Below are 175,005 nucleotides of genomic sequence, written 5' to 3' on the forward strand. Positions count from 1 at the left end.
GAGCCGGACCCGGCCTCGCAGGCGGGGTCGGCGGCGGGGGCGGGGGCGGCGGCGAGCGTGGGGGTGGCGTGCGCCGGGGGCGTGAGGGCCGGTAACGGAAGCAGGGGCAGCAGCGTGGCGGCTGCCGCCGCGGGGACACGGGTGAGCCGGAACAGTCGCATGATCACATGAGTGTGAGGGGGTGGCCGGGGGCGGCGGAGGAGGCGTACCGAGCAGGCCCCTCGAACGGCGGACGGGAGTCATCCGACCGTCGGCACGAGCAACGGCCACCCAGCCGCTGGGGCCCGCGTCCCGCCCCAAGACGACCCGCCCCTACGCGTCCGCCCCTACGCGTCCGGCCCTACGCATCCCGTCGCCCGAACACCGGCCCCAGTACCAGCTGCCCCGCGCCCGACGCGACCCCCCATTCCCCGCCCCCGGCGATCCGCACGGGGACCGCGCCGCCGGGCGTGCCCTCGCGGACCGCCCGTTCCTGGAGGACCGCCGCCACCCCGCGTACGAAGGTCTCCGGGGCCCGCGCGACGACCCGGCCGCCGAGCAGCACCCCGTCGATGTCGAGCAGCCCGACGAGATTGGCCGCGCCGGCGCCGAGCACCCGCGCGGCCTCCGCCGTCTCCCCGCGCCGTACCGCTCCCAGGCACAGCACCTCGATGCAGCCGCGGTCGCCGCACCCGCACACCGGACCGTCCAGCTGGATCACCTGGTGCCCGAACTCCCCCGCCCCGGTCCGCGCCCCCCGGTGCACGGCCCCGCCGACGACCAGTCCGGCGCCCAGTCCCGTGCCCAGGTGGAGGTAGGCGAAGGAGCCGCCCTCCCCGGCGACGGCGAGGCCGAGCGCGGCGGCGTTGGTGTCCTTGTCGACGACGACCGGCAGGCCGAGGCGCCCGGCGAGCGCGTCCCGCAGCGGGAAACCGTCCCACTCGGGAAAACCGGTCACCCGGTGCAGCACGCCCCGCACATGGTCGAGCGGCCCGGGCAGCGCGACGCCCACGCCCAGCACCGATCCGTCCGCAACGGAACCGGTGAGCGGCCGTACCGCCCGCTCCACGCCGTCCAGCACGGCCGCGGCCCCCGCCCCGAGGTCCAGCGGCGCCCGCTCCTGCCCGACGACCGCGCCGGTGAGGTCGACCAGCACCGCCCGCAGCTCGTCGCGGTCCAGGTGCACTCCGATGGCGTACCCGGCGTCCGGCACGAGCCGCAGCACCGTGCGCGGCTTGCCGCCGGTGGACGCCCGGCGCCCCGCCTCGGTGGCCAGCCCCCGCTCCCGCAGCCGTGCGGTGATCTTGCTGACGGCCTGCGGGGTCAGCCCGGTGCGCTCGGCGAGTTCCAGCCGGCTGATGCCCCCGGCGCCGGCCGTGCGCAGCAGCTCCAGCACGAGCGCGGTGTTGTGGCTGCGCAGGCCCAGCAGATTGACGCCCCCGCCGATCGCGCCGCCGTCGCCGTTGATTGCACCGTTCGTACCGCTCACAGCCCCCATTGTCCCTGCCGCTTGCACTTTGGCAACAGCGTTGCGAAAGTGGGTGGCATGACTGGTACGACAGGCACCCCCCTCCGCGTGGGCCTCATCGGCTACGGCCTCGCGGGCTCCGTCTTCCACGCCCCGCTGATCGCCGCCACCGACGGCCTGACCCTCGACACGGTGGTCACCTCCAACACCGAGCGGCAGGAGCAGGCGCGCACCGAGCACCCCGGTGTGACGACCGTGGCCGGCGCCGAAGAGCTGCTGGAGCGGGCCGGCGACCTCGACCTGGTCGTCATCGCCTCCCCGAACAAGACCCACGTCCCGCTCGCCACCGCCGCCCTGCGGGCGGGCCTGCCGGTCGTCGTGGACAAGCCGGTCGCCGGGACCGCCGCCGAGGCGCGCGAGCTGGCGGCGCTCGCCGAGGAGCGCGGGCTGCTGCTGTCGGTCTTCCAGAACCGCCGCTGGGACAACGACTTCCTCACCCTGCGCAAGCTGGTCGACGAGGGCGCGCTGGGCGACGTATGGCGCTTCGAGTCCCGCTTCGAGCGGTGGCGGCCGAAGCCCAAGGGCGGCTGGCGCGAGTCCGGCGACCCGGCGGAGATCGGAGGTCTGCTGTACGACCTCGGCAGCCACGTCGTCGACCAGGCGCTGGTGCTGTGCGGCCCGGTCACCCAGGTGTACGCCGAGTCCGTGGTCCGGCGCGCGGGCGCGGAGGCCGACGACGACACGTTCCTGGCGCTGACGCACGCGAACGGGGTCCGCTCCCACCTGTACGTCTCCTCCACCGCCGCACAGCTCGGCCCGCGCTTCCGGGTGCTCGGCTCGCAGGCCGGCTACGTCAAGTACGGCCTGGACCCGCAGGAGGCGGCGCTGCGCGAGGGCCGCCGTCCGGGTCCCGGCTGGGGCGAGGAGCCGCCGGAGCTGTGGGGATGCGTCGGCGCCGGGGAGTCCCCGCTGACCGGCGGCGGCCGCGCCGAACCCACCCTGCCCGGCGACTACCCGGCCTACTATGCGGCCGTGGCGAAGGCCCTCACCGGCGCCGGCCCCAACCCGGTGACCGCGCTGGAGGCGGCCGACGCCCTCGACGTACTGGAAGCGGCCCGCCGGTCGGCCCGCGACGGAGTGGCGGTGAACCTGTGATGAGCGCAGTGACCCCGAAGTTCACCCCCGAACTCACCCCGAGCATCGAGGAGCTGGAGGCACAGGAACGCCGCCTGGTCTTCCGGCAGTTCACGCACGACGACGCATGGGCGCTCGGCTCGCTGCTCGTCGGCCTGGCCCGCGAACGGCAGGCCCCGGTCGCCGTCGACATCCACCGGGCCGGCCAGCAGCTCTTCCACGCCGCCCTGCCCGGCTCCACGCCCGACAACGACGCCTGGATCGCCCGCAAGCGCCGGGTCGTGGAGCGCTACGGCAGCGCCTCCTACCTGGTCGGGGCCCGCTTCCGCGCCAAGGGCACCACCTTCGAGGAGTCCTCCCGCCTCGACCCGGACGTGTACGCGGCCCACGGCGGCTCCTTCCCGATCACCGTGGAGGGCGTCGGCGTCATCGGCGCGGTCACCGTCTCCGGGCTGCCCCAGCTGCACGACCACCGGTTCGTGGTGGAGGCGCTGGAGGAGTTTCTGAAGATCTGAGGAGTTCCTGAAGATCTGACGTGCGCCGGGAATCAACCCGGGGATCCCTCCGGTTGGGACTGGCCGTAGACGTGATGATCACGGACCCGCCCGGAGGGACCCATGAGCACGGTGCAGGACAGGATCGGCCGGTACGGCATCTGGAGCGTGGGCCTGCGCTCGGAAGACCCGGCCCGGCGGGAGGAACTGGCCGACGCGGCAGCCGAGTTGGAGTCGCTCGGCTACGGCGCCCTGTGGCTCGGCGGCAGCAGCGCCGTCCACCACGCCGAGCCGCTGCTGGCGGCGACCGGGCGTATCACCGTCGGCACCAGCATCCAGAGCATCTGGCAGCACACGGCCGCCGACACCGCGGCCCGCTTCGCCGAGCTGGAGCGGGCCCGCCCCGGCCGTTTCCTGCTGGGCCTCGGCGTCAGCCACGCCAAGCTGGCCTCGCAGTACCGCCGCCCGCTCGCGGCCCTGGCCGCCTACCTCGACGAACTCGACGCGGCCGGCGTCCCCGCCGAGCGCCGCGTCCTCGCCGCGCTCGGCCCGAAGAACCTTCAGCTGTCCCGGGACCGCGCGGCCGGCGCGATCCCGTACCTGGTCACGCCCGAGCACACCGCCGAGGCCCGCGAAACCCTGGGCGGCGCGCCGCTGCTGGCGCCGGAGCTGAAGGTCGTCCTGGAGACCGACCCGTCCCGCGCCCGCGAACTGGCCCGCGGCGCCCTCGCCCCCTACCTGGGCCTGCCGAACTATACGAACACCTTCCTGCGCCTCGGCTTCACCGAGGAAGACCTCGCGGACGGCGGCAGCGACCGCCTGATCGACGCGGTCTTCGCGTGGGGGACGGAGGACCGGATCCGCGAACGCATCGACACGTACGTCAAGGCGGGCGCCGACCACATGGCGCTCCAGGTGGTGGCCGACGGCCCGAGGGAGAACCTCCCGAGGGAGGAGTGGAGGAGGCTGGCTTCCCTGCTGGGGTAACTGTGAGTCCCCAGGGGCGCGGGGAACTGCGCGACCGGCCACAGACCACCCGCACCCGACGGACAAGCGTGGTTTCCCCGGCCCCCAGCGGAGCGCTCAGGCGTCTTTCAGCTCCTGCCGCTGCCGCCCGAGCCCCTCGACCTCCAGCTCCACGACATCCCCGGAACGAAGGTACGGCTTCGGCTCGGGCTGCCCCATGGCCACCCCGGCGGGGGTCCCCGTGTTGATGACGTCCCCGGGGTACAGCGTCATGAACTGGCTGACGTACCGCACGACCTCCCCCACCGGGAAGATCTGGTCGGCTGTCGTCCCGTCCTGTTTCAGCTCGCCGTTGACCCACAGCTTGAGGGAGAGCGCCTGCGGGTCGGGAACCTCGTCCGCGGTCACCAGCCACGGCCCGAGCGGGTTGAACGTCTCGCAGTTCTTGCCCTTGTCCCAGGTCCCGCCCCGCTCGATCTGCCACTCCCGCTCGGACACGTCGTGGGCGACGGCGTACCCGGCGACATGCGCGAGCGCCTCCTCCGCCGAGCCGAGGTAGCGGGCCGTACGGCCGATGACGACCGCCAGCTCGACCTCCCAGTCGGTCTTGACCGAGCGCCTCGGTACGAGCACCGTGTCGTTCGGGCCGACGACCGTGTCGGCCGCCTTGAAGAAGACCACCGGCTCGGCGGGCGGCTCGGCCCCGATCTCGCGGGCGTGGTCGTGGTAGTTCAGCCCGATGCACACGACTTTGCCGATACGGCCCAGCGGCGGGCCGACGCGCAGCCCGGTCGCGTCCAGCGCGGGCAGCTCACCGGCCTCGGCAGCGGCGCGGATACGGCCGAGGGCCGCGTCGTCGGCGAGCAGCGCGCCGTCGATGTCCTCGACGAGGCCCGACAGATCCCGCAGGGTTCCGTCGGCGTCGAGCAGTGCCGGGCGCTCGGCCCCGGCCGTACCGACTCGCAGCAGCTTCATGGTCGTCACCATCTTCCTCGATCGCGGGCGCCCGGCCGATGGCGCCGCCGGGTGCGGCCGTGGCGCGACAGCCATCGGAGGACTGGTCGATCCTCCAAGAGGGGAGTCCACTCCGCAAGACCCGGTTCACGTACTGGACCGTAGGGTGAGCGCGGCGTGAGCTGGGCGTGAGATGGGCGCGAGCTGTGCGGGTCCGGCGCGGGAGCGGCTCAGCGGTAGAGCGCCGCCCGTTCCACGGCGCTCCACGCCGTGCTGGTCACGACGTAGAGGGCGGCGGCCAGCGGTACGACGGCGACGGTGACGAGGGTGAAGAAGGACATGAACGGCATGACCTTCGTGACGGCGCCGATGCCCGGGACCGGCTCCCCCGCCCCGGCCACCGGCACCGGCGCGTTCTCGGCCATCATTCGCCGGGTGCGCCGGAAGTTGAACACGGCGACGACCGCGACCAGGGCGAACAGGGCCAGGTAGACGAGTCCGGCGCCGCCGAGCGGGCCGCCGGCGGCGAGGGCGTCCGCCCAGCGGTCGCCGAGCGGCGCGGCGAACAGCTGGTGGCCGAGCAGTCCGTTGGTCTCGCCGCCGATGCTGGTGTTGGAGAACAGGTGGTACAGCAGGAAGAACGCGGGCGCCTGCAACAGGCTGGGCAGGCACCCGGACAGCGGGGAGACCTTCTCCTCGGCGTGCAGCTCCATGATCGCCTTCTGCAGCTTCTGCGGGTCCCTGGCGTGCTTGCCGCGCAGCTCGGCGATCCGCGGCTGCAGCGCGGCCTTGGCCTTCTGCCCGCGGGCGGCGGCCCGGGACAGGGGGTGGACCAGCAGCCGGACGAGCATCGTGAACAGCACGATCGCCGCGGCGGCCGCGGAGGCGTGGAACAGGGGCTGGAGCAGCTCGGCGAGCCGCTCGACGAGGTGGGCGAAAACGGACATGGGTGAGTGGCCCTCCGGGGTCACGTCGTGCCGGAACGATGGAGATCGTCGCCTTCGATCAGATCGATGAGATGGATGACACGGATGAGACGAGATCGATGTGATCGAGGCGATCGAGGTGATCGGCATGACGACCCACGCGGGGGACCCGTCCGCCCGGGGGACGGTGGTGGTGCCCGTGGGGAGGGGCGGCGGGATGCCCTACGCGGTGGTCGCCGGGAGGGCGTGTCCGGGTGCCCTGGGCCGGCGGCGGCCGGGCGCGTCGGGATCGCGCTGGGGCAGGAAAGCCGTACGACGGGCACGGTCGCGTATCGCGGTGCGCACGCGGGTGGGCGGCACGACGGGCACGCTGAGCGCGGCGGCCAGCGCGCACACCGCGAGCGCGGAGCCGACGGCGGCGGTCGCGGCGAGGGCGACGGTGGCGGAGAGGCTGCCGGTGTCGAGCAGGGCTATCTGCAGGACGAGGAAGAGCAGCGCGGTGACGGGACGCAGCCCGGCCCAGTCGCGGTTCATCGGCGATCCCCCCGCCCTTTTCGTCGTACGCCGTGTGATGACGTCCCCGTCCAGCCTGTCCGGCCCGTCCGGTGACGGTTCCCGTTTATACAGGATCCGGTTCGAGCGGCTGCAGCAGCCGTCGGGGCTGGAGCAGGGCCCGGCTGACCGGATCCGCCGGGTCGGGGTCGAGTCCCGGCCCCGGCTCCATGACAACGTCCGGGACCGGAACGATGGTTCCGCAGTCGGGGCATTCGCCGTAGGGACCGAGTTCGCGTTCGGTGCCGCAGGTGGCGTGCCTCAGGATGCGCAGCGGCTGCTCGCCGTAGTGCACGCGACCCCACACGCCGAGCGAGCGCAGGGTGGGCCACAGGCCGATGCCGCGCTCGGTGAGGACGTACTCGTCGCGCGGCGGCGACTGCTGGTACCGGCGCTTTCGCAGGATTCCCTGCTCGGTGAGGCTCTGCAGGCGGGCGGCGAGGACGGCGCGCGGGATGCAGAGGTGGACGAGGAAGTCGTTGTAGCGCCGGACGCCGAAGAACGCGTCGCGGATGACGAGGAGCGTCCACCGCTCCCCCACGACCTCCAATGCCCGGGCGATCGAGCACTCCTGCGCCGCGTAGTCCTTGCCCAGTGCCATGAGGCCACTGTACCGATTTCCCCGCAGTAGGTTCAATCACCGAACCTGCCCTGCTACGGTGACGGCGTCCTCGTAGGTTCAATGACCGAACCGTCACGTTCGGGGCCGGCTCCTCCAGGGACCGCACGCAGGTCCCCCGGAGACGTCCCGGAAAGGAAACCGTCATGCCCAGCTCCGACCTCCCCGGCAGCGTCGAGGCGGCCTCCGCACCGCCGGGCCCCCCGGCATCCGGCCCGAGGACGGCTGCCGCTCCCACCGCCGCCCGCCCCCGCGCCACGCTCGCCCTGACCAGCGCCGCCACGGCCATCGCCCTGATGACGTACACCGCGCCGATGGTCACGCTCCCCGACACGGCCGCCGACCTGCACACCCCGCTGTCCGCGCAGGCCTGGCTGCTGAACGGCACCCCGCTCGGCCTCGCCGCCGTCCTGCTGGTCGCCGGCAGCCTCGCCGACGACTACGGCCGCCGCCGGATCTTCACCGCCGGCACCCTGGCCCTCGGCCTGACCACGGCCCTCGGCGCGCTGACCACCTCCACCTGGCTGTTCACGCTGGCCCGCATCGCCCAGGGCGCAGCCAGCGCGGCCCTGCTCGCGAGCAGCCTCGGCCTGATCGTGCACGCGTTCCCCACCCCGCGCGGCCGGCTGCACGCGACCGGCGTGTGGGGCGCGTTCGTCTCCGGCGGCATCGCCGTCGGCCCCCTGCTCACCGGGTCCCTGCCGAACTGGCGGGTGGCGTACGGCGTCCTCGGCGCGGCCGCCGTGCTGACGGCGGCCCTGTCCGCGCGCACCCTGACGGAGTCCCGTGCCCCGCGCGGCGGACGCCCCGACGTGCTCGGCGCCCTCACCTTCGGCCCGGCGCTGGTGGCCCTGGTCGCCGCGCTGACCCTGGGCCGGGACGGCTGGCTGCGCCTGCCGGTGGGCCTGTTGCTGCTGGCCGCGCTCGCCCTGCTCGCCCTGTTCGCGGTGGTCGAACGCCGCACGGCCACCCCGATGATCGACCTGACGCTGCTGCGCCGCCCCGGCTTCCTGGCGTCCTCGGCGGGCGGCCTGTTCACGGGCCTGGCGGTGATCGGCCTGTTCAGCTATCTGCCGGCGCTGCTCCAGCGGACGCTGGGGATGTCGGCGATGGCGACGGCGTGGCTGTTCCTGCTCTGGTCCGGCCTGTCCTTCGTCGTGGCGCTGCAGGCGCGGCGCCTGGCGGGCCGCGTCCCGCCGCGCCTTCAGCTGGCGGCGGGCTTCGTCCTGCACGCGGCGGCCGCCCTGACCATGCTCGGCGCGCTGTCGGCCGGCTCCTGGCCGCGCCTGCTGCCGGGCCTGCTGCTCGGCGGGGTCGGCAGCGGGCTGCTGAACGCCGCGCTCCCGCTGGTCTCGGTCGAGTCCGTGCCGCCGGAGCGCGCGGCGATGGGCTCCGGCGCCCAGCAGACGTTCCGCTACATCGGCTCCTGCGCGGGCGTGGCCCTCACCATCGCCCTGGCGACGTCCACGAAGAGCCTGCCGGACGGCGCGGACGTCGCCCTGCTGGTGTCGGCGGCCCTGGCGGCCGTGGGGGCGGTCGGGGTGGGGGTGTTGCGGGAGCGGGGGTGACGGACCCGGGTGGCTCCGGTGTGGGCTGCGGCCCTGGCCAGCGGACACCTCACTTTTGTCATTCATCGGCAGTACGGTGTCCCCCATGCGCTCCGACACGCCTGCCGAGAACGTCGACCACACCGCCGAAGCGGCACGCCTGGAGCGGACCGCCGGCCTGTATCCCGAGGACGCGGAAGCCCTGCTGCTGCGGGCCGCGGCCCACCTGGAACTCGCCGGCGACCGCCCCGCCGCGACGACCCTCTACGACCGCCTGCTCGCGACGGGGGACTCCCTGGAACACCCCCACCTGGTCCGCGCCCGCAAGGCCGCGAACCTCTGGGAGTACGACCACGAGGCCGAGGCCCGCGCGATCATCGAGGGCATCCGCGTGGCCGCCCCCCGCGATCCGCTGCCGTGGGTGATCGTCGCGGAGGCCCTGGAGTCCCACGACGAACTGGAGGCGGCCCAGGACACGTTCACGCAGGCCGCGCACCTGCTGCTCCCCCCGGAGGGTGAGCCCCCGTACTCCGCGCGCCCCCTCCTCTTCGGCCGCCACCGCGTCCGCCGCATGCTGGGCCTGCCGCACGACGGCTGGGACACCCTCGCGGACACCCTGCACACGGCGCCGGTCCCCCTGGACGAACTCCACGACCCGAAACGCGTCTGGTCCCTGGGCTCCTCCAACCCGGCGGAACTCCAGGCGGAGATCTCCCGCCTCCAGGCCGAACTCGGCACCTACCGAGAGGCCCTCTCCCGCCCGTTCCCGGTAGCCGTCCTCCACTGGCCGGCCTCGGAACTGGCCGAGCTGGTCTCCGACTACCCGACCCTCGCCGAGGAGTACCCCTCCTACGAAGCCCACCTGGCGACAATAGAGACATCCCTGCGCGAACTGGCGACGTCGGGCACGCCCAACCTGGGCATCGTCCGAGGCACGGTCCCGTCCTACGAAGCATTCGCCGCATCCGAGGGCGCCTCCCCCTCGGACGCCACCCTGCTCCCCCAGTACGCAACGACGCTGGCAGCCCGCGGCAGGGCGATGGCCTGGCCCCCGGAGCGGGGAGAGGCGTGCTGGTGCGGGTCGGGGGCGGCTTATGGGGAGTGTCACGGCGCCTAGAACCCACTACGCCTGCCCGGGACAGGGCCCCCACCCGCGCCCCGCAAGCCGCCAACCCACCCGGCGTGCATGCGAGGCGCCGTAGCGTCCCCGCGCACCGGCCACCACCCGAGTAACCGAGCCGTACGCAACCGGGCCCCGCTCCCCTCTCGGCCGCCCGCTCGCTTCTCCCCCGTGCTGGAGCGGTCCGAGTCAAGGGTGGCCCGAAGGGCCATCGCCGAAGGCGACGCGCAGCGCCCTTTACTCGGACCGCGGAAGCACGACACTGCCCAAGAAGCGGGCGGCCCAATGGTGCGACGACAGCATGCCCTGCCTACTCTCTACCGGGCGTGCGCAAGCAACCCCTTTCCCTCAAGGACGCTCCCGGTGTCAGTGACACCTGTTAGAACTGATCGACATCAGGGCTAAGGGCCGTGGGGTCGTGCGCAAGAGCGCAGGTCAAAGTCAGCAAGACAGAGGGGGCCAGGGTGGCGCATTCGGGGGGCGTGAGGAAGCCGGTAGCGGGCGTCTATGAAGAGCTCATCACCGAGGGACTGCACGAGCGGATAGGGGGACTGACCGCAGCAGGATGGAAGGCCATCGATGTCGAGGTCAGTGCGGAATCCACCCCTCACGTGCTGGCTCGCTACATCGGTGAGGCGGTGGCACAAGAGCTGAGCCAGGTCCCGCGCGATCAGCAGGTCACCGTTGCGAACCGCGTCTTGCAGGCGTTGACCGAGACCAAGGCTGGTCCGGAAGCCAGTACCGCGGATGCCATTCTCGAGGGACCACGCCAGTTGATCGCCCTGGCCGAGCAGGAAGCTCCTGGTGTCTACGCCGTACGTCCGCTTACTCCCCTGTCGGAAACCGCCCTCATCACCAACTCACCCGAAGACCCCAGCCTGGGCAGTGAGTTGCGTGCGGAGTTGGCCACAGCCGACCATGTCGATCTGATTTGCGCGTTCGTGAAGTGGTACGGACTGCGAGTCCTCGAAGACTCCCTCCGTGCCGCACGGGAGCGAAACATTCCCATCCGCGTCATCACGACCACTTACATCGGCGCAACCGATCGGCACGCACTAGACCGGCTCGTCCGCGACTTTGGTGCGCAGGTCAAGGTCAACTACGAGCTCCGTTCAACGCGACTGCATGCGAAGGCTTGGCTCTTCCGGCGCGAGAGTGGCTTTGACACGGCGTATGTCGGTAGCTCCAACCTCTCGAAGGCCGCCTTGCTGGACGGGCTGGAGTGGAACGTTCGCCTGTCCTCAGTAGCCACACCCGCGGTGCTCAACAAGTTCGAGGCGACCTTCGATGCCTACTGGAACGACAGCGCATTCGAGGCATACAACCCGGACACCGACGGCGAGCGCCTGGACCAGGCCCTCGCTCAGGCTAGCGGGAGCAGCCCATCAACCGACCTGAAGATCAACCTCTCCGGCTTGGAAGTACGCCCCTTCCCCCACCAGCGGGACATGCTCGAGCGTCTCCGCGTCGAGCGTGAGATCCGAGACCGTCACCGCAATCTTCTGGTTGCGGCCACGGGGACCGGCAAGACGGTCATGGCGGCGTTGGACTATCGGAACCTTCAGCAGAAGCTCTCAGACGCTTATCCCCGGTTGCTGTTCGTGGCCCACCGCAAGGAGATCCTCAACCAGTCGATCCGCACATACCGTGAGGTGCTCGACAACGCATCCTTCGGCGAGCTGCTCTACGGCGGCCAGGACCCGAACGACTGGAACCATGTCTTCGCCAGCGTCCAATCGCTGAACGTGCAGCGACTCGAACAACTCGATCCCGAACACTTCGACATCATCGTCATCGACGAGTTCCACCACGCCACGGCAGCCACCTACCGACGGGTCCTCGATCACTTCAAGCCGAAGGAACTCCTGGGCCTCACGGCGACGCCCGAACGCATGGACGGGCTCAACGTGCAGGACGAGTTCTTTGAGGGCCGCATCGCGGCGGAGATGCGCTTGTGGGAAGCGCTCGAGAACGACCTCCTCTGCCCGTTCCACTACTTCGGCATCCCAGACGGGACAGACCTGACCAACCTCACCTGGCAGCAGGGGTCCTACACGGATCGCGACCTCGACGACCTCTACACCGGCAACCATGCTCGCGCTCGCATCGTCGTCAAGCAGATCCGTGACAAGGTCGCGAACCCCGGCGCCATGCGCGCTCTCGGCTTCTGCGTGACGAAGACTCACGCACACTTCATGGCTGACTTCTTTCAGCAGGCCGGGTTCGCGGCCGTCGCCCTCGACAGCGACTCACCGGCTGACGCACGCGCCCAGGCACTGGCTGACCTCCGAGATGGCCGGCTGCAGGTCATCTTCTCCGTCGACCTGTTCAACGAGGGTCTCGACATACCCGACGTCGACACACTGCTGTTGCTGCGGCCAACCAACAGCGCCACCGTCTTCCTTCAGCAGTTGGGCAGGGGGCTTCGTCGCACCCCCACGAAACCGGTCGTGACGGTCCTCGACTTCATCGGCCAGCACCGGTCGGAGTTCCGATTCGAGGAGCAGTTCCGGGCGCTCACCAACCTCACCCGCAACCGCCTCGTCGACCACATCGAGCACGACTTTCCGCAGCTTCCCTCCGGATGCCAGATCATCCTTGAGGGCAAGGCGAAGGACCTCATCCTTGGCAACATCCGTGCCCAGTTGGGCGCCACGATCAAGACGTTGGTGAAGGAGGTCAAGGACTACCGCGAGCCTCGTCTCGGCGACTTTCTGCGGGAGAGCCGCCGCGAGATCAAGGAGCTGTACAAGAGCGATACTTCTTGGACGACTGTCTTGCGTAGGGCGGGACTGGTAAGCGGCTCGGCGCCGGATGGCGAGGCAGCACTGCTCAAGCGTGTTCATGCCTTCTTGCACGTCGATGATGCTGAGCGGGCCGAGGCCTACCTCCGAGTGCTGGCCGATGACGCTCCTGCCTACGCAAGTCTCACGGCAAAGGATCAGACGTACGCCCGCATGCTCTTCTTCAACCTCTGGGACGATGCAGGCGGCTACACGAGCTTCCAGGATGGCCTTGAAGCTCTACGCGGACAGCGAGCCGTCCGTGACGAACTGCGGCAAGTTCTGGCGTACGTCATCGAGCGGTCCGATCATTACCCGATCGACCTGTCTGGGCCCCACCGCGACCTTCCGCTCAAGGTGCACAGCGCGTACAATCGCTCCGAAATCTTGGCGGCACTGGGTGTTGCCCGCTTCGGCGGCCAGATGCCCCGGTCGTTCGCACAGGGTGTGCAGTGGGTGGAGGACCTCAAGACGGACGCTCTTCTGATCACGCTGGAGAAGAACGAAAAGGACTTCTCCCCTACGGTCCGCTATAAGGACTACGCCCTGAGCCCCACCCTCTTCCACTGGGAGTCTCAGAACGCCACCGCGGAGAACTCAGCCACGGGGCTGCGCTACCAGGAACACGTCCAGCAGGGCAGCCACGTGCTCCTCTTCATGCGCCGCTACAAAAACACCGATATCGGCAAGCCCCAACCGTGGATGCTCCTCGGCCCGGCCACGTACGTCGAGCACAAGGGCAGTATGCCGATGGGCATCACCTGGCGTCTTGAGCATGAGTTGCCAGCCGATGTGTGGACGTACGCAGCCATCGCGGCGAATTAGCCAGCCGACGGCGAGCCACCGCCGCCAACCTGAGCCTCGAAGTGCGTCTGCGCCCGGTCGAGGACGTCATCGGCGTCCCGTCCATGCGTCTGAAGCCAGTGGAGGAGGTCCGTGATGATGTCGATGGCGGCCTCCTCCGCACAGGTGAGCCACAGCCGACCGGTGCCCACGTGATCAGCGCTGCTTTGCCTGCGCTCGACACGACCGCCGTACAAATCCAGTAAGCCTTGCGCTCTGCTGACACGTGGGCACTGCTGCTTCGGTGGCAAGATGAACCGCCCAGCAGTTAACTCGCACCACGTCACCTTTCGATCAGGGTGTAGCTCCACGCCCCAGCGGTCGGCGGTGGCCGCTACGAGAGCCATTCCACGTCCACCTTCACTGTCGGCTGTGGCTTCGACCAGAGTGGGCAGCGCTCGCGTGTCCGGGTCGTGGACCTCGATCCGCAGATACCGTCCGTCCGTGGTGACGGCAAGGGTCACCGGAGTCCCTGGGCCGACATGGGCGATGACATTGGACACCAACTCGGTGACGCAGAGTTGGGAAGACTCCACCAGGTCGGACAGCCGCCACTGCTCCAACTGAAGCCGCGTCAACCGCCGCAGAGAGGACAGCTCGTGGGGCTCCGCTAGGAGCGGCAGCTCCCAGAACCTCGTCATCACCTGGGCCTTCTCGCTTCCACGGTCCATCCAAGTCATCCCCTCACACTGAAGTCATGGCGTGATGTAGTCGGCTACACACATAGAGTTGCACTGAGACTCTCAAAATGAAACTCTCACCAGGAATCTGAGGGCAGCAACGGGAGCGCGCCAACTCGTGAGCGCCCCCGGCGCACACCGTCTTGCCGCCCCACCCGGGCAACGGCGACGATCTGTTGGAGCGACACGGAGGGCCTTTACGCATGGCAGTTGGACCCACGACTCGCAGGCGCCAGCTGGGCGCGGACTTGCGGCGTCTTCGAGAGGCCAAGGGCCTGACCCTGGAGGAGGCCGGCGCCCGCGTCGGCATCTCCAAGGCCACGCTGAGCCGCTATGAGACCAAGGAGGGAACGGTTAAGTGGCCTGCCGTGGATGCTTTGTGCCGCGAGTACGGCGCATCAGACGCGGAACGGCTCGCCCTGGTTGAGCTCGCAAAGGGCGCCAAGATTCAGGGGTGGTGGCGATCTCTGGCCGACCCCATCCCCGACTCCATGAACCTCATGCTCACACTCGAGGACGAGGTGGTCCGAGAGGACCACTACGCCTGCATGTACATCCCTGGACTGCTCCAGACCCGGGCTTACGCGGAGGCGGTTCACCGCGCCTCGGACGTTCAATGCCCGGAACGGGAAGTGCAGCACATGGTCGACATCCGTATGAAGCGGCAAGAGCTGCTGGAGCGGGAGGAGCCTCCGCACATCTGGTGTGTCATCGATGAGGCGGCTCTTCGTCGCCAGGTGGGCGGCCCTGACGTCATGCGGGAGCAACTACGTCACCTGCTGGTCAGCTTGGAGCGGCCACGGGTGACCGTCCAGGTCTTGCCCTTCTCAAAGGGCGCCCACGCAGCCGCCGTCGGTAGCTTCGCCGTTCTCCGTGGTCCCTCTCCTGAACTGGACGTTGTGTACGTCGACTTGCTCAGCGGCGGGCTCTTTATGGAGAAGCCCAAGGAACTGGAGCGCTATAGGTTGGCGTTCGAGTACCTCAGCGCACAGGCACTCGACCTCGAGTCCTCGGCGGACATCATCGATCACATAAGCAGGGAGCTCTCATGACGGCGCAGTCCACGCCTCAGTGGTTCACATCCTCCTACAGCGGCGGCAGCGGGACCGAGTGCGTGGAGTGCGCCCATGTGGAGAGCGGCACGCTGGTGCGGGACTCCAAGATGGGTGACGGTGACGTCCTAGCTGTTCCTGCTGAGGCGTGGCGCGCTTTCATACAGTGGTCAACCGCTGTCGGAAGTGCCTGAGGTCTGCGCCTCCCATAGGAACCCCTTGACCGCCGCGTACACATCCCCCGGCGCATCCAGATGCACGTCATGCCCCGCCCCCGCGAGCACCTCCACCCGTGTCTCCGGGCGGCGGGACTGCATCTCGTCCGCCTCCTGCGGGCGCATCGTGCCCTTTTCGCCGCGCAGGAGCAGGGTTGGGCAGGTGATGCGGGACCAGTCCGACCAGTAGTTCTCCGTGGCCAGTTCGGTCACCGCCGCGATCATCGTGGCGCGGTCGACGCGGGCGTAGAGGCCGTCCTCGCGTGGTTCCAGGCCGCGTGCCCACGCCTCGTGGCCGAAGAAGGACGTCGCCGCGGAGAAGGTGGGGAACGGGACCGGCCAGCTGTCCAGCCATCGCGCGATGTCCCCCGGTAGTGACGGGTTGGCGCACGCCGGGCCGGCTTCGATCAGGGTCAAGTGGGCGACGAGGGTGGGGTGGCGGGCGGCCAGGAGCAGGGCTGTCAGGCCGCCCAGGGACTGGCCGATCAGCGAGACCGGGGGCAAGGACAGGTGGTCGATCAGGGTCGCCGCGTCCGAGACCGCCGCCGCGCGGGTCATGTCCGCCGGGGTGCGGGTGCTCGCGCCGTGGCCCCGGGCGTCGTAGCGGATCACCCGGTGGCCGCCGGACAGGAGGCGGGCGGTCAGGTCGTCCCATTCGCCCAGGTGGCCTGCCAGGCCGTGGAGGAGGAGGACCGGCGGGCCGGACCCGCCGGGGTTCTGGTCGTCGTAGGCCAGGCGCGTGCCGTCCGCCGTCGTCAAGGAGCGCACAGGGCAGTGTCCTTCGGGTGGCCCGGCCGACGCCAGTCCCTGTGTGGGGTCGGCGCTCGGCGCGGGCCCCCGTGGCTAGTGGTGCGGCGCCAGGTCCGCTCGGCCGAACAGCAGGGCGTAGCCCGGCGGGAGTTCGGCGAGGATACGGGTCGTCAGGTCTTGCCCTATCAGGGGCGGCAGGACGCTCAGGACCGAGCTGACGTCCCAGCGGGCGGTCGCCGGGGTCGCGCCCTCGATGCGGGCCGCCACCGAGTCCACGAACTCCGCCGCCGTCAGACGGCGGGTGGCCGGGATCTGGGAGGCGACCACGCAGGCCGCCTCGGCGGGGAGGGTCTGGGCGAGGGCCACGCGTTCCTCACCGATCACATGGCCGCCGAGTGCCGACAGGACGACCCGGGTGACCGTCTCCGCCTCCCCTCTCGTCGGATACTGGCCCATCTCCTTCACCGCATCGACCAGCGCCCGCCAGCCGTCGTCCCCTTGCACGGCCGCGCGGGGCAGCGGCGATGCGGGCGTCGGTACCCTCAACGGCGTCGTCTTCGGCTGCAGTGTCGTCGTATTCGGCACCGTCGTCGTCATGTGCGGCGTCCTCCTCCGGATCCCGATGTTCGCGGGCGCTGGTGTGCGTCGAGCCGTAGCGCCCGTAACCGAATCCCCTGCGCAGCGGTTCGTACACGTCTCACATCTCAGATATGGCGTAAAACCCTCGGGTCAGGGTGAGCGAGGGTGGTGGTGCGGGTCGGGGCCGTTTCCCGGGCCCCGACCCGCTGAGTTCCGCGGTCGGCCGTTCAGTTCCGCGGTCAGCCGTTCAGTTGCTTGCGCTGTTCGCCGCCTCCGCTGACCCGGATGCGGCGCGGCTTCGCCTGTTCCGCCACCGGGATGCGCAGGGTCAGCACGCCGGCCTCGTACGACGCGTCGATGCGTTCCGTGTCGAGCGTCTCGCCGAGGAACAGCTGGCGGGTGAAGGTGCCGGTGGGCCGTTCGGCGACGAGCATCTCGGCGTCCTGGGGCGCGGGCGACCTGCGTTCGGCGCGGACGTTGAGGACGTTGCGCTCGACGTCGAGTTCGATCGACTCGGGGTCGATGCCGGGGAGGTCGAAGTGGACCAGGAAGTCGTCCCCGGACCGGTAGGCGTCCATCGCCATCGCCGTGGGGCGGGCCATGGTGCCGAAGACCTGCTGCGTGACCCTGTCGAGCTCACGGAACGGGTCGGTACGCATGAGCATCACTGGTCACTCCCTTCCGTGCCTGCGTGTGTACGTGGTGCCTCATGCGGGGCTTCTCTTTTTATATAACTCCGGGGAGGAAAGTTGACAAGGGGGGACTCAGGAACGGGCGTCGGGGAGGCCGGGGTTAGCCTGCGAGGGCAGACCGGACACAGGAGGCAGGCATGGCGAAGGTTCCCAGCTCGGTGGTCGCGGCGAGCGGACTCGTCGGCGGGTACGGCGTGGCCCGCTGGACCAGGAAGCGGCAGCTCGGGGGTGCCGTGCTGGCCGTCGCCGGGGCGGCCGCCGCCCAGCAGTGGCGCGCCCGGGCCGGTGGCAGGGCCGCGGGGGCGCTGACCGCCGCGTATCTCGCCGCCTTCGCCGGGTCGCACCCGCTGGCCAAGAAGGTGGGCGTTTGGCCGGCGGTCTTCGGTGTCGCGGGCGCGGTCGCCCTCGCCTCCTGGGCCGTCGCCGACCGCGACGCCAACCGCCAGTCGTAGGCGACGGTGAGCAACGACCGACGCCCGCGGTGACCCACGTGATCCACGTGGCCCACGGCGGGCGTCGGCGTCACCGCCCCGTCAGCGCTATGCCGTAGCCGGCTTGGAGCCCGGGGACCCCGTGCGCCCCGACGCCGTACCGGAAGTGCCCGTCGCCTTCTTCGCCACCGCCGTCAGCGGCTGCGCGATGTCCTCCAGCGAGCGGCGTTCCGCGTTCACCGCGAGGAACGCCGCCACCAGTCCGGCCGCGCACATCAGCGCCGCGCCGATGGAGAACGCCAGCACCGTGTCGCCGACCTTGCCCGTGCCCGTGAGGTCGGCGAACAGCATGGGTCCGCTGATACCGCCGGCGGCCGTGCCGAGGGCGTAGAAGAAGGCGATGGACATCGCCCGGGTCTCCATCGGGAAGATCTCGGACACCGTCAGGTACGCGCTGCTCGCGCCCGCCGACGCGAAGAACAGCACCGCGCACCAGCAGGCGGTCAGCGTCGTCGCGTTCAGATGGCCCTGGTCGAACAGCCACGCCGTGCCGAACAGCAGCAGACCGGACAGCAGGTAGGTCGAGGAGATCATCACCCGGCGGCCGACCGTGTCGAAGAGCTTGCCGAGCAGCAGCGGGCCGCAGAAGTTGCCGACCGCGATGACGGCGAAGTAGTAGCCGGTGTGGTCGGCCGGCACGTCGAAGAACGTCGTCAGGATCGCGCCGAAGCCGAAGGTGATCGCGTTGTACAGGAAGGCCTGGCCGATGAAGAGCGAGAAGCCGAGGATCGAGCGGCGGCGGTAGCGGGCGAAGACCGTGCGGGCGATCTCCACGAACGACACGCCGCGACGCTGGTGGATGGTGATCTCACCCTCGGGCTCGGGCAGCCGCGCGCCGCCCGCTTCCGACTCCACCCGCTGTTCGATGGAGGTGACGATCTCCTCCGCCTCCCGGTCGCGGCCGTGGATCAGCAGCCAGCGCGGGCTCTCCGGGACGTGACGGCGTACGAGGAGGATGACCAGGGCGAGGACGGCGCCGAGCGCGAACGTCAGCCGCCAGCCGACGTCCTTGGGCAGGATCGCGGTGTTCAGCGCGAGGATCGACAGCAGGGAGCCGCCGACCGCGCCGAGCCAGAAGCTGCCGTTGATCATCAGGTCGACGCGGCCGCGGTAGTTCGCCGGGATCAGCTCGTCGATCGCGGAGTTGATGGCCGCGTACTCGCCGCCGATGCCGAAGCCGGTGAGGAAGCGGAAGAGGAAGAACCACCAGGCGTCGAAGGAGATCGCGGTCAGCGCGGTCGCCGCCAGATACACCGCCAGGGTGATCATGAAGAGTTTTTTACGGCCCCAGCGGTCGGTCAGCCGGCCCCAGAACAGGGCGCCTACGCAGGCACCGGCCACATACAGGGCCGCGGCGGTGCCGGTGATCTGGCCGGAGCTGATGTCCAGGCCGCTGCCGGACTCCGACAGCCGGCTGGCGATGTTCCCGACGACGGTGACCTCAAGGCCGTCCAGGATCCATACGGTGCCGAGGCCGATGACGATCGTCCAGTGCCAGCGGGACCACGGCAGGCGGTCGAGACGGGCGGGGATGTTCGTGGTGACAGTACGGCCGGTCTCGGCCTCCGCGCTGGTCATGGGCACCCTCCTCCTTGAGCGAACCGCTCGATCGGGTGCCCGCCCCGCGTCTGTTTACGCTCCCAGCGCCTGCGTCACGATGTAGATCAGCAGGCCGGCCAGGGAGCCCACGACGGTGCCGTTGATCCGGATGAACTGCAGGTCGCGGCCGATGTGCGCCTCGATCTTGCGGGTGGTGTGCTCGGCGTCCCAGCCGGCGACGGTGTCCGTGATGAGGGAGGTGATCTCCTTGCGGTAGGTGGTGACGACGTGCACGGCGGCGCCCTCCAGCCAGCGGTCGACCTTGCCCTGCGTGGCCGGGTCGGACGCCATCCGGGCGCCGAGGGCCAGCAGGGAGGAGCGCACCCGCAGCCGCAGCTCGCTGCGTTCGTCCTCCGCCGCGGAGACGATCATGGAGCGGACGGCGGTCCACGCGGAAGCGATCAGGTCCTGGACCTCGCCGCGGCCCAGCACCTCCCCCTTGAGCCGCTCCACCCGGGAGCGGGTGTCGGTGTCGGACTGCAGATCGCCCGCGAAGTCGGTGAGGAAGCGGTCCAGGGCGCCGCGCGCGGGGTGCGAGGGCATGTCGCGCATCTCGGCGCAGAAACGCAGCAGTTCCTTGTAGACGCGCTCGCCGACCTTGCGGTCCACGAACCGCGGGGTCCAGCCGGGCGCACCGCCCTGGACGGCGTCCATCACGGAGTCGCCGTGCAGCACCAGCCAGTCGTGGGCGCGGGTGACGATCAGGTCGACGACGCGTTTGTGGCCGCCGTCGGCGACGACCTTCTCCAGCATCTTGCCGAGGCCGGGAGCGATCTCCCGGGCGCCCGCGCGCCGGGTGATGGCCTCGCCGACCACCGCCTGCACGTCGGAGTCGCGCAGCACGGTCAGCGCGCCGCGCAGGGCCGTGGACAGCTCGGCGGTCACCCGGTCCGCGTTCGCGGGTTCGGCGAGCCAGGCGCCGAGGCGGCTGCCGATGCCGACGGCGCGCAGCCGCTGCCGTACGACGTCCTCGGAGAGGAAGTTCTCGCCGACGAACTCGCCCAGGGAGACGCCCAGCTGGTCCTTCTTGTTCGGGATGATCGCGGTGTGCGGGATGGGCAGGCCCAGGGGGTGGCGGAAGAGGGCGGTGACGGCGAACCAGTCGGCGAGCGCGCCGACCATGCCGGCCTCGGCGGCCGCGGCGACGTAGGCCGCCCAGGCGCCCGCGCCGGAGTCGTCGGCCCACCGGGCGAGGACGTAGACGACGGCGACGAGGAGGAGCAGACCGGTCGCGGTGAGTTTCATACGGCGCACGCCGCGGCGGCGTTCCTCGTCGGCGGGGCCGAAGGCGGTCATCGCGCGCGTGGGCGTCTCGCTGGCCTTTATCTCCGGTTCCATCCGCTCCGTCCGCTCCGTCCGATCATGGTTTCTTCGTCCATTGTCTCTTTCCGGATCCGTCCCGTGTCTCTTTCCGGATCCGTCCCGCCCGCAGGAGCGACTCCGGGCGCCGGTGAAAGGTTCCCGGCCGGCCGCACCCGGCCCCGGCCGTCCCCGCCTTCTCCCCCGTGCCGCATCATGAGGTGATCCTTTCGGAGTACCGGGCACCCGCCCCGGGCTCCCGTGGTCCGAGGAGACACATACCCCCATGACCAGGCGTCACGGTTATGCCCTGCTCTGCGCGATCGCCGGCCTCGTCACGGTCGTGGCCGCCGGCATCTACGCCGCCGTGGACAACGGCTTCCCCGGCCGGGCCGGGACGGCCTCCACTCCGCACGACTCCGCCCACCCGGCCTCCACCGGGCTGTGGGTCGGCGCCTGGTCCGCCTCGCCGTCCGGCCATGAGCCCGGCACCGACGCCAGGGGCGTGGCCGGACGGTCGGTGCGCAACGTGGTGCACACGGGCGCCGGCGGTACGAGTGCCCGGATCACGCTGTCCAACCTCTACGGCAGGACACCGCTGACCCTCACCGACGTCTCCCTCGCCGTCGCCGCCGGAAACGGCACGGCCGCGGCGCGGCCCGGCAGCATGCGGCGGCTGACGTTCGGCGGGGCCCCACGGGTCGTCGTCCCGGCCGGCGGCCAGGTCGTCAGCGACCCCGCGCGGATGGAGATCCCGCCGGACAGCGACGTACTGGTCAGCACCTACTCCCCCACCCCGTCCGGGCCCGTCACCATCCACCGGGTGGCACGGCAGATCTCCTACGCCGCCGACGGCGACCACGCGCGCAGCGAGAGCGCCGGCCCGTACCGCACACGCGTCACGTACTGGCGTTACCTGACCGCGCTGGACGTGCTGAGCGGCGACTCCGACGGCACCGTCGTCCTGTTCGGCGACTCCATCACCGACGGGACGGGGTCGACGCAGGGCGCCGACCGCCGCTGGCCGGACGCGCTGGCGGACCGGCTGCGGACCGCGCTGCGCGAGGGCGAGGACGTGCCGCGCTACGCCGTGGTCAACGCCGGCATCAGCGGCAACCGCGTGCTGGTCGACGGGGACGGCGTGTCCACGGACAACCCCAGCGCCCTGCACCGTTTCGGGCGGGACGTACTCGGCCGCCCCCACGTGAAGGCCGTCGTCATCGACGTCGGCGTCAACGACATCCTGCGCCCGCGCCGGCCCGCCGACGCCGCGCACATCGTCGACGGGCTGCGCGCCCTGGTGCGCCAGGCCCACGCGCACGGGCTGAAGGTGATCGGGGCGACGCTGACGCCGTTCGCCGGGCACGCCTGGGACACGCCCGAGCGGGAGAGCGTACGCCGGCAGGTCAACGCGGAGATCCGCGCGGGCCGGGTGTACGACACGGTCGTCGACTTCGACAAGGCGCTGCGCGATCCGTACGACCCGCGGCGGCTGCGCGCGGAGTACGACTGCGGGGACCATCTGCACCCCAGCGACCGGGGCTACCGGCACATGGCGGACGTCCTCGACCTGCGCCGGCTGACGGAGCGCCCCGCGGCGACGGACCGGGCGGCGGCGTAGGGCACCGCCGCGAGGCCGGGACGGTGCAGGCGACGCGGGCCGCGGCCCTCGTCGCGGGCGGCGCGGGCGGGGGCCCTCGTCGCGTGCGGCGCCGGCGGGGGCCCTCGTCGCGTGCGGCGCCGGCGGGGGCCCTCGTCGCGGGCGGCGCCGGCGGGGGCCCTCGTCGCGGGCGGCGCCGGCGGGGGCCTAGTGCTCCCAGCGCCGCCTGCGGTCCCGGCCCTCGCGGCGGGCCTCCCGGCGTTCCCGGTGCAGTGCGCGGCGGTCGTTCAGCAGGTCGCGGTGGTCCTCGCGCATGCGGCGGTGCGCCTCGCGCACGTCCTCGTGAAAGCCGGACTGGATCTCGCGGAGCGACTGCCCGCGGTCGAGCCTGTCGCGGCGGCGCTCCTCCTTCAGCCGCTGCCGCTCCGCGCGGGGCAGCTTGCGCTCGACACCGACGCCGCCCCAGAAGGCGAAGCCGGTGACGATCACGCGGGGGCCGCCCGGGTCGCCCACGACATCGGCCTCCGTCTGGTCGAAGCCGCCCATGACGCCGATGCCGCGGACGACGACCTCGACGCCGGGCGGCACGACGATGTTCACCCCGCCCATGATCGCGACGCAGTTGATCACGACCTCGCGGTCCGCGAACAGCGCGTCGCGCAGGTCCAGTTCACCGCCGCCCCAGAAGGCCACGCAGTCCATGCGGCGCGGCACCGTCCAGCGGCCCTTGCGCTGGAAGCCGGACATGACGGCCACGGCCCACTGCGAGGAGCCGCCGCCACCGACGATCCGATCCCGCCAAGTCCCGCTGCTCTCGGGCTCCTTGATCAGGGAGACGGCCGGGGAGGCCGCGCCCCCGGCCGGCAGGTCACGGGTGATCGGGGCCAGCTGGCCGTAGGTGCGCGCCTTGTACGTGGCGTCCAGCCGTTCCTCGAACTCGGCCATGTCCAGGCGTCCCTCGGCGAGGGCGTCCCGCAGGATCTCGGCGACCCGCTCGCGATCGGCGTCGGAGGCGCGAAGGTCCGGGACAGCGTCGTCGGTCATGCCGGAAGCCTACGAGACGCACCGGTCGGCGGCTACGACACCGACTCCTCGGCCGGACGCGGCGGCTCCTGGGCCGGACGCGGCGGCTGCCCGGCAGGACGGGACGGCTGCTCCGCGTACATCCGTGCGATCACGGCCTCGATGTCCGGTTCGCGCACCGACAGATCCACCAGCGGATACCGCGTCGCGAGCCGGGCCACCAGCGGCGCCGCCGACTCCGACGCCGGGAAGGCCAGCCACTGGCGCGGGCCCTCCACCCGGACCACCCGCGCGGGAGCGGGCGCGTCGATCGGCGGGAGTTCGCGCTCCAGGTCGATCACGAGGGTGCGCTCGCTCTCGCCCGCCTCGTGCAGACCGGCGAGCGGGCCGTCGTACATCAGACGGCCGTGGTCGATGACCATCACGCGCGAGCACAACTGCTCGATGTCCTGAAGATCGTGCGTCGTCAGCAGGACCGTCGTGCCGCGCTCGGCGTTCAGATCCCGCAGGAAGGCGCGGACCTTCGCCTTCGACACCACGTCCAGGCCGATCGTCGGCTCGTCCAGGTACAGCACCTCCGGATCGTGCAGCAGCGCCGCCGCGATGTCGCCGCGCATCCGCTGGCCCAGCGACAGCTGACGCACCGGCACGTCCAGCAGCTCGCCCAGTTCGAGCAGTTCGACACAGCGCTCGAGGTTCTCCCGGTAACGGGCGTCCGGCACCCGGTACATGCGGTGCACCAGCCGGTAGGAGTCGATCAGCGGCAGGTCCCACCACAGGGTCGTGCGCTGCCCGAAGACCACGCCGATACGGTGCGCGAGCCGGGTGCGCTCGCGGGAGGGGTCGATGCCGGCGACGCGCAGCCGGCCGCCGCTCGGCGTGAGGATGCCGGTCAGCATCTTGATCGTGGTCGACTTACCGGCGCCGTTCGGGCCGATGTAGCCGACCATCTCACCGCGCGCGACCGTGAAGGACAGCGCGTCGACGGCCCGCACCTGCCGCCGCTCCCGCCGCAGGAACCCGCTCCTGCGGCGCACGTCGAAGACCTTCTCCACCCGGTCGACCTCGATGAACGCTTCGCTCACGGCCCCTCAGCTCCCTGTACTCCGGTACGCCCGCAGCCCCGCACGCCAGGCGACCCCGGCCAGGGCACAGCACGCCACCGCCACCAGCGGCGGCGCGAACGCCACCCAGCGGGGCAGGTCCAGCGGCATCGGCAGCCCGAGGACGTAGGCCGCCGGCAGCCAGTTCACGAACGCCAGCGGCAGCACGAACACCACCCCGCGCACCAGCTCCGCGGCGAACACCGTCGGGGGGTACTGCAACAGCGTCGTCCCGCCGTAGGTGAAGGCGTTCTGCACCTCCGAGGCGTCCTGCGCGACGAACTGGAAGGCCGCGCCCGCCACGAACACCGCGCAGAAGATCAGCGAGCCGCTGACCAGCATCACCGGCATCAGCAGCAGCCGCGACGGCGTCCAGTCGATGTCCAGCCGCAGCAGCGCCCAGCCCAGCACCAGCGCGCCCTGGGTGACCCGGCCCAGCCGGCGCAGGCCGAACCGGTCGGCGGCGACCTGCGCCAGCACCGGCGCGGGACGCACCAGCAGCACGTCCAGGGTGCCGTCGCGCACGCGCCGGCCGAGCCGGTCCATCGAGCCGATGGCGAGGTCCGCCCCGCCGAAGGCCACGGAGGAGGCACCGTAGAGGAAGGCGACCTGCGTGAGCGAGTAGCCGCCGAGGGCGTCGACGCGGGAGAACATCAGCAGGATCGTGACGAAGTCCAGGCCGGTCAGCGCGAAGTTGCCGAGCGTGGTCAGCACGAACGAGGTGCGGTAGGCGAGGGTGGAGCGGATCCACATCCCGGCGACCAGCCGGTACGTCCGCGCCGCGTCCCGCACCCGGGCCGGCTCAGCCACCCTGGACCACCACCCTGCGCGTCGCCGCCGTATGCACGGCCCGTCCGGCCGCCAGCAGCGCCACGGCCCAGCCGGCCTGGAAGGCGTACGTCCGCCACGGGCCGGCGTGTCCCAGCAGCACGTCGGCCGGCGCCTGCAGCAGCGACGACCAGGGCAGGGCGCGCACCACGTCGCCGAACGCGCCCGGGAACAGGTTCAGCGGCAGCAGCATCCCGGAGAAGAAGGTCCCGGTGATCATCATCATCTGGGTCACTCCACTGCCGTCCAGCAGCCAGAACGCGGTCAGCGCCACCAGGTAGCGGATGCCGAAGCCGACCACCATCGCCAGCGCCACGGCGAGCAGGAAGGCGGCCCAGGTCGCGACGTCCGTGGGCAGCGCCACCGGGAAGAACAGCGCGCCGAAGGTGAAAGGGATCACGCCGCGCCCGAGCAACTGGAAGCAGGCCCGGCCCACGTCGGCGGCCAGCCACCACAGTTGCAGGTCGGCCGGGCGGTAGAGGTCGATCGCGATGTCGCCGGTGCGGATGCGCTCCATCAGCTCGTCCTCGACACCCCCGCCGCCGATCGCGAGGGTCGACAACAGCGCCTGCCCGAGCCATACGTACGTCGTCGCCTGGGCCTGGTCGTAGCCGCCGAGGTGGGGTTTCTCGCCCCACAGGGCCAAGTAGGTGTATACCAAGATCAACCCGAAGACGGTGTTCGTGAACACCCCGGCGACCGTGGCCGCCCGATACGTCGCGTACCGTCTGAAACCGCCCGCCGCGACGGCCGCGTACAACCGCCCCGCTCCCACGCCGACGACCTCCTGGCTCGTCCCGGCACCGAAGCGCAGGAGCCTAGTGCGTGTCCGCCGCGGTCCGCCACGCGTTTTCCGGCCGGAGGCGCAGCGGTGCGGGACCCCGGGAACGAAACGCCCGCTGCGAGAGTCTTCAATGGGGGCGCCGGCGGCGTAAGTGGGCGCAGACGGCGCATGTGGGCGCCGGTAGGCGTAGTAGGCCGTACGGGAACGTACGACGCGAAAACAGGAGTCCGTGCACGAGATGAGCGACGAGCCGCAGCAGCCGAACCCGGGCTCGGCGAAGCAGGAGCCCGGGCCGGGCGCCGACCCCAAGGCCGCCCGAGCCGCCAGGGCCGCGCGGCGCGCAGCGGCAGCCGCGCGGCCGACGGGGGGCGCGGGGGCAGGAGCCGACGCGCGGCCGACGGGGGGCGCGGGGGCAGGAGCCGACGCGCGGCCGACGGGGGGCGCGGGGGCAGGAGCCGACGCGCGGGCAGAGCGGGCCACGCCGTCGTCGGGAGACACGCCGTCAGGGAGTGGCGAGTCGCCTGCGCGGGACGCGCGGTCGGCGGGCGACGCGCGGGCAGCGCGGGACGCGCGGGCAGCAGGCGATGCGCGGGCGGCGGGCGACGCGCGGGCGCCGCGGGAAACCTGGTCGCAGGGCGACGCGCGGACCGCGCGGGACGCCCGGTCGGCGGGCGACGCGCGGGCAGCACAGGCAGCAGGCGACGCGCGGGCACCGCGGGACACGCGGTCGCAGGGCGACGCGCGGGCGCGGGACGCGCAGGCAGCAGGCGATGCGCGGGCAGCGCGGCCGGCGGGCGACACGCGGGGCGCGCAGGCAGCGGGGGCCGAGGTGCCGGCGCGAGGTTCCGGGAAGACGCGGGCTGCGGCAGCCGGGCGCGCCGCCGTGGGCGCCGGGGCGGGACAGGCCAGCGGTACGCAGGCCGCCGGTACGCAGGCCGCCGAGACCGGTGACGCCGGGCATGCGGCCGAGGCCGCGCGCACCCGGGACACGCGGCAGGGCGCCAAGGGCACCGCCGCCGGGCGGGGCCCGAAGGGCACGGCGCGGGGCATCGCCGCCGGGGACTCCGCGGACGGCGCGCGGTCCGCCGGGGCCGACTCAACGGACCGGGACTCCGACTCCACCCAGGTCCTCCGGGCCGTCGGCGCGAAGCGGACCCCGAAGGGCACGGCTCGGAGCATCGCCGTCGCGAACTGCGCGGACGGCGCGGACGGCGCGGACGGCGCGCGGTCCGCCGGGACCGACTCGACGGACCGGAACTCCGACTCCACCCAGGTCCTCCGGGCCGTCGGCGCGAAGCAGACCCCCAAGGGCACGCGAGCCCCGGGCGAGACGCAGGCCCCCAACGGCACGCGGACCCCGGGCGGGGCACAGACCCCCAACGGCACGCGGACCCCGGACGGGACGCAGGCCCACACCGGCACGCGCGCCCCGGGCGGGGCGCAGGGCGGCAAGGCCGAGGCGACCGGACACGTCGTCCCCGGCGACGCGCAGACCGGCAGGGGCGACCGCGCCGCGCAGGCCTCCGCGCGGGGCGCTGCCGCCGTGCCGGCCGCGAACGCCGTGCGGGCCGCGGCCTCCCCCGGTGCCGCAGGCGCGGCGGCGGCCGCCGGTACCGCCGGCGCGTGGGGCACCACCAGCGCCCGCAGCGGCGCGGCCGCGGGCGCGCAGGGTGACGGCCCCGCCAGGCACACCGCGGCCATGCAGGCCGCCGGAGCCGACGGAACCTCGCAGACCACGGCCATGCAGGCCACCGGCGCCGGTGGAGCAGACGGAACCGGCGGAGCCTACGGCGGCGGTGGCGGAGCGGGCGGCGACGGCGGCGGCGACGGCGGCGGCAAGAAACGCAGGCGTCCCCGCCGTACCGGATGGCGGCGGCTGCTGCCCACCTGGCGGATGGTGCTCGGCACCTTCGTCATCGGCGTGCTGCTGGTCGTCGGGCTGTTCTTCGTCGGCTACTCCATGGTGAAGATCCCCTCGGCGAACGCCGTGGCCACCAAGCAGGCCAACGTGTACCTGTACGCCGACGGCACCGAGATCGCCCGCGACGGCGACATCAACCGCGAGAACGTCTCCCTCGCCCAGGTCTCCAAGGCCGCCCAGCACTCCGTGCTCGCCGCCGAGGACCGCGACTTCTACACCGAGTCGGCCGTCGACCCCAAGGCCATGGTCCGCGCCGCCTGGAACACCGCCACCGGCAAGGGCAAGCAGTCCGGTTCCACCATCACCCAGCAGTACGTGAAGAACTACTACCTGGGCCAGGAACAGACCGTCACCCGCAAGGTGAAGGAGTTCTTCATCTCGATCAAGCTCGACCGCGAGAAGAGCAAGGACGACATCCTCGAGGGCTATCTCAACACCAGCTTCTTCGGCCGCAACGCCTACGGCATCCAGGCCGCCGCCCGCGCCTACTACGGCATCGACGCCATCGACCTGAACGCCGCCCAGGGCGCCTACCTCGCCTCCCTGCTCAACGCGCCCAGCGAGTACGACGTCACCGCCCACCCGGAGAACCGCGGCGCCGCCGAGGCCCGCTGGAACTACGTCCTGGACGGCATGGTCAAGAAGGGCTGGCTGCCCCAGGCCGAGCGGACCGGCATGAAGTTCCCGGCGCCGAAGCAGGCCACCGCCTCCACCAGCATGTCCGGCCAGCGCGGCTACATCGTCGACGCCATCAAGGACTACCTGCGCACCAACAAGATCGTCGACCCCGACGACCTCGAACGCGGCGGCTACCGCATCACCACCACCCTGCAGAAGGACAAGCAGGACGCCTTCGTCGCCGCCGTCAACGACAAGCTGATCAGCAAGCTCGACAAGGAGAACAACAAGGCCGACCGGTACGTCCGGGCCGGCGGCGCCTCCGTCGACCCCAAGACCGGCAAGGTCGTCGCCATGTACGGCGGCATCGACTACGTCAAGCAGTACACCAACGGCGCCACCCGCGGGGACTTCCAGGTCGGCTCCACCTTCAAGCCGTTCGTCTTCACCTCCGCCGTAGAGAACGGCGCCACCACCCAGGACGGCCGCCCCATCACCCCGAACACCATCTACGACGGCACCAACAAGCGGCCCGTCCAGGGCTGGGACGGCGACAGCTACGCCCCCGAGAACGAGGACCAGCGCTCCTACGGCCCCATCACCGTGCGCGAGGCAACCGACAAGTCCGTCAACGCCGTGTACGCGCAGATGGCCGTCGACGCAGGCCCCGCCAAGGTCAAGCAGACCGCGATCGACCTGGGCCTGCCCGCCGCCACCAAGGAGCTGTACGCCTCGCCGTCGATCGCGCTCGGCGTGGCCAACGCCAGCGTGCTGGACATGGCCGAGGCCTACGCCACGCTCGCCAACCACGGCGAGCACGGCACGTACACCCTGATCGACAAGATCACCAAGGACGGCGACAGCATCCCGCTGCCCGCGAACAAGACCCGCCAGGCCGTCAGCCGCGAGGCCGCCGACACCACCACGTCGATGCTGCAGAGCGTCGTCGACAACGGCACCGCGACCGCCGCGCAGGCCGCCGACCGGCCCGCCGCGGGCAAGACCGGCACCGCCGAGCAGGACACCGCCGCCTGGTTCGCCGGGTACACCCCCGACCTCGCCACCGTCGTGTCGGTGATGGGCCAGGACCCGGACACCGCCGCGCACAAGCCGCTGTACGGCGCGCTCGGGCTCGACCGCATCAACGGCGGCGGCGCGCCCACCGAGATCTGGGCGCAGTACACCAGGGAAGCGCTGAAGGACACGCCCGTCAGCGACTTCGACCTGCAGCTGGAGGACGGCGCGGACACCCCGCAGGCCCCGCCCAGCGACCCCGGCCAGGACCCCACCGGCACGGTGGGCGGCACCGACGGCGGCACGACCGGCGGCACCAGCACGACCGGCGGCCAGGGCGGCGCGCAGGGCCAGCTCCAGGGACAGACCCAGGGCCAGACCGGCGGCACCCCCACCACCGGCGGCACCACCACCGGCGCCACGACCGGCGGCACCCCGACGACCGGGGGCGGCACCACCGGAAGCACCACCGGCGGCACCCCGACGACCGGCGGGGGCGGCACGAACGGCGGCGGGACCGGCACCGGCGGCGGAGGCACCACGGGCGACACCACCACCGGCGGAGGGCCCACCACCGGCGGCGGGGGCACCGACGGCGGTGGCGGCACGGACGCCGGCACCGGAACGACCGACGGCGGCGCGGTCCCGTAGCCGCCACCGGGCCGGCCCGTCAGTGGCCGGAGGTCGCCTTCAGCCCCACGACGGCCACCAGCAGCAGACAGATGAAGAAGATCCGGGCGGCGGTGGCCGGCTCACCGAGCACCACCATGCCGAGCACCGCCGCACCGGCCGCGCCGATGCCCACCCACACGCCGTACGCGGTGCCGATGGGCAGGGAACGGGCGGCGTACGAGAGCAGCACCATGCTGGCGACGATGCCGGCGCCGGTGAACACACTGGGCCACAGCCGGGTGAAGCCCTCGCTGAACTTCATCCCGATCGACCAGCCCACCTCGAGCAGACCGGCGACGACAAGCAGAACCCAGGCCATGACGGCACCTCCGGAAGGTCACTTCTGAACGGGGGTGCGTCGTCTTTGCGTCAGCCCGGTACGGCGCGTCTCGTCGGGCGGTCTCCTTCGAAGGTAGCAAAGCACGGCAGAAAGGGGCTGGTGACCATGGTCACCAGCCCCTTCAGGACCGTTCGGTCACAGATACAGACCCGTGGAGTCCTCCGAGCCCTCGAACCGGTCGGCGGCCACGGCGTGCAGATCACGCTCGCGCATCAGCACGTACGCGATGCCGCGCACCTCGACCTCCGCCCGGTCCTCGGGGTCGTACAGGACCCGGTCGCCCGGCTCCACGGTCCGCACGTTCTGCCCCACGGCCACGACCTCCGCCCAGGCCAGCCGGCGGCCGACCGCCGCCGTGGCCGGAATCAGGATGCCGCCGCCGGAACGCCGCTCGCCCTCGCTGGTGTCCTGCCGCACGAGGACGCGGTCGTGCAGCATGCGGATGGGCAGCTTGTCGTCGTGGGTGCTGTCGTTTCTGTTGGCGCTCACGCCACTGAACCTACCTGCCTGAACCGGATGCCCGCGCGGGTGGGTGGGGGTCAGTCCCGGCGGCGCCGGGTGCCCAACGCGAGCAGACCGACGACGCCGACCACGACCACGGCCACCGGCACGACCCGCTCCAGGCGGGGCGCTCCCTCCTCGTCCGTGAACTGCGCCTTCACCTCACTGACCACCCGGTTGACCTGGACGTATGCCCGGCCCACCGTGTGGTCGAGGTTGGCGACGACCTTGGCCTTCGCGTCTCCGACGATCGTCTTCGGGTGCACCCGCACGCCGATCTCGTCCAGCGTCGCAGCCAGCACCTGACGACGGTGCCTGATGTCCGCCTCGATCTGCGCCGGGGTTCTCGTGTCCGACGTGTCCGCCACCGTACGGCCTCCGAAGTAAGAGGATGCTGTTCTGGACAGTCTGTCAGTTCCCGCTGCCGCCGCACTGTCAGGACCCCCGGTTACGCTGGTCCGATGAGCGAGCGACTCCAGCCGGGGGACGTGGCCCCCGCCTTCACCCTGCCCGACGCCGACGGCAACGAGGTGTCTCTGGCGGACCGCAAGGGCCGCAAGACCATTGTCTACTTCTACCCCGCCGCGCTGACGCCAGGCTGCACCAAGCAGGCGTGCGACTTCACGGACAATCTCTCGCTGCTGGCCGGCGCGGGCTACGACGTGATCGGCATCTCCCCCGACAAGCCGGAAAAACTGGCGAAGTTCCGCGAGAAGGAGTCCCTGAAGATCACCCTCCTCGCCGACCCGGACAAGCAGGTCCTTCAGGCCTACGGCGCGTTCGGCGAGAAGAAGCTCTACGGCAAGACGGTCGTCGGCGTCATCCGCTCGACGGTCGTCGTCGACGAGGACGGCAAGGTCGAACGCGCCCTGTACAACGTCAAGGCGACGGGCCACGTAGCCAAGATCATCAAGGACCTCGGCATCTGAGGAACGTTTCCGCAGGCCAGCGGCCCGCACCAGGGAAACCTGGCGCGGGCCGCTTGCCGTTCCCGGCGTGACTGTCGGACTAACGCCTCGTTACTCCGTGTGAGTCACGAACACGTGACCGGAAACGGAGGGGACGTGATGGGGACCAGTGCGTACACCAGGGAGCGGCTGGAGGAGGCGGCTCGGGGGGCGCGGACGTTGTCGGAGGCGTGCGTGAGCTTGGGGGTGGATCCGCAGAGCCCGACGCGGCGGTACGTCCGGGAGCGGATGAGGCGGCTTGGGGTGGACACCTCCCACTTCGAGCGCGAAGTGAAGTGGACGAGGGAGGTGCTCGAGCGGGCGGTGGCGGCCTCCACGAACATGTGCGAGGTGCTACGGCACCTGGGGCTGGAGGTGGTGGGCGGCCACCACACGCACATCAGCCGACGGGTGAAGGCGTACGGGATCGACACGTCGCACTTCCAGATCCCGACGCAGCGGGGGAAACCGTGGCGCCCGAGGACGCCGGAGGCCTTCCTCGTCGAGCAGGCGGACGGCCAGGCTCGCCGCATTCCGAGTGACCGTCTCAAGTGGGCGATGCAGGTCCAGGGCGTAGAGGAACGATGCGCCGGCTGCGGCATGGAGGCGGTATGGCAAGGACATCCGCTGCCGTTGGAGGTCGACCACATCAACGGTAACTGGCGGGACAACCGGATCGAGAACCTCCGTCTGCTCTGCCCCAACTGCCACTCGACGACGGACAATTATCGGGGCCGAGGCAAGAGCAGTATCTCGTGAACAGGTGGCCACGCCCCACACTCGATGAGCTGCGCGCAGCGGTCGCGGAGTCGATCTCGATCGCCGAGACGCTTCGTCGGCTCGCCCGTCCGGACAGCGGCACCCAGCGTGCTCTGCTGCGTCAATGGATCGACGAGGCGGACCTGTCGACCGCACACTTCCTGGGCCAGGCTCACCAGAAAGGCAAGGAACGGCCCACCTTCACCAAGCGGCCCGAGGACATCCTCGTCAAGCATGACGGTGCGCGCCGGACGAGAACGCATCTGCTCCGCCGCGCACTCCACGAGGTGGGCGTACCTGAGCGGTGTGCCAGGTGTGCAGTGGGCACCGAATGGCTCGGCAAGCCGATGACCCTGGAGGTCGACCACATCAACGGGGACTGGCGCGACGACCGGCGGGAGAACCTGCGGCTGCTCTGTCCCAACTGCCATGCCGTCACCAGCACCTGGTGCAGAGGAGGTCAGCGACGCCGCAGTACAGCCCAGTAGAGTAGGCACCGCACTGCGCGCGGCCGTGGCGGAACGGCAGACGCGAGGGCCTTAGGAGCCCTTGGGTGAAAGCCCGTGTGGGTTCGAATCCCACCGGCCGCACCGCCCCGCACCTTCGAATCAAAGGTGCGGGGCGTTTCACTTCAGCTCTCGCTTCAGCTCACCCAAGCAGCTCCCGCACCACCGGCACCAGTGCCCGGAACGCCTTGCCCCGGTGGCTGATCGCGTTCTTTTCTTCGGCCGTCAGTTCCGCGCAGGTGCGCTTCTCGCCGTCCGGCTGGAGGATCGGGTCGTAGCCGAAGCCGCCGGAGCCGGCGGGATCACGGCGCAGGACGCCCCGCAGTTGGCCCTCGACGACCCGTTCCGTGCCGTCGGGCAGCGCCAGCGCCGCCGCGCAGGCGAAGTGGGCGCCGCGGTGTTCGTCGGCGATGTCGGAGAGCTGGGCGAGGAGGAGGGCGAGGTTGGCCTGGTCGTCGCCGTGGCGGCCGGCCCAGCGGGCGGAGAAGATGCCGGGGGCGCCGTTCATGACGTCCACGCAGAGGCCGGAGTCGTCGGCGACCGCCGGGAGGCCGGTGGCCTGGGCGAGGGCGTGGGCCTTGAGCAGGGCGTTCTCGGCGAAGGTGACGCCGGTTTCCTTGACGTCGGGGATGTCGGGGTAGGCGTCGGCGCCGACGAGTTCGTGGGGCAGTCCGGCTTCGGCGAGGATGGCCTTGAGCTCGGTGATCTTTCCGGCGTTGCGGGTGGCGAGGATCAGGCGGGTCATGCCGTTCAGTATCGCGGCACTGTCCGGCCCGGTCTCACGGTGTGCACACCTTGGTCAGTTCGCCGGCCGCGTCGGTGACGGGGGTGAGGTCGGGGGTGTCGTCGCCGTTCTTCACTGCCGTGCGGACGTTGCCGACGGCTGTGCGGAGGTCGTCGACGGCCTTGTCGACGTCGGTGTCGCCGGTGCGGTCGCCGATCCGGTCGAGGTTGCTGTCGATGGCGGCGAGGGCCTGGTCGGTCCGGGTGGGGTCGTTCGCGGCGTTCTCGACGGCCTGCTGGAGGTCGGTGACGCTGTCGGCGATGGAGTCGGCGGTCTGTACGCAGTCGAGGGCTTTGCCGAGGGCGTCGCACCCGGTGGTGAGACCGATGGTGAGGGCGACGGCGGCCACGGCTCCGGCGATGGTCGTGGTGGTGCGGCGGCCTGGTCTCGCGGCCATGTTCGGTGTCCCTCCCCTGGCGGCCTCCCCGGCCCCCGTACGTGCTTGTCTGTCGGTATCCGTTCTGACGCGACGACGGGCGGCCCGGTTGCCCGGGCCGCCCGTCTTTGTTGGCGCGTCTTTTACTTTTCGCCGGTGTCGGCGAGTGCCGCCCGCTGGAGTGCGGTGAGTTCGGCGCAGCCGGCGATGGCGAGGTCGAGGAGGGCGTTGAGTTCGTCGCGGGCGAAGGGTTCGGCTTCGGCGGTGCCCTGGACTTCGACGAAGCGGCCGTCGCCGGTGCAGACGACGTTCATGTCGGTGTCGGCGCGTACGTCTTCCTCGTAGGCGAGGTCGAGCATGGGGACGCCGCCGATGATGCCGACGGAGACGGCGCTGACGGTGCCGGTGAGGGGCTGGCGGCTGGGCTTGACGATCTTCTTGCCCTGGGCCCAGGTGATGGCGTCGGCGAGGGCGACGAAGGCGCCGGTGATGGCGGCGGTGCGGGTGCCGCCGTCGGCCTGGAGGACGTCGCAGTCGAGGACGATGGTGTTCTCGCCGAGGGCCTTGTAGTCGATGACGGAGCGCAGGGAGCGGCCGATGAGGCGGCTGATCTCGTGGGTGCGGCCGCCGATGCGGCCCTTGACGGACTCGCGGTCGCCGCGGGTGTTGGTGGCGCGGGGGAGCATGGCGTATTCGGCGGTGACCCAGCCTTCGCCGCTGCCTTTGCGCCAGCGGGGGACGCCTTCGGTGACGGAGGCGGTGCACAGGACCTTGGTGTCGCCGAAGGAGACGAGGACGGAGCCTTCTGCGTGCTTGCTCCAGGCGCGTTCGATGGTGACGGGGCGGAGCTGTTCGGGGGTGCGGCCGTCGATGCGAGACATGGCGCTGAGCCTATCGGGAGCGGCGTGAGGGGCTCCCCCCCGTGTGCGGAGGAGCCCCTCGACGGGTGACCGGTGGGGGTCACATCATGTCTTCGATCTCCGCGGCGATCGGGTCGGCGTCGGTGCCGATGACGACCTGGATGGCGGTGCCCATCTTGACGACGCCGTGGGCGCCGGCGGCCTTCAGGGCGGCTTCGTCCACCTTCGAGGCGTCGTGCACTTCGGTGCGCAGGCGGGTGATGCAGCCCTCGATCTCGTCGATGTTGTCGATGCCGCCGAGCCCGGCGACGATCTTCTCTGCCTTGCTGGCCATGTTCCGTCTCCCTGAACTACCTGATCCGAACCGCTATGTCGCAGTAACCCACAGTTGGCCCAGCTTCGCGAGCGGTCATGTCGTCCGTACCGAATGATGGCGATCACGACAGCGGAACCGAACCGTACGCGACTGGTCTACACCAGTTGACGGACGGTCGCCAAACCCGCCCCCGCGTCGGGGGCCGGAAGGACACCGCCATGAGTGCCGAGAGCGCCGCCGCCGGACCGCGCCCGGTGAGCCCCGTGCGCGAGCGCTGGAACCGTTTCTTCCAGGGCTTGCAGAAGATGGGCCGCAGTCTTCAGCTGCCCATCGCCGTGCTGCCGGCGGCGGGCATCCTGAACCGGCTCGGGCAGCCGGACGTGTTCGGTGACCAGGGTCTTGGCTGGACGAACGTGTCCAAGGTGATGAAGGGCGCGGGCGGTGCGCTGCTCGACGGTTCGCTGGGGCTGCCGCTGCTGTTCTGCATCGGCGTGGCGATCGGGATGGCGAAGAAGTCGGACGGTTCGACGGCGCTGGCGGCGGTGGTGGGCTTCCTCGTCTACTACCAGGTGCTGCACCAGTTCCCGGAGAGCTGTCCGGGCGGGTCGAAGGAGGTCCCGGACATCGGGTGCCAGGTGAGTGTGGGCGGGGGCGTCGGCTCGGTGACGCCGTTCACGTTCCAGAATCCCGGGGTGTTCGGCGGGATCGTGATGGGGCTGCTGGCGGCGTTCTTCTGGGTGCGTTTCCATCGCACGAAGCTGGTGGACTGGCTGGGCTTCTTCAACGGGCGGCGGCTGGTGCCGATCATCATGGCGTTCGTGGCGATCGCGTTCGCGGCGCTGTGTCTGTGGGTGTGGCCGCCGATCGGTGACGGTCTGGAGAGCTTCAGCAAGTGGCTGCGGGACGCGGGCTCATGGGGTGCGGGTGTGTTCGGTGTGGCGAACCGGGCGTTGCTGGTGATCGGTCTGCATCAGTTCCTGAACGTGCCCATCTGGTTCCAGTTCGGCACGTACACGCCGCCGGGCGGGAAGCCGGTGCACGGTGACATCAACATGTTCCTGGCGGGTGATCCGCATGCGGGGCAGTTCACCTCGGGGTTCTTCCCGATCATGATGTTCGCGCTGCCGGCGGCGGCGCTGGCGATCGCGCACACGGCGAAGCCGCACCGTCGCAAGGAGGTGAGCGGGCTGATGCTGTCGGTGGCGCTGACGTCGTTCGTGACGGGGATCACGGAGCCGATCGAGTACTCGTTCCTGTTCATCGCGCCGCTGCTGTACGCGGTGCACGCGGTGCTGACGGGTGTGTCGATGGCGGTGACGTGGGCGTTGGGCGTGCACGACGGGTTCAGTTTCTCGGCGGGGTTGATCGACTACGTCATCAACTGGAATCTGGCGACGAAGCCGTGGGCGATCATTCCGATCGGTTTGTGCTTTGCGGTCGTGTATTACGCGGTGTTCCGTTTCGCGATCACGAAGTTCGACTTGAAGACGCCGGGGCGGGAGCCGGAGGAGGAGGTGGAGGACGCCACGAAGGCCTGACGGCGTTCGCGCTTCCCCAGGGCCCTTGAACCGTGCCGGTTCGGGGGCCTTTCGTCATGACCTGCGTCCGGTACGCGCCGTAGTGCCACGGTCGCGGAATCGCGGGTTCCTTACGCCGCCTTCATCGTGCTACAACAGGTCTACACCACTGACTGGTGTAGACCATGCGTCGGTGCTTCTGTCGCCGCGCATTCCCGAGACGCCGCCGTCCTCTCCTGTCCCCTGGCGGCGCCTTGCCCAATGGAGGAAGTTGATGACCACGGCGAGCGCGGCACCCGCCGCACAGAAGAAGGGCGCCGGGCCGATGGCGGTCCTGCAGCGCATCGGCCGCAGCCTGATGCTGCCGGTCGCCGTGCTGCCCGCGGCGGCCCTCCTGGTCCGCCTCGGCAACGCGGACATGCTGGGACGGGACTCCTTCCCCACGTTCGTCACCAAGATCGCCGGCTTCATGGCGGCCGGTGGCAACGCGATCCTGGACAACATGGCGCTGCTGTTCGCCGTGGGCATCGCGATCGGCTTCGCCAAGAAGTCGGACGGCTCGACGGCGCTCGCGGCGGTCGCCGGCTACCTGGTCTTCAAGAACGTGCTGGGCACGTTCACCGACAAGAACCTGCCCAAGGTGGCGACGGCGGTCGACGGCAAGGTCGTCATGGTGGACGCGCCGGTGGACGCCAAGGTCCTCGGCGGTGTGGTCATGGGCATCGTCGTGGCGCTGATATACCAGCGCTTCTACCGCACCAAGCTGCCCGACTGGGCGGGCTTCTTCGGCGGCCGCCGCCTGGTGCCGATCCTGTCGGCGTTCGCGGGCCTGCTCCTCGGCATCGTCTTCGGCTACATCTGGCCGGTCCTCGGCACGGGCCTGCACAACTTCGGCGAGTGGCTGGTGGGGTCGGGCGCCGTCGGCGCCGGCATCTTCGGTGTCGCCAACCGGGCGCTGATCCCGATCGGCATGCACCACCTGCTGAACTCCTTCCCCTGGTTCCAGGCCGGCGAGTACCACGGCAAGAGCGGCGACATCGGGCGCTTCCTGGCCGGCGACCCGCACGCGGGCCAGTTCATGACCGGCTTCTTCCCGATCATGATGTTCGCCCTCCCGGCCGCGTGCCTGGCGATCGTGCACTGCGCCCGTCCCGAGCGGCGCAAGGTCGTCGGCGGCATGATGCTGTCCCTCGCGCTGACCTCGTTCGTCACGGGCGTCACCGAGCCGATCGAGTTCACGTTCATGTTCATCGCGCCGGTGCTGTACGCCATCCACGCGGTCCTCACCGGTGTGTCCATGGCGCTGACCTGGGCGCTGGGCATGAAGGACGGCTTCGGCTTCTCGGCGGGCGCGGTCGACTTCGGGCTCAACCTGGGCATCGCCAGCAACCCGTGGGGCCTGGTCCTGGTGGGCCTGTGCTTCGCGGTGGTCTACTACGTCGTCTTCCGCTTCGCGATCACCAGGTTCAACCTGCCGACCCCCGGCCGCGAGTCGGACGAGGAACTGGCGGAGCTGCAGAAGGCCGAGGCCAAGTAGCCTCCCGGCACGCACAAGGCCCCCTGGAGCACTGGGCGCTCCGGGGGGCCTTCCGTGTGCCCGGGATCGTTTCTTCCCCGGCGCCGGGTGCGGGGTCAGATCTTGTACGACTTCCTCGGCGCCGCCAGGTCGACCGGGCCGGTGTAGGCGGCGCGGGCGTCGGTGAGGTTGGTCAGGGGGTCGGTCCACGGGGGGATGTGGGTGAGGACCAGGCGGCGGGCGCCCGCGCGGGCCGCGGTCTCGCCGGCCTCGCGGCCGTTGAGGTGCAGGTCGGGGATGGACTCCTTGCCGTACGTGAACGCGGCCTCGCACAGGAACAGGTCGGCGTCCCGGGCGAGTTCGTCCAGGGCGGGCGTGACGCCGGTGTCCCCGGAGTACGTCAGCACCTTCCCGCCGTGCTCGATGCGGATGCCGTACGCCTCGACGGGGTGGGCGACGCGTTCGGTGTGCACGGTGAACGGGCCGAGCTCGAAGGTGGACGGCTTGACCGTGTGGAAGTCGAAGACCTCGCTCATGGACGAGGCCGACGGGGTGTCGGCGTAGGCCGTGGTCAGGCGGTGTTCGGTGCCTTCGGGGCCGTAGACCGGCAGGGGCTCGCAGCGGCCGCCGTCGTGGCGGTAGTAGCGTGCGACGAAGTACCCGAGCATGTCGATGCAGTGGTCGGCGTGCAGATGGCTCAGGAAGATCGCGTCGAGGTCGTAGAGACCGCAGTGGCGCTGCAGCTCGCCCAGGGCGCCGTTGCCCATGTCGAGGAGCAGCCGGAAGCCGTCGGCCTCGACGAGGTAGCTCGAGCAGGCCGAATCCACGGACGGGAACGACCCCGAGCAGCCGACGACGGTGAGCTTCATGAAGCAGAAACCTCCGCTGGCGGGGAACCGGAAGAAGGGGGCGACGGGGGTCGTGCGGTCCGTCGAGCGTAAGGCGCAAAACTCCCGGTCGCTCCTCCGCCAAGGACTGTTGTGGGCGAACTCACCTGCACGACGCCGCCATCCGGGCTACCTGGCGTTCAGCCGTTCGACAAAGATCCGAGGACATTTCGAGGGCGCATCACGCCGCCTCCGACAGGAACCCCTCGACCGCCTCAGGGTCTCCTCGTCCTCGTCGGGGAACAAGTGGCCGTAGGTCTCCATGGCCACGGTGACCGTGTCGCCGAGACGCGCTGCCACCGTCTTCGGCCCTTTCCCGTGCCTGATCAGGACGGACGCGTACGTGTGCCGGAGATCGTGAATCCGAGTGCCCTTGGGGAGCCCCGCCGCCTTCACCGCAGGCCGCCACACGTTGTCAGCGAAGTGATCGGCGTTGACCGGTCCCGCGAACAGGAAGCCGTCCGGTCCTGCCGGGTGATTCTTCAGGTGGAGAGCGACGGCGTCGATGACGGTCTGGGGAACCGGCACCGTGCGATACGACCTCTTCGTCTTCGGCGGGCAGACGATCACACCGGGGTACGCGCGCTGCACCTGCTGCTCGACCTTCACGGTGCGCCGCAGGAAGTCGACGTGGCGGACCTGGAGACCGAACAGCTCGCCAGGGCGCAGACCGCTTCCCGCCCCGAGGACGACCAGCAGCCGATACCGGTCGGGCAGTGCCTTCACGATGGCGTGGATCTGCTCAGCGGTGAGGGGGACGATCTCCTTGTGCGGGACTTCTGGCCCTTTGAGGCCGACGCATGGCGAGATCGGTATGCGCTGGCTCCGCACGGCAGCGTTGAACACCGCCGCGACCTTCTGCTGCGCCTTCCGGGCGGTACGGGGGGCCAGGCCGTGGGCCTTCACGAGCTTGGTGAGCCAGAACTGCAGCTCGTGACTGCATGGACGGGCAATCACCGCCAGCGGTTTCGTGCGTTTCACGGCTAATAGTCACCGACGCCGATCCCGGCGACCGCGGTGCCAGGTCGACCGGGCGGGCCACCAGGAGCTTACGGACTCACGCATGTCCGCGCCGCGCCAGCCCAAGTGACAGACCCTGGATGCCCCCTTCGGGGCGGCCGTACCTGCACCGAGTTCGGCTTCTTGCCCGACCGATGGCAATCTTTACTCGTGCTTGGTGTCGATTATACCTAACACGTAGCCGCGCTCCCTACGGTCGAGGAGTTGACATGCACGCAGAGTAAAGTTCGGGGGTTCGGGGGACGTGTCGGACCTGAAGAAGGAAGCCGTCTCGCTGCACACGGCGGCGTCCGGGTTGCGGGGAACGGGGCATCACACGGCGAAGCCGTTGCAGGAGTTCGAGGCGGCATCGCACGATCTGAGCGCCCTGGGGGCGCTGGGTTCTCTTCTTGGCGCGAAGGGTGAGATCGAGAAGGGCATGACCACGCTCGCGAAGTTGACGAAGGAGCTTGGCGAGGAGTGGGAGGCGGAGGCCAAGTTCATGGGTGAGGTCTCCGACGCCTTCGACCTGCTGGATGTGCTGCTGGCGGCGGCCGGCGAGTCCGGCAAGAAGGGCTGAGGCGGGCCGTGGTCGACCTCAACCCGCTGCACTACATCAACAAGTTCAACCACATGTTCGGCGACACGATCGCCAGCGGCCTGGAGTTCCTCGGCATCTCGGATCCGGCGGTGGACCCGGACGGCATCCGCGAGATCGCCAAGAAGTGGCGGCACCTGGCGACCGGCCTGGAGGGCGCGGCCGGCGCGGCCGGCACCGCGATGACCGGCGTGCAGTGGGAGGGCAAGACCGCCAAGGCCTTCAACAAACGTGCGAAGGCGGCCCGCAAACAGGCCACGGACATGGCCCACGCCCTGCACGAGGGCGCCAAGGCGCTGGACGCCTTCGCGGACAAGGCGCACGAGCTGCTGTCCGAGATCGGTGTGATCCTGGCGGAGATCGCCGAGTACGAACTCGCCGGTCTGGCCCTGGACGTGCTGTCGTTGGGGGCGTCCTCGGTGGCGGCGAGCCTGATGGCCACCGAGCGCGCGGCGAAGGTCGTGGCGCTGATCGGACGGATCGAGACCGAGGGCACGGCATTGGCCTCGGCGGTCCGCGGGGTGATGGAGGTCATCCGGGCGGTGGAGCGGGCGCTGAAGGCGCTCAAGGAGATCCGCGGCGTGGCGGCGGTGGCGAAGATGGCCAAGGAGGGCGCGAAGTTCTCCGCCTTCGCGACGATGCTGGAGGACCCGGGCGCGTTCAAGGACCCGGAGAAACTGGCCGGCATCCTCGCTGAGGGCGCGGTGATGGGCGTCGGTTTTGGCGTGCTCGGCAAGGCACTCGGCAAGGCATTGAAAGCTCTCAGACCCAGTGAATTGGCCAAGTTGGCCCAAGCGTTGAATCTGGGCGGAAACGTTTTGTCCCGGCTGAAGCTGCGTCCCGGCGAAGCCGAGAAGCTCGAAGCCGGGATCCAGGCGGCGGAGAAGGAGTGCAAGCTCGACCCGATCGACGTCGCCACCGGCACGATGCTGCTGCCGCAGACCGATGTCGAGCTGCCCGGTGCTCTTCCCTTGATTCTCGAACGTACCCACCTGTCGTCATACCGCTGGGGTGGCTGGTTCGGGCCCTCCTGGGCCTCCACTCTGGACCAACGCCTTCAGGCAGACGACGCCGGTGTCACTTACGCGGCGCCCGACGGCTCCAGGCTCGTCTATCCCCGTCTCGATCCCGACGCGGAGCAGCCTGTCTATCCGGAAACCGGCCCTCGAATACCCCTGACCTGGGATACGGAGACCGACGGTGCTTTGAGAATGACCAACGCCGGAACAGGGCTGGCGTATATCTTCCATAGTCCACAGCCCACCGACGACGGCAACGCGGTTGACCTACCCCTGCAGGCGATCGTCAACCGGCACGGTCAGAGGATCACGGTCCACTACGGCGACGACGGCGCCCCCGTCGAGGTCTCTCACTCCGGCGGCTACCGCATCGCCCTCGATCGCCACCCCGACCTGCCCCGCATCGCCGCTCTGCGCGCGCTCGACCCCGAGCGTGCCGATGCCCGGGGAACGGTGCTGGTCTCGTACGGATACGACGACGCGGGTCACCTCTCCGAAGTGCGCAACTCTTCGGGCCGGCCACTGCGCTTCACCTACGACGCAGAAGGCCGGATCACCTCCTGGACTGACCGGAACTCCAACACCTACTCCTACACCTACGACCAGCACGGCCGCGTGGTACGCACCGAGGGCAGCGGCGGCTTCCTCACAGGAACGCTCGCCTACGACGACACCACCCGCACCACCACAGTCACCAACGCCCTGGGGCACAGCACCGTTTACGAGCACAACGCAGCGTTTCGGCTCGTCCGCGAGACCGACCCCCTCGGCAACACGACCCAGCAGGAGTGGGACGAGAACGGCCGCTTGATCGCTGTCACCGACGCTCTCGACCATGCCACCCGCTACCGCTTCGACGAGCACGACCGCCTCACCTCCGTCGTCCACCCGGACGGCAGGGAGGTCTCCGCCGAGTACGACGACCGGGGCCTGCCTGTGACCATCACCGGGCCGGACGGGAGCGCCTGGCGCCAGGAGTACGACGAATACGGCAACCGGACGTCGGTCACAGATCCGGCCGGCGCCACCACCCGCTACGACTACGCCTCGGATGGTCTCCTCAGCTCCATCACCGACGCGCTCGGCCACACCACGCAGTTCCGCTACAACAGGGCCGGTCTGCCGGTCGCAGTGACCAACTCGCTGGGTCCCGTCACCTCGTACGCCTACGACTTCCTGGGTCGTCCGACTTCAGTCACGGACCCCCTGGGCAACACCACGCGGCTGGAGTGGACCCCGGAGGGCCAGCTGGCCCGTTACACAGCCCCGGACGGCAGCGGTGAATCATGGACCTACGACGGCGAGGGCAACTGCACCACGCATGTCGACCCGCTGGGCGGTGTCACGCGTTTCACGTACGGCGACTTCGATATGCTCACCGCCCGCACCGGCCCGGACGGAGCCTGCTACAGCTTCGAACACGACACGGAGCTGCGCCTCGTCCGCGTCATCAATCCTCAGGGACTGACCTGGAGTTACCAGTACGACGCCGCCGGACGCCTGATCTCCGAGACGGACTTCGACGGTCGGACCCTCACCTATACCTATGATGCTGCAGGCCGCTTCCGCTCGCGGACGACCTCGCTTGGCGAGACGATCAGCCACAAGCTCGATGCCGTCGGCCGCATCCTCGCCAAGGACGTTGAGGGACAGCTCACCACTTACCGCTACAACACCGCGGGCCACCTCACTGAGGCCAGGACTCAGTCATCCGCGCTGTTGTTGGAATACGACGCCCTGGGCCGTGTCCTCTCCGAAACCGTCGATGGACGCACCATCCGATACGCCTACGACAACTTCGGCCACCGCGTCAGTCGCAGGACCCCCAGCGGCGTTCTCACGGAGATCTCCCGGAGCCATGCGGGTGCTCCCACCTCTATGGTCCTGGGAGGCCGTACCATCTCCTTCGCCCGGGATCGCTTCGCCCGTGAGATCACCCGTACGCTCGGGGAACCCTCTCGGCCAGTCTCCATTGGCTCCACCTGGGACACATCCGGCCGACAAGCCACTCAGAGCGTCACAGCCGGCTCCCGCACACTGCGCTCTCGGTCCTTCGAATATCGGGCCGACAACAGTCTTACCGCCATCACCGACCAGCTCACCGGCGAGCAGCGCCGCATCTCGCTGGACCAGCTCGGACGTCCGTTGGCGGTCATGGCAGACGGCTGGACCGAGACATACGCCTACGACCTGGCAGGCAACCAGACCACCGCTCACTGGCCCGAGTCCGCTCCGAACGCCGAGGCTCGCGGCGAACGCGTGTACACCGGTACCCGCATACGTACAGCGGGTCGAATCCGTTACGAGTACGACGCCGCCGGGCGCACCACTCTGCGTCAGAAAACCCGTCTGTCGCGCAAACCGGACACTTGGCGCTACGCCTATGACGCCGAGGACCGTCTCGTCTCTTGCACCACACCCGACGGCACCGTGTGGACCTACAGCTACGACCCCTTGGGCCGCCGCACGGCCAAGCACCGCATGGCCGCCGACGGCAGGACCGTCGAAGAGACCGTCCGCTTCAGCTGGGACGGGAGCGATCTCGCCGAACAGACCGACACTGCCACCGGCGTCATCACCAGCTGGGAATATGACGACGACCAGCCCATCGCCCAGCTGGAACGGAGGGTCAATACACCCGCATCATTCGAGGCAGGCACGGCCACTCAAGGAGAAATCGACACCCGCTTCTTCGCTATCGTCACCGACTTGGTCGGTACCCCCACCGAACTCGTCGACGAACACGGCACCATCGCCTGGCACACCCGCGCCACCCTGTGGGGCACGACCAGTTGGAACCGCACTGCCAGCGCCTACACACCGCTGCGCTTCCCCGGCCAGTACGCGGACCCCGAAACCGGCCTCCACTACAACTTCTATCGCCACTACGACCCGGACACCGCTCGCTATACCACTCCTGATCCGTTCGGCCTGGTGCCAGCGCCCAACCCCGTTGCCTACGTCCACAACCCACAGACGTGGAGCGACCCTCTCGGGCTGGTCCCGAAGGCCTGCAAAATGGATCGGTACAAATGGGATGGAAGCGTACGATTCGGCAAGCTCGACACTCTGAACCGTCCGACGGGGGTCTGGGCATCACTGCGCAAGGAGATGCTGCGCACAGGAAGCGAGGCGGGCACGACCTGGACGCCCGGCTGGCGAGGAGACGGAACGGCCTTCAACGAAGCGCGCGGCCATCTGCTTGCCAACATCCTGGGCGGCCCCGGCAAGGGCCCCTTGGCACGTCACAACTTGGTCACACTGACCCAGAACCCGGTAAACACTCCAGTGATGAAGCAGATCGAGGCCAAGGTCTTCGAAGCCGTGAAGAAGGGCGAGAATGTTCAATACTCGGTGGTACCGCATTACGAGGGAACGAATCCGATCCCGACCAAGCTGAACATCACCGCTTACGGAAACCGAGGGTTCTCGCTGAGCGAGGTGCTGGAAAACCCTGCCGCGGGTGTCCGAACGGCGATTCCCAAACTGTGACACATCGGCCACACCATCAAGGACGATCATGACTCGTACCACGCCCCCGCGTCCCGTGGACATCGAGGCGCTGTTCTCGGAACTGTCCGGTTACCGCAAGGTGTGCACGAGACTCCACCCGAGGCCTGGGCTGCCGAAGCCGCAAGAGAACTCCGTCGGAGGTCCCCTTCTGTGGCCTCGCGACGAACCCTGGCCTACGTGCCAGTCACCCCACCCACGGAATCGGGGCAGGCGCCTCGGAGACGTCCACGAGTGGCGCCGAATCCTTGCAGACGCTTGGCATCGAAACCCCGACGAGGGACCGTCGGCGGAGGAACTGGACACACTGTCCGCTCTTGAGCGGGAACATCACGTTCCGGAACTCCACCACACCGCACCTGTCCCGCTTCTGCCCGTGGCCCAGGTCTTCGTGAAGGACGTCCCGGGCCTGATGGCACCTGCAGGATGTGACCTCCTCCAAGTGCTGTGGTGCCCGTTCGATGGCCATGGCGCTCAGTCCGGTCCGGGCGTGCAACTGCGCTGGCGCAGTTCCACCGGACTGGACGAAACGCTGGACGAGCCTCCGCTTCCCGAGGTGATCGGCGACGCCGGATACGTCCCTGAACCCTGCGTACTCGACCCTGAACAGGTGGTGGAGCACGAATACCGGGAACTCTTGCCTGCGGACCTACAGCAACGGATCGAGGCATGGGAGGCCGAAGCCGAAGAAGAGGCCGAAGAGTCCTATGACGATGAGGCCGACTTCGTCACCTACCACCATGACCTGTCCATTGCACCGGGGTGGAAGATCGGCGGCTACGCGTCGTGGAGCGTGACCGGACCGACGCAAATGACGTGTTCCTGCGGACAGCCGATGCAACTTCTGCTGACAGTCGACAGCAGGGAGTGGGACAGCGGAACGCTCAGCTGGGTTCCATTGGAAGACCGCGAACTCATCAACGAGTCCGAAGCGAACGCCCCGACACAGGTGACTGTCGGCAGAGGAGGCTCACTCAACATCTTCGCCTGCTCAGCGAACCCGGCCCACGAGCACAAGGTCAGCATTCAGTAGTGAAGGCGCCGCCCCCGGTGTTTCTCTTCGGTGCTGCCTGCCGATGGGCGAATCACTCTTCCACAACCTGTGGACATGCATCGAGCACGTACGCCGAGCCGTGTGACATTCGCGGCGGAGGCCAGCGAGAGAAGTTGGCCACGTCCGCGGCGGATGATGCGGTGCCACCTGCCGTCGCGGTGCCAGCGGCGGAACCCAGTCCGTCACGGCCTGTATCGCTAGGGCAAAGTCCGGCCACCGTGCGGAACCGGTATCTCCTTGATCAGCTGCCGCATACCCTCTGCCCTGGCCCTGCACTAACCCCTCGGCAACGGAACCGACGCCGCCACCTGGACGTGCACTCCACAGTGTCTGGCCACGAAGGCTCCTTGATCGACGGGCAGGCCGGGGTAGAAAACCCAGTCGGTGAAGACACCCTGCCTTCCAGCACCTGGGCAAGGTGCATTGGAAGTGCCGGCTCGGACACTCCCAGCCGCCAGGGCACGCCGCCGTTGCCTGGAATGCGCACCCTTGTCGGCGAGGCCGTAGCAAACCCACGCATCGGACCGCCACGGGGTCCGCAGATGCCTTGCCCAGGTATGTGAGGGCTGGCTTGATCACCGTGTCGCCAACGACCCGTCACCGGTACCACGCAGTGTGACCGTATGCCTAGAATGATCCATTCGGTGGATTCCACCGAATGGCCGCCTACTACTGGATGGTCACTTTCCCCGTCGATTCGGCGCTGCCGAGCGCGCTCAGCGCTGCGGGACATGATCGGGAACCCGAGCTCCGATTCCATCGACGCAGATGGTCTGCCCCTGACCTGGGCCGGATCGGGTCCGCCGACGATGTCTCGCTGGAGGAGCTGGACACGCTCCTCGTCGCCGCAGCCATGACGTCGGCATGCCGGTTCCGGCTACAGGCCGTGACCATGCCGGCTTCCCGCGGAGCGGTTCGCTACAGCGCTGCCCCGTGGACGCCCGTGCTCGATCTCCACTCCAAGCTGTCCTCCGCCGGCGATGGCTGCCAGCTGCCCTTCCGGAACCTTCCGGGAGCAGACCGCTGCGCTGAGGCCGCGCATCGGCATCGCCTACCGCGACCGCCGGGCGGACGCCCGCCATGTCCCGGAAGCGATCCGGCCGCTCCGGGACATGGACAGCGTCACGGTGTGCCGATCGCTTGTATCTCGTCGGCTCTTCAGCGGTTGACGGCCTGGATCTCCTGAACGACAACATCCTGCTCGGCGCCGAACGTGCCGGGCGGCAGGGCCTGCTCGCGGTTCACGCCCGTACCGGTCCAGTAGATCTTCCAGGTGATAGTGGCCTTGAGCTTGTACGAGCCGTCTCCCGAGGAGCGCAGATACGTGACGCCGCACGGCGGAGTCTCGTCCGCCTTCCTCTTCTCGTACGCCTCACCGATTCGGCCGTTGCTGATCTCGCACACGCCGGACGCCGGAAAGGTCGCGGCGTCGGCCGTGCCCGGCTCGATCCTCAGCGACACCGGTTCCGCGGTGGTCGTCGCCTCGATGCCGAGCAGCGGCACGGACGCGGTGACCGACACCGGCTTGAACTTCGCTGTGTCGAGCCACGCCCACGTCGGCAGGTTCACCTTCGTAGTGTCCGCCGGAGCGAGCTGGACCTTGGTCGACGGGACGCGGATCTCGGCGTACGCGAGCTGCGCGAGCATCTCCGGCGTGACCGCCTGGGGGATGTCCGCCGGCGGAGCCTCACCCTTGTCCACCCAGAAGATGGGCTTGTCGCAGTCGAGTGCGCCCGGGTCCCCCTCACGTCCCTGGGTGACGTACGAGTCCCACCAGTAGCCCTCGCCGGTCTTGGCCTTGTTGAAGTCCTTGTACGTGCCGGGGGTCGTGCCCCCTTTCTCGTACTTGTTGCGCTGCTCCAGGTCCCACTGGGAGCCCGTGGAGTCCTGCTCCCAAATCGGCTCCAGGTATTCCTTCAACTCTGCCGGGGTGTACTTGGGCGCGTAGTAGCAGGCGGGCGGGGTCCAGGTCGTCGACGAAGAGGTCACCGCACCGGTGGAATCCCCGGTGCCGTTCTTCGAGCGGTCGAAGACCACGGCACCGGCGGTCGCGCTCACCGTCTGCCCCGACTGGCCCCCCTTCGCCTGAGTCTCGGATCCCGTACCCTTCCCGCCCGGCGTGAAGTCAGCCCAAGCGGTCGGGCTGCCGACGATCACCACGACGCCGGCGAACAAGCCGGCACAAACGGCGGTCCTCGCTACGGCCGGCACTGAGCCGCCCCCCTCGTGGAGAGGATCTGAGATGTCTGCCAGACCCCCTCATTGTTCTTGTCCAAGCGCGTGTTGTAGAGGACGTAGCTGTTCTTGGTGACCGGCGTCCTGTTGACCTTCCCGGTCTTCTTGTCCTTGCTGTAGCCCTTGCTCTCGTCCGCGCAGAAGACGAGCACGGCCGATGACTTGCTCTTGAGCGTCACGTTCCGGTCGTAATAGCGCGCCACACCGGTAAGAGTGGAGTTGGCGTCCTTGAACTCGTTGACCCACGTCACCGCAGCTTCAAGAGCCTTGCCGGTGTTGTAGTAGGCGAGCGCCTCACTTTTGGGATCCGTCCCGGTGATAGCAGCGTCGACCGCACGCATGCGCTCTGCGTTGTCGGCGAGCACCGCGTCCTTCAGGGAGTCCCCGGTCTTCGCCGACTCGAAGATCAACGTCAGGTCCGACGGCAACTTGATCGTCGGGCGGCCGGCAGACGTAGAGGCGGAGGCAGTCGGAGACGCCGAGGCCGACGAGCGGTCTCCGGTGTCAGCGCCCGCGATCTTGTCGTTGCCCTCGGAACTGTCGTCGCCGCTCGCGCAGGCGGACAGAAATAGTGCCGCGACGGCGGACAGCACGACGCCTGCGAGCACGGTGGGGCGGCGATTCACGTATTTTGCGTCAACTGCGGGTGACTTACGGTACCTATGGGCTGGGAGATCGGCGGCTACGCGTCGTGGAGTGTGACCGGACCGACTCAGTAGGGAAGGCTCCGGGCGGTCGGTGGGGTCGCAAGGGCGCGCTGTGTGGGTTGCGCCGGTAACGTCGTCGGTATGGACACGTCCTGGTGGCTGGCGCTCGCGGCGGTGGTGCTGCTGGTTCTCGTCGCCGTGCTCGTGGACGGCTGGGGGCGGGGGCGGCGCGAGGCGCGCCGTGCGCGGGCGGCGGCTGCGTCGCCGCGGCCGCGGCCGGCGGAGATCTGGTGGGCCCAGGTGCCCTACGAGGACGGGCCGCAGAGCAAGGACCGGCCGTGTCTGGTGCTGTCGGTGCGCCGCCGCCGGGTGCGGGTGGCGAAGATCAGCACGAAGTACCACGACGAGCGGGCCGGGGTGATCCCGTTGCCGCCGGGTTCGGTGGGCGACGCGCAGGGCCGGGCGAGTTTCCTGCAGACGGACGAGCTGCGCGAGGTGCCGGTGGGCGACTTCCGCCGCCGGGTGGGCGTGGTGGACCCGGTCCTGTGGGACCAGGTCCGTCACCTGGCGTAGGGGCTGATCAGGCCCAGAGCTGGCCCTGCAGTGTCTCGATCGCTTCCTCGGTGGTCGCCGCCGTGTACACGCCGGTCGACAGGTACTTCCAGCCGCCGTCGGCGACGACGAAGACGATGTCGGCGGACTCCCCCGCCTTGACGGCCTTGTTGCCGACGCCGATCGCCGCGTGCAGGGCGGCGCCGGTGGAGACGCCCGCGAAGATGCCCTCCTGCTGGAGGAGTTCCCGGGTGCGGGTGACCGCGTCGGCGGAGCCTACGGAGAAGCGGGTGGTGAGGACGGAGGCGTCGTACAGCTCGGGGACGAAGCCCTCGTCGAGGTTGCGCAGGCCGTAGACCAGGTCGTCGTAGCGCGGCTCGGCGGCGACGATGCGGATGTCCGGCTTGTGTTCGCGCAGGTAGCGGCCCACGCCCATGAGCGTGCCGGTGGTGCCGAGGCCCGCCACGAAGTGGGTGACCGAGGGCAGGTCGGCGAGGATCTCCGGGCCTGTGGTCGCGTAGTGCGCGCCGGCGTTGTCGGGGTTGCCGTACTGGTAGAGCATCACCCAGTCGGGGTGCTCGGCGGCCAGCTCCTTGGCGACGCGTACGGCGGTGTTGGAGCCGCCCGCGGCCGGGGAGGAGATGATCTGCGCGCCCCACATGCCGAGCAGGTCCCGGCGTTCCTGGGAGGTGTTCTCGGGCATCACGCAGACCATGCGGTAGCCCTTGAGCTTGGCGGCCATGGCGAGGGAGATGCCGGTGTTGCCGCTGGTGGGTTCGAGGATCGTGCAGCCCGGAGTGAGGCGGCCGTCCTTCTCCGCCTGTTCGATCATGTGCAGGGCCGGGCGGTCCTTGACGGAGCCGGTGGGGTTGCGGTCCTCCAGCTTCGCCCAGATGCGCACGTCCTGGGACGGCGACAGCCGCGGCAGGCGCACCAGGGGGGTGTTGCCGACCGCGGCGAGCGGGGAGTCGTAGCGCATCGCCGGTCAGGCCATGCCGCCGGCCACGGCCGGCAGGATCGTGACGTTGTCGCCGTCGGTCAGCTTGGTGTCGATGCCGTCGAGGAAGCGGACGTCCTCGTCGTTGAGGTAGACGTTGACGAAGCGGCGCAGCTGCTCGCCGTCCACGATGCGGGCCTGGATGCCCGTGTGCCGGGTCTCGAGGTCGGCGAACAGCTCGGCGAGGGTGTCGCCGTTGCCCTGCACCGCCTTCTGGCCGTCGGTGTAGGTGCGGAGGATGGTCGGGATGCGGACCTCGATGGCCATGGCTCAGGGCTCCTGTCGGAAGGTGTCGTCGGTTCGGTCAGGCGCGCGCACCCGGGCTGTCCCCGGGATTTCGGCACTGCGAAAGCGCCGCGGCCACGGTCGGACGGCGGCAGCGGAAGATCAACAGATGGCGCTGTTCAGCCTGCACAGGTCGACGTGCAGCCGCGCCACGAGCAGCGTGCCCGGCGCCTTGTCGCTCACGTCGAGAAGAACCATGGGCTCATCGTATCGATTCCCGCCCCCGGTTCCGGAGTGTGATTCCGTATGCCGGACGGAATTCGTCCGGTGAGCGAGACGCGGGTCGGGCTCAGTAGGACTCCACGACCCTGACCTCCTCCTCCGTGACCTCGCCGTCCACGATCCGGAAGGAGCGGAACTGGAAGTCGCCGAGGCCGTCGGTGTCCGCGGTGGAGACGAGGACGTAGTGGGCGCCGGGTTCGTTGGCGTAGGAGATGTCGGTGCGCGAGGGGTGGGCCTCGGTGGCGGTGTGGGAGTGGTAGATGACCACCGGCTCCTCGTCGCGGTCGTCCATCTCCCGGTAGAGCTTGAGCAGGTCGCCCGAGTCGAACTCGTAGAAGGTGGGCGACATGGCCGCGTTCAGCATCGGGATGAAGCGCTCGGGGCGGTCCGAGCCCGCCGGGCCCGCGACGACGCCGCACGCCTCGTCGGGGTGGTCCTTGCGGGCGTGGGCGACGATCTGGTCGTAGAGGGCCTGGGTGATGGTCAGCATGTGGCTCAGGATAAGCAGAAGGGCCGTTCCGTACCGAGGGTTGGTACGGAACGGCCCGGATGCCGGACGTCCTGAGCGGCGGCCGCAGCGGGGCGCCACGAGAGCTCCTTGCGGCGGGACGTCCCGGGGTGGCTCAGCCGACCCGGTCCAGCTCCGGCTCGCGGCGCTGGGTGACCTCCGGGTTGCGCGCCTTGAGCACGGCCCAGCCGATGCCGAGGGCGATCGCCCAGCCGGCCATCACGTACAGGCAGATGCGCGACTCGCTGTCGTAGGCGATCAGGCCGGTGACGAAGAGGAGGAACACGATGGCGACGTACGAGCACTTCGCGCCGCCCGGGGCCGGGAAGGCGGAGGCGGGCAGCCGGCCGGCGACCACCGCGCGGCGGTACAGCACGTGGCTGACCAGGATCATCAGCCAGGTCCAGATGCCGGCGGCGGTGGCGACTGAGGTGACGTAGCCGAAGGCCTTCTCCGGGACGATGTAGTTCAGCACCACGCCGATGGCCATGAAGGCGACGGAGACGGTGATGCCGAGCGCCGGCGTCTTGGTGGAGGACAGCTTCTGGAAGACGCGGGGCGCCTCGCCGTTGTCGGCCAGGGTGCGCAGCATGCGGCCCGTGGAGTACATGCCGGAGTTGCAGGACGACAGGGCGGCGGTGAGCACGACGAAGTTGACGATGCCCGCACCGGCCGGGATGCCGATCTCCGCGAACGCCTTCACGAAGGGGCTGACCCCGGGGGCGAACTCGGTCCACTTCACCACGCACAGGATGACGCTGAGCGCGCCGACGTAGAACAGGGCGATGCGCCACGGCAGGGTGTTGATCGCCTTGGGGAGGGTCTTCTCCGGGTTCTCCGACTCACCGGCGGTGACGCCGACCAGCTCGACGGCGAGGTAGGCGAACATCACGCCCTGCAGGGTCATCAGGGACGAGCCGATGCCCTTGGGGAAGAAGCCGTCGAACTGCCACAGGTTGGAGACGGAGGCGGTGTCGCCGGCCTGGCTGAAGCCGAGGGTGAGGACGCCGAGACCGATGACGATCATGCCGATGAGGGCGGTGACCTTGACCATCGAGAACCAGAACTCCAGCTCACCGAAGAGCTTCACGGAGATCAGGTTCACGCCGAAGAGGATCACCAGGAAGACCAGCGCCGTGACCCACTGCGGGACGGCCGGGAACCAGTAGTTGACGTAGATCGCCGCGGCCGTCAGCTCGGCCATGCCGGTGACGACCCACATCAGCCAGTACGTCCAGCCGGTGAAGTAGCCGAAGAAGGGGCCGAGGAATTCGCGCGAGTACTCCGCGAAGGAGCCGGAGACCGGACGGTAGAGCAGGAGCTCGCCGAGCGCCCGCATGATGAAGAAGATGATCAGGCCCGCGAGGGCGTACATCAGGATGAGGCTGGGGCCGGCCTTGGCGATGTTCGCCCCGGCTCCCAGGAACAGACCGACGCCGACGGCTCCGCCGATCGCGATCATCTGGACCTGCCGGCTGCCGAGCCCGCGCTCGTACCCCTCCTCGGGGGTGGTCCCCTTGTCGACCTGCTCAGAGGTCATGTGTGGTGCGCCTTTCTCCATGCCGACCCGGGCCTTGAGTCAGGCCGCGGATCGGGTCTCGATCCCCCCGGATGAAATGGAGCTGAGCGGGCTTTGCACGCCTGCTCGTGCCTGGCCGGCGGTCGCCGGCTCGGTGGCGCACCCGGCTGAACATGGGTGGTGTTCGCCGGGCGGTCGTGAAGATTTATCACGGCCGCAACAGAGATCACAGATGTGCCCTGTGAGGCATCACACAAGGAGAACCGGACAAAGGCCACCCGAAAGGGGCGAACGGGGGCGTTGATTTCACAGGATCGTTATCCGGATTTGAGCGTCCTCTGAGCGAACACCCGACGGGGGCGGATCAGGGCATAAGGGTGGTGACGAGGGTCTCCTGGAGGCCGCCCAGCCACAGGTACGCCATCACCATCGGCTTGCGCGGGTCCTCGTCGGGCAGCCGGTAGAGCAGATCGGTGTCGTCCTCGTCGGTGATCTCCAGCCGGGAGCCGATGGCCAGGCGCAGATCGTTCAGCGCGCCCAGCCACTGCCGGGACTGACCGGGGGAGAGTTCGAGGACCGCGCCGCCGTCGCCCGCGGAGGTCAGCGCGTCCAGGGAGCGGATCACCGCGAGGGCGTTCTCCCGCTTGCCGGCGCGCAGGTCGTTCTCGGTGTAGCGGCGGAACTCCGCGGAGTGCGCCGCGCGCTCCTCGGCGTCCCGCGCACCGGCCGGCGTTTCCTCGGGGTCGGTGTACGCGTCCGGGAACAGACGCTTGAGGACCGGGTCGGACGGCGGCTCGCTCGGCCCCTCGGCGAACAGTTCGGCGAGCGGGTCGGCCGGGGCGTCCCCGGCCGGACCCGGGCCGATCAGCTCCAGGAGCTGGACCGCGAGGGAGCGGATGATCGAGATCTCGACGTCGTCGAGGGCGACGGCCGCGCCGCCGCCGGGGAGCGCTTCGAAGGTTCCTGGCATGAAGGAGGTCGCTACTTCCGGTCCTGCTGGAGGGTGGCCCACAGACCGTAGCCGTGCATGGCCTGTACGTCGCGTTCCATCTCCTCGCGGCTCCCGCTGGAGACGACCGCCCTGCCCTTGTGGTGGACGTCGAGCATGAGCTTGGTGGCCTTGTCCTTGGAGTAGCCGAAGTACGACTGGAAGACGTAGGTCACATAGCTCATGAGGTTGACGGGGTCGTTGTGGACGATCGTCACCCAGGGGACGTCGGGCTCGGGTACGGCGGACACCTCTTCCGCCGACTCGGTCTTCTCGATCTCGATGGGTGCGGCTGCCGTCACACTGCCCATGCTGCCACCTGAGGTGGGCACCCGCACAAACGGCCCCCCTGAGCGGGCGATTCGGGACGGGTGGAGATCACTCGCGGGCGGGCGCGGATCACCCGGAGAGGTGGGCGCCAGATCACACTCACCCTAAATCGTCAGAGTGACGAAATGGGGGTAGCATCCTCTTCCATGAACACAGCGGACCTTGGGCTGCCGGTGGACGTTCCCTCGACGGCGCTCTTCACGGACCAGTACGAGCTGACGATGGTGCAGGCCGCCCTGAAGGGCGGTACGGCCGGGCGGCGGAGCGTGTTCGAGGTCTTCACCCGGCGGCTGCCGAACGGACGGCGCTACGGCGTCGTCGCCGGCACCGGACGCGTCCTGGACGCGGTGGAGAACTTCCGCTTCGACCCCGGCGTGCTCGGCTTCCTGCGCGAGCGCTCCATCGTCGACGACGAGACGCTGGACTGGCTCGCCGGCTACCGCTTCACCGGCGACATCTGGGGCTACCCCGAGGGCGAGGTGTACTTCCCGGGGTCGCCGATCCTGCGGGTGGAGGGCACCTTCGCCGAGTGCGTGCTGCTGGAGACGGTGATCCTGTCGATCCTCAACCACGACTCCGCGATCGCCGCGGCCGCGTCCCGGATGTCGGCGGCGGCGGGCGAGCGGCCGCTGATCGAGATGGGCGCCCGGCGCACCCACGAGCTGTCCGCGGTGGCCGCGGCGCGCGCCGCGTACGTCGGCGGGTTCGCGTCCACCTCCGACCTGGCGGCCGGCTTCCGCTACAACATCCCCACCGTCGGCACCTCCGCGCACGCCTTCACGCTGCTGCACGACCGCGAGCGGGACGCCTTCCAGGCCCAGGTGGACTCCATGGGCCGCGACACGACCCTGCTGGTGGACACCTACGACGTCGCCGAGGCCGTACGGACCGCGGTGGAGGTCGCCGGGCCCGAGCTGGGCGCGGTGCGCATCGACTCCGGTGATCTGCTGCTGGTGGCGCACCGGGTGCGGCAGCAGCTGGACGAGCTGGGCGCGCGGAACACGAAGATCATCGTGACGTCGGACCTCGACGAGTACGCCATCGCCTCGCTGGCGGCGGCGCCGGTGGACGCGTACGGGGTGGGCACGCAGCTGGTGACCGGTTCCGGGCACCCGACGTCCGCCATGGTGTACAAGCTGGTCGCCCGGGCCGAGACCACCGATCCGCGCTCTCCGCTGAAGGCGGTGGCGAAGAAGTCCACCGGCGGGAAGACGTCCATCGGCGGCCGCAAGTGGGCCGCGCGGCGGCTGGACGCGTACGGCGTGGCGGAGGCCGAGGTGGTGGGCACCGGGGCGGTGCCGACCGAGCTGGCGGACCGGCAGCTGCTGGTGGAGCTGGTCAAGGGCGGCGAGGTCGTGGGGCGCGAGCCGCTCGATGTCGCCCGGGACCGTCACGCGCGGGTGCGCGCGAACCTGCCGCTGTCCGCGACGCAGCTCTCCCGCGGCGAGCCGGTGCTGCCGACGGAGTACCTGTAGGTCAGGACGCCCGGCCGGCCCCGGCGGCACGACTGCCCGCGCCCGCGCGGGGGTAGACAGCCCCTGTCGTGACAAACCGCAGACCCCATAGCCGAAGGACACCCACACCATGCGTCGCGCCTTGATCGTCGTCGATGTGCAGAACGACTTCTGCGAGGGGGGCAGCCTCGCGGTGGCCGGGGGTGCGGACGTCGCCGCCGCCATCACCGAGCTGATCGGTCAGGCGCCGGCCGGCTACCGGCACGTGGTGGCCACCCGGGACCACCACATCGCGCCCGGCGGGCACTTCGCGGACGAGCCCGACTTCGTCCGCTCCTGGCCGGCGCACTGTGTCGCCGGCACCGAGGGCGTCGGCTTCCACCCGAACTTCGCGCCCGCCGTCGCCTCCGGCGCGATCGACGCCGTCTTCGACAAGGGCGCCTACACGGCCGCCTACAGCGGCTTCGAGGGCGCCGAGGAGAACGGTGTGCCGCTCGCCGAGTGGCTGCGGGCCCGGGAGATCGACGAGGTGGACGTCGTCGGGATCGCCACGGACCACTGCGTGCGGGCCACCGCGCTGGACGCGGTGCGCGAGGGCTTCCGCACCCAGGTCCTCCTCGACCTGACCGCCGGGGTGGCCCAGGAGACCACCGACCGGGCGCTGGAGGAGATGCGCGGGGCGGGCGTGGAACTGAGCGGCAAGCCGGTCGTGGCCCGCGGCTGACCCGGACCCCGGACCCCCGACCCCGGACCCCGGGCCTCAGGTCTGGGGCGTTGGGCGGCGCAGCAGGGAGCGGATCGGGTGCCACAGCTCGGTCGCCAGGCCGGGTGAGCTGACACCGTTGTCCGGTGCGGTGCGCCACACCAGGCCGTCGGGGTGGTGCAGCACGGCCGTGATCTCGTCCGGGGTCGGCGGGGCCGCGTTGCCGCGCAGGTAGACCGACCGCAGCCCCAGGTTGCGCAGCCGGGTCAGGGCGCGGGCCCGGTTCTGCGCGTGGACGAGGACCCGCACTCCGGCGGGGCCGTCGCCGGCGGGGCTGGGCAGGTTGAGCGCCACCACCACCGTGCCGTTCGGCAGCTTGCAGAAACCTCCTGCGGCCATCTGGTCACATCCCCGTTCCGGTCGGCGTGGACACCGGTGTCGACGCCGGTGTCAATAAGACAGTCACAGCACGCACCTAAACACGATCGGCGGCAACCCGCCAGGGGGTTGCCGCCGATACGCGTCTGACCTGCGGAAACAGTGACTACTTCACCGCGGGGCCGACCAGGAGGTTGATCGTGGAGCCGTCCTTGGCCTCCTTGACGATCCGGATCCGGGTGTTGGTGTCAGTGACCTTGACACCGGACGCCGGGTTCGAGGCGTCCCAGTACGTGGCGGCGTGGTCGTTGAAGACCGAGACGCCCGAGGACGGCCAGATCTTCGTCGCGACGTCCGCCTTGTGCAGCGTGATGCCGTCCGTCGGGTACAGGCTGAAGGGCGCGTCGTAGGACTGGACGCGGCCGCGCATCAGCGTGCCGTCCTTCCAGCGCAGCGCCTCCGGGTGGGAGTCGATCGGCAGGATCAGGCCGGCGCCGGGGTGGGTGCTGGTGTTGTTGTCCGCCTGCGAGGTGTCCCACTTCCAGATCAGCAGACCGTTCTGGTACGGGTAGTGCTCCACCCAGTCGGGACGGGTCGTGGAGAAGCCGAAGTTGTAGGGACCGGTCTTCAGCGTCTTGTCGTACGACACGTACTGCCGGTTCTCGGCGATGTAGTACTGCGCGTAGTCCTTGGTGAAGGACGCGCCGATGCGGGAGAAGCCGGCCGCCGTCCACGCGGGGTCCGCGCTCTCGGCGTTGTCGGAGAACAGCGTGGCGCCGTCGGCGGTCACCGCGATCTCGTCGGCCGCGAAGCCCTTGAGGGCGACGCCGCCGTCCGTCTGGTAGCGGAAGCGCAGGTCGATCTTCTTGCCCGCGTAGGCGTCGAGCGGATACGCCAGCTTCTTGTAGCCGTCGACCGAACCGGTCAGGGCCGGCTTGTCGCTGCCGTCGCGCGGGATCGGCTGACCGTTCACCGTGCCGTCGAGGGCGGTCCAGTTGGCGCCGCCGTCGGTGGAGACCTCGGCGTAGAGGTAGTCGTAGCCCGCCTCGATGTCGTACCAGCCGTCCAGGGTGAGGGCGGCGGACGTCTTGCCGGTGAGGTCGACGCTGCGGGTCAGCGTGTTCTTCAGGTCGTCGCCGCTGCCGCTCCACCACTGGGCGCTGCCCTGGGCGGGCTGGACGACGGTGGTGGTGACCGCCTTGTCGGGCAGGTTCACGACGAGCGCCTGCTTGTTCCAGGTGTTGTACTCGGCGACGCCCAGCTTGTGGCTGGACTGCTGGCCGGCCTTGGCGGTGTCGTAGTTGAGCCAGCCGAGCTGCAGCTTGTCCCAGGCGTTCATGTCGCCCGGCAGGTCGCCGATGGCGTTCTCGCCGCGGCCCAGCCAGGAACCGGAGGACATCAGCGTCCAGAAGCCGGTGGAGTTCTCGCCGCCCGCGGTGTCGTACTCGTCGGGCAGGCCGAGGTCGTGGCCGTACTCGTGGGCGTAGACGCCGAGGCCGCCGTTCTCCGGCTGGATGGTGTAGTCGCCGACCCAGAGGCCGGTGTCACCGATCTGCGCGCCGCCCAGCTTGTTGTTCGCGGGGCCGGTGGCGCCGGCGTCGGTGCCGAAGGCGTACCAGCGGTGCGCCCAGATCGCGTCGGTGCCCTGGGCGCCGCCGCCGGCGGACTCGTCCTCACCGGCGTGCACGATCTGGAAGTGGTCGATGTAGCCGTCGGGCTCGTTGAAGTTGCCGTCGCCGTCGTAGTCGTAGCGGTCCCACTGGTCGAACTGGGCGACGTCCGCCTTGATCTGGGCGTCGGTGCGGCCGGCCGCCTTCTGCTGCGCGACCCAGGCGTTCAGGCCGTCGCGGACGACGTTCCACACGCTGGTGCAGTTGGTGGAGCCACAGGCGTTGTTGCCGTAGCGGGCCTCGTTGTAGGGCACCTTGACCCAGTCGGAGACCTCGCCGTCGACCGAGTAGCGGCCCGAGGACTGCTTCTCGTAGTACTTCTTGACCGACTCGGTGTTCTTACCGGTGCCGAAGTACAGGTCCTGGAAGTGCCGGCGGTTGTAGTCCGCCTGCCAGGCGGTGGAGTTGTCCTTGGTGCGGTCGGGAGCCGCGATCGTGTTGTGCAGCGGACCGGGCGTGCCACCGGCCTTGGGGTCCGTCTGGTCGCCGAACTCCACCAGGATGGTGAAGATCTTGTCGGTCTTCTCGCGGCCCATCTCGACGTACTTGCTGTCGCCCTTGCGGCCCTTGAGCTGAACGACCTTGGAGCCGTTCTTGTCCTTCACCTGGGCCTTGCCGGATATGACCTGGTCGAGCGCCTCCTGGCGCTGCGCTTCCTGGGTCTTGCTCAGCGGGCCGTCCAGGTCGTGCTTGTGCTGCTTCGCCGGCGCCGGGTCGTGCCGGTCCACGCTGGTGGCGCCGGCGGGCGTGGCCGCCTCGGCCACCGCGAAGGTGGTGAAACCGGCGGAGGCCGCCGCGAGGGCGACACCGATCGCCGCCGTTCGGTACATCCAGGATCTACTGGTCACTTGAGTTCCTCCCCCGCGTGAGCGCACGCGGAAGGGGGCCCTGGTCATGGCGGGGGACCGCGCGCGGTGATCAACGCGTGTAATCAAGTGACGACATTTGACTAGAGGTTTGAGAGAAAAGACAGATCTTGACTTGAACAAGTCAAGTGCACTATGCGGAAGAGGGGTTCGCTTTACGAACACCGGTCACTCACCCGGTCGTCGCTCCGCCACGCTTCGGCGGTGACTCGGTGCGCCCCTTGTGCACCGGCACTGTTGGTCAGGTCACGCTTACCGTTCGTTCCGGTCGGGCATGCACGCGAATAGAGTCGAGCACATCCCCGCTTCCGAGGACACGATTGCCATGCCTCGTCCGACCGTCGCACAGCTCGTCTACGGTTCGACCACCGTGATCTTCTCGACCCTCGCCATGCTGCTGCTGTCGCAGACGAGTTCGGGACCGGCGATCGCGCTCATAGCCGTCGCGGCCCTCGCGCTCGGGCTGCTCGTCGCGGTGACCGTGCCCACCACGACGCCCTCCCGGGCGGCACCGGCGTCCGATGCCGCCGAGGAGGCGGTGCGGCAGCCGACGGCGTCCGTGCGCTGAGCACTGCGCTGACGTGAGGTCAGCGGGCGGACACGACCACCGTCTTGGCCGCTTTGTCGTGCAGGCCCTGTTTGTAGGGTTTGTCGAAATAGCTCCAGCCGCCGCAGACCGCCGTCCAGATACAGGCGCAGCAGAAGGCGAACGGGATCCACAGCACGGCCGCCCGGACCAGCGACGTCTGCACCGAGGGGTTCTGGCCGTTGTCGAGGTTGGCGACCCGCATGTTCAGCCACTTCTTGCCGAGCGTCTGACCCGACCTGGTGATCATGAAGGTGTCGTAGGCGATGTAGAGGACGGCGGCGACGAAGGACTCGCCGATCGACTTGCTGACCTCGAGCTTCGTGTCGTTCATCGTGTACTCGTTGACGCCGAAGCCCCAGGAGAGCAGCCAGACGACGATGCCGACGAGGATCATGTCGATGATCCGCGCCAGCGTGCGCTTGCCGCTGTCGGCGAGCGGGGGCATACCGGCGAGGGGATCGGCGAGGTAGCCGCCCCCGCCGTAGGGCGAGCCAGGAGGCGGCGGGGCCTGACCACCGCCGTAGGGACTGTCGTACGGCGAGCCCTGCCCCGGGCCGGGCGGAGGCGGGTTGTCGTACGGCGAGCCCCGCCCGGGGCCGGGCGGGGGCTGCTTCCGGAACGGGTCGTCGTCGGGCGGCGGGCCGGAGCCGGGGGGCGGTTCGCTGCTCATGGCCCGAGTGGACCGCGAAGCCGGGGGCCGTGCACCCGGCGGGCGGCCGGACGGAGTAGCGGAACGGGCGCCGGGGTGACGCCCCCTCAGCCCGCGACGAACGTGTGCGCCGCCTTGTCGTGCCAGCACTGGTGCCACGGGCGGTCGAACAGGCACCACACGACACCGATCACGCCCACGGCGAGCAGGCCGGGGACGCTGTAGACCAGCCAGCGGCGCAGCGCCGCGCCGAACGACGGGGCGTCGTGGCCCTCGATGTCCCGCACGTCGAGGCCGAGCAGCTTCTTGCCGAGCGTGCGGCCCCAGCGGGCGGTGGGCAGCGCCTCGTAGAGGACGCCGGCCACGAGCAGGACCGCGAGCACGATGGCGAGGTAGACGCCCGTCGTGCCGTCCAGGAGCCACACGGTGACCTCGCGGCCGGACAGCCGGGCCGCGTCCACCTTCTCGCTGATGTGGTCGGCGGCCTTCGTCCCGAGGGGTACGGCGGCCGTGGCGGTGACGGCGCCGAGCACGAGTGTGTCGATCAGCCGGGCGGCCAGCCGCTTGCCCAGGCTCGCGGGGCGCGCCGACGCCTGACACCGGGCGGCGGCCTGGAACACGTCCTCGACGGGCGGCTTCCAGGGCGCCACGGGCTGCTCGCCGTCCGCGGCCCCGGCCAGATGGTGCACCTGCTGCGCCCAGGAGGCCTGCCCGCCACCGGGACCGGTGGTGAGCGGCGTGGGGGCGGGCTGGTGCCCGGGGGTGGGCTGGTGCCCTGCGGTGGGCAGGTGCCCGGGAGTGGGCTGGTGCCCGGGGAGGGGCTGCGGTGCGGCGGGGGCGGGCTGGGGTGCGGCGGCCTGGTGCGGGACGCCGGGGGCGGCGGCGGTGGAGACGGGTGCGGCGGACGCGGGCGCGGCCGAGGCGGGGGTGGACCGCTGGGGGCCGGACGGCGGGGTGGCCGCAGCTCCGGCGGCGCCGCCCGGCGTCCGCGTCCCGGCCGACGGGTCAGCGGCGACGCCGGACCCGGGTGCGCCGAAGCCCGCCGCGCCGACGGCGCCCTGAGCACTCTGGGGACCCTGGGGGCCCTGTGCCGCCGGGGTGGGGCCGGCCTGCGGGGCCTGGCCGGCCGGGGTGGAAGGCGTGCCTGCACGGGGGGAGACCGCTCGGAAGGTGATCGTTCCTTCGTCGGCGCCGCGGCCCCCGCCGGTCCGGGCGCCGCCGCCAGCGGAGGCCGCCGGGGAGGATGGGGAACCCTGGGAAGTCCGGGAAGCCTGGCCCGCGCCCGCCCCGCCGGTCGGACGCCGGAAGACGAACGTGCCGTCGGCCGGCACGTCACCCGCAGCCGGTACGGCCCCCGCAGTCCCGGCCGTGCCCGGCGTTCCGGCCGTACCCGGGGCCGGGGCCGTACCCGGGGCCGGGATCGTGCCCGGCGTCCCGGTGTGGCCGGGGGCCGGCCGGCTGTCGGCCGGGAGGCGGGGGTCGGCGCCCGGTGCCGCGCCCCACGAGACGCGCCGGTCCTGTTCCCCGCCGAAGCCGGACTGCTGGGACCGCTCGGCGCCCCACGAGGACGCCGGCTCCGGCCAGCCGCCCTGAGCCGCACCGCCGTGCCCGGCCCCGCCCTGAACCGAGCCCTGCCCGGCACCGCCCTGAACCAGGCCCTGCCCGGCGCCACTTTGCGCCGCACCGCCCTGAGCCGCACCGCCCTGGGCGGCGCCCCCCGGCGTCGCGCCACCGACGTGCGCGCCGGCGTGCCCGGCGCCGCCCTGAGCCGCGCCGCCCGGAACGGCACCGGCACCGGCACCGGCCCCGCTCGCCACCGGCCCCTGCACGAGGGCGCCATGGCCGCCGCCGGCCGGTCCGGTGCCGCCGGGCGCCGGGCCGTCGTGCGGTGTCGTGCCCGGGTCCCCGGCGGCCGGTGCCGGCTGCGGGTCCTCGTCGAAGAAGTGCGGGCCGGTCTCCTCGACCGCGGGGGCCGCCGGGCGGACGCCCGGTGGGGGTGTGAGCAGTTCGCCGTCCGTCGGCGCCGGACGGCTGGTGCCCGGTACCCAGGCGGCACCGTTCCAGTACCGGACGTATCCGGGGATGGACGGGTCCGGGTAATAGCCTTCGCGGGGCCGGTCGTCGCCGGGGGCCGGGGTTGGGGCGCTCATGTCCGTCGTCCCGTATCTGTCGAGGGGGTCGTATGACGGCCTCCACATCTATCAGACGAGCGGCGGCGCCACTGCCTCTCCCGCCGGACCCACCCCTTTCCGGGCAACGCCGTACCCCTTCCTTCACCTCCCGGGAAAAAATTCCCGGAACCCGCGTAATGCTCGCGGCCCGGCGCCCTCTCCCCCGTGCGGGCCCACCGCAGGGCCCCCGACACGAGAGGAAGGTCAATGACGCACACCGTCGTGGAGCGCGAACTGGAGCTGCGGCTGGTCCTGTCGCCGGAGCGTGCCCTCCCTGTCCCGGCCCGCCTGGCCTACCGCACCGACGACCCCTACGCCGTCCACCTCACCTTCCACATCAACTCCGACCACCCGGTGGACTGGACGTTCGCCAGGGAGCTGCTGGTGGAGGGCGTGTTCCGGCCGTGCGGGCACGGGGACGTGCGGGTGTGGCCGACGAAGTCCGACGGGCACAGCGTCGTCCTGATGGCGCTCAGCTCGCCGGACGGCGACGCCCTGCTCGAGGCGCCGGCCGCGCCGGTCTCGGCGTGGCTGGAGCGCACGCTGCGGGTGGTGCCGCCGGGCACCGAGGGCGAACAGCTGGGGATCGACGACGCGCTCGACCAGCTGCTCGCACGGTGAGAGCGGCCGCCGGGGACGAGCGGTCAGAAGAGCTTTCCGGGGTTGAGGATGCCCAGCGGGTCGAAGACCTGCTTGACGGCCCGCTGCATCTCCACGCCCACGGGACCGATCTCCCGGGCCAGCCACTCCTTCTTCAGCACACCTACCCCGTGCTCGCCGGTGATCGTGCCGCCCAGTTCCAGGCCGAGGGCCATGATCTCGTCGAAGGACTCACGGGCGCGCCGCGACTCGTCGGGGTCGGCGGCGTCGAAGCAGACGGTGGGGTGGGTGTTGCCGTCGCCGGCGTGCGCGCACACGCCGATGGTCAGGCCGTACTTCTCGGCGATGCGCTCGACGCCGGTGAGCATGTCGCCGAGCCGGGTGCGGGGCACGCACACGTCGTCGATCATCGTCGTGCCCTTCACCGCTTCCAGGGCCGTCAGGGACAACCGGCGCGCCTGGAGCAGCAGTTCGGACTCGGCGGCGTCGTCGGCGGGGACGACCTGGGTGGCGCCGGCCGCCTCGCACAGCGCGCCGACGGCGGCGAGGTCGGCGGCCGGGTCGGGGGTGTCGAAGGCGGCGAGCAGAAGGGCCTCGGTGGTCTCGGGCAGGCCCATGTGGGCCAGGTCGTTGACCGCCCGGACGGTCGTCGAGTCCATCAGTTCGAGGAGTGACGGGACGTGCCCGGCCTCCATGATCGTGCAGACGGCGTCGCAGGCGGCGGACACCGAGGCGAACTCCGCCGCCAGCACCAGTTGCTCGGGCGGCTTCGGCTTGAGCGCGAGGACGGCCTTGACGACGATGCCGAGGGAGCCCTCGGCGCCTACGAACAGCCGGGTCAGGTCGTATCCGGCGACGCCCTTGGCGGTGCGCCGGCCGGTGGACATCAGGCGGCCGTCGGCGAGGACGACGTCGAGACCGAGGACGTACTCCGCGGTCACCCCGTACTTCACGCAGCACAGGCCGCCGGCGGCGGTGCCGATGTTCCCGCCGACGGTGCACATCTCCCAGCTGGAGGGGTCGGGCGGGTAGTACAGGCCGTGTTCGTTCACCGCGCGGGAGAGCGCCGCGTTGATCACGCCCGGTTCGACGACGGCGACGCGGTCGACGGGGTTGATCTCCAGGATGCGGTCCATCCTGGTCAGGGACAGCGCGATGCAGCCGTCGGTGGCGTTGGCGCCGCCGGACAGACCGGTGCGGGCGCCCTGCGGGACGACCGGGACGCGCAGCTCGGTGGCGGTGCGCATGACGTGCTGGACCTGCTCGACCGTGCGCGGCAGGACCACGACGGCGGGCGCGCCGGCCGGGCAGAAGCTCGCCATGTCGTGGGCGTAGGAGGCCGTGACGTCCGGGTCGGTGACGACCGCCTCGGCCGGCAGGGCGGCGCGCAGCCGGTCGACGAGGTTGCCGGTCTGCTCGTCGCGGGGCGCTTCGATACGGCTCATGATCACAGGTTCGCACCCGGGGCCATCGGTGTGAACCCCGTGTACTGCGGCCGCCGTATGCCCGGGGGCGGCCCGGGCGGCGACGCACAGTGAACGTCATGGAGAACCAGGAGTGTGCCGTGGAAGCCGCCGCGCCGGTGCGTCGCCGGTGGCCCGTCCGGGTCCTTCTCACCTCGCTCGCCGCCTCCCTCGTGCTCGGCGGGGCGCTGGCGCTGTGGCCCGCCCGTGAGTCCGCCCGGCAGCCACCGGCGCCGGCCCCGGGGGCGCAGGCGCAGGCCGCGGTGCGCGCCGGGGTGCCGGCGGCGCTGCCCGGTCTGGACGCCCTGATCGGCGACCGGGAGGCGTATGTGCGCACGCATCCCAAGGACGCGCGGGCGTGGGCGGTGCTGGGCGCGGCGTACGTGGAGCGGGGGCGGCGGACGGCGGACGCGGCCGGGACGTTCCCGAAGGCGGAGCGGGCGCTGCGCACGTCGCTGGCGGTGCGGGGGCGGGGCAACGCCGAGGCGCTGGAGGGGCTCGCGGTGCTGGCGAACGCGCGGCGGGACTTCCGGGCGGCGCGCGGCTTCGCGGAGGAGGCGCTGACGGCGCAGCCGAAGCGGTGGTCGGCGTATCCGGCGCTGATCGAGGCGTGCACCGGGCTCGGTGACTACAAGGCGGCCGGCGGCGCCCTGGACCGGCTGGCGGCGGCGCCCTCCGGCCCGCGGGTGCGGGCGTGGAGCGCGGACGCGTACCGGGACCAGGGGCGGCGGGAGGACGCGGCGGCGGCGCTGGCGGACGCGGCGGCTGCCGCGCAGGATCCGGCCGAGCAGGCGGCGTATCTGGAGCAGGCCGGGCGGCTGGCGTTCGAGCGCGGAGAGCCGGACGCGGCGCTGCGGCACTTCGAGGAGGCGGTGCGGCTGGACCCGGACCAGCGGGCGGCGCAGGCCGGGCAGGGGCGGGCGCTGGCCGCGCTGGGGCGCACCTCGCAGGCGCTGAGCGCGTACCGGGTGGCGCTTCAGCGGCAGCCGCTGCCCGAGTACGCGCTGGAGCTGGGCGAGTTGTACGAGTCGCTGGGGCTCGCGCAGCCGGCCCGGGTGAACTACGACCTGGTGCGCGAGCGGGCCCGGCTGGACGCGCGGGGCGGGGTGGACGACACGCTGGTCCTGGGCCGTCTGGAGGCGGACCACGGGGACCCGGATCAGGCGGTACGGCTGCTGCGCACCGAGTGGCAGCGCCAGCCCGGCGTCGAGGTGGCCGACGCGCTGGGCTGGGCGCTGCACCGGGCGGGGCAGGACGCGGAGGCGCTGCGCTACGCGGCGACCGCGACGGACCGGGAGCACGGCGGCACGGTGCGCAGCGCCCCGTACGCCTATCACCGCGGGATGATCGAGAAGGCCCTGGGGCAGGAAGGGCCCGCCCGCAGGCACCTCCAGGAGGCGCTGCGGATCAACCCGGACTTCTCACCGCTGGCCGTCCGCGAGGCACGGACGGCGCTGACGGCGCTGGGCGAGCCGCCGGAGGCCGAGGTTCCGCGCTGACCTCCGGGCGGACCGCCGGCTACAGATTCCCGCGCTTCTCCTGCTCCCGCTCGATCGCCTCGAACAGGGCCTTGAAGTTGCCCTTTCCGAAGCCCATGGAGCCGTGCCGTTCGATGATCTCGAAGAACACGGTCGGCTTGTCCTGGACCGGCTTGGTGAAGATCTGCAGCAGGTAGCCGTCCTCGTCGCGGTCGGCGAGGATCTTCAGCTCGCGCAGGGTGTCCACGGGCACGCGGGTGTCGCCGACCCACTCCCCCAGCGTGTCGTAGTAGGAGTCCGGGGTGTCGAGGAACTCCACGCCGGCCGCGCGCATGGTGCGCACGCTGGCCACGATGTCGTTCGTGTTCAGCGCGATGTGCTGGCAGCCGGGGCCGCCGTAGAACTCCAGGTACTCGTCGATCTGGGACTTCTTCTTGGCGATCGCCGGCTCGTTGAGCGGGAACTTCACCTTCAGCGTGCCGTCGGCCACGACCTTGGACATCAGCGCCGAGTACTCGGTGGCGATGTCGTCGCCCACGAACTCCTTCATGTTCGTGAAGCCCATGACCTTGTTGTAGAAGGCCACCCATTCGTCCATCTTGCCGAGTTCGACGTTGCCGACGCAGTGGTCGATCGCCTGGAAGGTGCGCTGCGCGGGCGGCTCGACGATCGGCTTGGCGGCGGCGTAGCCGGGCAGGTAGGGGCCGTCGTAGCCGGAGCGCTCGACGAGGGTGTGGCGGGTCTGGCCGTAGGTGGCGATCGCGGCGAGGACGACCGTGCCGTGCTCGTCCTTCAGCTCGTACGGCTCGGCGACGCTCTTCGCGCCCTGCTCGACGGCGTAGGCGTAGGCGGCGCGGGCGTCCGGCACCTCGATGGCGAGGTCGACGACGCCGTCGCCGTGCTCGGCCACGTGCTGGGCGAGGAAGTGGCCCCAGACGGTGGCGGGCTTGATCACCGAGGTGAACACGAACCGGGCGGAGCCGTTCTCCAGCACGTAGGACGCGGTCTCGCGGCTGCCGTTCTCCGGTCCGGAGTACGCGACCAGCTTCATGCCGAAGGCGGTGGAGTAGTAGTGCGCGGCCTGCTTGGCGTTGCCCACGGCGAAGACGACCGCGTCCATTCCCTTGACCGGGAAGGGGTCGGCCTGCCGGGCGGCGTCGGGAGTGTGGTGTGTGGTCTGCGTCATAGCCGAAGCCTGGCCCCGCCCTGCAAGGTGCGCAATAGTTTGCGTATTCACTGGGCATTCTGCTCAGTCGTACGGCCGGAGCATCAGCCTTTCTGTACAGGATGCCCACCCCGGGAGGAACTGCTGTGGCGATCGATCATCTGGACGGCCGGATCATCGTGCTGCTGGCACAGGAACCGCGGATCGGGGTGCTGGAGATGTCCCGGCGGCTCGGGGTGGCGCGCGGGACCGCGCAGGCGCGCCTGGACCGGCTTCAGTCGAACGGAGTCATCCGCGGATTCGGTCCCGAGGTGGATCCGGCGGCCCTCGGCTACCCGGTCACCGCGTTCGCCACGCTGCAGATCCGGCAGGGCCAAGGCGCCGACGTCCGGGCCCACTTGGCGAGTGTGCCGGAGGTGCTGGAGCTGCACACCACCACCGGCACCGGGGACATGCTGTGCCGGCTGGTGGCCCGCTCCAACGCCGATCTCCAGCGGGTGATCGACCGGGTCGTCGGTTTTGATGGCATCGTCCGGGCCTCCACCGCGATCGTGATGGAGAACCCCGTGCCGCTGCGGGTCATCCCGCTGGTGCAGCAGGCGGCGCAGGACCGGGAACGGACCATGTGACCCGACGGGGGTGAGGCCGGTGAACTTCTGGGAGTACCTCGGCAACCGCCATCAGCAGTTGCTCACCGACGCCTACCAGCACGCCAGCGCCGTCTTCCAGTGCATGGTGCTGGCGACCGCGCTGGGCGTGCTCATCGCCGTCGCGACCTATCGCAGCGAGTGGGCGGGCAACGTGGCGACGCTCACCACGTCGACCATCCTCACCGTCCCCTCCCTGGCCATGATCGGTCTGCTGGTCCCGGTCGTGGGGCTCGGCGTGCCGCCCACGGTGATCACGCTGACCCTGTACGGGCTGCTGCCGGTCGTGCGCAACGCGATCGTCGGCCTGCGCGGGGTCGATCCGGCGCTGGTGGACGCGGCGCGCGGCATCGGCATGTCCCGGCCGGCACGGCTGGTGCGCGTCGAGCTGCCGCTGGCGTGGCCGCCGATCCTGACCGGCATCCGGGTCTCCACGCAGATGCTGATGGGCATCGCCGCCATCGCCGCCTACGCCTCCGGGCCCGGGCTCGGCAACGAGATCTTCCGCGGGCTGGCCTCGCTGGGCAGCAAGAACGCGCTCAACCAGGTGCTCGCGGGCACCCTCGGGATCATCGTCCTGGCCCTGCTGTTCGACGCCGCGTACGTCCTGATCGGACGGCTGACCATCCCCAGGGGGATCCGTGCCTGACGTGCCCGTGCCCGCGCCCGAGGCCTCCGACATGCCCGGCGTGTCCGGCCCGTCCGGCGCGCCCGCCGCACCGGCCGCGTCCGTCGCCGGGGCGGCCATCGAGCTGGAGAACCTGACCAAGCGCTACCCGGGCAACCCCCACCCGGCCGTCGACAACGTCAGCATGGAGATCAAGGCCGGCGAGACCGTGATCCTCGTCGGCCCGTCCGGCTGCGGGAAGTCCACCACGCTGAAGATGATCAACCGGCTGATCGAGCCGACCGGCGGGCGCATCCGCATCGGCGGCGAGGACGTCACCGACATGGACCCGGTGAAGCTGCGCCGCAAGGTCGGCTACGCCATCCAGTCGGCCGGGCTCTTCCCGCACATGACCGTCGCCCAGAACATCGCGCTGGTGCCGAAGATGGTCGGCTGGTCCAAGTCCCGCATCCGCGCCCGGGTGGAGGAGCTGCTGGACCTGGTCGGGCTCGACCCCGGCGAGTTCCACGGCCGCTACCCGCGCCAGCTCTCCGGCGGGCAGCAGCAGCGCGTCGGCGTGGCCCGGGCGCTGGCCGCCGATCCGCCGGTGCTGCTGATGGACGAGCCGTTCGGCGCGGTCGACCCGATCACCCGCGACCATCTCCAGGACGAGCTGATCCGCCTGCAGCGCGAGCTGCACAAGACGATCGTCTTCGTCACCCACGACTTCGACGAGGCCATCAAGCTGGGCGACCGCATCGCGGTGCTGCGCGAGCGCTCGCACATCGCCCAGTTCGACACCCCGGAGGCCATCCTGACCAACCCCGCCGACGACTTCGTCTCCGGGTTCGTCGGCGCCGGGGCGGCCCTGAAGCGGCTGAACCTCACCCGCGTACGGGACGTGGAGATCACCGACTATCCGACGGTCACCGTGGACACCCCGCTGCAGCAGATCTTCGGGCTGCTGCGGGCCGCCGGCACCAACGAGATCCTGCTGCTGGACCGGCGCCGGCGCCCCTACAAGTGGCTCAGGCGCGGCGACCTGATGCGGGCCCGGGGTTCGCTTGCGCGGGCGGGCACGCTGGTGCACGACACGGTGACCCGGGACGCGACCCTGCGCGACGCGCTGGAGGCGGTGCTCACCGACAGCGCCGGGCGGGTCGCGGTGACCGGGCGGCACGGGGCGTACACCGGCGTCGTCGACATGGAGACGCTGATGAACTCCGTGCACGAGCTGCTGGAGGCCGACCGGCTGGAGGCGATGGAGCACCAGCACGAGCTGGCGGAGGCGCGCTCGGCGCAGACGCACGCGGAGCAGGAGGGCGAGCCCGGGGGACGCAAGGCATGAGCGACACCGGGGAGCTGAGGGACGACCGGGCCGACGAGGAGGAGCCGCCGCCCGCGGTCCGGCCCGTCGCGCGGCGGCGGGTGACCTGGCAGAAGCTGACCTTTCTGCCCCTGACGCTCATCGCCGTGCTGCTGGCGACCTGGCTGTGGTTCCAGCAGGCGGACCTGGACCCGATCTCGAAGAACGCCCTGTCCGGCGGCCAGGTCTCCAAGGCGCTGTGGCAGCACGTGCAGCTGACGGTGATCTCCACGTTCTTCGTGCTGATCATCGCGATCCCGCTGGGCGTGCTGCTGACGCGCCGGTTGTTCCGCCGGGCCACCCCGGTGGCGATGGCGTTCGCCAACATGGGTCAGGCCACGCCGGCGATCGGTCTGCTCGCGCTGCTCGTGATCTGGCTCGGCATCGGCCGCCGGGCCGCCCTGATCGGCATCATCGCCTACGCGATCCTGCCGGTGCTGTCCAACACGATCGCCGGTCTGCGCGCCAACGACCCGACGCTGCTGGAGGCGGCCCGCGGCATCGGGATGTCCCCGTTCGGGGTGCTGCGGCGGGTGGAACTGCCGCTCGCGGTGCCGCTGATCCTGGCCGGGGTGCGCACGGCGCTCGTACTGAACGTCGGCACGGCGACGCTGGCCGCGTTCGGCGGGGGCGGCGGCCTGGGGGTACTCATCACGACGGGCATCACCAACCAGCGGATGCCGGTGCTGGTGCTGGGCTCCGTCCTCACCGTCGCGCTGGCGTTGCTGGTGGACTGGCTGGCGTCCCTGGCGGAAGTCCTGCTGAAGCCGCGCGGGCTGGAGGTGGGGACGTGAGACGACGCCTCCGCGCCCTGGTGACGTGCGCGCTGCTGGCATCGGCCGGCTGCGGGCTGACCAGCGGCTCCCCCATGTCGGACGACGTGCGTCCCGGTCTGATCGGCAAGGGCGAGCCGCTGAAGGGGGCGGATCTCACCGTCACGTCGAAGTCGTTCACGGAGAGCCTCATCCACGGCGCGATGATGGGCATCGCGTTGCAGGCGGCCGGCGCGCACGTGCTGGACCGCACCGGCATCCAGGGTTCCATCGGCGGCCGGGAAGCGCTGAAGAACGGCGACGCGGACGCCATGTACGAGTACACGGGCACCGCGTGGATCACGTACCAGGGCAACAGCACGCCCATCCCCGACCCGCAGCAGCAGTGGCAGGCGGTGAAGGACGCCGACGTCAAGCAGGGGCTGACCTGGCTGCCGCCGTCGCGGCTGAACAACACCTACGCGCTGGCCATGAACCAGGCCGCGTTCAAGAAGTACGGCACGAGGACCCTGTCGGACGTGGCGGCGCTGGCGAGGAAGGAGCCGGGCGCGGTGACCCTGTGCGTGGAGGGCGAGTTCGCCAACCGGGCGGACGGGCTGCCGGGCATGGAGAAGAAGTACGGCATGCACATCCCGGCGAAGAACGTCACGCAGATGGACACCGGGATCATCTACACCCAGACGGCGAAGGGCAGTTGCACGTTCGGCGAGGTGTTCACCACGGACGGGCGGATCCGCTCGATGAACCTCGTGGTGATGGCGGACGACAAGAAGTTCTTCCCCAACTACAACGCGGCTCCGGTGATCAACACGAAGACCTACCGGAAATGGCCCGCGATCGCCCAGGTGCTGGCCCCCCTGACGGCCCGGCTGGACAACAAGGTCGCGCAGGAGCTGAACGCGAAGGTGGACGTGGACGGTGAGGACCCGCACCAGGTGGCACTGGACTGGATGAAGAAGGAGGGGTTGGTGAACTAGGGGCGGGATCGGGGGCGTTGAGGCAGAGCGAGTTACAAAGAAGCCGTTGCAAAGAGATCTTTGCAACGCTACCTTTGGAACATGTCCGACCAGACGAACCCCCGGCTGCTCGACGCCCGTTCACTGCGCGGGCTCGCTCATCCCCTGCGGATGCAGCTGCTCGTGGCCTTGCGCCGGAACGGGCCCGCCACCGCCTCACAACTGGCGGACCGGCTCGGCGAGTCCAGCGGCGCCACCAGCTATCACCTGCGCCAGCTCGCCGCGCACGGATTCGTCGAGGACGCGCGCGAACTCGGCAAAGGCCGGGAACGGTGGTGGCGCGCGGTGAACCAGGGCCTGGAGTTCGACAGCGCGCTGCTCAGGGACCCCGACCCGGAGGTGCGCGGCGCCGCCGCCGTGTACCGGTACGAGGTCGCCAACGTGCACACCCAGGAGGTCGCGACCTGGCTCGGCAACCCCGACGCCTGGCCCGCCGCGTGGGACAGCGCAAGCGACATGAGCGACTTCAAGCTACGGCTCACTCCGGAGCGTGCGGCCGAGCTCATCGAGAAGATGCACGCCCTCGTCACCAGTTACGACGAGACGCCGCAAGGCACTCCGGGCGCGGAGACCGTCCGTATCCACACCCACCTCTTCCCCACCCCGCCCCCGGCGTGAAAGGAACCCGATGCATCACGACATCCACCTCGCCCTGCACCACGCCCGCGCCACCGACCTGCGGGCCGAGGCCACAGCGCACGGCCTCGCCTCCGTGCCCCGTCCGCCGCGCCCCGAGCTGCGCAGCCGTCTCGGCTGGACCCTCGTCGAGGTGGGCCTGCGCCTCGCGACCCCCGGCGCCGCCTAGCAGCTCGGGACCGTGCCGTGGCCCTTCTCCAACGCGGCCAGCGCGTCCACCGCGTTCTTCAGGGTGGTGACCGGGACCAGCCGCAGGCCCTTGGGGAGCTCGCCCTTGGCGTCGGAGCACTCCGCCTTCGGTACGAGGAAGACGGTCGCCCCGTCGCGACGGGCGGCCTGCGTCTTCAGGCCCACGCCACCCACCGGGCCGACCGTGCCGTCGGCGTCGATGGTGCCGGTGCCGGCGATGGTGCGCCCACCGGTGAGGTCGCCGCCGCTGCCGTCGCCGTCGAGCTTGTCGACGACGCCGAGGGCGAAGAACAGTCCGGCGCTGGGCCCGCCGATGTCGGCCAGCTTCAGATCGACCTTGACCTTCTTGTCGCTGAGGTGGAGATAGCCCAGCGCGGCCTTGGCCGCCGCGTCCTGCGACTCGTCCATCTGCGCGATGTTGTGCCGCTCGATCTCCTTGACGCTGTTCCCGCTCGGGTACACCGCGTCGCGCGGCATGATCGCCCGGTCGGTGGCGAACCAGCCGTCGATGACGTCGCCGAGCGAGATGTGCGCGTCGGGCCCGGTCGCCTCGATGGTCGTCATCCGCAGCTGGCCGCTCGTCCTGCGGGTCGGCGCCCCGGTGATCGTGATGACCGGCGTGCCCTTGTGGTCGCCGAGGACGTTCGCCGTCGACCCCGGCTGCGCCACCGAGAACGGCAGCGGCGCGAACGCCGCCGTGGCGAGCAGCGCCACGACGGGCAGCGCGCAGACGGCGAGGGCCTGAAGGCGTGTGAGGCGAGAGAGCACGGAGCCAATCTAACGTGAGCCCGTTCCCCCATCCGCCGCCGGTCAGCGTCCGACCGGGGCCGCCGTCACTGCCCGCCCCGGACGCCGTGAGGCCCCGGTCCCGCCCGCCGCGGTCGTCGTTGAGCCCCGGTCCCGCCCGCCGTGGACGCGGTGAGGCCCCGGTCCCGCCCCGCCGCGGTCGCCGTTAAGCCCCGGCCGCGGTCGCCGTTAAGCCCCGGCCCCGTCCCGGGCCCCTGTCCGCCCGTCGCCGGTCGCCGGTCGCCGGTCGCCGCCAGGTCAGCGCAGCGCCTCCGCCACCTCGCGGGCCGCGTCGACGACACGCGCCCCCACCCGTTCCGGTACGGCGTCCGCGAGCATCACCACGCCGACGCTGCCCTCGACCCCGGTCACCCCGAGCAGCGGCGCGGCGGCCCCGCTCGCGCCGGCCTCCAGCTCGCCGTGCGTCAGCGTGTACCCGGGGTCCGCCAGCGGATTGGCCCGGGCCGCGAGTATCGCCCTCCCGGCGGCACCACGGTCCAGCGGATGCCGGAACCCCGCCCGGTAGGCCACGTGGTAGTCCGTCCACGACGGCTCGACGACCGCGACGGCCAGCGCCTCGGTCCCGTCCACGAGCGTCAGATGCGCGGTCGCCCCTATGTCCTCCGCCAGCGACCGCAGCGCCGGCAGCGCCGCCTCGCGGACCAGTGGATGCACCTGGCGGCCGAGCCGCAGCACGCCCAGCCCGACCCGGGCCCTGCCGCCCAGATCACGCCGTACGAGAGCGTGCTGCTCCAGCGTGGCGAGCAACCGGTACACAACGGTCCGGTTCACGCCCAGTTTGAGGGAAAGCTCGGTGACGGTCAGCCCGTGGTCCGTGTCGGCCAGCAGCTTGAGGACCCGCAGTCCCCGGTCGAGCGTCTGAGAGGTCTCCGCGGTCACGACGCCCACTCCTCCAAGTGGTGAGGTCGGCGGGCCTCCACAGGGACGGATGCGCCACCGAGTCCCGTCGGTGACGCGCAACGAAGGCCGCCGATCGGTGACGGTCCGGGTCATTCCGGACCCAGTCGCTTCACGGCTGCGCTCCGCGGCGGTTCTGCCACGGGGCGTGTGCGTAGCGGGACAGTAGCGAAGCAGGTTCGCTCAGCGGAAGGCTCCGTCCACAATCCGGGCAATGGCCGAGACGAACCATCTGTGTTTGTCCGGATACGTACAGCGCACGCTCGCGCCCGCACACCCCTCGTGGAGCGTCACTTCATGCGCGTGGCCCACTCCTGCACCTTGGCGATGCGCTGCCGCAGCTGTCCGGCCGTCGCCTCCGCGCTCGGCGGGCCGCCGCACGCCCGGCGCAGCTCGGTGTGGATGACGCCGTGCGGCTTGCCGCTCTGGTGGACGTACGCGCCGACCATGGTGTTGAGCTGGCGGCGCAGCTCCATCAGCTCCTTGTGCGTGACGACCGGCCGCCGCTCGGCGGGCATCTCCAGCAGGTCGGCCTCCTCGGCCGGCTTCTTCTTGCTGTGCGCGATCTGCTTGGCCTGCCGCTTCTGCAGCAGCATCTGCACCTGGTCGGGCTCCAGCAGGCCGGGGATGCCGAGGTAGTCCTGCTCCTCCTCGCTGCCGGGGTGGGCCTGCATGCCGAACTCGGCGCCGTTGTACATCACCCGGTCGAAGACGGCGTCGGACTCCAGCGCCTCGAAGGGCAGCATGTCCTGGTCGCCGGTGTCCTCGTCCTGCTGCCGCTCCGCCTCCTGGAGGAGCTTGTCCTCCTCGGCGTAGGGGTCCTCCTCGCCGTCCTTCTTCGGCTTGTCGAGGACGTGGTCGCGCTCGCGCTCCATCTCGTTGGCGAAGGAGAGCAGGTCGGGCACGGTCGGCAGGAACACGGACGCGGTCTCGCCGCGCCGCCTGGACCGCACGAAACGGCCGACGGCCTGGGCGAAGAACAGCGGCGTGGAGATCGTCGTGGCGTACACGCCGACCGCGAGACGCGGCACGTCGACGCCCTCGGACACCATGCGGACGGCGACCATCCATCGGTCGTCGCTCGCGCTGAAGTCGTCGATCCGCTTCGACGCGCCGGTGTCGTCGGACAGCACCAGGGTCGCCTTGTGGCCGGTGATCTCCCGGATGAGCTTGGCGTAGGCGCGGGCGGAGTCCTGGTCGGTGGCGATGACGAGGGCGCCGGCGTCCGGGATGGCCTTGCGGACCTCGGTGAGCCGCTGGTCGGCGGCGCGCAGCACGGACGGCATCCACTCGCCGCGCGGGTCCAGCGCGGTGCGCCACGCCTGGCTGATGGCGTCCTTGGTCATCGGCTCGCCGAGCCGGGCCTCGATCTCGTCGCCGGCCTTGGTGCGCCAGCGCATGTTGCCGCTGTAGGAGAGGAAGATGACCGGCCGGACGACGCCGTCGGACAGGGCGGAGCCGTAGCCGTAGGTGTAGTCGGCGGCCGAGCGGCGGATGCCGTCCGTCCCTTCCTCGTACGTCACGAAGGGGATCGGGTTGGTGTCGGAGCGGAACGGCGTACCGGTCAGCGCCAAGCGCCGCGTCGCCGGCTCGAACGCCTCCAGGCAGGCCTCGCCCCACGACTTGGAGTCACCGGCGTGGTGGATCTCGTCGAGGATGACGAGGGTCTTGCGCTGCTCGGAGCGGTTGCGGTGCAGCATGGGCCGCACGCCGACGCCCGCGTACGTCACGGCGACGCCGTCGTACTCGCGGCTCAGCGGCCCGGCGCTGTACTCGGGGTCGAGCCTGATCCCTATCCGGGCGGCGGCCTCGGCCCACTGCTTCTTCAGGTGCTCGGTCGGCGCGACCACGGTCACCTGCTGCACGACGTGGTGGTGCAGCAGCCAGGACGCCAGCGTCAGGGCGAAGGTCGTCTTGCCTGCGCCGGGGGTCGCGACCGCCAGGAAGTCACGTGGCTGCTCCTGGATGTACTTCTCCATCGCCCCCTGCTGCCAGGCACGCAGTTTGCTGGCGGTGCCCCAAGGGGCGCGGCCGGGAAACGCGGGCGACAGATGGTGCGAGTGTGACGAGGGGGAGCTGGCGGTGGTAGTCACGGTCTCCGGGATCAAGGTCGTGGCGGCTCGGCTACGTATGACAACCGGGCCACCCTACCGGCGCCGCACCACGCACCACGCGCGGACAAGCCCGGCTCGCCCCCGGGTGGGACTCACGTCACAGCGCCCTCAGCCGCCCCGCGATCACCCTCACGTCGCTCTCCTTGCCGGAGGCCACGTCGATGACCAGGTCGTACGCCGTGTCCTGGGCGCAGCCGGCGAGATCGACGCCGTTGACGGCGAGGAAGGTGGCCGCGACGAGCCACGCGGTGCGCTTGTTGCCGTCGACGAGGGGGTGGTTGGTGGCGAGCGCGTGCAGGAGTGCGGCGGCCCGCTCCCAGAGGTCGTCGCAGGCGGGCGTGCCGAACATCCGGGCGCGCGGCCGGTGCACCGCGGACCCGAACAGCCCGGCCTCCCGCGCCTCGGGGGGCCGCCCGCCGAACGCGGTCGCGGCGAGCGCGGCGACCTCGGCGACGGTGAGATGCCGGGCGACGGCGGCCGCGGCGCCGCCCTCGGCGGCGGTGAGATGCGGGGTGGCGGCGGACGCGGAGCCCTCGGCGGCGGTCGGGTGCCGTCGACGCCTCACCGCTCCCGCAAGCGCGTCGTCACCCAGACGCCCACCAGCGCCACGGCCGCCATCGGCAGGAAGACGGCGGCGAAGGCGGCCGGATGCGTCCCCGTGCCGGACGCCTGTGACGCCGTGTGGCTCACCGCGCCGCCGCCCAGGGTGGCGAAGGCCGCTCCCCCGGCGGCGAGCAGCAGGGCGTTGGACAGGCCGTCGGAGATCTGCAGCGCGGCGGAGTGGGCGCCGGCCTCCTCCGGGGCGGAGAGCTGGAGCAGCAGGACACTGGTGGAGGAGATCACCAGGCCCATCCCGAAGCAGCCGAATCCCCAGGCGACGGCGACCGTCCACGCCGGCACCGCGTCGATCAGCACGCTCGGCGCGGTGGTGATCGCCGCGGCGACCAGCACCATGCCGAGGGTCATCAGCCGCTCCCGGTACGGCTCCACGCCGGGCCGGGACTGCACCCACGAGCCCAGCGCCCAGGTCGCCCCGCCCGCCGCGAGCGACAGCCCGGCGAGGGTCGGTGCGAGGCCGCGCTGGGTGACCAGCATCAGCGGCACGAACGACTCGGCGGCGATGAAGGACCCGGCCGCGAGCCCGCGCAGCAGCACGACCGACGGCAGTCCGCGTGCCGCCCGGTACGTGCCGCGCGGCAGCAGCCCCAGCACCGCCGGCACGAGGAGCGCGGCCCCCGCGATGCCGGGCAGCAGCGACAGCGGGCGCAGGTCCTGCGCGGCGTACTGGAGCAGCCCGGCGCCGACGGAGATGCCGAGCGCGAGCCGGAGGCGGCGGCGGCCGGCGGAGGCCGCGCGTCCGGTGCTTCCGCGTCCCGGGGAGCCGCCGCCGTGCACCGGGCCGGACGCCCGCCGCCGTATCTGCGGCAGCGCGAGGGCCAGCGGGACGACGACGAGTACCGGGATGCCGGTGAACACCCAGCGCCAGCCGAGGTGTTCCGTCACCGCCCCGGCGGCCAGCGGGCCGACGACGGACGGTACGACCCAGCCCGCCGCGAACGCCGCCATGATCGCCGGCCGCAGCGGCTCCGGATAGGCCCGGCCCACGACCACGTACAGCGCGACGATCACCAGCCCGCCACCGAGTCCCTGCACGGCCCGCCCGGCGATGAACAGCCACATCGCGCCCGCCGTCCCCGACAGCAGCAGCCCGGCGCCGAACGCGGCGATCCCGCAGGTGAGCGCACCCAGCGGGCCGCGCCGGTCGGACCACTGCCCGGAGAGCACCATGCCGAACAGACTCGTCGTGAAGTACCCGGAGAAGGCGAACGCGTACAGCGACAGCCCGTGCAGCTCGCGGGCCGCGACCGGCATCGCCGTACCGACGGCGGTCGCCTCGAAGGCGATCAGCACGATGACGGAGACGATCCCGATGCTGAGGGCCCGGTAGGACCGGCTCAGCACGGTCTCGCGCACGGCGGGCGTTCCCGCGCCCGCCCCGTCGGCGGCCTGGTCGTGTGCGACGGCGTCGTCGCGCGGTTCGAGGGCGCTCATGGTCGCCAGGGTAAGGCCCGTAACGGAGTTGGACCCCTGTCGAGGCCTCCCTTCATGAACGGCGTGTGGCAGTCGCGTTGCACGGCCCGGGATTCCCTTGAGCCCTGCTCCCGCCCAGCCGTACGGTCAACGCACCGAGTTCGGAACGGAGTCCGCAGGACCCCACCCCGACCCGGCCGTGTGCCCGAGTGGTTCAGGGACTCGCCTGCAAAGCGAGTTACGCGGGTTCGATTCCCGCCACGGCCTCCGGCGCCTGACCAGGCAAAGGAGGGGGCGGCACCCCAGGATGGGTGCCGCCCCTTCCTGCCGTCCGTGGCGTTGAGTCATCCCAACGCCTGGGCCGGCACCGCTGGGTCGTTGAGCGGACCAGGTCCTGGCTGTCGGGCTGCCGACGCCTCCATCGCCGCTACGAGCGCAAGCCGGAACACTTCAAGCCAATCGACAACGGGCGGTGTCGCGAAGCGGACTTGCAGGCCCGGCTGAATGCCGGTGATGGTGACCGACTGCGGGTCAGAACGACAGCAGAAAGGACGCCCTTACGGACGACACTCTTCGGTTCACCCACGGCCGTCCGTGGCGTGGCCCGTACGGCGCCCTGCGGGCCGTTCGCGGGATCACGGGATGCTTTTCATGCCGCTCACTCCGAGGCTGTCTCAAGGCCGTTGGCGACCGCGCGGCGCGCGTGCGCCTCGGGGACTCCGACTGAGACGGCGGCGGCGACGATCTCCGCCCCGATGGCTTCCAGTCCGCACGAACCAGGGCAGTCCGCGTGCTGAGCCGCGAGGAACCGGGTCACCCCGAACGCTTGTGATACGGCGCCCGATTCGATGCGCCTGCGTACCTTGGCGAGGCCGCGTTCCAGGCCCGTGCGGACGTAGCGCTCGGTGTGCCGGCACCCGGTGGCAACCGTCCGGGTCCCAGGCGGCGGGGGTGGGGAGAGAAGAGACCACCTCGCCGCGCGCGTGGGTGGTCTCTTCCTTCACCGCAAGGGCCCGGACGACCGGCGGCAGATCCGTCATGGTGCCGCTGCCGGGACCCAGCCACCGGGCGTAGGACATCAGCGACTTGACGTCCACACCGGGCCGGACGGCATTGTGTGAGGTCATGGCGCCCTGGCAGATCCAGTGCTGACCACGTGTGGTCGACACGGTCCGGGTGGGGGGCACGTCTCGCGGGCCCACTCGACGGCCGCCGCGTTGTCGAGGTCCACCACGGTCAGGCCGGCCCCGCCGGGGTGGTAGCCGACGCAGACGGCCTCACGCCACGCCGGCGCCCACGCGGGCGAGAGGATCGCTTCCGGGTCGGTGATGACGCGGATTTCGAACACGTGAGTCCTTCCCCTCAAGGGGTAGCTGGTTGGAATGACGGAGCGTCAGCGATCAGGTGATGAGGCAGCGCCGTCGTGGCGCCAGCACCGGGTGACGTGGCGGCTGGCGTTGCTGGTTTACGCACTTGCCGTGACCGGGCTTGTAGCCGTGTTCTGGCATTGGGTGCGGGGCAAGTCGTGGGACGACTCGCTGGCGTTCGCGCTGACGGTGACGCTGACTTCGGTCGGCGGCCAGTGGATAGCCGCGCTCATCCGGCGGAGGGCCGGTCGTAGTGACGGCTGATGTCAGCCGCGGAAGTGGTTGCGCTTGAAGGTGGCCTTGCGGATGTTGACCGTGGTCCCGCCCCGGTGGCCGTTCGTGCTGAACACCTGCGCGGCCACCCAGCCGCCGAAGATGACGGCGGCGAGGATGATGAGCTGCGTGATCAGCGCGGTGAGGGCGCTAATGAAGGCGGTCAGCAGGACCGCCGCACACGGCGAGGAAGCCGACGCCCCCGAGGGCGATGTTCACGGCCGCGCCGCGAGACGGGCGGCTTGGCGGCCACCGGGTCGGGTTTGGCGAGCTCGATGGCGTAGCCGGTGACGACGCGGCTGTCGGGCAGGACGACGCTCGCCAGGCAGAAGGTTGGGCGCCGGCTCACCCTCGACGACATCGGCATGGGCGACGCGGCAGTGTCCTCCGTTGAGCCTGACCTCGGACTTGAGTTCGCGGACAGGCCCGAGGCGACGGCCAAGACCGTCGCGGACCTCTGGCGTGCCGACCTTGCTGAGGCTGAGGTACTGGACAGGGCACAGCCGAACTCGGCCGTCTGGAACACGGCTTCCCTGCGCTGGATCGTCGCCCCGCCGGACGGGGAGCTGACGCGTGCGGGTAACCGCGCGATCGGCACGGTGGACGTGGAGATGATCCGCTCCACTGCCGACGCGTTCAGCATGGTCGATGGCATTCGGCGGTGGCCACGCCCGACGTGCGCTGATCCAGTACCTGCACACGGACGTCCGGCCGATGCTGGAGCGTGTTGGAGGCCGCCCTCTCACGAGACCCGTAAGCGGGTGGCCGCTGTGGTGCTTGCACAGCCTGATCGCCGCTGCTCTTCCTGCACGCCGTCTGAGCGAGCCCCTGCAACCGTTGCTACTGCTGCCGGGCCTCAGTGTTCTCACGGATCGCGGCGGCGACATCGAGCAGGGCGTAGGCGATGGCAGCGAGGCCTTCCCCAATGGCGTCGGTTCGGTACTCGTCGCCGGTCCGGCTCGCCGCCGTGTCTGCCTTGCCCTCCGCGTAGCTCCCGTACACGCTCTGATTCGGCATCCGTGTCCCTCTCCCCGGCTTCTCCAAGGATTCCTGGCTGCCTCCCCCGGCCCGGACTCGGCCAAGCCTCAGATCACGCCAGCTTCGCGCTCGTCACAATGGCACGAGGGGGCGCGTCAGGTGCTAGAAGCGCCTCCGCGTGCAGGCGCCAAGCCCTCACCGCGGCGAGGCTGCGGCGAAGCTTCAGGGGACCCCGCACGCCGCGGGCGATGGGGTCCTCTGAATGACCGCAAAAGGGCCGTTGGTGCCGGCTCCACGGTGTACGTTCAGGCAGGGCGCACCGAGAGCGCCCAGCACGCCGTGAGAGGATCCGAAAGCCAGATGGAATCCGCCACCGCCGCTCAGGAACGGCTGCGCGCACGCCAGCAGGAACTGCACGCCGAACTGGCGCAGGTCCAGCGGCAACTGGAGCAACTGGAGACGATGGTGGTCGCCTCACAGTGGCGGCATGCGCCCAGTGGCCCGAAGGGACGCGGCACCGTCTACCACGCGACGGTGAGCCGGAGTTGCCACCTGACAAACAGGCCGGAAGAGATCACCCTGTATGAGGCCCTGCAGACGGGGCTGGCCCCGTGCCCCAGGTGCAGGCCGAAGAGCTCCTAGCGCAAGGCGCCGTGGGGCCGGCCCTCCTCCGGCAGCGCTGAACGATCGCTGACAAGAGACAAGACGTGGGAGTCCGTCTCAGTTTCCGTCTCGTTCATCGCCGTAGGCGGTCGTTCGGAGCCGTTCACCGCGCCCCTTCGAGCACAGCATCCGTACGGGCCTGAACGCCGCTAAACGTGTCCGGATCACGCCCTGACCAACCAGGACAAACCTGCAAAGCGAGTTACGCGGGTTCGATTCCGCCACGGCCTCCGGCGCCTGACGGCGCTTGATGGCGCCTGATCAGGCGGACGCCGCGGGGCGGCACCCGGTCAGGGCGCCGCCCTTGCGCGTGCCGTTCCGCGGACCGCGGGGGCTCTGGATTCCCCAGGCCACCGGTGCGCCGGCGTGGTCGAGGGTGCCCTGCTCGCGGCGGTGGGCCAGCCACAGCAGGAACGCCAGGCTGGAGACGTCCGCGTTCAGGGGCTGGGCGGCGGTGCCGGGGCCGGGCCAGGACAGGACCGTGCCCGTCGCGCCGTCGACCGTGAGGCTGGTGCCGTCGACGGCCTCGCCGAGGCGTATCAGGCGGGCCGCCCCCGGCGGCAGCACCTCGTGCGCGGCAGTGGCGAGCCGCAGTTCGTGCGCGGCGTACTCCTCCAGCGTGGCCAGCGGCACGTCCATGTCCAGCCGGAACCACGGCGTCTCCTCCGGCAGCCCGGCCTGGCGCAGGAAACGGCGCGTCGGCTCGTGCGTGAGGGCGCGCGGGAAGTCGATCTCCTCGAAGCGGACGACCCGCCCGGTGCCGAACTCCTCGTCCAGCAGCCGCGGCGGCAGATCCAGGGCCAGCCCGGACGCGGTGTCCGGGCCCCTGGCGGTGATGGTGTGCGTGCTCATACTTCCCCCGTGTGCTTCCCCGTGCGGGAGACATTCCTGCCTTCGACCCGCACTCAGAACACTACGCCCCACCACTGACAACGGACCCCGTCAGTGGTTCACCACCGCCGCCTGCGGGCGGATCGGCAGCCGGTTCACCGGGCGGCCCGTCGCGGCCCGGACGGCCGACGCGATCGCCGCCGGAGAGGCCACCACCGGCGCCGCGCTGACCGCCTTCGCGCCGAACGGCGCCACCACGTCCCGTTCCTCCACCAGCTTGACGATCCTGATGTCCGGCGCGTCCAGGGCCGTCGGCAGCGCGTACCCGGTGAGGTCGGGGTGGCGGATCAGACCGCGCGGCGTGCGCAGGTTCTCCGTCAGCGCGATGCCCACGCCCTGCGTGACGCCCGCCTCGATCCGCGCCGCGAGCTGCGCGGGGTTGAGGACCCGGCCCACGTCCTGCGCGACGGCCAGCTCCACCACCCGTACCGAGCCCAGTTCGATGTCGACGTCCACCACCGCGCGGATCGCGCAGAAGGCGAGGCTGACGAAGGCGTCGCCCTGACCCGCCTCGTCCAGCGGCTCGGTGGGGTGCGGGCGGCACTGGGCCGTGGCCCACAGCTCCTTGCCGTCCATCGCCTCCGTCACGGTCGTCGACAGCACGCCGTCGTACGACGTGATCTTGCCGTCGGTGATCTGGAGCAGCTCCGTGGACATGCCGAACTTGTGGGCCAGCGGCTGCAGCAGCTGCGTGCGGACCATCTTCGCCGCGCGCTCCACCGCGCCGCCCGACACCCAGGTGTGCCGGCCGCGGCAGCCCGGGCCCGCCGGGGGCTGGTCGGTGTCGACGGGCGCCACGTGCACCTCGTCGATGCCGAGGGTCTCCTGCACGATCTGCCGGGCCAGCGTGGCGAAGCCCTGCCCGGTCTCCACCGCCGCGCACAGCACGGTGGCGACGCCGTCGTGCACCTTCACGGTCGCCGTGGACACCTCGTCGGCGCCCTCCGCGCCGAGCATGTGCACCACGCCCAGGCCGTAGCCCACCCCGCGCCGCACCGCGCCCGGCTCGCCCGCGCCCTCGGGGCCGCCGGGCAGCAGCCAGTCGTCCTCGGGGGTGTCCTTGGGCAGCGCCGGCAGCGGGAAGTCCCGTACGGCCTGGAGGAGTTCGGCGACGGGCGCCGGGCAGGTCACCGTCTGGCCGGTGGGCAGCACGTCGCCGGTGGCCATGACGTTGCGCAGGCGCAGCTCCGCCGGGTCGACGCCCAGTTTCTTCGCCAGCTTGTCCATCTGCGCCTCGTAGGCGGCGCACACCTGCATGGCGCCCTCGCCGCGCACATGGCCCGACGGCGGGTTGTTGGTGCGCACCGCCCAGCCCTCGATGAACGCGTTCGGCACGACGTAGGGGCCGCAGGCGAAGGCGACGGCCGCGGCGAGCGCCTCCGAGGACGTGTCGGCGTACGCGCCCGCGTCCAGCAGGATCTGCGCCTCGACCTTCACCAGCCTGCCCTCGGCGTCCGCGTGGTGGCGGTAGCGCAGCAGGGTGGGGTGCCGGTGGACGTGACCGAGGAAGGACTCCTCGCGGGTCGCGGTCAGCTTCACCGGGCAGCCGGTTCTCAGCGCCAGCAGCCCGAGCGGGAGCTGGAAGCCCTGGTCCTCGCGGTCGGCGGTCGCGCCGGGGACGCCGGTGACGACGACCTTCACCCGCTCCGGTTCCAGGCCGAAGCAGGCGGCGAGGGCGTCGCGGTCGGTGTGCGGGTCGGTGGAGGCCGTGTACAGCTCCACACCGCCGTCGGGGCGGGGCACGGCGAGACCGGCCTCGGCGCCGATCGGGGCCGGGTCCTGGCGGCCGATGCGGTACAGGCCCTCGACGACGACCTCGCCGACCGCGCCCGGGTCGCCGTGGTGCAGCGGGATGTGCCGGATCAGGTTGCCGTCCGGGTGCAGCGGCTCGGCTTCGAAGGCGTGCTCGGGGTCGGTGACCGGTTCGAGCACCTCGTACTCGACGATGACGGCCGCGGCGGCCATCCGCGCGGTGTCCGGGTGGTCCGCTGCGACGGCCGCGATGGGCTCGCCGTGGTGGCGTACGACGTCCGAGGCGAACACCGGGCGGTCGGCGGCGCCACGGCCGTACACCGGGCTGCCGGGGACGTCCTCGTGCGTGACGACGGCCCGCACGCCGGGCATCTCGCGCGCGTGGCTGGTGTCGATGGACACGATGCGCGCGTGCGGGTGCGGCGAGCGCAGCACGGCCGCCCACAGCAGTCCCTCGGCCCACAGGTCGGCCGCGTAGGGGAAGGTCCCCTCGGTCTTGGCGCGGGCGTCGGCGGGCGGCAGGGAGGCGCCCAGGCCGTGCGGGATCTGCTCGGGGGCGGGTGCCGCCTCCGCGGTGGCGGTCGCGGTGGCCGCTTCGTTGCTCACGCCTGGCCTCCGTCCTCTCCCTGTCCGTACGGCTGCTGGTCGTGCCCGCGCGGGGCGGCGGGGTCCTCGAAGGCGGCCGGGTGCTCGAAGGCGCCGCCGTCGTCGAACACGCTCGCGTGCACGCCGCCCGCGCCGGGGCCCGCCTGGTGCGGGATACGTGCCTCGTCGCCGTCCGTCTCACCGTCGCCGGTGCGCAGTGCCTCCCGCTCGGTGACGACCTCCTGGACGGCCCGCAGGACGCCCTGGTAGCCCGAGCAGCGGCACAGGTTGCCGCACAGCGCCTGGCGGGCCTCCATCTCGGTCGGCGCCGGGTTGCCCTCCAGCAGGTCGTGCACGGTCATCGCCATGCCCGGCACGCAGAAGCCGCACTGCACCGCGCCGCACCGGGCGAGCGCCCGCTGCACGTCCGAGGGCCGGCCCTCCTCGGCGAGGCCCTCCACGGTGCGCACCTCGCTGCCCGCGGCGGTGACGGCGGGCACCAGGCAGGAGGCGACGAGCCGCCCGTCGACCTGTACGTTGCACGCCCCGCACTCGCCCTGCGAGCAGCCGTCCTTGGCCCCGGCGAGTCCGAGCCGCTCGCGCAGCACGTAGAGCAGCGACTCACCGATCCAGGCGTCGCCGACGGGCCGGTCGGCGCCGTTGACGCGCAGGACGTAGGAGGCGAGGGGGTGTTCGTCGTGCGGGGGCGGCGGGGCGTCGTGCGGCGGCCGGTCGGCCTGCGCGAACTCTCCGGGCGCCGACGCGTCGTGCGCGGGCGGCTCGGGCGACTCCGAGGACTCCGGCGACTCCGCGGTGGACGGCTCCCCGGCGCTCTCCGCCGACGCGGCCGCCTCCGGCGACGGCGCGGGCTCCGGCTCGGGCGCCTCTTCGGACTGCGGCTGCGGCGCGGATACGGCGGACGGGGCGGCCTCGGTGTCCACGGCGGCCGGGGCTCCGTGGCCGTCCGGCGTGCCCTGCGTGTCGTCCGCGTCCCGCTGGTCCGGGTGCCCGTCCGGGTGCGTGTCCGGGGCCCCTTGGGCGCCGCGCGGGGACGGCGTGGAGGGCTCGGCCGGGGGCTCCTCGACGGCGGGCTCGGCGCCGGGCGTCCCGGGAGCGGCGGGGGCTTCCGGAGCAGTATCGACCGCGGCCTCGGCGGGCTCGGTCACCGGCGCGTCCTCGGGACCGGCGGCGTACTCGTCCCCGTGGCCGGGGTGCCCGGGGAAGTGGACGGCGTGCGCGGGAGCGACGTACTCGCCGGCGTGCGCGGGAAGCTCGTGCTCACCGGCGTGCCCGGCACCCGCGTGCTCACCGGGGTGCGCCGCACCCGCGTGCTCACCAGGATGCCCGGCACCCGCGTGCTGCTCCCCCTCCGCACCGGGCCCCGCGGGGGGCGGCGTGTCCCACGGCTGCCCCGGCGCCCCGGTCGCCCAGGGGGCGGCCGCTCCGCCGGGCAGCGTGGCCGGGGGTGTGCCGCCCCACTGCTCGACGAGCGCCGACGTCGCGTACTCGCCGGACTCGTCCGGCAGATCGCCCCCGGCGACCGGGATGGACCACTGACCGGTGACGTCGTGACCGGGAGCGGGCGCGGGCGCGGACTCCGGTTCGGCGGGGGCGGGGGCGGCGCCGTAGGCGTCCGGGTCCGCGTCCGAGTGCTCCGCGAAGTGCCACTGCCCGGTCGCTCCGGACTGGTAGGTGAACCGGTCGTCCACGCCCGCCTGCGGCGGCTCGCCCGCCGCGGGCGCGCCCCACTGCACGCCGTCCACGGGCATGCTCCACGCGCCCGTGGCGGCCGGGTCGGTACCGGCGGTGGTGGCGGGGGCGACCGTTATCTGCGGCGGCACGAAGCCGTGTCCGGGCGCGGCGAGCGGGCTGTCACCGGACAGCAGCGCGTCGATGCCGCCCTCGGGGAGCTTGACGAAGGCCGTCGCGCCGTCGTCGTAGTCGCCCTGCGGCAGCGGGTCCCAGCGGCCGCCGCCCTGCGGGGCGCCTTCCGCGTGCTGGTCGTCGGTCACGACAACGCCCTCCCCAGTGCTCGTCGGGCCAGCGCGGCGACGGTGCGCCGCAGGTGCTGTACGGCGGGTGGCAGCTGCGGCACGGAGCCGTCCTCGGCCGGGGCCGGGTCGGGGATGCAGGCCGCGGCGACGTACTCGCCGAAGGCGTGCAGGGCCTCGGGGACGATCGCGCGGTTGTTGTCCCAGTCGATGAGCTGGGCGACCCAGTGCTCGGCCTCCAGGGGCCGCAGCGGCATCGGTGCGATGGCGCCGACCGCGCAGCGCACGCCCCGGCGCGCGGGGTCGAGGACCAGCGCGACGGAGGCGACGGCCCGCCCGGGGCCGGTGCGGCCGGTGGCTTTGAGGAAGACCTGCGGGGCGTGCAGCAGCGGCACGCGCACGTAGCCGATGAGTTCGCCGCCGCGCAGCATGTCCATCCCGGCCAGCAGGTGCGACACCGGGATCTCGCGGCGGGCGCCGCCCGGTCCGGCGACGATCAGGGTCGCCTCCAGCGCGGCCAGCACGGGCAGCGCGTCACCGGTCGGGGCGGCGGAGGCGATGTTGCCGCCGAGCGTGCCGGCGTTGCGGATGTGCGGCGGGCCGGCGGCGCGGGCGGCGGCGGCGAGCGCCGGAATGAGCGCGGCGAAGTCGGGGCGGCCCATGCGCGCGTGCGTGAGGCCCGCGCCGAGCAGCGCGTGACCGTCCAGGTACTGCCAGCCGCGGATCTCGCTGATCCGGCCCAGGCCGACCAGCCCGGTGGGCCTGAGCTGCCCGGAGTTGACGGCGGCCATCAGGTCGGTACCGCCCGCGACCGGGACGGCGGCGGGCATGTCGGTCAGGGCCTGAACGGCCTCGTTCAGCGTCGTGGGCAGCGTGACGGGCTGCGCCGCCTGCGGTGCGTGCGTGGTCAAAACCGGCTGCCCCTTCCCGCTGCCCCACCTGGTCCCGCCTGTTGCGCCGTACGGTACGTGCTGACAGGGCGGACGTGGCAACTCTGGCACATCTTCCGGGCAGCTGAGGACGCGGGTCCGGTAGGAGGCGTTCGCCCACCTCACCGGCCAGTTGGTCCGTTTTCGCACGGCTTCACCGAAGGGCGCGAATTGGCACTCTTCGGTGACCCTGATGCGATTGTGCCATTACCCGTTCGACCGCCGCGGGGGCTGTGGACAACCTCTACCGGATCGGGGGCGGCCCGTCGACCGGCCGGCCCAGGACGCCCGGCCGCCGCTGCCAGGGCCTGGGGCCCTCGGGCGGGCGGTAGGCCACGCCGAGGGCGTCAAGTCGCCGGTAGTGGGCGGTCATCCGGCGTTCGAAGCCCGCGTAGTCCCGGGCAGCGGGGGCCGGCAGATCGCTCCAGGCCACCTCGGCGAAGGCGGCGAGCCGCGGGAACAGCTGGTAGTCCACGCGCTGCTGGTCCTCCGTCACCTCCGACCACAGGTTGGCCTGTGTGCCCAGCACGTGCCGGGCTGCGTCCCCGGTGAGCTGCTCCGGCACGGGTTCAAAGCGGTAGACGTCCTCCAGGGTGCGCACGAAGCCGATGGGCACCGGCTCGTCCTCGCCCGCGGCCTGACGGTGGTCCAGGTAGACGTACTGCTCCGGGCACATGACGACGTCGTGGCCCGCGCGGGCGGCGGCGATCCCGCCCCCGTAGCCGCGCCAGGAGGACACGGCCGCCCCCGGCGCGAGGCCGCCCTCGAGGATGCCGCCCTCGAGGATCTCGTCCCAGCCGATGAGGCGCCGCCCGCGCGCGGCCAGCCACCGCCCGAAGTGGGCGATGAACCACGCCTGGAGCTCGTCCTCGCCGGCCAGCCCCAGCTCCTTGATGCGGGCCTGCGCGGTGGCCGAGCGCCGCCACTGGTCCTTGGGGCACTCATCGCCGCCGACGTGGACGAAGACGGACGGGAAGAGCTCCAGCACCTCCTCGAACACGCCTTCGTAGAAGCGCAGGGTGTTGTCAGTGGGGGCGAGTACGTTGGGATTGACCCCCCAGGTGTCCCAGACGGAGAGGGCGGTGGTGTCGATGACGTCGGTGTTGCCCAGTTCCGGGTACGCGGCGAGGGCGGCCTGCGCATGGCCGGGCACGTCGATCTCCGGGACGACGGTGATATGCCGCTCGGCGGCGTAGGCGACGATCTCGCGGATGTCGTCCTGGGTGTAGTAGCCGCCGTGGGGCCGCTCGTCCCACAGCGGTGAGGCGCGGTGGCCGCGTTTCGTGCGGGCACGCCAGGCGCCGGTCTCCGTCAGCTTCGGGTGGCGCCTGATCTCGATGCGCCAGCCCTGGTCGTCGGTCAGGTGCAGGTGCAGGACGTTGAGTTTGTGCGCCGCCATCACATCCAGCCGGCTCAGGACGCCGTCCTTGGGCAGGAAGTGCCGGGCGACGTCCAGCAGGAGGCCGCGCCAGCCGAAGCGGGGTGCGTCCTCGACGATCACGCCGGGCAGGGTCCAGGTCCGGCCGGGGGTGACGGGGGCGCGCCGGAAGGCCTCGGGCCCGAGCAGCTGGCGCAGCGTCTGCGTACCCCAGAAGACCCCGGCCGGACCGCCGCCGGTCAGTCTCACGCCGGAGTCGTCGACGGTCAGCCGGTAGCCCTCGGGTCCGAGTGTCCCGGCGTCCTCGACGGCCAGCCGGATCGCGGCGCCCTCGCGCCCCTGGCCGGGCGGCAGCGCGAACCCGGTCACAGCGCCGAGCGCGGCGCGCAGCCCGCGCGCGGTGGCCTCGGTGCCGGGCCCGGCCGCAAGGACGGTGTCCTCGTCGAGCGTGAAGCCGGCGGGGAGCGTCCGCACGGTCCGCGGCGCCGGAATCAGTTCCGCAGCACTCATCTCGGTTTCCCCCACGGTTGCGCGCGGCCCGCCGCCGCGGGAAGCCGGCGCACAGGACGCACGGGGCACGGCCCGGCGTTCACCGGCCGGCCCTCGGTACGGCACAGCAGGGAAGGCTAGGGAGCGCGCGAGCACGACCACAAGAGGTCTGCACCACTCACACCGAACGCACGGAGGCCCCGACGGCGCGCCGCAGCGCACCAGGGGGCCTCACCACACGCCGGGCAGCGGTCCGGCGGACCGGCACGCTACTTCTTGCCGCCGCCCTTGCCGCCCTTGCCGCCCTCGTCGCCGCCGCCGGCGCCCATGGATTCGTAGATCTCCTTGCACATGGGACACACGGGGTACTTCTTCGGGTCGCGGCCCGGCACCCAGACCTTGCCGCACAGCGCCACGACGGGCGTCCCGTCGAGGGCGCTCGCCATGATCTTGTCCTTCTGGACGTAGTGGGCGAAGCGCTCGTGGTCACCGTCACCGTGGGAGGTCTGCGGCGTCGGCTCAACGAGGGTCCCCGTACCAGTCCCGCGCTCGGGCTCGAGAGTGCTCATAACCGCCAAGGGTACTGAAGGTCACACGGTTCAGTTGAGCGACGGGTCGTCCGGATACGTCGCCACCATCGCCAGTTCGTTGCGCTGGCGGCGCAGGACCTCGCGCCACAGTCTTTCGGGGGACGGGGAGGAGACGTCGCCGGGTTCGGACTCGACGACGTACCAGGCGCCCTCGACCAGTTCGTCCTCCAGCTGGCCGGGTCCCCAGCCGGCGTATCCGGCGAAGATCCGCAGGGAGCCGAGGGCCGCGGCGAGGAGCTCGGGCGGGGCCTCCAAGTCGACCAGGCCGATCGCGCCGTGCACCCGGCGCCAGCCGAGCGGGGTGCCGTTCACCTCCGGGTCGCCCGGGACGACGGCGACGCCGAGGGCCGAGTCCAGCGAGACCGGGCCGCCCTGGAAGACGACGCCGGGCTCGCCGGTGAGGTCCGCCCAGCCCTCCAGGATGTCGCCCACGCCGACCGGCGTGGGGCGGTTGAGGACGACGCCGAGCGAGCCCTCCTCGTCGTGGTCGAGGAGGAGCACCACCGCGCGGTCGAAGTTCGGGTCCGCCAGGGCGGGCGTGGCCACGAGCAGCCGCCCTGTGAGCGAGGACACCTCGGTCATGCCAGACATGATCCCGCATCTTGCCGGGCTGTGGGGAGGCAATCGGGGTAGGCGGGTGAAGCCAGGTCACGGCTCACCGGCGCGCCGCGGGCGCACAGGTCGCGGCGGTGACGGCATGTGCCCGGAGCTCAACGGTTCGTGTTGTGACACAGCCATGACGTTCCCGGGTGGTCCGCGGGCTTACTTCAGGGGGGTCCGTGGCGATTACTCTGTCTCTCTCCCCTGCCCGACTCATCGGAACGCGAGATACATGACCGTCAACGACGATGTCCTGCTTGTCCACGGCGGAACTCCGCTGGAGGGCGAGATCCGTGTCCGCGGCGCGAAGAACCTCGTGCCGAAGGCCATGGTGGCCGCCCTGCTGGGCAGTGAGCCGAGCCGACTGCGCAATGTTCCGGACATCCGTGACGTGCGGGTCGTACGCGGCCTGCTGCAGCTGCACGGGGTGACGGTCCGTCCGGGTGAGGAGCCGGGTGAGCTGGTGCTCGACCCGACCCGGGTGGAGAGCGCCAACGTCGCTGACATCGATGCCCACGCGGGCTCCAGCCGTATCCCCATCCTGTTCTGCGGTCCGCTGCTGCACCGCATCGGGCACGCCTTCATCCCGGGCCTCGGCGGCTGTGACATCGGCGGCCGGCCCATCGACTTCCACTTCGACGTGCTGCGGCAGTTCGGCGCGGTCATCGAGAAGCGGGCGGACGGCCAGTACCTGGAGGCGCCGCAGCGGCTGCGCGGCACGAAGATCCGGCTGCCGTACCCGTCCGTCGGCACGACCGAGCAGGTGCTGCTGACGGCGGTGCTCGCCGAAGGCACGACGGAGCTGTCCAACGCGGCGGTGGAGCCCGAGATCGAGGACCTGATCTGCGTCCTGCAGAAAATGGGCGCGATCATCGCGATGGACACCGACCGCACGATCCGCATCACGGGTGTGGACAAGCTCGGCGGCTACACCCACCGCGCCCTGCCGGACCGGCTGGAGGCGGCGTCCTGGGCGTCGGCGGCGCTGGCGACCGAGGGCGACATCTACGTCCGGGGCGCGCAGCAGCGCTCGATGATGACGTTCCTGAACACCTACCGGAAGGTGGGCGGTGCCTTCACGATCGAGGACGAGGGCATCCGTTTCTGGCACCCCGGCGGGCAGCTGAAGTCGATCGCGCTGGAGACGGACGTCCACCCCGGCTTCCAGACCGACTGGCAGCAGCCGCTGGTGGTGGCGCTGACGCAGGCCACGGGGCTGTCCATCATCCACGAGACGGTGTACGAGTCCCGGCTCGGCTTCACCTCGGCGCTGAACCAAATGGGCGCGCACATCCAGCTGTACCGCGAGTGCCTGGGCAGCTCGGACTGCCGCTTCGGCCAGCGCAACTTCCTGCACTCCGCGGTCGTGTCGGGCCCGACCCGGCTGCAGGGTGCCGACCTGGTCATCCCCGACCTGCGCGGCGGCTTCTCCTACCTCATCGCGGCCCTCGCCGCCCAGGGCACGTCCCGCGTGCACGGCATCGACCTGATCAACCGCGGCTACGAGAACTTCATGGAGAAGCTCGTGGAACTGGGCGCGAAGGTGGAGCTGCCGGGTCAGGCACTGTAACGGCGTACGGGCCCCTGAGGGGCCCGTGACGCGCATACGGCGATGGGGCGGCCCCCCGGTCAGGGGGACCGCCCCATCGGGCGTTCAGAGCGCCCCAGGAGGGGCGCGGGGCTGCGTCTCGTACACGGCTGCGCCGCATACGGTCCGCAGTCGCCCATGGCGCTATGGGGCCCTGGCGCCTTGAGCCACGGCCCTCACAGCGGAGCGATTACTTACCCTTGGCCGCTTCCTTGAGCTTGGAGCCCGCGGAGACCTTCACGCTGAAGCCGGCCGGGATCTGGATCGGCTCACCGGTCTGCGGGTTGCGGGCGGTGCGAGCGGCACGGTGGGTGCGCTCGAAGGTCAGGAAGCCGGGGATGGTGACCTTCTCGTCGCCCTTGGCGACGACATCGCCGACGACGTCGGCGAACGCGGCCAGCACGGCGTCGGCGTCCTTGCGGGTCACCTCGGCGCGGTCGGCCAGCGCGGCCACCAGCTCACTGCGGTTCATGTTGTTACTCCCGTGTTCTTCTTGCCGTTGGGGCGTGCCATGCGGCGACAGCCGATATCGGACACAGCGAAGCCGTTGCTGCCAGGGTCGTCGGACGGTCCCGGTCCTGGTCCCGTCCTCGGACGCGAGCGCCCAGAGAGGCATCCTGCCCCTACCTGCGGCGGGAAAGCCAATCCGGCACCCGTAGGAGTCGTGAGAACACTCTTGGGAGTCACACGAAAGCGCCACCGTCCCGGCGGTCACCTTTGTCACTGGCCGGCCGCCCACCCTAGCGGGCGGCCGCAGGCCCTTGGTTCCACGACGCGCCGGGGGCGGCCGTGGGAAGTCTCACAAGCGGTTACGCGGTCGCTCCGGCCGCCTTGGCCGCGTCCCGGACCGCCCCCGCCACCGCGCCGGCGACCTTGTCGTTGAAGACGGACGGGATGATGTAGTTCGGGTTCAGCTCGTCCTCGGTCACCACGTCCGCCAGCGCCTTCGCGGCGGCCAGCATCATGTCCGTGTTGACGGTGCGGGACTGGGCGTCCAGCAGGCCGCGGAAGACACCCGGGAAGACCAGCACGTTGTTGATCTGGTTCGGGAAGTCGGAGCGGCCGGTGGCCACGACCGCCGCCGTCTGGCGGGCGATCGCCGGGTCGACCTCGGGGTCGGGGTTGGCGAGCGCGAAGACGATGGCGCCGTCGGCCATGGCGGCCACGTCGTCGCCGTCGAGGACGTTGGGCGCGGAGACGCCGATGAAGACGTCGGCGCCGCGCACGGCCTCCTTGAGGGTGCCGGTGAGGTTCTCCGGGTTGGTGTTGTCGGCGATCCAGCGCAGCGCGGAGCCGGCGGGCGCGTCGACCAGGTCCTCACGGCCGGCGTGCACGACGCCGTGGATGTCGGCGACGACGGCGTTCTTGACGCCGGCGGCCAGCAGGAGTTTGAGGATGGCGGTACCGGCCGCGCCGGCGCCGGACATCACGACCCGGACGTCCCCGACGCCCTTGCCGACCACGCGCAGGGCGTTGGTGAGAGCGGCCAGGACAACGATGGCAGTGCCGTGCTGGTCGTCGTGGAAGACGGGGATGTCGAGGGCCTCGCGCAGGCGGGCCTCGATCTCGAAGCAGCGCGGCGCGGAGATGTCCTCGAGGTTGATGCCGGCGAAGCCGGGGGCGATGGCCTTGACGATCTCGACGATGGCGTCGGTGTCCTGGGTGTCCAGGCAGATCGGCCAGGCGTCGATCCCGGCGAACCGCTTGAACAGCGCCGCCTTGCCCTCCATCACCGGCAGCGCGGCCTTCGGGCCGATGTTGCCCAGGCCCAGCACGGCGGAGCCGTCCGTCACGACGGCGACGGAGTTGCGCTTGATGGTGAGGCGGCGGGCGTCCTCGGGGTTCTCGGCGATGGCCATGCAGACCCGCGCCACGCCCGGCGTGTAGATCATCGAGAGGTCGTCGCGGTTGCGGATGGGGTGCTTGGACGCCATCTCGATCTTGCCGCCGAGGTGCATCAGGAACGTACGGTCGGAGACCTTGCCCAGCGTGACGCCCTCGATGGCGCGCAGCTTGCCGACGATCTCCTCGCCGTGGGCCGTGGAAGTGGCCGCGATCGTGACGTCGATCCGGAGCTTCTCGTGCCCGGACGCGGTGACGTCGAGGCCGGTCACCGAGCCTCCGGAGGACTCCACGACGGTGGTGAGCTGCGAGACGGCGGTTCCGCTCGCGGGCACCTCCAGCCGGATCGTCATCGAGTAGGAGACGCTGGGCGCCGTTGCCATGGCCGACTTCCTCTGCTTTCACCGTTTCGCTGAGTTGTGCCGTCCGATCGTCGCACCTACCCCTGAGTACGTGGTAGTCGCCCCGAATTGCGGACGTTTTGTTCACGGGCGGAGAGTGCGTTTTCGGAAAACAACTTCCGCCATGCGAGAGAGTACGCCAAGCGATCAGACAAATAAAGAGACCCACGTCACTGGGTGACGTGGGTCTCCTCAACGCTCATGACACCGGCCCGCCATGCTCGCCTCGCGGCAAGTGGTCCCTCTGAGGGACAAAGGTTGGGCCCGGGGGCTTGGATCGAGCCGGTGCCACACCCAGGCTAACAAACGGATCGCGGAAGACCATTCCCCCCGCAAGAAACGCGCCGCCGACACGACGCCCCGCACCCGGGCCCCGGCTCAGAAGCCGGCCATAGGCTTAAGGGGCGCGGGGAACTGCGCGACCAGCCACCACGCACCCGCAGACGACCACGCACCCAGCGCCGCAGGCACCCGCGTCAGTCCCGCAGCAGATCCGGCACCCCCACCCCGTCAGGATCGTCCCGCTCCGCCGAAACCACCGTCAACTGCTGCGTCGCCCGGGTCAGCGCGACGTACAGCACCCGCAACCCCGCAGGGCTCTCGTCGGCGATCTCCGCCGGCGAGACGACGACCGTCGCGTCGTACTCCAGGCCCTTCGCCTCCAGGCTGCCGAGCGCCACGGCCCGGTCACCGAGCCCGGCCAGCCAGCGCCGGGCCTCCTCGCGGCGCTGCATCGCGACGACGACGCCGACCGTGCCGTCGACCGCCCCCAGCAGCCGCTCGGCCTCCGCCCGCACGGTCTTCTCCAGCGAGTCCTCCACGACGGCGAAGCGCGGCTGTACGCCGGTGGAGCGCACCGCCGACGGTGCCGTGGAGCCCGGCATGGCCAGCGCCAGCACCTTCGCGGCCAGCTCGGCGATCTCCGCCGGATTGCGGTAGTTCACGGTGAGCTCGAAGCGCCGGCGCGGACGGGTGCCGAGGGCCTCGTCGCGGGCGCCGGCGGCCTCGTCGACGTCGGACCAGGAGGACTGGGCGGGGTCGCCGACGACCGTCCAGGTGGCGTGCCGGCCGCGGCGGCCGACCATGCGCCACTGCATCGGCGTGAGGTCCTGCGCCTCGTCGACGATCACGTGGGCGTACTCGACGCGCTCGGCGGCCAGCCGCTCGGCGCGCTCGCGCTGCGACTCCTCCCGCACCGGCATCAGCTCCTCCAGACCGGTGAGGTGGTCCAGCGGGTCGAGCTCGCGCTTCTTCTTCGGGCGGACCGGGGCGCCGAGGATGGCCTGCAGCTCGTCCAGCAGCGCGATGTCGTGCACGGAGTATCCGTCGCGTCTGAGCGAGCGGGCGACCTTGCGGACCTCGCCCGGATTGAGGACGCGGCGCGCCCAGCGCCCGAGCCGCTTCTCGTCGGCCATCGCCGCGAGGACGCCCCGCGGGGTCAGCTCGGGCCACCAGGCGTCCAGGAACTCCAGGAAGGAGTCCTCGGTGCTGACGTCGTCGTCGAAGGAGGACCGCAGCTCGGCGGCCAGCTCCGGGTCGGTGTGCCGGCCGGCGGCGCCCGACTGCTCCCACAGGGCGTCCAGCAGCAGCTTGCGGGCGCGCGGACGCAGCAGGTTCACCGGGGCCGTACCGCCGAGGGCGTTGCGGCGGATCGCGCCCAGCTGCCCGGCCTCCAGCTCCAGGCGCCGGCCGAAGGCGACGACCCGCAGCCGAACCGGGGCGTCGGGCCCCTCCAGCGCGCCCCGGGCGGCCTTGCGCAGCACCTTCAGCATGCGGCTGGAGCCCTTGGCGCGGGCGGTGGCCGGGGAGTCGTACACGGTGGCCTCGGCGCCGTCGACGAGGGAGCCGATCGCGCGGATGGCGACCTGGCCCTCCTCACCCAGGGAGGGCAGTACGCCCTCGGTGTAGGCGACGAGCAGCGGGGTGGGCGAGACGATCAGGATGCCGCCGGCGTAGCGGCGCCGGTCCTGGTAGAGCAGGTAGGCGGCGCGGTGCAGCGCGACCGCCGTCTTCCCGGTGCCGGGCCCGCCCTCGACGTACGTCACGGACGCGGCGGGCGCCCGGATCACCAGGTCCTGCTCGGCCTGGATGGAGGCGACGATGTCCCGCATGCTGTGGGTGCGGGCCTGCCCCAGCGCGGCCATCAGGGCGCCGTCCCCGATGACGGGCAGCTCACGCCCGTCGAGGAACGCCGTCAGCTCCGGGCGCATGAGGTCGTCCTCGACGCCGAGGACACGGCGGCCCTTGGAACGGATGACCCGGCGCCGTACGACCCGCCCCGGGTCGACCGGCGTGGACCGGTAGAACGGCGCGGCGGCGGGCGCCCTCCAGTCGATGACCAGCGGCGCGTAGTCCTGGTCGAGGACGCCGATCCGGCCGATGTGCAGGGTCTCGGCGATGTCGGCGGTGTTGTCGGCCCGCACGGCGCCCTCGGCGGGCTCGACGGCGGTGTACGCGCCGTCGGGCCCCTTCTTGCCGTCCTTGCCGGGCAGCAGGTCGATACGGCCGAAGAGGAAGTCCTCGAACTCGTTGTTCAGCCGGTTGAGGTGCAGGCCGGCCCGGAAGACCTGCGCGTCCCGCTCGGCGAGCGCGCCGGGGGTGCCGACCTGGCCGCGCCGGGCCGCGTCGTTCATGAGGAACTCGGCCTCGTGGATCTTCTCCTCGAGCCGCCGGTACACCCGGTCGAGGTGTTCCTGTTCGACGTTGATCTCCCGGTCCCGAACCGAGTCGTGAACCGGGTCGTGAACCGGTTCGACGGCGGATTGCTGTGCCTGAGCGGCCACCGGGCCCCCTTCTGACGTGCTGGGCAGCCGTCAACCGTACGCGAAGGAGACCCCACCAGGCGAGAGGAGCGACGGAGCCACCCGGTGCCGGGTCAGGAGGCCGACGCGAGGAGCGCGGGGCTGTGCCGATATGCGGCGACCGCCGCGTGGGCGCGCTCAGCCCCCGGCGACCCGCATCCGCATCCTCATCCGCATCCGCGAAACGGCAGGAGCCCCCGCCCCGAAGGGCCCCCGCCGGAGGCTCACGCCTTGATCTGCACCAGCTTCTGCCCCTCGAACGTCATCACGTCGAAGTGATCGATCTCGTTCGGCTTGAACGCCGCCCCGCCCCCGATGTACAGCGGGTTCTTCGCCTCCTCCGTCTTCGCGTTCGGGACGCCGTACCCCCACCCCGGCACCGACCACGACGACACCGTCTCGCGCTCGCCGTTCTTGCCGACGGCGATCAGGCTGCACTTCAGCGGCCCCTTGACGTTCTTAAGCTCCAGGACGGCCTGTGTGCCCCAGTCCTTCTGCGCCATGCCGACGGTCCCGGTGACGTCGGTCGCCGGGTCGTGCCCGGTGACCTTGTCGCCCATCGTCGAGAACAGCGTCTTCGCGGGGCTCGTCGGCGTGGCCTGCGTCGTACCCCCGGAGTCCGAGCCGGTCGTGGCGACGGCGACCAGCGGACCTCCGACGATCAGCGCGGCGGCCGCGGCCACCATGTAGAAGCCGCGGCGGCGCTTGGCGGCCCGCCGTTCGGCGATCTCGTCGACGAGCTTCTCCGCCAGCCGCGGGCTGGGCCGGGCCGACAGCGACTCGCCGATCGCGGGCGTGCCGGCGCCGGGCAGGTCGGCGAGCGCGGACAGCATCGGTTCCATGCCGGCGAGTTCGTCGAGCTGCTGGGCGCACCATTCGCAGGTGGCGAGGTGGGCTTCGAAAGCGGTTGCTTCGCCGTCGTCGAGAATCCCCAGGGCGTAGGCGCCGACGGTCTCGTGCTCGTTCGGGCCCGCTGATCCCTGCATGGGTCCAGTGTTACCCGGGCCCTCCATGCCGAATCCTCGCATGTCCCCGTATCCGCTCATCACGCCGTCACCCCCCGCTCCTCCAGGGCCAGCTTCATGGACCGCAGGGCGTAGAAAACCCTTGAGCGGACGGTGCCGCTGGGTATGCCCAGCGTCTCGGCCGCCTCGTTGACGGTACGCCCTTTGAAGTACGTCTCCACGAGCACCTCCCGGTGGGCCGGGGTCAGGTCGTCGAGCGCGTCCGACAGCGTCATCAGCCACAGCGCTTTGTCGATCTCGTCCTCCGCGGGGATGACCTCCAGCGGCGACGGATCGACCTCCTGCGGCCGGGCCTGCCGGCTGCGGTGGCCGTCGATGACGATGCGGCGCGCGACCGTCACCAGCCAGGGGCGTACCGAACCGGTCGCTCGATTGAGCTGGCCGGCGTTCTTCCAGGCACGGATGAGCGTCTCCTGCACGACGTCCTCGGCGCGCTGCCGGTCTCCGGCGACCAGGCGCAGCACGTAGGCGAGCAGGGGTCCGGCGTGCTCGCGGTACAGGGCACGCACCAGCTCCTCGTCGGGTTCCGAGGACTGGGAAGCGCGATGTCGGGCCCTCGATCCACGTTCATTGGCCACGACGGAATCCTTGCGCACGCCCACCTCCGGTGTCCGGGGCTTCCCCCCAGTCGGTCGCTCGTCCACGGGTACGGAGACGGGGCGTCGGATGTTCAAAGCGGAGGGACGGATTTCTGGGGTCGGGGTGACGAGGACGGACATGCACGCACATTCCCGCTCCGCCTTCTTTACATTTCCCCCACCACGGGCAAGGTCGCCACTCGTTTCCCTACGGGACCGTAGGTACACCGGATGTAACCGGAATCACGTCGACGCCCCGCGCGCGGACGGCGACGCACTCCGGGCGGACGGCGCGAAACGGGCCGGGGAGCCGGGCTGCCGGGAGGCGAGCCGGCGGCGGTGCCGGGCCACCCGCTCGCGGTTGCCGCAGACCTCGCTGGAGCACCAGCGGCGCCGGCGGCCGCGGGAGGTGTCGAGGTAGACGATCGGGCAGTTGTCGCCCTCGCACTGGCGCAGCGCCGCCCGGGCGACGGGGTCGGTGAGCAGTTCCACGGCGTCCCGGGCGACCGCGGCCAGCAGCGCGGCGCACTCCGGGGCGCCCGCCAACTCCCGCACGAGTGCGCCGTCCTGAGCGCGTACGGCCCGTGGGGCGGGCGGCGGGGTGCGGGCGGCGGCGTTGACCCGGGCGAGGGCGAGGTCGTACGGCAGGGGGCCGGGGGTGAGCCAGCCGCGCACCAACTGCCCCACGTCCTGACGCAGTTCACGGAAGCCGCGCAGCCAGCCGGCGTCGGCGTGGGCCAGCGCGGTGCCGGGCGGGACGAGGCCCGAGCCGGCGATCCAGGCGCGCAGCACCACGACGGAGTCGAGCCGTTCGACGGGGTGCGTCGTGGCGAGCAGGTCGAGACAGACCCGCCCGGCGTCGAAACGCAGTTCGTCCGGTGCCGTGGCCGTACCGAGTGCCATGTCCCTGTCACCGCCTAGGGTCGCCCCGCGGAATCGCTCCCTTCCACAGTGCCTTCCCGCCGGCGCGCCGGGTACCCCTCGGGCCGCGTGGACGCCCGCGCATGCCGCCGCGCGCCTCGGCCATGTCCCGCGCCGGCGCCCGCGGGTTGACTTCAGGACATGGCTGATACGACGCACGACAGGCCGCGGCCGAGGGCCGCCGGGGCGGTACTGGCCGCGGCCGCGGTCACCTCGGGACTGCTCGCCGGGGTCTTCCTCATCTTCGCCTGCGCGGTGATGCCCGCGCTGGCGCGCAGCGACGACCGGGTCTACGTGGAGGTGATGCGGAACATCAACGACGTCATCCAGAACCCGCTGTTCATGCTGGTCTTCCTGGGCGCTCCGGCGCTGACGGCGCTGGCCGCGTGGCAGTCGCGGACGGCCTTGGGCCCCGGTTCCGGCCGTGGCTGGGTGTGGGCGGCGCTGGCCGCGTCCGTCCTCGCGTTCGCGGTGACGGTCGTCGTGAACGTCCCCCTGAACGACGCGCTGGCCCGTCCCGGTGATCCGGCGGCGCTGCGCGCGCACTTCGAGGACCCGTGGCTGGCGTGGAACGTGGTCCGCACGGTGCTCACCACACTGGCGACGGTGTTCCTGACCGCCGCGCTCCCGCACGGCCGCCGCCGGCGCCCCGCACCACCGTCCACGGCCACCGACGGCGTCACCCGCCACCCGGCCCTGCTGTGACCACGCGGGACGCATGATTGGGCTGTGACCAGCGGGACTCACGACCCGGCGGGGGGCCGGCGGACGTATCCGCGCGGCACCTCGGCCCCGCGCTGACCCCGACAGGACGCACCACACAGCGCAACGCCCGCAGGCACGCGGCCCGGCGCAACGCCCACAGACGCGCGACCGGGCGCAAGGTCCACAGACGCGCGGCCCGCCACCAAGCCCGCAGACGTACCCCCGCGGCAGCCCCCGGAGGGCTACGCGTCCGCGTACTTCGCGTCCGCTGCCGGGTCCAGGGCCAGCCGGTAGCCGCGTTTGACCACCGTCTGGATCAGTTTCGGGGCGCCCAGGGCCGTGCGCAGGCGGGCCATCGCCGTCTCCACGGCGTGCTCGTCGCGCCCGGCGCCCGGCAGGGCCCGCAGCAGATCGGCGCGGGCCACCACCCAGCCCGGCCGCCGGGACAGCACCCGCAGCAGGGACATGCCGGCCGGCGGCACCGGCCGCAGCTCGCCGTCGACCAGCACGGCGTGCCCGCGGATCTCCACCCGGTGCCCGGCGACGGGCAACGAGCGGGCCCGGCTCGGCAGTTCCTGGCACAGCAACTGCACGAGCGGCCCGAGCCGGAAGCGTTCCGGCTGCACGGTCTGCACCCCGTGCGCCTGCAAGGGCACCGCGGTGACCGGGCCGACGCAGGCGGGCAGGACGTCGTGGTGGAACGCGGCGAGCAGTTCGGGCAGCAGCCCCCGCTCCTGCGCGCGGTTCAGCAGGGAGACCGCGGCGGGCGCGCTGGTGAAGGTGACGGCGTCCACCCCGCGCGCGACGGCGGCGTCCAGCAGCCGGTCCAGCGGCGCGAGGTCGTCCGGCGGCATCCACCGGTACACCGGTACGCCCACCACCTCGGCCCCGCCCTCCCGCAGCGCCTCCACGAACCCCGGCAGCGGCTCCCCGTGCAGCTGTACGGCGATACGGCGGCCGTCGACGCCCTCGGCGAGCAGCCGGTCGAGCACCTCGGCCATGGACTCGCTCGACGGCGACCAGTCCTCGGTGAGCCCGGCGGCACGCACCGCGCCCTTCACCTTGGGCCCGCGGGCGAGCAGTTCCACCGCCCGCAGCCGCTCCAGCAGCTGCTCGCCGAGCCCCCATCCGTCGGCGGCCTCGACCCAGCCGCGGAACCCGATCGCGGTGGTGGCGACGACCACGTCCGGCGCCTGGCCGATGAGCTGCTCGGTCGCCCCCAGCAGCTCGCCGTCGTCGGAGAGCGGCACGATCCGCAGGGCGGGCGCGTGCAGGACCGCTCCACCGCGCCGCTGGAGCAGCGCGCCCAGCTCGTCGGCGCGGCGCGCGGCCGTCACCCCCACGGTGAACCCGGCCAGGGGCCCGTGTTCCGGTCGCTGAAGCTGTTCGTCCATGGCTACTCGTCCCGCGCTTCGGTAGTCGTCCCTTGCAGTCGGCGTCGTCCCCACGCCTGACGTACCTGCATGCCGACCGAGCCTGTCAACAGTGCGTGACAGGCTCGGTTCGGTGTGATGTCACCGGTGTTACGTCACACCTCGGCGTACGTGAGCTGCGGCTTCGCCTCGGCTGCCGCCCCGGCCCCGCCGCGCGCGGCCGTACGGCGAAGGTATACGGCCCAGGTCACGGCGAAGCAGACGGCGTAGTAGGCGAGGAAGGCGACGAACGCGCCCGTGCCGGAGCCGTAGGAGAGGAAGGACTGCCGGAAGGCGAGGTTGATGGCGACCCCGCCGAGGGCGCCGACCGCGCCGATGAGTCCCATGGACGCCCCGGACAGCCGCCGCCCGTAGGAGGCCGCCGCCTCGCCGGTGAGGCCCTTGGCCTGCGCCTTGGCCTGGAAGATGCCGGGGATCATCTTGAAGGTGGAGCCGTTGCCGAGCCCGGTGAGCACGAAGAGGACCACGAACGCGGCGGTGAACAGCGTCAGCGACTTCTGCACCGAGGCGAAGATCAGCACGGCGGTGGCGGCGCCCATGGCGACGTACGTGGCGAGGGTGATGCGCGCGCCACCGTAGCGGTCGGCGAGGCGGCCGCCGAGCGGGCGGATCAGGGAGCCGAGCAGCGGGCCGAGGAAGGTGACGTAGGCGGCCTCCAGCGGGGTGCGCCCGAACTGGTTGGTGAGCACCTGCCCGAAGGCGAAGGAGTAGCCGATGAACGAGCCGAAGGTGCCGATGTAGAGCAGCGACATGATCCAGGTGTGGGCGTCCCGGGCGGCGTCCTTGGCGGCGCCGGTGTCGTTGCGGACGTTCTCCAGGTTGTCCATCTTCCACGCGGCGAGGCCGGCGGCGAGCACGATCAGCGGGATGTAGATCCCGAGCAGCACGCGCGGTCCGCCGCCCGCCCCGATGATGGCGAGGGCGGCGAGCTGGATGACGGGCACGCCGATGTTGCCGCCGCCCGCGTTGAGCCCGAGCGCCCAGCCTTTCTTCCGCAGCGGGAAGAAGGCGTTGATGTTGGTCATGGAGGAGGCGAAGTTGCCGCCGCCGACCCCGGCGAGGAGGCCGACGAGGAGGAAGGTCGTGAAGGAGGTCCCCGGCTCCATGACGACGAACGCGGCGATGGTCGGCACGAGCAGCAGGCTCGCGGAGATCACGGTCCAGTTCCGCCCGCCGAAGACGGCGACGGCGAAGGTGTACGGCACCCGCACGACCGCGCCGACCAGCGTGACCACCGACGTCAGCAGGAACTTGTCGGCGGGGCTCAGCCCGTACCGCGGTCCCATGAAGAGCACCAGCACGGACCACAGGGTCCACACCGAGAACCCGATGTGCTCGGAGAGGACGGAGAAGGCGAGATTGCGCCGGGCGATCTTCTCCCCCGTCCGCTGCCAGAAGGTCTCGTCCTCCGGATCCCACTGCCGGATCCAGCGGCCGCCCCTGGCAGGGGCGGGAGCGGAGCTCGGTGCTGTCATGACGCCTCCACGGTGCGACGGGCTCGGTCCACGGCTGACCTGCGGGTGGCCGGGCTCCGACGCTAGGGAGGACGCGTTTCCGCGCTGTGGCTGTGGGTGACCGGGAGGGAACGTTGCTCTCACTCGACCCGGCGGCCACCGGTGAGGCGGAGGCGAAGGCGAGGGCCGGTGGCACGGGTGCGGCCGGCCCTCGGTGCGGTCAGGCCGTCCGGCGGCCGCGGGAGCCTTCGCGCTTCACGCCGTTCGGCCACAGGCGCGGGCTGCGCTTGGCCGCGAGGTCCTCGATCCAGCCGAAGGCGACGATCGCGAGACCGATCAGCGGCCACACCAGGACGAACATCCAGATCATGTACGTCGCGTCCAGCGCCGCGGTGCCACGGCCGTCCATGAAGGGCAGGTTGTACGCCAGGTCGATGATCGGGACCGTCGAGATGATCAGCAGGTTGTGCCAGAGATAGATCGTCACGGCACGGTTGTTGGACAGCGTCACCAGCTTGTCCCAGCGGGCCAGCCGGCCCGGGAGCTGCTGCCAGGACGGGGAGTACTGGAGCAGGATCACGACGAAGCCGAAGGACCAGGTCGCCTGGGCCAGCGGGATGTCGTTGAGGTCCCAGCCGTCGGGTCCCTGGTGGCCGGACGCCCACCACAGCCCGAACGCCATCACCAGGGCCGAGCACGAGACCGCCGCGTAACGGGGGATCTGCTTGAGCAGCCCGTCGTGGTGGGCGAAGCCGAGCACCCAGCAGCTTCCGTACACCGCGAAGTCGCCGATCGCGTTGCCGGTCTCACCGGGGATCTTCACCAGGCCGGTGCCGACGACGGCCGTCAGGGCCAGCGGGGCGAACAGCGTCAGCCAGGGCTGCCGGCGGAACGCCCACAGCAGCAGCGGCGAGGCGACCACGAACCACAGGTAGGCACGCAGATACCAGAGCACGCCCGCGGCCTGGACCGCCCAGGTGTCCTCCAGCAGGCCGGACTTGGAGCCGACGTGCCAGGGGAAGGGCGGCGCGCCCACGGGCACGATGTAGTTGAGCAGCTCGACGACACCGAGGGTGCCCCCGTGGTCGGGGTCCTTCAGCGGGTTCCAGCCGCCCGCGAACATCATCGCGAGTGCGATCGCGCTGAACGCCCACAGCGGCGGCAGCAGCCGGCGCACCCGGCCCCGGATCACGCTCAGTGCCGGCCGCTTCAGCGAGCGCGCCATCAGCGAACCGGCGAGCGCGAACATCACGCCCATCGACGGGAACAGCACCGTCAGCCACGCCCAGCCGAACAGGTGGTACACCACCACACGGACCAGAGCGAGGGAGCGCAGCAGATCCAGGTAGCGGTCCCGGCCGGGGCCGGCCGGCTTGGCCTGCGGCGCCGGCCCGGCGGCCCCGGGGACCTCGGCGGCGGGCGGTGCAGCGGGCTCCAGGCCGTTCGTGCGCTGCTGAGGGAAGCCGTACGACGGTATCGACGACTCCGGGCTCGTGTGTCCCTGGGTCATCCCACGGGCCTCCGATCACTGCTGCGGGGTGTGCGCTGCTGTGGCACCGGGCCGCCGGGCGCCTCGACGACCCCGGTGCGGCGCAGCTTCTGCCAGCGCAGGCGACCACCGGTCAGGGCGGTGATCCAGGACTGGAGCAGCACGACGTACATGAGTTGGCGGTAGAGGATCTGCTGCAACGGCAGCGAGATGAGGTGGGTCATGCGTTCCCGGTCGAGGCGGAAGGCGTAGGCGGCGCAGAACGCCTGCAGTGCCAGTACGCTCAGCCAGGCGACGATCGTCTTCTGCGTCGGGCCGAAGACCACGCCGTAGAGCAGGAACACATCGATCAGCGGCGCGAGGAGCGGGGCGACCACCATGAACAGGGAGACCAGCGGCAGACCCACGCGGCCGAAACGGCCGGAGGGGCCGCGCTCGATCAGCGCCCTGCGGTGCTTCCAGATGGCCTGCATGGTGCCGTAGGACCAGCGGTAGCGCTGGGACCACAGCTGCTGGACGGTCTCCGGGGCCTCGGTCCAGGCGCGGGCGTTCTCCGCGTACACCACCCGCCAGCCGTCGCGGTGCAGGGCCATGGTGATGTCGGTGTCCTCGGCGAGGGTGTCCTCGCTCATCCCGCCGACCCGTTCCAGGGCGCTGCGCCGGAACGCACCGACCGCGCCGGGGATGGTGGGCATGCAGCGCAGGATGTCGTACATCCGGCGGTCGAGGTTGAAGCCCATCACGTACTCGATGTGCTGCCAGGCGCCGATCAGCGAGTCGCGGTTGCCGACCTTGGCGTTGCCCGCCACCGCGCCGACCTCCGGGTCACCGAAGGGCTGCACCAGCTCGCGGACGGTGGCCGGTTCGAAGACGGTGTCGCCGTCCATCATCACGATGATGTCGTGGCGGGCGTTGGCCAGGCCGCGGTTGAGCGCGGCCGGCTTGCCGGCGTTGAGCTGGCGGATGACCCGTACGTCGGGCAGGCCCATGGCCTCCACGATGCGGGCGGTGCCGTCGGAGGAGCCGTCGTCGATGACGAGGACCTCGATGGGGTGGTCGCTGGCGGCGAGGGAACGCACCGTGTTCTCGATGCACTTGGCCTCGTTGTACGCCGGGACGAGCACCGTCACCGCTTCGGTGACGGGCGGTCCCCAGCGGAAGCCGCGCCGGCGCACCCGGCGGGCATGGAGGCCGGACAGCAGCAGCATCAGCACGAACCGGCCGATGACCAGGGCGCCGATGGCGGCGAGGCCGACGACGAGGACACCGGTGATGTTCTCGGCAGCGCCGACCAGGAAGATCCAGGCCTTGCCCTTCCACAGGTCCATGCCGGTGACCTTGGTGTGCGCGCTGGGGGCGTCGAGGGCCTCGGTGAGGTTGTCGAAGGTGTAGCCCTTTTCCTGGAGCTTGGGCAGGTACGTGTCCAGGGCCTGCACGGTCTGGTGCCGGTCGCCGCCGGAGTCGTGCATCAGGACGATCGCGCCCTTGCCGCCGTGCGGGGTGGCGCGGCGGATGATCTCGCGGACGCCGGGCTTCTTCCAGTCCTCGCTGTCCTTGTTGTTGACCACGGTGATGTAACCGCGGGAGCCGATGTACTGGGTGACCGGCCAGGACTTGTTGTCCATCGCGTCGGCGAAGGAGGAGTAGGGCGGCCGGAACAGCGAGGTGCGGATGCCGGCGGCGCCGGTGATGGCGAGCTGGTTCTGCGACAGCTCCCAGTCGATGCGCCTCTTGGACTGGAAGGAGAGGTCGGGGTGGTTGAAGGTGTGCAGGCCCACCTCGTGGCCCTCGTCCACCATCCGCTTGACCAGCTCCGGGTAGCGCGAGGTCATGGTGCCGGTGACGAAGAACACCGCGTGCGCGTGGTGCTTCTTGAGGACGTCGAGCACCTTCGGCGTCCAGACCGGGTCCGGGCCGTCGTCGAAGGTGAGGACGAGCCGGTGGTCGGGGATGCTCAGGCTGGTGACCTGGCCGCCGCGCGTGTCGATGACCGGGCCGCCGTCCAGGATCTTCTCCGGGACCTTGTTCGTGGCCGCCTCGGGCTGGATGCGGTGGTCCGCGAGGATCTCGCTGTGCACGTATCCGCGCAGCATGAGCATCGCGATGAGCGCGACGAGGACGAGGACCGGCAGCAGCAGCCGCATGGGCAGGCGGCGCCGCCGGAGGCCGCCACCGGCTGCTGCGCGGTGACGGCGGGTGCGGGATGCCATCAGAGGATGTTCTCCGGGGAGGTGACGGGCGTGGCGGGGACGTCCGCGCCGGACTCGCCCGCGGGGCGCCCGGCGACGGGCGAGGGATCGCTCGGTCCGGCGGCCACCGGGCCGCCGCCCACGGTGCCGGGGCCGGTGCCGGTGCCGGCGATGCCGCCGGTGCCACCGCCGGTCGTCTCGGTCGACGTGGGATCGGGCGAGCTGCCGGTGCCGCCCGCGGGGTGGGAGGGGTCGGCCGAGGGCTGCGCGGGCTGCTGTGTGGTGCCGGGGCCGGGGGAGCTCTTGGGCCCGCCGGAGCGCGCGGTGGACTTGGTGGCCGTCGGCTCGGGGACTGTCGAGGCGCCCGGCTTACGGGAGCCGGCCGGGGCGCTCGCGCCGGGGGCGGTGGCGCCGGTGCCGGGCGCGGAGCCGGCGCCGGTGGCGGGGGCGCTCGCGCCCGGGGAGGAGCCGGCGGTGCCGGAGGGGCGCGCCGAGTCGGTCGGCACCGGGGGTGCGTCGACCTGCCCGGCGGGCTTCTCCGCCTTCGGCTCCGGCACGGGCAGCCAGGGCGCGCTGGAGCTGCCCGACAGCAGCGTCGCGATGATGACGACGGCGTAGACCGAGCAGGCCACCGCGATCGCCATGCCGAGGCGCCGGAAGGTACGGCTGCGGCGGCCGGACTCGTCGACGAACACGGGGCCGTCGGAGCCGTCGTGTGCCGTGCCGGGGCCGCCCTTGACCGGGCGCAGCCGGATGTCGCCGAGGTGCACGGCGTCCATCTGGACGGTGACCTCGTGCGGGTCGTGCTCCGCGTCGGCCGTGGTGGCGACGGCGGCCGGTTCGCTCCAGGGGTCCCGCAGGACGCCGGTGCCGCCGGCGGGCGCCGGGCCGTGGGCGGAGAGGGCGGACGTCAGGCCGGGGTGGCCGAAGGAGGGCAGGGCGGCCGTGGGGTCGGCGTCGGCGAACGCGGGGAAGGCCGCGGTCGGTTCGGCGTCGGCGAACGCGGGAAAGCGCGCGGTCGGTTCGGCGTCGGCGAACGCGGGAAAGCGCGCGGTCGGTTCGGCGTCGGCGAACGCGGGTAGGTGCGCGGTGGTATCGGCGTGGCCGTATCCGGGCAGCGGTGCGGTCAGGGCGTCGCCACCGCGCGGGGGTATGGCGGACGTCCGGTCGGTGGGGCCGTAGTGCGGCATGGCGGGCGTCCGGTCGGTCGGGTAGCAGGGCGGAAGGGCGGCTGTCCGGTCGGCGTCGCCGAGGTGGGGCAGTGCCCGGGTGGGGTCCGTGGCGCCAAGTGGGGGCCGGGGGACGGATGGGTGGCCGGGCAGGCCGGTGGTCCTCGCGTCGCCGAAGAAGCCGGCGGAGCCGGTGGCGCTGGATCGCCCGGAGGATATCGCGTCGCCGTGCGCAGCGGACCCCCCGTCGTCCGGCAACCCCGAGGGCCGGGCGCCGAACAGTCCGGTTTCCGCGAAGGTCTGGCCTTCTCTCCCCGCAGAGGGGGCGTTCCAGGCCCCGGACGCCGACTGGGGCGGTTCCGGTTGGGCGTCTTCCCGCCACTGTTTCACGCGCGCACTTCCCCCCACGGGACAGTTCTGGAAGCGCCGACGACACCGAGCACCCGTCGGCCGGACCGAGCCCCCACCCGGCCCGAGCGCCCCCAATACCACACCGTGCTCGGGCCATGAATGTAGCGCACGCGGGAGGCCGGTGGTCGCCATGTGTCGGTTGTGGAGTCGCTTTGTGACATGACGGATGGCCAAAAATCACCCCACGTCCACTGCCGGTATCCATGCACCGCCCGGCCGCCGCAACCACCCCTCCTCCGCCGTGAGCTGGGCTGCCGCGCGTCGCAGGGCGTCGAACGCGGGATGGGCGAGCCCGCGTCGCCATACCAGCGACACCGGTGACAGCGGCACCGGGTCCACGAGCGGCCGCACCACGGTGCCGGGCAGGGTGGGGAAGCCGACGACGGCGAGGACGGGATGGCCGGTCTTCGCCATCAGCCGCTGGAACTCCTCCTCCCCGACGGCCAGCGGCGCCGGGGGCGCGATCTCGATGCCCCGTCCCTCGAACAGGCGCCGGGCCAGATCGGTCCATTCCGGGGTACGCGGGTTCCCGGCGCCGGCGTACACCGTCTCCCCCGCCATCGCCGCGAGCGGGACGACCTCGCGCGCGGCCAGCGGGTGCGCCTCGGGGAGGATGACGGCCATCGGCTCGTGGCGCACCGGCTGGTGGTCCAGGGCGGCCCGCAGCGCCGGGCCCAGGCCGGCGAAGCGGCCGAACGACGCGTCCAGGCGCCCGGCGATCATCTCGGCGGCGGCGCCGGTCAGACCGCTCTCGTAGCGGGCCATCAGTTCGCAGTCGGGGGCGAGTGCGCGGGCCCGCTCCAGGACGCGGCGGCCGGTGGGCAGGCCCGGCGAGTTGAGGTCGACCAGCAGCGGGCGGGCCTGCCCGAACGCGGCGAGCAGGTCGTCCTGCGCCTGGAGCACCCGGCGGGCCAGCGGCAGCAGCCGTTCGCCGTCGGGCGTCAGCACGACCTGCCGGGTGGTGCGCACGAACAGCTCCGTGCCCAGCTCGCGCTCCAGCCGCCGCACGTCCCGGCTGAGCGCCTGCTGGGCGATGTAGAGACGGCCGGCGGCGCGGGTGAAGTGCAGTTCCTCGGCGACGGCGACGAAGGCGCGCAGCAGACGGGGGTCCACGGAGGACGGGGACGGCATCCGGCGAACCTACAACGCGGGTGCGGGGATCCGGGCCGGCCTCCGCCCCGGGCCGCATTGACAACACAGGTGCGTGAATCGGTGCCGACCAGGTGTTGGACCCGTTGATCCGCACCGGGCCAGCCTGGATCCATGCCGCAGACCTCCCCGCACACCTGCCCGCAGAACTCCTCGCAGACCTCCCCGCACACCTCACGGCGGACCACCCCGCCGCCCGCCCTCCTGCCCACCCTGACCGCCGACACGGTCGTCCTCGTCGACTTCACGCCCCGCACCCGGGACCGCCCTCCCGGCCCCTATCGCCGCCTCTTCGCCCGTCCGGGCGCGCTCGCGTTCACACTCGGGAACCTTCTGGCCCGCCTGCCCATGGGCATGTTCAGCGTGAGCGCGGTCGTGATGATCGCCGGGACCCGCGGGTCGTACGCCCTGGCCGGCGCGGTCACCGCCACCGGCCTCGCGGCGACCGCGGTGCTCGCGCCGCGCATCGCGCGCCTGGTCGACCGGCACGGGCAGGCCCGGGTCGCCGTGCCCGCCACGCTGTGCGCGGCGCTGGGCAGTCTGGCGCTGCTGCTGTGCGTGCGCACCGGCGCGCCCGACTGGACCCTCTTCGCCGCGTACGCCGCGACCGCGACCACGCCCAACACCGGGGGCATGTCCCGCGCCCGCTGGGCCCACCTGCTGAAGGAGGAGCCGGAGGCGCTGCACACGGCGAACTCCTTCGAACAGTCGGTGGACGAGCTGTGCTTCATGCTGGGCCCGGTCCTGGCGGCGTTCCTGTCCGGGACGCTCTTCCCGGAGGCGGGCACGCTGGTCGGCGTGGCCCTGCTGGTCGGCGGCGTCCTGGTGTTCGCGGCGCAGCGCTCGACGGAGCCGCCGCCGCACCCCCGTACGGCTCTCGCCTCGCCGCTGCGCACGCCCGGGCTGCCGCCGCTGCTGGCCGTATGCCTGGCGCTGGGCGCGGTGTTCGGGGCGACGGAGGTCGTCACGATCGCGTTCGCGGACGCACACGGGCACCGGGCGGCGGCCGGGGTGGTGCTCGCACTGCAGGCGGCCGGTTCCTGCGTGGCGGGCCTGGTCTTCGGCGCCGTACGACCGTCCGGGCCTGCGCAGTGGCGCCACCCGTGGTGTCTGGCGGCGATGGCGGCCCTGCTGACGCTGCCCCTGCTGGCGGCGTCCCTGACGGGGTCGCTGTGGGCGCTCGCGCCCGCGCTGCTGATCGCCGGGACGGCCACCGCGCCGACGATGATCACCACGATGACCCTGGTGCAGGAGCGCACCCCCGTGGGCAGCCTGAACGAGGGCATGACCCTCGCCGTGACGGGCCTCCTCGGCGGCATCGCCTGCGGCAGCGCCACGGGCGGCTGGACCGTGGAACACCTCTCCCCGACGGCCGGCTACGGCGTACCGGTGACGGCGGCGGCCCTGGCCCTGTTCCTCGCCCTGGCCCACCAGGCGCGCAAGCCGGCCTGAGCGACCCGGTCCGGCCGGGTTCCGCCGCCCCCACGGTCCGCGGCGACGGCGCTCACCCGGCCGTCAGCCCCCAGGTGAGCGCGAGGCGGTATCCGGCGCACAGGTGGACGTCGAGCAGATAGGCTCCGGCGCTGCCGCAGCCGGTGCCCGGGTCGACGGGCTGTCCGTGCCCCATGCCGGTGATGCTGTAGGTCTCGGCGACGGCCCGCCCCGTGCCGTCCCGGTACACCTGGTGCGGGTACCCGGCGACGGAGTCGGAGACGTCGGGAGTCTGGTCGGCGCCCTGCACATCGGTCCACTGCTTCACCAGGTCCGTCATGTTGACGGGCTTGACGGTGTAGTCGGCGGTGCCCTGGAAGACGGTGAGCGTGGGCCAGGGGCCGGCGTATCCCGGCCGGGCGGCCCGCACCCGGTCCCCCCACTGGCGCGGGGTCTGCGTGGCGCCGACGTACATGCAGACGTACGGCGAACCGGCGGCCTGCGCGCACCCGTACGGCAGCCCGGCGACGACACCGCCGCCGGCGAACTTCTCGGGGTACGCCGCCATCATCACGGCGGTCATGCCACCGCCGGCGGACAGTCCCGTGACGTACACCCGGGCCGGATCGCCCCCGACGTCGGCGAGCTGCCGGTCGACCATCTGCGCGACGGACGCGGCCTCGCCCTGACCGCGCTCGATGTCGCCGCTCTGGAACCAGTCGAAGCAGCCGGAGGGGTTGTTGGCGCTCTGCTGCTGCGGCAGCACGACGGAGAAGCGGTACCGCTCGGCCAGTTGCAGCCAGCCGCTGCCGGTGCCGTATCCGGCGGCGTCCTGGGTGCATCCGTGCAGCGCGACGACGACGGGCCGCCCGGCGGGGAGCCCGTCGGGGTCGTAGCGGAACATGCGCAGGCCGCCGGGGTTGGAGCCGAAGCCGGTGACTTCCTGAAGGCCCGCCGCGGCGGCGGCCCGGCCGGGGGTGAGGGACGTGAGGCTCAGGGCGACCAGGAAGGTCGCCAGGAGGGCGGCGATACGGTGTGCGGCTCTGGTCGGATTCATGGGCAGGGACGGTAAGTGCCCGGCCCCCGGCCCGACATGGGGCGGGGCACCACAATCGGGCGGCTGCGGTGTGGCGGTGTCGTACGTCTTGACAGGGGACGTCCGGCGGCGGTTCGCTTCGTTGCTCATAGGGCGAGACATTGCGCGATACGAAACCCGAAGAGAGGGGCCGGCATGGCCGTCACCCGGCGTCGTCTGCTCAGTGCCGCATCGGTCGTCGGAGCGGTGACGGCCGTCCCGGTTCCGGCGCGGGCATCGGAGGGGCCCGCACCCGGTCACGGGGGCGGAGGCAGGGTGCGGCTGACGAACTGGCCCGGAGCGCAGGCGCGTCGGCTGGAGCGGCTCATCGCCGGGCATGCCGGGCGCGGCGCGTACGCCGTGTTCGACGCGGACAACACCATCTGGCGCCACGACCTCGAAGAGGCCCTGCTCCCCTACCTGGAGCTGAAGGGCGCGCTGAGCCCCGAGTCGGTCGACCCGTCGCTGCGGCTCATCCCGTTCCGGGACGGCGAGAGCCTGTACTCGTACTACGTCCGGCTCTGCGAGATCGACGACAAGGTCGGCTATCCGTGGATCGCGCAGGTCTTCGCGGGCTTCAGCCTGCGGCAGCTGAAGACCCACGTCGACGAACTCTTCGCCCGCACCGAGCCCCTCCCGGTGACGTACTACGACGGCGACACCCTCGTGCACGACACCGTCAGCCCGCCGCGGATCTACCCCGGCCAGCGCGAACTGCTGAACGCGCTGCGGGAGCACGGCATCACGCCGTACGTCATGACCGCCGCGCACGAGGAGCTGGTGCGCATGGTCGTCTCCGACCCCCGCTACGGCCTCGGCGTCGAGCCGCAGAACGTGATCGGCGTGACGACGCTGCTGCGCGACCCGGCCACCGGTGAACTGACCACCGCCCGCAAGCAGATCGAGAAGGGCCACTTCCTCGACGCGGAGTACCCGGCGGACAAGCACGCCGGCATGGTCGTGACGCCCTACCTGTGGACGCCGGCCACGTGGTACGTGGGCAAGCTCGCCGGCATCAAGGAGTACATCGACCCCTGCCGGCGTCCCGTCCTCGTCGCCGGTGACTCCCCGTCGGACTGGTTCATGCTCTTCGACAGCGATGTCCGGGCCGGGGGCCTGCGCCTGTGGGTCAACCGCAAGCAGAAGTACACCGACGCGCTGGAAACCGAGAAGGCCGAGCGGACGGACCAGCAGAAGGCGGCCGGCGTACCGGCTGACGCCGACCGCGGCTGGCTGCTCGTCACACCGGCCGAGATCGGCGGCTGACCGCCGTCAACCGGGAGCAGGCGCCCTTCCTCCGGCCTGCGCGCCCCTCTCCCGCTTCCACGGCCCCACGCCCAGTTTGCCCGTCGTGCCCAGATCGAGTTCCGGGGTCACCGTCACCGGGGCGGCGTCCGGCTTCGCGCGCACGCGGACGTAGGGGGCGTTCACGGCGTCGCCGAACTCCGTCGTGTTGCGCCACGTCATGACCGACACCGCCCGCTCGCCCGGTTCCAGGGCGAGAGGCGCGGGGGTCCCGTCCGCGCCGGTGCCGGAGGCGATCCGGTCGCCGCCGTGCAGGACGCGGACCGAGCCGACCGGCTTGTGGTCCTCGCCGAGGAGCTGGAGCCCGGGGTAGCCGTCGAGATGGTAGATGCCCGTGCCGCAGTTCTCCACGTGCAGTCCCACGACCCGCAGGCCCATCGCGGCGTCGCCCCGGTCGGCGTACACCCGGACCCCGGACGACGGGCACGGGCCACCCTCGGAGGGCGCCTCGGCGGACGGGACGCTGCGCACCTGGAGGATCCGCGCGCCCGTCACCTCGCTCGCCCGGAGCCGCGGCGCGGCCGTCCGCCGGACCGTCGCCCCCGGCGCGACCCGCTCCACCGTCTGCGTCACGTTGTCGAGAGCGCCACCGGAGCCCGAGAGAAAGCTGAACGTGACCGTGTACGTCATCTCGGTGCCGGTGCGGTTGGCGACCTCGTACGCGACGGTGGCGCCGGTGGGACCGCTGCCGCGACCGGTGGGGCCAGTGGGACCGGTGGCGCCGTTGGGGCCGCACGCGCCGCCCCGGCCGGAGGGCGGGTACGCGATGATCCGCACCCCGTCCTTCTCCTGCCCTGCGGCGCCCGCCGAGGAAGGGGAGGCCGAGGGCGAGGGCGAGGGCGAGGCGCAGGCGCGGTCGTTCGCCGGCCCGCCCGCCGTCCCCGTGCCGCAGGCCGAGAGCAGCAGGGCGGCGGCGAGGCCGGCCGGGGCGGCGAGGTGAGTGGTCCGCATCCGGTCACCCCATCAGGGCCCCGGCCCGCGGGCTGTGGCGGAAGCCACTGCTCCGGTCACAGGGCTGTCACAGAGCGGCGTCGAGCGGCGTCCGTCAGCGGTCCGGGGTGAGGACGGGCTTGACGTCCAGGACTGGCGTTCCGTCGATGGCCTCCAGGTTGCGCACATGGATGCGCGTGCCGGCCACGGCGAGGACGCGGACGGTGTGCAGGCCGATCGGATTGGGGCGGTCGGGCGCGCGGGTGGCGAAGACACCGGTGAGCGGCCGGGCGGCGTCGCCCCGCGGATGCACGGTCAGCGTGTCGCGGTCGGCGCGGTCGAGCCAGGTCAGCAGCACGACGTCGGCGCCCGCGGTCAGACCGTCGAGCGCGTCGGCGTACCGCTCGTCGAAGACCAGCCAGGCATCGGGTGCGCCCTCGTCGGGCTGGCGGGGCGCCTCGGCCCGGTCTGTGAGCACGGACTCGACGCGCCCGATCGGACGCAGCGTGTATGCGGTCACGATGCTCGACCCCTTCCGTACCGGTACAAGACGAAGGCCCCGCCGCTTCGAGCGGCGGGGCCTTCGCCCACATGGGGTGGCCCCCGGAGGGACCTCGTGGAGATGGCGGGAATCGAACCCGCGTCCAACGGTGCGGAATCAGGGCTTCTCCGTGTGCAGTCCGCTTCGCTTTTCTCGGCCCCGGAGATCACGCGGACAAGTCTCCGACGGGCTCAGTCACTGTTGGATTTCCCTCTTCACCCCGTGACCGGGATCAAGGTTTAGTTCCCTAGCTGATGCCAGGATCCGGGTCGGGAACAGCCCCGGGCTGACACTTCGCAAGTCGCTACTTAGGCAGCGAGGGCGAAGGAATCGCGCTTGGTGTTGGCGATTATTTTTTCGGCCTGTGGTTTACGAGATCATGGCCGCTTCCTCGACACGCTTCCCCTGCTTCGACAGCCGCTGTCGAAACCGATCATCCCCATGTTGATTTTTCAATGAGCACACCGGGCTTCACGTCCGGTGCTACCTGCCATCGTACGTGACCAACGCCGGTGGATGCCAGCGTATTCCCCGCTACGCCCGCTCCTTGCGCCGTACCGCCGAGATCGCGCGCTCCGTCTCGCGGCGGTCCTGCTTCTCCCGCAGCGTCTGGCGCTTGTCGTACTCCTTCTTGCCCTTCGCCAGCGCGATCTCGATCTTGGCGCGGCCGTCCTTGAAGTACAGGGCGAGGGGCACGATCGTGTGACCCGTCTCCTGGGACTTCGACTCCAGCTTCTCGATCTCCTCGCGGTGCAGCAGCAGCTTGCGCTTGCGGCGGGCGGTGTGGTTGGTCCAGGTGCCCTGGCTGTACTCCGGGACGTGCACGTTGTGCAGCCACGCCTCGTGCGCGTCGAGCTGCACGAAGCCGTCGACCAGCGACGCCCGTCCCTGGCGCAGTGACTTCACCTCGGTCCCGGTGAGGACCAGACCGGCCTCGTAGGTGTCGATGATGAGGTAGTCGTGCCGCGCCTTCTTGTTCTGCGCGATCAGCTTGCGCCCTTTTTCCTTAGCCATAGTGCCCACCATTTTCGCACCACACGGGGGGTGCGCGGGAAGTGGATTAACCCGGCCCGCCGGATCTACGTCGTGTCGCCGAGACCGCTGAGCACCGTCTGCGCCCGCTGCAGCGCCCGGTCGCCGGCCTCCAGGTCCGGCGCGATGCCGGCGCCGTCGACGGCGCGCCCCGAAGGGGTGCGGTAGTGCCCGACGGTCAGCTCGGCGACCGAGCCGTCGGGCAGCCGGCTCGGCATCTGCACCGAACCCTTGCCGAAGGTCCGCGACCCCACGACGACCGCACGCCCGCGGTCCTTCAGCGCGCCGGTGAGCAGCTCGGCCGCGCTCATCGTCCCGCCGTCGACGACCGCGACCAGCGGCCTGGCGGTGTCGCCGCCCGGCGCGGCGCGCAGGATCCGCTGGGCGCCGTCCACGTCGTACGTCGCGACCAGGCCGCCGTCGAGGAAGACGGACGCGGTGTCCACGGCCTCGGTGACCAGGCCGCCCGAGTTGCCGCGCAGGTCGAGCACGATCCCCGCGTCTCCCGGCGCGCGCCGTACCGCATCGCGGACCGTGTCGCCGACGCCCTTGGTGAACGACGCGATCCGGATGACGGTGACGCCGCCGGGGAGCGTGCGGACCGACACCGAGTTCGTGGACAGCCGGGCGCGGCGCAGCGTGAGCGTCCACGCGCGCGTGCCGCGCTCCAGGCCGAGCGTCACCGTCGTACCGGCTCCGGCGTCGGTGGCGTCGCCGCGCAGCAAGGAGACGACGTCGGTGACGGGGCGGCCGTCGACCCGGTGCCCGTCGACGCTGCGCAGCCGGTCGCCCGCGCGGATGCCGGCCTCGGCGGCGGGCGATCCGCCGCTGACCTTCGTCACCTCGATACGGCCGCCCCGCTCGCGGCGCGCCCACAGGCCGACGCCGGTGTAGCGGCCGTCGAGGGCCTCCTTGAACTCCTCGTACTCGCCCCGGGAGTAGACGGCGCCCCAGCGGTCGCCGCTGCGGCTGACGGCCCGTTCGGCGGCCTCCGTCGGGGACTTGCCGTCCGCCATCGCCTCGGCGGCGGCCCGGGCGACCTCCCGGTGGTGCTCGCTGGGGACGGCCGCCGTGCGGACCGCGTCCTCCGCGCCCCCGTGGCCGGTGCCGGGCAGCGAACCGGTCGCCGCGCCCGCCACCAGCACGCTCGCGAACACCACGGTCAGGGTGGCCCCGCGGCCGATGCGGCGGGGCTGACAGAACAGGTCACGACCTGACATGGCGGTGAGTCTAGGACAACGACGAAGGGCCGCAGGGGCTCTTGCCCCCGCGGCCCTCTTGGCGTGCGTCACACCTTCAGGTACTTGCGCAACGCGAAGAACGCGGCCAACGCGGGCATCAGGAAGCTCGCGGCGAGGATGAGCGGCAGCTTGGTCAACACCGCGTCCCAGCCGACGAAGTTGATGAGCGGCAGCTTCTGCGACAGCGCCACACCGTGGTCGATGACGAAGTACTGCCCGAGGATCAGGAACGTACAGGCGACCGTGCCGCCGATCACCCCGGCGACGGCCGCCTCCATGATGAACGGCGCCTGGATGTACAGGCCGGACGCGCCGACCAGCCGCATGATGCCGGTCTCCCTGCGGCGGCTGAACGCCGAGACGCGCACGGTGTTGACGATCAGCAGCAGCGCCACCGACAGCATCACCAGCATCACCCCGCGCGCGCCGAGGTTCAGATAGCCGAGCAGGGTGAACAGGTTGTCCAGGATGCCCTTCTGGTCCTGCACCGACTGCACGCCGTCACGCCCGTTGAAGGCGGTCGCGATGACCTGGTACTTCTCCGGGTCCTTCAGCTTGATCCGGTACGACTCCTGCATCTGGTCCGGCGTCAGGGAGCTGGCCAGCGGGGAGCTGCCGAACTGCTCCTTGTAGTGCTTGTACGCCTCGTCCTGCGACTCGTAGACGACCTTGTCGACGACCGGCATCTTCTTCAGGTCGTCGAGGATCTGCTTCTTCTGGTCCGCGGTCACCGCGCCCTTGGCGCAGTTGGGGTCGGACTCGGCGTCGCTCTTGTTGCAGAGGAAGATCGAGACGTTGACCTTGTCGTACCAGAAGCCCTTCATCTGGCTCACCTGATCGCTCATCAGGAGCGAGGCGCCGAACAGGGCGAGCGAGAGGGCGACGGAGACGATCACCGCGAGGGTCATCGTCAGGTTGCGGCGGAGACCCACACCGATCTCCGACAGGACGAACTGGGCGCGCATGGCGGCTGGTTATGCCTTTCCGTGGCTTGGATGCGGTCTCGTACGCGTCGGTCAGTGCTGGTAGCCGTAGACGCCGCGGGCCTGGTCGCGGACGAGTCGGCCCTTCTCCAGCTCGATGACGCGCTTGCGCATCTGGTCCACGATGTTCTGGTCGTGCGTCGCCATCACCACGGTCGTGCCGGTCCGGTTGATCCGGTCGAGCAGCTTCATGATGCCGACGGAGGTCTGCGGGTCGAGGTTGCCGGTGGGCTCGTCGGCGATCAGCAGCTTGGGCCGGTTGACGAACGCGCGCGCGATGGCGACGCGCTGCTGCTCACCGCCGGACAACTCGCCCGGCATGCGGTCCTCCTTGCCCCCGAGGCCGACCAGCTCCAGCACCTGCGGCACGGACTTGCGGATCTCGCCACGGGACTTACCGATCACCTCCTGCGCGAAGGCGACGTTCTCGGCGACCGTCTTGTTCGGCAGCAGACGGAAGTCCTGGAAGACGGTCCCCAGCTGGCGGCGCATCTGCGGCACCTTCCAGTTGGACAGGCGCGCGAGGTCCTTGCCCAGGACGTGCACCTGGCCGTGGCTGCACCGCTCCTCACGGAGGACCAGCCGCAGGAAGGTGGACTTTCCGGAGCCGGAGGATCCCACGAGGAACACGAACTCGCCCTTCTCGACCTCCAGGGAGACATCCCTGAGGGCGGGGCGGGTCTGCTTGGGGTAGACCTTGGAGACGTTGTCGAATCGGATCACGGGTGCACCACGGGTCGCCGGGGGTAGATGAGCGTGACCATACGCGAAGCGGGTGTGGGAGCGCAGTCACCGGTAACGGTTGAGCGAGGCTTGTACGTTTTTGTACGGAACTTTCAAACGCCGGGGCGCCACCGGCCTCAGGGACGCGGGGAGCCGCGCGAGGAACCACGATCGGCCCGCAGACCCGGGACCGCAGAAAACCACCCCTTTGAAGGGCCCCGCGCAGCCTCCCGAGGAACCTGGCACAGTGGTAGGGGGAACGTTCGCGTTTCCGTATGCGTTGTAGGGGACAGAAACCGGTTCAAGGAGGGCGAGCGCATGACGTACGACCGGCTGGTGTGCGCGAACTGCGCCGCGCCCGTGAGCGAGGGCCGGTGCCCCGTGTGCCGTGCGAACCGCGAGCGGCTGCAGCAGGAGAACTTCTTCGCCGGACTCAACCCCGTGGCCCTGATCGCCCTGCTGGCCGCGCTGATCGCGGTGGTGGCGCTGCTGGCCCACCAGACCGCGTAGCGGGCGGTCACCGAAGACGGCACGACGACTGAGGGCCCGGAGCGGGATGCTCCGGGCCCTTCGTCGTACGGGTACGGCCGACGCCGTTACCGCTGGTGCCGCTGCCGCTACCGTCAGGCGGCAGCAGCGCCGCGGCCCGCGGCGAGGCGCGGCAGGATGCGGAAGCCGATGCCACCGGCGATCATCGTGGCGGCGCCGATGACCAGGAACGCGGTCTGACCGGCACCGGTCTCGGCGAGCTGGCCGTCCTTGCCCTGCGCGGCGGCGGCGGAACCGCCGGTGGAGGAGCCGCCCTCACCCGTGTCGGCCAGCGCCGAGGACCCCTCCTCCTGGGTGGAGCTGCCACCGTTGGGGTCGGTGTGGTCACCACCGGTGGTGGAACCGCCGGTGGTCGAGCCGCCGGTGGTGGAGCCGCCGGTGGAACCTCCTGTGGTGGAGCCGCCGCCGTTGCCGCCGTTGCCGCCGCCACCGTTGCCGGTGCCGCCGTTGTCGTTGCCGGCGGAGGTACCGCTGGAGGTACCGGCGGAGGTGCCGGTGGACGTACCGGCGGAGGTACCGCTGGACGTACCGGTGGAGGTGCCGCTGGAGGTACCGGCAGAGGTGCCGGTGGACGTACCGGCAGAGGTGCCAGTGGACGTGCCCTCGGTGGTCCCCTGAGTCGTACCCTCAGTGGTCCCCTGGGTCGTGCCCTCGGTGGTGCCCTGGGTCGTACCTTCGGTGGTCCCCTGGGTCGTGCCCTCGGTGGTGCCCTGAGTCGTGCCTTCGGTCGTGCCCTGGGTCGTCCCCTCGGTCGTACCAAGCGAGGTGCCCTCGGTCAGGCCCAGCGTGGCGCCCTCGGTCGTACCTTCGGTCGTGCCCTCGGTCGTACCTTCAGTGCTGCCTTCGGTGGTCCCGTTGCCGAGGTTCACGCCAACGCTGAAGTCGAGTGCCGAGGCGGCGCCCGCGGCGGTGAGTGAGGCGCCCGCAGCGATCACGGCGCCGGCGGCTATGCGGGCGACCCGGATCCGCGTCTTCTTGGTCATGTAGTTGCTACCCCCAGTAGCTGAAATCGTCTGTGTGGCGCGCACGGGACGGTGATCAACGGAGGTAGCAAATTCGCACACGCCCCCCGGTTCACATGCGTCCCATAAATACGCATGCCGCGCTCAACCCTTCCCATTTTTCAAAGCAACGTCAAGGCCGTTGCGGGCCCGATGTCCGGGTAAGGGGATCTTTGCCACGAGTTGGCGAGTGTGAGCGTGCTGTAAAAGCTGGACAAACGACAACCGCCCCTACACGAGGGGCGGTTGGCTTTGTCGATAAACTTACTTCTCCTGCTGCTTGCGCCAGCGAATTCCGGCCTCGAGGAAGCCGTCGATCTCGCCGTTGAAGACGGCCTCGGGGTTGCCGACCTCGTGCTCGGTCCGCAGGTCCTTGACCATCTGGTACGGGTGCAGGACGTACGAACGCATCTGGTTGCCCCAGGAGTTGCCGCCGTCGCCCTTGAGGGCGTCCATCTTGGCCTGCTCCTCCTGGCGGCGCCGCTCGAGCAGCTTGGCCTGGAGGACGTTCATCGCCGTGGCCTTGTTCTGGATCTGCGAGCGCTCGTTCTGGCAGGAGACGACGATGCCGGTGGGCAGGTGGGTGATGCGCACCGCGGAGTCGGTGGTGTTGACGCCCTGACCGCCGGGGCCGGAGGACCGGTACACGTCGATGCGCAGCTCGGACTCGTCGATGTCGACGTGGTCGGACTGCTCGACGACGGGGAGGACCTCGACGCCCGCGAAGGAGGTCTGGCGGCGGCCCTGGTTGTCGAAGGGCGAGATGCGCACGAGGCGGTGGGTGCCCTGCTCGACGGAGAGGGTGCCGTAGGCGTACGGGACGTGCACCGCGAAGGTGGTCGACTTGATGCCGGCCTCTTCGGCGTACGACGTCTCGATGAGCTCGGTCTTGTAGCCCTTCTGCTCCGCCCACCGCAGGTACATCCGCTGCAGCTTCTCCGCGAAGTCGGCGGCGTCGACGCCACCGGCCTCGGCGCGGATGTTGACGAGCGCCTCACGGGAGTCGTACTCGCCGCTCAGGAGGGTCCGGACCTCCATCTCGTCCAGCGCCTTCCTGACGGAGACGAGCTCGGTCTCGGCCTCGGCGCGGGTGTCCGGGTCGTCCTCCTCCTCGGCCATCTGGAAGAGCACGGCGAGATCGTCGATCCGCGAGCGCAGGGCCTCGGCCTTCCGCACCTCGGCCTGGAGGTGGGAGAGCTTGCTGGTGATCTTCTGCGCCTCGTCCGGGTTGTCCCACAGGGACGGCGCGGCCGCCTGCTCCTCGAGCACGGCGACATCTGCCCTCATCTTGTCGAGGTCCAGCACGGCCTCGATCGACTCCATGGTCGAGGAGAGGGACTTCAGCTCTTCGGATACATCGACGACTGCCACGCCTCCAGCGTAACGGCTCCGCCCTCCGACCAACGCCGGGCGACTGCCGTCGGCTGTACGGGACGGTGTGGGGCGACTGCCGCCGACTGTACGGAGCCGTGCTCTGAGCCAAGCTCTTCCCCGGTCCTGCGCCGGGGCTGTGCCCTGCCCGTCGGCTGCGCCCACCTCGGCGAGGAGGCCGCGCCCCCCTGCACTCCCGGCAGCGCCGAGCCCCCAGCGGGAGAGGACGCCCCGCGCGGGAGGGATCGAGGTCCGGGCGACGCCCCGTGACGGACCTCTCGTGCAGGCGTGCCGGGCGCGCGGGCCCTCGGGGTCCGGGGCAGGGCCCACGGGGGGCGGGGCCGGATCGCCGCACGGGGGCCGGGCGGAGCCCGTGACGGCAGGCGTCGTCCAAGCAAGCCGGGCGGACAGGCCCCCGAGGCCCGGGGCAGGGTTCCATGAGGGTCGGGGCCGGATGGGCGCACCAGGTTCGGGGCAGCGCCCCCTGACTGCACCTCTCGTGCAAGCCAGCCGGGTGGGTGGGCGGGCCCCCGGTTCCCATGCGGGTCGGGGCCGGATCGCCACACCGGGGCCCGGGCGACGCCCCCCTGACGGCACCCGTCGTGCAGGCGTGCCGGGCGGGCCCTCGAGGTCCGGGGCAGGGCCCCATGGGGGTCGGGGCAGGATCGCCGCACCCGGGCCCGGGGGGCAGAGCCCGGGACGGCACCCATCGTCCAAGCGAGCCGGGCGGACAGGCCCCCGAGGCCCGGGGCAGGCCCCCATGAGGGTCGCGGCCGGATCAGCACACCGGGGTCCGGGGCGGAGCCCCGTGGCGGTGCCTCTTGTGCAAGCGAGTCGGGTGGGTGGGTGGGTGGGAAAACACCCCGGGGTCCAGGGGCGGAGCCCCTGGCGGGGGCCGGGGCGGAGCCCCGGCACGGTCATGGCAGCGCCGGGTGCAGGGACGACTCACCTCACGGAGTGGCCGGCGCGGCGACCCGGGACGGTCACGGCAGCGCCCCGGGGACGACCCACCTCACGGAGTGACCGGCGCCGAGTTCTTCGTGTCCGGGGAGGGGGATCCCTCGTCGTCGGACACGGCCGCCCACGCCCCGACCCCCACCGCGGCAGCGACCAGCAGCCCCGCCACTCCCAACGTCACCCGGCGCCGCCGTACGGCCGTCGCGCGGTTGCGGGCGGAGCCGGGGCGGGGGGCGCCCGCGGCGCGGGGCGCGCGGGCCGTGCCGAGGGCGCCGCCGGCCAGCTCGTCAGGGGCCGGCACCCTCATGGACGTGTGCGTGTCCCGGTTGGAGTCCGGCGCCGCGCCCCGGACCAGGGGGACGGCTCCCCGGCGGGTCCGGACGGAGGCGCCCTCCGGCTCCGCCGTACCGTCGCCGTCCTCGGCCTCCTCGTCGTCCCCCGCGTCGGCGTCCGGCTCGTCGACGTCCAGCGGCGGCAGGCCGGCCAGTATCGGAAGCTGCTCCCGCAGCCGTACCGCCAGCTCCGAGGCGCGCAGGCGGGACGCCGGGGCCTTGGCCAGGCACTGGACGAGCAGCTGCCACAGCTCCTCCGGGATGCCGGGCAGCGGCACCACCGTCTCGGTGACATGACGCCGCAGCACCGCGCCGGGGTGCCCGCCGCCGAACGGCGTGAAGCCCGCCAGCAGCTCGTACAGCACCGTCGCGAGCGCGTAGATGTCCACCGCCGCCCGCGGGGGCAGGCCCTCCACGATCTCGGGGGCGAGATAGTCCGGCGTACCGATGATCTTCGTGGCGCGGGTCCGCTTCGGGGTGTCGATCAGCTTCGCGATCCCGAAGTCCGTGAGCAGGGCCCGGTGCGAGCCGCCGGGCCCGAGCGGGCCCTGCATGTCGAGCAGGACGTTCTCCGGCTTGACGTCCCGGTGCACCACCCCGGCCGCGTGCGCGGCGGCGAGCCCCTCGGCCACGTCCGCCACGATCGACACGGCCGCCGCGGGCGCGAGGCGCCGCTCCCGCTCCAGCCGCGTGCGCAGGTCCGTGCCCCGCACGAGGTCCATGACCAGCGCGAGGTCGTTGCCGTCGACGACCAGGTCCCGCACCGACACCACGTTCGGGTGCTCCAGGCCGAGCAGCGCGGTGCGCTCCTGTACGAAGCGGCCCACGAGTTCCTCGTCGGACGCGAGGTCCTCACGCAGCAGCTTGATGGCGACGGGCCCGTCGGGGCCCTCGCCCAGCCACACCGTGCCGGCGCTGCCCCGGCCGAGGATCTGGTGGGCGGTGTACCGGCTGCCGATCTTCCGTGCCAAGACTGCTCCTACAGACGCGTGTTGTCGCTAAAACTACGCGTCCGAGGAGCCGGCGTTCACCGCGGAGACGGAAATCACCCGTCCGTTGTCGACAAATCCCCAGACTCGGGCTGATGGATCAGTTGCCGCCGCCACCGGACGAACCGCCCAGATCGCCGATCCAGCCCGTCACGGTGTCGTACCAGTGCTGCAGCTCGCCCCAGTAGCTCCGGCCGGTCCCGATCCAGTCCTGCAGCGGGGTGAACTCCCAGATCATCCACCCGGCGACGAAGAGGATGACGATCACGAACAGGCACCCCTTGAGGCAGCCGAGCCCGGGGATCTTCATCGGGTTGGCGCTGCGCTGCCGCGCCGGCCGCGGCTCCCGCACGGGCCGCTGCGGCTGCTGGGGCGGTGTCGGCGGGGCGTACTGCTGCGGCTGCCGCCCCTGCGGGTAGCCGTAACCCTGCTGGTAGCGCGGCTGCTGCCCCTGCGGGGCGCGCTGCGGGCGCGGCGCCTGCCGCTGAGGCTGCTGGGGCCGGGCGACCTGCCGCTGGGGGCGGCGGCGCAGCGGGTCGTCGTTCGGGTCGAGGTACTGGATCTGCGTCTGCTCGTTGCGGTCGCGGGCGGCGCGCAGCTGGCTCTGCCAGGGGTGCGGCTGGTCCGGCCCCTGCCCCTGCCCCTGCTGGCCGTACTGCCCCTGTCCCTGCTGCCCGGGCTGGTGCGGCGGGACCGGCGGCAGGACGGCCGTCGGGTCGGCCGCTCCGCCGTACGGACCGGTGTTCGGCAGGACGGCGGTGGGGTCGGCGGCGCCGGCCGGGCCGCCTGTGTGGGGCAGGACGCTGGTCGCGCCGTTCGGGTCGTACGCTCCGGCGCCGTGCGGCAGCACCTGCGTCGGGTCGGCGGCTCCGGGCGCGTCCGGTACGGCGGCGGGCGCGGGGTCGGGGGCGAGCAGCGCGGCGACGCCCTCCGCGGCGGCGATCTGCGCGGAGCTCGCGTGCACGCCGACGCCCTCGGCGACGACCCGCAGCCCGCGGGCGAGGTTGACGGCGCTGGGCCGTTCGTCGGGGTTCTTGCGCAGGCAGCGCTCGATGACCGTCCACAGCGGGTCGGGGACGGTGGAGGGGCGGCGGGGCTCGGCGCTCAGGTGCTGGTGGAGAACCTCCAGGGCGCTGCCGCCGGAGAACGGCGGGCGGCCGGTGACCAGCTCGTACAGCAGGATGCCGGCGCCGTAGATGTCGACCGCGGAGGTCTGCGGGCGGCCCTCGGCGGACTCGGGAGCGACGTACGCGGGCGTGCCGACGAACTCGTGCGTGCGGGTGAGGCCGGGTGAGTCGGCCAGCCGGGCGATGCCGAAGTCGGTCAGCATCGGGTGCATCCGGTCGCCGTCCTGCTTGAGCAGGACGTTCGCCGGCTTCAGGTCGCGGTGGACGACACCGTCGGCGTGGCTTTCGGCGAGCGCGTCGGCGATCTGGGCGGTGAGCAGGGCGGCGGCGACGGGCGTGAGGGGGCCGTTCTCACGCAGGTAGCGGTGCAGGTCGGGGCCCTCGACGAGGTCCATGACGAGCGCCAGCAGATCGCCCTCAACGACCAGGTCGCGCACCCGGACGATGTTCGGGTGGGTCAGCCGGAGCAGGACGGACCGCTCCCGCAGGAACCGCATGACGACGTCGGCGTCGTTCGCCAGCTCCTCCTTGAGGACCTTGATCGCGACGGTCTCGCCGGGCTGGCCGGCCACCGCCGCCTCGGCGCCCGCGGTCTCCCTCTGGCGGGCTCGCCAGACGGTGCCCGTGGCGCCGCGTCCGAGCGGCTCCTCGAGCAGGTACTTGCTGCCGACTGGCCGCACGTCACGCGCTCCCTGCTGCTTGCCCTGCCTACGTTCCGACCCACTGTAGTGCCGTGCTGCCGGGCACCGGCGGAGTCGGAGATCTGTACGTCTTGCGTACGAAAGACGCACGAGGTGGTCTCACGGGTTGCCGGAAGCGGACGTGACCGATCTCAAGCGATCGCCGGTGCCGCCCCGGTCAGGCACTTTTGCGGGCAGAGCCGACCAATCAAGATCACTTGTCCTGGACACGTGGGCGTGTTGTCAGTGGCAGGTGCGAGGATGCCTGAAAGCAACTGGCCGTCGTGCTCGTGTGGGGTGGGGGGAGTCCGCGCCGCCCGCGCAGAAGGGACCGCTGACGCCGATGCAGATCCGGCTGACCGTCGTAGATCCGCAGGCCCCGCACCCCGGGGGGCGCGGCCGCGCCGCGAGCTGCGACGTGCTGGTGACGGCCCCCGCGGGCACGGCTCTGGCCGCGGTGGCGTCGGCGCTCGCCGCGGCGGTCCAGGCCGGTGACGGCCCCGTGGTGATGTACGCCGGCGCGGACCGGCTCGACGCGCAGCGCTGCACGCTGGGCGAGCCCCCGCTCACCGACGGCGCGGTCCTCTCCCTGGGCGCGCCCGCCGACCCCGAACCCCATCCCGAGCTGGACGACGCCCCCGCCCAGCTCCAGGTCGTCGCCGGTCCCGACGCGGGCGGCGTCCATCTGCTGCACGGCGGCGAGGTGCGGGTGGGCCGCTCCGCCGACGCCGACGTCCCGCTCGACGACCCGGACGTCTCCCGGCTGCACTGCGCGGTGACCCTGTCCGCCGACGGCCGCGTCACGGTCGCCGACCTGGACTCCACCAACGGCACGACGCTGGACGGCACGCGCGTGAGTGAGCGCCCGGTGCGCTTCGCGCCGGGTTCCCTGCTCCGGATCGGCGAGTCGGCGCTGCGGCTCGCCCCGCCCGGCGGCCCCGGTACGCGCGTGGCGACGACACCGGACGGCGAGGGACACGTGCGGGTGCGGGCGGCCGGGGGCGCGCAGGCGCCCGGGTCTCAGCCGCAGGGCAGCGGCCCCCGGCCGCCCGCGCTCGCGGAGCCCGCGACGGTGCCGGGCCAGGCCGGCGCACCCCGCGCCGAGAGCTACGGCGATCCCGCGGCGGCCCACGGAGCCCCTTCCCGTACGACGATCCCGGGTACGCCGGTCGCCGGGGGGCCGGTCCCGGGGGCGCCGATCCCGGGTACGCCGACCCCCGGTGCGCCGATCCCGGGCGCGCCGGTCGCCGGTGCGCCGGTTTCGCGCGCCGCGGCATCCGCCCCGCCCGGCCACCGCCGCGCCCTGGACACGCACGGTGGCGGCGTCCCGTTCGGTGCGCTCACCGACGCCCACGAGGCCGCGCCCGCGCACCCGCACTCCCCTCCGCACCCGTCCATCGAGGGCGACGACGCCGAGGCCGGTGGCCGCGGGGGCGGCGGGCGGCGACGCGGCGGGCTTTCGGCGTGGGCCCGCAGGCTGGCCGGCGGACGCGGCGAGCCGGAGCAGACGCCGGGGCCGCTGCCACCACAGCCCGACGAGCCGGCCGGCGAGCGGCCCACCCCTCTGCCGTACGCGACGGCCGACCCCGCGACGGCCCGCCCGGAGACCTGGCCGGACCCGGCGGCGCTGCTGCTCACCGCGCTCGGTCCCGGTCCCCGGCTGTGGGAGCGCGGCCCGGGTGACCCGGAGGCGCTCACCGTCCGGCTGGGCACGGCCGACCGCACCACGCCCGACGGCTCCGGCCTGCTGCCCGCCGTCCCCGTGACCGCGGGGCTGCGCGAGGCGGGGGCGCTAGGACTGGCCGGGCCGCGCCCCCGGCTGTCCGGACTGGCCCGCGCGGTGCTGGCCCAGCTCGCCGCGCTGCACTCCCCGGACGTGCTGGAGATCGTGCTGATCAGCGTCGACCGGGCCCGCACGCTTGAGGAACGCACCGCCGAGTGGGGCTGGCTCGGCTGGCTGCCCCATGTCCGCCCCGGGCACGGCCAGGACTGCCGTCTGCTGCTCGCCTACGACCGCGAGCAGGCCGCCGCCCGCACCGACGAGCTGCTGCGCCGCCTGGCGGACCACCTCGCCGACCAGCCACCGTCCGGCGCGGGTACGGCGTCACCGCCCAGCGCACCCACCGCACCCGCCGCGACGGAAACCATGGCGCTCACCGCACCGGCGAGCACCCCGACCGCCCCTGAGGCCGCCTCGGCACCCCCGCGGCGCCCCTCCTGGGCCCGCCCCGACGACGACGCCCACGACGACGCCCACAACAAGGTTCTCGATGACGCGCGCGGTGACGGCGTCCAGGGCGGGGCCTCCGCCTTCCCCGGTCCGTACACGGTGGTCGTCGTGGACGGCGACCCGGGCGGGGCCGGGCTGCGCGAGACGGTGGCGCGGCTCGCGCTGGAGGGCCCGCGCGCGGGCATCCACGTCGTGTGCCTCGCCGAGACGGCCCCGGCCTCCCCCGCCTCCCCGGTGACGGACACGTACGAGGCGGCCTGCGCGGTCGCGCCGACGTTCCGTCAGTGCGGTGCCGTGGCCCTGCTCAGCGGTGACGTGGCGAGCGCGCTGCGGCTGCTGCGGGTGGCGCCCGTGCCGCACCCGTCACCCGTCGGGCACGGCACGGTCGCGGTGGTGGACGCGGTCTCCACGGCGTGGGCGGAGCGGTTCGCGCGGGCGCTGGCGCCGCTGCGGCCCGACGGGCCCGGGGAGAAGCACGCGCGGGTGTCGGCTCCGCTGCCGTCGTCGGCCCGGCTGCTGGACGAGCTGGGTCTGGCCCGTGCCACGCCGACGTCGCTGATGGCGCGGTGGGCGGACGCGGCCGACGACGCGGAGGCACTCGGCGGGCGGGCCTGGGCGGTGCTGGGCGCGGGCCCGCGCGGCCCGGTCACCGTGGACCTGGTCGCCGAGGGCCCGCATCTGGTCGTGGAGGGGCCGCCCGGCAGCGGCCGCACCGAGCTGCTGCGGTCCGTGGTCGCCTCGCTGGCGGCGGCCGAGCGGCCCGACCGGCTCGGCATCGTGCTGATGGACGGCCGGGACCGGGTGAGCGGCGCGGGCGGCGACGGCCTGCACGTGTGCCGGGACGTGCCGCACGTCACGACCCATCTGACCGCCAACGACCCTGTCCTGATGCGGGAGTTCGCTCAGTCGCTGAGCGCGGAGCTGAAGCGGCGGGCCGAGTTGCTGGGCCGTTCGGACTTCGCCGAGTGGCACCGGCACCGCGAGGTCTCCGGCCGCATGGTCGCGCAGCGCACCGCACCGGGCACCCGCACCGCCCATGGCCTCCCGAGCGGCCTTGCGAGCGGCCTCGCGGGCACCACGGCCCCCACCGGCGGCTCCCCCGACGCGCCCGCCGGACCCCCCACCGCACCGGACGGCGACCCCGGCGCCGCCGACCTCGACACGCCGCCCAGCTCCACCCTGCGGCTGCGCCCGTCCGCCGCCGCCCGCCGGCAGACGCAGGCCATTCCCCCGCTGCCCCGCCTCGTGGTGGTCGTCGACGACCTGGACGCGCTGGTCTCGCCGCCGCTGGGCGCGCCGGGCCGGCCCGCCGCCGGTTCGGTGATGCGGGCGCTGGAGGCGGTGGCCCGGGAGGGCGAGCGGCTCGGCGTGCACCTGGTGGCCACGGCCCATCCCGGGGGCCGTACGGCCGAGTCGGAGCCGGTGCGGCGGGCGGCGCTGCGGATCGTGCTGGAGGCGCCGGAGGCCGGACCGGACGCCCCGTCGCCCGGCCGGGGCCGGCTGGCCGGAGCGCGCGGGCGGGCGACGACGTTCCAGGCGGGACGGGTGACGGGCCGTATCCCGCGTACGGCGACGCTGCGGCCCACGGTCGTCGCGCTGGAGTGGCACCGGATGGGCGACCCGCCGGCCCGCCGCCCGGTGCGCGAACTGGGCAACGGCCCGACGGATCTGGCGCTGCTCGCCAGCGCGTTGCAGAGAGCGGCGAAGGAGGTGTCGGCCACGCAGGTGCCGTCACTCCTTTAGCCCACTCGGACGGCTCGGCTCCCGGGGCGGGGCGGCGGAGGGCGGTCGTTTCCTCGACCGCGGCCACAACGACGCTGGAGGCCGATCACGAGGCGGTCACGATCCCCCGGTTGACACACCACGCGCTCTTGCCGACCCCCTTGACCCGGCGTAGACCAGACGGCACGGGGCAAACACTCGATCGTTCGACGACGAACGAAAGAACGGGGAAGTGATGCGCACCACGAGCAGCAGCACCATCCGGAACGCCAGGGGGGCGAGGGCCGCGGCGGCCGTGGCCGCGAGCGCCCTGGCCTTCTCCCTCGCCGCGTGCGGGGGCGGCGGCGACAAGGGCGGCACCGACACGGGCGGGTCCACACCCAGCGCCGCCGGCAGCGACAGCGGCCTGAACCTGCCGAAGCTGAACGGCACGCACCTGGAGGTCGCCGCCGTATGGACCGGCGGCGAGCAGGCCAACTTCAAGAAGGTCCTCGCGGAGTTCGAGAAGCGCACCGGCGCGAGCGTGACGTTCGTGCCCGCGCAGGACCCGATCGTCAACTTCCTCGGTTCGAAGATCGCGGGCGGGCAGCCGCCGGACGTGGCGATGCTGCCGCAGCCGGGCGCCATCAAGCAGGCCGTCGACAAGGGCTGGGCCAAGCCGGTCAACGCCGATGTGCTCTCCGAGCTGGGCAAGAACTACTCGCAGGGCTGGCAGAACATCGGCAAGGTGGGCGGCAAGCAGTACGGCGTGTACTACAAGGCCGCCAACAAGTCGCTGATCTGGTACAACGCCAAGGTCTTCGAGAACGCGGGCGCCAAGGAACCCAAGACGTGGAAGGACCTGCTGAGCACGGCGCAGACGGTGTCCGACTCCGGCGTCACCCCGTTCTCCATCGGCGGCGCCGACGGCTGGACGCTCACCGACTGGTTCGAGAACGTCTACCTCTCGCAGGCCGGTCCGCAGAAGTACGACCAGCTCGCCCAGCACAAGATCAAGTGGACGGATCCGTCCGTGAAGGACGCGCTGACCACGCTGGCGCAGATCTGGGGCAAGAAGGACTGGATCGCGGGCGGCCCGGACGGCGCGCTGCAGACGGAGTTCCCGGCGTCGGTGACGCAGACCTTCACCGGTGGCGACCAGCCGAAGGCCGCCATGGTCTACGAGGGCGACTTCGCGCAGGTCAACATCGGTGAGACCAAGGCGAAGGTGGGCACGGACGCGAAGGTGTTCCCGTTCCCGACCGTGGGCAGCACCGCGCCGGTGGTCTCCGGCGGTGACGCCGCGGTCATCCTGAAGGACTCCAAGGGCGCGCAGGCGCTGGCGAAGTGGCTGGCCTCGCCGGACGCTGCGACCATCCAGGCGAAGCTCGGCGGCTACCTGTCGCCGAACAAGAACGTGGCGAACTCGGCGTACCCGAACGAGGTGCAGCGCAAGATCGCCAAGGCGCTGATCGGCTCCGGTGACGACTTCCGGTTCGACATGTCCGACCAGGCCCCGCAGTCCTTCGGCGGCACGCCCGGCAAGGGCGAGTGGAAGGACCTGCAGGACTTCCTGAAGAACCCGGGCGACGTCGCGGGCACGCAGCGGAAGCTGGAGGCGGACGCGGCCGCCGCCTACGGGAGCTGACGCCATGGCGTCGGCCACGGCGGCGGGGGTCTCCAAGACCCCTGCCGCTCCTCGCAGGCGCAAGAGCGTGACCGGCACCCGCAAGACCGTGGCGGCGCTGTTCCTGCTGCCCGCCCTGGTGCTGCTCGGCGCGCTCGTGGTGTACCCGATCGGGTACTCGGTCGTGCGCAGTTTCTACGACCAGTCCGGCCATTCCTTCGCCGGCATCGACAACTACAAGGCCCTGTTCACGGACCAGGGCATCCGCACCGCGCTGAAGAACAACATCATCTGGGTGGTGTTCGCGCCGACGGTCGCCACCGCCCTGGGCCTGATCTTCGCGGTGCTGACCGAACGGGTGCGCTGGGGTACGGCGTTCAAGCTGGTCGTCTTCATGCCGATGGCGATCTCCATGCTCGCGGCCGGCATCATCTTCCGCCTGGTGTACGACCAGGACCCGGACAAGGGTGTGGCGAACGCGGTGTGGGTGGGCGTGCACGACACGTTCGCGCAGTCGTCGGCGTTCCCGAAGGCGCACCCGGGCCGCGACTCGCCGCTGACACCGCAGGGCGGCGGGTTCGTCACGAAGACGCCGGTGCAGGCGGGGCAGCCGGTCCTGCTGCCGCTGGTCGGCGTCGCGCCCGACCAGATGCCCGGCAGCGCGACGAAGGCGGTGGCGCCCAAGGCCGAGCCGGGGAAGATCACCGGCACGACCTGGCAGGACTTCACGCGCGGCAAGGGCGTCGGCAGGCTCGGCGCACCGGACCCGTCCGAACTCGGTTACGCCGGGATGCGGATCGAGGCGGTCAAGGACGGCAAGGTGGTGGCGTCGACGACGGCCGGCGACGACGGCACGTTCACGCTGCCGGACAAGGCCGCCGGGGCGCAGCTCAGGCTCCCGGCGAGCAACTTCAAGCAGCCGTACAACGGTCTGGACTGGCTCGGCCCGTCGCTGGTCACGCCGTCGATCATCGGGTCGTACATCTGGATGTGGGCGGGGTTCGCGATGGTGCTGATCGCGGCCGGGCTCGCCGGGATGCCGCGCGAGCTGCTGGAGGCGGCACGGGTCGACGGGGCCAACGAGTGGCAGGTGTTCCGGCGGGTCACGGTGCCGCTGCTGGCGCCGGTGCTCGCGGTCGTGGCCGTCACGCTGATGATCAATGTGCTGAAGATCTTCGACCTGGTCTTCATCATCGCCCCGGGCTCCTCGCAGGACGACGCGAACGTGCTGGCGCTGGAGCTGTACCGCAAGGGCTTCTCGGAGGACCAGCCGGGCATCGCGAGCGCGATCGCGGTGTTCCTGCTGCTGCTGGTGATTCCGGTGATGTGGTTCAACGTCAGGCGGCTTCGGCGGGAGGTCAGGCGATGAACTCGCATGCGCCTCGGACCGGCTGGGGGTCCGGGGGTCGTCCCCCGGAGACGGGCAGTGACGTCGGGCGGCTTCGGCGGGAGGTGCGGGGATGACGGCGGACGCCGGCAGTCTGACGCAGGCGGTGCCACCGCCGGCCGGGACGGTGAAGGCGAGGCGGTCGCCGGCCTCACGGCTCGCGGGCTGGGTCAGTGGCGGCGCGGTGCGCGTGTTCCTGATCGTCGTCGGCCTGTTCTGGCTGGTGCCGACGATCGGTCTGCTGATCTCCTCGCTGCGCTCGCCGCAGGACATGAGCGCCAGCGGCTGGTGGACGGTGTTCACCAAGCCGTCCCAGCTGACCTTCGACAGCTACTCCAAGCTGCTGCAGAACCCGGACATCACCAACTCGCTGCTCAACACCGTGCTGATCACGGTCCCGGCGACGGTGCTGGTCGTGGTGATCGGTTCGCTCGCGGGCTACGCGTTCGCGTGGATGGAGTTCCCGGGCCGCGACTGGTGGTTCCTCGCCGTGGTCGGGCTGCTGGTGGTGCCGGTGCAGGTGGCGCTGATCCCGATCGCCGAACTGTTCGGCAAGATCGGCCTGTTCGGCACGATCCTCGGCGTGATCCTGTTCCATGTCGGGTTCGGCCTGCCGTTCGCGGTGTTCCTGCTGCGCAACTTCTTCGCGGAGATCCCGCGCGAGCTGCTGGAGGCGGCCCGGCTGGACGGCGCGGGCGAGCTGCGGCTGTTCACGCGGGTCGTGATGCCGCTGGGCGGTCCGGCGATCGCCTCGCTCGGCATCTTCCAGTTCCTGTGGGTGTGGAACGACATGCTGGTGGCGCTGGTGTTCACCAAGTCCGGCACCCAGCCGATCACGGTCGCGCTGCAGACGCAGGTACGGCAGTTCGGCAACAACATCGACGTGCTGGCACCCGGCGCGTTCATCTCGATGGTGATCCCGCTGGCCGTGTTCTTCGCGTTCCAGCGGCAGTTCGTGTCCGGGGTGATGGCGGGCGCGGTCAAGTAGCCACGCGCGGTGGACGGTTGGGAGCGGTGAGGGGTGCGCCCTTCGCCGTTCCCCCGGATGCCGCAGGGGCCGTAACCACGCCCTCACCTGGGCCGTTGCCGGGCAAACGCCCGTGCCGACGGTAGGGATGCCCGTTGCCCAGGTTCAGTGTCATCGTCCCCGCGTACCAGGTCCTCACCTCCTTGAGGTCACCGGGAGATCCCATGCCGTCCAGTCCCTCGCGGCCCACTCCGACCCGGCCGCCCGTCTGGCGTCCGACCGGCCGACCGGGGGGCGGCCGGGGGGGCCGGGGGGCGGCCGCGGGCATGAGTGCAAGGCGCCGGCGGCCGATCGGGTGACGTAGCGCCCCGACGGGGTGAGCGTCGGCGTGGCCGCCGACGAGCACAAGCCTGTGCGGGCATATAAGCCCAATGCCCCGAATGTCCGATCACCCGATCGTCCGATGAGCGCGGACGCGCGCGCAGGCGTGAACGCGGGCGCGAGCACCGGCGTCGGCGCGGGCGCGGGCGCAAGCACCGGCGGCCTCGTCCGGCGGCCCGTGCGCGGCGCCACGGCGCTGCGCGGCGGACGGCTGTGGCGACCGACGCCGTACCAGGCCGCCGGTCTGCTGTTCTGGCTGGTGATGACGCTGGCGTACTGGCGGGTGCCGCTGTGCTGCGATGCCGGCCAGCACGCGGCGGTGATCGAGCGACTGCGGGCCGACCTGCTGCATCCGCGCCACCCGATGGCCGACCTGCCGGGCGCGGGCAGCCCGTACTACTCGCCGTACGCGCTGGCCGAGGGCGTGTTCGCACGGCTGACCGGGCTGGGCGGCTGGGAGGTGGTGCGGCTGGCCGGGCCGTTCAACCTGCTCCTGGTGCTGACCGGCCTCGGCCGCTTCGTGCGCACCCTCACCCCGCGCCCGTGGGCGCCGGTGCTCGCCCTGGGCGCGATGACGCTGCTGTGGGGCACCGAGCGGGTGGTGTGGAGCGGCTACCCGAGCCTGATCGCGATGACCACCAACCTCGGCTACCCCTCCACCGCCGCGCTCGGAGGAACGTTGTGGGCGTGGGCACTGACGGGCACGCGGGCCCGGGACACGCGCCGCGTGCGCTACGTCGGCCCGAGCGGCCTGCGGGGATTCGCCGGGTACGCGGCCCTGGGCGTGCTGTACGGCACGATCCTGCTCGTGCACCCGATCACCTTCGTGGCGACGGCGACGGGAGCGGTGGCCCTGGTGGCCGGCCGCCAGCGCGGCCGGCGTGCGGCGGTGGCGGCGCGCTGGGCGCTGACCTGCGCGCTCGCTCTGCTGACGGCCGCGCTCTGGCCGTACTGCGATGTGCTCGCGCTGGCCGGGAACGACAGCGTGGACACGATCCACCGGGGCCTGTACGACGATCTCGTGAGCCGCTTCTGGCTGGCGCTGGTGCCGGGGCTGCCCGCGCTGTGGCTGCGCGCCCGGCGGCACGGGCGGCGTGACCCGCTGGTGCTGATGTTCGTACTGGACTGCCTGGTCGTGGCGTACGGCTGGGTCAGCGGCCACTACACCTACGGCCGGGTGCTCGGCGCGGCCCTGCTGCCGCCGCAGATCGCGCTCGCGGTGGAACTGGCGGCGCCCCGGCCGTGGCGGGCGGGGCGCAGGGCGCTGGGGGCGGTGGCCGCCGTGGCGGCGGGGGTGGGCTTCTGCACGGTGCAGGCCGGGGCGGTCGTGCCGCGCTCGCTGGACCCGGTGGGCTTCGCGCAGCCGCCTCACTGGCCGTCGTACGCCTGGGCCGCGCGGTACGTCCGGCCGGGCGACGTGGTCATCGCCGACGGCTACCAGGCCAAGCGCCTGCTGCCCGGATACGGCCCCGACCTGGCCGCGCCGACCTGGCCGGACCCGGCGCTGGACGAGCGCGAGCGGCTGCGGCGCCAGGCCGACGTGGACGCCTACCTCGCCGCCGGCTCGACCCGCGCCGAGCGGACCGCGATCGTCCGCCGCTACCACGTGCGCTGGCTGCTGCTGACGCCGCGCCGCAGGCTGCCGGCGGAGGCGGTCGTGGTGACGTGGAGCGGGCGGACCGGGGAGGTGCTGGCGCGGGTCGGGGACACGGCGGGCGAGTCCCGGGCGAGGAACGCGGGCGCGCCCGCGACTCATAGGACGAGGGGCGCGGGCGGGCACGGGACTGCCGGGTAGCGGCACGGGCGCCGCGTGGCCCACTCGATGAGGGGCGCGGGCGCGCGCGGTACTACTCGATGACCAGGTCGACGGGGATGTTGCCGCGGGTGGCGTTGGAGTAGGGGCAGACCTGGTGGGCGGTCTCCACCAGCTTGCGGCCGGTGGCCTCGTCGACGTGGGCCGGCAGCTCGATGCGCAGGGTGACCGCGAGCCCGAAGCCCTCGCCCTGCTTGCCGATGCCGACCTCGCCGGTCACGGCGGCGTCGCTGACGTCCACCTTGGCCTGCCGGCCGACCAGGCCGAGGGCGCTGGCGAAGCAGGCGGCGTAACCGGCGGCGAAGAGCTGCTCGGGGTTGGTGCCCTGACCGTTGCCGCCCATCTCCACCGGGACGGCCAGCTGCAGGTCGAGCCGGCCGTCGGAGCTGACGGCACGACCCTCGCGGCCGTGGGTGGCGGTGGCGACGGCGGTGTAGAGCGTGTCCATGGCGGACCTTCCCTCTGGGAGTCGGTGACGAGTACAAGTAGAGCACGAAATTGAGTTGTGCACAATTGAATCGTTGTTCATTTTATGATGCGCTACTTTGCTGTACCCCACTGAATGGCCCCACCGGAGCTACCCTTGGTCCATGACCGCGATCACCCCGCCCCCCGCCGAGCAAGAGGACTGGCTCCGCCTGGACCGCCAGATCTGCTTCTCCCTGCACGCCGCGTCCCGCGCCTTCAACGGCGTCTACCGCGTGATCCTCAAGGACCTCGGGCTCACCTACCCGCAGTACCTGGCGATGCTGGTGCTGTGGGAGCGGGGCGAGCTGCCCGTCAAGAAGCTCGGCGAGCATCTGCGCCTGGACTCCGGCACGCTCTCGCCGCTGCTGAAGCGACTGGAGGCGGCCGGCCTGGTCCGGCGCGAGCGCGACGCCCAGGACGAGCGGTCCGTCCGGGTGCGGCTCACCGAGGAGGGCACGGCGCTGCGTGAGCGCGCCCTGCAGGTGCCGCGCCGGATCATGGCCTCCACCGGCTTCGACCTCGACGAGATCCGCGAGCTGCGCACCCGCCTCGACCGTCTGACGACGGCGCTGGACGCGGCGGCACACGAGGAAGGCTTGCCGCGGGGGTAGTTGCCCCGAATTGATGGCCTTCTGCGTCGTTGATCCCGGATAAGACCGGACATGGCGTTCATCCGGCTTACGATCCGCCGTGATGACAAGACGACTCGTTCGCGCCGTCCCGCTGACCGCCGCGTGGCTCGCCACCCGCGGCCTGATGCTGTGGGTGCTCACGCACAGCGCCCCGGCGGCGCTCGGCAACGGCAGGGTCGCGCACGAGGTGTGGGGGCTGTACCACCACTGGATGAACGTCCTCGCCCACGGCGCGTTCCCGGCGCACGACACGCTGTGGCAGTACCCGCCGGGCGCGGGGCTGGTGATGCTGTCGCCGGCGGCGCTGCCGGGACTGACGTACCTTCAGGCGTTCGTCGTGCTCACGCTGCTGTGCGACGCGGCACTCACCTTCGCGCTGGCCCGCGCGGGCGGGCGGGACGGCGGCAGCGGGCTCGGTGCCTGGTACTGGGTGTGCGGCCTGCCCCTGCTGCTGCATCTGCCGCTCGCCCGGTACGACGTGATAGTGACCGCGTTCGGGGTGCTCGCCCTGCTGACGCTGCCGCGCTTCCCACGCGTGTGCGGGGCGCTCGCGGCACTGGGGGCGATGGTGAAGGTGTGGCCGGTGCTGGTGCTGCTGGGCACCGGCAAGGGCCGGGTGACCCGGGCGGCGTGGACCTCGGCGGCGGTCACCGGCGCGGCGGCGTTCGCGCTGATCGGCCTGGCCTTCCGCAACTCCCTGTCCTTCCTGGGCAACCAGGGCGGCCGCGGCGTGCAGATCGAGTCGCTCGGCGGCACGCTGCTGGGTCTCGCGCGGCACGCCGGCTGGCCGGGCCGGGCGCGCTACCAGTACGGGGCCATGGAGTTCGTCGGCCCGCACGTGACCGCGGTCGCCCACGCCTCGCTGGCGCTGACCGCCGCGGCCTTCGCGCTGCTGCTGCTCTGGCGGGTGCGGGCCCGCCGCTGGAGCGGGGCGACTCCGTGCGACGCTGCGCTGTGCGCGGTGCTGCTCTTCACCGTCACGAGCCGGGTGCTCAGTCCGCAGTACCTGATCTGGCTCCTGGGGCTGTCCGCGGCCTGCCTGACCGTCCGGCGCACGGTGCAGCGGCCGGTGGCGGTGCTGGTCGCGCTGGCGGCGGCGGTGAGTGTGGTGGTGTATCCGGTCCTGTACCGCGAGGTGATCCTCAGCACGACCACCGGCGTGGCCCTGATGCTCGCCCGTAACGGCCTGCTCACTGCGGCCGCCGTCTGGTCCCTCGTACGGCTGTGGCGGGCCGCGCGGCCGGTCCGCGAACCGGTGCCGGTCCCCGACACCCGACGGGCCACGGATCGGGCGTTGAGCAGCGCGTCCTGAGACGGGGTGCCTGCGGCGCGCTGGGTTGTGTTTCGGGTGCGGGTTTCGTTGTGCCTGGTCGCGCCCACGCGGCGGAGCCGCATATCGACACAGCCCCGCGCCCCTTTGTGCCTGCGGCGGCCCGTTGCTGTCCGGTGGCCGGTTGCTGTCGCGCCTGCGGCCGGTTTCTGAGTCGGGGCCGGGGTGCGGGCCGTTGCCGGTTCCCCGGCGGAGCCTAAAGCGCTCGCAGTGCCGCTGCTGTGCTGCGGGCGAGGGCGTCCAGGTAGCCCTTGGGGAGTTGCGGGGTGCGGATGACCACCGAGCGCCAGTACAGGGGGCCGGAGATCAGGTCGAGGGCCAGGTCCGCGTCGATGTCGTCGCGGATCTCGCCGCGCCGTTGCGCCGCCACCACGATGCCGCTGGCCACGCCCTCCTGGCCCTCCCGCAGGGTCTTCTGCATGGCCTCGGCGATGTCCGGGTTGCGCGCCGCCTCCGCCTGGAGGTCGGGGAGGATCTGCGAGGCCACCGGGTGGCGCAGGGCGCGTGAGGTGACCTGGTACAGCAGCCGCAGATCGCCCTCCAGCGTGCCGGTGTCCGGCGCGGGCAGGCCCATCACCGCGAGCGCCGAGACGACGTCGAGCACCAGGTGCAGCTTGGAGCGCCACCGCCGGTACACCGCCGTTTTGCCGACGCCAGCCCGGCGCGCGATGCCCTCGATGGACATGCGCGCGTAGCCGACGGCCGCGAGTTCCTCGAAGACGGCCGCCCGGATGGCCTCCGTCACGTCCTCGCGGAGCACGGCGGCGCCGGCGGGGGCCCGGCGGCGCGCAGGCGTCTTGGGCCCGTCGGCGTTCGTCGTCATACGAACAGCATAGGGCGTCACGACGATACGGTTGCGTCCCGACGTCGGATGGGCCTACGCTCCCGTTACGACGCTACGGTCTCGTCCCGACGTAAGAAACGGTGAAGAGAACCGTGAGGAACGACGGGAAGACCACCCGCCCCGAACGAAAGCAGCGGATGTGAGCCAGGCCCTCGACACACCGCCCCCGACCTCGAAGCCGGCCGCCGGACTCGACCTCGCGGCGCTCGCCGCCCGCCACGGCCTGTCGGTCAGCGGCGCACGCCCCTCCCTGCCGGAGTACGTCCGCCAGCTGTGGGCGCGCCGTCACTTCATCACCGCCTTCGCCACCGCCAAGCTCACCGCCCAGTACAGCCAGGCGAAGCTGGGCCAGGTGTGGCAGGTGATGACCCCGCTGCTGAACGCGGCGGTCTACTACTTCATCTTCGGCGTGCTGCTCGGCACCAAGCACGGCGTGGCCGACTACATCCCGTTCCTCGTCACCGGCGTGTTCGTGTGGACGTTCACCCAGAACTCGATCATGGCCGGCACCCGGGCCATCTCCGGCAACCTCGGCCTGGTGCGCGCCCTGCACTTCCCGCGCGCCGCGCTGCCGGTCTCCTTCTGCCTCCAGCAGCTCCAGCAGCTGATGTTCTCCATGGCGGCGCTGCTGGTCATCCTGCTGTGCTGCGGCGTCCCGGTCGCCGTGTCCTGGGTGCTGCTGGTGCCGGCGCTGGTCCTGCAGTTCGCGTTCAACGCGGGCGTGTCCATGATCATGGCGCGGATGGGCGCGAAGACCCCGGACATCGCCCAGCTGATGCCGTTCCTGCTGCGCACCTGGATGTACGTCTCCGGCGTCATGTGGAGCATCCAGAAGACGGTCGGCCACGACCACCTGCCGCACTGGGTCGTCACCGCCCTGCAGTGCAACCCGGCCGCCGTCTACATCGACCTGATCCGCTTCGCCCTGATCGACAGCTTCCACGCCAACCAGCTGCCGCCGCACGTGTGGGCGGTCGCGGCGGGCTGGGCGCTGGTCGCCGGCGTCGGCGGATTCATCTACTTCTGGAAGGCAGAGGAGACCTACGGCCGTGGCTGACACGCTGTTGAACGACATCCTGTCCGACGACCGCCCGAGCGATGCCGTGGTCCGCGGCGTCCCGGGCGCCACCGGTCCGGCCCCCACCGTCGTCGTCGACCACGTCGACATCGTCTACCGCGTCAACGGCACCGGTGCCGGCCGCGGCAGCGGGACCGCCGCCCTCAACCGCATCCTGGGCCGCGGCAAGGCCGAGAAGGCGTCGGGTGTGCGCCGGGTGCACGCCGTGAAGAACGTCTCCTTCGTCGCGTACAAGGGCGAGGCCGTCGGGCTCGTCGGCACCAACGGCTCCGGCAAGTCCACCCTGCTCAAGGCCGTCGCGGGCCTGCTGCCGGTGGAGAGGGGCCGGATCTACACCGACGGCCAGCCCTCCCTGCTCGGCGTCAACGCGGCCCTGATGAGCGACCTGACAGGCGAGCGCAACGTCTACCTCGGCGGCCTCGCCATGGGCATGTCCCGCGAGCAGATCAAGGACCGCTACCAGGAGATCGTCGACTTCTCCGGGATCAACGACAAGGGCGACTTCATCTCCCTGCCGATGCGCACCTACTCCTCCGGCATGGGCTCGCGGCTGCGCTTCTCCATCGCCGCCGCCAAGGACCACGACGTCCTCCTCATCGACGAGGCCCTGGCCACCGGTGACGCCCGGTTCCAGCGGCGCTCGGCCGAACGCATCGAGGAGATGCGCGGGCAGGCCGGCACGGTCTTCCTCGTCAGCCACAGCAACGCCTCGATCCGCGAGACCTGCGGCCGCGTGCTGTGGCTGGAACGCGGCGAACTCCTCATGGACGGCCCCACGGAGGAGGTCATGAAGGAGTACGAGGCCTTCACCAAGGGCGGCGAGAAGCCCGAGCCGCTTGCCCGCTAACGCCCCTGCTGCGCCCGGCACTTGAAACAGCGCGCGGTGCCGGTCCGCACTCCGTTACCCTCGCCGCACACGACGATCAAGAACGGGGGCGCGGTCGGCATGGCGGCGGACGTGACAGGTGAACGGCTACGGCCCGAGGACCCGCGGGAGATCGCCGGCTACCGGCTGCTCGCCCGGATCGGCGAGGGCGGCATGGGCACCGTCTACCTCTCCCGCACCCGCGGCGGCCAGCCCGTCGCGCTGAAGGTGATCCGGCGCGACTTCGGCGGCGACCCGGGCTTTCGCGCCCGCTTCGAGCAGGAGGTCCAGGCGGCCCGCCGGGTCCAGGGCTACCACGTCGTCCCGGTCGTCGACCACGACACCACCGGCGAACGGCCCTGGCTCGCCTCGGTGTTCGTCCCCGGTCTGCCCCTGCACGAGGCCCTCGCGGCACACGGCCCGCTGCCGCTGCCGGCCGTCCTGCAGCTCGTCGGCTGCACCGCGCGGGCGCTCACCGCGATCCACTCCGCCGGCATCGTGCACCGCGACCTCAAGCCCAGCAACATCCTGCTGAGCAACCAGGGCCCGTACGTCATCGACTTCGGCATCGCCCGCGCCGCCGACGCCACCCAGCTCACCGTGTCCGGCGGTGTCATCGGCACCCCGCAGTTCATGTCCCCCGAGCACGCCCTCGGCGAGCCGGTCGGGCCCGCCACCGACGTCTTCTCGCTCGGCCTGATCGCCGCCGTCGCCGCGGCCGGCCGCCATCCCTACGGCGACGGCGGCGCCCTCACCCTCGCCGCGCAGATCGCCAACACCGCCGTACGCCCGCCTCTCCTGGACGGCTACGACGAGCGGCTGCGCCCGCTCCTTCAGCGCTGCCTCGCCGCCGACCCCGCCGCCCGGGCCGGCACCGAGGAGCTGGCCGCGCTGTGCGAACAGGCCGCGGGCCGCACCCTGAACGACTTCACCGGCTGGCTCCCTTCGCCGCTCGCCGCCGACCTCGCCGCGCGCGAACGGGCCGCCCTCACCCCGCCGCCGGAGCCCACGGTCGCCGACCGGGGGACAGCGGGTCCGACTCCGCCGCACGGTCCCACCTTCGCCGCCGCCCCGACCATGGCGCCGCCCGCGCCGACGTACGCCCCGGCCGCCCCGCGGCGCAACCGGGCCGGGCTCGTCGTCGCCGGTGCGGTGGTGGCCGTCGTCGTGGCGGTGGTGGTGACGTGGACGCTGACCCGTTCGCACGGCACGTCGGACGAGGGGCAGGGAGACGGCAAGCAGACGGCGCAGCCGACGCACTCCGCCACGCCTCCGCCGAGCCCGGACCCGGCAGCCTCGGACCCGGGCTCCCCCTCCGCCGACTCCGGGTACACCGCCGTGTTCACCGACCGGACCTTCGCCCTGCGCTCCCCGGGTCCGGCCGCCGTCGTCGAGGCCGACCTGGACATCCCCAAGGTGCACGGCACGTCGGACATCACGTCGGGCAACGAGATCGAGCTCGACGAGGTGGCGGGCGGACACTGGAGCTTCAAGACGCCGTGGGGCAAGAGCGCCGGCACCACGCCCGAGCAGTGCCTGGAAGGCGCCCGGGGCGACGTCCTGCCCACCCAGATCGACGCGAAGGACCTGCGCACCACGATCCCGGTCGGAAGCGTCCTGTGCACCGAGACCGACGAGGGCAACCTGGCCATGCTGAAGGTCACCGGCATCACCGCGAGCACGGGTAACCTCCCCGACTACGCCACCAGGCTCACCCTCTTCAAGCAGCGGTAGCCGCCGGCGCGGACACGCGAACGGGGGCGCCCCGGGCCGGTACAGGCCCGGGGCGCCCCCTTCTTTGCGCGGGTGCGACGCGCGGGTGCGACTCGCGGGTGCGACGCGCGTGTGCGACGCGCGGGTGCGACTACGAGTGCGCCCTCAGCAGCGTCCGCATCGTGCGCATCGCCACCGACAGGTTGGCGAGGTCGAACGCGTCCGAGCCCTGGATCTCCTCCAGCGTGGTGCGCGCCCGCCCCAGGATCGGCGCGTTCTTCTGCTGCCACAGCTCGAAGCGCTGCTCCGGCGTCGACGTGCCGTTGCCGACGGCCAGGACGTCCGCGGTGAGCGCCGCGTGCGCCGCGAAGAGGTCCTCGCGGATCGCCGCGCGGGCCATCGACTGCCAGCGGTCGTTGCGCGGCAGCTCGATGATGCGGTCCATCAGCTGCGTGATGCCGAGCCGGTCGGCGAGGTCGTAGTACACGTCGGCGACGTCCAGGGGCTCCTTGCCCATGCGGTCGGCGATCGAGACGATGTCCAGCGTCGGGAACGCCGAGGAGAACCCGGCGACCCGCGTGGCCAGCTCGTCGGGCACGCCGGCGCGCGTCAGCTCGTCGTAGATCTGCTCGTACCACTCCAGGTCGTCGCCCCGGAGCAGCTTCGGCAGCTCCTGCCACACCTGCTCGACGCGCTCGGCGAAGAATTCCACCGTCTCGCGCAGCTGCAGCGGCTGCGGCCGGTTGTTGAGCAGCCAGCGCGTGCCGCGCTCGACCAGGCGGCGCGAGTGCAGCCGGATGCGGGTCTGCACAGCGGCGTCGACCTTGTTGTCCAGGTCCTCCACCGCGTCCCACACGATCGCCGAGCGGAAGATCGCGCGGGCCGCGGTCTGCGCCCGGACGATCTCCTCCAGCGACGCGCCGGTCTCCTCGCGCAGGCGGTGCAGATACGTCGTACCGCCCGTGTTGACCGTGTCGTTGACCAGCACGGTCGTGGTGATCTCGCGGCGCAGCGGGTGGCCGTCGATGCGGTCGGCGAACTTCTCGCGCAGCGCGGTCGGGAAGTAGCAGTGCAGCAGCCGGCGCAGGTACGGGTCGTCCGGCAGCGAGGTCGCCAGCAGTTCCTCGGAGACCGTGATCTTCGTGTACGCCAGCAGCACGGCCGTCTCCGGGCCGGTCAGGCCCTGGCCCTGCGCGAGGCGCTCGCGGATCTGCCGGTCGGTGGGCAGGAACTCCAGCGCCCGGTCGAGGTGGCCCTCTCGCACCAGGTGACGCAGGAAGCGCTGCTGGGCGTGGAGCATGTCCTTGGACTGGGCCAGGGCGTTGGCGATCGCCGTGTTCTGCGCGTAGTTGTTGCGCAGCACCAGGTGGCCGACCTCGTCGGTCATCTCGGCGAGCAGCTTGTTGCGCTGCTTGACGGTCATGTCGCCGTCCGCGACCAGGCCGTTGAGCAGGATCTTGATGTTCACCTCGTGGTCGGAGGTGTCCACGCCCGCGCTGTTGTCGATGGCGTCGGTGTTGATCTTGCCGCCGTGGTGCGCGAACTCGATCCGGCCGAGCTGCGTCGCGCCCAGGTTGCCGCCCTCGCCGACGACCTTGACCCGCAGGTCGGCGCCGTCGACGCGGATGGCGTCGTTGGCCTTGTCGCCGACGTCGGCGTTGGACTCCGTGGAGGCCTTGACGTAGGTGCCGATGCCGCCGTTCCACAGCAGGTCGACCGGCGCCTGGAGGATCGCCTTCATCAGCTCGGCCGGGGTCAGCTTGGTGACGCCCGCCTCGATGCCGAGGACCTCGCGGATGTGCGCGTTGATCTGGATCGACTTGGCGCTGCGCGGGAAGACGCCGCCGCCCGGGGACAGCAGCTCCTTGTTGTAGTCCTCCCAGCTGGAGCGCGGCAGCTCGAACAGGCGGCGCCGCTCGGCGTAGGAGGTCGCCGCGTCGGGCGTCGGGTCGATGAAGATGTGCCGGTGGTCGAACGCGGCGACCAGCCGGATGTGCTCGCTCAGCAGCATGCCGTTGCCGAACACGTCACCGGACATGTCACCGACGCCGACGACCGTGAAGTCCTCGCTCTGCGTGTCCACGCCCAGCTCGCGGAAGTGCCGCTTGACGGACTCCCACGCGCCGCGGGCGGTGATGCCCATGCCCTTGTGGTCGTAGCCCGCGCTGCCGCCGGAGGCGAAGGCGTCACCGAGCCAGAAGTTGTACGACTGCGCGACGTTGTTGGCGATGTCGGAGAACGTCGCCGTGCCCTTGTCGGCGGCGACCACCAGGTAGGTGTCGTCCTCGTCGTGCCGCACCACGTCCTTGGGCGGGACGACCTCGCCCGCGACCATGTTGTCGGTGATGTCGAGCAGCGCCGAGATGAACGTCTTGTAGCTGGCGACGCCCTCGGCCAGCCACGCGTCGCGGTCCACGGCCGGGTCGGGCAGCTGCTTGGCGACGAAGCCGCCCTTGGCGCCGACCGGCACGATGACGGTGTTCTTCACCATCTGCGCCTTGACCAGGCCGAGGATCTCGGTGCGGAAGTCCTCACGCCGGTCGGACCAGCGCAGACCACCGCGGGCGACCTTGCCGAAGCGCAGATGCACGCCCTCCACCCGCGGCGAGTACACCCAGATCTCGAACGCCGGGCGCGGCGCCGGCAGGTCCGGGATGGCCTGCGGGTCGAACTTCATCGACACGTACGCGTGCGGCGTGCCCGCGTCCGTCTTCTGGAAGAAGTTGGTGCGCAGGGTCGCCTTGATGACGGTGAGGAAGGAGCGCAGGATGCGGTCCTCGTCCAGGCTGGCCACCTGGTCGAGCGCGGCTTCGACCTCCTCCAGCAGGGCGTCGATCAGCTCGAGCCCGGCGCGCTGCCGCTCCGGCGCCATCCGCGCCTCGAACAGGGAGACGAGCAGGCGCGTGGTGTGGACGTTGTTGCGGAGGGTGTCCTCCATGTAGTCCTGGCTGAAGGTGGACCCGGCCTGCCGCAGGTACTTGGCGTACGCCCGCAGCACCATCGCCTGCCGCCAGCTCAGCCCGGCGCTCAGCACGAGGGTGTTGAAGCCGTCGTTCTCCGCCTTGCCGGTCCAGGTCGCGGCGAAGGCGTCCTGGAAGCGCTCACGGGCGTCGTCGCCGAGGTAGTCGCCGCCGCCCGCCGCGTTCGGCATGCGCAGGCCGAAGTCGTAGATCCATGCCACGGACCGGTCCGAGCAGCGCAGCTCGTAGGGCCGCTCGTCCATCACCTCGACGCCGAGCTGCGCCAGCACCGGCAGCACCTTCGACAGGGAGATGGATTCACCCTTGCGGTAGATCTTGAAGCGGCGCTCGTCCTGCGCCGCGCCCACCGGCTCGTACAGGCTGAGCGAGAAGTCCTTCTCCTTGCCCAGCGCTTCGAGGTGGACGAGGTCGGCGACCGCGGAGCGCGGGCTGTGGTCGGCCTTGTAGCCCTCGGGGAAGGCGTTGTTGTAGCGGCGCAGCAGCTCCGCGGCGTGCTCCTCGCCGAACTCGGCGTTCAGCGCCTCCGCGAACCCGTCCGCCCAGGAGCGGGCCGCCTCCACCAGGCGGGCCTCGATGCGCTCCTTGTCGCTGTCGCTGAGCTCCGGCAGCTCGGTGCCCGGTGCGACCCGGACGACGAAGTGCAGCCGGGACAGGATCGACTCGGTGTTCCAGGCGGTGAAGTCGACGCTGGTGCCGCCGAGCTCCTCCTTGAGGATGTCGATGATCCGCAGCCGCACCCCGGTCGTGTAGCGGTCACGGGGCAGGTAGACCAGCGCCGAGTAGTAGCGGCCGTACTCGTCCTGCCGCAGGTACAGCCGCAGCCGGCGGCGCTCCTGCAGGTAGAGGACGGACGTCACGATGGACTGGAGCTCGTCGGCCGGGGTCTGGAACAGCTCGTCGCGCGGGTAGGTCTCCATGATCTGGAGCAGGTCGCGCCCGTCGTGGCTGTTCGGGGAGAACCCGGCGAGCTGCAGCACCTCGTCGACCTTGCGGCGGATGACCGGGACGCGCAGCACGGACTCGGTGTAGGCGGCCGAGGAGAACAGGCCGAGGAAGCGGCGCTCGCCGACGACGTTGCCGTCCGCGTCGAACTTCTTCACGCCGATGTAGTCGAGGTACGAGGGCCGGTGCACGGTCGCGCGGCTGTTGGCCTTGGTCAGCACGAGCAGCTTGTGCTCGCGCGCCTTGGCGCGCGCGTCGGCGGGCAGCCGCTCGAAGGAGGGGCTGACGGGGTGCTGGTCGTCGTCGGCGTGGTGCGGGTCGGAGCGCAGGATGCCGAGCCCGGTGCCGGGGACGGCGGCCAGGGAGTCGTCCTCGCGCAGCTGGTACTCGCGGTAGCCGAGGAAGGTGAAGTGGTTCTCGGACAGCCAGCGCAGCAGCTCGCGGGCCTCCTCGACCTGCTGCTCGGGCAGGTCGGCGGGGCGGGGCTCGTCGGCCAGGCCGTCGGCGAGGCGGGCCGAGGCGTCCCGCATCTTCTCCCAGTCCTCGACGGCCTCACGCACGTCGGACAGCACTCGCAGCAGGTCCGCGGTGATCTGCTTGAGGTCGGCGCGGTCGGTCTCGCGGTCGATCTCGACGTGGATCCAGGACTCGATGTGCGCGTCGTGCGGCAGGTCACCGGACGGCGGGGTGGTGAGGACCTCGATCAGCTTGCCGGTGACGTCACGGCGCACCACGACCTGCGGGTGGATCACGACGTGGATGCCGCGGCCCTGCCGGGTGAGCTCGTTGGTGACCGAGTCGACGAGGAAGGGCATGTCGTCGGTGACGACCTCGACGACGGAGTGACTGCACGTCCAGCCGTTCTCGTCGACCGTCGGCGTGTGCACGCGGACGTTGGCCGTGCCCTGGGGGCGGTTCTCGGCCAGGCGGTAGTGCGAGTAGGCGGCGCCGAAGACGTCGACCGGGTCGCGGTCGGCGAGGTCCTCGGGCGCGGTGTGCAGGTAGTAACGCTGGAGGAACGCGAGTACGGTCTCCCGGTCCGAGGTGCCCGTGCCCGGGGTGTCCGGGGAGCCCTCGGCCGTCGTCCCGGTCGGAAGGTGCCCCCCGACCGGGCTGTTCTCAGCGACCCGGGCCGCCCTCTCGAGCAGCTCGGCCTTGGCTTCGTCCAGCTTGGTCTGCATTGTCCTCTGGCTCCTGTCGCGCGCCGTTGCGTGACGTAGAAGGAAGTACGGTCTCCGCCCTTCCGACGTGACGCCGAGACGCGGGGTGTCCGGTCTGTTCCGACGCTATGCCGCAAGGTGAGATGAGTGGGGGGATATCGGCCATGTTGAACACACCCGCACCACGGGACGCCGTTTCGCGTACCGCCTGCTTCGGGGATGTGTCCGGCGTCCTGGGAGCCCTTGGGGCCCCGACCCGCCCGTGAAGACCAGCGACCGCCGCCCGGTCACGGATGTCGTCCGTGCTCACCGGGCGCGGGGCAGGGGCAACATTGCCCCCGCGAGCTATCGCGCTGATCACGCCACAAGGCTATCGCTCCTTACCGGGGGCCCGTCATGAGCCGTATGTGTACAAATCCGGGGGTGGAAGTTTGACGTTCTGCACAGGGGCCTGAGGGCGGGTGGTGACGTAGGTACGAAATCCGCAGCCGCCCGCCTGCCGGCAACCGCCCGCGGCACCCCGCACCCCCGGCCACGACCGGACCGGCCGCCGCCGCCGACCGCGGCCGGACGGACCCCCGACGCCGCCGACCACAACCGGACTGGCCCCGACGCCGCCGACCGCCCGACCGACCGACCGCCGGCACCGCCGCCGACGCGGCCGACGACCGCCCTGCCGCCCGGCCGCTGGACGCCAGGGGCCCGCCTGCCTTCCGTGACGCGCAAGCGGCTCACCGCCGGTCGTGGACCGAGCCCACCGCCTGCGCCGGTCCCACTGCCGGCACACCGCCCTGCATCCGGCCAAGGCCCACCGCAGACCCGCCCTGCCAGCCGCTGCCGGCAGACCCCCACATCCGGCCGAAGCCGGCAGGAGAGCCGCCTGCCGACCGTCGAGCGCCGCCCGCCGACGGGCCCGCCGACCGGGGGCCCATGGCGGCCCATGGCCTGGTCTTCCGCCCGGCCGCTGCCCGCAGAAACGCCGGCCGCGACCCGGATTCCGCTGCCTCCCTTGCGCCGGCGCCCGGAATCAGGTGCGCAATCCGGCGCGTCCCCCTTGGCAAGGCCGCCCTGGCGAGGCACGTTTCCTTTGGAAGCCACTGCCCCGAGGGGAGCGCAGCCGACATGCCCGCCAAAATCCTCATCGTCACCGGCGACGCAGCAGAGTCCCTGGAGGTCCTCTACCCCTACCAGCGCCTCATCGAGGAGGGCTACGAGGTCCACATCGCGGCCCCCACCCGCAAGAAGCTCCAGTTCGTCGTCCACGACTTCGAACCCGGCTTCGACACCTACACCGAGAAGCCCGGCTACACCTGGCCCGCCGACCTCGCCTTCTCGGAGGTCGACCCCGGCGACTACGCCGCCGTCGTCATCCCCGGCGGACGCGCCCCGGAGTATCTCCGCAACGATCCCGAACTCCGCAAGATCCTCAAATCCTTCTTCGACACCGACAAGCCGGTCGCCCAGATCTGCCACGGCCCGCTCATCACCGCGGCCGTCGACGGCCTGCGTGGCCGCCGGGTCACCGCGTACCCGGCCCTGGAGCTGGACATGCAGTCCGCCGGCGCCACCTTCCAGGACACGGAGGCGGTCGTCGACGGCACCCTGGTCTCCTCCCGCGCCTGGCCGGACCACCCGACCTGGATGCGCGAGTTCCTCACGGTGCTGCGTGCGAAGGCCCCCGTGACCTGACCCTCACGCCGCTATGCGCCGGGCCTCCTCGACGGCCTCCTCGAGCGTGTCCACCACCGGCACCCCGACCCCTTCGAGGCTGGCCCGGCTGTGCGACCCGCCGGTGTACAGCACCGCCTGCGCCCCGGCGTGCCGCGCGGCCACCGCGTCGTCGGCGGCGTCCCCGATCACCACCGTGCGCGCCGGGTCCACACCCGTCAGCAGACTCAGATGCCGCACCATGTGCTCGGCCTTGCTGCCGCCGGACGGCCCCGTACGCCCGTCCACCCGCAGGAAGTGCTCCTCGATCCCGAAGGTGCGCACCAGCGGGAGCAGGTCGTCGTGCCCGTACATGCTCAGGATCGACTGGCTGTGCCCCGCCGACCGCCATCCGGCCAGCAGCTCCGCCGCGCCCACGGTCAGCTCGCACCGTATGCGGTGCTCGGTGTAGTGCCGGTGGAAGACGCCGTCCATCAGCTCCCACTCGGCGTCCGTGGGCAGCCGCCCGAGCAGCCGCTCGTAGAACTTCGGCACCGGCACGCAGTACAGCGCGCGATACTGCTCCAGCGTGATCGGCTCGAGCCCCAGCTCGCCGAACGCCGCGTTCGTCGCCCCGATGATCGCCTCATTGTCGTGGAACAGCGTGCCGTTCCAGTCCCAGACAATGTGCGACGCTCCTCGCATCCCCATGCCAAAAAGGTACCCGCCCCCACTGACAATCGGGAACGGTCGGTGATCACCGCAGGTCAGAGGCCCTGCACCAGGTTCGGGATCTCCTGCGTGGCGTACCACAGCAGCTCATGGTCCTCGGCGCCGTCCACCACGAACTGCGCGTCGTCGTCCCCGCCGTCCGCCGCCGCCAGCGCCTGCGCGGCGGCCGTCACGTCCGCCTCGGCGTCGTCCGCGTCGACATGCACCGCGGCGGCCTTGGCCAGCCGCACGGCCCCGCTCACCCGCACCTCGCCGAGCGCCGCGGGGTCCAGCGCCCGGTCGGGGTCCGCGCTCGCCGCGCCGTCGGACACATCCAGGGCGACGACCACCCGCCGGCGCGCCGCGCCCGGGTCCGCCGCGAGCAGCCGCAGCGAAGCCAGCGCGGCCCGGCTCAGCGCCGCGTACTCCAGCTCCTCGATGTCGTCGGAGACGTACCACTCCCGCAGCCCGGGCGTGACCGCGTAGGCCGTCACCGCGCCGTCGGCCCCCAGCTCACCCGACTTGTACGCCTCGGCGAGCGCGGGGAGGGTCAAAGGGACGTAGACGCGCATGGCCGGCCGCTTTCTCGTGGTCGAAGGGACTTCAGGATACGTGGGCGGTCCCCTTTCGGGTTCCTGTCACCCCGCTCGGAGTCGTCCACCGCGGTCCGCCTTCTCACCCCCGTCCACCCGCACGCTGCGGGCCCGGCGCCGCCCGCGTCACTCGGATAGGTGAATTTCCCGCCGCTCCCCGCCGAGCCGCGTCTGCCTTGCCCGGCGAACGCACGCCGTACAAGATCCGTGACGAGAAGTTACCGACCGGTACCGACCGGCTTCGCGTGAAACGGGGAACCCCATGAACAAGGTCATGACCAGGCTGCAGCGCCGTGCCGGCACCCGCCCCGCCGGCCGCCGCGACACGACCCGGCCGGGCGGCACACCCCCGCGCACCCCGGGCGGCACCCCACCGCGCACCGCATCGGGCGCCCGCCCGCCGGCCGGCCCGGGCCGCGCCCCCCGCACCCGCACGAGGCCGACGGACACCCGCCCACCGACCACCCCGGCCAACCCCACGACCCGCCCGCCGGCGCCCGTCCCCACGGACTTCTTCGCCGAACGCCTCCTCGCCGTCCTCACCGGCCGGCGCCCCGTCCACTTCATGCTGGGCCACACCCGCGGCCGCGCCTACGACGAACTGGCCTGGCTTGCCGAGTGCGGCCCCCTGCGCACCGCCCGCGGCCCCCAGCCGATCGTCCACGACCTCGGCTACTACGAGGTCCACCCCGGCGCCCTGGAGGTCTTCGCCCGCATCACCACGGGCAACCGCCTGAGCGCCCTCGCGTTCCGCCTGGAACGCGGCCAGGACCACCGCTGGCGCTGCACAGCAGTCGACGCGGGCGGCCCCCGCCGCCCGGAAACGGACTGACCCACCGCGACGCCCCGCAGCCGCCCACGGCGGCAAGGGGACGTGGCGGGGGGTGTCCGCCCGCAGCGTCCGGCACCGGGCAACGGTGCCCCTCGTCGGAAACGGGCGGCCGGACCGAGGACGGACATCCCCCGCCGCGGCCCCGACCCACAGACAACCGCAGGCGCGACACCAGCCACCCACCGGACAGCAACGGGCCGCCGCAGGCATCTAAGGGGCGCGGGGAACTGCGCGACCAGCCACAACGCAACCGCCAGACGAAAGACCACCCAGCGCCGCAGGCACAGGCGACCAACCACAACGAACCCGCACAGGCCGCCGCAGGCACCGGCCCCGAGCCACAACGCACCCCGCACCCGAACAACGCGCCTGACCAAACACCAAGGGGCCGGGCACCTCCCAGGTACCCGGCCCCTCAGCTCACGTCACGGTCAAGCCCGCGCAGCGCACCGTCACTTCTTACGGCGCCGCCCGCCCCGCTGCTTCCGCCGCTCCGCCCGCGTCAGCCCGTCCGCCTCGGAACGCACTCCGTCCTCGTCGGTCGCCAGGTCACCCTCGATGACCCCGCCCTCACCGTCCACGGTCGGCGCGGAGAAGTGCAGGTTCCGCTGCTGCGGCGCGTCCAGCCCCTTCGCCCGGATCTCCGGACGCGAGGCGCCCGCCTGCGCCGGCACCGCGTCCTGGACGCCCGCCGCCGGGACGACGTCCTCGACCGGGACCTCCTCGACCTGCTGCTCGACCTGGACCTCCAGGTTGAACAGGTAGCCGACGGACTCCTCCTTGATGCCGTCCATCATCGCGGTGAACATGTCGAAGCCCTCGCGCTGGTACTCGACCAGCGGGTCCTTCTGGGCCATCGCGCGCAGGCCGATGCCCTCCTGGAGGTAGTCCATCTCGTACAGGTGCTCACGCCACTTGCGGTCCAGCACCGACAGCACGACGCGGCGCTCCAGCTCCCGCATGATCTCGGAGCCGAGCTGCTCCTCACGCGCCGTGTACTGGTCGTGGATGTCGTCCTTGATGGACTCCGCGATGAACTCGGCGGTGAGCCCGGCGCGGTCGCCGGCCGCCTCCTCGAGCTCCTCGATGGTCACCTTGACCGGGTAGAGCTGCTTGAACGCGCCCCACAGCCGGTCCAGGTCCCAGTCCTCCGGGAAGCCCTCGGCGGTCTCGGCCTGCACGTACGCGTCGATGGTGTCGTCCATGAAGTGCTGGATCTGCTCGTGCAGGTCCTCGCCCTCCAGGACGCGGCGGCGCTCGCCGTAGATGACCTCACGCTGGCGGTTGAGCACCTCGTCGTACTTCAGGACGTTCTTGCGCGTCTCGAAGTTCTGCGTCTCCACCTGCGCCTGCGCGGACGCGATCGCGCGCGTGACCATCTTGTTCTCGATCGGCACGTCGTCGGGGACGTTCGCCATCGACATCACGCGCTCGACCATCTGTGCCTTGAACAGCCGCATCAGGTCGTCGCCGAGCGACAGGTAGAAGCGGGACTCGCCCGGGTCGCCCTGCCGGCCGGAACGACCGCGCAGCTGGTTGTCGATCCGCCGCGACTCGTGCCGCTCGGTACCGAGCACGTAGAGACCGCCCAGCTTCTCGACCTCGTCCTTCTCGGCCTTGACGGCGCCCTCGGCGCGCTTGAGCGCCTCGGGCAGGGCCGCGGCCCACTCCTCGATGTGCTCCTCGGGGTCGAGTCCGCGCTGGCGCAGCTCGGCCTCGGCGAGGTCCTCGGGGTTGCCGCCGAGCTTGATGTCCGTACCACGGCCGGCCATGTTGGTGGCCACCGTCACGGCGCCCTTGCGGCCGGCCTGGGCGACGATCTGCGCCTCGCGCTCGTGGTGCTTGGCGTTGAGCACCTCGTGCTGGACGCCGCGCTTGCTGAGCTGCTGCGAGAGGTACTCGGACTTCTCGACGGAGGTCGTGCCGACGAGGATCGGCTGGCCCTTCTCGTGCTTCTCGGCGATGTCGTCGACGACCGCCTCGAACTTCGCGACCTCGGTGCGGTAGATGAGGTCCGACTGGTCCTTGCGCACCATGGGGCGGTTGGTCGGGATCGGGACCACGCCGAGCTTATAGATCTGGTGGAACTCCGCGGCCTCGGTCATGGCCGTACCGGTCATGCCGGACAGCTTGCCGTAGAGGCGGAAGAAGTTCTGCAGGGTGATCGTGGCGAGCGTCTGGTTCTCGTCCTTGATGTCCACCCCTTCCTTCGCCTCGATCGCCTGGTGCATGCCCTCGTTGTAGCGGCGGCCGGCGAGGATACGGCCCGTGTGCTCGTCGACGATCATGACCTCGCCGTCGATGACGACGTAGTCCTTGTCGCGCTTGAACAGCTCCTTGGCCTTGATGGCGTTGTTGAGGTAGCCGACCAGCGGGGTGTTCACCGACTCGTAGAGGTTGTCGATGCCCAGCCAGTCCTCGACCTTGCTGACACCGGACTCGTGGATCGCGACCGTGCGCTTCTTCTCGTCGACGTCGTAGTCGCCGGTCTCCTCGAGGCCCTTGAGCGGGTTGCCGGCCTCGCCGCGCTTGAGGCGCGTGACCAGCTTGGCGAAGTCGCCGTACCACTTGGTGGCCTGGTCGGCGGGGCCGGAGATGATCAGCGGCGTACGGGCCTCGTCGATGAGGATGGAGTCGACCTCGTCGACGATGGCGAAGTTGTGCCCGCGCTGGACCAGTTCGTCCTGCGACCACGCCATGTTGTCGCGCAGGTAGTCGAAACCGAACTCGTTGTTCGTGCCGTAGGTGATGTCGCACGCGTACTGCTCGCGGCGCTGGGCCGGCGTCATGTTCGCCAGGATGCAGCCGACGGACAGCCCGAGGAACCGGTGGACGCGTCCCATCATCTCGGAGTCGCGCTCGGCCAGGTAGTCGTTGACCGTGACGATGTGCACGCCCTCGCCGGACAGGGCGTTCAGGTACGCGGGCAGGGTGCCGACGAGCGTCTTGCCCTCACCGGTCTTCATCTCGGCCACATAACCCAGGTGCAGGGCGGCGCCGCCCATCATCTGCACGTCGTAGTGGCGCTGGCCGAGGACGCGCTTGGCGGCCTCGCGGACCGTGGCGAACGCCTCGGGCAGGAGGTCGTCCAGGCTCTCGCCGTCGGCGTACCGCTGCTTGTACTCATCGGTGAGGGCCCGCAGCTCGGCGTCGGAGAGGTCGACGAAGTCCTCTTCGATGGAGTTGACCTGGTCCGCGATGCGGTGCAGCTTGCGCAGGATCTTGCCTTCGCCTGCACGCATGATCTTCGAGAGGACGGACACGGGGGTTGGTCTCCTTGCCGGTCGGGCCTGGGACGGTCGGTTACCACTTGGCTTACTGAGCAACGGCCATCGTATGCGAGGACCCCGCCACGCCGGGAGGCCTGCCATCGCGAGGACCGTCGCTCCTTCTCGCTCTGCTTCAAATCCGCTTCACAGGGGACAACGGCCGAGCCGCGGCGATGGTGCCGCAAGCCGCCGACGAATTGCGCGAATTGTGATCGCCCGCTCACGCAGGGCAAAAGGATGGCGGTCCACGGCCCGACCCGAGCAGAATCGGCCGATGGAACCCGTCACACTGGCCACCGACCGCCTCGTTCTGCGCACGGTGGGCCCGCAGGACACCGACGCGGTGTACGCCGCCGTGCAGGACCCGGACATCCAGCGCTGGACCACCATCCCCTCGCCCTACCTCCCGGAACACGCGCGTGCCTTCACCGAGCAGACGGTCCCCGAGGGCTGGGCCGACGCCTCGATGTGCACCTTCGGCGTGTTCCTGCCCGGCGGCGAACTGGCCGGCATGCTCGCCCTGACCATGCGCTCCCTGGGCATGACGGAGATCGGCTACTGGGCGGCGAAGGAACACCGCGGCCACGGCTACCTCACCGAGGCCACCGTCGCCGCCACTCGCTGGGCCTTCACCCACCTGTCCGTCGACCGCGTCGAATGGCGGGCGGAGGTCGGCAACCACGCCTCCCGCGCGGTGGCGCACCGGGCGGGCTTCACCGTCGAGGGCACCCTGCGCTCCGCGCTCAACAACAAGGGCGTACGCCGGGACTGCTGGGTGGGCTCCCTGCTCCCCTCGGACCTCGGCCTGCCCTCGACAGCGCCCTACTTGCCGGCGCCCGCACAGCCCGAATAGCCGCGAGCAGCCGCGAGCAGCCGCGAGCAGCTGGAGCACCCCACCCCGCTCGGCGAGAATCCCCAGCTCACTCCCGCCCTGTCAGTCCCCACCCCTATCGTGCCGGACATGACCACCCCGCGCCCCACCGCAGAGCCGACCGCAGAGCTCACCGCAGACGAGGCCCGCCGCATCACCCTCCGCGCCCAGGGCCTCCTCGGCGCGGCGCCGTACGCCCGCCGCACGCAACCCGGCGCGGCCGTCCGCGGTGTTCTCCGCCACCTCGGCGCGGTCCAGCTCGACACCATCTCCGTCCTGGCCCGCTCGCACGAGCTCATCCCCTACGCCCGCCTCGGCGCGGTCGGCCGCACGGCTGTCGAGCAGGCCTACTGGACGGACTCGCACTCGTTCGAGTACTGGTCGCACGCCGCGTGCATCCTCCCCGTCGAGGAGTGGCCCCACTTCGCCTTCCGCCGCCGCGCCTACCGCAACCGCCCGCACTGGAACCACGAGCTGCCCGACGGCGCCTACGACCAGGTCATCAAGCAGCTCCGCACCGACGGTCCCCTGACCGCGACGGAGCTGGGCGGTGCGAAGAAGACGAACGACTGGTGGGACTGGTCCGGCACCAAGGTCGCCGTCGAGCGCGCGCTGATGTACGGCGAGGTGGTCTGCGTGACCCGCCGCGGCTGGAAGCGCGTCTACGACCTGGCCGAGCGCGTGATCCCGGCGGAGCTGCTGCACGACGAGCTGGACGACACGGAGTGCGTGCGCCGCCTGGTCCGCCAGGCCGGCGAGGCGCTCGGCGTGGGGACGCGCGCGGACATCGCCGACTACCACCGGCTCAAGGGCGAGCAGGTGGACGCGGTGATCGCCGACTCGGGCCTGGTGCCGGTGACGGTGGAGGGCTGGGGCCGCCCCGCCTGGGCCGATCCGGCGGCCCTGCGGACCCCGCCGCGCGGCAGGCACCGCACCACGCTGCTGTCCCCGTTCGACTCCCTGGTCTGGGAGCGGGCGCGCACGGAGCGGATCTTCGGTTTCACGCACCGCCTGGAGGCCTATGTCCCCCGGCCCAAGCGGATCCACGGCTACTTCGCGATGCCCGTCCTGGCCGGTGGCCGCCTCGTGGGCCGTGTCGACCCGGCGCGCGAGGGCCGCACGCTGGTCGCCAAGCAGGTCGGCGTGGACGGGAGGAAGGCCGTCCCGGCCGTCGCCCAGGCCCTGGTCGAGGCGGCCTCCTGGGTCGATTGCACGGACGTACGCGTGGAGCGCGTCGAGGCCCCGGAGCTGCGTGAGCCGCTGGTCGCCGAACTGGCCCGGCTGACGGCCTGACGCTCAGCGGATCTCGAGGATCTTCTCCCGCATCGCGTAGACCACGGCCTCCATCCGGGAGTGCAGCTGAAGCTTCTCCAGGATGTTGCGCACGTGGTTCTTCACGGTGTTCTCAGAGATGAACAGTTCCTTGGCGATGTCGCGGTTGTTCATCCCGGTGGCGACGAGCTTGAGCACTTCCAGCTCACGGTCCGTCAGCCGCGGCGCGGGCACCAGCCGGCGCTCGTCGGTGCGCTGGATCATCGACTTGAACTCGGTGAGCAGCTTGGAGGCCATGGAGGGGCTGATCTGCGACTGGCCGTCGGCCACCGCGCGAATGGCGGTGGCCACCTCGTCGGTGGAGATCTCCTTGAGCAGATAGCCGGTCGCGCCCGCCTTGATCGCGTCGTAGAGGTCGGCCTCCTCGTCGCTGATCGTCAGCATGATGATCTTCGCGCTGGGAGCGACCTCCTTGATGGAGGTACACGCCTCGATGCCGCCGCGCTTGGGCATGCGTACGTCCATGAGCACGATGTCGGGCAGCAGGTCGGCGGCCTTCTCCACGGCCTCGGCGCCGTCCCCGGCCTCGCCGACGACCTGGATGTCCTCCTCGGCGGCGAGCACGATCTCCAGACCACGGCGGAACAGGGCATGGTCGTCCACGACCAGGACTCTGATCGGCTCGCTGCGTGCGGAGCCGGCTGCGCCCGGGCTCATGCCGACGCCGTCATCGGCGTCCCCGTCCCGCATCGGTCCGAAGGTGTCCGCCATCGTTCCTCCCCCTGAAGGCTGTGGCCTGTGGTCCTGTGCCATCGCCAACCCAAGGCAACGACCCACCGGTTGAGCCGTTGCGGCCATGATTCCATGCCTCGGCGACCACACGGTGACGCAGCGGTGGGCGAAGGGGCGCACGCCGGTGCCCCTGGGGGCGCACGCAGCGCTCCAGGGGCACCGGCCCGGCTGTCGTACGGAGGGTCAACCGCCCAGCGAACCGCCCGCGTCCAGGGAGGACGCCTCGGTGACCATCGTGTCGGTCCTGAGGTGGATCACGCCGTAGTCGTAGGCGTGGCGCCGGTAGACGACGGCGGGCTCCTTCGTCTCGGAGTCGACGAAGAGGTAGAAGTCGTGGCCGACCAGTTCCATCTCGTAGAGGGCCTGGTCGAGGGTCATGGGGGCGGCGACGTGGGTCTTCTCGCGTACGACGAGGGGGCCGTCGCCCTGCACCTCGAGCGAGCCGATCTTCTTGGTGGGCACGCTGTCCGACTCTTCCGCCGGGACGGGATGGCCGTTCCCGTTGAGCGTCGCGACACCCGGGACGTGGTCGGGGACCTCCGCCGCGCTGATCCGCTTGGCTCCGCGGCGGGTGAACCTCTTGTCGTGCTGCTTGCGCAGCCGGGCTTCCAGCTTCTCCGCCGCCAGGTCGAGTGCCGCGTACGGATCGTTGGCCGCCGCCTCCGCCCGGATCACCGGGCCGCGGGAGCGGAGCGTGATCTCCACTCGGTCGCATCGGTCGGCCTGTCGGGGGTTGGGCTCCTTGGACACCTCGACGTCGAGGCTGATCACCTTGGCATCGAGCTTCTGGATCTTGTCCAGCTTCAGCTTCTCGGCCACGTGCTTCCGGAACCGCTCGGGCACCTCGGTCTTGCGGCCCTTGACGACGATGTCCACGCAGAACTCCGTTCCCGGATCGCCCCGCTTCACCGGCGGAGCATCTCCCTTTTGCACCAGGCTCCGGTGTGCTCCGGAACCTCGGACTCGGTGACTTTCACCTCCTCCTCCCCCATGCGCAAGATCTACACCCCCTGTGCTGCGGATGATTACTCAAAACCCGCGGCACGGCATTCGCAAACGAGGGGCATGGCCTGCGGCTTTCCCTCACAACCGAACATATCTCGCCCGGCCGGATGTCGTCACCCTCTCTTGACGTGTACCTCCCTTCAGGTGAATTGACGCCTCATTACCTGCAACGACTCAAGTTCTCGATCAGTTCCGGTTTAATTCGAAAGCATCCGGAGATGCCGCGACCACCGCCGCGCAGACCACGCGACCGGCACGGTTGTCGTTGGGCATTCCCCACCTCCCGTGCGCCCGATCCGGTCTCCCTTCCGGCCCCGCGGCTTCGTGTTCCTTCCGTCCTTCCCCACCGGCCCGCCGGTACACAGGCGACACGCCGGTATCACGCACCGCTCGCGCCGCCTCACCGAGCGAGGCACCGGTCGTCATCAGATCGTCGACGAGCACCACCGGGCCCTGCGCGAGCAGCCGCCCGCCGCCGGGCACGACGCTCAGCGCGCCCTCGAGGTTGGCCAGCCGCTGCCGCGAGTCCAGCCCCGCCTGGTCGGCCACCGCCCGCCGCTGCCGCAGCACCGCGGCCACCCGGACCGGCATCCCGCCCCGGCGCAGCTCTCCGGCCGCCGCCAGCGCGATCCGCCGCGCCGGGTCGTGCCCGCGCGCCCGCACCGCCGTACGCGCCGACGGCACCGGCACCAGCAGCACGCACCCGTCCGCCATCGCCTCACCGGACACCCCGCTCGGCCGGAGCCCGGCCCGCACCGCCGCCGCCAGCGCCTCGCCCAGCGGCCGGGCCAGCGCCAGCACGCCCCGCTCCTTGTGCGCGAGCAGCAGCGCCCGCACCTCGTCCGCGTAGCGCGCCGCGGCGTGCACGGCCGGCAGGCCCGGCGGCTGCGGCACGGGCCGCACCCGGCACGGCACGGCCCCGCTCAGCGCCGTACGGCACTCGGGGCACAGCACCGCACGAGCCCGTCCGCAGCCGGCGCACTCGGCCGGCAGCACCAGGTCGGTGAGGTCCTGCCACCACCCCCGCATAGGACCACTGTGCCAAGACCACGAGGTCCCGGCCACCCCTGTGGACAACCCCCTGTGGCACCCTGTGGCGCCCTGTGGAAAACTCCCGGACTCCACCGGAGGGCTTCCGCGATCCCGCGGGATCAGCCCGGATACACCGGCGCCGTACCGCTCTTGACGAGCTTCTGCCACTGCGCCCCGGCCGGCAGCCGCACGATGCCGTCCTCACCGGAGTACGCCACCAGCGGCACCCGGTCGTCCTCGGAGGCGGCGATGTCCTCCACGCCGGACAGCGCGGCCGGCGGCGGCCCCTCCGGTATCGAGCCGTCGACCTGGGCGTACCGCATCTGCTGCACGCCACCCGCCTCGCGCCCGACCACGACGAGCCTGCTGTCGCCGGACCAGGACATGGCCTTGATCTCCTCCAGGCCGGGCGTGGCAGGGCGCAGCTCCAGCACGGACACCGCGGGCCGAGCCCCGTCGGCCCCCCTCGTGTCGTTGTCGTCCGAGCGCTGGATCCGCCCCACGAACAGCGACTGGTTGCCGTCCTTCTCCACGACGAGCGCGATCCGCACCCCGTCCGCGGCCACCCGGACCTCCCGGATGCGCCCGTCCAGCCCCGGAACGGCCACGTCCACCGGTGTGCCCCCGCCCTGCTGCAGCAGCCACAGGTGCGGATGGGCACGGTCGCGGTCGGCCACCCACAGGTCTCCGTGCGCGTCCCAGCTGGGCGTCGTCAGCCGGTCCGCGGGCGTCGCGCCGTGGCTGGTCAGCACCGCGCCGCCGAGCGAGCTGCTGGAGACCAGCGAGGCGACGTACAGGGCGCTCGCGTCGCTGCTGACGCCGGCCGCCTCCCGCTCGTCCCGTGACACGGCGGCCGCCCGCAGCGGCCGTACGCCCTGGCCCAGGGCGCCGGGGACCGGCTCGGCCTTGGTGCCGTCGGCGCCGGTGGCCAGCCGTACCAGCCGGCTCTTGTCGTCGATGAAGTACACGTAGTCGGGGTGCGCGGTCGAGCCGCGGGCGGCGACCGCGTCCGCCTGGTCGGTGGTGAGGGAGCACAGGTGCGTGTCGCCGGAGCGCAGCTCGACCTCGTTCACCGTGGGCGTGACGTACTGCAGGGTGAACAGCAGCTGCGCCGCCATCTCGTCGCACCGGGCCCGGCCGACCCGCGCGGCTTTGCCGTTGAGCGGCACGGTCAGCTTGTTCTGGTCGTCCGGGGTCAGGGCGGCCGTGCCGCGCGCCAGGTCCGTACCCGTGGGGAAGCTGGAGCGGACCACCGGCCGCAGCCACGACGTGGGGCCCTGCAGCACCGAGCGCACGACCTGCGTCATCGGATCCACCCGCTCGCGCACGTAGACCGGGTCGGCGACAGCCGTGGTCTCCCCGTTCGCGGCGGCCACGTTCGACGCGAAGTAGTACTTGTTGACGGACATGTAGTTGCGCTGGAAGTCCGACTTGCCCATCACGACGCCCTGCGGCAGCCCGTCGATGCGCCACTGCTGCGTCGTGTCGTCCCGCGTCAGATGCACCGTCTGCCGGTAGGGCCCGTCAGTGGGCCGGTACGACTGCTGCGCGTCCACCGTCGCGACCCGGGTGCCGCTCAGCGTGAAGGCGGCGTCGTCGGCGTCCTCCCGGCTGGCGGAGCGGGCGGCCTGCATGCTCGGCCCGTCCTGAAGCACCGTGATCGCCCGCCCCGGCTGCCAGGCCCGCGCAGCCCCCGGCGTCAGATACTGCCGTGCCGTCGCATAACCGGGATCGTCACTGGTCAGCGCTTCCAGGAAACCCTGCAGGATGTCCGCCGGCGGTGCGCCCTCCGCGGGCGGCATCGCGAACACCCGCACCTGGGAGTCCGGTCGCGGCGTGGACTCCACGCCCCGCAGATCCCCGCTGTCGGGCATCGACGCACACCCCGCCAGCAGTACGACACCACAGGCGGCGTACGCCATCGCGCGCGCCGGCGTGCGCCGGGCGCCCCCCTCGCGGTCAGCGCCCACGGAAGGCCTCCCCTTGTGTGTCCGAGTCGTCGGGCCGGGCCACGGCGGCGTCCGCCCGGCCCTGGGCGGGCTCCCCACCCGCCGCGCCGTCCTGGCGGGGCGTCGCGCCACCGGGCCGGGGCACCACGCGCGCGCCGTTGCCGGGCAGCGCCGTCGGGTCGGCGGTGGCCGCGGACCCGGCCGGCCGCGGCGGCAACTGCGCCCGGCACGGCAGCCCGGGCCGCTGCTCGCCGGCCGGCTGGGCCGGCACGGTGGCCGACTTCTCCGTGTCCTGTCGCGCCTGCCCGGCGCCGTTCAGCCCGCGGTTGCGCCGCGAGTCCTTGGGCTCCAGCGGTATCGGAGAGCCCCGCAGCGGCTCGTCGGCGGTCCTGGGCAGCGTCAGCCGGAACTGCGAGCCGCCGCCCGGCTCACCCCACGCCTGCAGCCAGCCGCCGTGCAGCCGCGCGTCCTCCAGGGCGATGGACAGCCCGAGGCCCGTACCGCCCGTCGTACGCGCGCGTGCCGGGTCGGCGCGCCAGAAGCGGCTGAACACGCGGGTCGCCTCACCGGGCTTGAGCCCGACGCCGTAGTCGCGCACCGCGACCGCGACCGCTCCGCCCGCCGCGGCCAGCTTGACCACCACGTCCTTGCCCTCGCCGTGCTCGACCGCGTTGACGACGAGGTTGCGCAGCACGCGCTCCACGCGCCGGGCATCGGCCTCGGCGACCACGGGCTGCTGGTCGCCGACCACCCGGATGTGCGTGCCCTTGCGCTCGGCGAGCGGCTCGGCCCCGCTGACCACGCGCCGCACCACCTCGCGCAGGTCGATCGGCTCCGCCTCCAGCGCCGCGGCGCCCGCGTCGAAGCGGCTGATCTCCAGCAGGTCGGCGAGCAGCGACTCGAACCGGTCGAGCTGGTCGGCGAGCAGTTCCGCCGACCGCGCGGTCACCGGGTCGAAGTCCTCGCGCGCCTCATGGATGACGTCGGCGGCCATCCGCACGGTCGTCAGCGGCGTACGCAGCTCGTGCGAGACGTCGGAGACGAACCGGCGCTGCATCCGCGACAGGTCCTCCAGCTGGCTGATCTTCTGCTGGAGGTTCTGCGCCATCTTGTTGAAGGCCTCACCGAGTCGCGCGATGTCGTCCTCGCCGGTGACCTTCATGCGTTCCTGCAGCCGCCCGGCCGACAGCCGCTCGGCGATCCCGGCCGCCATCCGCACCGGTGTGACGACCTGCCGCACCACGAGCCACGCGATCGCCCCGAGCAGGACGACGACGAACAGCCCGGCGGTCGCCAGCGTGCCCTTGACCAGGCTGAGCGACTTCTCCTCCTGCGTGAGCGGGAAGAGGTAGTACAGCTGGTACGGGTCGCTGTTGGGGTCGTTGACCTGCTTGCCGATGACCAGCGCCGGCTGTGAGGGGCGGCCGTTGCTGTAGATGATCCGGGTGTAGCTCTGCGCCGCGCCGGTGCTGGAGTCGACCCGCTCGCGCAGGGCGACCGGGACGCTCTCCGACGGGCTGACGAACCCGGACGCGCGCGGGCCGAGGCCGCCCGCGCTGCCGGCGCCCGCGGGCAGCGTGACCACGTCGAAGGCGCCCTGGCCGCCGCTGGCGAGGGACGAGACGAGGTTGCTCATCCACTCGATGACGTTCTGCGAGGGACGCGTGTCGACCCCTGTGCCGTCGTCGGTGCCCGCAGCCGCCTCGTCGGCCTTCTGCTTGGCCACGGCGAACCCGCCCGCGGCCTGGCTCTGCGAGGCCTTCACCTTCGCCTCCAGCAGGCCGTTGCGCACCTGCCCGATGACGACGAAGCCGAGCAGCAGCACCACGCCGAGCGACATCAGCAGCGTGGTGGCGACGACCTTGAGCTGGATGTTGCGCCGCCACAGCCGCATCACCGGCAGCAGCGGACGGCGTATCCAGCGCATGAAAAGGCGGACCACGGGGCTGCCGTGCACCCCGCCCTGCAGAAGCCCGCCCTCCACCAGCCGGGCCCAACGCGAGCCGAGGAGCTTTCGGCCGACAGGCCGCCCGGCGCGGACCCCGGACCGGCCGGGAGCCGAGGCGGCACTGTCCCTGGACATGTCAGCTCGGCCCGGCCTTGTAACCGACACCACGGACGGTCACCACGATCTCCGGCTTCTCCGGGTCCTTCTCGACCTTGGAGCGCAGCCGCTGCACATGCACGTTGACCAGGCGGGTGTCCGCCGCGTGGCGGTAGCCCCACACCTGCTCCAGCAGCACCTCACGGGTGAACACCTGCCACGGTTTGCGGGCCAGCGCGACCAGCAGGTCGAACTCCAGCGGGGTCAGCGCGATCGACTGCCCGTCCCGCTTCACGGAGTGCCCGGCCACGTCGATGACCAGGTCCCCGATGGCCAGCTGCTCCGGGGCCGGCTCCTCGGACCTGCGCAGGCGAGCCCGGATCCGGGCCACCAGCTCCTTGGGCTTGAACGGCTTGACGATGTAGTCGTCAGCACCCGACTCCAGACCCACCACGACGTCGACGGTGTCGCTCTTGGCCGTGAGCATCACGATCGGCACCCCGGACTCCGCCCTGATCAGACGGCACACCTCGATACCGTCCCGACCAGGCAGCATCAGGTCCAGCAGCACCAGGTCGGGCTTGGCCTCCCGGAACGCAGCCAGCGCCTTGTCGCCGTCGGCTACGAAAGACGGCTCAAAACCCTCACCACGCAGCACAATGCCGAGCATCTCGGCCAGTGCGGTGTCGTCGTCGACGACAAGGACTCGTCCCTTCATAAACGACATCATCCCATTCTCGTAACAGTGACCGGGGCGCCTGGTGAGGCACGTCACTGGCCCGTGACGATAGTCGTACTCACCGGTCACTGTCTGCCCACGGCCTTCGCGGGCGCGAGCACCGCACCGGCCGCTGCCTACCCGGCGGCCCCCTCCCGGGACCGCGCGCACAGCTCCGCGAGCCCCTTGCCCGTCACCGGCGACAGCGCGCCCCCTTCCGTGACGATCGCCGTGATCAGCTCCGGCGGCGTCACATCGAACGCCGGGTTGTACGCCTGCGTGCCCAGCGGCGCCACCGGCACCCCGCCGCCCGGACCGCTCGCCTGCACCTGCGGCACCTGAATCTCCGTGACCTCGAACCCGGCACGCTGCTCCACCTCGATGGCCGCCCCGTCCGGGGTGTCCAGGTCCACGGTCGTCACCGGCGCGACCACGATGAACGGCACGTGGTGGTAGCGGGCGAGCACCGCGAGCGGATAACTGCCCACCTTGTTCGCCACCGACCCGTCGGCCGCGATCCGGTCCGCCCCGACGAGCACCGCGTCCACCTCACCGGCCGCGAACAGCGACCCCGCCGCGTTGTCCGTGAGCAGCGTGTACGCCATGCCGTGCCGGGCCGCCTCGTACGCCGTGAGCCGCGCCCCCTGCAGCAGCGGCCGCGTCTCGTCCACCCACAGGCGCCGCAGCCGCCCCGCCCGGTGCGCCGCGAGCGCCACCGCGAACGCGGTGCCCTCACCGCCGGACACCAGCGCCCCGGTGTTGCAGTGCGTGAGGATCCGGTGCCCCCCGGCGGGCAGCAGCTCCTCGAGCAGCGCCGTCCCGTGCTCGGCCATGCGGACGCTGGCCTCGGCGTCCTCCCGGTGCAGCGTCCGCGCCGCGGCCAGCGCCGCCTGCGCGGCCTGCCCCGGCGTGGCGCCCTTCTCGCACGCCGTCCGGTGCGCCTCGACAGCGCGGCGCACTCCGACCGACAGGTTCACCGCCGTCGGCCGGGCCCCGGCCAGCGCGGTAGCGGCCTCGTCCACGTCGAACCCGCGCGCGGCGGCGAGCGCGACCCCGTACGCCCCCGCGACGCCCAGCAGCGGCGCCCCGCGCACGGCGAGCGAACGGATCGCCTCCACCAGCGCGGACGCGTCCGTGCAGACCAGTTCGACTTCCTCGGTCGGCAGCCTCGTCTGGTCCAGCAGGACCAGAACGGGTCCTTCGGGCGGCTCCTCCCAGCGGATCGCGGGGATCCCGGTGAGCTGCCTGTCCTCGTCGGCGTGCGCGTACTGATCAGCCATGCCGTCAGTCTTCCCCGTATCCGGCGGACAATTGAAGATGCGCGGGCCCGACCTCGGCCGGTACCCGGATGACCACCCCATGGCACGATGGCTGCCAACCTGCCGCCGCGACCCGCGGACGGGCACCGTGAAGGAGCGACGATGAACGACACTCCGGGCTGGGCCTCGCCCGGATCCGCCCCGTCCGACGGGCACGAGCCCGGCGCGTCCCGCCCCGCCGAGCCGGAACAGCCCGCCGACCAGCCGGTTCAGGACCCGCAGAGCCCCGGCGCGAAGTGGTCCAAGGTGCAGCCCCCCGCAGGCCAGTGGTCGGCGCCGACCGGCCCGCAGAGCCCCGGCCAGGCCCCGCCGCCCCCGCCGCCGGGCCCCGGCTGGGGCACCCCGCCCCCGCCCGGCCCCGGCGGCCACGCGGGCCCCGGCGGCCCGGCCGGAGGCAACGGAGCTCCCGGCCGATACGGCTACGGCGGCCCCGGCGGTTACGGCTACGGCGCCCCCGGCCCCTGGGGCGCCGGCTGGGGCGGCCCCCCGCCCGCGGCCAAGCCCGGCGTGATCCCGCTGCGCCCGCTCGGCGTCGGGGAGATTCTCGACGGCGCGGTGTCCACCATGCGCACCTACTGGCGCACGGTGCTCGGCATCACGCTGTCCGTCGCCGTCGTCACCCAGGTCCTCTCTGTCCTCCTGCAGGGCCTCGCCCTCGACACCACGGGCAGCGACACCCTCGACGACCCCCACGCCAGCCTCAGCGAGGTGAGCCGTGCCCTGGGCGACTCGTTGCTCAACTCGGCGGTCATCTTCCTGATCTCCCTGATCGGCACGGTCACGGCGACCGCCCTGCTCACCACGGTGACCAGCCGGGCCGTGCTCGGCCGCCCGGTGACCTTCACCGAGGCCTGGCGCGACGCCCGCACCCAGCTGGCCAGGCTCTTCGGCCTGATCGGACTGCTGATCCTCATCGGTGCCGTCATCGCCGGCGTGGGCGTCGCCCCCGGCGTCCTCGTGGCCGTCGCCGGCAACGCCAATGCCGGACTGGGTCTCGCCGCCCTCGGCGGCTTCGCCGCGTTCGTCGTCGTCCTGTGGCTGATGATCCGCTTCTCCCTGGCTTCCCCGGCCCTGATGCTGGAGAAGCAGGGCATCCGCAAGTCGATGGGCCGCTCCGCCAAGCTCGTCCGCGGCTCCTGGTGGCGGGTCTTCGGCATCCAGCTGCTCGCCGGGATCATCGCGAACATCGTCGCGGCGCTCGTCGTCCTCCCCTTCACCTTCATCGCCGCCGCCGCGAACGGGGGCGGCGTCTCCGGCCTCATGGACGGTGAACGCGGCTGGACGTTCCTCATCATCAGCGGCATCGGCTCGGTGATCGGCGCCATGATCACCTTCCCGATCAGCGCCGGCGTGACCGTGCTGCTCTACATCGACCAGCGCATCCGCCGCGAGGCCCTCGACCTCGAACTCGCCCGCGCCGCCGGCCTCCCGGACCACAGCACCGGCCCGGCCGGCAGCACGACGAGGAGCTGATGCCGTGAGCCTGACGGGGGGAATCGTCACGGCGGCAACGGCACCGCCGCACACCGCCGGCATCGCCGCGGCGGCCTGGCCGCACACCACCGGCACGGCCGCGGCGACGCTGGCCCACGCGGCGGACACGACCGGCACGACGCCGGCACGCGCCGCCGACACCGCCGCGACCGCACTGGCCCATGCCACCGACACCGCCGTCCACGCACTGCTGCGCCTGCACGGCACAGCCGCGTTCACGCGCGCGGGCTCAGACGGGGAGCCCCCGGTGACCACACCGCGCGACCCCGCGCGGGAGGCCGCCCGCCGTGAACTGTCCAAGCGGATGTACCACCAGGACGACCCCGGCCCGCTCCAGCGCGCCCTGAACGCCTTCTGGGACTGGCTGGACCGCCTCTTCAGCGCCGCCACCACCGCGACCCCCGGCGGCACCGTCGGCCTCGTCGTCATCGTCGTCGCCGTCCTCGCGGTCCTCGCCGCCCTCTGGTGGCGCCTGGGGTCGCCGCGCCGCCCCCCCACCTCCGCCGCCGCCCTGTTCGACGACCGCCCCCGCAGCGCCGCCGAACACCGCGCGACCGCCGACGCACACGCCGCCCAGGGCCACTGGAACCAGGCCGTCCAGGAACGCATGCGCGCCATCGTCCGCGCCCTGGAAGAGCGCGCCCTGCTCGACGTACGCCCCGGCCGCACCGCCGACGAGGCCGCCGCCGAGGCGGGCCGCGCCCTGCCCGCGCACCTGGACCGACTGCGCGCCGCCGCCCACGAGTTCGACGACGTCACATACGGCGGCCGCAGCGCGAGCGAGCAGTCGTACCACCGCCTCGCCGAACTCGACCGCGACCTGGACCGCACCAAACCCCACCTCGCGGCCAGCACCGCCGGCACAACCCCCGACGACCGCCAGGGAGCCGCCGGATGACCACCGAGGCCACGCTCCCCGCCACCTCGGCCTCGCCCACCACCCGTCAGGTCCTCACCCGCGCCCGAGGCATCACCCTCGCGCTCGTCGTGCTCCTGGCGGCGGCCGTCGCGATCGCCCTGGTCCGCTCCACCACCCGGCACGGCTCCCTGGACCCGCGGTCCGCCGACCCCTCCGGCAGCCGCGCCGTCGCCCAACTCCTCGCCGGCCACGGCGTGCACACGCGCGTGGTCACCACCCTGGACCAGGCCCGCACCGCCGCCGGCCCCGACACCACCCTCCTGATCGCCGTCCCCGACCTGCTGACGCCCGGTCAGCAACGGCAACTGCGCACCGCCACCGCCGAATCGGGCGGCCGTACCGTCCTCGTCGCCGGCCGCACCTCCGTCGAACGGCTCGCCCCGGGCGTCACCGCCGACTCCGTCACCAGCGCCGACTCCCTCCTCGAACCCGGCTGCGCCCTGCCCGCCGCCCGGCGCGCGGGCACCGCCGACACCGGCGGCATCCGCTACAGCACCACCCACGTCGACGCCGACGAGTGCTACCCCAGCGACGGCCTGGCCACCCTCGTACGCGTCCCGGACGCCACCGGACGCGGCGACACCGTCCTCCTCGGCGCGCCCGACATCCTCGTCAACGACCACCTCGACGAGCAGGGCAACGCCTCGCTCGCCCTCCAACTCCTCGGCTCCCGACCCCATCTCGTCTGGTACCTCCCCTCGCTCGCCGACACCTCGGCCACCACACCCGGCGACCAGAAGCCCTTCGTCGACCTGCTCCCCTCCGGCTGGCTCTGGGGCACCCTGCAACTCTTCGTCGCGGCAGCCCTCGCCGCCCTGTGGCGGTCCCGTCGGCTCGGCCCGCTCGTCCCCGAAAAACTCCCCGTCGCGATCCGCGCCTCCGAAACCGCCGAAGGCCGCGCCCGCCTCTACCGCAAGGCGAACGCCCGCGACCGCGCCGCCGCCGCTCTACGCTCCACCACACGCACCCGACTCGCCCCCCTCGTCGGCGTGCCCACCACCCAGGCGCACACGCCCGAAACCCTGCTCCCGGCCCTGTCCGCCCGCCTGCACGGCGACGGACAACAAGCCCTGCACACCCTCCTCTTCGGGCCGTCTCCCAGCGACGACGCAGCCCTGATCACACTCACCGACCGACTCGACGCCCTCGAAAGAGAGGTACGCCGTCCATGATGGACCCGACCACTGACAACGCCGGGCAGACCGGACAGCCGGGCGACCCCCGCGCCGCCCTCGAAGCCCTGCGCGCCGAGATCGCCAAGGCCGTGGTCGGTCAGGACCCCGCCGTGACCGGCCTCGTCGTCGCACTGCTGTGCCGCGGCCACGTCCTGCTCGAAGGCGTCCCCGGCGTCGCCAAGACCCTCCTCGTCCGCGCCCTCGCCGCGGCCCTCGAACTCGACACCAAACGCGTGCAGTTCACCCCCGACCTGATGCCCGGCGACATCACCGGCTCCCTGGTCTACGACGCCCGCACCGCCGAGTTCTCCTTCCAGCCCGGCCCGGTCTTCACCAACCTCCTCCTCGCCGACGAGATCAACCGCACGCCCCCGAAGACCCAGTCCTCCCTGCTGGAGGCCATGGAGGAACGCCAGGTCACCGTCGACGGCACGCCCCGCGCGCTCCCCGACCCCTTCCTCGTAGCCGCCACCCAGAACCCCGTCGAGTACGAGGGCACCTACCCCCTCCCCGAGGCCCAGCTGGACCGCTTCCTCCTCAAGCTCACGGTCCCGCTGCCCTCCCGCCAGGACGAGATCGACGTCCTCACCCGCCACGCCTCCGGTTTCAACCCGCGCGACCTGCGCGCCGCCGGCGTACGCCCCGTCGCGAACGCCGCCGACCTGGAAGCCGCCCGCGCCGCCGTCGCCAAGACGACCGTCTCCCCCGAGATCGCCGCGTACGTCGTCGACATCTGCCGCGCCACCCGCGAGTCGCCCTCCCTCACCCTGGGCGTCTCCCCCCGCGGCGCCACCGCCCTGCTGTCCACGGCACGCGCCTGGGCCTGGCTGACCGGCCGCGACTACGTCATCCCCGACGACGTGAAGGCCCTCGCCCTGCCCACCCTGCGCCACCGCGTCCAGCTGCGCCCGGAGGCCGAGATGGAGGGCGTGACCGCCGACTCCGTCATCACCGCGATCCTCACCCACGTCCCCGTCCCGCGCTGATGGCACTCACCGGACGCGCCGCGCTCCTCGCGGCACTCGGCTCCCTCCCCGTCGGCATCCTGGAACCCGGCTGGACGGGCATCCTCGCGGTCAACGGCACCCTGGCCCTGGCATGCGCCTGCGACTACGCCCTCGCCGCCCCCGTGCGCCGCCTCGGCCTCACCCGCTCGGGCGACACCTCGGTACGTCTGGGTGACGCCGCCGACGTCACCCTGACGGTCACCAATCCCACGGACCGTCCGCTCCGCGCCCACCTGCGCGACGCATGGCCGCCCAGCAGCTGGCGCACCGGCACGGAGATCGAAGCGTCCCGCCACCATCTGACGGTCCCGGCGGGCGAACGCCGCCGCGTCACCACACGCCTGCGCCCCACCCGCCGCGGCGACCGCCGGGCCGACCGCGTCACCATCCGCTCCTACGGCCCCCTCGGCCTGTTCTCCCGCCAGGGCACCCACAAGGTCCCCTGGACGGTCCGCGTCCTGCCGCCCTTCACCAGCCGCAAGCACCTGCCGTCGAAACTGGCCCGCCTGCGCGAACTGGACGGCCGCACCAGCGTGCTGCAACGCGGCGAAGGAACGGAGTTCGACAGCCTCCGCGAGTACGTCCCCGGCGACGACACCCGCTCCATCGACTGGCGTGCCACCGCCCGCCAGACCACGGTCGCCGTGCGCACCTGGCGTCCCGAACGCGACCGTCACATCCTTCTGGTCCTGGACACCGGCCGCACCTCGGCCGGCCGCGTCGGCGACGCCCCGCGCCTCGACGCCTCCATGGACGCCGCTCTCCTCCTGGCCGCCCTCGCCTCCCGCGCCGGCGACCGCGTGGACCTGCTCGCCTACGACCGCCGCGTCCGCGCCCTCGTCCAGGGCCGCACAGCCGGCGACCTCCTGCCGTCCCTGGTCAACGCCATGGCGACGCTCGAACCGGAACTCGTCGAAACTGACGCCCGCGGCCTGACCGCCACGGCCCTGCGTACGGCTCCTCGTCGCTCCCTCGTCGTCCTGCTGACGACGCTGGACGCGGGCCCCGTGGAGGAAGGGCTCCTCCCCGTCCTCCCGCAACTGACCCAGCGTCATACGGTTCTGGTCGCCTCGGTGTCCGATCCGCACATCGCCCGGATGGCTGCGGCCCGCGGCACCACCGACGCGGTCTACGAGGCCGCGGCAGCCGCCCAGGCCCAGGCAGAACGCAACCGCACAGCGGAAAAGCTCCGCCGCCAAGGCGTTACGGTCGTCGACGCGACGCCCGACGAATTGCCGCCGGCGCTCGCGGACGCGTATCTGGCGTTGAAGGCAGCGGGCCGACTCTGATGCCGGCCCTCGCTCCCCTCCGGGGGAGCGAAAAGGCCTGGAAACGCAGAAAACCCCGCACCATAAGGTGCGGGGTTTTCTTCAAGAATTGTTCGGCGGCGTCCTACTCTCCCACAGGGTCCCCCCTGCAGTACCATCGGCGCTGTAAGGCTTAGCTTCCGGGTTCGGAATGTAACCGGGCGTTTCCCCTACGCTATGACCACCGAAACACTATGAAACTGTCGAACAATGCCGCACCACGCTCTGTGAAACGTGGGGCCGTTCGTGGTTTCAGAACCAACACAGTGGACGCGAGCAACTGAGGACAAGCCCTCGGCCTATTAGTACCGGTCAACTCCACACGTTACCGTGCTTCCATATCCGGCCTATCAACCCAGTCGTCTACTGGGAGCCTTACCCTCTCAAGGAGGTGGGAATACTCATCTCGAAGCAGGCTTCCCGCTTAGATGCTTTCAGCGGTTATCCCTCCCGAACGTAGCCAACCAGCCATGCCCTTGGCAGAACAACTGGCACACCAGAGGTTCGTCCGTCCCGGTCCTCTCGTACTAGGGACAGCCCTTCTCAATATTCCTACGCGCACAGCGGATAGGGACCGAACTGTCTCACGACGTTCTAAACCCAGCTCGCGTACCGCTTTAATGGGCGAACAGCCCAACCCTTGGGACCGACTCCAGCCCCAGGATGCGACGAGCCGACATCGAGGTGCCAAACCATCCCGTCGATATGGACTCTTGGGGAAGATCAGCCTGTTATCCCCGGGGTACCTTTTATCCGTTGAGCGACGGCGCTTCCACAAGCCACCGCCGGATCACTAGTCCCGACTTTCGTCCCTGCTCGACCCGTCGGTCTCACAGTCAAGCTCCCTTGTGCACTTACACTCAACACCTGATTGCCAACCAGGCTGAGGGAACCTTTGGGCGCCTCCGTTACTCTTTAGGAGGCAACCGCCCCAGTTAAACTACCCATCAGACACTGTCCCTGATCCGGATCACGGACCCAGGTTAGACATCCAGCACGACCAGACTGGTATTTCAACGACGACTCCACCCATACTGGCGTATGAGCTTCAAAGTCTCCCAGCTATCCTACACAAGCCGAACCGAACACCAATATCAAACTGTAGTAAAGGTCCCGGGGTCTTTCCGTCCTGCTGCGCGAAACGAGCATCTTTACTCGTAGTGCAATTTCACCGGGCCTATGGTTGAGACAGTCGAGAAGTCGTTACGCCATTCGTGCAGGTCGGAACTTACCCGACAAGGAATTTCGCTACCTTAGGATGGTTATAGTTACCACCGCCGTTTACTGGCGCTTAAGTTCTCAGCTTCGCCACCCCGAAGAGTGACTAACCGGTCCCCTTAACGTTCCAGCACCGGGCAGGCGTCAGTCCGTATACATCGCCTTACGGCTTCGCACGGACCTGTGTTTTTAGTAAACAGTCGCTTCTCGCTGGTCTCTGCGGCCACCCCCAGCTCGAGGAGCAAGTCCTCTCACCAAGCGTGGCCCCCCTTCTCCCGAAGTTACGGGGGCATTTTGCCGAGTTCCTTAACCATAGTTCACCCGAACGCCTCGGTATTCTCTACCTGACCACCTGAGTCGGTTTAGGGTACGGGCCGCCATGAAACTCGCTAGAGGCTTTTCTCGACAGCATAGGATCATCCACTTCACCACAATCGGCTCGGCATCAGGTCTCAGCC

147 protein-coding genes, 2 tRNA genes, 2 rRNA genes, 1 other RNA gene, 3 pseudogenes and 1 riboswitch (1 of these 156 only partly in view) are annotated in these 175,005 nt (G+C 71.5%); of the genes and pseudogenes, 61 read left to right on the top strand and 94 right to left on the bottom strand.

The window, feature by feature from the left end:
- A protein-coding gene (locus AC0B9F_RS05105) for a hypothetical protein (protein ID WP_471998829.1) crosses the window boundary here: on the bottom strand, positions 1 to 161 show its beginning. It extends 691 nt beyond the left edge of the window; 161 of the gene's 852 nt are visible here — the first part of the coding sequence; the start codon lies at positions 159 to 161; its stop codon lies beyond the left edge, outside the window.
- A gap of 179 nt (positions 162 to 340) precedes the next feature.
- On the bottom strand, positions 341 to 1,477 hold the full coding sequence (locus AC0B9F_RS05110; protein ID WP_471998830.1) for an ROK family transcriptional regulator: 1,137 nt from the start codon (positions 1,475 to 1,477) through the stop codon (positions 341 to 343).
- Positions 1,478 to 1,525: 48 nt separating this feature from the next.
- Here AC0B9F_RS05110 and AC0B9F_RS05115 point away from each other — a divergent pair, with 48 nt between their 5' ends.
- From AC0B9F_RS05115 to AC0B9F_RS05125, 3 genes are all read left to right on the top strand, one after another.
- Positions 1,526 to 2,602: a Gfo/Idh/MocA family protein gene (locus AC0B9F_RS05115; protein ID WP_471998831.1), complete on the top strand. Its 1,077-nt coding sequence runs from the start codon at positions 1,526 to 1,528 to the stop codon at positions 2,600 to 2,602.
- Positions 2,602 to 3,096, top strand: a complete 495-nt coding sequence (locus AC0B9F_RS05120) for a heme-degrading domain-containing protein (protein ID WP_471998832.1) — start codon at positions 2,602 to 2,604, stop codon at positions 3,094 to 3,096. Before AC0B9F_RS05115 ends, AC0B9F_RS05120 begins: the two co-directional genes overlap by 1 nt.
- A 102-nt stretch (positions 3,097 to 3,198) precedes the next feature.
- Positions 3,199 to 4,062 (top strand): LLM class F420-dependent oxidoreductase, encoded by an 864-nt coding sequence (locus tag AC0B9F_RS05125; protein ID WP_471998833.1) that lies wholly within the window; start codon positions 3,199 to 3,201, stop codon positions 4,060 to 4,062.
- Positions 4,063 to 4,158: 96 nt separating this feature from the next.
- Here AC0B9F_RS05125 and AC0B9F_RS05130 read toward each other — a convergent pair whose 3' ends face one another.
- From AC0B9F_RS05130 to AC0B9F_RS05145, 4 genes are all read right to left on the bottom strand, one after another.
- On the bottom strand, positions 4,159 to 5,016 hold the full coding sequence (locus tag AC0B9F_RS05130; RefSeq protein ID WP_471998834.1) for a fumarylacetoacetate hydrolase family protein: 858 nt from the start codon (positions 5,014 to 5,016) through the stop codon (positions 4,159 to 4,161).
- A gap of 209 nt (positions 5,017 to 5,225) precedes the next feature.
- On the bottom strand, positions 5,226 to 5,942 hold the full coding sequence (locus AC0B9F_RS05135; protein ID WP_471998835.1) for a YidC/Oxa1 family membrane protein insertase: 717 nt from the start codon (positions 5,940 to 5,942) through the stop codon (positions 5,226 to 5,228).
- A gap of 201 nt (positions 5,943 to 6,143) precedes the next feature.
- A complete protein-coding gene (locus AC0B9F_RS05140) occupies positions 6,144 to 6,455 on the bottom strand; it encodes a DUF6412 domain-containing protein (RefSeq protein ID WP_471998836.1) in 312 nt (103 codons plus the stop codon).
- An 85-nt stretch (positions 6,456 to 6,540) separates the two neighbouring features.
- Positions 6,541 to 7,074, bottom strand: a complete 534-nt coding sequence (locus AC0B9F_RS05145; RefSeq protein WP_471998837.1) for a winged helix-turn-helix transcriptional regulator — start codon at positions 7,072 to 7,074, stop codon at positions 6,541 to 6,543.
- A gap of 164 nt (positions 7,075 to 7,238) precedes the next feature.
- On the opposite strand from AC0B9F_RS05145, the gene AC0B9F_RS05150 reads away from it, so the two are divergent.
- From AC0B9F_RS05150 to AC0B9F_RS05160, 3 genes are all read left to right on the top strand, one after another.
- Positions 7,239 to 8,660, top strand: coding sequence for an MFS transporter (locus tag AC0B9F_RS05150; RefSeq protein WP_471998838.1), 1,422 nt, complete (start codon positions 7,239 to 7,241; stop codon positions 8,658 to 8,660).
- Positions 8,661 to 8,745: 85 nt separating this feature from the next.
- Positions 8,746 to 9,756, top strand: coding sequence for an SEC-C metal-binding domain-containing protein (locus tag AC0B9F_RS05155; protein ID WP_471998839.1), 1,011 nt, complete (start codon positions 8,746 to 8,748; stop codon positions 9,754 to 9,756).
- A 467-nt stretch (positions 9,757 to 10,223) separates the two neighbouring features.
- Positions 10,224 to 13,367, top strand: coding sequence for a DEAD/DEAH box helicase (locus tag AC0B9F_RS05160; protein ID WP_471998840.1), 3,144 nt, complete (start codon positions 10,224 to 10,226; stop codon positions 13,365 to 13,367).
- On the opposite strand, the gene AC0B9F_RS05165 is transcribed toward AC0B9F_RS05160, so the two are convergent.
- Positions 13,364 to 14,056 (bottom strand): ATP-binding protein, encoded by a 693-nt coding sequence (locus AC0B9F_RS05165; RefSeq protein WP_471998841.1) that lies wholly within the window; start codon positions 14,054 to 14,056, stop codon positions 13,364 to 13,366. The two genes, AC0B9F_RS05160 and AC0B9F_RS05165, sit on opposite strands and share 4 nt — an antisense overlap.
- Before the next feature lie 212 nt (positions 14,057 to 14,268).
- Between AC0B9F_RS05165 and AC0B9F_RS05170 the strand changes: the two genes are divergently transcribed.
- Entirely contained in the window at positions 14,269 to 15,117 is an 849-nt protein-coding gene (locus tag AC0B9F_RS05170; protein ID WP_471998842.1) for a helix-turn-helix domain-containing protein, read from the top strand.
- Positions 15,114 to 15,311, top strand: coding sequence for a DUF397 domain-containing protein (locus AC0B9F_RS05175; protein WP_471998843.1), 198 nt, complete (start codon positions 15,114 to 15,116; stop codon positions 15,309 to 15,311). Before AC0B9F_RS05170 ends, AC0B9F_RS05175 begins: the two co-directional genes overlap by 4 nt.
- Here AC0B9F_RS05175 and AC0B9F_RS05180 read toward each other — a convergent pair.
- The 3 genes from AC0B9F_RS05180 to AC0B9F_RS05190 form a co-directional block, all read right to left on the bottom strand.
- Positions 15,288 to 16,100 carry an alpha/beta fold hydrolase gene (locus AC0B9F_RS05180; protein ID WP_471998844.1) on the bottom strand — a complete coding sequence of 271 codons (813 nt, stop codon included), beginning with the start codon at positions 16,098 to 16,100 and terminating at the stop codon, positions 15,288 to 15,290. The two genes, AC0B9F_RS05175 and AC0B9F_RS05180, sit on opposite strands and share 24 nt — an antisense overlap.
- 75 nt (positions 16,101 to 16,175) lie before the next feature.
- Positions 16,176 to 16,679, bottom strand: coding sequence for a DUF2267 domain-containing protein (locus tag AC0B9F_RS05185; RefSeq protein WP_471998845.1), 504 nt, complete (start codon positions 16,677 to 16,679; stop codon positions 16,176 to 16,178).
- Positions 16,680 to 16,900: 221 nt separating this feature from the next.
- On the bottom strand, positions 16,901 to 17,326 hold the full coding sequence (locus tag AC0B9F_RS05190; protein ID WP_471998846.1) for an Hsp20/alpha crystallin family protein: 426 nt from the start codon (positions 17,324 to 17,326) through the stop codon (positions 16,901 to 16,903).
- A gap of 164 nt (positions 17,327 to 17,490) precedes the next feature.
- Here AC0B9F_RS05190 and AC0B9F_RS05195 point away from each other — a divergent pair, with 164 nt between their 5' ends.
- Positions 17,491 to 17,805 carry a hypothetical protein gene (locus AC0B9F_RS05195; RefSeq protein WP_471998847.1) on the top strand — a complete coding sequence of 105 codons (315 nt, stop codon included), beginning with the start codon at positions 17,491 to 17,493 and terminating at the stop codon, positions 17,803 to 17,805.
- Positions 17,806 to 17,892: 87 nt separating this feature from the next.
- On the opposite strand, the gene AC0B9F_RS05200 is transcribed toward AC0B9F_RS05195, so the two are convergent.
- Both AC0B9F_RS05200 and AC0B9F_RS05205 read right to left on the bottom strand, forming a co-directional pair.
- On the bottom strand, positions 17,893 to 19,422 hold the full coding sequence (locus AC0B9F_RS05200) for an MFS transporter (protein ID WP_471998848.1): 1,530 nt from the start codon (positions 19,420 to 19,422) through the stop codon (positions 17,893 to 17,895).
- Positions 19,423 to 19,476: 54 nt separating this feature from the next.
- Entirely contained in the window at positions 19,477 to 20,781 is a 1,305-nt protein-coding gene (locus AC0B9F_RS05205) for a DUF445 domain-containing protein (protein WP_471998849.1), read from the bottom strand.
- A gap of 247 nt (positions 20,782 to 21,028) precedes the next feature.
- On the opposite strand from AC0B9F_RS05205, the gene AC0B9F_RS05210 reads away from it, so the two are divergent.
- Positions 21,029 to 22,363, top strand: a complete 1,335-nt coding sequence (locus tag AC0B9F_RS05210) for an SGNH/GDSL hydrolase family protein (protein WP_471998850.1) — start codon at positions 21,029 to 21,031, stop codon at positions 22,361 to 22,363.
- 186 nt (positions 22,364 to 22,549) lie between these two features.
- Here AC0B9F_RS05210 and AC0B9F_RS05215 read toward each other — a convergent pair whose 3' ends face one another.
- The 4 genes from AC0B9F_RS05215 to AC0B9F_RS05230 are packed head-to-tail and all read right to left on the bottom strand — an operon-like array spanning position 22,550 to position 26,071.
- A complete protein-coding gene (locus AC0B9F_RS05215; RefSeq protein ID WP_471998851.1) occupies positions 22,550 to 23,386 on the bottom strand; it encodes a DUF1707 SHOCT-like domain-containing protein in 837 nt (278 codons plus the stop codon).
- Between the two features lie 32 nt (positions 23,387 to 23,418).
- A complete protein-coding gene (locus AC0B9F_RS05220; RefSeq protein ID WP_471998852.1) occupies positions 23,419 to 24,450 on the bottom strand; it encodes an ABC transporter ATP-binding protein in 1,032 nt (343 codons plus the stop codon).
- Positions 24,451 to 24,456: 6 nt separating this feature from the next.
- Positions 24,457 to 25,221, bottom strand: coding sequence for an ABC transporter permease (locus tag AC0B9F_RS05225; protein ID WP_471999009.1), 765 nt, complete (start codon positions 25,219 to 25,221; stop codon positions 24,457 to 24,459).
- A gap of 49 nt (positions 25,222 to 25,270) precedes the next feature.
- A complete protein-coding gene (locus tag AC0B9F_RS05230; protein WP_471998853.1) occupies positions 25,271 to 26,071 on the bottom strand; it encodes an ABC transporter permease in 801 nt (266 codons plus the stop codon).
- A gap of 1,708 nt (positions 26,072 to 27,779) precedes the next feature.
- On the opposite strand from AC0B9F_RS05230, the gene AC0B9F_RS05235 reads away from it, so the two are divergent.
- Positions 27,780 to 30,284, top strand: a complete 2,505-nt coding sequence (locus AC0B9F_RS05235) for a transglycosylase domain-containing protein (RefSeq protein ID WP_471999010.1) — start codon at positions 27,780 to 27,782, stop codon at positions 30,282 to 30,284.
- 19 nt (positions 30,285 to 30,303) lie between these two features.
- Here the strand turns inward: AC0B9F_RS05235 and AC0B9F_RS05240 are convergent, their stop codons facing one another.
- From AC0B9F_RS05240 to AC0B9F_RS05250, 3 genes are all read right to left on the bottom strand, one after another.
- Positions 30,304 to 30,624 (bottom strand): DMT family transporter, encoded by a 321-nt coding sequence (locus tag AC0B9F_RS05240; RefSeq protein ID WP_471998854.1) that lies wholly within the window; start codon positions 30,622 to 30,624, stop codon positions 30,304 to 30,306.
- A 33-nt stretch (positions 30,625 to 30,657) separates the two neighbouring features.
- A riboswitch (guanidine-III (ykkC-III) riboswitch) is annotated at positions 30,658 to 30,727 on the bottom strand.
- Positions 30,728 to 30,780: 53 nt separating this feature from the next.
- Positions 30,781 to 31,083 carry a GroES family chaperonin gene (locus tag AC0B9F_RS05245; protein WP_202425017.1) on the bottom strand — a complete coding sequence of 101 codons (303 nt, stop codon included), beginning with the start codon at positions 31,081 to 31,083 and terminating at the stop codon, positions 30,781 to 30,783.
- Positions 31,084 to 31,184: 101 nt separating this feature from the next.
- On the bottom strand, positions 31,185 to 31,514 hold the full coding sequence (locus tag AC0B9F_RS05250) for a DUF3618 domain-containing protein (protein WP_471998855.1): 330 nt from the start codon (positions 31,512 to 31,514) through the stop codon (positions 31,185 to 31,187).
- Between the two features lie 93 nt (positions 31,515 to 31,607).
- On the opposite strand from AC0B9F_RS05250, the gene bcp reads away from it, so the two are divergent.
- From bcp to AC0B9F_RS05270, 4 genes are all read left to right on the top strand, one after another.
- Positions 31,608 to 32,075 (top strand): thioredoxin-dependent thiol peroxidase, encoded by a 468-nt coding sequence (gene bcp / locus AC0B9F_RS05255; protein WP_471998856.1) that lies wholly within the window; start codon positions 31,608 to 31,610, stop codon positions 32,073 to 32,075.
- A 138-nt stretch (positions 32,076 to 32,213) separates the two neighbouring features.
- Positions 32,214 to 32,852, top strand: a complete 639-nt coding sequence (locus AC0B9F_RS05260) for an HNH endonuclease (RefSeq protein WP_471998857.1) — start codon at positions 32,214 to 32,216, stop codon at positions 32,850 to 32,852.
- Positions 32,849 to 33,340, top strand: coding sequence for an HNH endonuclease signature motif containing protein (locus AC0B9F_RS05265; protein ID WP_471998858.1), 492 nt, complete (start codon positions 32,849 to 32,851; stop codon positions 33,338 to 33,340). The genes AC0B9F_RS05260 and AC0B9F_RS05265 overlap by 4 nt, the downstream gene beginning before the upstream one ends.
- A gap of 19 nt (positions 33,341 to 33,359) precedes the next feature.
- Positions 33,360 to 33,442 (top strand) — tRNA-Leu (locus tag AC0B9F_RS05270).
- A 58-nt stretch (positions 33,443 to 33,500) separates the two neighbouring features.
- On the opposite strand, the gene rdgB is transcribed toward AC0B9F_RS05270, so the two are convergent.
- The 4 genes from rdgB to AC0B9F_RS05290 form a co-directional block, all read right to left on the bottom strand.
- Positions 33,501 to 34,103 (bottom strand): RdgB/HAM1 family non-canonical purine NTP pyrophosphatase, encoded by a 603-nt coding sequence (gene rdgB / locus AC0B9F_RS05275; RefSeq protein WP_471998859.1) that lies wholly within the window; start codon positions 34,101 to 34,103, stop codon positions 33,501 to 33,503.
- Positions 34,104 to 34,137: 34 nt separating this feature from the next.
- On the bottom strand, positions 34,138 to 34,539 hold the full coding sequence (locus AC0B9F_RS05280) for a hypothetical protein (RefSeq protein ID WP_471998860.1): 402 nt from the start codon (positions 34,537 to 34,539) through the stop codon (positions 34,138 to 34,140).
- Between the two features lie 122 nt (positions 34,540 to 34,661).
- The gene (gene rph, locus AC0B9F_RS05285) at positions 34,662 to 35,399 is read right to left on the bottom strand and encodes a ribonuclease PH (protein WP_471998861.1); all 738 of its coding nucleotides are present in this window, start codon (positions 35,397 to 35,399) and stop codon (positions 34,662 to 34,664) included.
- A 79-nt stretch (positions 35,400 to 35,478) separates the two neighbouring features.
- Positions 35,479 to 35,712: a PTS sugar transporter subunit IIB gene (locus AC0B9F_RS05290; RefSeq protein WP_071383815.1), complete on the bottom strand. Its 234-nt coding sequence runs from the start codon at positions 35,710 to 35,712 to the stop codon at positions 35,479 to 35,481.
- Positions 35,713 to 35,912: 200 nt separating this feature from the next.
- On the opposite strand from AC0B9F_RS05290, the gene AC0B9F_RS05295 reads away from it, so the two are divergent.
- Together AC0B9F_RS05295 and AC0B9F_RS05300 are read left to right on the top strand one after the other, a co-directional pair.
- The gene (locus AC0B9F_RS05295) at positions 35,913 to 37,232 is read left to right on the top strand and encodes a PTS transporter subunit EIIC (RefSeq protein ID WP_471999011.1); all 1,320 of its coding nucleotides are present in this window, start codon (positions 35,913 to 35,915) and stop codon (positions 37,230 to 37,232) included.
- A gap of 253 nt (positions 37,233 to 37,485) precedes the next feature.
- Positions 37,486 to 38,748, top strand: coding sequence for a PTS transporter subunit EIIC (locus AC0B9F_RS05300; protein ID WP_471998862.1), 1,263 nt, complete (start codon positions 37,486 to 37,488; stop codon positions 38,746 to 38,748).
- Positions 38,749 to 38,843: 95 nt separating this feature from the next.
- Here AC0B9F_RS05300 and AC0B9F_RS05305 read toward each other — a convergent pair whose 3' ends face one another.
- Complete coding sequence (locus AC0B9F_RS05305; RefSeq protein WP_471998863.1) at positions 38,844 to 39,596, bottom strand: MBL fold metallo-hydrolase; 753 nt, start codon at positions 39,594 to 39,596, stop codon at positions 38,844 to 38,846.
- Between the two features lie 147 nt (positions 39,597 to 39,743).
- Positions 39,744 to 40,520, bottom strand: coding sequence for a tyrosine-type recombinase/integrase (locus AC0B9F_RS05310; RefSeq protein ID WP_471998864.1), 777 nt, complete (start codon positions 40,518 to 40,520; stop codon positions 39,744 to 39,746).
- Positions 40,521 to 40,878: 358 nt separating this feature from the next.
- On the opposite strand from AC0B9F_RS05310, the gene AC0B9F_RS05315 reads away from it, so the two are divergent.
- The 3 genes from AC0B9F_RS05315 (at position 40,879) to AC0B9F_RS05325 (ending at position 46,773) form a co-directional block, all read left to right on the top strand.
- A complete protein-coding gene (locus tag AC0B9F_RS05315; RefSeq protein WP_471998865.1) occupies positions 40,879 to 41,193 on the top strand; it encodes a hypothetical protein in 315 nt (104 codons plus the stop codon).
- A gap of 8 nt (positions 41,194 to 41,201) precedes the next feature.
- Complete coding sequence (locus AC0B9F_RS05320) at positions 41,202 to 45,722, top strand: DUF6531 domain-containing protein (protein ID WP_471998866.1); 4,521 nt, start codon at positions 41,202 to 41,204, stop codon at positions 45,720 to 45,722.
- Positions 45,723 to 46,116: 394 nt separating this feature from the next.
- Positions 46,117 to 46,773 (top strand): hypothetical protein, encoded by a 657-nt coding sequence (locus AC0B9F_RS05325; RefSeq protein ID WP_471998867.1) that lies wholly within the window; start codon positions 46,117 to 46,119, stop codon positions 46,771 to 46,773.
- Positions 46,774 to 47,952: 1,179 nt separating this feature from the next.
- On the opposite strand, the gene AC0B9F_RS05330 is transcribed toward AC0B9F_RS05325, so the two are convergent.
- Together AC0B9F_RS05330 and AC0B9F_RS05335 are read right to left on the bottom strand one after the other, a co-directional pair.
- Positions 47,953 to 48,969, bottom strand: a complete 1,017-nt coding sequence (locus AC0B9F_RS05330) for a hypothetical protein (protein ID WP_471998868.1) — start codon at positions 48,967 to 48,969, stop codon at positions 47,953 to 47,955.
- 23 nt (positions 48,970 to 48,992) lie between these two features.
- Complete coding sequence (locus AC0B9F_RS05335) at positions 48,993 to 49,655, bottom strand: hypothetical protein (RefSeq protein WP_471998869.1); 663 nt, start codon at positions 49,653 to 49,655, stop codon at positions 48,993 to 48,995.
- Positions 49,656 to 49,817: 162 nt separating this feature from the next.
- Between AC0B9F_RS05335 and AC0B9F_RS05340 the strand changes: the two genes are divergently transcribed.
- Positions 49,818 to 50,249 (top strand): type II toxin-antitoxin system PemK/MazF family toxin, encoded by a 432-nt coding sequence (locus tag AC0B9F_RS05340; RefSeq protein WP_471998870.1) that lies wholly within the window; start codon positions 49,818 to 49,820, stop codon positions 50,247 to 50,249.
- A 7-nt stretch (positions 50,250 to 50,256) separates the two neighbouring features.
- Here AC0B9F_RS05340 and AC0B9F_RS05345 read toward each other — a convergent pair whose 3' ends face one another.
- The 7 genes from AC0B9F_RS05345 to clpS all read right to left on the bottom strand — a co-directional run bounded on the left by AC0B9F_RS05345 (position 50,257) and on the right by clpS (position 55,058).
- On the bottom strand, positions 50,257 to 51,207 hold the full coding sequence (locus AC0B9F_RS05345) for a PLP-dependent cysteine synthase family protein (protein WP_471998871.1): 951 nt from the start codon (positions 51,205 to 51,207) through the stop codon (positions 50,257 to 50,259).
- 6 nt (positions 51,208 to 51,213) lie between these two features.
- The gene (locus AC0B9F_RS05350; RefSeq protein ID WP_471998872.1) at positions 51,214 to 51,492 is read right to left on the bottom strand and encodes a MoaD/ThiS family protein; all 279 of its coding nucleotides are present in this window, start codon (positions 51,490 to 51,492) and stop codon (positions 51,214 to 51,216) included.
- Positions 51,493 to 51,612: 120 nt separating this feature from the next.
- On the bottom strand, positions 51,613 to 51,708 hold the full coding sequence (locus AC0B9F_RS05355; protein ID WP_019065921.1) for a putative leader peptide: 96 nt from the start codon (positions 51,706 to 51,708) through the stop codon (positions 51,613 to 51,615).
- Positions 51,709 to 51,799: 91 nt separating this feature from the next.
- A complete protein-coding gene (locus AC0B9F_RS05360; RefSeq protein WP_471998873.1) occupies positions 51,800 to 52,222 on the bottom strand; it encodes a M67 family metallopeptidase in 423 nt (140 codons plus the stop codon).
- Positions 52,223 to 52,355: 133 nt separating this feature from the next.
- On the bottom strand, positions 52,356 to 53,780 hold the full coding sequence (locus tag AC0B9F_RS05365; protein WP_471998874.1) for an amino acid permease: 1,425 nt from the start codon (positions 53,778 to 53,780) through the stop codon (positions 52,356 to 52,358).
- Between the two features lie 343 nt (positions 53,781 to 54,123).
- Positions 54,124 to 54,729: a DUF2017 domain-containing protein gene (locus AC0B9F_RS05370; protein WP_471998875.1), complete on the bottom strand. Its 606-nt coding sequence runs from the start codon at positions 54,727 to 54,729 to the stop codon at positions 54,124 to 54,126.
- Between the two features lie 11 nt (positions 54,730 to 54,740).
- A complete protein-coding gene (gene clpS, locus AC0B9F_RS05375; protein WP_471998876.1) occupies positions 54,741 to 55,058 on the bottom strand; it encodes an ATP-dependent Clp protease adapter ClpS in 318 nt (105 codons plus the stop codon).
- A 165-nt stretch (positions 55,059 to 55,223) separates the two neighbouring features.
- On the opposite strand from clpS, the gene AC0B9F_RS05380 reads away from it, so the two are divergent.
- Together AC0B9F_RS05380 and AC0B9F_RS05385 are read left to right on the top strand one after the other, a co-directional pair.
- Complete coding sequence (locus tag AC0B9F_RS05380) at positions 55,224 to 56,552, top strand: nicotinate phosphoribosyltransferase (protein ID WP_471998877.1); 1,329 nt, start codon at positions 55,224 to 55,226, stop codon at positions 56,550 to 56,552.
- Positions 56,553 to 56,661: 109 nt separating this feature from the next.
- A complete protein-coding gene (locus AC0B9F_RS05385; RefSeq protein WP_471998878.1) occupies positions 56,662 to 57,255 on the top strand; it encodes a nicotinamidase in 594 nt (197 codons plus the stop codon).
- A 36-nt stretch (positions 57,256 to 57,291) separates the two neighbouring features.
- Here AC0B9F_RS05385 and AC0B9F_RS05390 read toward each other — a convergent pair whose 3' ends face one another.
- The gene (locus AC0B9F_RS05390; protein WP_471998879.1) at positions 57,292 to 57,633 is read right to left on the bottom strand and encodes a hypothetical protein; all 342 of its coding nucleotides are present in this window, start codon (positions 57,631 to 57,633) and stop codon (positions 57,292 to 57,294) included.
- 145 nt (positions 57,634 to 57,778) lie between these two features.
- Complete coding sequence (locus tag AC0B9F_RS05395) at positions 57,779 to 60,130, bottom strand: immune inhibitor A domain-containing protein (RefSeq protein WP_471998880.1); 2,352 nt, start codon at positions 60,128 to 60,130, stop codon at positions 57,779 to 57,781.
- A 343-nt stretch (positions 60,131 to 60,473) separates the two neighbouring features.
- Here AC0B9F_RS05395 and AC0B9F_RS05400 point away from each other — a divergent pair, with 343 nt between their 5' ends.
- Positions 60,474 to 60,716, top strand: coding sequence for a hypothetical protein (locus AC0B9F_RS05400; protein ID WP_471998881.1), 243 nt, complete (start codon positions 60,474 to 60,476; stop codon positions 60,714 to 60,716).
- A 19-nt stretch (positions 60,717 to 60,735) separates the two neighbouring features.
- On the opposite strand, the gene AC0B9F_RS05405 is transcribed toward AC0B9F_RS05400, so the two are convergent.
- Together AC0B9F_RS05405 and AC0B9F_RS05410 are read right to left on the bottom strand one after the other, a co-directional pair.
- A complete protein-coding gene (locus AC0B9F_RS05405; RefSeq protein ID WP_471998882.1) occupies positions 60,736 to 61,407 on the bottom strand; it encodes an RDD family protein in 672 nt (223 codons plus the stop codon).
- A gap of 86 nt (positions 61,408 to 61,493) precedes the next feature.
- Positions 61,494 to 63,536, bottom strand: coding sequence for an RDD family protein (locus AC0B9F_RS05410; RefSeq protein ID WP_471998883.1), 2,043 nt, complete (start codon positions 63,534 to 63,536; stop codon positions 61,494 to 61,496).
- 228 nt (positions 63,537 to 63,764) lie between these two features.
- On the opposite strand from AC0B9F_RS05410, the gene AC0B9F_RS05415 reads away from it, so the two are divergent.
- Entirely contained in the window at positions 63,765 to 64,178 is a 414-nt protein-coding gene (locus AC0B9F_RS05415) for an SsgA family sporulation/cell division regulator (RefSeq protein ID WP_471998884.1), read from the top strand.
- Positions 64,179 to 64,201: 23 nt separating this feature from the next.
- Here AC0B9F_RS05415 and AC0B9F_RS05420 read toward each other — a convergent pair whose 3' ends face one another.
- Entirely contained in the window at positions 64,202 to 65,608 is a 1,407-nt protein-coding gene (locus AC0B9F_RS05420; protein ID WP_471998885.1) for an FAD-binding oxidoreductase, read from the bottom strand.
- A 92-nt stretch (positions 65,609 to 65,700) separates the two neighbouring features.
- On the opposite strand from AC0B9F_RS05420, the gene AC0B9F_RS05425 reads away from it, so the two are divergent.
- Positions 65,701 to 67,119 (top strand): tetratricopeptide repeat protein, encoded by a 1,419-nt coding sequence (locus AC0B9F_RS05425; RefSeq protein ID WP_471998886.1) that lies wholly within the window; start codon positions 65,701 to 65,703, stop codon positions 67,117 to 67,119.
- A 19-nt stretch (positions 67,120 to 67,138) separates the two neighbouring features.
- Here the strand turns inward: AC0B9F_RS05425 and hppD are convergent, their stop codons facing one another.
- A complete protein-coding gene (gene hppD / locus AC0B9F_RS05430) occupies positions 67,139 to 68,284 on the bottom strand; it encodes a 4-hydroxyphenylpyruvate dioxygenase (protein ID WP_471998887.1) in 1,146 nt (381 codons plus the stop codon).
- A gap of 125 nt (positions 68,285 to 68,409) precedes the next feature.
- On the opposite strand from hppD, the gene AC0B9F_RS05435 reads away from it, so the two are divergent.
- From AC0B9F_RS05435 to AC0B9F_RS05465, 7 genes are all read left to right on the top strand, one after another.
- Positions 68,410 to 68,892: an Lrp/AsnC family transcriptional regulator gene (locus AC0B9F_RS05435; RefSeq protein WP_471998888.1), complete on the top strand. Its 483-nt coding sequence runs from the start codon at positions 68,410 to 68,412 to the stop codon at positions 68,890 to 68,892.
- Between the two features lie 19 nt (positions 68,893 to 68,911).
- A complete protein-coding gene (locus AC0B9F_RS05440) occupies positions 68,912 to 69,559 on the top strand; it encodes an ABC transporter permease (RefSeq protein ID WP_471998889.1) in 648 nt (215 codons plus the stop codon).
- A 31-nt stretch (positions 69,560 to 69,590) separates the two neighbouring features.
- Positions 69,591 to 70,865, top strand: a complete 1,275-nt coding sequence (locus tag AC0B9F_RS05445; protein WP_471999012.1) for a betaine/proline/choline family ABC transporter ATP-binding protein — start codon at positions 69,591 to 69,593, stop codon at positions 70,863 to 70,865.
- Positions 70,862 to 71,677: an ABC transporter permease gene (locus AC0B9F_RS05450; RefSeq protein WP_471998890.1), complete on the top strand. Its 816-nt coding sequence runs from the start codon at positions 70,862 to 70,864 to the stop codon at positions 71,675 to 71,677. Before AC0B9F_RS05445 ends, AC0B9F_RS05450 begins: the two co-directional genes overlap by 4 nt.
- A gap of 74 nt (positions 71,678 to 71,751) precedes the next feature.
- Positions 71,752 to 72,633 (top strand): glycine betaine ABC transporter substrate-binding protein, encoded by an 882-nt coding sequence (locus tag AC0B9F_RS05455; RefSeq protein WP_471999013.1) that lies wholly within the window; start codon positions 71,752 to 71,754, stop codon positions 72,631 to 72,633.
- 81 nt (positions 72,634 to 72,714) lie between these two features.
- On the top strand, positions 72,715 to 73,290 hold the full coding sequence (locus tag AC0B9F_RS05460; RefSeq protein WP_471998891.1) for an ArsR/SmtB family transcription factor: 576 nt from the start codon (positions 72,715 to 72,717) through the stop codon (positions 73,288 to 73,290).
- Positions 73,291 to 73,300: 10 nt separating this feature from the next.
- Entirely contained in the window at positions 73,301 to 73,477 is a 177-nt protein-coding gene (locus AC0B9F_RS05465) for a hypothetical protein (RefSeq protein WP_471998892.1), read from the top strand.
- Here AC0B9F_RS05465 and AC0B9F_RS05470 read toward each other — a convergent pair.
- The 5 genes from AC0B9F_RS05470 to AC0B9F_RS05490 form a co-directional block, all read right to left on the bottom strand.
- On the bottom strand, positions 73,474 to 74,265 hold the full coding sequence (locus tag AC0B9F_RS05470) for a S16 family serine protease (RefSeq protein ID WP_471998893.1): 792 nt from the start codon (positions 74,263 to 74,265) through the stop codon (positions 73,474 to 73,476). The genes AC0B9F_RS05465 and AC0B9F_RS05470 overlap by 4 nt on opposite strands.
- A 276-nt stretch (positions 74,266 to 74,541) precedes the next feature.
- A complete protein-coding gene (locus AC0B9F_RS05475; protein ID WP_471998894.1) occupies positions 74,542 to 75,183 on the bottom strand; it encodes an IclR family transcriptional regulator in 642 nt (213 codons plus the stop codon).
- Between the two features lie 308 nt (positions 75,184 to 75,491).
- On the bottom strand, positions 75,492 to 77,294 hold the full coding sequence (locus AC0B9F_RS05480) for a DEAD/DEAH box helicase (protein ID WP_471998895.1): 1,803 nt from the start codon (positions 77,292 to 77,294) through the stop codon (positions 75,492 to 75,494).
- A 118-nt stretch (positions 77,295 to 77,412) separates the two neighbouring features.
- A complete protein-coding gene (locus AC0B9F_RS05485; RefSeq protein WP_471998896.1) occupies positions 77,413 to 77,880 on the bottom strand; it encodes a type II toxin-antitoxin system death-on-curing family toxin in 468 nt (155 codons plus the stop codon).
- Entirely contained in the window at positions 77,877 to 79,367 is a 1,491-nt protein-coding gene (locus tag AC0B9F_RS05490; RefSeq protein ID WP_471998897.1) for an MFS transporter, read from the bottom strand. Before AC0B9F_RS05490 ends, AC0B9F_RS05485 begins: the two co-directional genes overlap by 4 nt.
- Positions 79,368 to 79,541: 174 nt before the next feature.
- On the opposite strand from AC0B9F_RS05490, the gene AC0B9F_RS05495 reads away from it, so the two are divergent.
- Both AC0B9F_RS05495 and AC0B9F_RS05500 read left to right on the top strand, forming a co-directional pair.
- Positions 79,542 to 79,613 (top strand) — tRNA-Cys (locus AC0B9F_RS05495).
- A gap of 56 nt (positions 79,614 to 79,669) precedes the next feature.
- Positions 79,670 to 79,792: pseudogene (locus AC0B9F_RS05500) on the top strand (IS5/IS1182 family transposase); the annotation flags it as partial.
- Positions 79,793 to 80,004: 212 nt separating this feature from the next.
- On the opposite strand, the pseudogene AC0B9F_RS05505 reads toward AC0B9F_RS05500, so the two are convergent.
- Positions 80,005 to 80,673, bottom strand: a pseudogene (locus AC0B9F_RS05505) (bifunctional DNA primase/polymerase); the annotation flags it as partial.
- A gap of 55 nt (positions 80,674 to 80,728) precedes the next feature.
- On the opposite strand from AC0B9F_RS05505, the gene AC0B9F_RS05510 reads away from it, so the two are divergent.
- A complete protein-coding gene (locus AC0B9F_RS05510; RefSeq protein ID WP_471998898.1) occupies positions 80,729 to 80,977 on the top strand; it encodes a hypothetical protein in 249 nt (82 codons plus the stop codon).
- A gap of 2 nt (positions 80,978 to 80,979) precedes the next feature.
- Here AC0B9F_RS05510 and AC0B9F_RS05515 read toward each other — a convergent pair.
- Positions 80,980 to 81,353 (bottom strand): annotated as a pseudogene (locus tag AC0B9F_RS05515) (hypothetical protein).
- A 473-nt stretch (positions 81,354 to 81,826) separates the two neighbouring features.
- Positions 81,827 to 82,003: a hypothetical protein gene (locus tag AC0B9F_RS05520; protein WP_471998899.1), complete on the bottom strand. Its 177-nt coding sequence runs from the start codon at positions 82,001 to 82,003 to the stop codon at positions 81,827 to 81,829.
- Positions 82,004 to 82,324: 321 nt separating this feature from the next.
- Here AC0B9F_RS05520 and AC0B9F_RS05525 point away from each other — a divergent pair, with 321 nt between their 5' ends.
- Positions 82,325 to 82,606, top strand: a complete 282-nt coding sequence (locus tag AC0B9F_RS05525; protein WP_471998900.1) for a hypothetical protein — start codon at positions 82,325 to 82,327, stop codon at positions 82,604 to 82,606.
- Positions 82,607 to 82,888: 282 nt separating this feature from the next.
- Here the strand turns inward: AC0B9F_RS05525 and AC0B9F_RS05530 are convergent, their stop codons facing one another.
- The 7 genes from AC0B9F_RS05530 to AC0B9F_RS05560 all read right to left on the bottom strand — a co-directional run bounded on the left by AC0B9F_RS05530 (position 82,889) and on the right by AC0B9F_RS05560 (position 91,814).
- Positions 82,889 to 83,479 (bottom strand): SUKH-4 family immunity protein, encoded by a 591-nt coding sequence (locus tag AC0B9F_RS05530; RefSeq protein ID WP_471998901.1) that lies wholly within the window; start codon positions 83,477 to 83,479, stop codon positions 82,889 to 82,891.
- A 90-nt stretch (positions 83,480 to 83,569) separates the two neighbouring features.
- A complete protein-coding gene (locus tag AC0B9F_RS05535; protein WP_471998902.1) occupies positions 83,570 to 85,876 on the bottom strand; it encodes a xanthine dehydrogenase family protein molybdopterin-binding subunit in 2,307 nt (768 codons plus the stop codon).
- Entirely contained in the window at positions 85,873 to 87,867 is a 1,995-nt protein-coding gene (locus AC0B9F_RS05540; protein ID WP_471998903.1) for a 2Fe-2S iron-sulfur cluster-binding protein, read from the bottom strand. The genes AC0B9F_RS05535 and AC0B9F_RS05540 overlap by 4 nt, the downstream gene beginning before the upstream one ends.
- On the bottom strand, positions 87,864 to 88,757 hold the full coding sequence (locus AC0B9F_RS05545) for an FAD binding domain-containing protein (protein WP_471998904.1): 894 nt from the start codon (positions 88,755 to 88,757) through the stop codon (positions 87,864 to 87,866). Before AC0B9F_RS05545 ends, AC0B9F_RS05540 begins: the two co-directional genes overlap by 4 nt.
- Positions 88,758 to 89,019: 262 nt before the next feature.
- Complete coding sequence (locus tag AC0B9F_RS05550; protein ID WP_471998905.1) at positions 89,020 to 90,663, bottom strand: beta-N-acetylhexosaminidase; 1,644 nt, start codon at positions 90,661 to 90,663, stop codon at positions 89,020 to 89,022.
- 248 nt (positions 90,664 to 90,911) lie between these two features.
- On the bottom strand, positions 90,912 to 91,211 hold the full coding sequence (locus AC0B9F_RS05555; protein WP_471998906.1) for a DUF3039 domain-containing protein: 300 nt from the start codon (positions 91,209 to 91,211) through the stop codon (positions 90,912 to 90,914).
- A gap of 30 nt (positions 91,212 to 91,241) precedes the next feature.
- Positions 91,242 to 91,814 (bottom strand): YqgE/AlgH family protein, encoded by a 573-nt coding sequence (locus tag AC0B9F_RS05560; protein ID WP_471998907.1) that lies wholly within the window; start codon positions 91,812 to 91,814, stop codon positions 91,242 to 91,244.
- Positions 91,815 to 92,064: 250 nt separating this feature from the next.
- Between AC0B9F_RS05560 and murA the strand changes: the two genes are divergently transcribed.
- Positions 92,065 to 93,402: a UDP-N-acetylglucosamine 1-carboxyvinyltransferase gene (gene murA / locus AC0B9F_RS05565; protein WP_471998908.1), complete on the top strand. Its 1,338-nt coding sequence runs from the start codon at positions 92,065 to 92,067 to the stop codon at positions 93,400 to 93,402.
- Positions 93,403 to 93,610: 208 nt separating this feature from the next.
- On the opposite strand, the gene AC0B9F_RS05570 is transcribed toward murA, so the two are convergent.
- The 6 genes from AC0B9F_RS05570 to AC0B9F_RS05595 form a co-directional block, all read right to left on the bottom strand.
- Positions 93,611 to 93,892 carry an HU family DNA-binding protein gene (locus AC0B9F_RS05570; protein WP_361622433.1) on the bottom strand — a complete coding sequence of 94 codons (282 nt, stop codon included), beginning with the start codon at positions 93,890 to 93,892 and terminating at the stop codon, positions 93,611 to 93,613.
- A 337-nt stretch (positions 93,893 to 94,229) separates the two neighbouring features.
- Positions 94,230 to 95,645 carry an NAD-dependent malic enzyme gene (locus AC0B9F_RS05575; RefSeq protein ID WP_471998909.1) on the bottom strand — a complete coding sequence of 472 codons (1,416 nt, stop codon included), beginning with the start codon at positions 95,643 to 95,645 and terminating at the stop codon, positions 94,230 to 94,232.
- Between the two features lie 494 nt (positions 95,646 to 96,139).
- Positions 96,140 to 98,446, bottom strand: a complete 2,307-nt coding sequence (locus tag AC0B9F_RS05580) for a HelD family protein (RefSeq protein WP_471998910.1) — start codon at positions 98,444 to 98,446, stop codon at positions 96,140 to 96,142.
- A gap of 242 nt (positions 98,447 to 98,688) precedes the next feature.
- Complete coding sequence (locus tag AC0B9F_RS05585; RefSeq protein ID WP_471998911.1) at positions 98,689 to 99,510, bottom strand: anti-sigma factor family protein; 822 nt, start codon at positions 99,508 to 99,510, stop codon at positions 98,689 to 98,691.
- A complete protein-coding gene (locus AC0B9F_RS05590) occupies positions 99,510 to 100,085 on the bottom strand; it encodes a sigma-70 family RNA polymerase sigma factor (protein WP_471998912.1) in 576 nt (191 codons plus the stop codon). The genes AC0B9F_RS05585 and AC0B9F_RS05590 overlap by 1 nt, the downstream gene beginning before the upstream one ends.
- Positions 100,086 to 100,310: 225 nt before the next feature.
- Positions 100,311 to 100,970, bottom strand: a complete 660-nt coding sequence (locus AC0B9F_RS05595; RefSeq protein ID WP_471998913.1) for a CGNR zinc finger domain-containing protein — start codon at positions 100,968 to 100,970, stop codon at positions 100,311 to 100,313.
- A 159-nt stretch (positions 100,971 to 101,129) separates the two neighbouring features.
- Here AC0B9F_RS05595 and AC0B9F_RS05600 point away from each other — a divergent pair, with 159 nt between their 5' ends.
- Complete coding sequence (locus AC0B9F_RS05600; protein ID WP_471998914.1) at positions 101,130 to 101,693, top strand: anthrone oxygenase family protein; 564 nt, start codon at positions 101,130 to 101,132, stop codon at positions 101,691 to 101,693.
- A gap of 242 nt (positions 101,694 to 101,935) precedes the next feature.
- On the opposite strand, the gene AC0B9F_RS05605 is transcribed toward AC0B9F_RS05600, so the two are convergent.
- The 6 genes from AC0B9F_RS05605 to AC0B9F_RS05630 form a co-directional block, all read right to left on the bottom strand.
- Entirely contained in the window at positions 101,936 to 103,087 is a 1,152-nt protein-coding gene (locus tag AC0B9F_RS05605; protein WP_471998915.1) for a uroporphyrinogen-III synthase, read from the bottom strand.
- Between the two features lie 134 nt (positions 103,088 to 103,221).
- Positions 103,222 to 104,601 (bottom strand): nitrate/nitrite transporter, encoded by a 1,380-nt coding sequence (locus tag AC0B9F_RS05610; RefSeq protein ID WP_471998916.1) that lies wholly within the window; start codon positions 104,599 to 104,601, stop codon positions 103,222 to 103,224.
- A gap of 199 nt (positions 104,602 to 104,800) precedes the next feature.
- Positions 104,801 to 106,090, bottom strand: a complete 1,290-nt coding sequence (locus AC0B9F_RS05615; protein WP_471998917.1) for an acyltransferase family protein — start codon at positions 106,088 to 106,090, stop codon at positions 104,801 to 104,803.
- Entirely contained in the window at positions 106,087 to 108,279 is a 2,193-nt protein-coding gene (locus AC0B9F_RS05620; protein ID WP_471998918.1) for a glycosyltransferase, read from the bottom strand. The genes AC0B9F_RS05615 and AC0B9F_RS05620 overlap by 4 nt, the downstream gene beginning before the upstream one ends.
- Positions 108,279 to 109,448, bottom strand: a complete 1,170-nt coding sequence (locus AC0B9F_RS05625) for a hypothetical protein (RefSeq protein WP_471998919.1) — start codon at positions 109,446 to 109,448, stop codon at positions 108,279 to 108,281. Before AC0B9F_RS05625 ends, AC0B9F_RS05620 begins: the two co-directional genes overlap by 1 nt.
- 567 nt (positions 109,449 to 110,015) lie before the next feature.
- Positions 110,016 to 110,969, bottom strand: coding sequence for a LysR family transcriptional regulator (locus AC0B9F_RS05630; protein ID WP_471998920.1), 954 nt, complete (start codon positions 110,967 to 110,969; stop codon positions 110,016 to 110,018).
- A 132-nt stretch (positions 110,970 to 111,101) separates the two neighbouring features.
- On the opposite strand from AC0B9F_RS05630, the gene AC0B9F_RS05635 reads away from it, so the two are divergent.
- Positions 111,102 to 112,439 carry an MFS transporter gene (locus tag AC0B9F_RS05635; protein ID WP_471998921.1) on the top strand — a complete coding sequence of 446 codons (1,338 nt, stop codon included), beginning with the start codon at positions 111,102 to 111,104 and terminating at the stop codon, positions 112,437 to 112,439.
- Between the two features lie 52 nt (positions 112,440 to 112,491).
- Here AC0B9F_RS05635 and AC0B9F_RS05640 read toward each other — a convergent pair whose 3' ends face one another.
- Positions 112,492 to 113,475: an extracellular catalytic domain type 1 short-chain-length polyhydroxyalkanoate depolymerase gene (locus AC0B9F_RS05640; protein WP_471998922.1), complete on the bottom strand. Its 984-nt coding sequence runs from the start codon at positions 113,473 to 113,475 to the stop codon at positions 112,492 to 112,494.
- 294 nt (positions 113,476 to 113,769) lie between these two features.
- Here AC0B9F_RS05640 and AC0B9F_RS05645 point away from each other — a divergent pair, with 294 nt between their 5' ends.
- Positions 113,770 to 114,759 carry an HAD family hydrolase gene (locus AC0B9F_RS05645; protein ID WP_471998923.1) on the top strand — a complete coding sequence of 330 codons (990 nt, stop codon included), beginning with the start codon at positions 113,770 to 113,772 and terminating at the stop codon, positions 114,757 to 114,759.
- A 6-nt stretch (positions 114,760 to 114,765) separates the two neighbouring features.
- Here AC0B9F_RS05645 and AC0B9F_RS05650 read toward each other — a convergent pair whose 3' ends face one another.
- The 7 genes from AC0B9F_RS05650 to ftsE form a co-directional block, all read right to left on the bottom strand.
- A complete protein-coding gene (locus tag AC0B9F_RS05650) occupies positions 114,766 to 115,749 on the bottom strand; it encodes a DUF4232 domain-containing protein (protein WP_471998924.1) in 984 nt (327 codons plus the stop codon).
- Between the two features lie 94 nt (positions 115,750 to 115,843).
- The gene (tsaA, locus tag AC0B9F_RS05655) at positions 115,844 to 116,248 is read right to left on the bottom strand and encodes a tRNA (N6-threonylcarbamoyladenosine(37)-N6)-methyltransferase TrmO (RefSeq protein WP_471998925.1); all 405 of its coding nucleotides are present in this window, start codon (positions 116,246 to 116,248) and stop codon (positions 115,844 to 115,846) included.
- Between the two features lie 94 nt (positions 116,249 to 116,342).
- Positions 116,343 to 116,710, bottom strand: a transfer-messenger RNA (tmRNA) gene (ssrA, locus tag AC0B9F_RS05660).
- Positions 116,711 to 116,803: 93 nt separating this feature from the next.
- On the bottom strand, positions 116,804 to 117,283 hold the full coding sequence (gene smpB / locus AC0B9F_RS05665; RefSeq protein WP_471998926.1) for an SsrA-binding protein SmpB: 480 nt from the start codon (positions 117,281 to 117,283) through the stop codon (positions 116,804 to 116,806).
- Between the two features lie 65 nt (positions 117,284 to 117,348).
- Positions 117,349 to 118,521: a S41 family peptidase gene (locus tag AC0B9F_RS05670; RefSeq protein ID WP_471998927.1), complete on the bottom strand. Its 1,173-nt coding sequence runs from the start codon at positions 118,519 to 118,521 to the stop codon at positions 117,349 to 117,351.
- Positions 118,522 to 118,589: 68 nt separating this feature from the next.
- A complete protein-coding gene (gene ftsX / locus AC0B9F_RS05675; protein ID WP_471998928.1) occupies positions 118,590 to 119,507 on the bottom strand; it encodes a permease-like cell division protein FtsX in 918 nt (305 codons plus the stop codon).
- A 51-nt stretch (positions 119,508 to 119,558) separates the two neighbouring features.
- Positions 119,559 to 120,248, bottom strand: coding sequence for a cell division ATP-binding protein FtsE (ftsE, locus tag AC0B9F_RS05680; protein ID WP_471998929.1), 690 nt, complete (start codon positions 120,246 to 120,248; stop codon positions 119,559 to 119,561).
- A gap of 318 nt (positions 120,249 to 120,566) precedes the next feature.
- Between ftsE and AC0B9F_RS05685 the strand changes: the two genes are divergently transcribed.
- Positions 120,567 to 120,758: a hypothetical protein gene (locus AC0B9F_RS05685; RefSeq protein ID WP_471998930.1), complete on the top strand. Its 192-nt coding sequence runs from the start codon at positions 120,567 to 120,569 to the stop codon at positions 120,756 to 120,758.
- Between the two features lie 113 nt (positions 120,759 to 120,871).
- Here AC0B9F_RS05685 and AC0B9F_RS05690 read toward each other — a convergent pair whose 3' ends face one another.
- The 4 genes from AC0B9F_RS05690 to AC0B9F_RS05705 all read right to left on the bottom strand — a co-directional run bounded on the left by AC0B9F_RS05690 (position 120,872) and on the right by AC0B9F_RS05705 (position 127,254).
- Positions 120,872 to 121,780, bottom strand: a complete 909-nt coding sequence (locus tag AC0B9F_RS05690; RefSeq protein WP_471998931.1) for a hypothetical protein — start codon at positions 121,778 to 121,780, stop codon at positions 120,872 to 120,874.
- Between the two features lie 282 nt (positions 121,781 to 122,062).
- Complete coding sequence (gene prfB, locus AC0B9F_RS05695; RefSeq protein ID WP_471998932.1) at positions 122,063 to 123,169, bottom strand: peptide chain release factor 2; 1,107 nt, start codon at positions 123,167 to 123,169, stop codon at positions 122,063 to 122,065.
- Between the two features lie 1,012 nt (positions 123,170 to 124,181).
- On the bottom strand, positions 124,182 to 125,429 hold the full coding sequence (locus AC0B9F_RS05700) for a serine/threonine-protein kinase (RefSeq protein WP_471998933.1): 1,248 nt from the start codon (positions 125,427 to 125,429) through the stop codon (positions 124,182 to 124,184).
- 118 nt (positions 125,430 to 125,547) lie between these two features.
- The gene (locus tag AC0B9F_RS05705; protein ID WP_471998934.1) at positions 125,548 to 127,254 is read right to left on the bottom strand and encodes a serine/threonine-protein kinase; all 1,707 of its coding nucleotides are present in this window, start codon (positions 127,252 to 127,254) and stop codon (positions 125,548 to 125,550) included.
- A 343-nt stretch (positions 127,255 to 127,597) separates the two neighbouring features.
- Between AC0B9F_RS05705 and AC0B9F_RS05710 the strand changes: the two genes are divergently transcribed.
- The 5 genes from AC0B9F_RS05710 (at position 127,598) to AC0B9F_RS05730 (ending at position 137,342) form a co-directional block, all read left to right on the top strand.
- A complete protein-coding gene (locus tag AC0B9F_RS05710; protein ID WP_471998935.1) occupies positions 127,598 to 131,227 on the top strand; it encodes an FHA domain-containing protein in 3,630 nt (1,209 codons plus the stop codon).
- Between the two features lie 214 nt (positions 131,228 to 131,441).
- Entirely contained in the window at positions 131,442 to 132,833 is a 1,392-nt protein-coding gene (locus AC0B9F_RS05715; RefSeq protein ID WP_471998936.1) for an ABC transporter substrate-binding protein, read from the top strand.
- Positions 132,834 to 132,837: 4 nt separating this feature from the next.
- Positions 132,838 to 134,181, top strand: coding sequence for a carbohydrate ABC transporter permease (locus tag AC0B9F_RS05720; RefSeq protein ID WP_471998937.1), 1,344 nt, complete (start codon positions 132,838 to 132,840; stop codon positions 134,179 to 134,181).
- Positions 134,182 to 134,272: 91 nt separating this feature from the next.
- On the top strand, positions 134,273 to 135,187 hold the full coding sequence (locus AC0B9F_RS05725; protein WP_471998938.1) for a carbohydrate ABC transporter permease: 915 nt from the start codon (positions 134,273 to 134,275) through the stop codon (positions 135,185 to 135,187).
- Positions 135,188 to 135,629: 442 nt separating this feature from the next.
- Entirely contained in the window at positions 135,630 to 137,342 is a 1,713-nt protein-coding gene (locus AC0B9F_RS05730) for a hypothetical protein (RefSeq protein WP_471998939.1), read from the top strand.
- 52 nt (positions 137,343 to 137,394) lie between these two features.
- Here the strand turns inward: AC0B9F_RS05730 and AC0B9F_RS05735 are convergent, their stop codons facing one another.
- On the bottom strand, positions 137,395 to 137,808 hold the full coding sequence (locus AC0B9F_RS05735; protein ID WP_471998940.1) for an organic hydroperoxide resistance protein: 414 nt from the start codon (positions 137,806 to 137,808) through the stop codon (positions 137,395 to 137,397).
- A 142-nt stretch (positions 137,809 to 137,950) separates the two neighbouring features.
- Here AC0B9F_RS05735 and AC0B9F_RS05740 point away from each other — a divergent pair, with 142 nt between their 5' ends.
- Both AC0B9F_RS05740 and AC0B9F_RS05745 read left to right on the top strand, forming a co-directional pair.
- Positions 137,951 to 138,439: a MarR family winged helix-turn-helix transcriptional regulator gene (locus tag AC0B9F_RS05740; protein WP_471998941.1), complete on the top strand. Its 489-nt coding sequence runs from the start codon at positions 137,951 to 137,953 to the stop codon at positions 138,437 to 138,439.
- An 82-nt stretch (positions 138,440 to 138,521) separates the two neighbouring features.
- Positions 138,522 to 139,772 carry a glycosyltransferase 87 family protein gene (locus AC0B9F_RS05745; protein ID WP_471998942.1) on the top strand — a complete coding sequence of 417 codons (1,251 nt, stop codon included), beginning with the start codon at positions 138,522 to 138,524 and terminating at the stop codon, positions 139,770 to 139,772.
- Between the two features lie 214 nt (positions 139,773 to 139,986).
- On the opposite strand, the gene AC0B9F_RS05750 is transcribed toward AC0B9F_RS05745, so the two are convergent.
- Positions 139,987 to 140,613: a TetR/AcrR family transcriptional regulator gene (locus AC0B9F_RS05750; protein WP_471998943.1), complete on the bottom strand. Its 627-nt coding sequence runs from the start codon at positions 140,611 to 140,613 to the stop codon at positions 139,987 to 139,989.
- A gap of 160 nt (positions 140,614 to 140,773) precedes the next feature.
- Between AC0B9F_RS05750 and AC0B9F_RS05755 the strand changes: the two genes are divergently transcribed.
- From AC0B9F_RS05755 to AC0B9F_RS05765, 3 genes are all read left to right on the top strand, one after another.
- Positions 140,774 to 141,691: an ABC transporter permease gene (locus AC0B9F_RS05755; protein ID WP_471998944.1), complete on the top strand. Its 918-nt coding sequence runs from the start codon at positions 140,774 to 140,776 to the stop codon at positions 141,689 to 141,691.
- 46 nt (positions 141,692 to 141,737) lie between these two features.
- Positions 141,738 to 142,559, top strand: a complete 822-nt coding sequence (locus AC0B9F_RS05760) for an ABC transporter ATP-binding protein (RefSeq protein ID WP_471999014.1) — start codon at positions 141,738 to 141,740, stop codon at positions 142,557 to 142,559.
- A gap of 111 nt (positions 142,560 to 142,670) precedes the next feature.
- Entirely contained in the window at positions 142,671 to 144,311 is a 1,641-nt protein-coding gene (locus AC0B9F_RS05765; protein ID WP_471998945.1) for a serine/threonine-protein kinase, read from the top strand.
- Between the two features lie 130 nt (positions 144,312 to 144,441).
- On the opposite strand, the gene AC0B9F_RS05770 is transcribed toward AC0B9F_RS05765, so the two are convergent.
- Entirely contained in the window at positions 144,442 to 149,394 is a 4,953-nt protein-coding gene (locus AC0B9F_RS05770; protein ID WP_471998946.1) for an NAD-glutamate dehydrogenase, read from the bottom strand.
- A gap of 1,101 nt (positions 149,395 to 150,495) precedes the next feature.
- Between AC0B9F_RS05770 and AC0B9F_RS05775 the strand changes: the two genes are divergently transcribed.
- On the top strand, positions 150,496 to 151,062 hold the full coding sequence (locus AC0B9F_RS05775; protein WP_471998947.1) for a DJ-1/PfpI family protein: 567 nt from the start codon (positions 150,496 to 150,498) through the stop codon (positions 151,060 to 151,062).
- 3 nt (positions 151,063 to 151,065) lie between these two features.
- On the opposite strand, the gene AC0B9F_RS05780 is transcribed toward AC0B9F_RS05775, so the two are convergent.
- Positions 151,066 to 151,731, bottom strand: a complete 666-nt coding sequence (locus AC0B9F_RS05780) for an HAD family hydrolase (protein WP_471998948.1) — start codon at positions 151,729 to 151,731, stop codon at positions 151,066 to 151,068.
- Positions 151,732 to 151,787: 56 nt separating this feature from the next.
- Positions 151,788 to 152,303, bottom strand: coding sequence for a DUF6912 family protein (locus tag AC0B9F_RS05785; RefSeq protein ID WP_471998949.1), 516 nt, complete (start codon positions 152,301 to 152,303; stop codon positions 151,788 to 151,790).
- A 283-nt stretch (positions 152,304 to 152,586) separates the two neighbouring features.
- Between AC0B9F_RS05785 and AC0B9F_RS05790 the strand changes: the two genes are divergently transcribed.
- Positions 152,587 to 153,156 carry an Rv3235 family protein gene (locus tag AC0B9F_RS05790; protein WP_471998950.1) on the top strand — a complete coding sequence of 190 codons (570 nt, stop codon included), beginning with the start codon at positions 152,587 to 152,589 and terminating at the stop codon, positions 153,154 to 153,156.
- 452 nt (positions 153,157 to 153,608) lie between these two features.
- Here the strand turns inward: AC0B9F_RS05790 and secA are convergent, their stop codons facing one another.
- Positions 153,609 to 156,419: a preprotein translocase subunit SecA gene (secA, locus tag AC0B9F_RS05795; protein WP_471998951.1), complete on the bottom strand. Its 2,811-nt coding sequence runs from the start codon at positions 156,417 to 156,419 to the stop codon at positions 153,609 to 153,611.
- 280 nt (positions 156,420 to 156,699) lie between these two features.
- On the opposite strand from secA, the gene AC0B9F_RS05800 reads away from it, so the two are divergent.
- Positions 156,700 to 157,278: a GNAT family N-acetyltransferase gene (locus AC0B9F_RS05800; RefSeq protein ID WP_471998952.1), complete on the top strand. Its 579-nt coding sequence runs from the start codon at positions 156,700 to 156,702 to the stop codon at positions 157,276 to 157,278.
- Between the two features lie 108 nt (positions 157,279 to 157,386).
- A complete protein-coding gene (locus AC0B9F_RS05805) occupies positions 157,387 to 158,589 on the top strand; it encodes a winged helix-turn-helix domain-containing protein (RefSeq protein ID WP_471998953.1) in 1,203 nt (400 codons plus the stop codon).
- Positions 158,590 to 158,592: 3 nt separating this feature from the next.
- Here AC0B9F_RS05805 and AC0B9F_RS05810 read toward each other — a convergent pair whose 3' ends face one another.
- The 7 genes from AC0B9F_RS05810 to mtnA all read right to left on the bottom strand — a co-directional run bounded on the left by AC0B9F_RS05810 (position 158,593) and on the right by mtnA (position 167,388).
- Positions 158,593 to 159,339, bottom strand: a complete 747-nt coding sequence (locus AC0B9F_RS05810) for a response regulator (protein ID WP_471998954.1) — start codon at positions 159,337 to 159,339, stop codon at positions 158,593 to 158,595.
- 204 nt (positions 159,340 to 159,543) lie between these two features.
- Entirely contained in the window at positions 159,544 to 160,236 is a 693-nt protein-coding gene (hpf, locus tag AC0B9F_RS05815; RefSeq protein ID WP_471998955.1) for a ribosome hibernation-promoting factor, HPF/YfiA family, read from the bottom strand.
- A gap of 315 nt (positions 160,237 to 160,551) precedes the next feature.
- Positions 160,552 to 161,394 (bottom strand): ComF family protein, encoded by an 843-nt coding sequence (locus AC0B9F_RS05820; RefSeq protein ID WP_471998956.1) that lies wholly within the window; start codon positions 161,392 to 161,394, stop codon positions 160,552 to 160,554.
- Between the two features lie 122 nt (positions 161,395 to 161,516).
- Positions 161,517 to 163,367, bottom strand: a complete 1,851-nt coding sequence (locus AC0B9F_RS05825) for an LpqB family beta-propeller domain-containing protein (protein WP_471998957.1) — start codon at positions 163,365 to 163,367, stop codon at positions 161,517 to 161,519.
- Positions 163,357 to 165,429: an MtrAB system histidine kinase MtrB gene (gene mtrB / locus AC0B9F_RS05830; RefSeq protein ID WP_471998958.1), complete on the bottom strand. Its 2,073-nt coding sequence runs from the start codon at positions 165,427 to 165,429 to the stop codon at positions 163,357 to 163,359. Before mtrB ends, AC0B9F_RS05825 begins: the two co-directional genes overlap by 11 nt.
- Position 165,430: 1 nt before the next feature.
- Positions 165,431 to 166,120 (bottom strand): two-component system response regulator MtrA, encoded by a 690-nt coding sequence (mtrA, locus tag AC0B9F_RS05835; RefSeq protein WP_009188938.1) that lies wholly within the window; start codon positions 166,118 to 166,120, stop codon positions 165,431 to 165,433.
- A 125-nt stretch (positions 166,121 to 166,245) separates the two neighbouring features.
- Complete coding sequence (mtnA, locus tag AC0B9F_RS05840) at positions 166,246 to 167,388, bottom strand: S-methyl-5-thioribose-1-phosphate isomerase (RefSeq protein ID WP_471998959.1); 1,143 nt, start codon at positions 167,386 to 167,388, stop codon at positions 166,246 to 166,248.
- Between the two features lie 141 nt (positions 167,389 to 167,529).
- Here mtnA and AC0B9F_RS05845 point away from each other — a divergent pair, with 141 nt between their 5' ends.
- The 5 genes from AC0B9F_RS05845 (at position 167,530) to AC0B9F_RS05865 (ending at position 173,311) form a co-directional block, all read left to right on the top strand.
- A complete protein-coding gene (locus AC0B9F_RS05845) occupies positions 167,530 to 168,900 on the top strand; it encodes a glycerophosphoryl diester phosphodiesterase membrane domain-containing protein (RefSeq protein WP_471998960.1) in 1,371 nt (456 codons plus the stop codon).
- Between the two features lie 208 nt (positions 168,901 to 169,108).
- A complete protein-coding gene (locus AC0B9F_RS05850; protein ID WP_471999015.1) occupies positions 169,109 to 169,819 on the top strand; it encodes a DUF4129 domain-containing protein in 711 nt (236 codons plus the stop codon).
- The gene (locus tag AC0B9F_RS05855; RefSeq protein WP_471998961.1) at positions 169,816 to 171,012 is read left to right on the top strand and encodes a DUF4350 domain-containing protein; all 1,197 of its coding nucleotides are present in this window, start codon (positions 169,816 to 169,818) and stop codon (positions 171,010 to 171,012) included. The genes AC0B9F_RS05850 and AC0B9F_RS05855 overlap by 4 nt, the downstream gene beginning before the upstream one ends.
- Entirely contained in the window at positions 171,012 to 172,001 is a 990-nt protein-coding gene (locus AC0B9F_RS05860; protein ID WP_471998962.1) for an AAA family ATPase, read from the top strand. The genes AC0B9F_RS05855 and AC0B9F_RS05860 overlap by 1 nt, the downstream gene beginning before the upstream one ends.
- Positions 172,001 to 173,311 (top strand): DUF58 domain-containing protein, encoded by a 1,311-nt coding sequence (locus AC0B9F_RS05865; protein ID WP_471998963.1) that lies wholly within the window; start codon positions 172,001 to 172,003, stop codon positions 173,309 to 173,311. The genes AC0B9F_RS05860 and AC0B9F_RS05865 overlap by 1 nt, the downstream gene beginning before the upstream one ends.
- A gap of 90 nt (positions 173,312 to 173,401) precedes the next feature.
- Here AC0B9F_RS05865 and rrf read toward each other — a convergent pair.
- Both rrf and AC0B9F_RS05875 read right to left on the bottom strand, forming a co-directional pair.
- Positions 173,402 to 173,518: ribosomal RNA gene (gene rrf, locus AC0B9F_RS05870) — 5S ribosomal RNA — on the bottom strand.
- Positions 173,519 to 173,611: 93 nt separating this feature from the next.
- A 23S ribosomal RNA gene (locus AC0B9F_RS05875) occupies positions 173,612 to 175,005 on the bottom strand; the annotation flags it as partial.

This window comes from Streptomyces sp. NPDC097129 (assembly GCF_055668065.1).

Coding starts and splice junctions, on each gene's coding strand:
- AC0B9F_RS05110 (WP_471998830.1), bottom strand. CDS start 1,477: ATGGGGGCTGTGAGCGGTACGAACGGTGCAATCAACGGCGACGGCGGC.
- AC0B9F_RS05115 (WP_471998831.1), top strand. CDS start 1,526: ATGACTGGTACGACAGGCACCCCCCTCCGCGTGGGCCTCATCGGCTAC.
- AC0B9F_RS05120 (WP_471998832.1), top strand. CDS start 2,602: ATGAGCGCAGTGACCCCGAAGTTCACCCCCGAACTCACCCCGAGCATC.
- AC0B9F_RS05125 (WP_471998833.1), top strand. CDS start 3,199: ATGAGCACGGTGCAGGACAGGATCGGCCGGTACGGCATCTGGAGCGTG.
- AC0B9F_RS05130 (WP_471998834.1), bottom strand. CDS start 5,016: ATGAAGCTGCTGCGAGTCGGTACGGCCGGGGCCGAGCGCCCGGCACTG.
- AC0B9F_RS05135 (WP_471998835.1), bottom strand. CDS start 5,942: ATGTCCGTTTTCGCCCACCTCGTCGAGCGGCTCGCCGAGCTGCTCCAG.
- AC0B9F_RS05140 (WP_471998836.1), bottom strand. CDS start 6,455: ATGAACCGCGACTGGGCCGGGCTGCGTCCCGTCACCGCGCTGCTCTTC.
- AC0B9F_RS05145 (WP_471998837.1), bottom strand. CDS start 7,074: ATGGCACTGGGCAAGGACTACGCGGCGCAGGAGTGCTCGATCGCCCGG.
- AC0B9F_RS05150 (WP_471998838.1), top strand. CDS start 7,239: ATGCCCAGCTCCGACCTCCCCGGCAGCGTCGAGGCGGCCTCCGCACCG.
- AC0B9F_RS05155 (WP_471998839.1), top strand. CDS start 8,746: ATGCGCTCCGACACGCCTGCCGAGAACGTCGACCACACCGCCGAAGCG.
- AC0B9F_RS05165 (WP_471998841.1), bottom strand. CDS start 14,056: ATGGACCGTGGAAGCGAGAAGGCCCAGGTGATGACGAGGTTCTGGGAG.
- AC0B9F_RS05170 (WP_471998842.1), top strand. CDS start 14,269: ATGGCAGTTGGACCCACGACTCGCAGGCGCCAGCTGGGCGCGGACTTG.
- AC0B9F_RS05175 (WP_471998843.1), top strand. CDS start 15,114: ATGACGGCGCAGTCCACGCCTCAGTGGTTCACATCCTCCTACAGCGGC.
- AC0B9F_RS05185 (WP_471998845.1), bottom strand. CDS start 16,679: ATGACGACGACGGTGCCGAATACGACGACACTGCAGCCGAAGACGACG.
- AC0B9F_RS05190 (WP_471998846.1), bottom strand. CDS start 17,326: ATGCTCATGCGTACCGACCCGTTCCGTGAGCTCGACAGGGTCACGCAG.
- AC0B9F_RS05195 (WP_471998847.1), top strand. CDS start 17,491: ATGGCGAAGGTTCCCAGCTCGGTGGTCGCGGCGAGCGGACTCGTCGGC.
- AC0B9F_RS05200 (WP_471998848.1), bottom strand. CDS start 19,422: ATGACCAGCGCGGAGGCCGAGACCGGCCGTACTGTCACCACGAACATC.
- AC0B9F_RS05205 (WP_471998849.1), bottom strand. CDS start 20,781: ATGGAACCGGAGATAAAGGCCAGCGAGACGCCCACGCGCGCGATGACC.
- AC0B9F_RS05210 (WP_471998850.1), top strand. CDS start 21,029: ATGACCAGGCGTCACGGTTATGCCCTGCTCTGCGCGATCGCCGGCCTC.
- AC0B9F_RS05215 (WP_471998851.1), bottom strand. CDS start 23,386: ATGACCGACGACGCTGTCCCGGACCTTCGCGCCTCCGACGCCGATCGC.
- AC0B9F_RS05225 (WP_471999009.1), bottom strand. CDS start 25,221: ATGTGGATCCGCTCCACCCTCGCCTACCGCACCTCGTTCGTGCTGACC.
- AC0B9F_RS05235 (WP_471999010.1), top strand. CDS start 27,780: ATGCAGGCCGCCGGAGCCGACGGAACCTCGCAGACCACGGCCATGCAG.
- AC0B9F_RS05240 (WP_471998854.1), bottom strand. CDS start 30,624: ATGGCCTGGGTTCTGCTTGTCGTCGCCGGTCTGCTCGAGGTGGGCTGG.
- AC0B9F_RS05245 (WP_202425017.1), bottom strand. CDS start 31,083: ATGCTGCACGACCGCGTCCTCGTGCGGCAGGACACCAGCGAGGGCGAG.
- bcp (WP_471998856.1), top strand. CDS start 31,608: ATGAGCGAGCGACTCCAGCCGGGGGACGTGGCCCCCGCCTTCACCCTG.
- AC0B9F_RS05260 (WP_471998857.1), top strand. CDS start 32,214: ATGGGGACCAGTGCGTACACCAGGGAGCGGCTGGAGGAGGCGGCTCGG.
- rdgB (WP_471998859.1), bottom strand. CDS start 34,103: ATGACCCGCCTGATCCTCGCCACCCGCAACGCCGGAAAGATCACCGAG.
- AC0B9F_RS05280 (WP_471998860.1), bottom strand. CDS start 34,539: ATGGCCGCGAGACCAGGCCGCCGCACCACCACGACCATCGCCGGAGCC.
- rph (WP_471998861.1), bottom strand. CDS start 35,399: ATGTCTCGCATCGACGGCCGCACCCCCGAACAGCTCCGCCCCGTCACC.
- AC0B9F_RS05290 (WP_071383815.1), bottom strand. CDS start 35,712: ATGGCCAGCAAGGCAGAGAAGATCGTCGCCGGGCTCGGCGGCATCGAC.
- AC0B9F_RS05295 (WP_471999011.1), top strand. CDS start 35,913: ATGAGTGCCGAGAGCGCCGCCGCCGGACCGCGCCCGGTGAGCCCCGTG.
- AC0B9F_RS05300 (WP_471998862.1), top strand. CDS start 37,486: ATGACCACGGCGAGCGCGGCACCCGCCGCACAGAAGAAGGGCGCCGGG.
- AC0B9F_RS05305 (WP_471998863.1), bottom strand. CDS start 39,596: ATGAAGCTCACCGTCGTCGGCTGCTCGGGGTCGTTCCCGTCCGTGGAT.
- AC0B9F_RS05340 (WP_471998870.1), top strand. CDS start 49,818: ATGGACACGTCCTGGTGGCTGGCGCTCGCGGCGGTGGTGCTGCTGGTT.
- AC0B9F_RS05345 (WP_471998871.1), bottom strand. CDS start 51,207: ATGCGCTACGACTCCCCGCTCGCCGCGGTCGGCAACACCCCCCTGGTG.
- AC0B9F_RS05350 (WP_471998872.1), bottom strand. CDS start 51,492: ATGGCCATCGAGGTCCGCATCCCGACCATCCTCCGCACCTACACCGAC.
- AC0B9F_RS05355 (WP_019065921.1), bottom strand. CDS start 51,708: ATGGTTCTTCTCGACGTGAGCGACAAGGCGCCGGGCACGCTGCTCGTG.
- AC0B9F_RS05360 (WP_471998873.1), bottom strand. CDS start 52,222: ATGCTGACCATCACCCAGGCCCTCTACGACCAGATCGTCGCCCACGCC.
- AC0B9F_RS05365 (WP_471998874.1), bottom strand. CDS start 53,780: ATGACCTCTGAGCAGGTCGACAAGGGGACCACCCCCGAGGAGGGGTAC.
- AC0B9F_RS05370 (WP_471998875.1), bottom strand. CDS start 54,729: ATGCCAGGAACCTTCGAAGCGCTCCCCGGCGGCGGCGCGGCCGTCGCC.
- clpS (WP_471998876.1), bottom strand. CDS start 55,058: ATGGGCAGTGTGACGGCAGCCGCACCCATCGAGATCGAGAAGACCGAG.
- AC0B9F_RS05380 (WP_471998877.1), top strand. CDS start 55,224: ATGAACACAGCGGACCTTGGGCTGCCGGTGGACGTTCCCTCGACGGCG.
- AC0B9F_RS05385 (WP_471998878.1), top strand. CDS start 56,662: ATGCGTCGCGCCTTGATCGTCGTCGATGTGCAGAACGACTTCTGCGAG.
- AC0B9F_RS05390 (WP_471998879.1), bottom strand. CDS start 57,633: ATGGCCGCAGGAGGTTTCTGCAAGCTGCCGAACGGCACGGTGGTGGTG.
- AC0B9F_RS05400 (WP_471998881.1), top strand. CDS start 60,474: ATGCCTCGTCCGACCGTCGCACAGCTCGTCTACGGTTCGACCACCGTG.
- AC0B9F_RS05405 (WP_471998882.1), bottom strand. CDS start 61,407: ATGAGCAGCGAACCGCCCCCCGGCTCCGGCCCGCCGCCCGACGACGAC.
- AC0B9F_RS05410 (WP_471998883.1), bottom strand. CDS start 63,536: ATGAGCGCCCCAACCCCGGCCCCCGGCGACGACCGGCCCCGCGAAGGC.
- AC0B9F_RS05415 (WP_471998884.1), top strand. CDS start 63,765: ATGACGCACACCGTCGTGGAGCGCGAACTGGAGCTGCGGCTGGTCCTG.
- AC0B9F_RS05425 (WP_471998886.1), top strand. CDS start 65,701: ATGGAGAACCAGGAGTGTGCCGTGGAAGCCGCCGCGCCGGTGCGTCGC.
- hppD (WP_471998887.1), bottom strand. CDS start 68,284: ATGACGCAGACCACACACCACACTCCCGACGCCGCCCGGCAGGCCGAC.
- AC0B9F_RS05445 (WP_471999012.1), top strand. CDS start 69,591: ATGCCCGGCGTGTCCGGCCCGTCCGGCGCGCCCGCCGCACCGGCCGCG.
- AC0B9F_RS05450 (WP_471998890.1), top strand. CDS start 70,862: ATGAGCGACACCGGGGAGCTGAGGGACGACCGGGCCGACGAGGAGGAG.
- AC0B9F_RS05455 (WP_471999013.1), top strand. CDS start 71,752: ATGTCGGACGACGTGCGTCCCGGTCTGATCGGCAAGGGCGAGCCGCTG.
- AC0B9F_RS05460 (WP_471998891.1), top strand. CDS start 72,715: ATGTCCGACCAGACGAACCCCCGGCTGCTCGACGCCCGTTCACTGCGC.
- AC0B9F_RS05465 (WP_471998892.1), top strand. CDS start 73,301: ATGCATCACGACATCCACCTCGCCCTGCACCACGCCCGCGCCACCGAC.
- AC0B9F_RS05490 (WP_471998897.1), bottom strand. CDS start 79,367: ATGAGCGCCCTCGAACCGCGCGACGACGCCGTCGCACACGACCAGGCC.
- AC0B9F_RS05510 (WP_471998898.1), top strand. CDS start 80,729: ATGACGGAGCGTCAGCGATCAGGTGATGAGGCAGCGCCGTCGTGGCGC.
- AC0B9F_RS05520 (WP_471998899.1), bottom strand. CDS start 82,003: ATGCCGAATCAGAGCGTGTACGGGAGCTACGCGGAGGGCAAGGCAGAC.
- AC0B9F_RS05525 (WP_471998900.1), top strand. CDS start 82,325: ATGGAATCCGCCACCGCCGCTCAGGAACGGCTGCGCGCACGCCAGCAG.
- AC0B9F_RS05530 (WP_471998901.1), bottom strand. CDS start 83,479: ATGAGCACGCACACCATCACCGCCAGGGGCCCGGACACCGCGTCCGGG.
- AC0B9F_RS05550 (WP_471998905.1), bottom strand. CDS start 90,663: ATGAGTGCTGCGGAACTGATTCCGGCGCCGCGGACCGTGCGGACGCTC.
- AC0B9F_RS05555 (WP_471998906.1), bottom strand. CDS start 91,211: ATGAGCACTCTCGAGCCCGAGCGCGGGACTGGTACGGGGACCCTCGTT.
- AC0B9F_RS05560 (WP_471998907.1), bottom strand. CDS start 91,814: ATGACCGAGGTGTCCTCGCTCACAGGGCGGCTGCTCGTGGCCACGCCC.
- murA (WP_471998908.1), top strand. CDS start 92,065: ATGACCGTCAACGACGATGTCCTGCTTGTCCACGGCGGAACTCCGCTG.
- AC0B9F_RS05570 (WP_361622433.1), bottom strand. CDS start 93,892: ATGAACCGCAGTGAGCTGGTGGCCGCGCTGGCCGACCGCGCCGAGGTG.
- AC0B9F_RS05575 (WP_471998909.1), bottom strand. CDS start 95,645: ATGGCAACGGCGCCCAGCGTCTCCTACTCGATGACGATCCGGCTGGAG.
- AC0B9F_RS05585 (WP_471998911.1), bottom strand. CDS start 99,510: ATGAGCGGATACGGGGACATGCGAGGATTCGGCATGGAGGGCCCGGGT.
- AC0B9F_RS05595 (WP_471998913.1), bottom strand. CDS start 100,970: ATGGCACTCGGTACGGCCACGGCACCGGACGAACTGCGTTTCGACGCC.
- AC0B9F_RS05600 (WP_471998914.1), top strand. CDS start 101,130: ATGGCTGATACGACGCACGACAGGCCGCGGCCGAGGGCCGCCGGGGCG.
- AC0B9F_RS05605 (WP_471998915.1), bottom strand. CDS start 103,087: ATGGACGAACAGCTTCAGCGACCGGAACACGGGCCCCTGGCCGGGTTC.
- AC0B9F_RS05610 (WP_471998916.1), bottom strand. CDS start 104,601: ATGACAGCACCGAGCTCCGCTCCCGCCCCTGCCAGGGGCGGCCGCTGG.
- AC0B9F_RS05615 (WP_471998917.1), bottom strand. CDS start 106,090: ATGACCCAGGGACACACGAGCCCGGAGTCGTCGATACCGTCGTACGGC.
- AC0B9F_RS05620 (WP_471998918.1), bottom strand. CDS start 108,279: ATGGCATCCCGCACCCGCCGTCACCGCGCAGCAGCCGGTGGCGGCCTC.
- AC0B9F_RS05625 (WP_471998919.1), bottom strand. CDS start 109,448: ATGCCGCACTACGGCCCCACCGACCGGACGTCCGCCATACCCCCGCGC.
- AC0B9F_RS05630 (WP_471998920.1), bottom strand. CDS start 110,969: ATGCCGTCCCCGTCCTCCGTGGACCCCCGTCTGCTGCGCGCCTTCGTC.
- AC0B9F_RS05635 (WP_471998921.1), top strand. CDS start 111,102: ATGCCGCAGACCTCCCCGCACACCTGCCCGCAGAACTCCTCGCAGACC.
- AC0B9F_RS05640 (WP_471998922.1), bottom strand. CDS start 113,475: ATGAATCCGACCAGAGCCGCACACCGTATCGCCGCCCTCCTGGCGACC.
- AC0B9F_RS05650 (WP_471998924.1), bottom strand. CDS start 115,749: ATGCGGACCACTCACCTCGCCGCCCCGGCCGGCCTCGCCGCCGCCCTG.
- smpB (WP_471998926.1), bottom strand. CDS start 117,283: ATGGCTAAGGAAAAAGGGCGCAAGCTGATCGCGCAGAACAAGAAGGCG.
- AC0B9F_RS05670 (WP_471998927.1), bottom strand. CDS start 118,521: ATGTCAGGTCGTGACCTGTTCTGTCAGCCCCGCCGCATCGGCCGCGGG.
- ftsX (WP_471998928.1), bottom strand. CDS start 119,507: ATGCGCGCCCAGTTCGTCCTGTCGGAGATCGGTGTGGGTCTCCGCCGC.
- AC0B9F_RS05685 (WP_471998930.1), top strand. CDS start 120,567: ATGACGTACGACCGGCTGGTGTGCGCGAACTGCGCCGCGCCCGTGAGC.
- AC0B9F_RS05690 (WP_471998931.1), bottom strand. CDS start 121,780: ATGACCAAGAAGACGCGGATCCGGGTCGCCCGCATAGCCGCCGGCGCC.
- AC0B9F_RS05710 (WP_471998935.1), top strand. CDS start 127,598: ATGCAGATCCGGCTGACCGTCGTAGATCCGCAGGCCCCGCACCCCGGG.
- AC0B9F_RS05715 (WP_471998936.1), top strand. CDS start 131,442: ATGCGCACCACGAGCAGCAGCACCATCCGGAACGCCAGGGGGGCGAGG.
- AC0B9F_RS05720 (WP_471998937.1), top strand. CDS start 132,838: ATGGCGTCGGCCACGGCGGCGGGGGTCTCCAAGACCCCTGCCGCTCCT.
- AC0B9F_RS05725 (WP_471998938.1), top strand. CDS start 134,273: ATGACGGCGGACGCCGGCAGTCTGACGCAGGCGGTGCCACCGCCGGCC.
- AC0B9F_RS05730 (WP_471998939.1), top strand. CDS start 135,630: ATGAGCGCGGACGCGCGCGCAGGCGTGAACGCGGGCGCGAGCACCGGC.
- AC0B9F_RS05735 (WP_471998940.1), bottom strand. CDS start 137,808: ATGGACACGCTCTACACCGCCGTCGCCACCGCCACCCACGGCCGCGAG.
- AC0B9F_RS05740 (WP_471998941.1), top strand. CDS start 137,951: ATGACCGCGATCACCCCGCCCCCCGCCGAGCAAGAGGACTGGCTCCGC.
- AC0B9F_RS05745 (WP_471998942.1), top strand. CDS start 138,522: ATGACAAGACGACTCGTTCGCGCCGTCCCGCTGACCGCCGCGTGGCTC.
- AC0B9F_RS05750 (WP_471998943.1), bottom strand. CDS start 140,613: ATGACGACGAACGCCGACGGGCCCAAGACGCCTGCGCGCCGCCGGGCC.
- AC0B9F_RS05770 (WP_471998946.1), bottom strand. CDS start 149,394: ATGCAGACCAAGCTGGACGAAGCCAAGGCCGAGCTGCTCGAGAGGGCG.
- AC0B9F_RS05775 (WP_471998947.1), top strand. CDS start 150,496: ATGCCCGCCAAAATCCTCATCGTCACCGGCGACGCAGCAGAGTCCCTG.
- AC0B9F_RS05780 (WP_471998948.1), bottom strand. CDS start 151,731: ATGGGGATGCGAGGAGCGTCGCACATTGTCTGGGACTGGAACGGCACG.
- AC0B9F_RS05785 (WP_471998949.1), bottom strand. CDS start 152,303: ATGCGCGTCTACGTCCCTTTGACCCTCCCCGCGCTCGCCGAGGCGTAC.
- AC0B9F_RS05790 (WP_471998950.1), top strand. CDS start 152,587: ATGAACAAGGTCATGACCAGGCTGCAGCGCCGTGCCGGCACCCGCCCC.
- AC0B9F_RS05800 (WP_471998952.1), top strand. CDS start 156,700: ATGGAACCCGTCACACTGGCCACCGACCGCCTCGTTCTGCGCACGGTG.
- AC0B9F_RS05805 (WP_471998953.1), top strand. CDS start 157,387: ATGACCACCCCGCGCCCCACCGCAGAGCCGACCGCAGAGCTCACCGCA.
- AC0B9F_RS05810 (WP_471998954.1), bottom strand. CDS start 159,339: ATGGCGGACACCTTCGGACCGATGCGGGACGGGGACGCCGATGACGGC.
- AC0B9F_RS05820 (WP_471998956.1), bottom strand. CDS start 161,394: ATGCGGGGGTGGTGGCAGGACCTCACCGACCTGGTGCTGCCGGCCGAG.
- mtrB (WP_471998958.1), bottom strand. CDS start 165,429: ATGTCCAGGGACAGTGCCGCCTCGGCTCCCGGCCGGTCCGGGGTCCGC.
- mtrA (WP_009188938.1), bottom strand. CDS start 166,120: ATGATGTCGTTTATGAAGGGACGAGTCCTTGTCGTCGACGACGACACC.
- mtnA (WP_471998959.1), bottom strand. CDS start 167,388: ATGGCTGATCAGTACGCGCACGCCGACGAGGACAGGCAGCTCACCGGG.
- AC0B9F_RS05845 (WP_471998960.1), top strand. CDS start 167,530: ATGAACGACACTCCGGGCTGGGCCTCGCCCGGATCCGCCCCGTCCGAC.
- AC0B9F_RS05855 (WP_471998961.1), top strand. CDS start 169,816: ATGACCACCGAGGCCACGCTCCCCGCCACCTCGGCCTCGCCCACCACC.
- AC0B9F_RS05860 (WP_471998962.1), top strand. CDS start 171,012: ATGGACCCGACCACTGACAACGCCGGGCAGACCGGACAGCCGGGCGAC.
- AC0B9F_RS05865 (WP_471998963.1), top strand. CDS start 172,001: ATGGCACTCACCGGACGCGCCGCGCTCCTCGCGGCACTCGGCTCCCTC.